The organism is Nonomuraea typhae (genome assembly GCF_009760925.1).
GTDB lineage: Bacteria > Actinomycetota > Actinomycetes > Streptosporangiales > Streptosporangiaceae > Nonomuraea > Nonomuraea typhae.
The window spans coordinates 1-226,384 of sequence record NZ_VRLV01000020.1; the positions used below are offsets into that span (position 1 = coordinate 1).

At 72.6% G+C, this 226,384-nt stretch carries 208 protein-coding genes, 4 pseudogenes and 1 riboswitch (1 of these 213 cut by a window edge); of the genes and pseudogenes, 107 read left to right on the forward strand and 105 right to left on the reverse strand.

Features of this window, described 5'->3' with window-relative positions; all coding sequences use genetic code 11:
• Together FVE25_RS47060 and FVE25_RS47065 are read left to right on the forward strand one after the other, a co-directional pair.
• Positions 1–155 (forward strand): annotated as a pseudogene (locus FVE25_RS47060) (Pup--protein ligase); the annotation flags it as partial.
• Positions 156–252: 97 nt separating this feature from the next.
• A complete protein-coding gene (locus FVE25_RS47065; RefSeq protein ID WP_157253614.1) occupies positions 253–606 on the forward strand; it encodes a nuclear transport factor 2 family protein in 354 nt (117 codons plus the stop codon).
• A gap of 670 nt (positions 607–1,276) precedes the next feature.
• Here the strand turns inward: FVE25_RS47065 and FVE25_RS54120 are convergent.
• Complete coding sequence (locus FVE25_RS54120; protein ID WP_181019938.1) at positions 1,277–2,215, reverse strand: helix-turn-helix transcriptional regulator; 939 nt, start codon at positions 2,213–2,215, stop codon at positions 1,277–1,279.
• Positions 2,216–3,536: 1,321 nt separating this feature from the next.
• Here FVE25_RS54120 and FVE25_RS47080 point away from each other — a divergent pair.
• The 3 genes from FVE25_RS47080 (at position 3,537) to FVE25_RS47090 (ending at position 7,639) form a co-directional block, all read left to right on the forward strand.
• Complete coding sequence (locus FVE25_RS47080; RefSeq protein ID WP_157254061.1) at positions 3,537–3,776, forward strand: hypothetical protein; 240 nt, start codon at positions 3,537–3,539, stop codon at positions 3,774–3,776.
• Between the two features lie 634 nt (positions 3,777–4,410).
• Positions 4,411–6,093, forward strand: coding sequence for an enoyl-CoA hydratase-related protein (locus tag FVE25_RS47085; RefSeq protein ID WP_157254062.1), 1,683 nt, complete (start codon positions 4,411–4,413; stop codon positions 6,091–6,093).
• Between the two features lie 16 nt (positions 6,094–6,109).
• Positions 6,110–7,639 (forward strand): helix-turn-helix domain-containing protein, encoded by a 1,530-nt coding sequence (locus FVE25_RS47090; protein WP_157254063.1) that lies wholly within the window; start codon positions 6,110–6,112, stop codon positions 7,637–7,639.
• A 24-nt stretch (positions 7,640–7,663) separates the two neighbouring features.
• On the opposite strand, the pseudogene FVE25_RS57235 reads toward FVE25_RS47090, so the two are convergent.
• The 3 genes and pseudogenes from FVE25_RS57235 to FVE25_RS47105 form a co-directional block, all read right to left on the reverse strand.
• Positions 7,664–7,894 (reverse strand): annotated as a pseudogene (locus FVE25_RS57235) (SDR family oxidoreductase); the annotation flags it as partial.
• A gap of 18 nt (positions 7,895–7,912) precedes the next feature.
• The gene (locus FVE25_RS47100; protein ID WP_157254064.1) at positions 7,913–8,134 is read right to left on the reverse strand and encodes a hypothetical protein; all 222 of its coding nucleotides are present in this window, start codon (positions 8,132–8,134) and stop codon (positions 7,913–7,915) included.
• A gap of 18 nt (positions 8,135–8,152) precedes the next feature.
• Positions 8,153–9,028, reverse strand: coding sequence for a LysR family transcriptional regulator (locus tag FVE25_RS47105; protein WP_157254065.1), 876 nt, complete (start codon positions 9,026–9,028; stop codon positions 8,153–8,155).
• 127 nt (positions 9,029–9,155) lie between these two features.
• Here FVE25_RS47105 and FVE25_RS47110 point away from each other — a divergent pair, with 127 nt between their 5' ends.
• The 3 genes from FVE25_RS47110 (at position 9,156) to FVE25_RS47120 (ending at position 12,468) form a co-directional block, all read left to right on the forward strand.
• Complete coding sequence (locus tag FVE25_RS47110; RefSeq protein ID WP_157254066.1) at positions 9,156–9,593, forward strand: cupin domain-containing protein; 438 nt, start codon at positions 9,156–9,158, stop codon at positions 9,591–9,593.
• Positions 9,593–11,110: an MFS transporter gene (locus tag FVE25_RS47115; protein WP_219825968.1), complete on the forward strand. Its 1,518-nt coding sequence runs from the start codon at positions 9,593–9,595 to the stop codon at positions 11,108–11,110. Before FVE25_RS47110 ends, FVE25_RS47115 begins: the two co-directional genes overlap by 1 nt.
• Positions 11,111–11,379: 269 nt before the next feature.
• Positions 11,380–12,468, forward strand: coding sequence for a tyrosine-type recombinase/integrase (locus FVE25_RS47120; RefSeq protein WP_157254067.1), 1,089 nt, complete (start codon positions 11,380–11,382; stop codon positions 12,466–12,468).
• Here FVE25_RS47120 and FVE25_RS47125 read toward each other — a convergent pair.
• Positions 12,378–12,704: a helix-turn-helix domain-containing protein gene (locus tag FVE25_RS47125; protein WP_157254068.1), complete on the reverse strand. Its 327-nt coding sequence runs from the start codon at positions 12,702–12,704 to the stop codon at positions 12,378–12,380. The genes FVE25_RS47120 and FVE25_RS47125 overlap by 91 nt on opposite strands.
• Positions 12,705–12,751: 47 nt before the next feature.
• Between FVE25_RS47125 and map the strand changes: the two genes are divergently transcribed.
• Positions 12,752–13,516, forward strand: a complete 765-nt coding sequence (map, locus tag FVE25_RS47130; RefSeq protein ID WP_157254069.1) for a type I methionyl aminopeptidase — start codon at positions 12,752–12,754, stop codon at positions 13,514–13,516.
• A 466-nt stretch (positions 13,517–13,982) separates the two neighbouring features.
• Here the strand turns inward: map and FVE25_RS47135 are convergent, their stop codons facing one another.
• A complete protein-coding gene (locus FVE25_RS47135; RefSeq protein WP_157254070.1) occupies positions 13,983–15,119 on the reverse strand; it encodes an FAD-dependent oxidoreductase in 1,137 nt (378 codons plus the stop codon).
• 54 nt (positions 15,120–15,173) lie between these two features.
• Here FVE25_RS47135 and FVE25_RS47140 point away from each other — a divergent pair, with 54 nt between their 5' ends.
• Positions 15,174–15,860, forward strand: coding sequence for a TetR/AcrR family transcriptional regulator (locus FVE25_RS47140; RefSeq protein WP_157254071.1), 687 nt, complete (start codon positions 15,174–15,176; stop codon positions 15,858–15,860).
• Positions 15,861–15,894: 34 nt separating this feature from the next.
• Here the strand turns inward: FVE25_RS47140 and FVE25_RS47145 are convergent, their stop codons facing one another.
• Positions 15,895–16,689: a helix-turn-helix transcriptional regulator gene (locus tag FVE25_RS47145; protein WP_157254072.1), complete on the reverse strand. Its 795-nt coding sequence runs from the start codon at positions 16,687–16,689 to the stop codon at positions 15,895–15,897.
• Between the two features lie 133 nt (positions 16,690–16,822).
• Between FVE25_RS47145 and FVE25_RS47150 the strand changes: the two genes are divergently transcribed.
• Positions 16,823–17,266 (forward strand): hypothetical protein, encoded by a 444-nt coding sequence (locus FVE25_RS47150; RefSeq protein ID WP_157254073.1) that lies wholly within the window; start codon positions 16,823–16,825, stop codon positions 17,264–17,266.
• Here the strand turns inward: FVE25_RS47150 and FVE25_RS47155 are convergent.
• Entirely contained in the window at positions 17,239–17,604 is a 366-nt protein-coding gene (locus FVE25_RS47155) for a MerR family transcriptional regulator (protein WP_157254074.1), read from the reverse strand. The genes FVE25_RS47150 and FVE25_RS47155 overlap by 28 nt on opposite strands.
• 60 nt (positions 17,605–17,664) lie before the next feature.
• Here FVE25_RS47155 and FVE25_RS47160 point away from each other — a divergent pair, with 60 nt between their 5' ends.
• Both FVE25_RS47160 and FVE25_RS47165 read left to right on the forward strand, forming a co-directional pair.
• Entirely contained in the window at positions 17,665–18,804 is a 1,140-nt protein-coding gene (locus FVE25_RS47160; RefSeq protein ID WP_157254075.1) for an MFS transporter, read from the forward strand.
• A gap of 263 nt (positions 18,805–19,067) precedes the next feature.
• Positions 19,068–19,418 carry a hypothetical protein gene (locus FVE25_RS47165; protein ID WP_157254076.1) on the forward strand — a complete coding sequence of 117 codons (351 nt, stop codon included), beginning with the start codon at positions 19,068–19,070 and terminating at the stop codon, positions 19,416–19,418.
• A 64-nt stretch (positions 19,419–19,482) separates the two neighbouring features.
• On the opposite strand, the gene FVE25_RS47170 is transcribed toward FVE25_RS47165, so the two are convergent.
• Positions 19,483–20,466, reverse strand: a complete 984-nt coding sequence (locus tag FVE25_RS47170; protein ID WP_157254077.1) for a DUF418 domain-containing protein — start codon at positions 20,464–20,466, stop codon at positions 19,483–19,485.
• A 128-nt stretch (positions 20,467–20,594) separates the two neighbouring features.
• Here FVE25_RS47170 and FVE25_RS56635 point away from each other — a divergent pair, with 128 nt between their 5' ends.
• Positions 20,595–21,392, forward strand: a complete 798-nt coding sequence (locus tag FVE25_RS56635; protein ID WP_281367977.1) for a MerR family transcriptional regulator — start codon at positions 20,595–20,597, stop codon at positions 21,390–21,392.
• Positions 21,389–21,832 carry a GyrI-like domain-containing protein gene (locus FVE25_RS47180; RefSeq protein ID WP_157254079.1) on the forward strand — a complete coding sequence of 148 codons (444 nt, stop codon included), beginning with the start codon at positions 21,389–21,391 and terminating at the stop codon, positions 21,830–21,832. Before FVE25_RS56635 ends, FVE25_RS47180 begins: the two co-directional genes overlap by 4 nt.
• 40 nt (positions 21,833–21,872) lie before the next feature.
• Here the strand turns inward: FVE25_RS47180 and FVE25_RS56640 are convergent, their stop codons facing one another.
• The 11 genes from FVE25_RS56640 to FVE25_RS56645 form a co-directional block, all read right to left on the reverse strand.
• The gene (locus tag FVE25_RS56640; protein WP_281367978.1) at positions 21,873–22,886 is read right to left on the reverse strand and encodes a DUF4037 domain-containing protein; all 1,014 of its coding nucleotides are present in this window, start codon (positions 22,884–22,886) and stop codon (positions 21,873–21,875) included.
• A 61-nt stretch (positions 22,887–22,947) separates the two neighbouring features.
• Complete coding sequence (locus FVE25_RS47190; RefSeq protein WP_157254081.1) at positions 22,948–23,577, reverse strand: YigZ family protein; 630 nt, start codon at positions 23,575–23,577, stop codon at positions 22,948–22,950.
• Positions 23,578–23,607: 30 nt separating this feature from the next.
• Positions 23,608–24,237, reverse strand: a complete 630-nt coding sequence (locus FVE25_RS47195; RefSeq protein WP_157254082.1) for a response regulator transcription factor — start codon at positions 24,235–24,237, stop codon at positions 23,608–23,610.
• A complete protein-coding gene (locus tag FVE25_RS47200; RefSeq protein ID WP_157254083.1) occupies positions 24,234–25,472 on the reverse strand; it encodes a sensor histidine kinase in 1,239 nt (412 codons plus the stop codon). Before FVE25_RS47200 ends, FVE25_RS47195 begins: the two co-directional genes overlap by 4 nt.
• A 26-nt stretch (positions 25,473–25,498) precedes the next feature.
• Positions 25,499–26,251 carry an ABC transporter permease gene (locus tag FVE25_RS47205; RefSeq protein WP_157254084.1) on the reverse strand — a complete coding sequence of 251 codons (753 nt, stop codon included), beginning with the start codon at positions 26,249–26,251 and terminating at the stop codon, positions 25,499–25,501.
• 38 nt (positions 26,252–26,289) lie between these two features.
• On the reverse strand, positions 26,290–27,210 hold the full coding sequence (locus tag FVE25_RS47210) for an ABC transporter ATP-binding protein (RefSeq protein WP_157254085.1): 921 nt from the start codon (positions 27,208–27,210) through the stop codon (positions 26,290–26,292).
• A gap of 82 nt (positions 27,211–27,292) precedes the next feature.
• Positions 27,293–29,026, reverse strand: a complete 1,734-nt coding sequence (locus FVE25_RS47215; protein WP_157254086.1) for an ABC transporter ATP-binding protein — start codon at positions 29,024–29,026, stop codon at positions 27,293–27,295.
• Positions 29,026–30,759: an ABC transporter ATP-binding protein gene (locus tag FVE25_RS47220; RefSeq protein ID WP_157254087.1), complete on the reverse strand. Its 1,734-nt coding sequence runs from the start codon at positions 30,757–30,759 to the stop codon at positions 29,026–29,028. Before FVE25_RS47220 ends, FVE25_RS47215 begins: the two co-directional genes overlap by 1 nt.
• Before the next feature lie 211 nt (positions 30,760–30,970).
• Positions 30,971–32,080, reverse strand: a complete 1,110-nt coding sequence (locus tag FVE25_RS47225) for an epoxide hydrolase family protein (RefSeq protein WP_157254088.1) — start codon at positions 32,078–32,080, stop codon at positions 30,971–30,973.
• A gap of 91 nt (positions 32,081–32,171) precedes the next feature.
• The gene (locus tag FVE25_RS47230) at positions 32,172–32,546 is read right to left on the reverse strand and encodes a hypothetical protein (protein ID WP_219825969.1); all 375 of its coding nucleotides are present in this window, start codon (positions 32,544–32,546) and stop codon (positions 32,172–32,174) included.
• Positions 32,547–32,647: 101 nt separating this feature from the next.
• Complete coding sequence (locus FVE25_RS56645; RefSeq protein ID WP_181019940.1) at positions 32,648–34,951, reverse strand: ATP-binding protein; 2,304 nt, start codon at positions 34,949–34,951, stop codon at positions 32,648–32,650.
• 154 nt (positions 34,952–35,105) lie between these two features.
• Between FVE25_RS56645 and FVE25_RS54125 the strand changes: the two genes are divergently transcribed.
• Positions 35,106–35,918, forward strand: coding sequence for an AAA family ATPase (locus tag FVE25_RS54125; RefSeq protein ID WP_181019941.1), 813 nt, complete (start codon positions 35,106–35,108; stop codon positions 35,916–35,918).
• Positions 35,919–35,979: 61 nt separating this feature from the next.
• Here the strand turns inward: FVE25_RS54125 and FVE25_RS47245 are convergent, their stop codons facing one another.
• The gene (locus tag FVE25_RS47245) at positions 35,980–36,342 is read right to left on the reverse strand and encodes a nuclear transport factor 2 family protein (RefSeq protein ID WP_157254092.1); all 363 of its coding nucleotides are present in this window, start codon (positions 36,340–36,342) and stop codon (positions 35,980–35,982) included.
• A gap of 127 nt (positions 36,343–36,469) precedes the next feature.
• Here FVE25_RS47245 and FVE25_RS47250 point away from each other — a divergent pair, with 127 nt between their 5' ends.
• Positions 36,470–38,149, forward strand: a complete 1,680-nt coding sequence (locus tag FVE25_RS47250; protein ID WP_246268607.1) for a serine/threonine-protein kinase — start codon at positions 36,470–36,472, stop codon at positions 38,147–38,149.
• Positions 38,150–38,390: 241 nt separating this feature from the next.
• On the opposite strand, the gene FVE25_RS47255 is transcribed toward FVE25_RS47250, so the two are convergent.
• A complete protein-coding gene (locus FVE25_RS47255) occupies positions 38,391–38,885 on the reverse strand; it encodes a MarR family winged helix-turn-helix transcriptional regulator (RefSeq protein WP_157254094.1) in 495 nt (164 codons plus the stop codon).
• Positions 38,886–38,935: 50 nt separating this feature from the next.
• Between FVE25_RS47255 and yczE the strand changes: the two genes are divergently transcribed.
• The 3 genes from yczE to FVE25_RS47270 all read left to right on the forward strand — a co-directional run bounded on the left by yczE (position 38,936) and on the right by FVE25_RS47270 (position 40,666).
• Complete coding sequence (gene yczE / locus FVE25_RS47260) at positions 38,936–39,532, forward strand: membrane protein YczE (protein ID WP_219825970.1); 597 nt, start codon at positions 38,936–38,938, stop codon at positions 39,530–39,532.
• Positions 39,514–40,371: an LLM class flavin-dependent oxidoreductase gene (locus FVE25_RS47265; RefSeq protein WP_157254095.1), complete on the forward strand. Its 858-nt coding sequence runs from the start codon at positions 39,514–39,516 to the stop codon at positions 40,369–40,371. The genes yczE and FVE25_RS47265 overlap by 19 nt, the downstream gene beginning before the upstream one ends.
• 61 nt (positions 40,372–40,432) lie before the next feature.
• Positions 40,433–40,666: a hypothetical protein gene (locus tag FVE25_RS47270; RefSeq protein WP_157254096.1), complete on the forward strand. Its 234-nt coding sequence runs from the start codon at positions 40,433–40,435 to the stop codon at positions 40,664–40,666.
• A 3-nt stretch (positions 40,667–40,669) separates the two neighbouring features.
• Here the strand turns inward: FVE25_RS47270 and FVE25_RS47275 are convergent, their stop codons facing one another.
• From FVE25_RS47275 to FVE25_RS47285, 3 genes are read right to left on the reverse strand one after another with little or no spacing between them, the layout of a single operon-like run.
• Positions 40,670–41,428, reverse strand: a complete 759-nt coding sequence (locus FVE25_RS47275) for an ATP-binding cassette domain-containing protein (protein WP_157254097.1) — start codon at positions 41,426–41,428, stop codon at positions 40,670–40,672.
• On the reverse strand, positions 41,425–42,459 hold the full coding sequence (locus FVE25_RS47280) for an ABC transporter permease (RefSeq protein ID WP_157254098.1): 1,035 nt from the start codon (positions 42,457–42,459) through the stop codon (positions 41,425–41,427). Before FVE25_RS47280 ends, FVE25_RS47275 begins: the two co-directional genes overlap by 4 nt.
• On the reverse strand, positions 42,456–43,427 hold the full coding sequence (locus tag FVE25_RS47285) for a sugar ABC transporter substrate-binding protein (RefSeq protein ID WP_157254099.1): 972 nt from the start codon (positions 43,425–43,427) through the stop codon (positions 42,456–42,458). The genes FVE25_RS47280 and FVE25_RS47285 overlap by 4 nt, the downstream gene beginning before the upstream one ends.
• Positions 43,428–43,557: 130 nt before the next feature.
• Between FVE25_RS47285 and FVE25_RS47290 the strand changes: the two genes are divergently transcribed.
• Positions 43,558–44,199, forward strand: a complete 642-nt coding sequence (locus FVE25_RS47290; RefSeq protein ID WP_246268609.1) for a TetR/AcrR family transcriptional regulator — start codon at positions 43,558–43,560, stop codon at positions 44,197–44,199.
• A 71-nt stretch (positions 44,200–44,270) separates the two neighbouring features.
• Here the strand turns inward: FVE25_RS47290 and FVE25_RS47295 are convergent, their stop codons facing one another.
• Both FVE25_RS47295 and FVE25_RS47300 read right to left on the reverse strand, forming a co-directional pair.
• Positions 44,271–45,080, reverse strand: coding sequence for an HpcH/HpaI aldolase/citrate lyase family protein (locus tag FVE25_RS47295; RefSeq protein ID WP_157254100.1), 810 nt, complete (start codon positions 45,078–45,080; stop codon positions 44,271–44,273).
• Positions 45,077–46,264 carry a CaiB/BaiF CoA transferase family protein gene (locus FVE25_RS47300; RefSeq protein ID WP_157254101.1) on the reverse strand — a complete coding sequence of 396 codons (1,188 nt, stop codon included), beginning with the start codon at positions 46,262–46,264 and terminating at the stop codon, positions 45,077–45,079. The genes FVE25_RS47295 and FVE25_RS47300 overlap by 4 nt, the downstream gene beginning before the upstream one ends.
• A gap of 20 nt (positions 46,265–46,284) precedes the next feature.
• On the opposite strand from FVE25_RS47300, the gene FVE25_RS47305 reads away from it, so the two are divergent.
• From FVE25_RS47305 to FVE25_RS47320, 4 genes are all read left to right on the forward strand, one after another.
• Positions 46,285–46,926 carry a GntR family transcriptional regulator gene (locus FVE25_RS47305; RefSeq protein WP_157254102.1) on the forward strand — a complete coding sequence of 214 codons (642 nt, stop codon included), beginning with the start codon at positions 46,285–46,287 and terminating at the stop codon, positions 46,924–46,926.
• Positions 46,927–47,028: 102 nt separating this feature from the next.
• Positions 47,029–47,727 (forward strand): HAD family hydrolase, encoded by a 699-nt coding sequence (locus tag FVE25_RS47310; protein WP_157254103.1) that lies wholly within the window; start codon positions 47,029–47,031, stop codon positions 47,725–47,727.
• Positions 47,728–47,736: 9 nt separating this feature from the next.
• The gene (locus FVE25_RS47315; RefSeq protein WP_157254104.1) at positions 47,737–48,477 is read left to right on the forward strand and encodes a GntR family transcriptional regulator; all 741 of its coding nucleotides are present in this window, start codon (positions 47,737–47,739) and stop codon (positions 48,475–48,477) included.
• A 145-nt stretch (positions 48,478–48,622) separates the two neighbouring features.
• Positions 48,623–49,714 (forward strand): glycoside hydrolase family 26 protein, encoded by a 1,092-nt coding sequence (locus FVE25_RS47320; RefSeq protein ID WP_157254105.1) that lies wholly within the window; start codon positions 48,623–48,625, stop codon positions 49,712–49,714.
• Here the strand turns inward: FVE25_RS47320 and FVE25_RS47325 are convergent.
• Positions 49,692–50,318, reverse strand: a complete 627-nt coding sequence (locus FVE25_RS47325; protein WP_157254106.1) for a formylglycine-generating enzyme family protein — start codon at positions 50,316–50,318, stop codon at positions 49,692–49,694. The two genes, FVE25_RS47320 and FVE25_RS47325, sit on opposite strands and share 23 nt — an antisense overlap.
• Before the next feature lie 8 nt (positions 50,319–50,326).
• A complete protein-coding gene (locus tag FVE25_RS47330) occupies positions 50,327–50,692 on the reverse strand; it encodes a DUF4180 domain-containing protein (protein ID WP_157254107.1) in 366 nt (121 codons plus the stop codon).
• A 321-nt stretch (positions 50,693–51,013) separates the two neighbouring features.
• Between FVE25_RS47330 and FVE25_RS47335 the strand changes: the two genes are divergently transcribed.
• Positions 51,014–51,589 (forward strand): hypothetical protein, encoded by a 576-nt coding sequence (locus FVE25_RS47335; protein WP_157254108.1) that lies wholly within the window; start codon positions 51,014–51,016, stop codon positions 51,587–51,589.
• A gap of 73 nt (positions 51,590–51,662) precedes the next feature.
• Here FVE25_RS47335 and menD read toward each other — a convergent pair whose 3' ends face one another.
• Both menD and FVE25_RS47345 read right to left on the reverse strand, forming a co-directional pair.
• The gene (menD, locus tag FVE25_RS47340; RefSeq protein ID WP_157254109.1) at positions 51,663–53,318 is read right to left on the reverse strand and encodes a 2-succinyl-5-enolpyruvyl-6-hydroxy-3-cyclohexene-1-carboxylic-acid synthase; all 1,656 of its coding nucleotides are present in this window, start codon (positions 53,316–53,318) and stop codon (positions 51,663–51,665) included.
• On the reverse strand, positions 53,315–54,241 hold the full coding sequence (locus FVE25_RS47345; RefSeq protein WP_281367979.1) for an o-succinylbenzoate synthase: 927 nt from the start codon (positions 54,239–54,241) through the stop codon (positions 53,315–53,317). The genes menD and FVE25_RS47345 overlap by 4 nt, the downstream gene beginning before the upstream one ends.
• A gap of 49 nt (positions 54,242–54,290) precedes the next feature.
• On the opposite strand from FVE25_RS47345, the gene FVE25_RS47350 reads away from it, so the two are divergent.
• From FVE25_RS47350 to FVE25_RS47365, 4 genes are all read left to right on the forward strand, one after another.
• Positions 54,291–55,415, forward strand: a complete 1,125-nt coding sequence (locus tag FVE25_RS47350; protein WP_157254111.1) for an AMP-binding protein — start codon at positions 54,291–54,293, stop codon at positions 55,413–55,415.
• A 47-nt stretch (positions 55,416–55,462) separates the two neighbouring features.
• A complete protein-coding gene (locus FVE25_RS47355) occupies positions 55,463–55,783 on the forward strand; it encodes a hypothetical protein (RefSeq protein ID WP_157254112.1) in 321 nt (106 codons plus the stop codon).
• A gap of 169 nt (positions 55,784–55,952) precedes the next feature.
• Complete coding sequence (locus FVE25_RS47360; RefSeq protein ID WP_157254113.1) at positions 55,953–57,287, forward strand: RNA polymerase sigma factor; 1,335 nt, start codon at positions 55,953–55,955, stop codon at positions 57,285–57,287.
• Between the two features lie 135 nt (positions 57,288–57,422).
• Positions 57,423–58,493 carry a DmpA family aminopeptidase gene (locus FVE25_RS47365; RefSeq protein WP_157254114.1) on the forward strand — a complete coding sequence of 357 codons (1,071 nt, stop codon included), beginning with the start codon at positions 57,423–57,425 and terminating at the stop codon, positions 58,491–58,493.
• Between the two features lie 16 nt (positions 58,494–58,509).
• Here FVE25_RS47365 and FVE25_RS47370 read toward each other — a convergent pair whose 3' ends face one another.
• Positions 58,510–58,908: a hypothetical protein gene (locus FVE25_RS47370; RefSeq protein ID WP_157254115.1), complete on the reverse strand. Its 399-nt coding sequence runs from the start codon at positions 58,906–58,908 to the stop codon at positions 58,510–58,512.
• Between the two features lie 108 nt (positions 58,909–59,016).
• Here FVE25_RS47370 and FVE25_RS47375 point away from each other — a divergent pair, with 108 nt between their 5' ends.
• Both FVE25_RS47375 and FVE25_RS54740 read left to right on the forward strand, forming a co-directional pair.
• Positions 59,017–59,577, forward strand: a complete 561-nt coding sequence (locus FVE25_RS47375; protein ID WP_157254116.1) for a TetR/AcrR family transcriptional regulator C-terminal domain-containing protein — start codon at positions 59,017–59,019, stop codon at positions 59,575–59,577.
• 212 nt (positions 59,578–59,789) lie between these two features.
• On the forward strand, positions 59,790–59,981 hold the full coding sequence (locus FVE25_RS54740; RefSeq protein WP_157254117.1) for a DUF5999 family protein: 192 nt from the start codon (positions 59,790–59,792) through the stop codon (positions 59,979–59,981).
• Between the two features lie 24 nt (positions 59,982–60,005).
• Here the strand turns inward: FVE25_RS54740 and FVE25_RS47385 are convergent, their stop codons facing one another.
• Positions 60,006–60,596: an alpha/beta hydrolase family protein gene (locus tag FVE25_RS47385; RefSeq protein WP_157254118.1), complete on the reverse strand. Its 591-nt coding sequence runs from the start codon at positions 60,594–60,596 to the stop codon at positions 60,006–60,008.
• Between the two features lie 84 nt (positions 60,597–60,680).
• Between FVE25_RS47385 and FVE25_RS47390 the strand changes: the two genes are divergently transcribed.
• A complete protein-coding gene (locus FVE25_RS47390; RefSeq protein ID WP_219825971.1) occupies positions 60,681–61,031 on the forward strand; it encodes a hypothetical protein in 351 nt (116 codons plus the stop codon).
• Here the strand turns inward: FVE25_RS47390 and FVE25_RS47395 are convergent.
• From FVE25_RS47395 to FVE25_RS47435, 9 genes are all read right to left on the reverse strand, one after another.
• Complete coding sequence (locus tag FVE25_RS47395) at positions 61,015–61,827, reverse strand: tetratricopeptide repeat protein (protein WP_157254120.1); 813 nt, start codon at positions 61,825–61,827, stop codon at positions 61,015–61,017. The two genes, FVE25_RS47390 and FVE25_RS47395, sit on opposite strands and share 17 nt — an antisense overlap.
• Before the next feature lie 158 nt (positions 61,828–61,985).
• Entirely contained in the window at positions 61,986–64,814 is a 2,829-nt protein-coding gene (gene gcvP, locus FVE25_RS47400; protein ID WP_157254121.1) for an aminomethyl-transferring glycine dehydrogenase, read from the reverse strand.
• Between the two features lie 149 nt (positions 64,815–64,963).
• A riboswitch (glycine riboswitch) is annotated at positions 64,964–65,070 on the reverse strand.
• Positions 65,071–65,092: 22 nt separating this feature from the next.
• The gene (locus FVE25_RS47405; RefSeq protein WP_157254122.1) at positions 65,093–65,713 is read right to left on the reverse strand and encodes a MerR family transcriptional regulator; all 621 of its coding nucleotides are present in this window, start codon (positions 65,711–65,713) and stop codon (positions 65,093–65,095) included.
• 147 nt (positions 65,714–65,860) lie between these two features.
• Positions 65,861–66,331, reverse strand: a complete 471-nt coding sequence (locus FVE25_RS47410; protein ID WP_157254123.1) for a bifunctional nuclease family protein — start codon at positions 66,329–66,331, stop codon at positions 65,861–65,863.
• 85 nt (positions 66,332–66,416) lie between these two features.
• Positions 66,417–67,070, reverse strand: a complete 654-nt coding sequence (gene ftsR, locus FVE25_RS47415; RefSeq protein WP_181019942.1) for a transcriptional regulator FtsR — start codon at positions 67,068–67,070, stop codon at positions 66,417–66,419.
• Entirely contained in the window at positions 67,067–67,579 is a 513-nt protein-coding gene (locus tag FVE25_RS47420) for a double zinc ribbon and FHA domain-containing protein (protein ID WP_157254124.1), read from the reverse strand. The genes ftsR and FVE25_RS47420 overlap by 4 nt, the downstream gene beginning before the upstream one ends.
• Positions 67,580–67,779: 200 nt before the next feature.
• A complete protein-coding gene (locus FVE25_RS47425; RefSeq protein WP_157254125.1) occupies positions 67,780–70,287 on the reverse strand; it encodes a mannose-1-phosphate guanyltransferase in 2,508 nt (835 codons plus the stop codon).
• Positions 70,288–70,291: 4 nt separating this feature from the next.
• Positions 70,292–70,873, reverse strand: a complete 582-nt coding sequence (gene clsA / locus FVE25_RS47430; RefSeq protein ID WP_157254126.1) for a cardiolipin synthase ClsA — start codon at positions 70,871–70,873, stop codon at positions 70,292–70,294.
• Positions 70,874–71,318: 445 nt separating this feature from the next.
• Positions 71,319–71,912: a phosphoribosylanthranilate isomerase gene (locus FVE25_RS47435; protein ID WP_157254127.1), complete on the reverse strand. Its 594-nt coding sequence runs from the start codon at positions 71,910–71,912 to the stop codon at positions 71,319–71,321.
• Positions 71,913–71,995: 83 nt separating this feature from the next.
• Between FVE25_RS47435 and FVE25_RS47440 the strand changes: the two genes are divergently transcribed.
• Together FVE25_RS47440 and FVE25_RS47445 are read left to right on the forward strand one after the other, a co-directional pair.
• Complete coding sequence (locus FVE25_RS47440) at positions 71,996–73,393, forward strand: SLC13 family permease (protein WP_219825972.1); 1,398 nt, start codon at positions 71,996–71,998, stop codon at positions 73,391–73,393.
• 9 nt (positions 73,394–73,402) lie between these two features.
• Positions 73,403–74,650 (forward strand): glycerate kinase, encoded by a 1,248-nt coding sequence (locus tag FVE25_RS47445; RefSeq protein WP_246268617.1) that lies wholly within the window; start codon positions 73,403–73,405, stop codon positions 74,648–74,650.
• Here FVE25_RS47445 and FVE25_RS47450 read toward each other — a convergent pair.
• Entirely contained in the window at positions 74,631–75,308 is a 678-nt protein-coding gene (locus FVE25_RS47450) for a response regulator (RefSeq protein WP_157254129.1), read from the reverse strand. The genes FVE25_RS47445 and FVE25_RS47450 overlap by 20 nt on opposite strands.
• Positions 75,305–76,915, reverse strand: coding sequence for a sensor histidine kinase (locus FVE25_RS47455; RefSeq protein ID WP_246268618.1), 1,611 nt, complete (start codon positions 76,913–76,915; stop codon positions 75,305–75,307). The genes FVE25_RS47450 and FVE25_RS47455 overlap by 4 nt, the downstream gene beginning before the upstream one ends.
• Before the next feature lie 129 nt (positions 76,916–77,044).
• Between FVE25_RS47455 and FVE25_RS47460 the strand changes: the two genes are divergently transcribed.
• The gene (locus FVE25_RS47460) at positions 77,045–77,635 is read left to right on the forward strand and encodes a class I SAM-dependent methyltransferase (RefSeq protein WP_157254130.1); all 591 of its coding nucleotides are present in this window, start codon (positions 77,045–77,047) and stop codon (positions 77,633–77,635) included.
• 46 nt (positions 77,636–77,681) lie between these two features.
• Positions 77,682–78,863, forward strand: a complete 1,182-nt coding sequence (locus tag FVE25_RS47465) for an acyl-CoA dehydrogenase family protein (protein ID WP_157254131.1) — start codon at positions 77,682–77,684, stop codon at positions 78,861–78,863.
• Positions 78,864–78,878: 15 nt separating this feature from the next.
• On the opposite strand, the gene FVE25_RS47470 is transcribed toward FVE25_RS47465, so the two are convergent.
• The 4 genes from FVE25_RS47470 to FVE25_RS47485 all read right to left on the reverse strand — a co-directional run bounded on the left by FVE25_RS47470 (position 78,879) and on the right by FVE25_RS47485 (position 82,338).
• Entirely contained in the window at positions 78,879–79,661 is a 783-nt protein-coding gene (locus tag FVE25_RS47470; RefSeq protein WP_246268620.1) for an enoyl-CoA hydratase/isomerase family protein, read from the reverse strand.
• Positions 79,658–80,578: an alpha/beta hydrolase gene (locus FVE25_RS47475; RefSeq protein ID WP_157254132.1), complete on the reverse strand. Its 921-nt coding sequence runs from the start codon at positions 80,576–80,578 to the stop codon at positions 79,658–79,660. Before FVE25_RS47475 ends, FVE25_RS47470 begins: the two co-directional genes overlap by 4 nt.
• A 10-nt stretch (positions 80,579–80,588) precedes the next feature.
• Positions 80,589–81,272, reverse strand: coding sequence for a gamma-glutamyl-gamma-aminobutyrate hydrolase family protein (locus tag FVE25_RS47480; RefSeq protein WP_157254133.1), 684 nt, complete (start codon positions 81,270–81,272; stop codon positions 80,589–80,591).
• Between the two features lie 169 nt (positions 81,273–81,441).
• Complete coding sequence (locus FVE25_RS47485; RefSeq protein ID WP_157254134.1) at positions 81,442–82,338, reverse strand: LysR family transcriptional regulator; 897 nt, start codon at positions 82,336–82,338, stop codon at positions 81,442–81,444.
• A gap of 88 nt (positions 82,339–82,426) precedes the next feature.
• On the opposite strand from FVE25_RS47485, the gene FVE25_RS47490 reads away from it, so the two are divergent.
• Positions 82,427–82,903, forward strand: a complete 477-nt coding sequence (locus FVE25_RS47490) for a nuclear transport factor 2 family protein (protein WP_181019943.1) — start codon at positions 82,427–82,429, stop codon at positions 82,901–82,903.
• 277 nt (positions 82,904–83,180) lie between these two features.
• Here the strand turns inward: FVE25_RS47490 and FVE25_RS54745 are convergent, their stop codons facing one another.
• From FVE25_RS54745 to FVE25_RS47510, 3 genes are all read right to left on the reverse strand, one after another.
• Entirely contained in the window at positions 83,181–83,495 is a 315-nt protein-coding gene (locus FVE25_RS54745) for a cytochrome P450 (RefSeq protein ID WP_219825973.1), read from the reverse strand.
• A gap of 187 nt (positions 83,496–83,682) precedes the next feature.
• Positions 83,683–84,072, reverse strand: a complete 390-nt coding sequence (locus FVE25_RS47505; RefSeq protein ID WP_157254137.1) for a roadblock/LC7 domain-containing protein — start codon at positions 84,070–84,072, stop codon at positions 83,683–83,685.
• A 14-nt stretch (positions 84,073–84,086) separates the two neighbouring features.
• Entirely contained in the window at positions 84,087–85,214 is a 1,128-nt protein-coding gene (locus FVE25_RS47510; RefSeq protein WP_157254138.1) for an ATP-binding protein, read from the reverse strand.
• Positions 85,215–85,711: 497 nt separating this feature from the next.
• Here FVE25_RS47510 and FVE25_RS47515 point away from each other — a divergent pair, with 497 nt between their 5' ends.
• Positions 85,712–86,830 (forward strand): globin domain-containing protein, encoded by a 1,119-nt coding sequence (locus FVE25_RS47515; protein ID WP_157254139.1) that lies wholly within the window; start codon positions 85,712–85,714, stop codon positions 86,828–86,830.
• Between the two features lie 36 nt (positions 86,831–86,866).
• Here FVE25_RS47515 and FVE25_RS47520 read toward each other — a convergent pair whose 3' ends face one another.
• From FVE25_RS47520 to FVE25_RS56660, 4 genes are all read right to left on the reverse strand, one after another.
• Complete coding sequence (locus tag FVE25_RS47520) at positions 86,867–87,658, reverse strand: helix-turn-helix domain-containing protein (protein ID WP_181019945.1); 792 nt, start codon at positions 87,656–87,658, stop codon at positions 86,867–86,869.
• Positions 87,659–87,738: 80 nt separating this feature from the next.
• Positions 87,739–89,298 carry a pentapeptide repeat-containing protein gene (locus FVE25_RS56655; protein WP_157254140.1) on the reverse strand — a complete coding sequence of 520 codons (1,560 nt, stop codon included), beginning with the start codon at positions 89,296–89,298 and terminating at the stop codon, positions 87,739–87,741.
• Between the two features lie 61 nt (positions 89,299–89,359).
• Positions 89,360–90,967 carry a carboxylesterase/lipase family protein gene (locus FVE25_RS47530; protein ID WP_157254141.1) on the reverse strand — a complete coding sequence of 536 codons (1,608 nt, stop codon included), beginning with the start codon at positions 90,965–90,967 and terminating at the stop codon, positions 89,360–89,362.
• Positions 90,968–91,094: 127 nt separating this feature from the next.
• Positions 91,095–91,226 (reverse strand): hypothetical protein, encoded by a 132-nt coding sequence (locus tag FVE25_RS56660; RefSeq protein WP_281367980.1) that lies wholly within the window; start codon positions 91,224–91,226, stop codon positions 91,095–91,097.
• Between the two features lie 29 nt (positions 91,227–91,255).
• Here FVE25_RS56660 and FVE25_RS47535 point away from each other — a divergent pair, with 29 nt between their 5' ends.
• A complete protein-coding gene (locus FVE25_RS47535) occupies positions 91,256–91,558 on the forward strand; it encodes a hypothetical protein (protein ID WP_157254142.1) in 303 nt (100 codons plus the stop codon).
• Positions 91,559–91,662: 104 nt separating this feature from the next.
• Here the strand turns inward: FVE25_RS47535 and FVE25_RS47540 are convergent, their stop codons facing one another.
• A complete protein-coding gene (locus FVE25_RS47540; protein ID WP_157254143.1) occupies positions 91,663–92,088 on the reverse strand; it encodes a hypothetical protein in 426 nt (141 codons plus the stop codon).
• Positions 92,089–92,102: 14 nt separating this feature from the next.
• Positions 92,103–94,805 (reverse strand): AfsR/SARP family transcriptional regulator, encoded by a 2,703-nt coding sequence (locus FVE25_RS47545; protein WP_157254144.1) that lies wholly within the window; start codon positions 94,803–94,805, stop codon positions 92,103–92,105.
• Between the two features lie 150 nt (positions 94,806–94,955).
• Here FVE25_RS47545 and FVE25_RS47550 point away from each other — a divergent pair, with 150 nt between their 5' ends.
• From FVE25_RS47550 to FVE25_RS47565, 4 genes are all read left to right on the forward strand, one after another.
• Positions 94,956–95,465, forward strand: coding sequence for an anthrone oxygenase family protein (locus tag FVE25_RS47550; protein WP_157254145.1), 510 nt, complete (start codon positions 94,956–94,958; stop codon positions 95,463–95,465).
• A gap of 80 nt (positions 95,466–95,545) precedes the next feature.
• Positions 95,546–98,776 (forward strand): S8 family peptidase, encoded by a 3,231-nt coding sequence (locus FVE25_RS47555; protein WP_181019946.1) that lies wholly within the window; start codon positions 95,546–95,548, stop codon positions 98,774–98,776.
• A 182-nt stretch (positions 98,777–98,958) separates the two neighbouring features.
• A complete protein-coding gene (locus tag FVE25_RS47560; RefSeq protein WP_157254147.1) occupies positions 98,959–100,458 on the forward strand; it encodes an alpha/beta fold hydrolase in 1,500 nt (499 codons plus the stop codon).
• A 29-nt stretch (positions 100,459–100,487) separates the two neighbouring features.
• Positions 100,488–101,324, forward strand: a complete 837-nt coding sequence (locus FVE25_RS47565; protein ID WP_219825974.1) for a S1 family peptidase — start codon at positions 100,488–100,490, stop codon at positions 101,322–101,324.
• 22 nt (positions 101,325–101,346) lie between these two features.
• Here FVE25_RS47565 and FVE25_RS47570 read toward each other — a convergent pair whose 3' ends face one another.
• Complete coding sequence (locus tag FVE25_RS47570) at positions 101,347–103,506, reverse strand: galactose oxidase-like domain-containing protein (RefSeq protein WP_157254148.1); 2,160 nt, start codon at positions 103,504–103,506, stop codon at positions 101,347–101,349.
• Positions 103,507–103,669: 163 nt separating this feature from the next.
• Here FVE25_RS47570 and FVE25_RS47575 point away from each other — a divergent pair, with 163 nt between their 5' ends.
• Together FVE25_RS47575 and FVE25_RS47580 are read left to right on the forward strand one after the other, a co-directional pair.
• Positions 103,670–105,370, forward strand: a complete 1,701-nt coding sequence (locus FVE25_RS47575) for a sensor histidine kinase (RefSeq protein ID WP_157254149.1) — start codon at positions 103,670–103,672, stop codon at positions 105,368–105,370.
• Positions 105,367–106,035, forward strand: a complete 669-nt coding sequence (locus FVE25_RS47580; protein WP_157254150.1) for a response regulator transcription factor — start codon at positions 105,367–105,369, stop codon at positions 106,033–106,035. Before FVE25_RS47575 ends, FVE25_RS47580 begins: the two co-directional genes overlap by 4 nt.
• A 10-nt stretch (positions 106,036–106,045) precedes the next feature.
• On the opposite strand, the gene FVE25_RS47585 is transcribed toward FVE25_RS47580, so the two are convergent.
• The gene (locus tag FVE25_RS47585; protein ID WP_157254151.1) at positions 106,046–106,510 is read right to left on the reverse strand and encodes a ribosomal protein L7/L12; all 465 of its coding nucleotides are present in this window, start codon (positions 106,508–106,510) and stop codon (positions 106,046–106,048) included.
• 56 nt (positions 106,511–106,566) lie between these two features.
• The gene (locus tag FVE25_RS47590) at positions 106,567–107,973 is read right to left on the reverse strand and encodes a serine hydrolase domain-containing protein (protein WP_157254152.1); all 1,407 of its coding nucleotides are present in this window, start codon (positions 107,971–107,973) and stop codon (positions 106,567–106,569) included.
• A gap of 85 nt (positions 107,974–108,058) precedes the next feature.
• Between FVE25_RS47590 and FVE25_RS47595 the strand changes: the two genes are divergently transcribed.
• Together FVE25_RS47595 and FVE25_RS47600 are read left to right on the forward strand one after the other, a co-directional pair.
• Positions 108,059–108,811 (forward strand): TetR/AcrR family transcriptional regulator, encoded by a 753-nt coding sequence (locus FVE25_RS47595; protein WP_157254153.1) that lies wholly within the window; start codon positions 108,059–108,061, stop codon positions 108,809–108,811.
• 42 nt (positions 108,812–108,853) lie between these two features.
• Entirely contained in the window at positions 108,854–109,366 is a 513-nt protein-coding gene (locus FVE25_RS47600; RefSeq protein ID WP_157254154.1) for a SecDF P1 head subdomain-containing protein, read from the forward strand.
• 26 nt (positions 109,367–109,392) lie between these two features.
• Here FVE25_RS47600 and FVE25_RS47605 read toward each other — a convergent pair whose 3' ends face one another.
• Positions 109,393–110,775, reverse strand: a complete 1,383-nt coding sequence (locus FVE25_RS47605; RefSeq protein WP_157254155.1) for an MFS transporter — start codon at positions 110,773–110,775, stop codon at positions 109,393–109,395.
• A 63-nt stretch (positions 110,776–110,838) separates the two neighbouring features.
• On the opposite strand from FVE25_RS47605, the gene FVE25_RS47610 reads away from it, so the two are divergent.
• Positions 110,839–111,465 carry a TetR/AcrR family transcriptional regulator gene (locus tag FVE25_RS47610; RefSeq protein WP_219825975.1) on the forward strand — a complete coding sequence of 209 codons (627 nt, stop codon included), beginning with the start codon at positions 110,839–110,841 and terminating at the stop codon, positions 111,463–111,465.
• Here the strand turns inward: FVE25_RS47610 and FVE25_RS47615 are convergent.
• From FVE25_RS47615 to FVE25_RS47625, 3 genes are read right to left on the reverse strand one after another with little or no spacing between them, the layout of a single operon-like run.
• The gene (locus FVE25_RS47615; protein ID WP_157254157.1) at positions 111,462–112,211 is read right to left on the reverse strand and encodes an SDR family NAD(P)-dependent oxidoreductase; all 750 of its coding nucleotides are present in this window, start codon (positions 112,209–112,211) and stop codon (positions 111,462–111,464) included. The two genes, FVE25_RS47610 and FVE25_RS47615, sit on opposite strands and share 4 nt — an antisense overlap.
• Complete coding sequence (locus FVE25_RS47620) at positions 112,208–113,059, reverse strand: SDR family NAD(P)-dependent oxidoreductase (RefSeq protein ID WP_157254158.1); 852 nt, start codon at positions 113,057–113,059, stop codon at positions 112,208–112,210. The genes FVE25_RS47615 and FVE25_RS47620 overlap by 4 nt, the downstream gene beginning before the upstream one ends.
• Before the next feature lie 22 nt (positions 113,060–113,081).
• The gene (locus FVE25_RS47625) at positions 113,082–114,680 is read right to left on the reverse strand and encodes an AMP-binding protein (RefSeq protein ID WP_157254159.1); all 1,599 of its coding nucleotides are present in this window, start codon (positions 114,678–114,680) and stop codon (positions 113,082–113,084) included.
• A 124-nt stretch (positions 114,681–114,804) separates the two neighbouring features.
• Here FVE25_RS47625 and FVE25_RS47630 point away from each other — a divergent pair, with 124 nt between their 5' ends.
• Together FVE25_RS47630 and FVE25_RS47635 are read left to right on the forward strand one after the other, a co-directional pair.
• Positions 114,805–116,136, forward strand: coding sequence for a flavin monoamine oxidase family protein (locus FVE25_RS47630; RefSeq protein WP_157254160.1), 1,332 nt, complete (start codon positions 114,805–114,807; stop codon positions 116,134–116,136).
• An 11-nt stretch (positions 116,137–116,147) separates the two neighbouring features.
• Positions 116,148–116,477, forward strand: a complete 330-nt coding sequence (locus tag FVE25_RS47635; protein ID WP_157254161.1) for a cupin domain-containing protein — start codon at positions 116,148–116,150, stop codon at positions 116,475–116,477.
• Here the strand turns inward: FVE25_RS47635 and FVE25_RS47640 are convergent.
• From FVE25_RS47640 to FVE25_RS47660, 5 genes are read right to left on the reverse strand one after another with little or no spacing between them, the layout of a single operon-like run.
• On the reverse strand, positions 116,443–118,059 hold the full coding sequence (locus tag FVE25_RS47640; RefSeq protein WP_157254162.1) for an AMP-binding protein: 1,617 nt from the start codon (positions 118,057–118,059) through the stop codon (positions 116,443–116,445). The genes FVE25_RS47635 and FVE25_RS47640 overlap by 35 nt on opposite strands.
• On the reverse strand, positions 118,056–119,015 hold the full coding sequence (locus tag FVE25_RS47645; RefSeq protein WP_157254163.1) for an amidohydrolase family protein: 960 nt from the start codon (positions 119,013–119,015) through the stop codon (positions 118,056–118,058). The genes FVE25_RS47640 and FVE25_RS47645 overlap by 4 nt, the downstream gene beginning before the upstream one ends.
• A gap of 17 nt (positions 119,016–119,032) precedes the next feature.
• Positions 119,033–120,211: an acetyl-CoA acetyltransferase gene (locus tag FVE25_RS47650; protein WP_157254164.1), complete on the reverse strand. Its 1,179-nt coding sequence runs from the start codon at positions 120,209–120,211 to the stop codon at positions 119,033–119,035.
• The gene (locus tag FVE25_RS47655) at positions 120,211–121,623 is read right to left on the reverse strand and encodes an OB-fold domain-containing protein (protein WP_246268623.1); all 1,413 of its coding nucleotides are present in this window, start codon (positions 121,621–121,623) and stop codon (positions 120,211–120,213) included. The genes FVE25_RS47650 and FVE25_RS47655 overlap by 1 nt, the downstream gene beginning before the upstream one ends.
• Before the next feature lie 35 nt (positions 121,624–121,658).
• Positions 121,659–122,633: an amidohydrolase family protein gene (locus FVE25_RS47660; protein WP_157254166.1), complete on the reverse strand. Its 975-nt coding sequence runs from the start codon at positions 122,631–122,633 to the stop codon at positions 121,659–121,661.
• A gap of 29 nt (positions 122,634–122,662) precedes the next feature.
• Between FVE25_RS47660 and FVE25_RS47665 the strand changes: the two genes are divergently transcribed.
• From FVE25_RS47665 to FVE25_RS47675, 3 genes are all read left to right on the forward strand, one after another.
• Positions 122,663–123,631 (forward strand): AraC family transcriptional regulator, encoded by a 969-nt coding sequence (locus FVE25_RS47665; RefSeq protein WP_157254167.1) that lies wholly within the window; start codon positions 122,663–122,665, stop codon positions 123,629–123,631.
• A gap of 66 nt (positions 123,632–123,697) precedes the next feature.
• On the forward strand, positions 123,698–124,897 hold the full coding sequence (locus FVE25_RS47670; protein WP_157254168.1) for an acetyl-CoA C-acetyltransferase: 1,200 nt from the start codon (positions 123,698–123,700) through the stop codon (positions 124,895–124,897).
• Positions 124,897–126,972, forward strand: a complete 2,076-nt coding sequence (locus tag FVE25_RS47675) for a 3-hydroxyacyl-CoA dehydrogenase NAD-binding domain-containing protein (RefSeq protein ID WP_157254169.1) — start codon at positions 124,897–124,899, stop codon at positions 126,970–126,972. The genes FVE25_RS47670 and FVE25_RS47675 overlap by 1 nt, the downstream gene beginning before the upstream one ends.
• On the opposite strand, the gene FVE25_RS47680 is transcribed toward FVE25_RS47675, so the two are convergent.
• Both FVE25_RS47680 and FVE25_RS47685 read right to left on the reverse strand, forming a co-directional pair.
• Entirely contained in the window at positions 126,946–128,634 is a 1,689-nt protein-coding gene (locus tag FVE25_RS47680; protein WP_157254170.1) for a CocE/NonD family hydrolase, read from the reverse strand. The two genes, FVE25_RS47675 and FVE25_RS47680, sit on opposite strands and share 27 nt — an antisense overlap.
• Positions 128,631–129,812: a serine hydrolase domain-containing protein gene (locus FVE25_RS47685; protein WP_157254171.1), complete on the reverse strand. Its 1,182-nt coding sequence runs from the start codon at positions 129,810–129,812 to the stop codon at positions 128,631–128,633. Before FVE25_RS47685 ends, FVE25_RS47680 begins: the two co-directional genes overlap by 4 nt.
• A gap of 140 nt (positions 129,813–129,952) precedes the next feature.
• On the opposite strand from FVE25_RS47685, the gene FVE25_RS47690 reads away from it, so the two are divergent.
• Positions 129,953–131,242 carry a cytochrome P450 gene (locus tag FVE25_RS47690; protein WP_157254172.1) on the forward strand — a complete coding sequence of 430 codons (1,290 nt, stop codon included), beginning with the start codon at positions 129,953–129,955 and terminating at the stop codon, positions 131,240–131,242.
• Here FVE25_RS47690 and FVE25_RS47695 read toward each other — a convergent pair.
• From FVE25_RS47695 to FVE25_RS47710, 4 genes are read right to left on the reverse strand one after another with little or no spacing between them, the layout of a single operon-like run.
• Positions 131,133–132,335, reverse strand: coding sequence for a TIGR02679 domain-containing protein (locus tag FVE25_RS47695; RefSeq protein WP_157254173.1), 1,203 nt, complete (start codon positions 132,333–132,335; stop codon positions 131,133–131,135). The genes FVE25_RS47690 and FVE25_RS47695 overlap by 110 nt on opposite strands.
• On the reverse strand, positions 132,335–136,483 hold the full coding sequence (locus FVE25_RS47700; protein WP_157254174.1) for a TIGR02680 family protein: 4,149 nt from the start codon (positions 136,481–136,483) through the stop codon (positions 132,335–132,337). The genes FVE25_RS47695 and FVE25_RS47700 overlap by 1 nt, the downstream gene beginning before the upstream one ends.
• A 29-nt stretch (positions 136,484–136,512) precedes the next feature.
• Positions 136,513–137,679, reverse strand: coding sequence for a TIGR02678 family protein (locus FVE25_RS47705; protein WP_219825977.1), 1,167 nt, complete (start codon positions 137,677–137,679; stop codon positions 136,513–136,515).
• Positions 137,676–139,253: a DUF2397 domain-containing protein gene (locus tag FVE25_RS47710; RefSeq protein ID WP_157254175.1), complete on the reverse strand. Its 1,578-nt coding sequence runs from the start codon at positions 139,251–139,253 to the stop codon at positions 137,676–137,678. The genes FVE25_RS47705 and FVE25_RS47710 overlap by 4 nt, the downstream gene beginning before the upstream one ends.
• 105 nt (positions 139,254–139,358) lie before the next feature.
• Here FVE25_RS47710 and FVE25_RS47715 point away from each other — a divergent pair, with 105 nt between their 5' ends.
• Positions 139,359–140,384 carry a Gfo/Idh/MocA family oxidoreductase gene (locus FVE25_RS47715; RefSeq protein WP_157254176.1) on the forward strand — a complete coding sequence of 342 codons (1,026 nt, stop codon included), beginning with the start codon at positions 139,359–139,361 and terminating at the stop codon, positions 140,382–140,384.
• Here the strand turns inward: FVE25_RS47715 and FVE25_RS47720 are convergent.
• Positions 140,349–141,557 (reverse strand): ROK family transcriptional regulator, encoded by a 1,209-nt coding sequence (locus tag FVE25_RS47720; RefSeq protein WP_157254177.1) that lies wholly within the window; start codon positions 141,555–141,557, stop codon positions 140,349–140,351. The two genes, FVE25_RS47715 and FVE25_RS47720, sit on opposite strands and share 36 nt — an antisense overlap.
• Positions 141,558–141,620: 63 nt before the next feature.
• Here FVE25_RS47720 and FVE25_RS47725 point away from each other — a divergent pair, with 63 nt between their 5' ends.
• From FVE25_RS47725 to FVE25_RS47775, 12 genes are all read left to right on the forward strand, one after another.
• Positions 141,621–142,808, forward strand: coding sequence for an MFS transporter (locus FVE25_RS47725; protein ID WP_157254178.1), 1,188 nt, complete (start codon positions 141,621–141,623; stop codon positions 142,806–142,808).
• Positions 142,805–143,851, forward strand: coding sequence for an ROK family transcriptional regulator (locus FVE25_RS47730; RefSeq protein WP_157254179.1), 1,047 nt, complete (start codon positions 142,805–142,807; stop codon positions 143,849–143,851). The genes FVE25_RS47725 and FVE25_RS47730 overlap by 4 nt, the downstream gene beginning before the upstream one ends.
• Before the next feature lie 83 nt (positions 143,852–143,934).
• Positions 143,935–144,948, forward strand: coding sequence for a polysaccharide deacetylase family protein (locus FVE25_RS47735; RefSeq protein WP_219825978.1), 1,014 nt, complete (start codon positions 143,935–143,937; stop codon positions 144,946–144,948).
• 13 nt (positions 144,949–144,961) lie between these two features.
• The gene (locus tag FVE25_RS47740) at positions 144,962–145,924 is read left to right on the forward strand and encodes a diiron oxygenase (protein WP_219825979.1); all 963 of its coding nucleotides are present in this window, start codon (positions 144,962–144,964) and stop codon (positions 145,922–145,924) included.
• Positions 145,925–145,947: 23 nt separating this feature from the next.
• Positions 145,948–146,496, forward strand: a complete 549-nt coding sequence (locus tag FVE25_RS47745; RefSeq protein WP_157254180.1) for a dCTP deaminase — start codon at positions 145,948–145,950, stop codon at positions 146,494–146,496.
• Complete coding sequence (locus FVE25_RS55910; protein ID WP_246268625.1) at positions 146,493–147,017, forward strand: dCTP deaminase; 525 nt, start codon at positions 146,493–146,495, stop codon at positions 147,015–147,017. Before FVE25_RS47745 ends, FVE25_RS55910 begins: the two co-directional genes overlap by 4 nt.
• Entirely contained in the window at positions 147,014–148,096 is a 1,083-nt protein-coding gene (locus FVE25_RS47750) for a glycosyltransferase family 4 protein (RefSeq protein WP_246268627.1), read from the forward strand. Before FVE25_RS55910 ends, FVE25_RS47750 begins: the two co-directional genes overlap by 4 nt.
• A complete protein-coding gene (locus FVE25_RS47755; protein ID WP_157254182.1) occupies positions 148,093–148,914 on the forward strand; it encodes an HAD family hydrolase in 822 nt (273 codons plus the stop codon). The genes FVE25_RS47750 and FVE25_RS47755 overlap by 4 nt, the downstream gene beginning before the upstream one ends.
• A gap of 10 nt (positions 148,915–148,924) precedes the next feature.
• The gene (locus FVE25_RS47760) at positions 148,925–150,349 is read left to right on the forward strand and encodes a glycoside hydrolase family 3 N-terminal domain-containing protein (RefSeq protein WP_157254183.1); all 1,425 of its coding nucleotides are present in this window, start codon (positions 148,925–148,927) and stop codon (positions 150,347–150,349) included.
• On the forward strand, positions 150,346–151,944 hold the full coding sequence (gene pyrG, locus FVE25_RS47765; RefSeq protein ID WP_157254184.1) for a CTP synthase: 1,599 nt from the start codon (positions 150,346–150,348) through the stop codon (positions 151,942–151,944). Before FVE25_RS47760 ends, pyrG begins: the two co-directional genes overlap by 4 nt.
• Entirely contained in the window at positions 151,937–152,344 is a 408-nt protein-coding gene (locus tag FVE25_RS47770; RefSeq protein ID WP_157254185.1) for an HIT family protein, read from the forward strand. The genes pyrG and FVE25_RS47770 overlap by 8 nt, the downstream gene beginning before the upstream one ends.
• A 16-nt stretch (positions 152,345–152,360) precedes the next feature.
• Positions 152,361–153,593 (forward strand): DegT/DnrJ/EryC1/StrS family aminotransferase, encoded by a 1,233-nt coding sequence (locus tag FVE25_RS47775; protein ID WP_157254186.1) that lies wholly within the window; start codon positions 152,361–152,363, stop codon positions 153,591–153,593.
• Here the strand turns inward: FVE25_RS47775 and FVE25_RS47780 are convergent.
• The 4 genes and pseudogenes from FVE25_RS47780 to FVE25_RS47795 all read right to left on the reverse strand — a co-directional run.
• Positions 153,590–153,988: pseudogene (locus tag FVE25_RS47780) on the reverse strand (alpha/beta fold hydrolase); the annotation flags it as partial. The gene FVE25_RS47775 and the pseudogene FVE25_RS47780 overlap by 4 nt on opposite strands.
• A gap of 48 nt (positions 153,989–154,036) precedes the next feature.
• Positions 154,037–154,639, reverse strand: coding sequence for a DJ-1/PfpI family protein (locus FVE25_RS47785; RefSeq protein WP_157254187.1), 603 nt, complete (start codon positions 154,637–154,639; stop codon positions 154,037–154,039).
• On the reverse strand, positions 154,636–155,601 hold the full coding sequence (locus FVE25_RS47790) for a GlxA family transcriptional regulator (RefSeq protein ID WP_246268629.1): 966 nt from the start codon (positions 155,599–155,601) through the stop codon (positions 154,636–154,638). The genes FVE25_RS47785 and FVE25_RS47790 overlap by 4 nt, the downstream gene beginning before the upstream one ends.
• An 83-nt stretch (positions 155,602–155,684) precedes the next feature.
• A pseudogene (locus tag FVE25_RS47795) lies at positions 155,685–156,002 on the reverse strand (helix-turn-helix domain-containing protein); the annotation flags it as partial.
• A 342-nt stretch (positions 156,003–156,344) separates the two neighbouring features.
• Here FVE25_RS47795 and FVE25_RS47800 point away from each other — a divergent pair.
• The 6 genes from FVE25_RS47800 to FVE25_RS47825 all read left to right on the forward strand — a co-directional run bounded on the left by FVE25_RS47800 (position 156,345) and on the right by FVE25_RS47825 (position 162,863).
• Positions 156,345–156,704, forward strand: a complete 360-nt coding sequence (locus FVE25_RS47800) for an MFS transporter (RefSeq protein WP_157254190.1) — start codon at positions 156,345–156,347, stop codon at positions 156,702–156,704.
• A gap of 257 nt (positions 156,705–156,961) precedes the next feature.
• Positions 156,962–158,041 carry a WD40/YVTN/BNR-like repeat-containing protein gene (locus tag FVE25_RS47805; RefSeq protein ID WP_157254191.1) on the forward strand — a complete coding sequence of 360 codons (1,080 nt, stop codon included), beginning with the start codon at positions 156,962–156,964 and terminating at the stop codon, positions 158,039–158,041.
• A 3-nt stretch (positions 158,042–158,044) separates the two neighbouring features.
• Positions 158,045–158,350: a ubiquitin family protein gene (locus FVE25_RS47810; protein WP_157254192.1), complete on the forward strand. Its 306-nt coding sequence runs from the start codon at positions 158,045–158,047 to the stop codon at positions 158,348–158,350.
• A 190-nt stretch (positions 158,351–158,540) separates the two neighbouring features.
• A complete protein-coding gene (locus tag FVE25_RS47815) occupies positions 158,541–160,091 on the forward strand; it encodes a glycosyltransferase family 2 protein (RefSeq protein WP_157254193.1) in 1,551 nt (516 codons plus the stop codon).
• Positions 160,092–160,191: 100 nt separating this feature from the next.
• Positions 160,192–162,102 carry an acyltransferase family protein gene (locus FVE25_RS47820; protein WP_157254194.1) on the forward strand — a complete coding sequence of 637 codons (1,911 nt, stop codon included), beginning with the start codon at positions 160,192–160,194 and terminating at the stop codon, positions 162,100–162,102.
• Positions 162,099–162,863 (forward strand): family 16 glycosylhydrolase, encoded by a 765-nt coding sequence (locus FVE25_RS47825; RefSeq protein ID WP_157254195.1) that lies wholly within the window; start codon positions 162,099–162,101, stop codon positions 162,861–162,863. The genes FVE25_RS47820 and FVE25_RS47825 overlap by 4 nt, the downstream gene beginning before the upstream one ends.
• A 4-nt stretch (positions 162,864–162,867) precedes the next feature.
• Here FVE25_RS47825 and FVE25_RS47830 read toward each other — a convergent pair whose 3' ends face one another.
• The 3 genes from FVE25_RS47830 to FVE25_RS47840 all read right to left on the reverse strand — a co-directional run bounded on the left by FVE25_RS47830 (position 162,868) and on the right by FVE25_RS47840 (position 167,570).
• On the reverse strand, positions 162,868–163,965 hold the full coding sequence (locus FVE25_RS47830; protein ID WP_157254196.1) for a serine hydrolase domain-containing protein: 1,098 nt from the start codon (positions 163,963–163,965) through the stop codon (positions 162,868–162,870).
• A 62-nt stretch (positions 163,966–164,027) separates the two neighbouring features.
• Entirely contained in the window at positions 164,028–164,810 is a 783-nt protein-coding gene (gene thyX / locus FVE25_RS47835; RefSeq protein ID WP_157254197.1) for an FAD-dependent thymidylate synthase, read from the reverse strand.
• 117 nt (positions 164,811–164,927) lie between these two features.
• The gene (locus FVE25_RS47840; RefSeq protein ID WP_157254198.1) at positions 164,928–167,570 is read right to left on the reverse strand and encodes a M4 family metallopeptidase; all 2,643 of its coding nucleotides are present in this window, start codon (positions 167,568–167,570) and stop codon (positions 164,928–164,930) included.
• Between the two features lie 282 nt (positions 167,571–167,852).
• Between FVE25_RS47840 and FVE25_RS47845 the strand changes: the two genes are divergently transcribed.
• Complete coding sequence (locus FVE25_RS47845; RefSeq protein ID WP_157254199.1) at positions 167,853–168,203, forward strand: DoxX family protein; 351 nt, start codon at positions 167,853–167,855, stop codon at positions 168,201–168,203.
• 67 nt (positions 168,204–168,270) lie between these two features.
• A complete protein-coding gene (locus FVE25_RS47850; protein WP_157254200.1) occupies positions 168,271–168,666 on the forward strand; it encodes a MarR family winged helix-turn-helix transcriptional regulator in 396 nt (131 codons plus the stop codon).
• Positions 168,667–168,678: 12 nt separating this feature from the next.
• On the opposite strand, the gene FVE25_RS47855 is transcribed toward FVE25_RS47850, so the two are convergent.
• Together FVE25_RS47855 and FVE25_RS47860 are read right to left on the reverse strand one after the other, a co-directional pair.
• Positions 168,679–169,704, reverse strand: coding sequence for a hypothetical protein (locus tag FVE25_RS47855; RefSeq protein ID WP_181019947.1), 1,026 nt, complete (start codon positions 169,702–169,704; stop codon positions 168,679–168,681).
• A gap of 86 nt (positions 169,705–169,790) precedes the next feature.
• Positions 169,791–170,936, reverse strand: coding sequence for an amidohydrolase family protein (locus FVE25_RS47860; RefSeq protein ID WP_157254201.1), 1,146 nt, complete (start codon positions 170,934–170,936; stop codon positions 169,791–169,793).
• A gap of 130 nt (positions 170,937–171,066) precedes the next feature.
• Here FVE25_RS47860 and FVE25_RS47865 point away from each other — a divergent pair, with 130 nt between their 5' ends.
• Positions 171,067–175,311, forward strand: a complete 4,245-nt coding sequence (locus FVE25_RS47865; RefSeq protein WP_157254202.1) for an NACHT and WD repeat domain-containing protein — start codon at positions 171,067–171,069, stop codon at positions 175,309–175,311.
• A 37-nt stretch (positions 175,312–175,348) separates the two neighbouring features.
• Here the strand turns inward: FVE25_RS47865 and FVE25_RS47870 are convergent, their stop codons facing one another.
• Positions 175,349–177,475, reverse strand: coding sequence for an anthranilate synthase component I (locus FVE25_RS47870; protein WP_157254203.1), 2,127 nt, complete (start codon positions 177,473–177,475; stop codon positions 175,349–175,351).
• Positions 177,476–177,795: 320 nt separating this feature from the next.
• On the opposite strand from FVE25_RS47870, the gene FVE25_RS47875 reads away from it, so the two are divergent.
• Both FVE25_RS47875 and FVE25_RS47880 read left to right on the forward strand, forming a co-directional pair.
• Complete coding sequence (locus FVE25_RS47875) at positions 177,796–179,238, forward strand: glycosyltransferase family 39 protein (protein WP_157254204.1); 1,443 nt, start codon at positions 177,796–177,798, stop codon at positions 179,236–179,238.
• Positions 179,239–179,327: 89 nt separating this feature from the next.
• On the forward strand, positions 179,328–182,825 hold the full coding sequence (locus FVE25_RS47880) for a S8 family serine peptidase (RefSeq protein WP_157254205.1): 3,498 nt from the start codon (positions 179,328–179,330) through the stop codon (positions 182,823–182,825).
• Here the strand turns inward: FVE25_RS47880 and FVE25_RS47885 are convergent.
• Entirely contained in the window at positions 182,822–183,586 is a 765-nt protein-coding gene (locus tag FVE25_RS47885) for an SGNH/GDSL hydrolase family protein (protein WP_157254206.1), read from the reverse strand. The two genes, FVE25_RS47880 and FVE25_RS47885, sit on opposite strands and share 4 nt — an antisense overlap.
• Positions 183,587–183,696: 110 nt before the next feature.
• Between FVE25_RS47885 and FVE25_RS47890 the strand changes: the two genes are divergently transcribed.
• The 3 genes from FVE25_RS47890 to FVE25_RS47900 all read left to right on the forward strand — a co-directional run bounded on the left by FVE25_RS47890 (position 183,697) and on the right by FVE25_RS47900 (position 187,299).
• Positions 183,697–184,533: a DUF4394 domain-containing protein gene (locus tag FVE25_RS47890; protein ID WP_157254207.1), complete on the forward strand. Its 837-nt coding sequence runs from the start codon at positions 183,697–183,699 to the stop codon at positions 184,531–184,533.
• A gap of 107 nt (positions 184,534–184,640) precedes the next feature.
• Positions 184,641–186,197, forward strand: coding sequence for a CocE/NonD family hydrolase (locus FVE25_RS47895; protein WP_246268631.1), 1,557 nt, complete (start codon positions 184,641–184,643; stop codon positions 186,195–186,197).
• A 43-nt stretch (positions 186,198–186,240) separates the two neighbouring features.
• Complete coding sequence (locus FVE25_RS47900; RefSeq protein ID WP_157254208.1) at positions 186,241–187,299, forward strand: helix-turn-helix transcriptional regulator; 1,059 nt, start codon at positions 186,241–186,243, stop codon at positions 187,297–187,299.
• Here FVE25_RS47900 and FVE25_RS47905 read toward each other — a convergent pair.
• The gene (locus FVE25_RS47905) at positions 187,290–188,186 is read right to left on the reverse strand and encodes an SDR family oxidoreductase (protein ID WP_219825981.1); all 897 of its coding nucleotides are present in this window, start codon (positions 188,184–188,186) and stop codon (positions 187,290–187,292) included. The genes FVE25_RS47900 and FVE25_RS47905 overlap by 10 nt on opposite strands.
• A gap of 80 nt (positions 188,187–188,266) precedes the next feature.
• On the opposite strand from FVE25_RS47905, the gene FVE25_RS47910 reads away from it, so the two are divergent.
• The 4 genes from FVE25_RS47910 to mctP all read left to right on the forward strand — a co-directional run bounded on the left by FVE25_RS47910 (position 188,267) and on the right by mctP (position 191,069).
• A complete protein-coding gene (locus FVE25_RS47910; RefSeq protein ID WP_157254210.1) occupies positions 188,267–188,815 on the forward strand; it encodes a VOC family protein in 549 nt (182 codons plus the stop codon).
• 91 nt (positions 188,816–188,906) lie between these two features.
• Positions 188,907–189,035 carry a hypothetical protein gene (locus FVE25_RS56665; protein WP_281367981.1) on the forward strand — a complete coding sequence of 43 codons (129 nt, stop codon included), beginning with the start codon at positions 188,907–188,909 and terminating at the stop codon, positions 189,033–189,035.
• Between the two features lie 226 nt (positions 189,036–189,261).
• Positions 189,262–189,462: a DUF3311 domain-containing protein gene (locus FVE25_RS47920; protein ID WP_157254211.1), complete on the forward strand. Its 201-nt coding sequence runs from the start codon at positions 189,262–189,264 to the stop codon at positions 189,460–189,462.
• Positions 189,459–191,069: a monocarboxylate uptake permease MctP gene (gene mctP / locus FVE25_RS47925; RefSeq protein WP_157254212.1), complete on the forward strand. Its 1,611-nt coding sequence runs from the start codon at positions 189,459–189,461 to the stop codon at positions 191,067–191,069. The genes FVE25_RS47920 and mctP overlap by 4 nt, the downstream gene beginning before the upstream one ends.
• 83 nt (positions 191,070–191,152) lie before the next feature.
• Here the strand turns inward: mctP and FVE25_RS47930 are convergent, their stop codons facing one another.
• Complete coding sequence (locus tag FVE25_RS47930; RefSeq protein ID WP_157254213.1) at positions 191,153–191,485, reverse strand: DUF6285 domain-containing protein; 333 nt, start codon at positions 191,483–191,485, stop codon at positions 191,153–191,155.
• A 69-nt stretch (positions 191,486–191,554) separates the two neighbouring features.
• Between FVE25_RS47930 and FVE25_RS47935 the strand changes: the two genes are divergently transcribed.
• Positions 191,555–192,736, forward strand: a complete 1,182-nt coding sequence (locus FVE25_RS47935; protein ID WP_157254214.1) for an acyl-CoA dehydrogenase family protein — start codon at positions 191,555–191,557, stop codon at positions 192,734–192,736.
• A gap of 39 nt (positions 192,737–192,775) precedes the next feature.
• Positions 192,776–193,786: a phosphotransferase family protein gene (locus tag FVE25_RS47940; protein ID WP_246268633.1), complete on the forward strand. Its 1,011-nt coding sequence runs from the start codon at positions 192,776–192,778 to the stop codon at positions 193,784–193,786.
• A 90-nt stretch (positions 193,787–193,876) separates the two neighbouring features.
• Here the strand turns inward: FVE25_RS47940 and FVE25_RS47945 are convergent, their stop codons facing one another.
• Both FVE25_RS47945 and FVE25_RS47950 read right to left on the reverse strand, forming a co-directional pair.
• The gene (locus FVE25_RS47945; protein WP_157254215.1) at positions 193,877–194,482 is read right to left on the reverse strand and encodes a TetR family transcriptional regulator; all 606 of its coding nucleotides are present in this window, start codon (positions 194,480–194,482) and stop codon (positions 193,877–193,879) included.
• Positions 194,479–194,898, reverse strand: coding sequence for a hypothetical protein (locus FVE25_RS47950; protein ID WP_157254216.1), 420 nt, complete (start codon positions 194,896–194,898; stop codon positions 194,479–194,481). Before FVE25_RS47950 ends, FVE25_RS47945 begins: the two co-directional genes overlap by 4 nt.
• 81 nt (positions 194,899–194,979) lie before the next feature.
• On the opposite strand from FVE25_RS47950, the gene FVE25_RS47955 reads away from it, so the two are divergent.
• Entirely contained in the window at positions 194,980–195,654 is a 675-nt protein-coding gene (locus FVE25_RS47955; protein ID WP_157254217.1) for a class I SAM-dependent methyltransferase, read from the forward strand.
• On the opposite strand, the gene FVE25_RS47960 is transcribed toward FVE25_RS47955, so the two are convergent.
• Complete coding sequence (locus tag FVE25_RS47960) at positions 195,644–196,330, reverse strand: glycoside hydrolase family 3 C-terminal domain-containing protein (protein WP_157254218.1); 687 nt, start codon at positions 196,328–196,330, stop codon at positions 195,644–195,646. The genes FVE25_RS47955 and FVE25_RS47960 overlap by 11 nt on opposite strands.
• A gap of 45 nt (positions 196,331–196,375) precedes the next feature.
• Here FVE25_RS47960 and FVE25_RS47965 point away from each other — a divergent pair, with 45 nt between their 5' ends.
• The 5 genes from FVE25_RS47965 to FVE25_RS47980 are packed head-to-tail and all read left to right on the forward strand — an operon-like array spanning position 196,376 to position 201,174.
• Positions 196,376–197,260 (forward strand): hypothetical protein, encoded by an 885-nt coding sequence (locus tag FVE25_RS47965; RefSeq protein ID WP_157254219.1) that lies wholly within the window; start codon positions 196,376–196,378, stop codon positions 197,258–197,260.
• Positions 197,257–198,357 carry a hypothetical protein gene (locus FVE25_RS47970; protein ID WP_157254220.1) on the forward strand — a complete coding sequence of 367 codons (1,101 nt, stop codon included), beginning with the start codon at positions 197,257–197,259 and terminating at the stop codon, positions 198,355–198,357. Before FVE25_RS47965 ends, FVE25_RS47970 begins: the two co-directional genes overlap by 4 nt.
• Positions 198,354–198,476 (forward strand): hypothetical protein, encoded by a 123-nt coding sequence (locus FVE25_RS56670; RefSeq protein WP_281367982.1) that lies wholly within the window; start codon positions 198,354–198,356, stop codon positions 198,474–198,476. The genes FVE25_RS47970 and FVE25_RS56670 overlap by 4 nt, the downstream gene beginning before the upstream one ends.
• Entirely contained in the window at positions 198,473–199,900 is a 1,428-nt protein-coding gene (locus FVE25_RS47975; protein WP_157254221.1) for a hypothetical protein, read from the forward strand. Before FVE25_RS56670 ends, FVE25_RS47975 begins: the two co-directional genes overlap by 4 nt.
• Positions 199,897–201,174 carry an AAA family ATPase gene (locus FVE25_RS47980; protein WP_246268635.1) on the forward strand — a complete coding sequence of 426 codons (1,278 nt, stop codon included), beginning with the start codon at positions 199,897–199,899 and terminating at the stop codon, positions 201,172–201,174. Before FVE25_RS47975 ends, FVE25_RS47980 begins: the two co-directional genes overlap by 4 nt.
• Here the strand turns inward: FVE25_RS47980 and FVE25_RS47985 are convergent.
• Positions 201,171–202,106, reverse strand: a complete 936-nt coding sequence (locus FVE25_RS47985; RefSeq protein ID WP_157254223.1) for a GNAT family N-acetyltransferase — start codon at positions 202,104–202,106, stop codon at positions 201,171–201,173. The genes FVE25_RS47980 and FVE25_RS47985 overlap by 4 nt on opposite strands.
• Positions 202,107–202,174: 68 nt before the next feature.
• On the opposite strand from FVE25_RS47985, the gene FVE25_RS47990 reads away from it, so the two are divergent.
• Entirely contained in the window at positions 202,175–202,489 is a 315-nt protein-coding gene (locus FVE25_RS47990; RefSeq protein ID WP_157254224.1) for an STAS domain-containing protein, read from the forward strand.
• Here FVE25_RS47990 and FVE25_RS47995 read toward each other — a convergent pair.
• Positions 202,476–204,032 (reverse strand): MDR family MFS transporter, encoded by a 1,557-nt coding sequence (locus tag FVE25_RS47995; protein ID WP_246268637.1) that lies wholly within the window; start codon positions 204,030–204,032, stop codon positions 202,476–202,478. The genes FVE25_RS47990 and FVE25_RS47995 overlap by 14 nt on opposite strands.
• Before the next feature lie 90 nt (positions 204,033–204,122).
• Here FVE25_RS47995 and FVE25_RS56675 point away from each other — a divergent pair, with 90 nt between their 5' ends.
• On the forward strand, positions 204,123–204,668 hold the full coding sequence (locus FVE25_RS56675; protein ID WP_157254225.1) for a TetR/AcrR family transcriptional regulator: 546 nt from the start codon (positions 204,123–204,125) through the stop codon (positions 204,666–204,668).
• A 38-nt stretch (positions 204,669–204,706) separates the two neighbouring features.
• Positions 204,707–205,156 carry an ATP-binding protein gene (locus FVE25_RS48005; protein WP_157254226.1) on the forward strand — a complete coding sequence of 150 codons (450 nt, stop codon included), beginning with the start codon at positions 204,707–204,709 and terminating at the stop codon, positions 205,154–205,156.
• Here FVE25_RS48005 and FVE25_RS56680 read toward each other — a convergent pair.
• Positions 205,153–205,275, reverse strand: a complete 123-nt coding sequence (locus FVE25_RS56680) for a hypothetical protein (protein WP_281367983.1) — start codon at positions 205,273–205,275, stop codon at positions 205,153–205,155. The two genes, FVE25_RS48005 and FVE25_RS56680, sit on opposite strands and share 4 nt — an antisense overlap.
• Positions 205,276–205,340: 65 nt before the next feature.
• Positions 205,341–206,288 carry a Ppx/GppA family phosphatase gene (locus FVE25_RS48010; RefSeq protein ID WP_157254227.1) on the reverse strand — a complete coding sequence of 316 codons (948 nt, stop codon included), beginning with the start codon at positions 206,286–206,288 and terminating at the stop codon, positions 205,341–205,343.
• A gap of 189 nt (positions 206,289–206,477) precedes the next feature.
• Here FVE25_RS48010 and FVE25_RS48015 point away from each other — a divergent pair, with 189 nt between their 5' ends.
• Together FVE25_RS48015 and FVE25_RS48020 are read left to right on the forward strand one after the other, a co-directional pair.
• Positions 206,478–207,293 (forward strand): formylglycine-generating enzyme family protein, encoded by an 816-nt coding sequence (locus FVE25_RS48015; protein ID WP_157254262.1) that lies wholly within the window; start codon positions 206,478–206,480, stop codon positions 207,291–207,293.
• A gap of 4 nt (positions 207,294–207,297) precedes the next feature.
• The gene (locus FVE25_RS48020; protein ID WP_157254228.1) at positions 207,298–208,425 is read left to right on the forward strand and encodes a UDP-N-acetylglucosamine--N-acetylmuramyl-(pentapeptide) pyrophosphoryl-undecaprenol N-acetylglucosamine transferase; all 1,128 of its coding nucleotides are present in this window, start codon (positions 207,298–207,300) and stop codon (positions 208,423–208,425) included.
• On the opposite strand, the gene FVE25_RS48025 is transcribed toward FVE25_RS48020, so the two are convergent.
• The 4 genes from FVE25_RS48025 to FVE25_RS48040 are packed head-to-tail and all read right to left on the reverse strand — an operon-like array spanning position 208,422 to position 212,669.
• Positions 208,422–209,390, reverse strand: a complete 969-nt coding sequence (locus FVE25_RS48025) for a hypothetical protein (protein ID WP_181019949.1) — start codon at positions 209,388–209,390, stop codon at positions 208,422–208,424. The genes FVE25_RS48020 and FVE25_RS48025 overlap by 4 nt on opposite strands.
• Before the next feature lie 4 nt (positions 209,391–209,394).
• Positions 209,395–210,303: a hypothetical protein gene (locus FVE25_RS48030; protein WP_246268639.1), complete on the reverse strand. Its 909-nt coding sequence runs from the start codon at positions 210,301–210,303 to the stop codon at positions 209,395–209,397.
• 33 nt (positions 210,304–210,336) lie between these two features.
• Positions 210,337–211,221, reverse strand: a complete 885-nt coding sequence (locus FVE25_RS48035) for a hypothetical protein (protein ID WP_157254229.1) — start codon at positions 211,219–211,221, stop codon at positions 210,337–210,339.
• A gap of 53 nt (positions 211,222–211,274) precedes the next feature.
• Complete coding sequence (locus FVE25_RS48040) at positions 211,275–212,669, reverse strand: phospholipid carrier-dependent glycosyltransferase (protein WP_246268646.1); 1,395 nt, start codon at positions 212,667–212,669, stop codon at positions 211,275–211,277.
• A 130-nt stretch (positions 212,670–212,799) separates the two neighbouring features.
• Here FVE25_RS48040 and FVE25_RS48045 point away from each other — a divergent pair, with 130 nt between their 5' ends.
• The 3 genes from FVE25_RS48045 to FVE25_RS48055 all read left to right on the forward strand — a co-directional run bounded on the left by FVE25_RS48045 (position 212,800) and on the right by FVE25_RS48055 (position 215,780).
• Complete coding sequence (locus FVE25_RS48045) at positions 212,800–213,456, forward strand: response regulator transcription factor (RefSeq protein WP_157254230.1); 657 nt, start codon at positions 212,800–212,802, stop codon at positions 213,454–213,456.
• Positions 213,453–214,619: a sensor histidine kinase gene (locus FVE25_RS48050; protein WP_157254231.1), complete on the forward strand. Its 1,167-nt coding sequence runs from the start codon at positions 213,453–213,455 to the stop codon at positions 214,617–214,619. Before FVE25_RS48045 ends, FVE25_RS48050 begins: the two co-directional genes overlap by 4 nt.
• A 342-nt stretch (positions 214,620–214,961) precedes the next feature.
• Positions 214,962–215,780: an SDR family NAD(P)-dependent oxidoreductase gene (locus FVE25_RS48055; protein WP_157254232.1), complete on the forward strand. Its 819-nt coding sequence runs from the start codon at positions 214,962–214,964 to the stop codon at positions 215,778–215,780.
• Positions 215,781–215,968: 188 nt separating this feature from the next.
• Here the strand turns inward: FVE25_RS48055 and FVE25_RS48060 are convergent, their stop codons facing one another.
• Together FVE25_RS48060 and FVE25_RS48065 are read right to left on the reverse strand one after the other, a co-directional pair.
• On the reverse strand, positions 215,969–216,856 hold the full coding sequence (locus tag FVE25_RS48060; RefSeq protein ID WP_157254233.1) for a DMT family transporter: 888 nt from the start codon (positions 216,854–216,856) through the stop codon (positions 215,969–215,971).
• 44 nt (positions 216,857–216,900) lie between these two features.
• Positions 216,901–218,754: a propionyl-CoA synthetase gene (locus FVE25_RS48065; protein WP_157254234.1), complete on the reverse strand. Its 1,854-nt coding sequence runs from the start codon at positions 218,752–218,754 to the stop codon at positions 216,901–216,903.
• A 405-nt stretch (positions 218,755–219,159) separates the two neighbouring features.
• Here FVE25_RS48065 and FVE25_RS48070 point away from each other — a divergent pair, with 405 nt between their 5' ends.
• From FVE25_RS48070 to FVE25_RS48080, 3 genes are read left to right on the forward strand one after another with little or no spacing between them, the layout of a single operon-like run.
• Positions 219,160–221,688 (forward strand): MXAN_6230/SCO0854 family RING domain-containing protein, encoded by a 2,529-nt coding sequence (locus FVE25_RS48070; protein WP_157254235.1) that lies wholly within the window; start codon positions 219,160–219,162, stop codon positions 221,686–221,688.
• On the forward strand, positions 221,685–222,323 hold the full coding sequence (locus FVE25_RS48075) for a nucleotidyltransferase domain-containing protein (protein ID WP_157254236.1): 639 nt from the start codon (positions 221,685–221,687) through the stop codon (positions 222,321–222,323). The genes FVE25_RS48070 and FVE25_RS48075 overlap by 4 nt, the downstream gene beginning before the upstream one ends.
• Complete coding sequence (locus tag FVE25_RS48080) at positions 222,320–223,057, forward strand: nucleotidyltransferase domain-containing protein (protein WP_157254237.1); 738 nt, start codon at positions 222,320–222,322, stop codon at positions 223,055–223,057. Before FVE25_RS48075 ends, FVE25_RS48080 begins: the two co-directional genes overlap by 4 nt.
• Positions 223,058–223,061: 4 nt before the next feature.
• Here the strand turns inward: FVE25_RS48080 and FVE25_RS48085 are convergent, their stop codons facing one another.
• Entirely contained in the window at positions 223,062–223,985 is a 924-nt protein-coding gene (locus FVE25_RS48085; RefSeq protein WP_157254238.1) for a GNAT family N-acetyltransferase, read from the reverse strand.
• A 60-nt stretch (positions 223,986–224,045) separates the two neighbouring features.
• Between FVE25_RS48085 and FVE25_RS48090 the strand changes: the two genes are divergently transcribed.
• The gene (locus FVE25_RS48090; protein WP_157254239.1) at positions 224,046–224,564 is read left to right on the forward strand and encodes a hypothetical protein; all 519 of its coding nucleotides are present in this window, start codon (positions 224,046–224,048) and stop codon (positions 224,562–224,564) included.
• A 10-nt stretch (positions 224,565–224,574) separates the two neighbouring features.
• Here the strand turns inward: FVE25_RS48090 and FVE25_RS48095 are convergent, their stop codons facing one another.
• On the reverse strand, positions 224,575–225,369 hold the full coding sequence (locus tag FVE25_RS48095) for a class I SAM-dependent methyltransferase (RefSeq protein ID WP_157254240.1): 795 nt from the start codon (positions 225,367–225,369) through the stop codon (positions 224,575–224,577).
• Positions 225,370–225,503: 134 nt separating this feature from the next.
• Here FVE25_RS48095 and def point away from each other — a divergent pair, with 134 nt between their 5' ends.
• Complete coding sequence (gene def, locus FVE25_RS48100; RefSeq protein WP_181019950.1) at positions 225,504–226,028, forward strand: peptide deformylase; 525 nt, start codon at positions 225,504–225,506, stop codon at positions 226,026–226,028.
• 34 nt (positions 226,029–226,062) lie between these two features.
• On the opposite strand, the gene FVE25_RS48105 is transcribed toward def, so the two are convergent.
• Positions 226,063–226,384, reverse strand: partial view of a GNAT family N-acetyltransferase gene (locus tag FVE25_RS48105; protein WP_157254242.1) — the 3' portion only. Its footprint extends 251 nt past the window's final position; 322 of the gene's 573 nt are visible here — the last part of the coding sequence; the start codon falls outside the window, past its right edge — the gene reads right to left on this strand; its stop codon occupies positions 226,063–226,065.

Sequence of the window (226,384 nt, forward strand, 5' to 3'; positions counted from 1 at the left end):
GCGAGTTCATCCGCAAGGCCCAGGAGAAGCGCCGCGACTTCACCGTCGACTGGGTGCACCTCAAACTCAACGACCAGGCGCAGCGCACCGTGCTGTGCAAAGACCCGTTCCGCAGCGTGGACGAGAGAGTGGACAAGCTCATCGCCGGCATGTGACCTGGAGACAAGAGGCCGGCCGGGTACCCGCCCCGCCGGCCTGCCCTCCGGCGCAGCCTCCAGCCAGACCGCCGGCACGGCCACCTACGATCACCCCATGACCGACACCCGCGCCGCCGCCCAGCGCTTCGCCGACACCTGGCAGCACGGCTGGACCCACCACGACGCCGAGGCCATCCTCACCCTGTACGCCGACGACGCCGTCCACACCTCGATGCCCTTCCGCCCACCACACCGCGGGAAAGCCGAAATCGCCGACTACATCCGCAGATCCTTCGCAGAAGAGCACGCCCCCCGCGCCCACTTCGAACCGCCCATCGTGGACGGCGACCGAGCCGCCGTCGAATACCGTGTCACCGACGGCGAGCACACCCTGGCCGGCTGCGTGTTCATCACCTTCGGCCACGACGGCCGCGCCGTACAGACCAGGGACTACTGGCACGAAACCTGACTACACCCGCACCGCACTCGGCACACCCGGAGCCGGGACCGGCGCAGGAGCCGGGGGAGCGGCGCCCACCCGCACGGCCTGCACCGGCGGCTGGGCACGCTCGGCGCACCCACCCTGGCAGTAGCCGTTCGTCACCACCAGCCGCGCCCGGGCGGCGGTGTACGCCTCACGCCCAGACGCTGGCAAAACCCCCTGACAGACCTGGCACAACACATCGTTCCCCACGTGGGTCCCCTTCCGGCCGCGTACCAGATATCCAGAGTAAGCGCGTCAAAACCATCCGAGTCCCCATTTCCACGACTCGTCAAGAAACCTGTAAGAAACGGCATCACCCGCCGGCCCACCCGACGAGCCCCTCAGACCCCCGCCCCGCACCACCCGCCCCACACACCACCACAAACCCACAGAACACCCGCTGTAGCAGGCGAAATCCGCCCCGCCGCCAGCCGACCACACCACCACCGCACCCACCCCGCGAACCCGCCCAGCACCACCCGCATCCCCGACGATCAGTGACCAACCCCACAGTGCCCACCCCCGACCGGGCGCAGCCGGACGCCTGGGGTGACCACACGACGATCCGCAAGGGCGCAGAGCAGTCGCGGACTACAGGCCAAGAGGCACGGCCCGGCGGCAGGTACGGCAAGGCCACCCACCCCAGCCAAGCACCTCAGTCACCCTGCGCGGCCTCCAGCAACCGCCGCCCCAGAACCCCCACCGCCTCCCGCAACCCCGGCGGATCCAGCACCACGAACCCCACCCCCAAACTCACCAAGAACCCCGCCAACGCCTCCACCGAATCCCCGCCCGTCTCCAGCACACACGCCTCCGCCCCATCCGCCACCACCAGCCCCGCCGCCGGAGCCAGCAACCCCGCCGCCACCTCAGCCGGCACCCGCCACGCCACCGAACCCGCCCCCCGCACCACCCGCTCAGCCGCCTCCGCAGCCGACATCTCCCGCCCGGCGAACCCCGCACCCCGCGCCGGCACCCGCAACCTCATCCGATCAGCCCGAAACGTCCGCCAATCACCCCGCACCACATCCCACGCCACCACATACCAACGCCGCCCCGTATACACCAGCCGATGCGGCTCCGCCTCCCGCTCACTCACCGCCCCCCCGAACCCCTCATACACAAACCGCAACCGCACCCGATCCCGCGACGCCGACGCCACCTCCGCCAGCACCTCGGCATCAACCGTCGGACCCCGCCCCGCAACCGACACCGTCGCCGACCGCAACGCCGCCAACCGCCCCCGCAACCGCGCCGGCAACATCGACTCCACCTTCGCCAGCGCCCGCAACGACGTCTCCTCGATCCCCGTCACCGTCCCGGACGCCGCCGCCTGCAAACTCACCGCAACCGCCACGACCTCCTCATCGTCCAGCAGCAACGGCGGCATCGCCGCACCCGCCCCCAACCGGTACCCACCCGCCGTACCCGTCGCCGAACGCACCTCATACCCCAAAATCCGCAACCGCTCCACGTCATTGCGCACCGTCCGCGTCGTCACCCCCAACCGCCCCGCCAACTCCGCACCCGACCACACCGGCCGCGCCTGCAACAACGCAAGCAACCGCAACAACCGCACCGACGTCTCCAACACCCACCCAGTGTGAAACACCACCGCCGGCACCCGGCAACCAGGAGACACAACACCCACACCCGGCCAACGTCACGGGCTCCCCGGCAAGCAACCCAGGGGAGAGGGGCCGCATGCCCGCACACCGGAGCGGTGCAGGCATGCGGCATCCGGGCCCGGGGGACCACCCCCCAGCGCCCCCACCGGGCCCGGAGCTCTTCCTCACCACCACGCCGCCGCCCTAAAGGGACCACCGCCAGACATGTCAAAATTTGAATGTCAGCAGCGTTCTCCTTTAACGCGGACATGCGAATCAACCCACCGCAGGATCATCAATCCACACCCCCGCTTTTGTCAAATCCCCGACCAACAAATGAGATGATGCAACATTCGATAGTTGATAAAGGAAACCCCAGGTAGGGGAGACGATGGGCGATTATCCGGGTTGCGGTCGTCCACTTTAGCGGTTCACATGCGATCACTTTCCCGAGAATTCACACCGGGTTATGACAAGGGCATATGAGAATACGATGACAAAGCCCCGCGACACTGGGGGAGCATGGCATCGCCAGAAGGCCGGAAAGTGTCCACATCCGGACAACGAAAACAACCCTGAGGGAGAGGGCCGGGAAAGCTTACCGCGCCGGCCCGCCCGGCCGCGCGCCCACCCCCCGAAGATCGCCACCACCCATCGCCGCCCACCACGGGCGCACACCGCGGATAAGAGCTCACCGGCATCGCGCCAGGGGTGGCGCGAGGGGCCGAGCCTCTGTGAGCGGCGCCCGTTTCGGCGTCGCCGTTCCGGCCGACGGCGACGGTACGGCGTTCCGAAACCAGCATCCGAAGCGTCCCGGATGTCGAGGTCCCGGGTGCCGGCGGTGGCGGTGACCCGCCGGTCCCTGAGCCGGTGCCTACCGGCGCGATACCCCGTGATCGGGTGTACCGCGGCGAGCACGGCACCTCTTCCGGATCCGGGTGACACGCCGAGAAAGAGGGTCAAGATCACATTAACTTGACATAATGTACATTATCAAGCAAATGTCGATGAGAGGGACACACGTGTGATGCAGCGCAGGTAACCCCTTGAGCCGAGGAACGCCGTCCGACGACACTCACGCGCGAGCCACTCATACGCGCCGGCCCAGCGTCCACGCGTGACGTCGACCTGGAATGCGGCGCCAGGAGCCACCGTGCGGCAGCCGGCGGCAGACTGCGGCGAGCCGGCGGTCCTGGCCGGCGTCGACGGGCGCGATGCGACGACAGCGGCATCCCGGGCGACCACGCCGGCCGTACCTGCTCAACGAGCGCCGCGCATGATCTCCTCGCGCCCGGGCAGCAGGCGGGCATGTCTGCTACGGCTCTGGTCGCGCTCACCGGCGTTGTGACGGCCGGTGTCATCTGGCTCATCGTCTTGGCCGCCCGGCTCACCCGCCGCCCCCGTAATCGCCCCGCCCCCTCCTCCGACATGGTGGAGCAGGCGCTGGAGATGAAGGCGCTCGGGCAGTTGCAGGAGGCGGTGTTCCTGGTCAGGGGTGAGACCGGGATGAGTCATCGTGCCGCGGTGCGGTTTGTTCGGCGGCTTTGAATCATCATGAAATAGGACGAAAATATCCCATACCAGACAGAAGGTGGATTCTGTCTGGTATGGGATATGCGGGTTCAGGGGGCGCGGCATTCCCCGGCCGGGACCGCTGTAGCTGATGCCGATCGGCGAGTTGCTGTGGCGGCAGATCTGCGCCGGCTGGCGTGCTCGTTGCCGACGATGGCCGAGCCGTTGAGTAAAGCTCACCCGCGTGTGCGTGGCGTCGGGTGCGCAGGTGCCGGCGGATCGTCGTCGGCCAGGGTGCCCGCCGCTTTGACGGTCGGTGCGGCGGCGGCGAGGGTGAGGGGCGGGCATGGGCGCATGTCTGCGGCCTTCTGGGTGCGGGTCCGGTCCGGCTGCACGGGCCGAGGCACCTCCCCCGGGGCCCCCTCCCCTGGTGTGCTTCCCGGACGGTTCGCCCCGCCGTACCGGACAATCCGGGATTTTGCGTGAATTGTCAGCGCCGATTGCTCGTACGTGTCAACATCTTGTGCCATGTGCGGGTCATTTGGGACTGCCGAAAACGCCGGTAGCTGGGCGGGAGCTGAGGTCTGAGCGCCTCCCCTGCCGGTTTCCTCGCTGTGGTGTCCCTGCCCGTCCTCTCCCCTGGGTTGTCCGTGATGGTTCGGAGGTTCGCGTGCGTATCTTGCTGCTGTGCTCGTCGTTCAACGGTCTGACGCAGCGTGCGTGGCTGGCGTTGCGGGGTGCCGGTCACGAGGTGAGCGTGGAGCTGGCGGTGTCGGAGCAGGTGATGCTCGAGGCGGCGGAGCTGGCGAAGCCGGATCTGGTGGTGTGCCCGTTTTTGAAGGAGAAGGTGCCGGCGGGGTTGTGGCAGCGGCATCGGGTGGTCATCGTGCATCCGGGCCCTCCCGGGGATCGTGGGCCGTCGTCGCTGGATTGGGCGGTGGCCGAGGGGGCGCGGGAGTGGGGGGTGACGGCGCTGCAGGCGGTTGAGGAGATGGATGCGGGGCCGATCTGGGGGTATCGGATGTTCCCGTTGCCGGCGGAGGCGGTGCGTAAGTCGTCGTTGTACAACGGGCCGGTTGCGGATGCGGCGGTGGAGTTGGTGCTGGAGGTGGCGGCGAAGGCGGCGGATGGGGAGTTTCGGCCGGTGCCGCTGGATTATGGGCGGCCGGAGGTGGTGGGGCGGTTGCGGCCGGCTATGCGGCGGGCGGATCGGGAGGTGGAGTGGTCGGAGGCGACGGAGGCGATTGTGCGCCGGGTGCGGGCCGCGGATGGGGCTCCGGGTGGGCGTGCGGTGTTGTGCGGGCTTGAGGTGCGGGTGTTCGACGTGTTCCGGGGGCCGGCGTTGGTGGGGGCTGCGGGGGTGGTGGCGGCGCGGCGTGAGGGTGCGGTGCTGGTGCATACCGGTGATGGGACGGTGTGGGTGGGGCATCTTCGGCTGGATCGGCCGGATGGGGTGAAGTTGCCGGCGGTGATGGTGCTGGGTGATCGGGTGGGTCATCTGGAGGAGCGTGCGGGGTATACGGAGATCACGTATGAGCGGACGGCTGATGTGGGGGTGGTGAGTTTTGATTTCTACAACGGGGCGATGTCGACGGATCAGTGCCGGCGGCTGGCGTCGGCGTTGCGGTATGCGGGTGAGCAGGATACGCGGGTGCTGGTGGTGCGGGGTGGGGAGGTGTTTTCGAATGGGATTCATCTGAATGTGATCGAGGCGGCTGCGTATCCGGAGTTGGAGGCGTGGATGAACATCAATGCGATCAATGCGGTGTGCCGGGAGATCGTGGGGTGTTCGGGGCAGTTGGTGGTGGCGTCGGTGGGCGGGAACGCGGGTGCGGGTGGGGTGATGATGGCGTTGGGGGCGGATCGGGTGCTGGTGCGTGAGGGTGTGGTGTTGAATCCGCACTATCGGACGATGGGGTTGTTCGGGAGTGAGTTCTGGACGTATGTGCTGGCGCGGCGGGTGGGGGCGTCGGCGGCGGTGCGGTTGACGGAGGATGCGTTGCCGGTGGGGGCGGCTCAGGCGGTGGAGCTGGGTCTGGCCGATGGGGTGCTGGGTGGGGGGCGGCTGGAGTTCGAGCGGTCGGTGCTGGAGTATGCGGGGGCGTTGGCGGCGGGGGGTGAGTGGGAGGCGTTGGTGGCGGCCAAGGGTGCGCGGCGGGCGGCCGATGAGCGGCGTAAGCCGTTGGATGCGTATCGGGCGGAGGAGCTGGCGGAGATGAGCCGGGACATGTTCGATGATCGTCGGGGGTTTCGGGCGGCGCGGGGGGCGTTTGTGCGGAAGGCGCGGGCGGAGGTGACGCCGGCGCATCTGGCGGTTCATCGGGGCGCCTGGGATGGGGCATCTCATATGTGAGATATGTTGGTGCGCTATGGCGGATGACTACTTGGCGCGGATCGGCCGGTTGATTCGGGACGCGCGTCAGCATCGTGGATGGACGCAGCTGCAGTTGGCGGATGCTCTGGCGACGAGTCAGAGTGCGGTCAACCGTATTGAGCGGGGTAATCAGAACATCAGTCTTGAGATGATTGCCCGGATCGGTGAGGCGCTGGACAGCGAGATTGTGTCGCTGGGTTATGCGGGGCCGATGCATTTGCGGGTGGTCGGCGGGCGGCGGCTGTCGGGCAGTATCGATGTGAAGACGTCGAAGAACGCGTGTGTGGCGTTGTTGTGCGCGTCGTTGCTGAATTCGGGCCGGACGATTTTGCGGAAGGTGGCGCGGATCGAGGAGGTCTACCGGATTTTGGAGGTGCTGGCCTCGATCGGGGTGCGGGCGCGGTGGATCAACGATGGCAGTGATCTGGAGATTGTGCCGCCGGCTCGGTTGGAGCTGGAGGCGATGGATACGGAGGCGGCCCGCCGTACCAGGAGTGTGATCATGTTCCTGGGGCCCTTGATGCGTCGGACGGAGCGGTTCCGGATTCCGTATGCGGGCGGGTGTGATCTGGGGACGCGGACGGTGCAGCCGCACATGTCGGCGTTGCGGCATTTCGGGTTGGAGATCACGGCGACGGGCGGGTTTTATCACGCGCAGGTGGCCGGTGGGGTGTCGCCGAAGCGGGCGATCGTGCTGACCGAGCGTGGGGACACGGTGACGGAGAATGCGTTGCTGGCGGCGGCGCGGCATGACGGTGTGACGGTGATCCGGAACGCGTCGTCGAATTACATGGTGCAGGATCTGTGCTTCTTCCTGGAGGAGCTGGGGGTCCGGGTGGAGGGCATCGGGTCGACGACGCTGACGGTGCACGGGGTGCCGTTCATCGAGCGGGACGTGGACTACTCCCCCAGTGAGGATCCGGTGGAGGCGATGAGTTTGCTGGCGGCGGCGGTGGTGACGTCGTCGGAGCTGACGATTCGGCGGGTGCCGGTGGAGTTTTTGGAGATCGAGCTGGCGGTGCTCGAGGAGATGGGGCTGGATCACGATCGGGGCGCGGAGTATGCGGCGGCCAATGGGCGGACGCGGCTGGTGGATTTGACGGTGCGGCCGTCGAAGCTGGACTCCCCCATCGACAAGATTCATCCGATGCCGTTTCCGGGGCTGAACATCGACAACGTGCCGTTTTTCGCGGCGATCGCGGCGGTGGCGCAGGGGTCGACGCTCATTCACGATTGGGTGTATGACAATCGGGCGATTTATTTGACGGAGCTGACGCGGCTGGGGGCGTCGGTGAAGTTGCTGGATCCGCATCGGGTGCTGGTGGAGGGTCCGACGCGGTGGCGGGCTGCGGAGATGATGTGCCCGCCGGCGTTGCGTCCGGCGGTGGTGGTGTTGCTGGCGATGCTGGCGGCCGAGGGTACGTCGGTGCTGCGGAATGTGTATGTGATCAATCGGGGGTATGAGGATCTGGCGGAGCGGCTGAATGCCGTGGGTGCGCAGATCGAGACGTTCCGCGATATTTAGCGGTTGTATGGCGGTGAAGCCGCCGTCGGCCATGGCGGCTGAGCCGGTCATGAAGCTGGATTCGTCGCCGGCCGGGAGGACGGCGATGTCGGCGAGCTGGCCGGCGCGGTCGCGGCCGAGGGGTTGCCGGCTGGTGGTGTCGCCGGGGTTGTGGCTCAGGGTGGCCATGGGGGTGTCGACCATGCCGGGGCGCAGGCAGGTGGCGCGGATGCCGTCTTTGGCGTGTTCGCGGGCGATGGTCTTGGTGGGCATCAGGACGGCGCCTTTGCCGACTCAGTAGGCGGAGCCTTCTTCGGCGTCGACGGAGGCGATGGAGCCCCGGGTGATGATGGAGCCGCCGGCGCGGCGCACGGCGGGGATGGCGGCTTGGGCGGCCAGGGCGGTGGCGCGGCCGATGCCGGAGGCGCCGCTGGTGACGCGGGCCGTTTTCCGGTGGGTCTGCCCATGATCGGCTCCTTTTCGGATGTCACGGTAGCGGCTCCTTTTCGTGGGCAAGGAGGCCGGGTTCCCCGTTCAGGGGGTTTGGCGTAGTGCGGTGAGCAGGTGGCGTAGTGCGGGGGTGGGCGGGTCCGGGGGGACGGCCAGGTGGGTGGTGAGGGCGGGGGCGGCAAGGGGGCGCAGGGCCAGGCGGGGCAGGTGGGGCAGGGCCGCGACCTCGTAGAAGACGGTCCAGGACGGGGTGGGGTCGGCGGCGATGGCGGTGAGGGTTTCCTGGAAGGTGGTGAAGGCGGGGGCGGGCGGCGGCTGAGCGCCGGTCTCGTGGAGGGCTGCGGTGATGAGGTCGTGGAAGGCCGGGTTGTTTTCGCGGGGGGCCAGGCGCAGCGGCAGGGGGGCTAGCTGGGCCAGGGTCAGGGTGGGGTGGGCGGCCAGGGGGTGGCCGGCGGGCAGGGCCGCGTAGAGGGGGTCGGTCCACAGGGGCAGCAGGTCGAGGCCGGGCGCCGGTGGGCGGGCGCGGACGAGGGCGGCGTCGAGGGCGCCGGTGCGGACGGCGGCCAGGCGTTCGGGCAGCGGCAGGTGTTTGAGGCGGACCTGCAGGCGGGGTGCGTGCTGGGCGAGGGTGTTCAGGACGCGGTAGGTGCGCTGGGCGGGGGTTTGGATGACGCCCAGGCGCAGGACGCCGTCGGCGCCGGTGGTGATGTCGGCGGCGATCTGGCGGGTGCGTTCGGCGGCGGCCAGGACGGCGCGGGCTTCGGGCAGGAGGCGTTCGCCGGCGCCGGACAGGCGTACGTGGCGGGTGGAGCGGTCGAACAGGGTGAGGCCGAGGGTGCGTTCGAGGCGGCGGATCTGCTGGCTGACGGCGGATTGGGCGATGTGCAGGCGGTCGGCGGCGCGGGCGAAGCCGCCTTCGTCGGCGACGGTGACGAAGTAGTGCAGTTGGCGGAGCTCCATCGGCGTCTTTCGGTGATTTATCGCGGTTGGTGATTACTGGGGGTGGTAACTGCCGCTGGTTGCCGTCTTCTTCCCTGGGCTTCGATGAAGGGGTGTTGGCGTGAGCGCCGGGTGAGAGGGGCTGGGGATGGCTGTGGTGGTGCTGGCGGGGTCGGCCGAGCGGGCCGGGGGTTTCGAGCTGTTGCTGGAGGGGGCCGCGTTCGGGGTGAACCGGTTGTCGCTGGGGGTGGGGGCCGAGGGGGCGGCGCCGCATCTGCATCGGGTGTCGGCGGAGGCGTTCTACGTGCTGGAGGGGGTGGTGGAGTTCTGGGTGGACGGCGCCGGTTCGCGGGTGCCGGCGGGTGGGCTGGTGGTGGTGGAGCCGGGGGTGGCGCACGCGTTCGGGGCGTGGCCGGGGCATGCGGCGCAGGTGCTGGTGGTGATCGCGCCGGGGGTGCGGCGGTTTGCGTATTTGCGGGAGCTTGGGCGGCGGATGGAGGGGGCTGCGCCTGATCCGGGGGTGGTCGGGGCGGATTTCGATGTGTTCGGGGTCGCGGTGGAGTCGTGGCGGGGCGGGGTGGCGTGATGATGGCGCGTGCGGGTGTGCGGTGGTTCGGGGTGTTGCGGGTACGGCGGGGCGGGGTGGGGCCGGTGGAAGGCGGACGGCTGGAAACCGGGCGGCGGGAGTCCGGGCGGCTGGAGGCGGCCGACCCGGTGCGGACTCCCCCGGCCTCCGCCGGGGCTCTCCCGGGGCCTGCGGCGGCCGGTTCCGCGGGCGGCCGTCTCCAGCCGCCGGGCGCGGCCGGCGGCGGGCCGGTGGGGCTGGCGGTGCGGCTGGGGGCGTTGTTCGGGCCCTCGGTGTTCGGCGTGACCGCGGCCGGGGTGGCGTTGCCGCAGGTGGCCGCCGAGCTGGGGGCCGGTGGCGGGGCGGTGGCGTGGGTGCTGACCGGGCACGCGCTGGCGCTGGGGATCGGCACGGCGGTGTTCGGGCGGCTGGCCGACACGCTCGGGGTGCGGGTGGTGTTGCTGGCCGGGGCGGTGCTGCTCGGGGCCGGGGCGCTGGTGGCGGCGCTGGCGCCCGCGCTGGGGGTGCTGGTGGGCGGCCGGCTGCTGCTGGCGGCGGGTTCGGGGGCGATGGCGGCCGGTGGGGCGACGCTGCTGGCGCGGGCCCAGGTGAGGCAGCGGTCGCGGCTGCTGGGGGCCTATGGGGTGGTGATGGGGGTGTTCGCCGCTTCGGCGACGCTGGCCGGCGGGGTGGTGACGGCGTGGCTGAGCTGGCGGCTGGCGGTGGTTTTGCCGGTGTTGTCGCTGGTTGCGCTTCCCTGGTGCCTGCCGGCGGCCGGGGGCGGCCCGGGCGGTCCTGGGGGCTCGGGGCGGCGGGTGGACGGCGTGGGCGCGGTGCTTTTGTCGGGCAGCGCGGGGGCGCTGCTGGTGGTGGTGCAGTCGGCGTCGCTGGGGCTGGGCCCGGTGGTCGTGGGCGTGGTGGTGGCCGCGCTGGTGGCCTCGGCCTCGGCGCTGGCGTGGTGGGTGGGGCGCCGGCCGTACGGGTTCGTGCCGCACGCGGTCGTCGGCCGGCGGGTGTTGTGGCCGGTTGTGGCGGCCGGGGTGGGGGTGTTCGGCGGGCTGTTCGCCACGATGTTCGCCGCGCCGCAGGTGCTGGCGCGCTTGCACGGGTGGAGTGTGCTGGGGATCGGCGCGGCTTTGCTGCCGGGGGCGGTGGTGGGCGCTGTGGCGGCCCGGTGGGCGGGCAGGCTGGGGGCTGCGGGGGCGCGCCGGGTGCTGGGGGTGGTGGCGCTGGCGGGTGCGGGGGCGCTGGTGGCGGCGGGTGCCGGTGCCGGGGGTGCGTGGATGGTGGTGGGTGCGGCGTCGCTGGCGCTGGCGGGGTTCGCGCTGGCGCAGATCGTGGTCACCGGTGAGGTGGCGGCGCACCTGCCGGCCGAGGTGCGGGGCACGGGCATGGGGTTGGTGAACCTGACGCTGTTCGTGGGCGGCGCGGTCGGCTCGGGGCTGGTGGGGGCGCTGGCCCCGGTGCTGGGGCTGCCGTTGGTGCTGGCGGTGGTGGCGGTGTTTCCGCTGCTGGCCGCGCTGGTGTCGGTCCTGTAGAACCGGCGGCGCGGGCCCTCCGGCCACGGCTGGGTGAGGAGATCTCGGCCCGCGTCACCGCCGGGCACGGCGGCGGCGCTCCCGGGCACCGGATGGCACCGCCGTCGGGTACCCGCCAGGCCGATGCGACCGGCGGCTCTTGACGCGTTTCCCGCCGGTGCCTCTTCCTTGTTGTCGTGTGGCTGGGCAGGGTGGTGGCCTCGTGAAATTGTCGGTGGTGGCCGCTAGCGTTCGGCAGTGGATCTTTGGCTATCTGCGGAGGTGGGAGCGTGCGGCCTGCGGAGCTCAACCGGTTGACGGTGGCGGAGGCTGTTGATCGTTACGTGGAGCTGGTGCGGGCCAAGACGGTGACGGGGGCGTTGTCGCCGGCGACGGCGGAGGTGTATGCGCGCGATGCGGCGACGCTGGTGGCGCTGGCCGGTGAGGGCACGGTGCTGGACGATCTGACCGGCGAGGACGTGGATGCGATCCTGCTGGCGTTCGCGCGCAAGCCCGATGGCCGGCGCTCGCCGCGTCCTCAGGGTCCTGGGGCCCGCCCGGAGGGTCCGGGCGCCGGGCAGGCGGGTGAGGGGGCGCGGCCGGAGGCGGGGGTGCAGAGCGCCTCGTCGCAGGCGCGCTTTCGGCGCTCGATCTCGGCGTTGTTCAAGCATGCGGCGTTGTCGGGGTGGGTGCAGATCAATCCGATGGCGGCGGTGACGGTCAGCGCGCGTGAGCGGGGCGGGTTGCGGGCCGAGCGGCGGGCGCTGACGCGTGAGCAGGCGCAGGGGCTGATCGGGGCGGCGCGGGAGCTGGGTGAGGATGAGGGGCGGGGGCGGCGGGATCAGCGCACGCCGTTGCGTGACGGGCTGATCGTGTTGCTGCTGACGGCGCTGGGTCCGCGGGTGTCGGAGCTGGTGCGGGCGAATGTGGAGGATTTCTACACCAACGACGGGGTGCGCTACTGGCGGATCTTCGGCAAGGGCGGGCGCACGCGGGATGTGCCGTTGCCGGCGGATGTGGCGCTGGCGCTGGAGGCGTTCCTGGCCGGTGAGCGGGCGGCCTCGGCGGAGAAGGCGCTGCTGCTGTCGTGGCGGGGGCGGCGGCTGGCGCGCCAGGACGTGCAGGCGGTGATCGACCGGGTGCAGCGGCTGGTCGATCCGGAGCGGCGGCGCACGGTGACGCCGCACGGCCTGCGGCACACCACGGCGACGCATCTGCTGGCCGATGCGGTGGACATGGATGCGGTACGCCGGGTGCTGGGGCACAGCGATCTGTCGACGCTGGGTCGTTATCGCGATGAGCTGCCGGGTGAGCTGGAGGTGGCCATGCGCGCCCATCCGTTGCTGCGGGCGCCCGGGGCCGCGGAGGGTTCGGGGTGAGCGGGGGGCGGGGCCAGGGCGTCCAGGGAGATGCCGAGGGTGGCGGCCAGGGCGGCGATGGTGAAGAAGGCGGGGGTGGCGATCCGGCCGGTTTCGATCTTGCGCAGGGTTTCGGCGGACATGCCCGCGGCCGCGGCCACGTCGGCGATGCTGCGCTGACCCCGGGCCTGGCGCAGCAGGAGGCCGAGGTGCTCGCCGCGCAGGCGCTCTTCGGGTGTCAGGGGTGGTCGCACCATGGCCCGCAGTCTACAGGCGGGATAATAATACCGGTATAGTTATCGCCATGGTGGAGATCAAGACGCCGTCGGAGATCGCGGCGATGCGTGAGACGGGCCGGATCGTGGCCCGTGCCCTGTCAGCAACGAGGAAGGCGGCCGCCCCCGGCACCAAGCTCACCGACCTGGACGACATCGCCGCGGCCGTCATCGCCGAGGCCGGCGCCCGCCCCGCCTTCCTGGGCTACCGGCCGGCCTTCGCCCCGACGCCGTTTCCCGCCGTCATCTGCGCCTCGGTCAACGACGTGATCGTGCACGGCATCCCCACCGGCTACCGGCTGCGCGCGGGCGACGTGGTCAGCATCGACTGCGGCGCCTACCTCGACGGCTGGGCGGGCGATGCGGCCGTCACCTTCACCGTGGGCCCGCCCGCGCCGGCCGACCGGGCGCTCATCGCGGCCACCGAGCAGGCGCTGGCCGCCGGGATCGCCGCCGCGCGGCCCGGCAACCGCATCGGCGACATCGGCCACGCCATCGCCGTGGTCGCCGCCCGGCACGGCTACGGGGTGCCGGGCGACTTCGGCGGCCACGGCATCGGCCGCCACATGCACGAGGACCCGTCGGTGCCCAACCGGGCCAGGGCCGGGCGCGGGCTGCTGCTGCGGGAGGGGATGGCACTGGCCATCGAGCCGATGTTCATCGCCGGGGGCGGTGACGACTACCGGGTGGCGGCCGACGGGTGGTCACTGCGCAGCGTGGACGGCTCGCGTGCGGCCCACGCCGAGCACTCGGTCGCGATCGCCGACCCGCCGCTGGTGCTGACCGCCCTGTGAGATCGGGTACGGCGCGGCCGCCGGGGCGCGACTACCGCGGGGTCCGGCACGAAGGGGCACCGGAGGGCACTGGGTGAGCCGGGAAGGCGTGGTTGGAAAGCCGGAAAGCGGGAGTCACAGCCGCAAGACCGGGCAGAACCGGTAGGCCGGTCACAGCCGCATGGCCGGTCACAGGTGCACGGCCCTCAGTGCCGCAAGGCCGGTCACGGGCGCAAGCGAGGTAGCGGGCCACAAGCGGGGGTCACGGCAGGCCGGCCAGGGCCTCGACCGGGACCGCGACCGGGCGAGGGCGGGCCGGTGAAGGGTGAGCCAGGACAAACCCTCCGGGCCCGGTGAGGAGCGGAGGCGCCCCGACCGGCCGCGGCGGCCGCCCGGCCGTCCGGAGTCCGGGTCTCCTGTGATGGATCCCCTGTCCCCCGGCCCTGCGTCGCGGCCTGCCGTACCCCTGCCCGGGGGTGAGGGGCCGTCAGGTGGGCTGGACCTCGTCGAACAGGGCGAGGGCTTGGGCGGGGTCCGGGCTGACGAGGCGTTCCAGGCCGGCCGCGGTGAACGTCGCCCATCTGCCGGCCCGTGCCCACATCCGTTCCTCGAAGGCGCGGACGGCCTCGTCCAGGTCGCCGGGGGCGGCGGCCAGGGACTCGGCGAGTTCGGCGCCTTCCAGCATCGCCAGGTTGGCCCCCACCCCGAGCGGCGGCATCAGGTGGGCGGCGTCGCCCAGGAGCGTCACCCCGGGGACGTGGGCCCAGGTGTGGCAGACGGGCAGGACGTACAGGGGGCGGTAGGTGAAGGCGGTGCCGTGGCGCAGGAGGTCGAGGACGGGGCCGGCCCAGCCGTCGAACATCGCCAGCAGGCTTGATCGCATCGCCTCGGTGCCGGCCGGATCCAGGCCCGCGCCCCGGTCCTGGCTGGTATGCCAGTCGAGCGGCGCGCGGAACTGGGCGTACACCTTGACGTGGCCGCCGCTGTTGCGCTGGGCGACGAGGGCGCGGTTCACGCCGTACACGGCCAGGGAGCCGTCGCCGATCAGCCGGGCGAGGCCGGGGTGGCGGCTCTCGACGTCGTCCAGGGCGCTCTCGACCACGGTGACGCCGGTGTAGTGCGGCCGGGCGGGCGACAGGGCCGGGCGGACCCGGGACCAGGCGCCGTCCGCGCCGACCACGAGGTCGAACCTCTCCTGCCGCCCGTCGGCGAAGCGGATCTGCACGCCGTCGCGCGTTCCCGGCACCACCTGCCGCACTCCCCTGCCCCAGTGCACCTCCAGGGGGCCGAGCAGCAGGTCGCGCAGCTGCCCGCGGTCGATCTCGGGGTTGGCCAGGTCGCCGGGACGGGGCCGCCAGTCGCGCAGGACGGTGCCGTCGGTGTCCAGGATGCGCATGGCCTGCCCCTCGGGACGCGACAGCGCCCGGAACCGCGGCAGCAGTCCCGCCTTGTCCAGCGCGAGCTGGCCCAGATTCTCGTGCAGGTCCAGCGCCCCGCCCGGGGGGCGGGCGTCGGGGGCGGCGTCGCGTTCGAAGACGGTGACGGGGTGATGGTGGCGGTGCAGGACGCGGGCGAAGGTGAGGCCGGCGGGGCCGCCTCCGACCACGGCGATACGGCGTCTCATATCGATACACCGTATTAGCCGTATACGGTGTATCGCAACACTACGATGAACGGCATGACTGTGTGGGACCGGCCGGAGCCGCCGGCACGCCCCGTGCCGCTCGACCGCGAGCGCATCGTGGCCGCCGCCATCGCGCTGGCCGACGAGGGCGGGCTGGAGGCGGTGTCGTTGCGCAAGGTCGCCGCCCGGCTGCAGGCCGGCCCGATGCGCCTGTACGGATACATCTCCACCAAGCAGGAGCTGTTCGACCTCATGGTGGACGAGGTCCACGCCGAGATCCTGCCCGGCCTGCACGGCGACGGCTGGCGGCAGGTGCTGCACGGGCGCGCCCACCGCACCCGGCAGGCCGCCCGCCGCCACGAATGGCTGGCCGACCTGCTCGGCGGCCGTCCGAGCCTGGGCCCCAACGCCCTGGCGGTGACCGAGGCCACGCTGGCCGCCCTGGACGGCCTGGCCGGCCTCGACACCGTCATGCGCGCGGTGGAGACCGTCAGCGCCTACGTCACCGGCGCGATCAGGGCCGAGATCGCGAACCTGCGGGCCGAGCGGGCCACGGGCCTGTCCAAGCGCGAGTGGCAGCGCGCCTTCGGCCCGCATCTGAGCAGGATGCTGGCCACGGGCCGGTTCCCGGCGCTGGCCAGGGCCGTGCACGAGGGCAGGGACGTCGACGCCGAGGAGTCCTTCGCCACCGGCCTGGACTGGGTCCTGGACGCCGTGGCCGCCAAACTCACCCCGCCGTGAGGCAGCACCCCCTCAGCGGCCCCTCAGTGTCCCCTCAGCGGCCCGCCAGCTGGCGCAGGGCGGCGGCGGTGAAGTCGTCGAGGGGGTAGAACAGCTCGATGGCCAGCTCCGACAGGGTGACATCCGCCGGGGAGCCGAAGGTCGCCATGGTGCTGAACATCGACAGCTCCCCCATCGGCGTGCGCAGGCGCAGCGGCACCTGGATGGGGCCGGCCGCCAGCTCCGGCCCGGGGGCGCCGGGGCGGCCGGCGGGCTCGGGGTAGGCGCTGACCTCCTCCAGCAGGGCGCGCAGCGCCTCCTCGCCGCCGGCGTGGACCTGGCGCTGCAGCCGCCGCAGGAACAGCTCGCGCACCTGGCCGTAGTTGACCAGACGGCCGGCCAGGCCACCGGGATGCAGGGCCAGGCGGAAGACGTTGGGCGGGGCCGCGGCCAGCTCGGGGGCCAGGCCGTCCATGAACACGGCCATGGCGCCGTTGCCGCAGACGACGTTCCACAACCGGTCGACCACGACGGCGGGATAGGGCTCGTGGGCGGTGAGCATCGTGTTCAGCGCGCCGGCGACGGCGGCCATGCCGTCCTCGCCGAGACCGCTCTCGCGGTAGGCGGGGGCGTACCCGGCGGCCAGCAGCAGCGTGTTGCGCTCACGCAGCGGCACCTCCATGGCCTCGGCCAGGCGCAGGATCATCGCCTGGCTGGGGCGGGCGCGGCCGGTCTCCACATACGACAGGTGCCGGGTGGAGGTGGCGGCCAGCAGGGACAGCTCGAGCTGGCTGAGCCTGCGCCGCTGCCGCCACCGGCGCAGCAGGGCTCCGGCCCGGGAGTCGGTCATGCGTGGAGGATAACGACCTGGCCCGATAACGGCGGACATGACCTGGCAGGTTATTGAGGTCATGACGCCGGCGATGGGAGCCTCGGGGTGTCCCCGGGCAGGCCGGGGCCGCAAGGCGGAGGGGGATGCCCGGATGAGGGGTTCACAGGATGCGCTGCGGCTGGTGCTGCGGATCGACGGCTGGAGCACCGCGGTGTTCGGGGTGGTGCTGCTGGCGCTGGCCAGGCCGCTGAGCCCGCTGCTGGGGCTGCCGGTGTCGTGGGCGGTGCCGTTCGGGGTGGCCATGCTGGGCGGCGCGGCCGCGCTGGGGCTGCTGGCGGCCTTTCCGCGGATCCCGGCGCGGTTCGCGGCGATGGCGGTGGCCGGCAACGCGATCTCGGCGGTGTCGATGGTGGCGCTGGCGTTCTCGCCGGTGCTGCCGCTGACCGGGCTGGGGGTGGCGTTCGTGCTCTTGGGAGCGGTGACCGTCGGGGTGTATGCGGGGCTGGAGTACGCCGGCCTGCGCCGCGTGACGGCCCCCGGCGGCCGCGGGGCCGTACCCGGCTCGGTTCAGGAGCCGGACACCGCGGCCAGATAGCCGAGCAGGGCGTCACGGTTGCGGGTCAGGCAGTCGATGCGGGCGGTGATGCGATCGGCCTCGGCCCGCAGCAGCACCGCCAGCTCCGGGGTCAGGCAGCGCGGGTCCATGACGATGGCGTCGGGCTGCTGCAGGAACGGCAGGATACGGCCGATGATCTCGGTGGTCAGGCCGGAGTCGAGCAGCCCGCGGATCTGCTGCACCCGCACCACGGCCTGCTCGGGGTAGCGGCGGTAGCCGTTGGCGGCCCGCTCGGGCCGCAGCAGCCCCTGTTCCTCGTAGTAGCGCAGCATCCGGGCGGGCACGCCGGTGCGCCGCGACAGCTCGCCGATCCGCATCGCCGCCCCTTCCCGCCGCGATTTGCCTTCACACTGATGTGAAGGTTTCACGATAGCGGCATGTCGACCGACCGGCTGCCGGCGGGGGCGCTGAGCGCCCTGTCGTGCGCGGCCTTCATCGCGGTGGTGACCGAACTGCTGCCCGCCGGGCTGCTGACGCCCTTGGGCGCCGACCTGGGGGTCGCGCCCGGGCGGGCCGGGTTCCTGGTGTCGGGGTACGCGCTGGCCTCGTTCGCGGCGGCCCTCCCGGTGACCGCGGCGCTGCGCGCGGCGCCGCGGCGGCCGGTTGTGCTGGTGGTGCTGGCCTGTTTCGCGGTGCTGAACGCGGCGACCGCGCTGTCGTCGTCGTATGCGCTGACGTTCGCGGTGCGGGTGCTGGCGGGGGTGGCCGGCGGGACGCTGTGGGCGATGCTCATCGGCTACGCCGCCCAGCTGGTCCCGGCGGCGCGGCGCGGGCGGGCCATCGCCATCGTCTCGGCGGGCATCACCCTGGCGTTGTGCGCGGGCGTGCCGGCCGGCAGCGCGCTGGCGCAGGTGAGCGGGTGGCGGACGGCCTTCGCCGTACTGGCGGCGCTGTCCGGGCTGCTGGCGCTGTGGGTGTGGCGGGCGGTGGCGCCGGTGGCCGGGCAGGCCGCCGCGCGGCGGCTGCCGCTGATGTCGGTGCTGCGGCTGCCGGGGGTGGCGACGTCGCTGGCGCTGACGCTCGGGGTACTGCTGGCCCACCAGGGCGTCAACACCTATCTGGCGCCGCTGGCCCGCCGGGCGGGGATGGGCGCGGCGGGCGGGCTGCTGCTGCTGTTCGGGGTGGCCACGGTGGCGGGGGTGTGGCTGACGGGGGCGCTCATCGACGGCCGGGTGCGCGCGGGGCTGCGCCTGGCGCTGGGGGTGGTGGCGGGCGCGATGACCGTCCTGGGGGCGGCCGGGCAGGGCGCGCCGGCGCTGGTGGTGGCGGTGGCGCTGTGGGGGCTGGCCTTCGGCGGGCTGCCGACGTTGCTGCAGGCGGCCCTGATCGAGCGGACGGGCACGCCGCATGCCGACGTGGCCACCGCGCTGCAGACGACGGTGTACAACGCGGGGATCGCCGGCGGCTCGTTCGCGGGCGGGCTGCTGCTGGACGGGGTGGGCGCCTGGGTGCTGCCGTGGGCGGCGCTGGGGGTGCTGGGGCCGGCCCTGGCCGCGGTGCTGCGCGTGCGCGCCTGACCCCGCGCGCGGGCCCGCCATCGGGGCGCGCCGCCGTACGGCCCCGGGCGCGCGCCCGCACGCGGCTGCATCCCTGTTACGGCGAAGCCGCCCCCACGCCACCCGCCGCCGCGGGCGGGCGCAGGTCGGGGGGATCGCTTCTCACGTCGCACGGGCCGGGCGCCGCAACGGCGCCCCTCACCCACCGGCAAGGCCACCGGCCGGCATGCGGCCGCATCGCCAATCCCGCGACCTAGAACCCCGCCCGGAACCGGCCCGGGCAAGTGGATCTGCGCGACCCCGCCCACCGGGTCACCACCGAAGATCTCGCGCTGCCCTACGACCTGGAATACGTCCACGCCCTGCGCCCCCTCGGCCGCGACAGCGTGCTGCTGCGCGCCGAACGGAGCCGGACCTGGCCCGACCACGGCTACCCGCCCGGACCGTGCGACCGGGAGGAGTTCTCCATCGTCAACCTCAAGAACGGCGCCATCAGATGGGCCGACTACCGGCCGGCCGAGGTCGGGGCGCGGCAGGGAAACCCATCAAAACCCAGACCCACGCCCGCGACGTCGTCCCCGAGCCGATCGCAGAAAGCCCCGGTACCGGCCCCCGGCCGCGAACGCTGCCTCTGATCCCGCCCCACCTCACGCCGCCCCGGCGGGCAGCTCGGCCAGGCGGCGACACAATCGAGCGGGTTCAGGCCCCACGCCGCAACGGCGGACGACGGCCCCACGTGGCCCAGCGCCACAGCCACTCCAGCGGCCCCTGCCGAAACCGGCGCAGCCACAACGAGCACACCACCCACTGCACCGCCACCACCCCGCCCGCGATCACCGGCACCGCCACCGGCCCCCAGCCCTCCGGCGGCCCGCCCACCACCCGCGCCACCACCAGCACCACCACCGTGGCCGACAGATAGTTGCTCAGCGCCATCCGCCCCAACGGCACGAACACCCGCTCCAGCGCCTGCCGCAGCGGCCCGGCCAGCAACACCAGCAGCAGGCACACATACACCCCCGCCATCAGCAGCCCCGCCACCGCGAACCACACCGGGAACGCCGCCGCGTCCACCGGCGTGCCCACCTGCATCCACAACGCGGGCACCGCCCCCGCCGCCAGCACCACCCCCAGCACCGCCGGAACCCGCACCGCCCCCTCCAACCGGCCCACCACCCCGTAACGGGTCAGCGCGGAACCCAGCAGCAGCAACCCCGGAACCAGCGACACCCCGCCACCGCCCACCGCGATCGGAACCGCCACCAGCACCACCGCCAGCCCCGCCACCGCCCAGCGCGCCAGCCACGTCGAGGGCAGCAACACCACCAGCCCCACCACCGCATAGATCGTCAGAATGTCGCCCCGCCACAGCAGGAACATGTGCGCCAGCCCCACCGCCAGCAGCACCAGCAGCCGCCGCGCCAGCACCGCCCGCGACCGCGCCGACTCCACCAGCAGCGAGAACCCCACCCCGAACAACAGCGAAAAGATCGGAAAGAAGCGCTGATCGACGAACATCCCCAGCCACGCCGGCCCCCCATCACCTTCAACGGCGGCCGTGCCACCCGCGTGAGCGATCGGCCTCACATTCGCCAGCAGAATCCCGCACAGCGCGAACCCCCGCAGCACATCCAGCGCCGCAACCCGCGCCCGTCCCGGCACCGGCACTCTCTCGTTTCCCATGGGCCCACATCCTGCGCGCCCCGCACCCCCGCCCACATCGGCGGAAAGCAGGGAAACAGCACCGTACTTTCGGCCGGTACCCAGCGCGCCTGGACTCTCCCACCAGGGGATAGTCCATGCTGAACCCCGTGGACGCAGACCTGCTGCCGATCGGGCAGTTCGCACGCCTGAGCCGCCTGAGCGTCAAACAGCTCCGGCACTACGCCGACCTCGGCCTGCTCACCCCCGCCCACGTCGACCCCGACACCGGCTACCGCTACTACCGCCGCGCCCAGGCCCGCGACGCCCTGACCATCGGCCTGCTGCGCACCCTCGACCTGCCCCTGGCCGCCATCGCCGACGTCCTGGCCGGCAGCACCGACGCCCTCGACCAGGCCCGCCGCCACCTCGAAACCGAACTCGACCGCCGCCGCCGCACCCTGGCCTCCCTCACCCGCCTCGTCCACGACGGCCTGCCCCACACCCCCGTCCACCTGCGCACCGAACCCACCCGCCACGTCGCCCTCACCCGCGAGCACACCGAAGGCCCCGCCGACATCCCCCGCGCCACCACCACGGCCGTCAACCGCCTGCTCACCACCCTCACCACCCCCGGCCCACCCGAACTCATCGCCCTGTTCCCCATCGACCTCGACGACGCCTTCACCATCACCGCCACCCTCACCCTGCCCCCGGGCGCCCGCCCCGACCCCGCCACCGGCATCCTCGACACCCACCTGCCCGGCGGCACCTTCGCCGCCACCACCCACATCGGCCCCTACGACCAGATCCCCCTGACCACCCACGCCCTGCTCGCCTGGTGCGCCGAACGCGGCCACCCCCTGACCGGCCCCATCCGCGAGGTCTACCTCACCGACCCCGCCACCACCCCGCCCGACCAGCTCACCACCCACCTCATGCTCCCCATCGAACAGGAACACCCATGACCCCCGCCCGCACCACCCACGGCCCCGTCACCTGCCTCAGCGTCACCGGCCACGGCCCCCTCCAAGGCCAATGGCGGACAGAAGACGACCGCCCGCCCCTGACCGTCCCCCGCGACCAATGGCGCCGGCACCTGCTGCTCACCCTGCCCGCCGCACCCCAGCCCGGCGCCCTCGAACACGCCCGCGAAACCACCCGCCCCACGGCCGCCGCCGTCGACCGCGTACGGCTGGCCACCATCACCGAAGGCGACTGCCTCGAAATGCTCCACGAAGGCCCCTACAGCGACGAACCCCGCACCCTGGCCCTCATGGACGCCTACATGAGCGAACACCGCCTGCTCACCAACGGCCCGCACCACGAGATCTACCTCACCCCGCACGACGACCCCAGCCCGCGCACCCTCCTGCGCCAGCCCGTCCGCCCCGCCCCGCACCCCTAGAAGGCCCGGCCACCCGAAAGGAAACCCGGGCCCCCGCCCCTCACGCCGCCCGAGCCCCACCCAGCGCCGCCGCCGTCACCGCCCGCGCCACCCCCGGACGGCACACCACCTCCGCCCCGCCCGACACCTGATCCACACACCCCGCCACCGGCAACGCCGCCACCTGCGGATCCGACACCGCCCCCAGCAGCGCCCCCGCGAACCGATCCCCGCCGATCACCAGGAACGGCCGATCGTGAAACCCGCGCACCCGCTCATCCAGCACCTCGGCCAGCCCCAGCCGATTCTGCACCGCCGCCACCCGGCTGTAGGCAGCCGACAACCCCGCCTCCCGCTCCCGCCACGACCGCGCCCCCACCGCCATCTCCAGCGAACGCACCAGCTCCGCCGACCCCGGCAGCCGCGCCAGCGCACTGCCCAGCCACTTGGCATACGGCGGATACCGCCTGCGCAGCAGCAACGCCAGCCGCATCACCTCACGCGCCAGCCCCGCCCCCACCACCGCCGACCCCAGCTCATCGCCCACCTCACCGCACCGGCCGACGAACGCCTCCTCCTGCGCGACCCGCAGCCACTGACACGCCAGCACATACCGCCACACATCCCGCGGATACCAGCGCAACACCTCCCGCACCCCCGCCAGCTCCCCCAGCCCATCGTGAAACACCTGCCCGCCCGTCACCTCCGCCAGCCGCTGCCACGGCACCGACAGCCAATCCAGCAGCCCCACCCCGCCCCGCGGATCGAACCCCAGCACCTCCTCCAGCCACGCCCCCAGCTCACACACCACCACCCCCGGCCGTGCCGTACCCCGATAAGCGAACACCGTCGGATACCCGCCGAAACTCCCCGGCAACCCCGCCTCCACCGCGGCCCGCACCCCCGCCACATCCGCGGCCGCCGTGAACACCAGCACCCGCGGCCCGAAATCATGATCGGCCGACCGCTCGGTGTCGAAGGCCAGCACCTCCGAACCCGGGCCGACCAACGCCGCACTGTGCGGCACCGGCCCCACCAACGCCGCCACGACCTCGGCGTAAAACGCACGGGACAACTCAAGACCAGGCACAAAATCGGACATCATTCGTCAACTCTGCCTGACCCGCCCCCAAAGCTCACCCCAATATTTCCGGCACATGCACCGCCGCCCCGGCCTCCACCACGGCCCGCCCCGCCGTCAGCGCCGCCACCCACGCCTCGAACTCCGCCACCTGCCCGGCCCCCACCGCCACCGAGAACTCCACCGACGCCCCATAGGCCACCTCGCGCACCGCGAAACGCGAGGCCCGCAGGCCGTTCTCCACCCGCCCCGCCTGATCGTGGGCCACCCCCACCCGAACCAGCCGCGCCGGCACCATCCGCACCGGCTCGGCCCGATCCAGCGTCTCGGTCACCGCCGAGCCGTAGGCGCGCACCAGCCCGCCGGCGCCGAGCAGCACCCCGCCGAAATACCGCGTCACCACCGCGACCACGTCGCTGTAACCGCGCCCGGCCAGCGCCTGCAGCATCGGCGTCCCGGCCGTGCCGCCGGGCTCGCCGTCGTCGTCGCCCTTCTGCACCCGCTGCCCGATCACATAGGCGCTGCAGTTGTGGCTGGCCGAGGGGTGCAGGGCGCGCCGCGCGGCGATGAACTCCTGCGCCTGCGCCACCTCTGCCGCCGGCGCGATGGCGCAGATGAAGCGCGAGCGCCGCACCTCGTTCTCGTGCTGGATGAGGGTGTTGAGGGTGAGGTACGGCTGAGCCATTTTCCCAGGCTATCGGCTTTACAAAGTAGATCAAATGCGAGGGATCAGCAGCCCCCGATGGAATGCCTCGGTCACCGCCGCGGCTCGGTCGTTCACCCCGAGCTTGGCGTAGATGCTCAGCAGGTGCGACTTGACGGTGGCCTCGGTGATGAACAGCCGCGCGGCCGCCTCCCGGTTGGTGTTGCCGGCCGCCACCAGCTCCAGCACCTCCATCTCGCGCCCGCTCAGCAGCTGCGGGGCCGGCGTCCTGACGCGGTTCATCAGCCGCGCCGCCACCGACGGCGACAGCACGCTCTCCCCGCGGGCCGCCGCCCGCGCGCCCCGCAGCAGCTCCTCACGCGGCGAGTCCTTCAGCAGATACCCGGTCGCGCCCGCCTCGATCGCCGGCAGCACGTGGCTGTCGGTGTCGTAGGTCGTCAGCACCAGCACCCGCGCGCCGACACCCAGCCTGGCCAGCTCGGTGATCGCGCTCAGCCCGTCCATGCCCGGCATCCGCAGATCCATCAGGATCACATCCGGCGCCAGCCTCTGCGCCAGCCGTACCACCTCGGCGCCGTCGGCGGCCTCGCCCAGCACCTCGAAGCCGGGCGCGGAGGCGAACATGCTGCTCAGCCCGTCCCTGACCACGGGATGGTCGTCGGCGATCAGCAGCCGGATCATGCCCGGCCCCCGGCCGGCGCGGCGGGGATGCAGGCCGAGATCCCGGTGCCGGCGCCCGGCTCGGACTCGATCCGCAGCGTCCCCGACAGCCCCTCCACCCGCTGGCGCATGATCGCCAGCCCGAACCCGCCGCCGGGCGCCGCCACGTCGAAGCCGGCGCCGTCGTCACGCACGTCCAGGGCGACCTCCCGCTCCAGGTACGACAGCGTCACCCCGGCCCGGGAGGCATCGGCGTGCCTGGCCACGTTGGCCAGCGCCTCCTGGGCGGTGCGCAGCAGCGCGACCTCCGCCTCCGGCGCCATCGGCCGCACCGTCCCGGTCGTGGTGACCTGCACCGCCAGCCCGTGCAGCTTCGCCCACCGCTCGGCCACCCCGGCCAGCGCCTGGCTCAGCCCGGCCCCCTCCAGCGGCTCGGGCCGCAGCGCGTCCACCGAACGCCGCGCCTCCGACAGGCTCTCCCTGGCCAGCCTCGTGACCGCGTCGAAGGGCCGCCGCCACGGCCCCGGCACCTCGTGCATCTGCTCGGCCGCCTGCAACTGCGCGATGATCCCGGTGAAGCCCTGCGCCAGCGTGTCGTGGATCTCGCGCGCCATCCGCTGGCGCTCATCCAGCACCCCCGCCTCCCTGGCCTGGGCCAGCAGCTGGGCGTGCAGGCCCGCGTTCTCGGCCAGCGTCGCCTCCAGCAGCGCGTTGGCCGAGCTCAGCTCCGAAAGCGCCCGCAGCCGCCGCTCCTTCTCCTGCTCGGCCAGATGCAGGAACCACGCCGTCGCGCCCAGCATGACCACGTTGACCGCCACGATCACCGCCGCGATCACCAGCCCGGAGGCCGTCGTGACGCCCACGCCGGAGGCCTGCGCCGTGCCCGCCACCACCGCCACCGCGCCCACCCCCGCCAGCTGCCAGGGCCAGCGCAGCAGGGTGAAGGCGTAGATGTAGGGGGCGGGGGTGAACAGCCCGAACGCCGGCTCGCGCACCACCAGGACCGCGGTGACGGCCAGCAGCCCGGCGAAGAACACCCCCATGATCAGCGGCCGGTCGTGCCAGGCGGGCCGCAGCGTGAACATCAGCAGCATCCACGCCGCCGCCAGCGCGCACAACCCCAGATCGACCAGCAGCACCGCACCCGGCGCGCTCCTGCCGAACACCAGGTAGCCGGCCAGCCCGGCCAGCAGCGTGTACGGCACGGCCGTCACCAGCAGGAACGGCAGCGGCTCTCCCGACCCCGTCGCGCTCACGATGCCCCCTTCCGCCGGCTGCGAGTCTATTGCCAGCGAAACCAGCGCACCGCGGCCAGCGCGCACCCGCCGGCGTAGGCGGCCAGGATCGCCAGCGGCGCCGCGGCCGGGAACGCGCCCAGGTAGGCGTCCTGGAAGGCCCGCATGCCCGCGCCGAGCGGGGTGTAGCGGCTGATGTCCTGCAGCAGCGGCGGCATGTTCGCGATCGGCACCCACAGCCCGGCGAAGAACATCAGCGGGAAGAACAGCATCGTGCCGATCGCCGAGGCCGGGCCGCGCCCGGGCGCCAGCGCGGTGACCAGCAGCCCGATCGACAGCAGCGCGGCGGCCGCCAGCAGCCAGGCCAGCGCGAACGCGGCCGGATTGCGAGGCAGCTCGACGCCGAAACCGACCCTGGCCACCACCAGGAACAGCACCATCGCCACCGCCGCGACGGCGAGGTTGGCCACCAGCTGGGCGGCCAGTACCCGGGCCGGTCCGACCGGCGTGCTCTGCATGCGCCGCAGCACGCCGTTCTCCCGGTAACCGGCCAGCGTCGCCGGCAGCGCCGTCAGGGCCACGATCGCCAGCGCGAACAACACCATGACCGGCACGTACACGTCGAAGGCCGTCAGGCCGCCCGCCCCCGGCAGGGGCTCCTTCAGCGCCGGCACGGCCCCCAGGATGACGAGCACCAGCAGCGGGCAGCCCACCCCCCAGATGGGCGCGACCTTGTCCCGGATCGACAGCGTGGTCTCGGTCCTGATCAGCCGCCAGGTCGCGGAATCCACAACAGACATGACAAGCGTCTCCTTATCTCCTGCATCTACTGCGACAGCTACTGGGAGTCGGCCGGGAACCGCCGGCCGGTCAGCTCGACGAAGGCGTCCTCCAGGCTCGCCTGCTCCACCCGCAGCCGTTCGGCCACGATCTGATTGCGGGCCAGCACTGCGGTGACGGCGCCGAGCGCGTCGGCGTTGCCGGTGACGACGACCAGCTCCCCCGCGCGGGTGACGCCGGAGACCTCGGGCAGGCCGCGCAGCAGCGCCTCATCCAGCGGCCGCGAGGGCCGGAACTGGATGCGCTGGCCGGCTTTCGCCCGCTGGGCCAGCCCGGCCGGGGTGTCCACCAGAAGGACCCGGCCGGCGTCGATCAGCGCCAGCCGGTCACACAGCCGCTCGGCCTCCTCCATGAAGTGGGTGACCAGCACGATCGTCACCCCGCGCGAGCGCACCTGCTCGATCAGCTCCCAGGTGTCGCGCCGCGCCTGCGGGTCCAGGCCGGTGGTCAGCTCGTCCAGGATGGCCACCCGCGGGCCGCCGACCAGCGCCAGCGCGATCGACAGCCGCTGCTTCTGCCCGCCCGACAGCTTGGCGAAGCGGGTCTTGGCCTTGCCGGCCAGGCCGAGCCCCTCCATCAGGGCCCGCCAGTCGGCCGGGCGGGGGTAGAAGGAGCTGTACAGCTCCAGCGCCTCGGCCACCTGCAGCCGATCGGGCAGCTGCCCGGCCTGCAGCTGCACGCCCAGGCGCCGGGTCAGCTCGGCGCGGTCGCGGCGCGGGTCGAGCCCGAGCACCGAGATCTCACCGCGATCCGGCGCCCGCAGCCCTTCGATGCATTCCACGGTCGTCGTCTTGCCGGCGCCGTTGGGGCCGAGGATCCCGAAGATCTCGCCCTCCTGGACGGTCAGCGACACGTCGTCGACCGCGATCTTGTCGTCGTAACGCTTGTGGAGGTTGCGCACCTCGATCACTGCTGGCATGCCTCAACCCTGCTACGGCCGGCCCGCCCGCCACCATCGGCCGGCGGACGGGACCCGGCCGCCGGACGGTGGGCCCGCCCGATCAGCCGATCGGTGGAGTGCCGGCTCCCTCCAGGGCCGCCGCCGACAGCTTCCAGTAGGCGGCGTAGCGGCCGCCCAGGCGCAGCAGCTCCTCGTGGCTGCCCTGCTCGGCGATCCGGCCGCCGTCGAGGAAGACGATGTGATCGGCGCGCCGCACGGTCCGCAGCCGGTGAGCCACCATCACCACCGTGCGCCCGGCCAGCAGCCGCTCGATGCCCTCGTGCACGGCCGCCTCGCTGACCGGGTCCAGCGCGGAGGTCACCTCGTCCAGCAGCACGATGGGCGCGTCCTTCAGCAGCGCCCGCGCGATCGACACCCGCTGGCGCTCGCCGCCCGACAGCAGCGCCCCGCCCTCGCCGACATGCGCCGACCAGCCGCCGGGCAGGCGCTCGACGACCTCGTCCAGCCGGGCCGCGCTCGCGGCCGCGCGCACCTCGGCCACGGTGGCGCCGGGACGGCCGAGCCGTACGTTGTCCTCGATCGTGCCGTCGAACAGGTAGACGTCCTGGAAGACGACGGCGATGCGGGCCATCAGCTCCTCGGTGGCGATCGCGCGCACGTCCGCGCCGCCCACGCGCACCGCTCCGGCGTCCACGTCGTAAAAGCGCGCCAGCAGCTGCAGCAGGGTGCTCTTGCCCGCGCCCGAGGGCCCGACCACGGCCAGCCGCCGCCCCTGCGCCACCTCCAGCGTCACCCCGTCGAGCACCGTGCGCCGGCCGTGGCCGAAGGTGACCGACTCGAAGGCCACGCCGTGGTGGCGCGGCCGGATCGGCGCGGCGGCCTCCGGCAGCGGCTCGGTGGCCAGCACCGCATCGAGCCTGGCCAGCTCCGAGCGCGCGCCGCGCAGCTTGCCGCCCAGGTCGGTCAGCGACAGCAGCGGGTCGGCGCAGCGCGCGGCCAGCACCAGGATCGTCAGCAGCTCCGCCGCCCCGATGCTCGCGCCGAGCGCCAGGGCGGCGCCCAGGACGAGCACCGCGGTGAAGACCGCCTGCACGGTGAGCGTCAGCCCGACCGCGCCGGGCAGCACCGACAGCGTCAGCCGGCGCGAGACGCGCGCCACGCCCCGCAGCGCGTCGTCGAGCAGCCCGAAGCGTTCCGCGCCGCGGCCACCGGCCCGCAGCACCGGCTGGGCCTGCAGGTATTCCACGACCCGCGCGCCGGCCTCGTGGTCGCGTTCGTGGCGCTCGGCGTCGTGCGCGGCCATCGAGCGGGCCGTCCACAGCTGGACCGCCGCCACCACCGGCGCGGCCGCCAGCGCGGCCAGCCCCAGCTGCCAGTGGTAGGCGAGCATCACCGCGGCGATCGTCAGCGGCGTCACCGAGGCGGAGATGAACGGCGCCAGCAGGTGCGCCACCACGCTCATCGCCGCCAGCAGGCCGCGGCCGGCCATCACCGACACCTCCCCGACGCGGCCGGCGGTGTACCAGCCGATGGGCAGGCGGGCCAGATGGTCGCCGAGCCGGTGATACATCCCGCGCAGCATCGCCGACCCGACGCGAAAGCCGTTGCGGTCGCTGAGGAAGCGCAGCACCCCGTACACCGCGAACCCGGCCCCGAAGGCCGCCAGCCACGGCAGCGCCGCGGCCGGCCGGCCGGCGAACAGCTCCCGCAGCACGGGCACCAGCAGCGCATACAGCAGGCCCTCGGCGACCGCGGCCGCCGTCATCAGCGCCAGGGTGCGGCGCATCGGCCGGGCGTAGTCGCGGCCCAGCACGCGCAGCAGCATGCCGATCATCACAGCCCCTCTCGGCTCGCCGTCCGGTGGGCCCGCCAGAAGGAGGCGAAGGGCCCGTTGCGCGCCAGCAGCTCGGCGGGGCTGCCACGCTCGATGATCGTTCCGTTGTCCAGCATCACGACGGTGTCGGCGGCCGCGACCGTCTCCAGGCGATGGGCGATGACCAGGACGCTGCGGTCGCCGCCCAGCGCCGCCAGCGCCTGGCGCACCGCCAGCTCGCTTTCGGGGTCGGCGAAGGAGGTGGCCTCGTCCAGCACCAGCACGGGCGTGTCGGCCAGCAGCGCGCGGGCGATCGCGATCCGCTGCGCCTCGCCGCCCGACAGCCCGGCGTCCTCGCCGATCACGCTGTCGTAGCCGCGCGGCAGCTGAAGGATGCGCTCGTGGACGTTGGCCAGCCGGGCCGCGCGCACCACCTGCTCGCGTCCGGCGTGCGGTACGGCCAGCGCGATGTTGTCGGCGACCGAGGCGCGCAGCAGCCGCACGTCCTGAAAGACGAACGACACCATCCGATGCAGCTCCCGGCCGCCCAGCTCGCGCAGATCGACGCCACCCAGCAGGATCGAGCCGCGGACGGGGTCGAAAAAGCGCGGCAGCAGGCGCACCAGCGTGGACTTGCCGCTGCCCGAGGCGCCGACGAGCGCGGTGACCGTACCGGGCTCCAGCACCAGGTCGATGCCGCGCAGCACCTCCTGTCCGGGCTTGTAGCCGAAGTGCACGCCCCGCAGCTCCACCCGGTGCCCGCGCGGCGGGCGCGGGTGCGCGGGCTCGGGCAGGGGGCGCACGGCGAGCACCTCGCGGATGCGGCCCAGCGCCCGCCCGGCGGCCTGCGCCTCGTCGAAGCCGTGGCCCAGCGCCGCCACCGGAGCGGTCAGGCCCAGGCCCAGCAGCAGGAACGGCAGCAGGTCGGCCGGCGCCAGGCCGCCGCCGGCGATCAGGGCGGTGCCGCCGATCAGCACCACCAGCAGCACGAACGGCGGCGACAGCGCCAGCTGCATCCCGGCGGCGATGCCGGACACGCCGCGCACCCACCGGAAGAAGACGGTGACGAAGTCGTCGACCGCGGTGAGGAATCTGCGGTGGGCGCGCTCGGATCCGCCGAACACCTTCACCACCGCGATCCCCTGGACGAACTCCACGACGGAGTCGGCGATGCGTCCCATGGCCGCGTCGAAGTTCTCCTGCGCGCGGGTGCGCGAGGGGGTCATCAGCAGGGGGATCAGCGCCAGCGCCAGCGCCACCGGGATGAGCGTGATCAGGGTCAGCCGCCAGTCGACGGCGAACAGGTAGATCAGCGAGGCCAGCGGCACCACGAAGGCGGAGACGAGCTCGCCGGGGGTGTGGGCGATGAAGGGGTGCAGGGCGCTGACGTCCTCGCCCGCCACCTTGGCCAGCTCGCCGGTGCGGCGGCGGGAGAACCAGCCGATCGGCGCCCGCCCCAGGCTCGCCGCCAGCCGCCGGCGCAGCGCCAGCTGCACCCCGGTGTCGGTCAGGTGCCCGATCGCGGCCGAGGCGCCGCTCAGCAGCAGCCGCGCCAGCATCCCGGCCGCGCCCACGGCCACCACGCTCCACACGTGCGCGGCCTCGGCCGGGCCGGGCGACAGCAGCGTACGGCCCAGCTCGACGACCGCCAGCAGCGGCGCCAGGCCCGCCAGGGCGCCGGCCACCTGCAAGATCACCACGGCGGCGAAACTCCAGAGATGGGGGCGCAGCAGCCCTCCCACGCTCGTGCTCATCGGCCGGCCGCGTGCGGCGCCGGGCCCGCGCCGTCTGCGCTCAGGCGTGCACCGGCCCGGATCTCCGCGGCGGTGCTGACTGTGGTCCTCATGCCCGGCAATTGTGCTCGGGCCCCAGCTCGGGCACGTCGCACCGGGGAAGGCATCCACCGGCATCAGCGACCGGCCGCGCTACGACACCGGGAGTAGTGACGCCCCCGGGCCTGCCCTCCTACAGGCCGGTGAAGAACTCCCGTACGTCGGCGACGTACTCACCGGGGCGCTCCAGCGCGGCGAACGTGCCGCCGCGCTCGTGCTCGATCCAGGCCACGACGTTGTTGTCGCGCTCGGCGAATCGGCGGATCGGGCGCAGGATGTCGTGCGGGAAGACCGAGATCGCGGTCGGCACCGTGGCGGGCTTCAGCTCCCACTCCACGCTGGTGTCCTGCTCGGTGTCGGGTGTCTCGACGAACGAGCGGGCCGCCGAGCCCGCGGTGTTGGTCAGCCAGTACAGCATCGTGGTCGTCAGCAGCCGGTCGCGGTCGATCGGATCCTGGCTCCATTCGTGAAAGACGCCGGCGAACCAGGCCAGCAGCGCGATCGGGGAGTCGGCCATGCCGTAGGCGAAGGTCTGCGGGCGGGTGGACTGGATGAGCTTGTAGCCGTATTGCTCGTGCTGGTATGCCTCGCGGAAGGCCATGCGCTCGAGCTCGGTCTCGCTCAGGCCGTCCAGCTCGCCGGGCAGGCCCAGCGGGAAGCAGATCATCCCGTTGCCGTGCATGCCCGCCACCCGCTCGGGCGCCAGGACGCCGGTCTCGCGGGAGATCCACGTGCCCCAGTCGCCGCCCTGCACGCCGAAACGCTCATAGCCCAGGCGGGTCATCAGCTCCAGCCACGCCCGGGCGATGCGGGTGGCGCCCCAGCCCATCTCCCGCGTCGGCCCCGACAGCCCGTAGCCGGGCAGCGAGGGGATGACCAGGTGGAAGTCGCGGCTGAGTTCCCCGATGACGCCGAGGTACTCCACCGGCGAGCTGGGCCAGCCGTGGGTGATCAGCAGCGGCAGCGCGCCGGGGCGGGGCGAGCGCACGTGCAGGAAGTGCACGTTCTGGCCGTCGATCTCGGTGGTGAACTGCGGATGGGCGTTGATCTCGGCTTCGGCCGCACGCCAGTCGTAGCCGGTGCGCCAGTGCGCGGCCAGGTCCTTCAGGTAGGCCAGCGGCACGCCGAGCCGCCAGCCCTGGCCGGGCACCTCCTCGGGCCAGCGCACGTGCTCCAGGCGGCGGCGCAGGTCGTCGAGGTCGCCGTCGGGGACGGCGAGGGTGAAGGGCCGGATGAGGGTCAAGACGTCAACCTCCAGAAACTATCGGTACGCTGTACCGTACAACATACGGTTCGGAGGGCGCAACAACAAGAACCCACCACACCCGAGACCCCTACCGCGGATACTCCACCCGGGCGTCGTCACCCGTGATGATCAGCCCGCTGTTGCTCCCGCCCACCGCCACCGACCGCGCACCCGACGCCGACACCGACGGCCCCACCGGCAACATCGCCCGGATCTCCGCCGCCAGCGCCGGCTCCGCCTCCAGCGCCCGGCGAATCACCAGCCGCAACGCGGCCACGTAATCCGCATCCCCCGGATGCTCGGCCAGCTCCCCGATCGCCGCCTGCGAGGCCGCATCACCCCGCCCGAACAGCCGCTGCAGAATCCGCGTCCCCAGCCCCACCGTCGACTGCGCCGCCGCCTCCTGCGTCTTGGCCAGAACGGCCGCGCCGTACGCACCCACCGCCGCACTCACATACGGCATGACCTCACCCGCCACCGCCGCGACATCCATCCCCACACCTCCGGAAGACGCCCGATGCGCCGATCGTAGCCCGCCACCACCCCGCCCAGCCGCCGCACACCTCACCCGCTGCCCGCCGCCACCAGCTCCGCGATCTCCACCCGCGACGACACCCCCAGCTTCGCCAGGATGTGCTCGATGTGCGCATCCGCCGTCCGCTTCGAAATCACCAGCCGCTCGGCGATCTCCCGATTCGTCAGCCCCTCCTCCACCAGCCCCGCCACCTCACGCTCCCGAGGCGACAGCAACTCCATCGCCGCCCGCCGCGGCGCCTGCACCGGAATCGCGTCCACATCCAGCTCCGCCAGCTCCACCGCATCCCCCAGCGCCAGCCCCGACCCCTGCCGGAAGATCGCCGCATACCGCTCAGGACCCAGACTCCGCCCCACCAGCGCAATCGCCCGATCATGATGGCGCAGCAGCAACGGCGCCCCCGCCAGCGGCGCCGCGAACTGCTGCCACACCCGATCGGCCGCCCCCAGCAACCAGCACGCCCGCACCATCCGCTCCTGCTCGGCCGCCTGCCACGCCAGCAACTCCAGGCAATCGGCCACCGCCAGCAGATCCCCCAGCGCGAACTTCATCCGCACCGCCCGCCGCGCCTCCCGCACCGACCCCGCCAGATCCCCCAGCGTCCAGCGCGCCAGCGCCCGCAAAAACAGCACATACCCCTGAACCCAGCACTCCTGCGACCCCTCACCCAGCAGCTCCAGCACCTCCCCCGACACCGCCAGAGCCGTCCGCCCGTCCCCCGACAACGCGAACAACGCCGTCTTCTCCATCAGCGCGATCGCCAGCCCCGCACGGTCACCCAGCGCCGTCAGCCGCGCACACGCCTCATCGAACAGCGGAAACCCCTCATCCGGCCGCCCGCTCAGCAGCCGATGCACCGCCAGATGCTGGATCGCCAGCGCCCTCAGCCGCTCATCCTCCAGCTCCACCGCCAGCTCCAGCGACTCCTCGATCCACGGCAACGCCACATGCTGCGCCCCCTGCTGCAACGCGAAGAACCCCAGATGCCCCAGCCCCTCCGCCCGCTCCGGCAACGGCCCCAGCACCCGCTCCTGCGCCAGCCTCAGCGCCCGCTCCAGCCACACCCGCCCCTCGGCCAGCCGCGCCCCGCACAACCAGTACGGCCACAACGACACCGCGAACCGCAACGCCTCCCGCTCCCCGCCCGCCACCGACAACGCGAACTCCAGCGCCGAACGCACATTCGCCCGCTCCCGATCCAGCTCCTGATACAGCTCCAGCTGCTCCCCGCTGAACGCCCGCTCCCGGAACCGCGCCGCCAAAGACCGGAAATAGCCCATATGGCGGCGCCGTACCCGCTCCTCCTCACCCAGCAGCACCAGCTGCTCGGCCCCGAACCCCCGCAACGTGTCCAGCAGCCGATACCGATCCAGGCGCCCCTCCTGACGCAACAGCACCGACTTGTCCACCAGCCCCACCAGATACTCGATGATCCGCCCCGCCGGCAGCAGCTCGTCCTGGCACACCGCCTCGGCCGCCACCAGATCGAACGACCCGGAAAACACCGACAACCGCGCCCACAACAACCGCTCCTCGGCCGTGCACAGATCATGACTCCACGTGATCGTGGTCCGCAGCGTCTGATGCCGCGGCAGCGTGCTGCGCCGCGCCGTCAGCAAACTAAACCGATCCTCCAGCCGCGCCAGCAGCCCCTCCAGCGGAATCGCCCGCAACCGCACCGTCGCCAGCTCGATCGCCAGCGGAATCCCGTCCAGCCGGCGGCACAACGCCGCCACCGCCGCATGATTGTCCGCACCGACCGCGAACCCCGGCACCACCGCCGCCGCCCGCTGCGCGAACAACGCCACCGCGTCCTCACCCGAACCCAGCTCCTGCACCGGCATCGGCGCGATCGCCAGCGTGTGCTCACCCGCCACATCCAGCGGCTGACGCGTCGTGGCCAGAATCGACACCGCCGGCGCCTCCCGCAGCAGCACCTCGGCCAGCATCGCGCACGCCTCGACCAGATGCTCACACGTGTCCAGCACGATCAGCACCTGCCGCCCGCCCAGGCACTCCACCAGATGCTCCAGCGCCGGCCGCGAATCCTGCCCCGGCAACCCCAGCGCCGCCGACACCGTGTGCGCCAGCAGCCCCGCATCCTCCAGCGCCGACAACTCCACCAGGCACACCCCGTCGGCGAAACGCGCACGCGCCTCACCGGCCGCCTGTAACGCGATCCGCGTCTTGCCGACGCCACCCGGCCCCACCAGCGAGACCAGCCGCGCCTCCTCCAGCAGCCGCGCCACCACCGCCAGCTCCCGCGAACGCCCCACGAACCCGGTCACCTGCACCGGAAGCCCACCGCGCCGCACATCCACCGCCGATGCCATCGACCCTCCCGGATCCACCTCGACTGCCTCAGCGTACGCGCCAGATGACAATTCGTAAGGGGGTATACCTACGAAGATCCGGCCCGAGTTAGGTACGCGGATAGGTAGCCCCGCCCGAGGCGCCGCCGCCACCCCGTCCACAACACTCGACCCTGTGACCCTCATCGGGCGTGAACACCAGCACCACACCCTCCTGTCGCTCCTGCGCCACCGGCGCCTCGTCACCGTCACCGGGCCCGGCGGCATAGGCAAGACCGCCCTGGCCCGCGCCGTCGCCCTGGCCTGCGACCCCGACGCCCACCTGCTCGACCTGTCCGGCCCCGCGACCTGGCCGGAACGCACCCCGCCCCGCCTGCTCCTGCTCGACACCTGCGACCACGTCGTCGACCACTGCGCCGAACTCGCCCAGCGCCTGCTGGACCGCTTCCCCGCCCTGCGCATCCTGGTCACCGGCCGCGAGGTGCTCGGCATCCCCGGCGAACACGTCACCACCGCCGCCCCGCTGGACGCCCGCCACGCCGCCGCCCTGTTCCACGAGCGCTCCGGCGGCCTGCACGCCGACCCCGGCGTCCTGGCCCGCCTCGACGGCATCCCCCTGGCCATCGAGATCGCCGCCGAGCACCTGCTGGACTCCGCCAAACTCGCCGAACTCCTCGACAACGGCGCCTTCCACACCCTGGCCGCCGGCCCCGGGCACCCGGCCCGCCACGCCAGCATGCGCGCGGCCGCCGAATGGAGCCACCGCCTGTGCCGGCCGCCGGACGTCTACGCCTGGTCCCGGCTGGCCGCCTTCGAGACCCCCTTCGGCCTGGAGGAGGCCGAGCGCGCGCTGAACGGCTACCGCCCCGCCGCCGTCTCCGAGGCCGTCGCCCGCCTCGTGGAGCGCTCCATCCTCGTCGTCGACTCGGCCGCGGCCGACGCGAAGTGGTACCGGATGCCCTTCCACCTGCGCGCCTTTACGAAGTAGATCTCAGGTGCACACCTCCTCCGCGGTACGGCCGGCGGCGTGCACCCGGGAAGCCCGCGGCTCAGAGGCTGTTCTCGTGCACGTGCACGATGAGCCATTCTCCGTCCACGAGGCGCAGGACCGAGGTCGTGCGCACGATCTCCGCCGCCCCCGAGGCGAAGGCGACCCGCAGCACGTACCGGGCCAGGGCCGTCTCACCCCACACGTCCACGACCTCGTCGTAGGCGCTCAGCGTGACCCGGCCCTCCTCGGGACGGGCGTCGCGCACCTTGTTGAGCTGCTCGCGGGTGGTGATGAGATCGGGGTGCGCGGAGTCGAAGATCGTGGCGTCCGGATGGAGGCGCCGGTCGATGCCCTCCCGGTCGCCTCGGGTGTAGGCGTCGTACATGCCGGTGATGACCGCCCAGACGGCGTCGCGTGCCACTTCTGCCACTCCTTGGTTGAGTTATGCGTGCTTTGTCACGTTAGAGCACTCAGGTGTGCCCGCCGAACGCCTTTACATTGTAGATTTATCTGGCCGGAGGTCAGCACCGGCAGTAAGATCCGCAGACGTGACCTCCCCCTTCGCCTCCCTCGCGCCCGGCGACCCCGCCGACATCGGCGGCTACCGCCTGGTCGCCCGGCTCGGCGCGGGCGGCATGGGCCAGGTCTACCTCGCCGCCACCCGCAGCGGCCGCCTGCTGGCGGTGAAGGTCGTGCACACCGAATACGCGGGCAACGCCGAGTTCCGCCGCCGCTTCCAGCAGGAGGTCGCCGCCGTCCAGCGGGTGCACAGCCTCTACACCGCCCCCGTCATCGACGCCGACACCGGCGCGCAACGCCCCTGGCTGGCCACCGCCTACGTCCCCGGCCCCTCGCTCGACAAGGCCGTCGCCGCCCACGGGCCGCTGCCGGCCGGCACCGCCCTCACCCTGGCCTGCGGGGCGGCCGAGGCGCTGCAGGCCATCCACGCCGCCGGGGTCATCCACCGCGACCTCAAACCCTCCAACGTGCTGCTGGCCGCCGACGGGCCGCGCGTCATCGACTTCGGCATCGCCAAGGCCGTCGACGCCACGCCGCTGACCGGAACGGGCGTCCGGGTCGGCACACCCGTCTTCATGGCGCCCGAGCAGGCGCTCGGCCACCTCACCACCCCGGCCGCGGACGTCTTCGCGCTCGGCGGGCTGCTGTGCTTCGCCGTCACCGGCCGCACCCCCTTCGGCGAGGGCCCCGACGCGGGCGTCCTCTACCGCGTCGTCCACGACGAACCCCAGCTGGACGGCGTCCCGGCCGAGCTGCGCGACCTGATCGCCCACTGCCTGGCCAAGGACCCCGCCCACCGGCCCACGCCCCGCGACCTGGTCACCCGGCTGCAGCCGTACGCCCGCACCCCCGGCCTTGCTCCCACCAGGCCGGACGGGCACCCCTCCGGCACCTGGCCCATCGGCGCGAGCGGACCGGGCGAGACGGCGGCGCCCAGCAACCCGAGCGGACACGGCGGCCCGGGAGGCGCCGCCCATCCCCCCGCCCCCGGAGCCTGGTTGCCGCCCGGCGTGGGTCAGGCGCTGCCCGCCTACTCCTCCCCGCCCAGCCCGCCGCCCCTGCGCGAGCCGCGCCGGGTCCGCCTGAAGGCGCTGCTCGTCACCACGGCCACCGCGGTGGCGGTCACGGCCGTCGCGGCCGCCACCGCCACGGCGATGCTCATGCAGTCACCGGCCGGCGGCGGCGGGCAAGGGGCCGCGCCGGGCCCCACGGTCACCGTCACCCAGACCCAGCCCGCCGCCCAAGCCGTCACACCCCCCGCCACCGCTCCGCCCTCCGGGCAAACGCCCTCCGGGGAAACGTCCTCGGGGGAGACCCCCTCCACCACGGACGGCGACGGCTCGGCCGTGGGCACCAAGCCCTCGGGCACCCAGCTCGGCTCCTACAAGGGCATCGACCTCACCCGGTCCTACTCCGTCAGCTTCACCGACGACCCGATGCACCCCAAGCAGGGCGACGAGCAGGACCTCACCTACTGCTCCCTGGGCCTGTGCGCCGAGAGCATGGCGCTGCTCGACCCCGGCCAGCCCGGCACCCACCGGGCGTGCGTGGACAACACCCGCTACACCGACTCCATCGAGGTCGGCACCGCCAAGGGCCGCCTGGTGTGCGTGTTCACCCAATCCACGATCGGCCTGGTCAAGGTGACCGGCAGCGCCGAGGACCCGGCCAGGTACCTCACGCTCGACCTCACGGTCTGGCAGCGCTGACCCCGTACGCATCAGGAAATATCACTTTCCGTCGCCTCATACGCGCACCCAGCTATTGACGTGACCCGCCAGACCCGGTGGGATGCGTGATGACGCGATCACGGCTCGTGGCCTCCCGCGGCCCGCGATCTTGCACCTCGGACCGGCCGCGCAGAGGGGGCGCGGCCGGTCACTCCAGCACACCAGGTCACTCCAGCACGCCAGGTCACTCCGCCGCACCCGGTCATCCCGCCGCACCCGGTCATCCCGCCGCACCCGGCCGCTCCGCCGCCGACTCGGCGGCGTTGAGCCGGTCGACCACGGTCCAGGAGATCTCCCCGAAGGCCGCGATCTGCTCGGGCGTGAGCAGGTCGATGAAGTGGCGCCGCACCGACTCCACGTGCCCGGGCGCCGCCTCCCGGATGGTGTTCAGGCCCTGCTCAGTCAGCACGATCACCGCCCCGCGCCCGTCGGACGGGTGCTCCTCCCGCCCCACCAGCCCCCGCTGCTGCATCCGGGTCAGGTGGTGGGACAACCGGCTCTTCGACCACTTCATGTGCGCCGCCAGCTCCGTCAGCCGCACCCGGGACCCGGGCGCCTCCGACAGGTTGGACAGCACGTCGTAGTCGGGCTCCGACAGCCCGGACTCCTGGGCCAGATCCCGGTTCACCTCCCGGGTGAGCAGCAGGAACATGCGCCGGAACCCGCGCCAGGCCCGGTCCTCGGCGGGGTCGAGCCACCGCGCCTCGTCCGTCATGACCCCATTGTAGTTGACATGTCATCATCTTTCGACCTACGGTTGTTGTCATGTCAACCTTCGCTCTGCGGCTGGTCAGCCTGTATCTCGGCTTAGCCCTGTTCGGGGCGAGCATCGCGCTCATGGTGAAAGCCGGCCTCGGCCTGTCGCCCTGGGACGTCCTGCACCAGGGCCTGGCCCAGCGCACCGGCCTGCCCCTCGGCCTGGTCGTCAACCTCACCGCCGTCGCGGTCCTGCTGCTGTGGATCCCCCTGCGGCAGAAGCCCGGCCTGGGCACCGTCAGCAACGTCGTCGCCGTCGGCCTGGCCGTCGACGGCGCCCTCTGGCTGCTGCCCGACGCCCACGGCCTGCCCCTGCGCATCGCCTATCTGCTCACCGGCATCCTCGCCAACGGCGTGGCCACCGGCCTGTACATCGGCGCCGGCCTCGGCCCCGGCCCCCGCGACGGCCTCATGACCGGCCTGGCCGCCCGCGGCCACTCCATCCGCGTCATGCGCACCGGCATCGAGGTCGTCGTCCTGGCCGCCGGATTCCTGCTCGGCGGCGCCGTCGGCGTCGGCACCCTGCTCTACGCCCTGGCCATCGGCCCCCTCGCCCACTACTTCATCCCCAAACTGGAGGTCACCCCATGCTGCAAGCAGGCCTGAACATCTCCACCTCGGCCGCCCACGACGCCGACCCGGTGGCCACCGCACGCCAGGCCGAGGCGCTGGGCTTCGACTTCGTCTCGGCCTCCGACCACCCCGCCACCGGGCACCCCGGCTACGAGACCTGGACGATGCTGTCCTGGATCGCCGCGGCCACCACCCGCATCAAGGTCGCCACCCGGGTCCTCGGCGTGCCGTACCGCAACGTCGCCATGGTCGCCAAAATGGCGGAGACCTTCGACCGCCTGTCCGGCGGCCGGCTCATCCTGGGTCTCGGCGGCGGCTACTCCGACGAGGAGTTCCACGCGTACGGCCTGGCCGTCCCCACCGCCGCGGAGAAGGTGGACGGCCTGGCCGAGGCCGTCCAGATCACCCGCGGCCTGTGGAGCGAGCCCGCCTTCACCTTCGAGGGCCGCCACCACCGCACCCGCGCGGCCCTGCTGGAACCCAAGCCCGAACGCCGCATCCCCATCTGGCTCGGCACCTTCGGCCCCCGCGCGCTGGCCGTCACCGGCCGGCTGGCCGACGGCTGGATCCCGTCCTACTCCTTCGCCGGCCCCGCGAAGGTCAAGCTCATGCGCGAGCAGGTCATGAAGGCCGCCGCCGAGGCCGGCCGGGCGCCCGAGGAGATCACCTGCGCCTACAACGTCGCCATCCGCGTCGAGGCGGGAGCCGAGCCCGACGCCTCCACCCTGGCCGGCTCGCCCGCCTTCCTCGCCGACACGCTGCTGTCCTTCGGCCGCATGGGGTTCACGGCGATCAACCTCCTGCCCACCGGCCCCGGCACGGCCGAGCAGATCGAACGCCTGGCCCTGGAGGTGCTGCCCGCCCTGCGCTGACCGGCACTTCTTTGACGCCCGTTGGGCCGCCCCTGGCCGGGCGCCGCCTACCGTGACCGGTATGAGCCACACACCAGACCAGGCCGGCGCCACGCGCGCCTCCTCGGAGGCCCAGGGCGCCGTGGAGCCCGAAGAGCAGGCCGACGCCGCCCGCCTGGCCGAGGCGCAGGCCGCCCCGGAGCCGCCGGAACCCGTCGAGGACCACGGCGACTCCGAGCAGGCCGTTCATCGCGAGCTCCTGTGGGGCTCCGACCTGCCGACCTCCCGCCTGGACCGCTTCCTGCCCCACGAGTGAGGGCTACTCGCGGCGCAGTTCGTGCTCCAGTTCCGCCAGCTCCGCGCCTCCGGCCATGAGCGCGGTCAGTTCCTCGCGGGTGATGTCCGCCTTGCCGTACACACCCAGGGCGGCACCGCGCTTGAGCAGCAGGAAGCGGTCGCCGACCGGGTAGGCGTGGTGGGGGTTGTGGGTGATGAACACCACGGCCACCCCCCGGTCGCGGGCTCGCGCGATGTAGCGCAGCACCACCCCGGCCTGCTTGACGCCCAGCGCGGAGGTGGGCTCGTCCAGGATGAGCACCTTGGCGCCCCGGTGCACCGCGCGGGCGATGGCCACCGACTGGCGCTCGCCGCCCGACAGCGTCCCGACCGGCTGGTCGACGTCGCGGATGTCGATGCCCATCGCCCGCAGTTCCGCGCGGGCCACGCGCCGGGCCGTGGCCACGTCGAAGCGGCCGAAGCTCTTGCGCGGCTCGGCGCCGAGGAAGAAGTTCCGCCACACCGACATCAGCGGGATCATCGCGAGATCCTGGTAGACGGTGGCGATGCCGCGCTCCAGCGCCTCGCGGGGACCGGAGAAGGAGACGGCCGCGCCCTCCACGACAAGCTCGCCCGAGTCGTGCCGGTGCACCCCCGAAAGGATCTTGATGAGCGTGGACTTGCCGGCGCCGTTGTCGCCGAGCACGCACACGACCTCGCCGGCCGCCACGCCTATCGACACCTCGCGCAGCGCCAGCACCGAGCCGAACCGCTTGCCGATCGCCCTGGTCTCGAGGATCAATGCCTCACCTCCTCCGCGTACCGCCGCACCAGATGGTTGGCGAGCGTGGCCAGCAGCAGCATCGCGCCCAAGAAGAACGTAAACCAGTCGGCGTCCCAGCCCAGGAAGACGATGCCCTTGTCGGCCATGCCGAAGATGACCGCGCCGACCGAGGCCCCGACGGCCGAGCCGTACCCGCCCGTGAGCAGGCAGCCGCCGATCACCGCGGCGATGATGTAGATGAACTCCTGCCCGATGCCGCTGTTGGCCTGCACGGAGGTGTAGCGCAGCGCCATGATCGAGCCGACCAGCCAGGCGGCGAACGCGGTCGTCATGAACAACGCGATCTTCGTGCGGGCGGCGGGCACACCGGCCGCGCGGGCGGCCTGCTCGTTGCCGCCGACCGCGAAGATCCAGTTGCCGGGCCGCGAGCGCACGAGCACCCAGGTGGCCACCGCGGTCAGCGCCAGCCACCACAGGATCGCCACCCGGAAGTGCACCTGCCCGACCTGGACGGTGCCGGCGAAGATCACCCTGGCCGATTCGAAGCCGGAGGCGCCGCGCAGCCCGCTGACCTGGACCGTCCCGGTGATCAGCTTGGTGACGCCGAGGTTGACGCCCTGCAGCATGAGGAAGGTGCCGAGCGTGACGATGAAGCTGGGCAGCCGGGTGCGGGTGACGATCAGCCCGTTGAGGAAGCCGACGCCCAGCGCCACGGCCAGGCCGGTGAGCAGGGCGAGCCAGACGTTCATCCCGTACTCGGTGGCCAGCGTGACCAGGATGAGCCCGGCGGTACCGGTCAGCACGCCGGCCGACAGGTCGAACTCGCCGCCGATCATCAGCAGCGCCACCGCCACCGCCATGATGCCGAGCGTGGCGGCCGGGTCCAGCCAGTTGGCCACGCCGGCCGGCGAGCGGAAGACGGCCGACTGCGCGGCGAAGAAGGCGAAGACGGCGATCGCGCCCACGGCCGCGCCGAGCTCCGGCCGGATCAGCAGCCGCCGCAGCCGGCCGGCGTCGGCCAGCCGCTCGTCGGCGCTCGGCCCGGTCACCGGGTGCCTTCTCCGGCCAGCTTCTCCACCTGCGCGGCGTTGTCCTTGGTGACGAAGCCGGGGCCGGTGTTGACGGGCAGGCCGCCGCCCACGGTGTTGAGGTTGTCCTTGTAGAGCTTGAGGAAGGTGATCGGCAGCCAGCCCTGCAGGTACTGCTGCTGGTCCACGGCGAACAGCACCTCTCCGGCGTTGATCGCGCCGATCACGTCCGGCGACAGGTCGAAGGTGGCCAGCTTGGCCTGCGAGCCGGCGTCCTTGACCGCGTCGCGGGCGGCGACGGCCACGCCCGGGTTGAGGGTGAGCACGCCGTTGACGGAGGTGTCGGACTGCAGTTTGGCCGCGACCTTGGAGGTGACGTCGGCCAGGTTGGCCACGTCGACCTGCAGGCGTTCGACGGTGCCGCCCAGGCTCTGCTCGGCGCCCTTGCAGCGCTGCTCGAGCCCGATGTTGCCGGCTTCGTGGATCACGCACAGCAGTTTGGTGACGCCGGCCGCCTTGAGCTGCTCGCCGGCGCCGCGCCCGGCCACGTCCTCCGACTGGCCGACGTGGGTGAGCGCGCCGAACGCCTTGGACGACTCGGCGCCGGAGTTGATCGTCACCACGGGGATCTTGGCGGCCACGGCCTTGCCGATGGCCTCCTTGAGGGCGTCGGGGTTGGCCATGGAGACCACGATCCCGTCCACCTTCTGCGCGACGGCCTGGTCGATGAGCTGCGACTGTTTGCCCGCCTCGCCGTCGCCCTGGTAGGTGACGTTCACGCCGTACTGCTTCCCGGCGGCCTCGGCCCCCTTCTTGACCACGTCCCAGAACTTGTCGCCGGCGGCGGCGTGGGTGATCACGGCGTAGGACCCCGAGGCCGCGGGCGCCTCGGCGGCCGGGGCCGAGCTCGCGGCGCTCTGCCCGCCGCTGGAACATCCAGCGAGGGCCAGGGCTCCCAGCAGGGCCACCACGATCCGGGTTCGCTTCATGGCTTCGACCTCCAAGACCATCGGCTTGTCCCGGTTCTAACCGCACGGCCCGCCCCTGTCAACGATTTGTCGTGACATTAAGACGTATGTTGCAGAACGGAATTCTCTGTTCCAGTGCTATGCTGGAACCATGACGAGCGCACCGATGAGCGGCCGCAAGAAGCAGGCGGCCCGCAACGACGAGGTGATCCTCCAGGCGGCCAAGGACGTCTTCACCGCCAACCCCCTGGCCCCCATCGCCGCCGTGGCCGAGCGCGCCGGGGTGGGCATCAGCGCACTCTACCGGCGCTACCCCAGCAAGGACGCGCTGCTGCAGAAGCTGTGCGCCGACGGCATGCGCGCCTACAACCACGCCGGCGAACGCGCCCTCGACCCCGCCCTGGACCCCTGGGACGCCTTCGTCCGCTTCATGGAGGAGGTCGTCGACGCCGACACCCACTCCCTCACCATCTCCCTGGCCGGCACCTTCCAGCCGACCGAGGAGCTGTTCGTGCTCTCCCAGCGCGGCGGCGAACTGTCCCACGCCGTGCCCGACCGCGCCCGCGACGCCGGCGCCCTGCGGCCCGACGTGACCAACTCCGACATCGCCCTGCTGTTCGAACAGCTCGCCTCGGTCCGCCTGGGCGACGAGGCCCGTACGGCGGAGCTGCGCCGGCGCTACCTGGCCCTGGTCCTCGACGCCATCCACCTGCCCTCCGCCGCCCGCCCCCTGCCGGGCAACCCGCCGACCCCGCCGGAGCTGCGGGCCCGGTGGGTGCCCAAGAACCCCTGAGCGGTACGGCCGGCCGTACCGCCCGCCGGGCCCCGCGCTTCAGGAGGCCGGGGCTTCAGGAGGCCGGGCGTTCACGGCGCCAGGTGCTCGGCCAGCGCCAGCGTGCGGCGGGCGCGCGCCACCACCGGCGCGTCCACGAACCGCCCGTCGGCCAGCGCCAGCGCCCCCACACCCGCGGCCCCGGCGCGTTCGGCCGCCGCGACCACCTCGGCCGCCCCGGCGACCTCCTCCTCGCTCGGCCGGAAGCCCCGCCGGATGGCCGGGACCTGCGCCGGATGGATGGCCGAACGCCCGAACAACCCCAGCGCCCGCCCCCGCAGACACGAGGCGACCAGCCCGTCCTCGTCGCGGATGTCCGGATAGACCGACATCGGCACCGGCGGCAGCCCCGCCGCCGCGGCCGCCAGCACGACCTGCAGCCGCAACTGGTCCAGCGCCTCCGGGGCGGTGATCGACAGCTCGGCCATGAGGTCCTGCTCCCCCAGCGCGACCCCCGCCACCGCCGGGTGCGCCGCGATCGCCGCGGCGCCGAGGATCGCGGCCGCCGACTCCAGCAGCGCGTAGACGGGCGTGCGGATGCCGTCCAGCACCCCGGGGGACTCGACCTTGGGCACGCGCAGCCCGTCGAGCCCCGCCAGCCCGTCCAGCGCCCGCAGGTCCGCCCGGCCCCGCTCGGTCGCCAGGTCGTTGACCCGCACGTGCACCCGCGGGCCCTCCGGCCGCTCCCGCAGGAAGGCCAGGACGTTGCCCAGCGCCTCCTCCTTGCGCGCGGGCGCGACCGCGTCCTCCAGATCGACGATCACCACGTCCGCCCCCGAGGCCGCCGCCTTGGCGAAGCGTTCCGGCCGGTCGCCGGGCACGTACAACCAGGTGACGATCACGCGACCACCCCCATGCGCCGCAGCTCGGCGATGCGCTCGGCGGGGATGTCCAGCTCGGCCAGCACCTCGTCGGTGTCGTGCCCGAGCGCCCGCCCCGCCCAGCGGATCTCGCCGGGCGTCTCCGACAGGCGGAACATCACGTTCTGCATGGTCACCGAGCCGAGCTCGTCGTCCTCGACGTCGACGAAGGTCTGAAGGGCGGTGTACTGCGGATCCACGGCGATGTCCTTTACATCGTAGATCGGCGCGATGGCCGCCTGGGCCTCCTCGAACGCGGCGATCACCTCCTCGGCGTCCCTGGCGGCGATCCACGAGGCCACCGCCTGGTCCAGTTCCTCCACGTGCCGCACCCGCCCGGCCCCGCTGGCGAACCACGGCTCCTCCACCAGATCCGGCCGCCCCACGAGGGTCACCACCCGCTCGGCCACCGGCTGCGCGCTGGTCGAGACGGCCAGCCAGCGCCCGTCCCTGGTGCGGTAGGTGTTGCGCGGCGCGTTGCTGCTGGAGCGGTTGCCGGTGCGCGGCGGCACCACCCCGAGCGCCTTGTACGCGCTCATCTGCGGCCCGAGCAGCCCCAGGATCGGCTCGATGATCGCCAGGTCGATGATCTGGCCGCGCCCGGTCCGCTCCCGGTGGTGCAGAGCCACCATGATCGCGTACGACATGGCCAGCCCCGCGATGCCGTCCGCCAGCGCCAGCGGCGGCAGCGTGGGCGGCCCGTCCGGCTCGCCGGTCATCGCCGCGAACCCGCTCATCGCCTCGGCCAGCGTCCCGAACCCGGGCTGCCCGGCCATCGGCCCGAACTGCCCGAACCCGGTCATCCGCGCCACGATCAGCCGCGGGTTGTCCCGCAGCAGCTCGGCCGGATCGAGCCCCCACCGCTCCAGCGTCCCCGGCCGGAAGTTCTCCACCAGCACATCCGCCCGCCCCGTCAGGCGGCGCACGATCTCCTGCCCCTCGGCGCGCGACATGTCGACGGCCACGTTGCGCTTGTTGCGCGAGAGCGTCTTCCACCACAGCCCCACGCCGTCGACGGCGGCGCCGTGGCCCCGTGACGGGTCGCCCCGCCGCGGATGCTCGATCTTGATGACGTCGGCGCCGAAGTCGCCCAGCATCATCGCGGCGGAGGGTCCGGCGAACAACGTCGCCATATCGATCACCCGAAGGTCGGCAAGACTTCCCATAACCATATAACTTATAAGAAATGTCTACGCCGCCCGAGAGCAAGGCCGACTACGTTTACCGGGTCCTGCTCGACGAGATCCGCACCGCCCGCATCCCGGGCGGCACCGCGCTGCGCGCCGCCGCGGTCGCCCAGCGGCTCGGCGTCTCCGTCACCCCCGTCCGCGAGGCGCTACGCCGCCTGGAGAACGACCGCCTCATCCGTTACGAGGCACACCACGGGGCGACGGTCGTGGACCTGGGCGACGAGGCGCTGGAGGAGTACTACGGCGTCCGCGCCGTCCTGGAGGGCCTGGGCGCCCGGCTGGCCGCCGCCCGCATCAGCCCCGCCGACCTCGGCTCCCTGCGCGCCCTGCACGAGGGCATGGCCGCCGACCTGGGCCGGGGCCGCCTGACCCGCCTGGGGGCGCGCAGCCAGGACTTCCACCTGCGCATCACCGACATCGGCGGCCCCGCCTACCTGGGCCAGCAGGCCCGCGCCGTCCGCACCAGCGTCCCCGTCCCCGCCGCCGCATCCCTGTGGCTGGACCCGGTCCTGGCCGCCCGCCAGCTGGAGGCGCACGCCGCCATCCTGCACGCCCTGGCCGCCCGCGACGCCGCCACCGCCGAGCGCGTCATGATCGAGCACGTACGGCAGGCCGGCCGGCACCGGCGCGCACGCTGAGCCTTCACCGCACGGGCATGGATGTCCCGCCGGGCCCACAGTCCCCCCGCTCACCACACCCTGGGCGATCCCGTGGATCCGGGTTCGAGAGAAGATGTCCGGGTGATCAAAGGCATACTCTTCGACCTCGACGGCACCCTGATGGACCACCGAGCCGCCGCCGACGCCGGGGTCACCGCCTGGGTGGAGTCCCGCTCCCCGGGCCATCCCCGCCTGGCCGAGGCCCCGCGCCTGTGGCAGGACCTGGAGGAGACCTACCTGACCGCCTGGCACGAAGGCGCCTGCACGCTGGAGGAACAACGCCGCGAACGGGTCCGCGGCCTCCTGGAGGCGCTGACGCTGGCCGTACCCGATGACCTCGATGCGGCCTATGCCGCCTACACCGCGCACTATCGCGAGGGCTGGACCCCCTACCCCGACGTGCACGAGACCATGAGCCTGCTCGGCGGCTACCGCCTCGGCGTCCTCACCAACGGCAGCGCCCCGATCCAGAGCGCCAAGATGAGCGCGATCGGCCTGGCCGGTCTGGGGCCGGTCCTGAGCGGGGACGTGCTCGGCGGGCTGTTCAAGCCCGCTCCCGGCTGCTATCGCGCGGCGGCGCAGGTGATGGGGCTGGCGCCGCAGGAGATTCTGCTCGTGGGCGATGATCTGACCAACGACGTCACCGCCCCGGCCGCCGCGGGGATGCGCTCGGTGTGGCTGGATCGCGCGGGCGGCGGCACGGCTCCGCCGGGGTTCGGGAGCATAGCCACGCTGAGCGAGCTTCCCGGCTATTTGTCAGGACATTCTGACCTCGGCTAACCTCTCAGCATGTCCGCACATGTGGCGATCGATCTGGACCGATCCAGCCCCGTCCCCCTGTATTTCCAGGTGGCCGAGCAGATCGCCGAGGCCATCCGGCGCGGGGATCTCGCGCCCGGATCCCGCCTGGACAACGAGATCATGCTGGCCGACCGGCTGGGGCTGTCCCGGCCGACGATCCGCCAGGCGATCCAGTACCTGGTGGACAAGGGCCTGCTCGTGCGCAAGCGCGGGGTGGGCACGCAGGTGGTGCACGGGCAGGTCAAGCGCTCGGTCGAGCTGACCAGCCTCTACGACGACCTGCGCCGCGCCGGGCAGGAGCCGGCCACGCGGGTGCTGACCCTGGAGCCGCGGCCGGTGCCGGGGGAGATCGCCGCCCTTCTCGGCGTCGAGGCGGGCGCGGAGGGCCTCTACCTGGAGCGCGTGCGGTTCGCCTCGGGCGAGCCGCTGGCCGTGCTGCACAACTGGCTGCCGCTGGGCCTGGCCCCGCTGAAGGCCGCCGAGCTGGAGAAACGCGGCCTGTACGAACTGCTGCGCCGCGCCGGGGTCCGCATGCGCGTGGCCAACCAGCGCATCGGCGCCCGCGCGGCGAGCGCCTCGGAGGCCAAGCTCCTGGGCGAGCGCCGCGGCGCCCCGCTGCTGACGATGGTCCGCACCACCTACGACGACCAGGGCCGCGCCGTCGAGTACGGCTCGCACGTCTACCGGGCCTCGCACTACTCTCTGGAGGTCACGCTCATCGAGCGCTGACTGCCGATCATCGTAGATTCACAGCAAACCTGCAGGTACGGCAGGTGCAACAGCCCCTGATCCCGCTCCTATAGTCGTCGTGGGGGCAAGCGCACCGGTTAATGCTTGAATTATTAACTACTAAGACGACTAGGAGCAGCCGGTCTTGTCGCGAACACCTGCGGGACGGCACGGCACAGCGCGGGCCCGATGGACCGTCACCGCGAGCCTCCTCATGCTGCTCGGCGCGAGCTGCTCCGGCACCCCGCCGGCCGCACAGCCCTCCCAGAGCGCCGCCGCCCCGTCGCCGCCCTCCCCCGCGGCGACGACGCCGGGCTGCGCCCCCACGGACAAACTCGTCCCGCCCTGCGGCGCCTACTGGGGCATGTACATCGCCCCGCGCGACAACCGCACCACCGTGGGCCAGGCCGTCGGCGACATGGAATCCCGACTGGGCCGCAAACTGGACATCGTCTTCAGCTACCACGACATGTCCACCGGCCGCAACGGCACGTTCATGCGCGAGGACGAGGTCGCCCTCGGCCGCGACCGCATCCTGCTGCTGAGCTGGGAGGCCAAGATCTGGGGCACCCCCGAGCGCACCCTGCGCTGGCGCGACATCGCCTCCGGCGCCATGGACGCCACCGTCATCGACAAGCAGGCCGCGCGCATCAAGGAGTACGGCAGGCCCGTCATGATCGGCTTCGACGGCGAGATGGACCGGCGCACCACCAGCGGGACCCCCGCCGAGTACGTCGCCGCCTACCGCCACATCCACGACCGGTTCCGCGACCTGGGCGTCACCAACGTGATCTGGGTGTGGGCGGTGACCGGTTTCATGGAGTACAAGGACACCTGGAAGAGCCTGTACCCCGGTGACGAGTACGTCGACTGGATCAGCTACGACCCCTACAACTTCGCCACCTGCCGCGGAGCCGCCTGGAAGAGCTTCGAGCAGACCCTCAAGCCGACCTACGACTGGTTCCAGGCCAACGGGTTCGCCGCCAAGCCCATCATCATCGGCGAGTACGGCACCGAGGTCGACCCCCGCGACGCCGCGGCCAAGGCCACGTGGTTCCAGGGCATCCCCCAGGCGCTCAAGCGCATGCCCAACGTCAAGGCGCTGCTGCAATGGAACGCTGTACTGAACCCCGAGTCACCGGACGGCTGCGACTTCCGCCTGGAGGGGCCGGGCGTGCTGGAAACCTTCGCCGAGGTGGGCCGCGACCCCTACCTCAACCAGCGCGGCGCCGGCTGACCGACCTGGCCACCCGGAACCCCAGGTCGTCGATGCGGAAGGACGGATGCGACCGGCGGCGCGCCGACGCCCGGCACCCCCAGGGCGGATCCAGCCAGCCGCCGCCCCGGAAGACCCGGTACTCCCCGTAGCGCGCCGGGTCGTACAGGTCCCAGCACCACTCCCACACGTTGCCGATCATGTCGTGCAGCCCCCAGGCGTTCGGCTGCCTGGAGCCGACCTCGTGAGGGGCGCCGCCGGAGTTCCCCCGGTGCCAGGCGATGGCGTCCAGCTCGCCGTACCGCTCACCGGCGGTGCCCGCCCGGCAGGCGTGCTCCCACTCCGCCTCGGTGGGCAGCCGGTAGCCGTCCCCCGCACCCTCGCGGTAGTAGGGCCGCAGCCCCTGGGCCAGCGAGAGCAGGTCGCAGAACTCCACCGCCTCCGGCCAGGACACCTCGGTGACCGGCCACCGGGCCCGCCCGTCCCGCGCGCGGCCGAGCACGGCCGCGTACTCCGCCCGCGTCACCTGGTGGACAGCCAGCCGGAAGGCCGGCACCTCCGCCTTCCAGTACGCCCGGGTGCCCTCGTCACGCAGGAAGATCCTCCCCGCCGGGACGTCCGCCATGTCCATGCTCAAGCCGCACGCAGCCGATCGTCCAGCGCCCGCAGGTCCGGCACGAACCACACCTGCCCGCCCCGGTTGGACTCCTCCACCAGCGCCCGCAACGCCGAGCTTCCTTCCAGGTGCCGCTCGATGTCGCCGACCACGGCGAGCCGCACCCGATAGCTGACGAACTTCTGCATGATCTCCCCCGCGAACCGCGTCCCGAGAGAGAAGAACCGCGCGTCCAGCCGCTCGGCGGGCACCGCCACGACCTCGGCGCCGTGATAGGTCGCGCCGATGAGGTCCAGCGCGTCCCGCTCGCTCGCCAGCACCGGCCCGGCCGGATCGCACACCAGCACCTGCACCCCGGCCCGCTCCTGCACCACATCCGCCATGACAACCTCCATCGACATTCCCCAACACGCCCCATAATAAAGGAAGTCAGGGAATGACAGGGAAGGATAAGGACATCAGGCTTCACCGTGCTGTTCGAGGCCAAGCACACCAAGACGCTTGAGCGATCCGGAGCCGTTCACTGCTCGCGGCGAGTCCGGCGACGCCTTCCACAACGTCCGGGCCCTGCTGGAGCGAGCCCTTTCCGCAGGGTCGTAAGGATTCTTTCAGCCTCCTTACGACCCCGCCCGCCCCCTACACCCGGACCCCTGCGACCGCAGACGATACGAGCGTCCATCCACAGAAACCTCCGGAGATGACCGATGTTCCGTCTCACCGCAGCAGCCGGATTCGTGTGCGCCGTGGTCCTCGTCGTCAACACCACCCGCCGAGCGGGCTTCCTCCCGGAAACCGCCCTGACCCACGCCATAGCCCCGCTGGCGCCCCTGGCCGGCCTGTTCGCGATCACCGGCTGCTATCTCCTCATCGCCCGTACGGCCGGCCGCCTGGGCCTGATCGGCTTCACCCTCAACGCCGCGGGCCTGGCCGGCGCCTTCGCCGTCGAGTACACCCTGCACTTCGTCTTCCCCGGCCTGGACCGGGCCACGATCGCCACCCTCGTGTCAGGCGGCACGGGCCGCGCCTTCCTGGTGACCTCCGTGCTCCTGCTCGTGGGCGTCCTGACGTTCGCCGCGGCCGCGATCCGCTCACGAGCGCTGCCGGGGGGCGCCGTGGCGTTGTTCGCGGCCGGAATGGTCCCCGGCTCCCTCAGGAACGTGGTCCCCGAGCCGCTCTACCTGCTCGGCCTGGTCGTGGCCGCCGCCGGGGTGGCATGGCTGGCCGTCCGGCTGTGGACGGCCGAGCCGTCCCGCGAGTACGGCCTCGCCACCGCACGCTGAACACGCTGCCGGCACACCGCCCGAAGCGCACCGGCCGCGTCCACACCGCCCGGAGCGAGAGCGGGCATCCCGATCAGAGCGCCGCCCGGATCGCCGTCTGGGCGGCCTCCCGCAGCTGGGCGTGGACGAGGGCGTTGGCCTCCCGCTCCGTCCGCACCTCCACGACCCGCGGACCCTCCCCGCGCAACGCCTTGGCCAGCTCAGAAAGATCGCCGACCAGCGTATAAGGCGTCCCGGTAGCCGCGCAGACATACCCGAGGTCAATCCCGTGAGGCGTGCCGAAGACCCGCTCGAACGGATCCCGCAGGGCCGCCTGCGGCAACAGCGAGAAAATCCCCCCGCCGTCGTTGTTGACCACGACGTAGCACAGATCCGGCCGAGGCTCACGAGGCCCGAGGATGAGCCCGTTCTGGTCATGCAGGAACGACAGGTCGCCCAGCAGCGCGAACGACGGCCCGTTGTGCCCGAGCGCGGCCCCCATGGCCGTGGAGACCAGCCCGTCGATGCCCGAGGCCCCCCGGCTGGCCAGCACCCGGATCCCCCGCCGCGGCCGCATGGCCTGGTCGAGGTCCCGGATCGGCATGGACGAGCCGGTGAACAGCAGCGCCCCGTTGGGCAGCGCGTCCACCAGGTCGCGCGCCAGCCGCGGCTCACTCATGCCGGAGGAGTCGAGCAGGTCGTCGATGGCGGCGCGCGCCGCGGCCTCGGCGCCGCGCCAGGCGTGCAGCCACGTGTCGTCCCCGGAGGCGACGGGAATCTCGACCGCCTGGGCGACCTGGGTGGCCGAGCGCGTCGGGTCCGGCCAGCGGGCCAGGTCGGGCGCGACGACGATGTGCTCCTCGGCGCGCTTCAGCCACGACAGCAGCGGCCGCGACAGCCCCGGGCGGCCGAGGGTCACGACCACGTCGGGCTGGTGGGCGTCGGCGAACTCGGGCGTGCCGAGCAGGAAGTGGTAGGTGGAGATGGCGTGGTCGCCGTAGCGCCCGCTGCCGCTGGGCTCCGACAGCACCGGCCAGCCGGCCATGCCGGCGGCGGCGATGTACCGGCGCACGTTGGCGGCGCCGTCCCCCACCACCAGGACGCCGCGCCGGGTCGGCGGGATGTGCAGGGCGACCGGCGGCGGCGCGACCCGGGCCCGCACCCACGGCCCGTTGGCGTCGCCGTCGAGCGACTCGCACCACGTGGTGTCGCCGTCGGGGATCAGCGGCTCGCGGAAGGCCAGGTTGAGGTGGACGGGACCCGGGTCGGAGGGACCGAGGGCCCGCTGGTAGGCGCGGCAGGCCAGCGACCGCCAGTACGCCACCTGGCCGGGGCGGTCCTCCGGCACGCCGACCTCGGCGAACCAGCGGACGGCCGAGCCGAACAGCTTGATCTGGTCGATGGTCTGGTTGGCGCCGGTGCCGCGCAGCTCGGGCGGGCGGTCGGCCGTCAGCACGAGCAGCGGCACACCCGACTCGCCGGCCTCGATGACGGCCGGGTGGAAGTTGGCGGCGGCCGTACCGGAGGAGCACAGCAGCGCGACCGGCCGCTCGGAGCGCTTGGCCAGGCCCAGCGCGAGGAACGAGGCCGAGCGCTCGTCGATGCGCACGTGCAGGCGGACCCGGGACTCGGCGTGCAGGGCCAGCGCGAGCGGGGCCGAGCGGGAGCCGGGCGCCAGCACGACGTCGGTGAGCCCGCAGCGCACCAGCTCGTCGACCAGCACGGTAGCCAGCGCGGTGGCGGGGTTCACGAAGCAGCCTCCTGCATCCGGCGAAGCCACAAGGGGGATTCGATCTCAAATTCCGACAAAAGCCCAGCATCGACAACCGGGCGGCGAACCTCGATCTCCCCGCCGACCGGCACGAGCGAGTCTTTCACGACATCTCCCGACAACAGGGTCATGGTCCCCAGACCGCACGCGTACGGGAGCTCGGGCAGCGCGGCCGCCAGGGCCAGCCCGGCGGCCAGGCCGATCGAGGTCTCGACCGCGCTGGAGACCACCGCGGGCAGCCCGCACGCCTCCACCACGCGCAGCGCGTTGCGCACCCCGCCCAGCGGCTGCACCTTCACCACCGCGACGTCGGCCGCCTCGGCCGCACGCACCCGCAGCGGATCCTCGGCCCGGCGGATCGACTCGTCGGCGGCGATCGGCACCCCGGCACGCCGGCGCACCCGGGCCAGGTCCTCCAGCGTGGCGCAGGGCTGCTCGGCGTACTCCAGGCCGAAGCGCGACAGCGCCTTCAGCCGCCGCACCGCCTCGTCCACGCTCCAGGCGCCGTTGGCGTCCACGCGGATCCTGCCGGAGGGGCCCAAGGCATCGCGTACCGCCTCCACCCTGGCCATGTCCTCGGCGAAGTCCTGGCCGCGCTCGGCCACCTTCACCTTCGCCGTGCCGCAGCCCGCCCGCCGTACCAGCTCGAAAGCCCGCTCCGGTGGCACGGCGGGCACGGTCGCGTTGACCGGCACCGACGCGCGCACGGGCGCGGGCCAGCCCTCGAAGGCGGCCTCCCGGGCGCAGGCCAGCCACCGGGCGCACTCGCGCGGGCCGTACTCGGGGAACGGCGAGAACTCACCCCAGCCGGCGGGCCCGTGGATCAGCATGCCCTCCCGGGCGCTCTGACCCCGGAAGCGGTCACGCATGGGGATCCGGAAGACGACGGGAGAACGCTCCACGACCCTCCCCGCACTGAATATCCGATCTGTCGCCACTAACCTTACGAGCATGGTGAGCAAAGCGTTGCACGCCCTTGCGCTGCCGCCCGGTCCGCGGTTGTTCGCGGCGATCCGTGAGGCACTGTCCGGCGAAGGGCCCGCGGTGCTCCCGCTTCCCCCGGGCGACGCCGCCGCGACGCTCGCGGCCCTGCGTCCCACCCACCTCGACGGGGTACGGCGGGCCGGCGGCGAAGGCGTGCCCGGCGACGTCGCGGTGGTGATCGCGACCAGCGGCAGCACCGGCGTGCCGAAGGGCGTGATGCTCGGCGCCGAGGCGTTGCGGGCCTCGGCACGGGCGTCGCTGCGCAGGCTGGAGGCGGTCAAGGGCGAGCGGTGGCTGTGCTGCCTGCCGCCGTCGCACGTGTCGGGGCTGCAGGTGCTGGTCCGGGCGATGCTCAGCGACAGCGAGCCGGTCATCCACGACGGGTTCGACCCCGGGGCGGTGCTGTCGTCGGGCGCCGAGCACGTCTCGCTGGTGCCGACTCAGCTGCACCGGCTCGCCGAGCGCAGGGCGAACCTGTCGGTCTTCCGCACCATCCTGCTGGGCGGCGCGGCGCCCCGCCCCGGCCTGCTGGAGGAGGCCCGGGCACTCGGCGCCCGGATCGTCACGACGTACGGGATGAGCGAGACCAGCGGCGGCTGCGTGTACGACGGCCGGCCCCTTTACGATGTAGATCTCAAAATCGGCGGCGACGGCCGCATCCGGATCGCCGGGCCCGTCCTGTTCTCCGGCTACCGCTTCGGCGCCGCGCCGTTCGAGGACGGCTGGTTCGTCACCTCCGACCTCGGCGAACTGCACGCCGGGCGGCTGCGCGTGCTCGGCCGGGCCGACGACGTCATCAACACCGGCGGCGAGAAGGTCGTGGCCGGGGTCGTGGCCGCCGTGCTCGGCTCGCACCCGGAGGTCGCCGACGTGGCCGTCATCGGCTCCCCCGACCCCGAATGGGGCGAGCGCGTCGTGGCCGTCGTGGTGCCCGCCGACGCCGGCCGCCCGCCCACGCTGGCCCAGTTGCGCGCCTACGCCAAAGACCGGCTGCCGCCCCACGCCGCCCCCCGCGAACTGCGGCTTCTCACCAGCCTTCCGCTCCTTCCGAATGGAAAGACCGATCTCGCCATGTTGCGGACCGGAACCTGACAGGGCCCGGCTGCGTCATAGGTGGCGAGAGACAGTAGGGAGCCTTCATGAACCAGACCCGCAAGATGTGGGCGTCCGCGGCGGCCGTCGGCGTCATCCTCGTCGGAGGCGCAACCGTCGCGGCAGCCGCTTCGGCGGGCCGGGTCGAACAGGCCCGCGCGGAGACCCAGGCGAAGATCCGGGAGTCCGCGCCCAAACCCACGCCCACCCCCACCTCCACGGACGGGTTCGTGGTCTCCGAGGAGATCAACCCCGACCCGGGCAAGGTCCTGGACTACTGGACCGAGCAGCGCATGGAGAGCGCGGAACCCATGCCGATGCCCGAGGTCGAGGTCGGACCGGCGGATTCATTCGAACTGGCGGAGTAATTCCGCAGGGTGTGGGGTGGATCGCATTGTCCGCGGTTCACCCTTTTTTGCTCGTCCGGGAACAAACGGCGGCGAATGACGTTATTGATACTGGTGCGCTGAGCGGTCACACACCCGCCCCACCACAATCTGCCTGATCGCTTCGACTCCGTATGGAGGAGGTGTCCTCATGCCCAGAACCGCCGTGGCGGCCCCGCCCGCGACCCTCGACCAGCTCCTTGACCGAGGGCGAGCTCAGGGTCACCTTTCTCTCGCGGAGCTGCGCGACGCGTTCGCGCACGCCGGCATCAGCCCTGCCGAGGGCCGATCCATCCTGCGCGAGCTGACCGAGGCCGGCGTCAGCCTGGCCGCGGAGAACGAGCCTGCCCTGACCGCCAAGGCGAGGAAGGCTCCCGCCGCGAAGAAGACCACAGCTCCGAAGAAGAGCACCGCCACCAAGAAGACTACAAAGGCTGTCAAGGAGACCGCCGGACCGCCGGCCGCCGAGCCCGGAACCGACGACGAGCCCGACGAGCTGACCCTGGCCGCCTCGGCCGAGGAGAGCGACGAGGACGTCGACCTGGAGCAGGAGCCGCTCGACCTCGACGACAACCAGTCCGTCATGGGCGACTCGGTGCACACCTACCTCAAGTCGATCGGCCGCCGCACGCTGCTGACCGCCGCCGAGGAGGTCGAGCTCGCCCGCCGTATCGAGGCCGGGCTGTACGCCGAGTACAAGCTCGACGACGACAACTGTCCCGTGGCGATGCGCGACGACCTGGAAATGGTCGCCGAGGACGGCCGCCGCGCCAAGGACCACATGCTCGAGGCCAACCTGCGCCTGGTCGTCTCCGTCGCCAAGAAGTACACCGACCGCGGCATGTCGCTGCTGGACGTCGTCCAGGAGGGCAACCTCGGCCTGATCCGCGCCGTGGAGAAGTTCGACTACACCAAGGGCTTCAAGTTCTCCACCTACGCCATGTGGTGGATCCGGCAGGCCATTCAGCGCGGCTTCGCCGACTCGGCCCGCACGATCCGCCTGCCCGTCCACGTGCTGGAGATGCTGTCGAAGCTCTCCCGCATCGAGCGCGACATGCACCAGCGCCTGGGCCGCGAACCCACGCCGGAAGAGCTCGCGGTGGAGCTGGACAAGACTCCCGACCAGATCGAGGAGCTCCTGCGCACCAGCCGCCAGCCCATCTCGCTCAACGCCACCATCGGCGAGGACGGCGAGACCACCATCGGCGACCTCATCGAGGACGTCGACTCCCCCGAGGCATCCGAGATCGTCGACCGCCAGCTCCTGGGCGACCAGCTCCGCGGCGTCCTGGAGAACCTGTCGCCGCGCGAGTCCAAGATCATGGCCCTGCGCTTCGGCCTGGTGGACGGCAAGCCGCACACCCTTGACGAGATCGGCAAGCACCTCGGCCTCACCCGGGAGCGGATCCGGCAGCTGGAGAAGGAATCCCTGTCCAAGCTCCGCCACCCCAGCAACACCCGGCCCCTGCTCGACTGGGCCAGCTGAGAACCGCGCCCGGCGCCCACCAGGACGCCGGGCGATCCCCTTTCCAGGGTTCACAGGGGTACTGGACAGCAGCAAAACGGGCGGACGCACTACTGTGAGGTGACCAAGCGGGCACCCCCTGGAGGAGAGCACCGAATGAGGCCACGCGCCCGAGCCCTGCCCATCTCCCTAGACGGCGCCACGGGCGCCCACAACGCCATCACCGACGTCCCCGGCGTGGAGGTCGGCTACGTGACCCTGACCGAGGGCACCGCCCGCACCGGTGTCACGGCGATCCTCCCGCGTGGCCGCGACGGGGTCGGCACCCCGTGCGCGGCGGGCGTCCACTCGCTCAACGGCAACGGCGAGATGACCGGCGTGACCTGGATCGAGGAGAGCGGCGCCCTGACCCTCCCGGTCACCATCACCAACACCCACGCCGTCGGTACCGTGCACCGGGGCGTGATCGATTGGGTGGCGGACAAGCATCCGGCGCTGGCCGAGGAGTGGCTGCTGCCCGTGGTGGCCGAGACGTGGGACGGCTACCTCAACGACATCAACGCCCCCCACGTCCGCCCCGAGCACGCCGGCCAGGCGATCGACGCGGCCGCCGGCGGCACCCCCGCGGAGGGCAGCGTGGGCGGCGGCACCGGCATGAACTGCTACGGCTTCAAGGGCGGCTCGGGCACGTCCTCACGCGTGGTGGAGTACGTGGACCGCTCCTACACGGTGGGCGCGTTCGTGCAGGCGAACTTCGGCAGCCGGGCCGAGCTGACCGTGGCCGGCAACCGGGTGGGCCCGGCGCTCATGGACGACAACCCGATGGCCGCGCGCACGCGGGAGGGCGCCGGTTCGGTGATCGTGGTGGTGGCCACCGACGCGCCCCTGCTGCCCGGCCAGTGCAAGGCGCTGGCGCGCCGGGTGCCGCTCGGCCTGGCCAGGACGGGCACCACGGGCAGCCACTTCTCCGGCGACATCTTCCTGGCCTTCTCCACGGCCAACGAGGGCGCGCTGACCAGCGGATTCGCCGCCGGAGAGGACTATGAGGCGCTGCGTTTCGTGCCGTGGGGCCGCATGGACCGCTTCTACGACGCGGTGGTGCAGGCGGTGGAGGAGGCGGTGCTCAACGCGCTGACGGCCGCCGAGGACACCGTCGGCCGCGACGGCCACCGCTCCCCCGGCCTGCCCCTGGAGCGCCTCACGGACCTGCTGACGCGCGCGAGCTGAACCACCCCGGCAGCGCTCAGTACGAGGACGGGACCGGCCGGGGCAGCCGCGGGATGCCCCACAGCCGGTTCTCCTCGCGCAGCGTGCGCAGCCGCTCGACCTCGGCCGACCACTCGGCCCCCGCGGGCGTGGCCTTGGCCTTACGGCGGGCGATGCGGTCGTCGTAAGCCTTGACGCCGAACGTGGCCCGCTGCCCGGCCTCGGCCCCGCGCAGCGCCTCGGTGAGCGCCTTGTCGAACGCCTGCCCGGCCGCCATCAGCTCGAGGTCGTCGGCCTGGGCGGCGCGCAGGTCGCGCACCGTCCGCTCCGCCTCGCGAGCCTTGCCCAGGAGCTCGGGGAAGGTCTTGGAGATCTCGATGTCCGCGTGGTAGCGCACCTCGGCCTCACGGCTCACCCGGGGACGGAAAAACGCCATCGACTCTTCCCTTTCTCACTGCTGCGTTCCAGGCGTAGCGTACGCCGTCGCGGGACACGGCCAGTAATCGGACCCGCCCGCTCGCCTTTACAGTGTAGATTTTCTGCTATGCCCGCGAAGCGACCGCCCGTGCCCCTGTCACGTGAGCGCATCATCGACGCCGCGTTGCACATCGCCGACAGCCAGGGCCTGCGCAGGCTGACCATGCGCCGTCTCGGGGACGCCCTGGAGGTGGAGGCCATGGCCATCTACCACCACCTGCCCCGCGGCAAGGAGGCGCTCATGGACGCGCTGGCCGAGCACGTCACCGCGGTTCAGGTCGAGGCGGCGCCCACCTGGCAGGAGACGGCCAAGGCGTGGTGCCGGGCGAGCCGGGAGGCGCTGCGCGACCATCCGGGCGTGCTCGCGCTGGCGCTGACCAAGCCCCCCAAAGGGGCTACCACGCTGGCGATCCGGGAGCAGGTCGAGCAGCTCACCGACGCCGGCCTGCCCGGGGCCGCCGAGGCGGTCCGCACGATGCGCGCCTTCGTGTTCGGCAGCGTCGCGGTCGAGGTGCAGCAGTCCGGATGGGCCGATCCCGAGGTCGACACGTGGACGCGGCGCGACGTGCAGGCCGACGCCGACTTCGAGCGCGGATTGGCCGCTCTCATCAAGGGACTGCAAATTTAGGCGGCGTGTCGCGCTTGGACCGTTATCCTACTTAGTACACGCTGTGTCGTAGGTCACAGGATCCGTCTGGGGCACCCTCCCCTAACCGCCCGAACGGGCTATGTCGGTTTGTGTGATCCACGTCGCAAACTTGCTAGAAACGAACAAGCCCGAGCCGCTCCCCCGCAGACAGTGTGCGCGGGAGCCATCCACGAGATATCGGAGGCACGCCGATGTGCCCGCACGACCCGGTCTGTCCGTCTGCCGAGGCGCCTGACCGCGAGGCAGCACGCACCCTCGCCAGCCACCCCGAGCAGGGGTGGAGCCTTCTCTGCAACGGCGTGGTCCTGTTCGAGGACACCGGTGAGCTGCTGCCGAGCGGTATGGTCATCGCCCCCCACCGCCCTGCAGTCGGCGCGGCCTGACGACCGCAACGGCTCGCACGGGGGCTACATGTAGCGCGCGAGCCAGCGGGCGACCGTCTCGCCCACCACCACGGGGTTCTTCTTCAGATCATGTCCCTCTCCCGGCAGCACGACCAGCTCAGCGGCGTCTGCCGGGTCCGGCACCCCGAACGGGTCCCGGTCGCCGTTGATCACCAGCACGTCCACCCCGGCCCCGCGCAGTTCATCGGCCCTGGAACGTTCCGGCCTGCCGGGCGGATGCAGGGGGAAGGCCAGCGCCACCGCCGCGGCCGCGCCGGCCGCCCGGGCGGTACGGCAGGCCACCCGCGCTCCGTTGCTGCGCCCGCCCTGCACCAGCGGCAGCCCCGGATAGCGGGCGCGCAGCGCCGCGACGACCGCCTCCCATGCCTCGTCCTGCCTGTCGGGCGAGCCCGGCGCCCTGGCCCCGGCCAGCCGGAACGGCTGCGTCACCCGGGCCACCGTCGCCCCCGCCGCCAGCGCATGGTCCCGGACGGCCAGCAGGTCGGGCGCGTCCACCGTGCCGGCCGAGCCGTGGGTGAGCACGAGCAGGAGCCCCGCCCGCGCCGCCTCGTCGATCTCGGCCCGCGCCGGACCGCGCGGGGTGGTGATCTCCATGGTCCCCCACCGTACTCGGGGAGGAGACGGAGGTGGCTCTCAGGTTGGATGACGGCGAGTCCCCGGAGGGAGACAATCTCCCCTATGGCAGACATGCGTCCCCTCCGTGAGGAACTCCAGGCGACCCTCGACGCCCGGCGTGATCTCGGCCCCGAATACGAACAGGCTCTGGTGGACTCCTTCATCGAGCGGCTCGACACGACCATCGCCGCCCGCGTGCGGGCCGAGGTGGACTCCTACGGCCCGCCGCCCGGCCGCAAGCAGAAGTCACGCGGCGGCGAGATGATCCCCATCGCGCTGGGCTCGCTGGGCCTGGGCATCCCGCTGACGGCCATCGCCGGCAGCGCCGCGGAGGAACTGGGCCTCATCCTGGCCTGGGTCTCGATCATCGTCGTCAACCTGGTGGCCGCGATGGCCATCAGCCGCCGGGGCTGAGCGTGCCGCGCCCGAGGCGCAGCCGTACCTCGTCGGCGAGCGCCGCGTCGGCGTGGTTGAGGCCGTAACTCCACACCTGCTCGGCGTCATCGTCACGCCCGCGCAACGGGAGCGTGCGGGCCAGCAACTCGATGGCCAGAGCACTGGTGCCGGGGTCCTCGCCCTCCTCGATGGCGCCGGCGAACTCGGCGCAGGCCAGCTCCAGATGCGCGATGCCGAGCTGCACGCGCAGCCTGGGCACCTCCGTCTCGGGGGCCTCGGCCAGCGCCTCCAGCAGCGTGTCGGCGGCCTCTCCCGGCTCACCGCGGTAGAGCAGCAGCTCGGCGAGCTGCTGCGCGGCGCGCGCGCCCAGGTGGGGGTCGCCGATGCCGATCGCGGCGCGCAGCTCCAGCTCGGCGCCGTCGAGGTCGTCCCGGCGTACGGCCAGCCGCGCCAGCCCCAGGTGGGCGAGCACGGCGTACTCCGGCACGCCCGTGCCCAGCGCCGCCTGCCAGGCGCCCCTGGCCTGGTCGTCGCGCTCGTCGCGCTCGAAGCCCTGGGCGAGGTGACAGGCGGCCTGCGCGCCGTACTCGGGATGGCCGGTGGCCAGCGCCACCCGTGCGGCGGCCCGCGCGCCCTCGGCGTCGCCCCGCTGCTCCAGGACGACCGCCAGCCCGACGGCGGCCTGCGCCCGGTGCGGGCCGTCCGGGTCGGCCGCCAGCTCCGACAGGATGGCCGCCGCGCCGTCGAGGTCGCCGCCCTCGGCCAGCCGCCGGGCGTGTTCCAGCGGGGATGCGTCGACGTCTGGGGGTGTCAAGGCGGCTCCTTCGAACGTTGATCACCTGAGCCTAACGACTGGATGCGATCAACGTCTCGCAACTCGCGCGTCCCGCTCTATCCCTGATGGACACGCTCTTGTTGCCCGCTGCCCGAGGGCGACGTCCTCCGGGCCCGGAGGACGTCGCCGCCGGGTTCTCAGTCCTCGTACGCCTCCAGCGGCGGGCAGGCGCACACCAGGTTGCGGTCGCCGTATGCCTGGTCGATGCGGCGCACCGGCACCCAGTACTTCCCGTCGCGCAGCGAGCCGACCGGGTAGGCCGCCTCGGCGCGGGTGTAGGGGTGGGTCCAGGTGTCGGAGGTGAGCGCCTCGGCCGTGTGGGGGGCGTTGCGCAGCGGGTTGTCGGTGCTGTCGTAGGCCCCGGAGGCCACCTTGGCGATCTCGCCCCGGATGGCGATCATCGCCTCGGCGAAGCGGTCGAGCTCGGCGAGGTCCTCGCTCTCGGTCGGCTCGATCATCAGCGTCCCGGCGACCGGGAAGGACATCGTGGGCGCGTGGAAGCCGTAGTCGATGAGGCGCTTGGCCACGTCGTCCACGGTGACTCCGGTGTCCTTGGTGATCTGGCGCAGGTCGATGATGCACTCGTGGGCGACCAGGCCGCCGCGGCCGGTGTACAGGACCGGGTAGTGCGGGGCCAGGCGGCGGGCCAGGTAGTTGGCCGACAGGATCGCCTGCTCGGTGGCCGACTTCAGCCCCTCGCCGCCCATCATCCTGATGTAGGCCCAGGAGATGGGCAGGATGCCGGCCGAGCCGTACGGCGCCGCCGAGACCGGGCCGACGGGCGAGCCGTTCTGCAGGGCGTGGCCGGGCAGGTAGGCGGCGAGGTGGGCGCGGACGGCGACCGGGCCGACGCCGGGGCCGCCGCCGCCGTGCGGGATGCAGAAGGTCTTGTGCAGGTTCAGGTGGGAGACGTCGGCGCCGAACTCGCCGGGCTTGGCCAGGCCGACGAGGGCGTTGAGGTTGGCGCCGTCGACGTAGACCTGGCCGCCGGCCTCGTGGATCTTGGCGCAGACCTCGGTGATGGTCTCCTCGTACACGCCGTGCGTGGACGGATAGGTGACCATGATCGCGGCCAGGGCGTCGCGGTGCTTGGCGATCTTGACGTCGAGGTCGGCGAGGTCCACGTTGCCGTCGTCGTCGCAGGCGACCACGACCACCCGCATGCCGGCCATGACGGCGCTGGCGGCGTTGGTGCCGTGGGCCGAGGACGGGATGAGGCAGACGTCGCGGGCGGTGTCGCCGTTGGCGCGGTGGTAGGCGCGGATGGCCAGCAGGCCGGCGAACTCGCCCTGGGAGCCGGCGTTGGGCTGGATGGAGACGGCGTCGTAGCCGGTCACCTCGGCCAGCCAGGACTCCAGGGTGCCGATGAGCTCCAGGTAGCCCTCGGTCTGCTCGGCCGGGGCGTAGGGGTGCACGGCGGCGAACTCGGGCCAGGTGACGGGCTCCATCTCCGTGGTGGCGTTGAGCTTCATCGTGCAGGAGCCGAGCGGGATCATCGAGCGGTCCAGCGCGATGTCCTTGTCCTGGAGCTTGCGCAGGTAGCGCAGCATCGCGGTCTCGGAGCGGTGGCTGTGGAAGACCGGGTGGGTGAGGTAGTCGTCCTCGCGGCCCAGCGCGGCGGGCAGCGCGGACTCCTCGGCCAGGGCCGGCAGCTCGGCCGGGACGCCGAAGGCGGCGGCCACCTGCTCCAGGTGGGCCAGCTCGGTCTTCTCGTCGCAGGAGATCGAGACGTGGTCGGCGTCGGCCTGCCAGAGGTTGACGCCGCGGGCCGCGGCCTCGGCGACGATCCGGGCGGCGTCGCCGGGCACGCGGGCGGTCACGGTGTCGAAGAAGTTCGCGTGCACGACCTCGACCCGGCCGGCGCGCAGCACCTCGGCCAGCGTCACCGCATGCGCGTGGGTACGGCGGGCGATCCGGCGCAGCCCCTCGGGGCCGTGGTAGACGGCGTACATGCCGGCGATGACGGCCAGCAGCACCTGGGCGGTGCAGATGTTGGAGGTGGCCTTCTCCCGCCGGATGTGCTGCTCGCGGGTCTGCAGGGCCAGGCGGTAGGCGGGGCCGCCGTCGGCGTCGACCGAGACGCCCACCAGGCGGCCGGGCATCTGCCGCTGCAGGCCCTCGCGCACCGACATGTAGGCGGCGTGCGGGCCGCCGAAGCCGAACGGCACGCCGAGGCGCTGGGAGGAGCCGATCGCGATGTCGGCGCCGAGCGAGCCGGGCGAGGCCAGGAGGGTGAGCGCGAGCAGGTCGGCGGCGGCGACCACGAGGGCGCCGGCGGCGTGCGCGCGCTCGGCGACGGCGCGGAAGTCGCGCACGCGGCCGGAGGCGCCGGGATACTGCACCAGCACGCCGAAACACGCGGGCAGCTCGCCCGCGAAGTCGCTCTCGACCAGCTCGATGCCGAGGGGCTCGGCGCGGGTGGCCAGCACCGCCTTGGTCTGCGGCAGGGCGTCGGCGTCGACGACGAAGACGTTGCTCTTCGCCTTGCCGGCGCGGCGGGCCAGCGTCATGGCCTCGGCGGCGGCCGTACCCTCGTCGAGCAGGGACGCGCCCGCGACGTCGAGGCCGGTGAGGTCGGAGACGACCGTCTGGAAGTTGAGCAGCGCCTCCAGGCGGCCCTGGGAGATCTCGGGCTGGTAGGGCGTGTAGGCGGTGTACCAGCCGGGGTTCTCCAGCAGGTTGCGGCGGATCACCGCGGGGGTGATCGTGTCGTAGTAGCCCAGGCCGATCATCGAGGTGAGGACCCGGTTACGGCCGGCCAGCGCGCGCAGTTCGGCGATGACCTCGCTCTCGCTCGCGGCGACCGGCAGCTTCAGCTGGTCCTTGGCCCGGATGGCCTCGGGCACCGCCACCGCCACCAGGTCGGCGACCGACTCGAAGCCGACGGCCTCCAGCATGCGCTGCTGCTCGTCGGCCGAGGGCCCGATGTGCCGGGTGGAGAACGGGGGTGGTGTCAGGTCGGTCATGAGGGTGCCCTCCCGAGGCTTGGAGACCGGGCGTGCGCGGTGGCCGGATCTCCCCCTCTGTCATGGGACCTGAGAGCTTCACCCCCACGCTCGGGGCTTGCACCGTCGGTGAGGCGCACCTGGCGGGCACGCCTGCTTTCCAGAGTTGCCTCACCCAAGCGGTACCGGTTGCCTGAGAGATTCCGGGGAGGGTTGCTCCTTCGGCGCCCCGGCTCCGGCGCGCGGCCGGATCCGGAGACTCTCCCGCATGGGGTCGTCAGCCTTCGGGACCTAGGTTACTACCCGATGCGGCGCGCGCGCCTCCGCCGCGCCAGTTCGTCCGCGGGGTGGTCGGCCGGATCGTCGTCACCGGCCGCCGCTCTTTCCCCCGGCAGCTCCGCCAGCGATCCCTCGACTTCCCGCCAGACCCGGCCCAGCGCGATGCCGAACACACCCTGGCCGCCCTGCAGGAGGTCGATGACCTCGTCGGCGGAGGTGCACTCGTAGACGCTGACGCCGTCGCTCATGAGCGTGATCTGCGCGAGGTCGGCGACGCCGCGATCGCGCAGATGCTGCACGGCGGTGCGGATCTGCTGGAGTGAGACACCGGTGTCGAGCAGTCGTTTGACGACCTTCAGCACCAGGATGTCGCGGAAGCTGTACAGGCGCTGCGAGCCGGAGCCCTGGGCGGCCCTTATCGTGGGCTCGACCAGGCCGGTTCGCGCCCAGTAGTCCAGCTGCCTGTAGGTGATGCCGGCCGCCGCACAGGCCGTCGGGCCGCGGTAGCCGATGTCACCCGGAAGCGCCGCGGGGGCGTCGTCGAAGAGCAGGCCCTGCTCTCCGGCACGCTGCCGCGCGCTCTCGCGCCGCACCGGATCTTCCTGGCCGGCCGTCTTTCCCTCGCCGCTGCTGACCGCCACGCGGACCTCCGGCTTTCTCTCATCCCGCGGCCTGATCTGGGGGTTCGCAACGCGCGACCACGGGTTTCACTTGCACCGTAGGACCGTGACCAAGCGCAGTCAACGATCCGGCTCGGCGCGTCGTGAAGCGTAAATGCACTGAAATACCTACCCCGCCCTGCCGAAGTCTTCGGGCGTGATCGTGTCAAGGAACGCCTTGAACTTCTCCACCTCGTCCTCCTGGTCGTCGGGGATGATCACACCGGCCTCCTGCACGACCTCCTCGCTGGCGAAGATGCGCGCCCCGGTGCGCAGGGCCAGGGCGATGGAGTCGGACGGCCTGGCGGACACCTCGACGCCGTTGGAGAAGACCAGATCGGCGAAGAAGATGCCGTCACGCAGGGCGACGATGTTGACCGCGCGCAGGCCCACGCCGAGCGCGCTGAGCACATCGCGGAACAGGTCGTGGGTGAGGGGCCGCGGCGGCGGCTCCTCGGCCTGAGCGAGCGCGATCGCGGTCGCCTCGGTCATCCCAATCCAAATCGGCAGGAACCGCTCACCGTGTGCCTCCTTGAGCAAGACGATCGGCTGATTTGTGGGCATTTCAACGCGAACGCCCACTACCTCCATCTGCAACACGGGCTGCTCCGTATCCGACACCTGACCGCTCTTATGCTTTTCAACGTAACACCCGGCGGACCCCGAAGGGCGCGCCGGTGGCCCATCATCGGCCCAGCACACTCCGCACGCCCGTACGCAGCAGGGCCGCGTGCAGATCGAGCAGGAGGGCGGACAGCTCCCTGGCCACCTCATCGGCCTCCCCGATCGCCCCGGGCTTGCGGCGCTTGAGGATGGGGGCCACGGTCTGCTCGACCAGCCCGGCCTCCCGCTCGGCCGCCGCCCTGACCGCCCGGAGGTGGCGGGCGTGCAACCCGAAACGGGCCAGCGCCCCGACGCTGCGCGCGATCTTAAGCGCGTCCTCGTCGTAGCGCCGCGCCGTCGGGGCCAGCAGGCCGTAATCCTCCAGCTCGGTGAGGGTCTCCTCGTCCAGCCCCGCCGCCTCCAGGAGCTCGGCACGGCTGAGCCGTACCTCCTGAGCGTCCTGGACGGCATGCGGCCGGCCGAACGATTCGGCCATCTTATCCTTGATCACACGCAGCGGGAGATAGTGATCGCGCTGCTCGCGCAGAATGAAGCGCAGCTGCTCCACGTTCAGGTGCGAGAACTTGCGATAACCGGACGGGCTGCGCTCGGGCTCGATGAGCCCCTCTCCCTCGAGAAAACGGATCTTGGAGATCGTCACGTCGGGGAACTCGGCGCGCAGCAGGCCGAGCACCTCCCCGATGCTCATGTGCGAGCGGGCCGCCTGAGAGGTCATCCCGCGAGGGCGGTCCGCATCAGGAACACCAGCCGGAACTTGCCGATCTGCACCTCGTCGCCGGAGTGCAGCGGAACCTCCTCGATGCGCTCGCGGTTGACGTAGGTGCCGTTGAGGCTGCCCACGTCGCGCACGGAGAACGCGCCGCCCGGGTGGCGGTAGAACTCCACGTGCCTGCGCGAGACGGTGATGTCGTCGAGGAAGATGTCGCTCTCCGGGTGGCGCCCGGTCGTCGTCATCTCCTTGTCCAGCCGGAAGCGGCTGCCGACGTTGGGGCCTCTGGTGACCGTGAGCAGCGCGGTGCCCGGAGGCAGCTGCTCCACCAGGGCCCGCTCGGCGAGCATGAACTCACCGGTCTCCGCCTCGTACGCCTCGATTCCCGCGACCGAGATGGTCGACGTGGTGTCCCCGGCGACCTCCGGTCTGGTCAGCGGTGACCCACAGCGGGAGCAGAAACGGGCATCCTCGGGGTTGGCGTGCCCGCACTGCGTGCAGTAGACGCTCGGCATCGATCGGCTCGGCCTCCTACCGCGAAGTCGCGGCAACGGTGCTCGGGGCGCGCCTCGCTTCGCTCTTCAAGTTTGCGAATGCCGCAACTTACGCTGATCAGCGGGAAAGGTCAAGGCGGGGCGCCAGAGGACAGGTTTGGACGGTGACAAAGCTACCGCCGAGCCCGCCTCAAGGTCCATGCCGCCGCGCGGCCTTTCTGTCACGTTCCGGATGCCTGCTCGACGATTCTGGCCCAGCGCTCCAGCAGCGCCTGGGCCGAGTCCACGTCCGCCGCCTCGGCCCACAGGTCGGTGACGGGCTCGGTGGCGGCCGGCAGGACCAGCGCCCAGCTGCCGTCCGGGGCGGCCAGCCGTACGCCGTCGGTGGTGTCGATGCGGTAGTCCTCGCCGCTGGCCTCGGCGGCCTCGATCACCGAGCGCATCACCGCGCCCTTGGCCGCCCACGGCGTGGGGACGGTGCGCTTGAGCAGGCGGGCCTCGGGGATGCGGGCGTCGATCTGGCTGAGCGACAGGCGGGTGCGCGAGACCAGGCCGAGCAGGCGCATGAAGGCGGCCAGGCCGTCCACGGCGGGGCTGAACTCGGGGACGATGAAGCCGCCGCGGCCGTCGCCGGCGAAGATCAGGTCCTCGGCGACGGCGGCGGAGGTGAGGGCGTCGGTGGAGGTGGAGGTCCACTCGACCTGGACGCCGTGGAAGCGGCACACCTGCTCGGCGACGCGGGTGGTGGTGACGGGCAGCGCCACCCGGCCGCGGCGGCGCTCGGCGGCGACCAGGTCGAGCACGACGAGCAGGGCGCGCTCCTCGCCGATGAGCTGGCCCATCTCGTCCACGAGGGCGATGCGCTCGCCCATGGGGTCGATGCGCACGCCGAAGGCGGCCCGCGCCGAGCTGACCAGTTCGGCCAGGCGCTGGAGGTCGCGGCGGCGCTCGGCGAGCGTCTCGGTGGGCGAGGCGTCGTCCAGGCGGGCGTTGACGGTCAGGACCTCCACGTCGATCCGGCCCAGAAGCGTGGGCAGGACCAGGGTGGAGGTGCCGCCCGCGCAGTCGACGACGACCTTCATGCCGCGCACGCCGGTCATGTCCACGCAGGCCAGCAGCTCGTGGGCGTAGTCCTCGACGGCCCTGGCCGGGTAGCGCAGCTCGGCGATCTCGCCGGGGAAGGCGCGGCGGAACTCCTGGCGCGAGAAGACGCGCTCCAGCTTGCGCTGGGCGGCCGGGGGGAGGTCGGCGCCGCGCTGGTCCATGAAGACGATGTCGACGCTCTGGGGGTCGCCCGGGGTGGTGCGCAGGGCGATGCCGCCCGCCGCCGCCTCGCGGGAGGTGTGGAAGCGGGCCACGGGCAGCGGGGCGGCCTCGAGGTCCAGGACGTTGATCGCGCTGGCCGTCAGGGCGCCGATGACGGCCCTCTTGAGCGCCCTGGCGGCCAGGGAGGAGTCGCGGGCGGTGACCACCCGCTCGCCCTTCTTGAGGGTCGTGGCGTAGGCGCTGGCCAGCCGTACGCACAGCTCCGGGGTGATCTCGACGTTGACCAGGCCGCTGACGCCGCGGGGGCCGAACAGGCTGCGCTGGCCGCGTGACTCCCAGATGACGCTGGTGTTGACGACGGCGCCGGCCTCGATCGTCTTGAACGGGTAGACGCGCACGCCGCTGGAGACGTACGCCTCTGCCTCGATGACGCAGTCGTCGCCGATGACGGCGTTCTCCTCGACGCGGGCGCCGGTCATCAGGTCGGTGCCCTTGCCGATGACGCAGCCGCGCAGGTGGGTGGCGGGGCCGAGGTAGACGTTGTCGTGCAGGACCGCGCGGTGCAGGAAGGCGCCCTCGCGCACGAGCGCGTTGTTGCCGACGACGGTGTACTCGCGCAGCTCGGCGCCGGCCTCGATCTTGGCGTACTCGCCGACGAGTAAGGGGCCCTTCAGGACGGCGTCGGGGTCGACCGTGGCCGACTCCGCGACCCAGACGCCCGGGGAGCGCTCGAAGCCGCCGATGTCGAGCTGCACGCGGCCGGACAGGGCGTCGGCCTGGGCTTTGAGGTAACTCTCGTGGGTGCCGACGTCCTCCCAGTAGCCCTCGGCCACGTAGCCGAAGATGGGGGCGCCGCGGTTGAGCAGGCGGGGGAAGACGTCGGCGGACCAGTCCACGGCCTCGCCGTCGGCGACCTCGTCGAGGACCTCCGGTTCCATGACGTAGATGCCGGTGTTGACGGTGTCGGAGAAGACCTGGCCCCATGTGGGTTTTTCGAGGAAGCGCTGGATGCGGCCGTTCTCGTCGACGATGATGATCCCGAACTCGAGCGGATTGGGGACGCGCTTCAGGCCGATGGTGACAAGTGCCGAATTTTCACGATGGAAGCGGATCATGTCGGATAAGTCGATATCCGTCAGGGCATCGCCGGAAATGACGAGGAAGCGGTCGTCGCGGAGCCGGTCGGCGGCGTTCTTGACGCTGCCCGCGGTGCCGAGCGGGAGGTCCTCGGTGGCGTAGTGGAGGTTCATGCCGAGCTCGTCGCCGTCGCCGAAGTAGTTACGCACGAGAGCCGCGAGGAATTGCACGGTCACCACGGTCTCGGTCAGGCCGTGCCGCTTGAGCAGGCGCAGCACGTGCTCCATGATCGGGCGGTTGACCACCGGCAGCAGGGGTTTGGGCTGGTTGGCGGTCATCGGGCGCAGCCGAGTGCCTTCCCCGCCCGCCATCACGACCGCCTTCACCCGATCACTCCTTCCTAGCCTCCTTGGCAAGCTGGCGCACCTGTACCACATACAGCACCCCTGCCCACCAGTACAGGCCCGTTCCCCAGAGGGCGAAGGCCCAGCCGGTAATACGGGCAATATCCGCATACCACCCAGAGTGGGAGGCAAGGAAGAGCAGCGGGAAGGCGTACATCAGGTTGAACATCGCGGCCTTGCCCAGGAAATGCACCTGGAGTGCCCGGTAACCGTGTTTGCGGAGGACAGGGATGAAACACGCGACGAAGAGTTCCCTGCCCAGCACGAGCGCCACCAGCCACCACGGGATCACCTCGCGCAGCAGCAACCCGATGATCGTGGCGAACACGTAGAGCTTGTCGGCCGCCGGGTCGATGATCCGGCCCAGGCGGCTCGTCTGGTTGAACGCCCTGGCGATCTTGCCGTCGAGCCAGTCCGTGAACCCGGCCACCATGAGCAGCCCGATGGCCCACGCGTCCGCCCTCGGCCCCAGGACCAGCCAGAGGAACACCGGGACGCCGAGGAGGCGCAGGAAGCTCAGCAGGTTCGGAACCGTCCAGATCCGATCCTCGGCGGAAGTTTCGCTCACGCTGTGACCCTACTGTGTCGGGTTGTCCTCCCACGCGAGCGCGCGCCACCGGCCTGTACGGCCCCGCCGTGCACCCGGTGCGACCATCCGCACGCCTCCTTGGGGAACCGGGCCTGCCCACGAGGGAACCGGTTTGGGGACGGCCCGAGGGGCCTGCCCAGGGGTTTGCGGGCCCGCTGGAAGCTCTGCGGGGTCGGTGCGGAGTGCCCCCACGGCAGGGCCGCCTGGGACGGGCTGCCGCGATCAAGGGGGTGCCCAGGGTGATGGGCTGCCCGGGCAGAGTGGTGGGCCGGAGATGAGCGACCCCAAGGGCTTGGGTTCAGGAGGGAACCGGGCCGAGCAGGGCCCGGGGTCAGGTGGAGCCGATGCGGGCAGGGCCCGGGTCAGGCCGACCCGATCCGGGCAGGGTCGGGTCCTGGGGGCGGCTCTGCCGTACCCCCTGAGGTCAGGAGGCGGCGCGGGCGGCCTTGAGGAAGGCGCGGATGAGGGCGGAGTCCTTGACCCCGCGCGCGACCTCGACGCCGCTGGAGACGTCCACCCCCCACGGGCGGGCCGCGGCGATGGCGGCGGCCACGTTGCCGGGGGCCAGGCCGCCCGCCAGCAGCCACTGGCCGGAGGCGCGCGGGCGGACGGCGGCCCAGTCCCAGGGTTCGCCCGCGCCCGCCCTGGGCGCGTCGACCAGCAGGAGGTCCTCGTCGTAGGCGCCGCAGCGCAGGTCGGCGCCCGCGTCGACGGCCCGCACGAGCGTGCGGCCCAGGTCCTTCAGCGCGGTGAAGTCGGAGTGCGGGTGGTCGCCGTGCAGCTGGATGGCGCGCACCCCGGCGGTGATCGCGGCGGCGCGGACGGTGTCCGGGTCCTCGCCCTTGAAGACGCCCACGGTGAGCACGTGGGGCGGCACGAGGGCGGCGAGCTCGGCGGCCCTCTCGGGGGCGATGCGGCGGGAGCTGGTCGTCAGGATGAAGCCGATCGCGTCGGCGCCCGCCTCGACGGCGGTCCGGACGTGCTCTTCTTGGCTCAGGCCGCAGATCTTCACAAACACGCTTACCAGGCTACGGCACTCGGTGAGAGAGCCCTCATGAACGCCTCATGAACGGATAATCGCCGGCCGCGACGCTCGTGGTCGTGACAAGGACGATGATCGCCGCGCTTCTCAGCGCCCTGGCCGTGACCGCCGTCGTGATGTGGACGAAAGGGCTCGGGCTCCACGGGAAGATCACGCTGGCGGTGTTCGGGGTGGCCACCGTCCTGTGGGTGGTGACGAGGCTGGACGACACGCTCGTCGCCCTGGGCGCCGGGCTGGCGCTGGTGGTGTCGGGGGTGTTGCCGGCCGACACGTTCTTCGGGGCGCTCGGGGAGCCCACCGTGTGGCTGCTCATCTGCGCCTTCGTGATCGCGGCCGGGGTGTCGGCCTCGGGGCTGGCGGCGCGGTGCACGGCGTGGCTGGTCTCGCGGGCGCGCACGGTGCGGCGGCTGGTGCATCTGACGACGGCCGCCCTGGTGGTCAGCGCCTTCGCGGTGCCGGCCACGTCGGGGCGGGCGGCGCTGGCGGTGCCGGTCTTCCTGGCGCTGGCCAAGGTGCTGGAGGGGCGGCGCCGGGTGGTGGTGGCGCTGGCGCTGGTGTTCCCGAGCGTCATCCTGCTGTCGGCCGTGGCGTCCTTGATCGGCGCGGGGGCTCATCTCATCACGGTCGAGATGGTGTTCCAGGCGACCGGCGAGCGGATCGGGTTCGCGCACTGGCTGCTGCTCGGGCTGCCGCTGGCGGTGGTCTCCTCGCACCTGGCCGCCGAGCTGGTGCTGCTCATGGTGACCCGGCGGGCCGACCGGCGCGAGCCGGTCGCCGTGGACGCCGAGGCGGTGGGCGAGGCCACCGGCGTCGGCGTGAGCGGGCCGCTCGACGGGGCGCAGCGGCGCTCGGCCGTGCTGCTCGGCGTGGTCGTGCTGCTGTGGTGCGCCGAGCCGCTGCACGGCGTCTCCCCCGCCGTGGTGGCCTTCGTGGGGGCCGTGCTGACCGCCGCGCCCAAGGCCGGGACGATCACGATGAACAAGGCGCTGGCCACCGTGCCCTGGGCGATGCTCATGCTCATGGCCGCCACGATGGCCCTGGGCGTGGCCATGACCACGTCCGGGGCGGCGGCGTGGCTCGGCGGCGGGCTGTTCGGGTTCCGGGTGGCCGAGTGGCAGTTCCTCGCCGCCGTGATCGGCGTCAGCACCCTGGCCCACCTGCTGCTGCAGTCGCGCTCGGCGCGCTCCAGCGTGCTGGTCCCGCTCGTCGTCACCGCCGCCGCCGGGATCGGGGTCTCACCCGCCGCCGCGGCCTTCGCCTCCACGGCCGCGGCCGGGTTCTGCCACACCCTGCCCGCCTCGGCCAAGCCCGTCGCGCTCTTCCACCGCATCGAGGACGCGCCCACCTACACCTCCCGCCACCTGCTGGCCCTGTCGGCGGTGCTCGCGCCGCTGACCGCGGGGCTGGTGCTCCTGTTCGCTCTGACGATCTGGCCGGTTCTCGGCCTGCCGTACTGAAGGATGATCATGCGTATTCTCATCGCCCCCAGTGGTTTCAAGGAGTCCCTGAGCGCGGGGACGGTCGCCGCGGCCATCGCCCGTGGGGTGCGCCGCGTGCTGCCGTTCGCGCGCACCGAGTCGCTCCCCCTGGTCGACGGGGGTGAGGGCTCGGCCGCCGCGCTGGCCGAGGCGCTGGGCGGGCGGCTGGTGCCCCGCACGACGACCGGTCCGGTCGGCGATCCCGTGGCCGCGCACCTGGCGCTGCTGCCCGATGGGACGGCCGTGGTGGAGATGGCCGCGACGGCCGGGCTGCGCCTGGTGCCGCGTGATCGGCGCGACCCCGGGCTGACCACCACCTACGGCGTCGGCGAGCTGATCGCCGCGGCGCTCGATCACGGCGTGCGGCGCGTGCTGGTCGGCTGCGGCGACTCCGGCACCTCCGACGGCGGCGCGGGCGCGCTCACCGCGCTCGGCGCGCGGCTGCTGGACGCCGGCGGGCGCGAGCTGCCCCCGGGTGGTACGGCGCTGGCCCGCCTCGACCGGATCGACGCCTCCGGGCTCGACCCGCGGCTGTCCGCCGTCGAGCTGCTGGTGGCGTGCAATCCCTGCAACGTGCTGTGCGGGCCCAACGGGGTGGCGCGGGTGTTCGGGCCGCAGAAGGGGGCCACGCCCGAGCGGGTGGCCGAGCTGGCGGCCGCGCTGGAGCGGTGGGCGGAGATCCTGGAACGCGACGTGCTCCCGCATCGGGGCGCGGAGCTCGGGGCCGGAGAGCTGCGGACGGCGCCGGGCAGCGGGGCCTCCGGCGGGCTCGGAGCCGGGCTGGCGGCGGTGGGCGGGCGGCTGCTGCCCCGGTTCGAGGTGCTGCTCGGCCACGTGGACCTGGACGCGCGGATCGCCGCCGCCGACCTGGTCATCACCGCCGAGGGCGCCATCGACGCCCAGACGCCGTCGGGCAAGATCCCGGCCGAGGTGGCGCGGCGGGCCAAAAGGTACGGCAAGCCGGTGCTGGCCCTGGCCGGGACGATCGGCGCCGGCGCCGGCCAGGTGCACGCGGCGGGCATCGACGCCTTCGAGAGCATCGTGCCCGGGCCCATGCGGCTGGCCGAGGCGATCGACGGCGGCGAGGAGTTCCTGGTGGATGCGGCCGAGCGGGCGCTGCGCATGGTGATGGTCGGCGCCCGCCTGGCACAGGCGGCCCGTCCCCGGTGGCGGGCCGAGTCCCCGGACGCCGCGGCGGCCCGCCGTACCGGGAGGGTCAGGGGGATGGTCGCGTGATCGGGCGGAACTCCGCGTCCACGAGCCCCATCCGGTGGGCCACCACCGCCGCCTGGATGCGGTTGCGCAGCCCCAGCTTCTCCATCACCGCGCCCACGTGCGTCTTGACCGTCGTCACCCCCACGTGCAGCGACTCGGCGATCTCGTTGTTGGACAGCCCGGAGCCCAGGAGGGTCAGCACGTCGAGTTCCCGGTCGGTCAGGTGGGCGGGCGGGGCGGCCTCGCTGCGGACGTCCTCGGCGGCCAGCGCGCGCTCCATCACCCTGCGCAGCACCGAGGGCGCCAGCAGCGGCTCCCCGACCGCGGCGCGGCGCACCGCGTCCACCATGCGCTCCGGCTCGTCGTCCTTGACCAGGAAGCCCAGCGCCCCGGCCCGCAGGGCGGCGTAGACGTTGGAGTCCTCGGCGAAGGTGGTCAGCACGACGATGCGGGCCGCCGGGTCGGCCTTGAGGATGCGCCGGGCCGCCTCCAGGCCGTCGACCCTGGGCATGCGCAGGTCCATGAGGATGACGTCGGGCCGGTGCCGCATGGCCTGCCGTACGGCCTCGGCGCCGTCGTCGGCCTCGCCGACGACCTCCATGCCGCCGGCGGCCTGCAGGAGCATGCGGACGCCGGCGCGGACCAGGGCCTGGTCGTCGGCGATCAGGACGCGGATCATGCGGCGCTCCCCCGGGCGCCGGGCAGCGTGGCGCTGAGCAGCCAGCCGCCCTCGCCGTCGGGGCCGGCGGTCAGCGCGCCGCCGAGGGCCCGCACGCGCTCGCGCATCCCGGCCAGGCCCTGGCCGGAGGAGGGCAGCGGCTCGCGGACGGTGGGCGGCGGGCCGTTGCGTACCTCGACCGACAGTCCGCCGGGGGTGCGCGCCGGGGTGAGTCGGACGTTCACGCGGGTGCCGGGGCCGGCGTGTTTGAGCACGTTGGTCAGTCCTTCTTGGACGATGCGGGCAGCGGAGGCGCGGGCCACCAGCGACGCCTGTTCGGCGGCGGGGTCCACGTCGAGTTTGACGACCAGGCCGGCGGCGGCCACGCGCTCGGCCGACTCCCTGACCACGTCGGCGGGGTCGGCGGGCAGGTCGGGCTGGCGGTCGGGGTCGCGCAGCAGGTCGAGCAGGCCGCGCAGGTCCTGGAGGGCCTGGTGGCCGGTCTCGCGGATGTCGGCGAGCGCGTCGGCGACGGGGCCGTCGGGCGCGGCGTAGCGGGCGGCGCCCGCCCTCAGCACCATGGCGCCGACGTGGTGGGCGACGATGTCGTGCACCTCGCGGGCGATGCGCTCGCGCTCGGCGAGCTGGTCGGCGCGCACCTGGGCCACGGCCAGGCGGGCCGACTCGCGGGCGCGCAGCCGCTCGGCCGCCTGCGCCTCCTGGCGGGCGCCGATGTAGCGGCCGATGGCCACGGGCGTGACGACCATGGCCATGAGCATGACCGCGCGGATCGGGGTGGTCTCGACGCCGGGCTCGACCACGGCCATGGCGCCGAGCAGGCAGGCGGCCAGGTAGACGACGGTGGTCCACATCCACGAGGCCACCCGCATCGCGAACACGCCGATGGAGATGAACACCAGCAGCATGCTGGTGTTGACCACCTGCGGCAGGTAGGTGTCCGCGGCCATCAGCAGCAGCCCCTGCAGCAGGAAGACGATGCCGGGCAGGCGGCGGGCGATGCCCAGCGACAGCCCGGCGGTCACCGCCAGCAGGCCGGTCACCCAGACGGGCTGCGGGGCCGCGTGCCAGCTCGTCCAGGTGGTGAGGACGGCGTAGGCGACGCCGCCGGCCGCCAGCAGCACGTCCGGCGTGATGGTGCGCTCCTCCAGCCGTACGGCGGGGCGGCGCAGATAGGCGCCGAGCAGGGCGGGGAACAACGCGATCCCCACCGAGTACATCCACGCGGTGGAGGTGAGCGCCACCCCCGGGTCGGCGATGTTGAACGCGCTGGCCAGCGCCCCGGCGGCCACGCTCAGCACCGTCCACGGCCACTCGGTGCGGTAGGCGGCGGCGCCGAGGGCGGCGCACAGCAGCATCTGCGCGGAGTTGGAGGTGAACGACCCGATCTGGTCGGTGTAGACGAGAAACGCCGACAGGTAAAAGACGACGGGCACCGGCCAGTGGCGCACGAACCCCATCGGCGCCCCGACCAGCACCGCGAACAGCGCCACCGACAGGGCGGGCTGGGCGTCCCAGGCCGGCGCCTTGCCGGAGAGCAGCAGGTCCAGGCTGATACCGGAGGCGGCCAGGAGCACATCGAGCGGCACGCCCCGCCATCGCCATCGCATGGACAAACGCTATCCCCGAAGCCCAGGTGGCCGGTCATCCCAACGGAGGACCGCCTCTCCTCCAAGTGGCCGGAAGAATGGCCCATCGACCGAGCGGCAGCCGCGGATCGATGCCGTAAGTTTCCTCACATGTCTAACGACACCGCACTCTTTCTGGGCCAGTTCCTGCGCTCCCCGGGGACGATAGGCGCGCTCGCACCCAGTTCCCGGCGGCTGGCCGAGGCGGTAGCCGCCCCGGTCCCGGAACGCGGAGAGCCGGTCGTGGTCGAGCTCGGCCCCGGCACCGGCCCCTTCACGGCCGAGATCCAGCGCCGCCTGTGCGGGCGGGGACACCACCTCGCCATCGAGCTGAACGACCAGCTGGCCGGGCTGCTGGCCGAGCGGTACCCGCTGGTGGACGTGGTCCGCGACGACGCCGCCCGGCTGCCGGAGCTGCTGGCCGAGCGCGATCTGACCCGTGCGGACGTGGTCGTCAGCGGCCTGCCGTGGGCCGCCTTCCCCAACGCCTTGCAGCGGCAGCTGCTCGGCGCGGTGTGCACGTCGCTGGGAGCCGGCGGCGCCTTCACCACCTTCTCCTACATCCACGCGATCCCGCTCAGCGCGGCCCGGCGCTTCCGCGCGCTGCTGGCCGAGCGCTTCGAGGAGGTCATCCCGGGCCGCACGGTGTGGCGGAACGCCCCGCCGGCGTTCGTCTTCCACGCGCGCCGGCCGAGGCCCTGACCGCGGGGCCTCGACCTCGAACAGAACTTCTTTCTAGGATGGCGCGATGGACTTCACGCTTCCGGAAAGCGCGCTGGCCGTCCAGCGCGGCATCGGCGACATCTGCTCCCGGTACGACATGGATTACTGGCAGCGCTGCGAAGCCGAGAAGCGGTGGCCGGAAGAGGTGTGGGCGGAGCTGGCCAAGGGCGGCTGGCTCGGCCTGGCCGTACCCGAGGAGTACGGCGGCGGCGGGCAGGGCCTGCTGGAGCTGGCCGTCGCCACCGAGACGCTGTCGGCCTCCGGGTCGGCGGGCGGCTCGGCGTTCACCTACGTGCTCACGCCCGGCTTCGGCGCGCTCACCCTGGCCCGGCACGGCAGCGCGGCGCAGAAGGCCGAGCTGCTGCCGAAACTGGCCACCGGCGAGATCGAGACCTGCTTCGCCCTCACCGAGCCGGACGCCGGCTCCAACTCCCTGGCCATCACCACCTCCGCCCGCCGCGACGGCGACGAGTTCGTGATCAAGGGGCAGAAGATCTGGATCACCGGCGTGCAGCGCGCCACCTGGATGCTGCTGGTCACCCGGACGATCCCGGCCGCCGAGGCCGGGCCCCGCACCAACGGGCTGACCGTCTTCCTGGTCAACGTGCCGGACGCGGTGGCCGCCGGGCAGCTCAGCTACCGCCCGATCCCCAAGATGGGGGCCAACACCACGCCGTCGAACATGGTGTTCCTCGACGACCTGCGGGTGCCCGCGAGCGCGGTCGTGGGCGGGGTGGACCAGGGCGCGCTGGTGTTGTGGGACATCCTCAACCCCGAGCGCATCCTGCTGGCCGCCTCCGCCCTGGGCGGGGCCGAGGTGGCGTTGCGGGTGGGCGTGGAGTACGCCAAGCAGCGGGAGGTCTTCGGCCGGGCGATCGGCGCCAACCAGGCGATCGCCTTCCCGCTGGCCCGGGTGAAGGCCAAGATCGAGCTGGCCCGGCTGATGTTGTACAAGGCCGCGTGGTCCTTCGACCGGCAACTGCCCTGCGGCACCGAGGCCAACATCGCCAAGCTGACCGCCTCCCAGGCCGCGTGGGAGGCGGCCGACGCCGCGTTCCAGACCCACGGCGGCATGGCCTACTCCCTGGAGTACCCGGTCGCCCGCCTGCTCACCGACGCCCGGATCGGCAAGGTCGCCCCGGTGACGGAGGAGCTGCTGCTGAACTACCTCGCCACCCAGGTGCTCGGCCTGCCCCGGAGCTTCTGAGCGCCGGATGGAGGACTAGAAGGCCGGCGGCCGCTTCTCCCGCACCGCCCGGACGCCCTCGCGCACGTCCTGGCCGGTGAAGCCCAGGAACTCCATCGCCAGCGAGGCGTCGAAGGACGGACCGGCCAGCCGCAGCCAGTTGTTCAGCGAGTACTTCGTCAGCCGGATCGCCTCCTGCGACCCGGCGGCGAGCTTGCCGGCGATCTCCAGGGCCGTCTCGTGCACCCGGTCGTCGTCCACGCACAGGCTGACCAGGCCCATGCGCTCGGCCTCCTCGCCCGAGACGGGCTCGCACAGCAGCAGGTGGTACTTGGCCTTGGCCATCCCGCACAGCAGCGGCCAGATGACGGCGGCGTGGTCGCCCGCGGCCACGCCGAGACGGGTGTGGCCGTCGATGATGCGCGCGGTACGGCCGGCCACCGAGATGTCGGCCAGCAGCGCCACGGCCAGCCCGGCGCCCACGGCGGGACCCTGGATGGCGGAGACCACCGGCTTGGCGCAGTTGAGCACGTTGTAGACGATGTCGCGGGCCTCGTGGAAGACGCGCAGCCGGGTGGCGTGGTCGGCGGTCATCTCCTCGATCATCGACAGGTCGCCGCCGGCGGAGAACGCCTCGCCCTCGCCGCGCACCACGACGGCGCGGACCGCGTCGTCGCGGTCGATCTCCCGCCAGATCTCGGCCAGCTCGCGGTGGCCGGTCATGTCCACGGCGTTGCGGCGGCGCGGCTCGCTGATGGTTACGCGCAGCACGCCGTCGGCCGGCATGTCGGTCTTGAGCTTCTCCAGCCGGTAGGTCACGGGCCCAGGTCCTCCCGCAGCCGGGCAGCCACGTACTCGCGGGCCTCGATCGCCTGGTCGAACAGGCCGGGCAGGCCGAAGAAGCTGTGCACGGCGCCCTCGAACCTGCGCACCTCGACCGGCACGCCGGCCTCCGCCAGGCGCTCGCCGTACCGCTCGCCCTCGTCGCGCAGCACGTCGCAGCCGGCGCTCACGACGGTCGCGGGGGCGAGCCCCGCGCAGGAGGGCAGGCGCAGCGGGGACAGGGCCGGGTCGGCGGGGTCGGCCCCCGGTGCGTACTGCTCGAAGAACCAGGCCATCTCGGTGGCGTCCAGCCCGAAGCCCTTGGCGAACTCGCGGTAGCTGGGCGTGTCGAGCGCGGCGTCCATGACCGGATAGATCAGGCACTGATGGGCCAGGCCGAGGCCCGCGTCCCGCGCCTGCCAGGCGGCCACGGCGGCGAGGTTGCCACCGGCGCTGTCGCCGATGACGGCCACGCGGCCGTTGCTCTGGTAGAAGGCGGGGCGGGCGAAGACGTCGCGGAGCACGGCCCAGGCGTCGTCGGCGGCGGCCGGGAAGGCGTGCTCGGGCGCCAGCCGGTAGTCGACCGAGATCACCACGGCGCCGGTGCGGATGGCCAGGTCGCGGCCGAGGGCGTCGTTGCGCTTGACGCTGCCGAAGACGAAGCCGCCGCCGTGGAAGTAGACGACGGTCGGCAGGGCGTCCTCGCCGCGGTCGGCGCGGTAGATGCGGACGGGCACGCCCTCGGCGCTCTCGTCGCGCACGAAGGGCAGGTGGGTGATGGGCCCGCGCTCGGCGGCCAGGGCGTCTTCCGCGCGCATCCGCTGGATGGCGCCCAGATCGAGCGTGCCCGGGTCGACACCCAGGTCCGACGGGTAGCGCGCGACGTAGTCCCGCGCCTGGGGGTGCAGCGGCATGATCCGAAGCCTAGCGGGCCGCCTCCACGAGCGCATCGAAGAGCTTGATCTCCTCGGCGCGTTCCGGATGCCATTGCACGCCGACGCCGAAGCGGTGCCCCTGTAGCTCGATGCCCTCGACGATCTGGTCGTCGGCCCAGGCCACGGCGAGCAGCCCCGAGCCCAGGCGGCGCACCGACTGCACGTGCGGCGCGTTCACCTCGACCGTGTCGCCGACGGCCTTGCCGAGCTTGCTGGAGACGCTCACCTGGATGACGTGGGTGCCCTGCTCGCCGTGGCGGTCGTGATCGAGCACCTCGGGCAGCCACGGGATCAGGGTGCCGCCCTGGGCGACGTTGAGCACGTGCATGCCGCGGGCGACGGCCAGGATCGGCACGTCGGCCTGGACGGCGGCGCGGGCCAGGGCGAGCTCGAAACGGTCGCGGTGGACCTGCGGCTCGGGCACGCGGCCGTCGTCGTCCTCGCCGTAGTTCTGGGGACCGACCTCGACTCCTCCCGACAACACGATGCCGCCCAGCCCGCGCACGTAGTCGTCGATCGCGTGCAGGCCCAGCGGCGGCAGGATGACCGGCGCACCGCCCGCGCGGGTGACGGCCTTGGCGTACGAGGGCGGTGAGAGGACCGCCTCCCTGACCCAGTCGCCCCAGCGGGCGGCCTCGAAGTAGGCGGTGATACCGATCAGGGGTCGAGACATGCGATCTCCAGGGAGTTGGGGCCTCAAGCCCCATCATGGCGCACACCATTTCGGTTATGTCGGCTCTCCCGGAGATCCCGTTCTGTCACTTCTATCCCCGCCCGATTCACGCCGCCGGCCGTACGTCCGCTGTTGATCCACTTTTCAGCCGTACGGCGCGGCCGCCCGGTCACCGGTGGGCGGCCAGGAGGTCGCGGGCGGCGCGGGCGAAGGCGAGCACGCGGGCGGTGCCGCCGCCCGAGCGCCACATGAGCCCCCACTCGACCGGCGGCGCGTCGGCGAGGAGCACGTACGCCACGTCGGGGCGCTGGTAGTAGCGGCGGGTCTGGGCGCCGACGGGGAAGACGCCGCGCCCGGCGCCGACCAGCGTGAGCGCCTCGTGCAGGGTGGCGGCCACCGGGCCCGGCGTGATCCGGCGGCCCGCGGGGGTCTGCCGCGGGGTGCGCTCCTCGCGGTGGGACTCGGGCACGCTCTCGGGCAGCCGCAGGACGGGGACCCGGGCCAGGTCCTCCACGGAGACGCCGTCGCGGCGGGCGAACGGATGCCCGGCGGGCACGGCCAGCATCCGCGCCTCGCGCACCAGCACCGGTCCCGCGACGACACCGGCCGCCTCCATCGGGAAGGCGGTCAGCGCCAGCTCGGCCACGCCGTCGCGCAACCAGGGGACGACCTCGCCGAGCTGCGCCTCGACGATGCGCACCGCGCAGCCGGGCTGGCGGCCGGAGAACTCCCCGGCCGCGCCGGCGACGAGCTGCCCGGCCGCCGCGCCGACGAAGGCGACGGTCAGCGTGCCGGTGATGCCCCTGCCCGCCTCGGCCGCGCGCTCCATGGCGGCCCCGATCAGCTCCCAGGCGGGCCGCAGCTCCTCGTGCAGCTGACGGCCCACCGGCGACAGCTCCACCCGGCGGCTGCTGCGCTCGAACAGCGGCACGCCGACGCGCCGCTCCAGCTTCTTGATCGTCTGGCTGACCCGGGCGGTGGTCACGTGCAGCCGCGCCGCCGTACGGCCGAAATGCAGCTCCTCGGCCAGCGTCAAGAAGGCTTCGAGCTCGTATTTCTCCAGCATGCGCCACCCCGGACCGTTAATTCTCGCTTCACGAGCGTTGCACAGAGCCGCATTGATGGCGAGAGCGTTCCACAACAGGATGACCCGCATGTATGTCACCGATACCCGCGTATCCGCGGAACCCCGCGACTTCCTGGAGATCACCGACGCCCTGCACCGGTTCGCGCTCGGGCAGGACCTGAAGGACAGGGAGCTGTTCGCCTCCGCCTTCGCCGAGGACGCCGTGCTGGACTTCGGACCGGCGTCGGCGGCGTGGGGAGGCAGCGCTCCGGAGATGTCGGGCCGGGAGGCGATCGTCGCCACGATCCTGGAGTCGTTCACCGGCCGGGTGGAGACCACGCACCAGGTCACCAACCCCCGTGTCCGGGTGGACGGCGACCGGGCCCGGCTCACGGCGCTGGTCGAGGCGCAGCACCTGCTGAGCGCCGACCGGGGCGTCCACGCGTTGCTGAAGAACCTTTACGACGTGGAGCTGGTGCGTGAGCCGGGCGGCCGGTGGCTGATGAGCCGGGTGGTCATCGCCAACCTGTGGTTCACCGGGGATCCGGTGGCCGTCTTCGGCTGAAGGCGGGCCGTACGTCACAGACGGACGGGCGGGGCGGCGACGGGACCGCCGGGATATGTCCGGCGGCCAGCGACATATCCGGGAACCTGGGGAACAGCGCGGGCAGGGCCACCGCCGCCTCTATCAGGGCCGGCGCGGCCCCTAGGCACAGGTGCGGGCCACCGCCGAACGCCAGGTGGCGGCGCTGGTCGCGGGTGATGTCGAAGCGGTCCGCGCCGGGCAGGGTCGCGCCCCACCGCGTTGTAGGGCCCCAGGATGGCCTCGCCCGCCGGGATCGTCACGCCCGCCGGCGGGTAGCGGGCCATGAAGTCACCGATCGGCGCGTCCCGGCGCTGACGGCCCAGGCCCGCACGCCGCCGGGCGGCATCACCCGCACGACCGGCCCGGCCTCCCGGAGCCGCGCGGCCTCGCCGTGGTGGTCGGATCCGGTGGGGTCAAGGGCGAGGTGGTCCATCAGCAGTCTCCGAACACGACCGGGAGCGCCGCCGGGCAGCGGGTCCACGGAGGGGTACGGGGTCAGCTCCGGGCGCACGTCGGGCAGCAGGTGCAGGGCCGTCTCCACGGCGGTCCGGGTGATCACGCGGGCGGGCACGGGCGCCGGGCACACGTGCGGCCCCGCGCTCCAGGCCAGGTGGGCCCGGTTGCCCAGCTCGATCGCCGGGGCGGCACCAGCCCTCGCGCAGGCGGTGCCGGGCCCGGCCGGTCGGTGGGCGCGCGGATCGGCTTCTCCGGTCAGCCCCTACGGCTGGACGCGTGGTCCTTGTAGTCGCCCTGATCCGTCATGCCCTGCGGTCCGGGGTGCTGAGGTTCCGCTCCCCGATCTTGATGACCTGCGCCCGCATCTGCTGGGCGATCAGGCGCGGGTCCACGACCGGCTCGGTGATCACCACCAGGTGGGAGCCGGTGCCCGCCGACCGGGCGAACAGGTAGCCGCCCTCGAAGCCGGCCATCAGCTCCCTGACCGCGCCGCCGTCCCGCCCGAACTCCCTGCCCACGTTGTGCGCCAGCGACTGCAGCCCGGAGCAGGCGGCCGCCAGCCGGTCGGCCACGTCGCGCGGGGTCTTGGCGGAGCGGGCCTTGAGCAGCCCGTCGGAGCTGAGGACGACGACGTGCCGGACGCCGGGCACCCAGACGACCTCGCCGATCATCCAGTCCTGGTCTTGCTGCATCCGTTCCTCCGTCATCAGTCGTCGTCGCCGGGTTCGGTGTCGGCGTCGTGGTCGAAGAAGGCGGCCATCCAGGCGCCTGCCTGCTCGGGCGTCGGCCCATCCGGCGCCGGCTCGCCCGTCGCCGGCCCGCCCGGCGTCTCCGGGCCGGTCCCGGCGTCGCCGCCGTCCCGACCGGCCGCCGGGGACGCCTCGTCCGGGTCCTCCCCAGGTGCGGTCGCCGGGCGCCCTGCCGTACCGCCGGGCCTCTTGGACGTGCGGCGCGGCAGCTCCGTCGCGGCGGACGGGGCGTGCGGCTTTGCCCGGGGTACGGCGACGCGAGCCGTGCTGGGCGGCGGCGCCGGCACCGGTTCCAGGGGCTCGACCAGCTCCGACGGCACGGGCACCACGGCCCGCACTCCCCCGTACGGCGAGGGCAGCAGGTCGGCCAGGAATCCGTGGCGGCGCACGTAGTGGCCGACGACCGCCAGGCCCGCCTGCGGGATCTCGCCCATCTCGCCCACGCCGACCGGCAGGCGGCCGGAGACGACCTCGCGGGCCTGCTCCAGCCGGTGCTCGTCCATGCCGACGCCGCCGTCGTCGATCTCGATGACCGCGCCCCGCTGGACGTTGCGGACGGCGACCAGCACGGTGGTGGCCGGCGGCGAGGACTGGGTGGCGTGGGCCGGCAGTTCGGCGACCAGGTGGATGAGCGGCTCGACGACCTTGGCGGCGGCGGCCGTGTCGGGGTCGCCGGAGACCTCGACCCGCTTGTAGGCGACGATGCGCGCCGCGGCGGCGCGCACGACGTCCACGAGCGCGAGCGGGCTGGGCCACTGCCGTCCCGGCCAGTCACCGCAGAGCACGGCCAGGCTCCGGGCGTGGCGGCCCTGCTGGGCGGCGGCGTGGTCGGCCTGCATGCCGGCCTCGAGCACGTCCGGGCCGGCGGGGTGCCGATCGGCCAGGAGGGAGACGGTCTCCTGGATGCGGTGCGCGTAGGTCTGCGCCCGGCGGGCGAGGGCGGCGACGGCCAGCCGCAGCGATTCCCGGCGTTCGCGGTCCTGTTCGGCGTCCTCGGCGAAGGCGGCCGGCGCGGCGAGGATCGGCAGGGTCAGGGTGACGGGCCAGAGCCACTGCGCCGGCTGGAGCGAGCGAGGGGAAGGCATGACGACCTTTGCATGGAGGGGTGGCGGGTTCACACCAAGATCCGATTATTCCGATTCAACACGATCAGTCAATGCGGCTTGCACTGTCTGTCAGGTATACGCCAAAGATTCATCTTGCCCTGGTTTGTAGGTATTTCGGATGCTTTGATGGCGGCTGGAGCCCCCGCCTTGCGGGAATTCGGACCGCCGGATTGACACTCCCGCAGGCCGGCGATCCGTGCGCCCGAAATAGGAAAGAATGCGAATACGACTAACTTTCACCTTCCCCTCCGCGCCCCCAAAAGCAAATGAATGCAGAAAATAACGTTACCGTTACGGATAGTTGTGGTTAGCACCGTATTGAGGGGAAACGGTTGTGGACCCCGGAAGGTGATGCCAGACTCGACAGCGAGTGAACGGCCGAGCCGGGGCCCGCCGGACGCTCGACACCCGGAACCGTCAGGGAGGTGAACAACACGACCGGAATACGATTCCGGCCAATAAGTGGGGTCAGCTAAATGACGTTGAATCCGCGCCTTGTCAAGGAGAGTTTCTCCGTCGTCGAACCGGTGGCCGGCAAGGCCGCCGCCTACTTCTACGGCCGGTTGTTCGCCGAGAACCCGCACCTGCGCGGGATGTTCCCGCCGGCCATGGACGTCCAGCGCGAACGCCTGTTCGGCGCCCTCACCCGCATCATCTGGAGCCTGGACAGCCCCGGCGGCCTGGCCTCCTACCTCGGCCAGCTCGGCCGCGACCACCGCAAGTACGGCGTGATCGCCGAGCACTACACCGCCGTCGGCAACGCCCTGCTGGCCACGATCCGGCGCTTCGCCGCCGAGGTCTGGACCGCCGAGATCGAGGCCGCCTGGATCGCCGCCTACACCGCGGCGGCCAACCTCATGATCGAGTCGGCCGCGGCCGACGAAGGCGCCTCGCCCGCCTGGTGGCTGGCCGAGGTCGTCGACCACGAGCGGCGCACCGAGGACATCGCCGTCCTCACGCTCCGGCCCGGCCAGCGCCTGCCGTACCTGGCCGGGCAGTACGTCAACGTGCAGACGGCACGCTGGCCGCGCGTGTGGCGGACCTTCTCCATCGCCAACGCGCCCCGGCCGGACAACACGATCCGCCTGCACGTGCGCGGGGTGCCCGGCGGGTGGGTCTCCACCACGCTGGTCCGGCACACGCGCATCGGCGACACGGTCATGCTCGGGCCGCCGATGGGCACGATGACCGCCGAGGACGACGCCGGGAGGGACCTGCTGTGCGTGGCCGGAGGCACCGGGCTGGCGCCGATCAAGGCGATCGTCGAGCACGTCATCGCCTCGGGGCGGCGGCCCCACATCCACCTGCTGTTCGGGGCGCGCACCGGCGCCGAACTGTACGACCTGCCCGACCTGATCCGGCTGGAGTCGTCCTTCCCCTGGTTACGGGTGCTTCCCGTGGTCTCCTGCCAGCCGTCCTGGGACGGCATGCGCGGCTACCTGCCGGAGGTCACGCGGCGCTTCCACACCTGGTCCGACCACGACGTCTACGTCTGCGGGCCGGCGGCGATGGTCAACGAGACCGTACACAGGCTGCAGGCCGACGGCGTGCCGCCGGCGCGCATCCACCGCGACGTCGCGCACGCCGAGTGGTGAACCCCACCGGACAGGGGCCTCAACCGGGAGAACGCCTCACCGGAAGAAGGCCATCGTCTCCTCGTCGTTGGGCCAGAACGTCTCGATGGCCAGCTCCGATGCCGTCACGTCCACGGGGGTGCCGAAGGTCGCGATCGTGGTGAACATGGACAGCACCCGGTCCCCGTGCCGGATCCGGAACGGCAGCAGGATGTCGGCCGGGCTCGGCACCACGGCCACGTTCAGCTCGATCCCGGGATAGCGGTAGCCCGCGATCTCGTCGTGCAACTCGGTCAGCCGCCCGTCCCCGGTGACCTCGGCCTGGCGCCGCAGCCCGGGCAGCAGGTGGGCGCGGACCTCGGCCAGGTTGAGCAGGCGCCCGCCCATGGCCTCGGGGTGCAGCGACAGGCGCATGATGTTGACCGGGTCCTTCAGCAGGTGGTCCGGCACGCCGTCCATGAACATCGCGGCCGCCTGGTTGGCCGCCACCAGGTTCCACGCCAGGTCCACGACCACCGCCGGGTACGGCTCGTGCCCGGCCAGGATCTTGTCGAGCGCCTGCCGTACGACGTCCATCTCGGGACCGGCGACGTCGCGCTCGCGGAAGACCGGCGCGAACCCGGCGGCCACCAGCAGCCTGTTGCGGTGCCGTAGCGGCACGTCCAGTTCCTCGGCCAGTTTCATCACCATCTCGCGGCTCGGCCGGGCCCGCCCGGTCTCCAGGAAACTGATGTGCCGGGCCGACACCTCCGCCTCGATGGCCAGGTCGAGCTGGCTCACCCGGCGGCGCTGCCGCCAGGATCTCAGCAGGTCTCCGAATGACTCTTCATGCATAGCGATGGCGCCCATAGCCCGGAATCTACCGATCGCAGGGAAGGATCACGATTACCCCGGAGGTAGTCCTCCTCGGTGGGCGAGGGGTGGCGCCGTCACGTCTGCCTGATCCGCTTCAGTACCTTGCGCCCGCGGGCCAGTGTGGTGCGGGCCTGGTTGAGGTCGCCGGTCGTGCCCGCCTTCTCCGCCTGCGCCCTGGCCTGCTCGTAGGCGTCCAGGACACGATGCCAATCGGCCGCGCTCGCCTGGCGGTCGTCGGCCGCGTCGATCTCCTCGCCGAAGCGCGTCACCTGCTCACCCAGCTCGGCCTTGAGCTCGGCCAGCCGGGCCGCGGCCCGGTCGTCACGCTCACGCCGGGCACGGCGGCGTCTGGCCCTGCCCCGGGCGATGCCGTACACGATCAGGACCAGCACCCCCGCGAAGACCCCCCAGAAGATCTTCCAGCCGAGCGCGAGCGTGGCGTGCGAGCCGGACAGATCGGCGCCGGTGTCGCCGCGGCCCAGGTCGAGGCCGGTGACGTCGGCGCCGGTGAAGCGGGCCCCGGACAACATCGCGCTCTGGAAGCGGGCCCGGGTCAGCGTGGCGCCGCTGAAGTCGGCCCTGCGCGCATCGGCGCTGGTGAAGCGGGTATCGGTGAGGTCGGCCCCGGTCAGCCGGGCGCCCTCGAGCTTGCCGCTGACGAACTGGGCGCCGCTGAGCCGGGCGCCGCTCAGATCGGCGCCGGTCAGGTAGCGCAGCGAGGCGCCGGCGGCCGAGACCCGGCGCAGGAGCGTCTTGCGCATCTTGACCGAGGACAGATCGGCGCCCTCCAGCCGGGCGCCGGTGAGGTTGGCGCAGCTCAGATCGTCGGGGAACTCGGTGACCTGCGAGAAGTCCTGCCCGGAGAAGTCGGGGCCGCTGCCCGGCGCGCAGTCCCCGGGCGCCTCCGGCAGGTGGGCGGGCATGCCTTTGCTGCCGGCCAGGTTGAACCCGCGCGAGCCGCGCAGGTCCACCCGGCTGATGACGGCTCCGGTGAAGGTGGCGCCGGTCAGGTCGGAGCCGTCCAGGCGGGAGTGGGTCAGCACCGCGCCGTCGAAGACCGTCCCGGTCATCGTGGAGGTGTAGAGCATGACCTCGCTCAGATCGGCACCGCGCAGGTCGGTGCCGATGAGCAGGCTGTCGTACATGACGGCCCGGGCCAGATCGGCCTTGCTGAAGTCCGCCTCGCGGGCGTCCGCGCCGTACATCGTGGCCGACACCAGGCTCGCCCCGCTCAGGCGGGCGCCGTCGAGCTGGGCGGAGTGCAGGGTGGCCCGGTCCATCTCGGCGTGGCGGAAGTCGGCGCCCTCCAGGCGCGCGCCGTACAGTTTGGCGTCTTGCAGCCGCGCCTTGGTGAACAGCGCCGAGCGGGCGTCGGCGCCCGACAGGTCCGCTTCGGTGAGGTCGGCGCCGCGCAGGTCGGCCCGGTAGAGCTTGGCCGGCAGGCGCACGCCGGCCAGTTTCGCGCCCCGCAGGTCCGCGCAGCTCAGATCCGCCGGAAGGGTGGCGCGGGTGAGATCACGACCCGCCAGGTCGGCTCCGCTGCCGCGCGCGCAGGCGCCGGCGTGGGCGGTGCCGGTGAACAGCAGGCCGGTGAAGGCCAGGGATAACACGAGAAGTGGGGCGGCCAGACGCATGGCGGCAGCATAGGGCGGGCGACTTGCAGCCCGGTTGCCCCCGGCTCGCCGGGAGCAGGCGTCAGCCGGCCGAGGGCGGGATCCGATGCCAGAAGTCGCAGTTGTGCTGCCGGGAGATCTCGGCGGTCATCCGGCTGTCCCCGGCCGGGAGCAGGGACATCTGGGCCTCGTTCCCGGAGGAGAACGGGGTCCATCGCGGGGTGCCGTCCACGGTGGGGTCGCCGGTGCGGGCGAAGCCTGTCCACTGCGCGGCGAGCTGTGCCTGGAAGGCCCGCTGATTGGCGTTCAGGGCGGCGTTGCCGGGGAACAGGTAGCCGAGCTCGCCGACGTGGAACGCGCCGGCCGGCATCGTCGTGTCGACGAAGGGCAGCGGTGGCGGGTTCGTGTCGTCGAACCGGTAGGCGTAGACCGGCACGTGCCGGGCCAGGCGGCGGCCGATGAGCAGCGCCGGGCAGACGGAGTTGGCGTCGGCGAGCATGGTCCGGGAGGCGAGGTACGGCGAGGGCTCGGGGAAGCGGGACAGCGGATAGCGCTTCAGCACCTCGGGCGCGTGTGACCCGTACTGCCGGCGCGCCAGGTCGGCGAACTCGGCGGGCGTCCTGGCAGGGGGCGTCTGGGTCTCGTCCCTGGCGACGCCGTGGATGACCGGGACCGTGTTGAACCGGCCGGCGGCGAACGCCTGTCCCGGCGACATGGTCAGGGTCCTGCCGTCGACGATGGGCGCGAGCGTGCCCTTGCCCGGCCCGAGCCCGTCGCCCGCGTCGTCCAGCAGCCTCTGCACCGGCACCCGGCGCAGGCAGGCGGCGACGTCCGCGCTCCGGTCGCATCCGGCGGTCGCGGCGAAGCGGTCGCCGGCCTGCTGCGCCTCGGCCTGCGAGGGCAGCCTGGCCGCGCAGTCCTGCGGCTGCCACGTGGTGTTGACGCCGCGCAGCGCGTTGTACTCGCCGCTCTGGGCGATGCCCTTGTGGAACAGCCCGCGGGCGGTGGGCGAGGCGAGGTTGGCGCACACGCTGGAGCCTCCGGCCGACGGGCCGAAGATGGTGACGTTGCCCGGGTCGCCGCCGAAACGGGCGATGTTCCGGCGTACCCACCCGAGTGCGGCCTGCTGATCCTGGATCCCGTAGTTCCCGGCGTGCGGGCCGAAGTCCCTGTGGGACAGGAAGCCCAGAATGCCCAGCCGGTATCCCATCTCGACCTGGACGACCCGGCCGGAGGTGGCGAGGTGGGTGCCGTCGGAGGGCGCGCCGAACCGGAAGCCCCCGCCGTGCAGCTGCACCATGACCGGCAGCGGGCGGCGGCCGGCGTTCCCGGGCACCCGGACGTTCAGCTTCAGGCAGTCCTCCACGGTGGAGCCGGGCCTGATGCCGGGCAGTTGCGGGCAGGCGCTGCCCGGCTCGGTGGCCTGGAGCGGCGCGGTCCAGCCGGGGTGGGGCGTCGGCGGTTTCCAGCGCAGGTCCGCCAGGGGCGGGGCGGCGTACGGGATACCCAGCCAGTTCGTGATCCCGTCGCCGGCGATGCCGCAGACGGGTCCGCCGTCGGTCTGCACGAGGGTGCCGCCGGAGCACGCCGGCGCAGCGGCGGAGGCCGTGCTCGCCCCGGGCGGCGCCGTGCTTCCGCCGGCGGCGAGGGCAAGGGACAGGGTCAGCGTCAGGGTGGTGCCGAGCCTCATGGTGATCCTCCGGGACATGTCAGCGCGAAGTCTGGTTCCCTGATCAATGTGGCGATAAAGGGGCTGGCACCGCACACAACATCATTTCCGACCCGCCGGGTCAACCTGCGACGGGCGGACGCGGGGTTCAGGGCAGGAGGGAACCCACGCGCTTGACCGTCCGGAGGACCGGCGCCGTCTCGAGTTCGCGCACGCCGGTGAGCGGCGCCACCCGCTCGGTGAGGTAGCGGTAGAGGTCGCCGATGTCGCGGCAGGTCACCCCGGCCATGAGATTTGGTGGGGCCGGTGGTGGCGGCCACGACGTCGGCCTCGGGATGGGCGGCCATCGCGGCGCCGACCGCGGCCAGGGCCGTCGGCCGCCCCCTGCGCCGGCAGGAGCTGTCGCCGGAGCAGGAGCGGGCCCGGCTGCCGGCCGACCCCGGCTTTTCCGGCGCCTTCGTCGGCGAGCTGCTCGGCGGCTACGCCACGATGGCGGCGTCCGCACCCCCGGCCGTCACCTCCGCGGTGCCCGGCATCACCGGCAGCCCGGCCACGCCGATGCGGGTGTGGGCCGCCGGGCACGCCGCGGACTTCGGCGGCGGCCAGGGGTGAAGACGGCCTCGATCGTGAAGCTGCGGCAGGCCGGTGCCCCCGCGTGAAGCGGCTTGCCGCTCACTCCGACGATCTCGGCGCCCGCCTGCGGCAGGTCCTGCCGGCTAGCGGGGAACGGTGTTCCACTTGCCGCCCGCGTAGTACTGGAAGCCCTTCTGCCGGCCCGACGTCGCGGGGCCGCACACGTCGGTCGTGCTCCAGGCGTTGGAGCTGCCCGCGCCCGTCCTCTGCTCCCCGTACCGCCAGTAGGTCCCCACGCCGGAGTCACAGACGATGTAGGCGCGGAAGACGTACGCGCACGGGTTGCTGTCGATGTGGGCCTGGGCGTAGGGGACGTTGTAGTACGCTTCGCCGAACTTCACGTTCTTGTAGTAGTAGGAGGCCGTTCCCCGCGGGGCGGCGCAGGCGGCGGCCTCGGCGTTTCCGGTGACTCCTGCGGGATCCACGGAGGCGGACGCGCTTCCGGCCGCCGCCACGGCTGCCGCGACGGCCAGACCGGCCGAGGCCAGGATCATGCGAGTGCTCTTCATCGGGTTGAACTCCACTACTTCGGGCTAGCGAGTCGTATCGCCACGGAGAATCCGTGGTCGCCGAGAACGCTAGGCCCGCGCTGTTGGGAATCCGTTGGGCGGGCGTTGGGCCCGGCCGTGAGGAGCCCGGCGATGCGATCGGCCTCCGGCAGAGCGTGCTGCGCCAGGGCGAGTTCGTGGGCGCGGCGCAGGCAGGCGGTGGCTTCGGCGGGGCGGTTCAGCGCGGTGAGGCTCTCGGCGCGCAGGCACAACGCGCGTCGTTCCAGCACCGGGTCGCCGATGAGCCGCAGGTCGTCGATGAGGCGCCGCGACACCTCTTCCGCCCGGGCGTACCGGCCGGCTCGCAGCGTGGCGCGGGTGCTGCTGAGCATGACCATGAGGGAAACGCGCCGGTTGACGGCCGCCAGGGCCGCCGCGCGGTGCAGAAGCGGGTCCGGGTCACCTCGATCGCGGAGGGCCAGGTGCGTGAGCAGGATGGCCTCGACGACCGCGTCACCCGCCCGGGAGGCGATCGAGCGGGCCTCGGCCAGTTTGGCCAGGCCGGGTTCGAGGCGGCCCAGGGCGATCTCGGCGCTGGCGAGGTTGCTCAGCGCCAGTGCCTTGAACGGGCCGTCTTCGAGCTGGGGAAGAGCCCGATTCAGCAGGGCGACGGCCCGGGTGTGGTGGCGCTGGACGGCGGCGACCGAGCCCAGCGACACCAGCATCGCCGTCACGCCCCGTTCCTCTCCGTGCTCCCGGCACGCGCGCAGGGCGAGCAGTGAGGTCTGCTGCCAGTCGGCGAACTGCCCGTGGATCTCGAACAGCCGCACGCCGGTCAGCGCCAGATCCCAGCAGATCTCCGCGAGTCCGAGGTCGGCGGCCTGGCGGATGGCGGCCAGCAGCGTGGCGTGCTCGGCGGCCAGCCAGGTCATCGGATCCTCCGGCAGGATCTCGCCGCGGGGCTGCCATGGCGGGCTGTCGCTGTGCAGGAGCCGGAATCCGCCCTGGTACTCGCGCAGGTAGGCGTCCTTCGCCAGCGTCAGCAGGCATCTCAGGAACCGCTTCAGCGCGGCGTCCTGGCTCGGCCCGGCGCCGGCGCGTTCGCGGGCCAGCAGCCGGACGAGGTCGTGGAAACGGTAACGTTCCTGCCCGGCGCCGTCGACTCCGTCCGGTTGCAGCAGCTGCCGCTCGGCCAGCCGCTCCAGAAGGTCTCCGCCCTCGCCCACGGGGACGTCCATGACGGTGGCGGCCATCCAGGCGGTGAAGCTGGGGGCCTGCAGCAGCCCCAGCCGTTCGAACAGCGTCCGTTCGGTCTCGGGCAGGCACCGGTAGCCGGCTTCGAGGGTGGCGCGCACGTCCAGCTCGCCGGCCCGCAGCTCGTCCAGCCGCCGTTCTCCGGCCAGGCGTACGGCCAGCGTCTCCGCCGTCCAGCCGGGCCGGGTCAGCAGCCTGGCGCCGGCGACGCGCAAGGCCAGGGGGTGCCGGGCGCACAGCTCGGCCAGCGGGCTGGCCCGAGCCGGGTCGATGCGGGCGATCCGGCCGATCAGCAGCGCGGCGTCGGCGGGCGGCAGCACGTCGAGCCGGATGGGTAACGCCCCGGCCTCGGCGACGAGGTGCTCGAACCGGCTGCGTCCGGTGATCACCGTCACGCTGCCCGGAGCGCCCGGCAGCAGCGCTCGCACCTGGGCGGAGCCGGAGGCGTTGTCGAGGACGACGAGGATTCGGCGCCGGGCGAGCATCTGCCGGTACAGTGCGGCCCGAGCGTCGTGATCTTCGGGGATGATCGCGGCTCCGAGCGCGGCGAGGAAGCGGTGCAGGACTTCGGCCGGCGTCTGCTCGCCGAGGTCGGCGTACAGGTGGCCGTCGGGGAAACGGTCTTGGGCGCGATGGGCCCAGTGCAGCGCCAGGCCCGATTTGCCGACCCCGCCCACGCCGCTGACGACGGCGATGCCCGGCGGGCCCGCCAGCAGCCGGTCCAGGGCCGCCAGTTCCTCTGCGCGTCCGGTGAAGGCGTGCACGTCCGGGGGCAGCAGGCGCGGCGCGGGATCGGGGCGCAGCAGCTCCTCGTGCAGGCGGCGCAGCGCGCCGCCCGGCTCGACGCCCAGTTCCTCGCGCAGCCTGCGGCGGGTCTGCCCGAACAGCCGGAGCGCCTCGCCGCGGCGGCCGGCCGCCGCCAGCGCGCGCAGCCGCAGCTCGGCCAGGGACTCCCGCAAGGGGTGGGCGGCCGCCGCGGCGGCCAGGTCGCCCGCGCATTCGGCCGAGCGCCCGAGCGCCATCATGGCCCGCGCGCGTGCCTCGACGGCCTGCAGGCGCAGCTCCTGCAGCCTGGCGGCCTCGGCCCCGACTTCTTCCGGGTCAGGCAGGCCGCCGTACGGAGCCCCGCGCCACAGGAGCAGGGCGCGATCCAGCAGGACAAGCGCCTGCTCGGCCGGTTCGGCGCCCGCCCGCCGTACGAGATCGGCGAAACGCTCCGCATCCAGCTCACCCTCGTGGGCCCTGAGCAGATAGCCGGAGTCCCGGCGGATGAGCCGGTCTCCGACGGTGGCGCGCAGCCTGTGCAGGTGCCAGCGGAACGTGCCGGGTGAGGGCGGGGTGAGCGGCCACGCCGCCTCGGCCAGGACGTCGGCGCGCACCGGCCGGTTGGCCTGGCACAGCAGCACGGCCAGCAGGATCTGCTGTTTGCCGGCGGCCACCGGCTCGCCGTCCACCGTCATCGCGCCGAGCACCCCGAAGTCCACCCGACGATTATGGAGGAGATCGAGCTGGATGACGGGTGCCCGTACTCCCCCTGTCGTAAGGCCCGGCCGGTGGCTGATCCCCGGGCGGTAGCGGCGGATGCCCTCTGTGCGGGACGCCGCCGGCCGGCGGCCGGACGATGATTGCCGGTCATGAGAACCCCTGCCAGGTATATCCACGGTGCGGCCCTGCTGGCCACCGGACTGCTCGCGGGTGCCTTCGGGTACGGCGCGGCCAACGTGATCCCCACGTTCGGAGCCGTCGCGCTGGATGTGCGCCTGACCTTCCACACGACGATGATGACGATGAACGAGCCGGTCATGCAGAGCGCGATGGCCCTGGCGATCCTTTCCACCTTCGGCCTGGCGATCGCCGCCCGCGGCCCGGCCCGGCGGCTGGCGCTCGGTGCCGGGGCGCTGGCGCTGACCTCACTGCTGATCACCGTGTTCGGCAACATCCCGCTGCATGCGTACTTCCGGAAGTGGGCCGCGGGCCCGGTCCCCGACGGGTATGCCGAGATCTTCCAGCGGTGGGAGCTGTTCCACACCCTGCGGACCTTCACGGCGCTGATCGCCTTCGTCCTGATCGTCGCCGTCGCCGTCGTCGCCCGGCCCTCCGCCCGGCGGACGGCGCCCGTCTCCGGTGGCGCAGTTATGACATGACCGAAACTGCCATCACCAGGACTTGTCGGCGCATCTCCACCTTGATCGACTCTCTCTGTCAGGAAGAGAGGGAGACAAGCATGGTAGGCAGAACGTTGGTCGCGGCAGCCGTCCTCGCGGCGGCGCTGGCCGCGACCCCGTCGGCTAGCGCCGAACCACCCCCCACCGGCACTGCCGCCGCCAAGAGCGTCACGCTGGTCACCGGCGACCGGGTGAGCGTGGACGGCGGGCGGATCACGTTCACGGCCGGTCCCGGCCGGACGAAGGTCCGCTACATCACCGAGGGCACCAAGGACGACTGGACGCTCATCCCGCTCGACGTCGCGGGCGACGTGGCCAGGGGCGTGCTCGACCGCAATCTCTTCCGGATCCCGCAGCTGATCAAGGACGGTCTCGGCGGCAAGGAGCTGCCGCTGATCGTGCAGTACCGCCAGGGCGCGGCGCCGATGACAGCGCTGTCGGGCGCCCGTTCGCTGGCCGCCATCAACTCCCTGGCCACGGCAGGCGCCCGCTGGGCCCAGCTCGGCCAGGACCGGAGCGTGCAGAAGGTGTGGCTCGACGCGCCGGTCAAGGCCACGCTCGACCGCAGCGTGCCGCAGATCGGCGCCCCGGAGGCGTGGCGGGCCGGGTTAACCGGCGAGGGCGTGAAGGTGGCCGTCCTGGACACCGGCGTCGACGACCGCCACCCCGACCTGGCCGGACGCGTGGACGCGGCGGCCAATTTCAGTGAGAGCGCCGACGCCGTGGACCGCGACGGCCACGGCACCCACGTGGCCTCCACCATCGCCGGCCAGGGCGTGGCGGGCACGCCCGGCCGCAAGGGCGTCGCGCCGGGCGTCCGGCTGCTCAACGGCAAGGTGCTCGACGACGGAGGCGGCGGCTACACCTCCGACATCATCGAGGGCATCGAGTGGGCCGCCCAGCAGGGCGCCAAGATCGTCAACATGAGCCTCGGCGCCCCCGACCAGGAGGGCCTGGACCCGCTGGAGCAGGCCGTCGAGCGGTACTCCGCCGAGCGCGACATCCTCTTCGTCATCGCGGCGGGCAACGAAGGCCCCCGCGCGGGCAGCCTGGGCAGCCCCGGCAGCACCGACGCGGCGCTCACCGTCGGCGCCGTGGACTCCGCCGACAAGCTCGCGGACTTCTCCAGCCGTGGTCCCCGGGCGGGCGACTTCGCGCTCAAGCCCGACCTGACCGCTCCCGGCGTCACCATCGCCGCGGCCAAGGCGGGCACCGGCGAGCACGTGCGGATGTCCGGAACCTCGATGGCCACCCCGCACGTCGCGGGCGCCGCGGCCATCCTCGCCCAGCAGCACCCCGGCTGGACCTCGCGCGAGCTCAAGGCCGCCCTCATCGGCTCGGCCAAGACCGGTTCCAGCGTCTGGGAGTCCGGCACCGGCCGCCTCGACGTGGCCAAGGCGGTACGGCAGAGCGTCACCGCCGACGCGGGCACGGTCGCCTTCGGCCGCCTGCGCTGGCCGTACGAGGACAAGCCCATCGTGCGCACCCTCACCTACCGCAACGCCGGCACCGCCCCCGTCACGCTGAACCTCGCCCTGGAGGCCACCGATGCCGCGGGCAAGGCCGCGCCGCAGGGCGTGTTCGCGCTGAGCGCCGCGCAGGTCACCGTCCCGGCGGGCGGCACCGCCCCGGTCACCGTGACCGCCGCGCCCTCGGCGGCCTCCACGACCGCGTACGGCGGGCGGATCACCGCCTCGGCCGAGGGAGTGACCCTGTCGACGCTGGTCAGCTTCGCCAAGGAGCCCGAGAGCTACGACCTGCACGTCAAGCTGATCGACCAGCTCGGCACCGTCCCCGACGACGCCGAGGACTTCATGCCGATGACCCTGATGCCCGAGAGCGGCGGCCCGCTCATCCAGATGGGCATCAACCACGGCGACAGCGAGGGCCCGATCCGCGTCCCGGCCGGCCGCTACCTGGCCTACACCGTCATGCGGACCCAGTTCCCCGACGGGCACTCCGAGCTCGGCGTCGTGCCGATCACCGGCCTGGAGGTGAAGGCCGATCGCGAGGTCGTCTTCGACGCCAGGACCGCCAAGATGATGGAGGTCGCGACCGACCGGCCGGACGCCAAGACCGCCGGTGAGGAGTTCGTGCTCTTCCAGAAGCGGCAGGACGGCCAGGAGTGGGCGGCGGGCTTCTCCATCGACCGCTTCTCCCTGCCGCGCAACGTCTCACCGGACCCGCTGCGCTTCCGCGTCGCGCCCACCGCCGCCAAGACACCCGGGTTCCGCTTCGAGAAGTTCACCCAGCTCGCCGCCCAGGGCTCGGACGGCACGTTCGCCGACAGCCCCTACGTGTACAACCTCCTGCTGCGCAAGGACGGCCTGGTGCCGGGAGAGCTGCGCATGCGCGACCGCGAGCTGGGCAAGGTCCGCGCCGACCTCGCCACCCTGCGGGCGGGCGCCACCGGCGCACCGGGCGCCGGGCCCGCGGAGGGCGGGCTGCGCGGCGAGGGCTATGCGGGCTGGAGCCAGGTGGTCACCGCCCTGCCCCTGACCCAGACCTGGTACTTCACCCCCGGCATCCCCTGGGAGCGCACCTTCGAGACGATGCCGAACGGGCGGATGCACCAGACGATGGAGTACGCCGACGCCCGCACCTACCGCGCCGGGCGGCAGGAGCGCGAGCGGTGGAACTCCGCGGTCGTGGGCACGGCCCTGCGTGAGAGCACGCTGGTGACCAGGACCGATGCCGCGATCAAGGTCGGCAACCTGCCTCTGTGGCACGTGGCGGGAGCCGACCGCGTCACCGGCAGCAGCGAGTACGGCACCGGCACCACCACGCTGCTGCGCGACGGCAAGGTCGTCGCGACGGCCGGCAAGGTGCCCAACTTCACCGTGACCCTGCCCGTCGCGCCGGGCTCGGGGCGCTTCCAGCTCCGCGTCGAGGGCACCGCCGACCCCGTGGCCACGGAGCTGTCGGCCAAGGTCACGACCGAGTGGTCGTTCACCTCGGCGGGCGCGGGCCCGGTGCCGCTGTTCGTCCTGCGGGCCGAGCCCGAGCTCGATCTGAACAACGCCACCCGCCCCGGCCTGATGGCGCTGCCGCTCCGGCTGGAGCGCATGCAGGGCGCGACGAAGCCGATCACCAAGGTGACCGCGGAGTTCTCCGCCGACGGGAGGTCGTGGCACCGGGCCGCGGTCGTGCCGGCGGGCCGTGACTCCTGGCGGGCGCTGCTGCTGAACCTGCCGCACACGGGCGGCTCGGTCTCCCTGCGGCTCACGGCGCGCGACAGCGCGGGCGCCACGGTCAGCCAGACCGTCGAGCGCGCCTTCCGGGTGCGCTGACACCCGGGGCTGATCCGGTGGAACCGCAGCTCCGCCGGATCAGCCCCGCGGACATGGATGGACGGCTGCGCGGCAGCCGATACGGGGTGGATGCATGAGGCACCCAGGATGGCCGGAGTACGCCTGACGGCGTGCCTCGCGTGCCGCAGGGCGCGCGGGCAGGACCACCGAAGGGTGCGACGATGCTCAGCACTCGTCATCTCTCACGCGCCGCGCTGACGCTGGCCGCGACCGTGTGCCTGACCGGCCTGCCGGCCGCGGCCGGCACGGCGGGCGGTACGGCGGGCGGTACGGCGGGCGCGGCGGCGGAGCCGCCGGCCTGGAAGAGATGCGCCACGACGGCCAAGGACTGGCCCGTCGCCGACGACCCCGGCACCGAATGCGCGATGCTGACGGTCCCGATGGACCATGCGAACCCGCAGGGCCGGACGATCAAGATCGCGGTGAGCCGGCTCAAGGCCGCCGACCCCGGCAGGCGCCGCGGCGTCCTGGTGATCAGCCCCGGCGGCCCCGGCATCTCCAACATCACCGCCCCGGCGTCGTACGCGGCCAACGGCCTCGGCACGCTGGCCGCCGACCACGATCTGATCGGGTTCGACCCCAGAGGCGTGGGCTACAGCGACAAGATCAATTGCGAGGAGGGTTCCGCCGGGGAGCCGCCGCCCGGCGCGTCCGCCAAGGCCAGGGCGAAGGCCGCCTTCGACCAGATGGCCGCCTCCAACAAGCGGTGCACCGCGATGGACCCCGCCTTCGCCCGGCAGCTGACCACCACGAACATCGCGCGTGACGTCGATGCGATCCGCGTGGCGCTCGGCGCACCGAAGATCAGCTTCTACGGGGTCTCGTACGGCACCGCCGTGGGCCTGACATACCGGTCGTTGTTCGACGACCGGGTGGAGCGGATGTGGGTGGACTCGGTGATGCCGCCCGTCCTGGACCTGGCCGCCATGGACGGCGTCACCGACGCGGTCGGCGAGAAGTCCTTCGAGGGGTTCCTCACCTGGCTGGCCGGGCGCGACGGCGAGTACCACTTCGGCACCACCCCCGCCGCGGTCCGCACGACGATCTTCGCCCTGCGCGACCGGCTCGACCGCAAGCCGCTGGTGGCCGGCAAGAAGACGTCGCTGGACGGCGACTGGGTCAGGGCGCAGCTCGGCGCGGACGCCGGCGGCTGGGCCTCCTCGGCCAGGGATCTGGCCACCGTCCGTGAGGGCGGCATCCCGCAGTCGGCGCGGCCGGGCCCGGACGCCGCGCAGGTGTTCGGCTTCGACGACGCGCCGATGGGCATGAACACCACCCAGTACAACGCGATCTTCTGCAACGAGGGAACCGGCGGGCGCGACTTCGACCGGGTGTGGGCGGATGCGCAGGATCGCCGCCGGCGCTTCCCCGGCACCGGCGGCAAGATCGAGTTCAGCAGCTGGTGCGCGGGATGGCCGTGGCCGGCAACCCCGTGGCAGCCGGTCAAGGGGAACAGCCCGCTGCAGTTGTCCGGCCACGTCGGCGAATCCGTCACCCCGTACGCCTGGGCCGTGGACGCCGCGAAGGCCGTCGGCGGGACCCTGCTGACGATCCAGGACGGCGCGCACGGCTCGCTGGCCCGGCTGCCCTGCGCCGCCAAGGCGATCGACTTCTTCCGTACCGGCCGCACCAGCGGGGGCACCTGCCCCGGCCTCCAGTGACCCCGCCCCCTCCCACGAACGGACCTGAGATGCGCAGACTTCGGCGAATCAGCGTGGCGCTCGCCGCCGCCCTCCTCTGCCTGTCGCCGGTGACGCACCCGGCGCAGGCCGCGACCGCGGACCTGGCCGGCAGCGTCAACGTCAACGGCTGCTCGGGAGGGCTGGTACGGATGCCGGCCTCCACACCCGACGACCCGGCCCTCGTCATGACGAACGGGCACTGCTACGAGGGCGCGTGGCCGGTCCCCGACGAGGTCCTGGTGGACCAGCCCTCCCACCGCCTGGTCGAGCTACTCGGCGCCGACGGCAAGCCCGTGGCCGCCCTGCACGCCGCCAGAGCGCTCTATGTGACCATGACCGGCACCGACCTCGCGCTGTACCAGCTCGGGACGACCTACCGGCAATTGGAGCAGGACCACCGGCTGCGGCCGCTCACGGTCTCGGCGCGGCGCCCCGAGCCGGGCAGGAGGATCCGGGTGGTCTCCGGCGGCCTGAAGAAGGTCTACTCGTGCGCCGTCGACCGGCTCACGTACCGGGTCCTGGAGTCGGGCTACATGACCAAGGACGTCCTGCGCTACACCTCGGCCTGCAAGACCGGCCCCGGCACCTCGGGCTCGCCGGTCGTCGACGCGGCGAGCGGCGAGGTCGTCGGGATCAACAACACCAGCAACCGCGAGGGCGGCACGTGCACGCTGGACAACCCGTGCGAGATGAGCCGCGACGGCGTCATCACCGCCCGTAAGAGCGCCGCCTACGGCACCCAGACGTACTGGCTCACCACGTGCGTCGCGGCGGGAAACAAGCTCGACCTGAACCGGCCCGGCTGCCTGCTGCCCCGGCCCGGCCTGTCGGCCACCGGGCGGTGAGGGGTCAGCGGGCGGTGAGGGGTCAGCGGGCCAGCCGTACGAACGCGGCCGTGGACGGCACCGCCCGTTCGTTGACCACGAACAGCATGTACACCCCGGGCGGGGCCGCCGCCGGATCGGCCGGCAGGCGGACGCGGGTGCGCCAGCGGGAGTCCGCCCCGGCCGCGGAGTCGCGGACGTGCTCGGTGGCCGTCAGGACGATCAGCCGCTGGCCGGTGTTGAACCCGTGCGTGACGGCCCCGGGCCGGACCAGTTCGACGGTGATCGCCTCCAGGTGACGGCCCCGGGTGTGGACGTCGACCTGCTGGCCGTACCCGAGACGGTCGAGCGGGACGGCGGCCGTGACCCGCTCGATCACCGGTGGGGCGCTGCGCCACAGGTACGGCGGCAGGAACCGCTCGGCCTGCGTGTGCGCCTGCGTCCAGGGGCGTCCCCGGCGGTCGGTGCCGGGGCTGAAACCACCCGTGCTGCCCATGGCCATGACGCTCGCGTCGGGCAGCAGGAGCGTGGTGCTGTGGTAGCGGCGGTCGAGCCGGGCGGCGGCCATGGGCCGGAAGACGTTGGCGTCCGGGTCGTAGAGCTCGGCCTGCCGTACGGCGTCCTCGGGGATGCTGTGGTTGGCCCAGCCCCTGCTCACGCCGCCGGTGACGAGCACGGTGCCGTCCGGCAGGATCGTGGCGTCGCACAACATGCGCGGGTGCCGCATCTCGGGGCCGGGGCGCCAGCCGGGTTGCGCGGTGAGGTCGGCGTCGCGGCGGTAGCCGAAGAGCACCGTGGAGCGGGTGGCCGCGGCGTCGTCGTCGAGCCGTTTGTGGTCGGTGACGCTCTCCTCCTGGCCGCCGGCGACCAGGACGGTGTGAGCGGTGTCGCCGTCGCGGAAGGGCAGCAGGACGGCCGAGCCGTAGTGGGGGTAGCTGCGCGAGCCGGTGCCGGGCATGTCGTAGCGGCGGCCGGCGCGGGCGAGCGGGTGGCGCCGGCCCGGTTCGTAGGCGTAGAGCCAGCCCCGGTTGGCCTCCTGCAGGAAGAGCACCCCGCCGGGCGTGCTGCCGGGCAGGGTGAAGGCGGCGGGATAGGTGGCGAGGGGGCGTTCACCGGGCAGGCCGGTTCTGTCGGTGAGTTCGGGCAGGCGGTCGCCCAGGTGGATGAAGGCGTCGCCGCGCTCGTCCAGGAGCTCGTAGGTGTTGTGCAGGTTCTCGTAGAAGCGCAGGAAGATCGACTCGATGCCCTGGGTGAGTGCGGCGGCGGCGCCTGACAGGACGAGCGGCCGGCCGTCGGGCATGGTCACCACCGTGGGGTACCAGCGGGCTTCGCGCAGCCGGATCTCCGGCCGGGTCCAGCCGCCGGCGGCGATGCCCGGGTTGTAGATATGGATGAAGTTCGCCTCGGGGAACAATCCGCCCACGTGTCCGCCGGCGGTCAGCAGCCGGCCGTCGGCCAGGTGCGCCTGGCCGACGCAGAACAGGTTCTCGGGGCGCAGGCCGGACTCCTCCTCGCTGCGTGCGCGGGTGACCATGCGGGCCAGGTCGAGCGCGCGGATCTCCACGTTCCTGACGTTGGCGTAGTCCCACTGGTCGAAGCGGTGGCCCTCGTGCTCGATGAACCTGACGGCGCCGGCGGCGTCCCGGCTGCGCGGCGGCGACCACATGACGATCTCGGCCGCCCTGCCGGGCGCGCCCATCAGCGCCGCGTGGACGGCCACCACGCCCAGGTCGAGCGGGCTGCCGCCGGGCCCGCCGCCGGTCCAGGCGCCGCCGGGCGGCTCGATCCACACCTCCACGCGCAGGCGGCCGTGGCGGGTGGTGACGATGACGACGTCGCCGGGCTCGCGGGGGCCTCCGACGGCGGTGGGGGTGATGGTCGGGCTCCAGCGCAACGGGGCGCCCGTCGGCCCGCCGACCTGCCCGCCGGCCTCTCCCCCGTCGATCAGGACCCGGCCGCGTTCGGCCCGGGCGGTGATCGCGGTGGAGGTGGTGTCGCGGGTGGAGCCCAGGTGGAGGGTGTGTCCGCCCTGGCCGAGGACGAGATGGACGGTCACGCCGTACCGCAGCAGGCCGGGGTCGGAGACGTCGATGAAACCGGGCCCCGCTCCGCATCCGGCCAGCAGCACGGCCGCGCCCGCGCCCGCCAGCAGCCGGCGCCGGGACAGCCCGCCCGCCCGCGCGGTCAAGGGAGGCTCATGCATCGTGGTGTTCCTTCCTGCCGGGAATCGGTCGTACGCCTCCACAGTTCGGGTGTCCGGCGGCGGGCGAATCCCGGGAACCAGACCGCCGCCCATCGGGGAAACCGGTACCCGGAGGTCGGAAAACCTGGCTGTCTTTCGCCCGCCGGGCGCGCATGATCGATCGGTGCGCACTGTACGGGCATGGGCGTGGACCGCCCCCGCGCTGGCCGGCGTCGCCGCCGCGCAGGCGGTGTCCTGGCCGGGCTCGGGCGCCGCCGGGTGGCTGGAGCTGCCCTGGCGGCTGTTCGGCCTGGCCGGGGTGGCGATCGGGTTCCTGGCGCTGCGCAGCCCGTCCTGGACGCGGGCCGGGCCGCTGATCGTGATCCTCGGCGCCACCTACTACCTGGGCGAGCTGCGCGCGGCCGAGCACCCGCTGATCTTCGCCGCCGGGTTCTGCGGCGCCTACCTGTGGGTGGGCGTGACCGCGCAGCTGGCGCTGACCTGGCCGACCGGCCGGATCGGCGACCGCACCACCGGCGCGGTGATCGTGCTGTGCTACCTGGCGGCCGTCGGCTCGCAGGTCGCCCGCTACCTCGCCGACCGGCCGCGCCCGCCGTGGTACTTCTCCACCGCCTACCCCTACACCCCGGCGGCGAAGGCCGGGAGCGTGCTGCTGGTGGCCTGCGCGCTGCTGGTCGCCGCCGTGATCGTGCGGCGCTGGTCACGGGCCAGTCCGGTACGGCGGCGCCCGTCGGCCCCGGTGTGGGCGGCGATCGTCTCGACGGCCCTGCTGGGCACCTCCGCCGCGCTGGCGAGCCTGCTGGAGGTGCCGGTCGCGGCCGAGAACGCGCTGCTGCTGACCGCCCTGGCCGTGGCCGTCGCCCTCGTGCCGGTCATGGTGTTCGCCCGCTTCGCCCGCATGGCCAGGGCCCGCTGGCGGCTGACCGCGCTGGTCCTGGAGCACGAGCCGCACACCGGACCCGATCAGCTCGAACGCCGCCTCGCCGAGGCGCTGGGCGACCCGTCGCTGCGCCTGGCCTACGTCGCCGAGGACGGCGCGCACGTGGACGGGCACGGCCGCCCGGCCGGCCTGGCGGCCGCGCCGTACCGGGCGATCACCCCGGTACGGCGCGGCGGCACGGTCATCGCGGTGATCGAGCACGACGAGGCCCTGCACGAGCAACGCCAGATCGCCAGGACCGCGGCCGAGGTCGCCGGCGTCGCCATCGAGAGCGCCCGCCGCTACGCGCTGATCGGCGCCCAGGTCGAGCAGCTGCGCACCTCGCGGCTGCGGCTGGCCACGACCGCCTTCGAGGAGCGGCGCCGGATCCAGCGCGACCTGCACGACGGCGCCCAGCAGCAGCTGTTCGCGGTCCTGGTGCTCATCGACCTGGCCCAGCGGCAGCTCACGCAGGGGGACGCGGGGAACGGCGAGGGCCTGGCCGTGCTCAAGCGGGCGCACGCGCAGTTGCGCGACGCGATCCAGACCCTGCGCGAGCTGACGCAGGGCATCTACCCGACGACGCTGGTCGAGCACGGCCTGGCCGCCGCCGTCGAAGGGCTGGCCGACGTGGCGCCCATCCCCGTGTCCTTCACCGTGCCGCGCGAGCGCTGGCCGCGACCGGCCGAGACCACCGCCTACTTCGCGATCAGCGAGGCGCTCACCAACTGCTACAAGCACGCGCAGGCCGGTCATGCCGAGATCCGGGTGGAGCACGACGGGGACGGCCTGCGCATCGAGGTCCGCGACGACGGCCGCGGCGGCGCCGGCGATCCCGGCGGGCTGCGGGACCGGGTGTCCGCGGTCGGCGGCCGGGTCGAGATCGACAGCACGCCCGGTCAGGGCACCACCGTCGTCCTCCACGTTCCCACGGAGATGTCGTGAGAGTAGTCATCGTCGAAGATCAGCCGTTGTTCCTGGACGCGATCGCCACGTCCCTGCAGAGCCGCGACGTCGACGTCGTCGGCCGGGCGCGCGAGGTGGAGGAGGCCATGCGCGTCATCGACGAGGCCGCGGCCGACGTGGCCCTGCTCGACATCCGGCTGCCGCCCGCCTTCACCGACGAGGGCCTGCAGGTGGCGGAAATGGTGCGCCGCCGCTACCCGGAGGTGGCGATCCTCGTCCTGTCCTCCTACGCCGAGCTGGCCTTCGCCGAGCGGCTCCTCGTCATGGAGGCCGAGCCGCACGCCGTCGGCTACCTGCTGAAGGAGCGGGTCGGCGACGTGGGCGACCTCATCGACGCGCTGACCCGGGTGGTGGCGGGCGAGGTCGTCGTCGACTCCCACATCGTCGCCAGGCTCATGGCCCGCCGCCGCCGCCACGACCCGCTCGAGGTGCTGACCGCGCACGAGCGCCGCGTCCTGGGCCTGGTCGCGGAGGGCCGCTCCAACCTGGGCATCGCCCAGCAGCTCGGCTGCCGGATCAGCACGGTCGAGAAGCACCTGGTCTCCATCACCGCCAAGCTCGGGCTGCGCGACGCTCCGGGATCCGACCGGCGGGGCGTCAACCTGCGGGTGCTGGCGACGCTGGAGTTCCTGCGCAGCTCCTGACGCATGGGATTCAGGCCGTCGTCAGGCTGTTCACGAAGAGTTCGGCCTCGTCCTGGCCCATTCCGGTTTCGCCGCGTACCAGGTAGATCGCCTGTTCCCGGTGCCCTTCCGCGACCAGGTTCCGCACCCGGCCGGCCAGGTCTGCCGTCCCCCGGCGGGGCAGCGAGGGCCGCAGGCCGGCGAAGGCCGGGTGGTCGGTGAGCCTGCGGCGTCCGGCGGCCACGTCCTCCACCAGGTCCTTGGCCTCCTTCAGGCCGAGGCGGGTGTGCTGGCGGAGGACTTTGATGGCGTGGATCGTCTTCTCCTGCCGCAGCAGGCGGAGGACTTCCTGCTCGACGTCCGCGGCCGAATGGAGTGAGGGGACCGGTGGTTTCAGTTCGCCCCCGCGCCGCCCGGCCAGCGCCACCAGGCTCACGGCCACCACGGCCACCACCACTCCGACGATCAGCACGATTCCCGTCAGCCCGAAATCCATGCCCGCATGATATTCACGGCCGGACTCGATGACACCCCGGGCGCCAGGCGCCTTGCTCAGCCCGCGCGCCTGGGCGTGAAACGCAGCCCGGAGTGCAGCCCCGCCGGACGGCCGCCGGTTGCGGGAAGGACGGACAGCAGGGCTCCCCTGCCGATGACGCCGGAGAAGACGGACGCCTCCATGCCTTCCGGCGCGTACAGGCCGGGGGCGAGGCTGCGGTAGGTGACCGGCGGGGCGGCGCCGGCCGGGACCCCGCACGCCTCGAAGGTGGCGCGGTGGTCGTCGTCGTAGGGCTCGAAGTGGTTGGTGACCCGCAGCGCGTCGCCGTCCACCTCGACCGCGACGCGGCTCTGGAACGAGCCGTACTCGCCGGCGAGCCCCGGCGCGGGACGCTCGGGCGGGCCGCCGAAGGGCGGGGTCACCGTACGGCCGGTCACCTCCTCGATCACGGCGATGTGCAACTGGTCCTGGAGCAGCACGTTGGCCGGGCCGGTGCCGAAGCTGGTGATGACCGTGTCGTAGTCCGGCAGGATGGTGAAGGCCGAGTTGCCGCCCGGCGAGGTGCCGCCGTGGAAGGCGGCGGTGGTTCCGGCGACGGGCTCGAGCCACCAGCCCAGCCCGATGGGCGGCGCCTGCGGAATGCCCAGGTCGAAGGTCGGGGTCAGCATGGCCTTCACCGAGTCTGCCTCGAGCATGCGGGTGCCGTCCGGCGCGATACCGGCGTTCAGGTGCATGCGGCCGAAGGCGAGCATGTCCGCGACGGTGACGATCGGTGTCCCGCCGGCGGCCCCGATGGACTCGGGGACGCTGAACAGCGACGTCGCGCGCAGGGCCATCGCCTCCATGTCGAAGAACGCGCCGACGGCCGTGCGGCGCAGCAACGCCTGGGTCTGAACGGCGGTGGCCTGCGTCATGCCGCACGGCTCGAACAGCTCGCGCTGGATCGCCTTCTCGTACGGCAGGCCGGTCTGTTCCTCGATGATCCGGCCGGCGAGCACGAATCCCGGGTTCGAGTAGTGAATGCACGTGCCCGGCTCGAACAGGACGTTAACGTTCCGCAGGTGCTCCACGTATGCGCGGTGGGCGTCCCTGCCGCGCACCGCGCTGGGCACGAGCCCGTCGGCGTCGATGCCGTTGGTGTGGTTGACCAGCATCCGCACGGTGATCCGGTCGGCCGCCCCCGGATCGAGCAGGCCGAACTCAGGCACGTACCGCCGCACCGGCGCATCCAGGTCGACCGACCCGCGCTCGGCGAGCCGGAGCAGCATCGTCGTGGTGAGGACCTTGCCGACCGAGCCGAGCAGCCACGCGGTGTCCTCGGTGAACGGCTGGCCGGTGTTGAGGTTGGCGCTTCCCTCCGCGAGGGTGAGCCGCTCGCCGCCCACCGACACGCCGATGACGGCACCCGCCACCGCGCCGCCTGCCAGCGACTCCTGAAGGGTCTCGGCGAGACGCCGCCGCATCGTTTCCATCGTCTCCCACTCCTAATCGTACACAGTACTAAAGGCTCGTACCTTGTACGATTAACGTATTGGTACGCTGCACGAGATGTCAACTCAGGACCAGAACCAGCCGCGCACGCCCGTCTGGGCCCGTCCCGCTCCCTCGGTGCGGCAACCACGGTTCACGCGGGAGCAGATCGCGAAGGCGGCGATCGCGATCGCCGACGCCGAGGGGTTCGCGGCGCTGTCCATGCGGCGGCTGGCCGACGAGCTCGGCGCGGGCACGATGACCCTGTACCACTACGTGCCGAGCAAGCAGGACCTGCTCGCGCTGATGAACGACGAGATCCTGAGCGAGCTGGCCGGCCCCGGCACCGAGCCCGACGCCGGCTGGCGCGACGCCCTCGCCCGCTTCGGGCGGGGCCTGCGCGCGGTCTCGGCGCACCGCCCCTGGGTGATCACGGTCCTGGGCAGCAAGGACATCGGCCCGAACGGCATGCGCGTCCTCGAGCGTGTCCTCGCCTCGCTGGCCGGCACGCCCTTCGACGCCGCGGAGAAGCTGGAGCTGATCGCGCTGGTCAGCTACTACGTGGCCGGCTACACCACGCAGTCCGGCGCGGCCGAGCAGCCCGACGAGGAGTGGATCGGCGGCGTCGCCGCCTTCGTCACCGCCCGCCTGGAAACCGGGGAGTTCCCGCACATCCAGCAGCTCCTCGACGGCGGTGACGCCGAAGCCTTCGTACGCCGGCTCGACACGCAGACGGCCGGCGACGAGCAGTTCGAGCGCGGCCTCACCCGGATCCTCGACGGGATCGAGGCCGAGTTCGGGCGGCGCTGGCCCGCTCGCGGCACTTCGTGATCTCATGGCGGGTGAGCCGATTCCCGGACGGGGGGCGATGCCGTGAAAGCGGGCCCGATTCTCGCGGTCGTCGCCGGAGTGCTCGTCAACGCCGTCGTGGTGCTGGCCGTCGGCTATGCGACGGTGATCGGCGGCATGACCTCCCGCCTCCCCTGGAAGTCCGTCACCGAACCCTTCGCGCTGCGGCCTGTCCTGGACACGCGGCCCGCGCCCTGTGCCGCGGGCTGGATCGTGAGCCAGGACGGCGACGCCTGCTACCAGCTCGGCCAGGCCACGCAGGTCACCGCGGAAAAGGCGACGGCCGGCTTCGGGCCGTCGGGCGAGTGGATCGTCGAGATCACGCTGAACGAGGCCGACGGGCGCAGGTTCACGGAGCTGACGGAACGGGTCCACCGGCTGCCGGAGCCGCGTAACCAGCTCGCCATCGTCGTCGGCGGCAAGGTGATCAGCGCGCCGGCCGTCCTGGAGCCGATCCCCGGCCGGACGCTGCAGATCAGCGGCGGGTTCGGCAAGACGGCCGCCGAGGAACTGGCCCGGCGGCTCGGCGGCGGCTGAGGCCGCGGGCCGGCGGGAAGGCAGGGTCAGTCGACCGGCCGAACGCTAACCGTCCATGTGGGGGTCTTCCTGGGTACGGCGAAGGCGGCGAGCAGGGCGAGGGCCGCCGCCGCGGACCCGAGGACGAACGCCAGGCCGAACCCCTGCTCGCCGGGCAGGCCGGTCCCGGGGTCGAGGTGCGCGGCCAGGATGGAGAGCCCGGCCTGGCTGCCCAGCGTCTCGCCCAGCGTGCGGGCCAGGGTGCTGACGCCCGCCGACACACCGGTCTCCCCTGGGGCGACCCCGCGCACGATCAGGCTCGTCATGGCGGTGAAGGCGACGCCGTACCCGACGCCCATGACAGCGCTGGCCGCCATCAGCTGCCAGGGCTCGCGGTGCCACAGGGCCAGCGCGGCGACGGACAGCGCCATGACGAGCGCGCCGCCGATGATCACGGCCCGCTGCGGCAGCGCCTGCTCCAGTGCCCCGGCCACCGGACCGGCGACGAGGAAGGCGAGCGCGGCGGGCAGCAGGTAGAGCCCCGCCCGGGCGGTGGTGCCGCCGAAGCCGTACCCCGTCTCGACCGGCAGCGTCACCAGCTGGGGCACCACGACGAAGACCACCACGCTGGAGAAGCCGACCGCCAGGGCGATCAGCGACGGGGCCAGGACCACGCGGCGGCGCAGCAGCGCCATGTCGACGAACGGCCGCGGGTGGCGGGCCTCGAACCGGAACCATGCGCCGGCGCCGGCGGCGGCGAGCGCGAGTAGCGGGGTGACGCGCCAGGAGAGCCAGCCGTCGGCGGCCGCGAAGGTGACCGCCAGCAGCAGCGCGACCACCGAGGCCGCGAACAGGAGGATTCCGCCGACGTCGAGCGCGCCGCCGAGGCGGGGGCCGGAACCGGGGATGACCACCCGCGCGGCCACCGTGGCGACCAGCATCGCCGCCCCGGCGCCGAGCAGCCATCGGTGCGAGTAGGCGTCTGCCAGGGCGCCGCCTACGAGGTAGCCGATGAGCCCGCCCGCCGTCGCCACGCCGCCGATCGTGCCGATGGCGACGCCGACGCGGCGCGCCGGCAGGACCTCGCGCGCCAGCGCGTACGCCAGCGGGTAGATCCCGGCTCCCACGCCCAGCAGAAGCTGCCCGGCGATCATCAGGGGCAGGCCGGGCGCCAGGCCGGACACGAGGGCGCCGGCGGTCATAAGGGCGAAGGTCAACGTGACGACGCGCCGCTTGCCGTACATGTCGCCCAGGCGCCCGGCGACCGGGGTGGCGATCGAGGCGGCGAGCAGGAAGCCGGTGAACAGCCACGCGGACGCGGCCGGCGAGGCGCCCAGATCGGACTGGAAGCGCACGAGGCCGGGCACGATGGCCGAGCCGAGTGTGGTGTAGACGAAGACTCCGGTCAGCAGGACGAGGAGCGCCAGCATGCGAATCCTCCCGATAGTGTATGAACGTTTATGAAGAAGTCACCCAGGATCCGAGGAGTGTCCGTGCCGCCTCGCTCGCGTGCCACCGTCGCGACGCCCGCCAGGAAGCCGCCCGCGGAGCGCATCCTGGCCGCCGCGGAGGAGCTGTTCTTCACCCAGGGGTTCAAGGGCACGAGCGTCAGGGACATCACGGCGGCCAGCGGCCTGACGCCCGCCGCGCTCTACAACCACTTCCCGTCCAAGGAAGAGGTGTTGTTCACGCTGGTCAGCCGGGCGACGGACGAGGGTGAGCGGATGCTCAACGACGCGGTCGCGGACGCGGCGGCCGACCCGGAGAGCCAGCTGAGGGCGCTGGCGTACGCCTCGGCGCTGTTCCACGCCCGCCACCGCGCCTCGGCCATGATCGCCACGTTCGAGTACGTCCACCTGCCCGAGGCCCAGCGGGCGGTCGTCGTCGAGCGCCGCCGCGGCCTGCGGACCCGGCTGGAGCGCACGCTGGAGCACGGCGTGCGCGCGGGGGTCTTCGAACTGCCCGCCGTGCGCGGTGACGCAACGAAGCTCACCGCCACGGCGATCGTCAACCTGGTCCTGCGGGCGACCGAGTTCTTCGGCCCCTTCCCCGCGGTCAAGGACGAGGAACTGGCCGGGCTCCACGCCGAGCTGGCCTGCCGGATGGTGCTGGCGCGCTAGGCGCGCACCCAGCCGCCGTCGACGAAGAGGGCCTGGCCCGTCACGTAGCGGGCCTCGTCGGAGGCCAGCCAGCAGACCGCGCCGGCGATCTCCTCCGGGCGTCCCATCCTGGCGATGGGCTGGGTCGCCGTCTGTTTGGCGGCGATCTCCCGCAGGTTGCCGTGATCGGCCATCGCGGTGTCGACGAAGCCGGGGCAGACCGCGTTGGCGCGGATGCCGTTGCGGCCCAGCTCGACGGCGAGCGCCCTGGTCAGCGAGAGCAGGCCCCCCTTCGAGGCGTCGTAGGCGATCTGCCCGAAGAAGCCGATCACGGCCACGGAGCAGATGTTGACGATCGCGCCCGCGCCCGAGCGCTCGAGGTGTTCGACGGCCGCCTGGCTGAGGACGAACGGGGCGCGCAGGTTGACGGCGAGCACCCGGTCCCAGTCCTCCAGCGAGTAGTCGCGGATCTTGGCGCGGGCGCCGGTGGCGGCGTTGTTGACCAGGATGTCGAGGCCGCCGAGCCGTTCGGCGGCCTGCGCGACGACGGCCCTGGCCGCCTCGGCCGCGGAGACGTCGGCCTCCTGGACGATCCCCTTGCCTCCGCCGCGCTCGATGCGCGCCAGCGTCGCCCGCGCGCCCTCGGCGTCGAGGTCGCACAGGGCCACGTGCGCGCCTTCCGCCGCCATCCGCGTGGCGATGGCGGCGCCGATGCCGCGCGCCGCTCCGGTGATCAATGCGGTACGGCCGGCCAGCGATCCCGTCACGTCCCGTCTCCTTCCGTGATCGGTGTCTCCTGGTGGCGCAGCCGCCACTGGGGCGCGCCCCGGCGCCGGTAGTCGGTGGTGAACCAGCGCGGCACGTTGTGGGTGGCGCCGCCGTCCACGAGCTGCGCGGTGCCGGTGACGTAGGAGCTGTCGTCGCCGGCGAGGAAGGCGACGGCGGCGGCCACGTCCTCGGGGCGGCCGACCCGCCCGAGCGGCGTCTGCGCCGCGACGAGCCGGTCCATGCCCTGCTCGAGCAGGCCCCTGGTCATCGCGGTGGCCGTCACGCCCGGCATCACGGCGTTGACCCGTACGCCGTGGCCGCCGAGCTCGCCCGCCATGACCTGGACCAGCATGTTGAGCGCGGCCTTGGTGGCGCAGTAGGCGGAGAACAGGGCGGCGGGGGCGACCGCCCCGTTGGAGGTGTTGACGATGATCGAGCCGCCGCGCCCGCCGCGCGCCATGTGCCGGGCGGCGGCCTGGCAAACCAGGAAGGTGCCGGTCAGGTTGACCGCGACGTGCCGGTTCCAGGTGGCCAGCGGCAGGTCCAGGAAGGCGTCGACGCGCCCCCAGCCGGCGTTGGCGAAGCAGACGTCGAGCCTGCCGTGAGCCTCCGCCGTCTCGGCGACGACGCGCTCGACCTGCTCGGGATCGGTCTGGTCCATCGCGGCCGCGCACACGCCGAGCCCTTCTGCGCGCAGTCCGGCCGCGACCTGTTCCGCGGCCTCGCCGTCCCGGTCGGCGACGACGACCGCGGCGCCCTGCCCGGCGAGTTTGCGCGCAGTGGCGGCGCCGATCCCGCCTGCGCCGCCGGTGATCAGCGCGACCCGGTCGCGCAGTGGGGTGTGCATGAGCGTCTCCATGAATAATCGTTCATACTTGCCGGAGGCGGGTGCGGCGGACCTTGAGCCCGGCCGCCTCGCGGTCCCAGGTGTCGGGCGTGACGCCCTCCCGGCGCAGGCGCCGCTTCTCGATCTTGCTGGTGGGGGTCTTGGGCAGTTCGCCCAGCACGCGCACGTACCGGGGCACCATGAAGTGCGGCAGCCGTTCCAGGAGGAACTCCAGGAGGTCGCGCGGGTCGATGCGCCCGCCGTCGACGGGCGCCACGGCCGCCAGCACGTCGTCCTCCCCGTCCCCGCTCGGCACCGCGACGGCCGCGGCCTCCCGGACCGCGGGATGGCGCAGGATCTCCGCCTCGACCTCGCTGGAGGAGATGTTCTCCCCGCGCCGCCTGATCGCGTCCTTGATCCGGTCGACGAAGAAGTAGTCGCCGTGCTCGTCCCGGCGGAAGGCGTCGCCGGTGTGGAACCAGCCGTTGCGCCAGGCCGCCGCCGTCGCCTCGGGGGCGCCGAGGTAGCCGCTGGTCATCGCCCAGGGCAGGTCGGTGCGGATGACGAGCTCGCCGACCTCTCCCTGCGGCACCTCCTGGTCGCAGGCGTCGACCACGCGGACCTGGACGCCGGGCCGCGGCCTGCCGCAGCTGCCCGGCGTGGCCGGGTTGAGCTCGGAGACGAGCGGCACGCTCACCTCGGTCATGTTGAACACCGTGAGGATGTCGCAGCCGAAGCGGCGGGCGAACTCCCCCGCGTTGTCCGTGAGCGGGACCAGGTAGACCAGCCGCAGCGTGGTGTCGCGCTCGCCCGGCCTGGGCGGTTGCTTGAGCAGGAAAGTCGCCATGACGCCGAGCAGCGTGCAGCACGTGGCGCCGGTGCGCTCGATGACGTCCCAGAAGGCGCTGGTGTCGAAGGATTCGGCCAGCACCACGGACGCGCCCACGACCAGCGCGCCGGCGATGTCCTGCAGCCCGCCGCCGTGGAAGATCGGCAGGCTGGTGAGGCAGCGGTCATCGGCCGACAGGTGCTCCTCGACGGCGGTGACGGTGGCCCACAGGTGCACGTAGGAGGAGATCACGCCCTTGGAGGGGCCGGTGGTGCCCGAGGTGAAGATCACCGCGTACGGGTCCCACGGCTGGGCCGGGCACTCCGCCGCCTCGGGCTCGGCGGGATGCAGGACGGCGGCGCCGTGCGTGCCGACCCCCGGCAGCGGCGGGCACGGTCCGCCGGCCACGACGACGTGCTCCACCCCGGCCAGGTCGAGGCCGGCCAGCCGGCCGGCCAGGTCCGCGTGCACGACGACGACCTTCGGCCGCACGAGCGAGAGCACGTGCGCCAGGATGTCGCCGCGGTAGGCGGTGTTGACGGGGACGAACACGGCGCCGAGCTGGTTGGCGCCGAACCACACGCGCAGGATCTCCGGGCCGTTGGGCAGCCACACGAGCACGTGGTCGCCCGCGCGCACGCCCAGGGAGTGCAGGCCGGCGGCGGCGGAGAGCGTCTCGTCCCAGGCGTGGCCGTACGTCCACGCCGTCCCGTCGGCGAAGGCGACGAAGGGCCGGTCGGGTTCCCGGCGTGCCCGCTCACGCAGAAGCAGCGGGAGCACGCACTGTTCGCGGGCTGGGAGCTTCGCTGTCATCGCTCTCCCTGAACGGTGGCAAATGTATGAACGTTTGTATAGCATGCTGCCATTCGAACGGACAATACCTGGCGAAACAACTCCCATCAGCTCATGTACGATCGTTCATATCGAGGAGTTCCGTGTGATCGAGAAGACCGCTGACGCCGTCGTGGTCGGCGGCGGCCTGTCCGGGCTCACCGCCGCCTACCGGCTGACCCTGGGCGGCGCGGACACGGTCGTCCTGGAGGCGGGCGAGCGGCCCGGCGGACGCGTGTGGAACATCCCCCTCACCGGGAGCCGCCCCACCGAGGCGGGCGCCATGTACGTGTGCGCGAGCCAGACGGAGATCATCACGCTCGCCGCCGAACTGGGCGTGACGCTTTTCCCCTCCTTCAAGGACGGCATCGGCATCGCCCACCTGGGCGGCCGCCGGTTCGAGTACACGGACGGCCTGCCCGAGCTGCCCGGCGCAGCGGTGCGTGAGTACGCCGGGGCGCTCAGGACCATGGAGCGCACCGCCGGGGACGACCCGCGCCTCGACACCTTCAGCCTGGCCGCCTGGCGGGACGAGCAGATCCGCGACCCGCTGGCCAGGCGGCTCTTCGACTGCTCGGTCTCCGGGTGGTTCGCCGCGCCGCCGAGCGCGATCTCCTTCGCCTACGCGCTGCACGCCACCGCCACCTGCGGCGGCGTGCGGCCGATGCTGCGCGACCAGGACGCCGTCCTGAGGTTCGCCGCGGGCTCGCAGGCGCTGCCGGACGCGCTGGCCGCGTTCCTGGGCGAGCGGGTCCACCTGGGCGAGCCCGTCCTCGAGGTCGAGCACGACGGCGCGGACAGCGTCGTGGCCGCTACCCCTGGCCTGCGTGTGCGCGCCCGCCGGGCGATCATGGCGATCGGTCCGGCCGCGACCGTGCCCGTCTCCTTCCGCCCCGGCCTGCCGCGCGCGCGTGCCGCGCTGGCCGAGGGCTGGGTGAAGGGGCCGCTCATCAAGACCAACGTGGTCTACGGGGAACCGTTCTGGCGCGGCAAGGGGCTGTCGGGATCGGGCTTCACCGATCTGGGCGCGGTTCCCGGCTTCCTGGACGCCTCGCCGCCGGACGGCTCGCCCGGCGTGCTCGCGATCACCGCGTTCACCTTCCCCGAGCGCCACTTCCGCGGCAACCCGGCGGCCTTCACGGGCGACCATCGGGTACGGCGGGCCGCCACCCTGGACGCCCTGGCCGCCTGCCTCGGTCCCGAGGCGGCCCGCCCGGTGGCCTACCTGGAGACGGATTGGCGGCGGCAGCCGTACGTCTTCGGCTGCCAGGGCGGGCTGCGGCCCGGCGCGCTCACCGCTGCGGGACCCGCGCCGCACGCGCCCGCGGGCGGCCTGCACTGGGCCGGGACGGAGAGCGCCGACCGGTGGACCGGCTGGATGAACGGCGCGGTCCAGGCGGGCGAGCGCTGCGCCCGCGAGGTCCTCGACCGGCTCTGAGGGAGAAGATCATGACCGAGGTCCTGCTGTTCGGCGACGACCCGTCCGGCTACCGCGAGGTGCCCTCCGCCGCGGACCTCGCGGTGTCCTTCCCCCTGGACACCGCGGGCTTCCTGCGCTTCTCCGGCGACGGGCACCTGCTCGGGTGGACGCTCACCTACGACGAGACGCTCTACGTCATCGAGGGCGAGCTGACCGTGACCACGGACGGGCGGGCCGTGCGGGTAGCCGCCGGGTCCGCCTGTTTCATCGCCGCGGGCGCCACCGTCGACTACCGGGCGAGCGCCGGCACCCGCGCCTTCTTCGTCATCCGTCCGCGGCCGTCAGGCGCTCCCGCCTGACCCGGATGCCGGCGGCCTCGCGGTCCCAGGTGTCGGGGGTGATCCCGGCGGCGCGCAGCAGATGCTTGCGCACCTTGTTCGTCGGCGTCTTGGGCAGCTCGTCCACGACGCGGACGTAACGCGGCACCATGTAGTGCGGCATGTGCTCCACGCAGTAGGCCAGGAACGCGGCGGGGTCGAGCGCCCGGCCGGGGACCGGCGCCACCACGGCGAGCACCTCGTCCTCGCCGTGCTCGCTCGGCACCGCGACGGCGGCCACCTCCCTGATGCCGGGGCAGGCAGCCGCGCTGGTCTCCAGCTCGAAGGACGAGATGTTCTCGCCCCGGCGCCGGATGGCGTCCTTGACCCGGTCGACGAAGAAGTACTCGCCGTCCGGCTCGCGGCGGAAGGCGTCGCCGGTGTGGAACCAGCCGTTGCGCCAGGCCGCCGCGGTCGCCTCCGGCATCGCGTGGTAGCCGTGGTTCATCGCCCACGGCGCGGCCATCCTGACGATCATCTCGCCGACCTCGCCGTCGGGCACCTCGCGGTCGTACGGGTCCACCAGCCGCACCTCCGCGCCGGGCCGGACCCGGCCGCAGGCCCCCGCCCTGCCCGGGTTCGGCGAGGACAGCAGCGGCGTGCTCACCTCGGTCATGTTGAACAGCGTGTAGACGTCGACGCCGAAGCGCCGGGCGAACGTCTGGGCGTTCTCCCCCAGCGGCACCATGCAGACCGTGCGCAGCGGATGGTCCCGGTCGCCCGGGCCCGCCTCCTGCGCGGCCAGGAACGAGGTCATGGCGCCCAGCAGCGTGCAGGCGGTGGTGCCGGTCCGGCGGACCAGCTCCCAGAACGAGCGGGTGTCGAAGCCGTCGGTCACCGCGACCGAGGCGCCCGCGTACAGGGCCAGGGCGACGCCGATCGTGCCGCCGCCGTGGAAGAGCGGCAGCTGGACCAGATACCGGTCCCCTGAGCCGATGACGCCGGCGGCGGAGGCCGTCGCGGTCGTCCACAGGTGCGCGTACGAGCACAGCACCCCCTTGCTCTCCCCGGTGGTGCCCGAGGTGTAGAGCACGCCGTAGGTGTCCCAGGAGCGCGGCGCGCAGGCCGAGACCCGGCGAGGAGCGGCCGGGAGATCCCCGACGGGCAGCACGTCGAGCCCGGGGACCTCCGGCGCGGCACGGCCGGGGACCAGCACGGTCCGCAGCGCGGCCGTCTCCACCGCCGCCAGCCTGGGCGCCAGGGAGGGATGCACGACCGCGAGCCGCGCGCCGGAGTTGGCCAGCACGTGTTCCAGGAACCTGCCGCGCAGGGCGGTGTTGACCGGCACGTAGACGGCGCCGAGCTCGTTGAGCCCGAACCAGGTGCGCACGGCGTCGGGGCCGTTGGGCAGCCAGGAGACGACGAGGTCGCCGGGCCGTACGCCGTGCTCGTGCAGGACCTCGGCCATGGCCAGGCTCTCGCGCAGGACCCGTGCGCCCGTCCACGTCTCGCCGTCCTGGAAGACGGCGAAGACCTCGTCCGGGCGCTCTTCGGCGCGGCGGCGCAGCACCAGGGGCACCACGCAGTCGGCGGCCTCGGGAGTCGTGGTGAAGGCGGTGCTCATGCCGCCGTCCCCAGGACGCGGGCAGCGTTGCCGTACAGCCAGCGGCGGACGGTGCCCTCGTCGAGGGGCAGGGCGCGGACCTCGTCGGCCAGCTCGCCCGCGGACATCTCGTGCACCCAGCCGACGCTGCCGAACAGGACCTTGTTCCTGATCGTGGCCCGGCCGTGGGCCAGCAGCGGCTCCCAGCCGGAGCCCGGGGCCGCCATGTGCAGCGGCCGGTGGGTGGAGAACTCCAGGTAGACGTTGGGGTGGCGCTGGCAGAGTGCGACCATCTCCATCATCCAGGGCCAGCCGCCGTGACCGGCGACGATCACGAGGTCCGGGTGGGCCCGCGCGATCGCGTCCAGCTGCCGCCACGCGCAGTGGTCCACGGGCACCCGGGGCGAGAGATTGTGCCCGGCGTGGATCCAGACCGGCACGCCCAGGCGCTCGGCCTCGGCGTAGACCGCCCGGCTGGCGGCCGAGAGCGGGTCGGCGACGTCGGTGAAGTGCGTCACCGACACCCCGCGCATGCCGAGGTCGCCGACGCACCTGCGCATCTCCTTCAGCGCGGCCTGCTCGTCGCGCAGGCTGAGCCCGGCCCAGGCGTGCAGCCGGTCCGGGTGGCGGCGGGCGAAGGCGGCCACTCGGTCGTTGAGCAGGCCGCCCGAGCGCAGCGGCGTCATGCCGCCGTGGATCACCTGCAGCCGTACCCCGCCGCCGGCCAGTTCCTCCGCATACCGGTCGATGTCCACGTCCAGCCGGCCGGTGGACAGCAGCAGCCGCACCGTCTCGGCCGGACCGCGCTCCAGCGCCCTCTGGTACGCCGCGTGCTCGACCCCGGCCAGGCTGCAGAAGCGCCGCCCGAACAGCCGCAGGTAGGTGGGGCAGTCGGCGGCGAACCAGCTCAGGTAGGACTCCCACGACTCGGCGTCGAGCACGACCCCGGCCATGTCGATGACTGCGTTGTTGCTCACTGGAAAGCCTCCGGAGGTCAGGTGCCGAGGATGGTGATCAGGCAGACGCATTCGCCGGGATCGCCGCCGATGTTCTGGGTGAGTGCGAGCGTTCGCCCGTTGTCGATCTGCCGCTCCCCTGCCTCGCCGCGCAGTTGCAGCCAGCTCTCGAAGATCATCCTGATGCCGGAGGCGCCGAGCGGGTGCCCGAACGCCTTCAACCCGCCGTCCGGGTTGACCGGCAGCGCGCCGTCGCGGTCGAAGACCCCGCCGACCATGTCCTTCCACGCGGTGCCGCGGGCGGAGAAGCCCAGGTCCTCCATCAGGACGATCTCGGTGATGGTGAAGCAGTCGTGCACCTCGGCGAAGGACAGCTCCGCCCGCGGGTCGCGGATGCCCGCCTGCGCGTACGCGCTGCGCGCGGCGGCCACCGCCTCGGGGAATGAGGAGAAGTCGTGGCCGGGATCCATGGCGCCGGTTCCCGGGCCCGCCGCCAGAGCCAGCGCCTTCACCAGGACGGGCTTACCTGTGTAGCGGCGGGCGTCCTCGGCCCGGGTGATCACGACGGCGGCCGCGCCGTCGGCCAGGCCGCCGCAGTCGAGCAGGCTCAGTTTCCCGGCGAGCAGCGGCTGCCGGTCGATCACCTCCTTGGGGATCTCCCGCTGGAAGTAGGCGCGGGGGTTGAGCGCGCCGTTGCGGTGGTTCTTCCATGCGACGTGCGTCATCGCCGCCCTCAGGTCGGCCGCGGCCACGCCGTGTCGCGCGGCGTAGCCCGAGGCCAGGTAGCCGAAGGTGCCGGGCGGCGTGTGCGGCACCGCCGTACCGTCGTCGAAGAACTCGAAGAACGGGATGCCGGCCTGGCCCGAGTCCATGACCTTCTCCACACCGATCGCCATGACCACGTCATAGGCGCCGGCGGCCACCGCGTAGCAGGCGTTGCGGAAGGCGTCGGCGCCGGTCGCGCAGAAGTTCTCGACCCGGGTGACGGGCTTGTTGTCCAGCTTGAGCGGCTTGGACAGCGCGGTGCCCGCGTGCCCGGAGCCGAACGTGCCCAGCCAGAACGCGTCCACGTCGGCCAGTTCGATGCCCGCGGACGCGGCGGCCTCGGTGGCCGCGGCGATGAGCAGGTCGCCGGCGCCGGCGTCGCGGCGCTCGCCGAAGCGTGTGCACCCGGCGCCCACCACGGCCACTCTGCCGCTGATTCCCCTGTCGGCCATCAGTACTGCTCCCCTCGCTCCGGGCGGGCTTTCCAGTAGTAGTTGTGCACGCCGTCGCGGCTGTGCGTCCTGCGTACGGCCATGCGCACCCGCAGCCCGGTGACCGCGCGCTCCGGCGGCGTGTCGGTGAACTCGCACTGGAGCCGGCCGCCGCCGTCGAAGTCGACGGTCCCGTAGATCAGCGGCGGGCTCGGCGACCAGGCCAGGCGGTCCACGGTGGCGATCGACACGGTGGCGGGCAGGCCGCCCACCGGATCGGGCCGCATCTCATCGAGCGCGCGGCAGGCGCCGCACACGCGCTGGGGCGGCAGGTGGCGGGTGTCGCAGGTCGTGCAGCGCGAGCCGACCAGGCCGAGCTTCCACGCGCCGATCCGGCGGGCGGCGGGAGCGGCGGTCTGCGGTGGCAGCGGCCGGCGCATGGGCTCGCGCGGCAGGTGGCCGCGCCAGGTGGCGAAGGTGGCGTAGCTCAGGTCGTCGCCGGTGTGCTCGAGCTGGGTGGCCGTCGGCCAGGCGCTGCGCCGGCGGGCGAGCAGGTCCGTGGTGCGGAAGACGAGCGCATCGGCGCCCTCGGTCAGGACCACGAGCGCGATCACCTCGCCGGGGCCCGCCCGGTCGAGGATGTCCGCCAGGCACAGCGCCGGGTGGGCGGTGCCGGTCTCGCCGACCTCGTCGAGCAGGTCGCCGGCCGCCGCGTGCTCCTCGACGCCGGCGGCGGCGCGGACCGCGGCGGCGATCCGCATGCTCGCGCCGGCCACGACGAGGTGGTCGACGTCGGCCGCGGTCAGACCGGCCGACTTCAGCGCCTCCTCCAGGACCAGCCGCCCGGCCGGCACGTGGACCTCCTCGACGAATCGGTCCTCCCAGCGCCGGGAGTACCGCTCGCCGGGGCTGCGCCATCGGCTCAGGAACTCCTCGGTTCTGGCTGCGTCGCCGATCCACTCCGCCACGACCTCGCCGGTTCCCACGACAAGCGCCGCCGCCCCGTCGCCGCCGTCGCGTTCGTCGGCGCCCCCGGGCAGGCCGGCGCGGATGTCGGACAGGACGACGAGCGTGGGCGCTCCCGCGTGCAGGCCCGCCCGCAGGGCGCCGACGCCGGAGCGGACCGCGCCGCCCATGTCGACGGCGGGCACGGACGGATCGAGCGAGAGCACCGCGTGCACGGCGGCGGCGTTGGACCTGTCCAGGTACACCGGGTCGGCGGTGGCGAAATAGAGCCCCCGCACCTCCGCCGCCTCCGGCAGGCCGCGCAGGGCGACCCTGGCCGCCTCGGCCCCCATGGTGGTGGTGTCCTCGTCGTAGGAGGCGACCGTCCTGGAGCCCGCCGCCGGCCTGGTGCCGAGCGCCTCCCCGATGCGCGAGCGGCGGATCCGGTGCGCAGGGAGATAGCTCCCGTACGCCATGATGCCAGCCAAGGTTGACCTCCTTGCTCTATGAACGTTCATTCATATTAGGCATTGGGAGCCGTGATGGCCAGAGGCAGGCCGAGAAGAGCCGCCGCGTTGTCGTGCAGCCAGGCCCGCGCGTGCCGTTCTTCCAGGCCCAGCCCGCGCACGGCGGCGATCGAGCGCTCCTGGGTGGAGGCGTGGGTCCAGGCCGCGCTGCCGAACACCACCCGGCGGCGCAGCGCCCCCCGCAGGTGCAACAGCATCGGCTCCCACCCGGAGCCGGCGGCCGCCATCGCCCGCGGGTCGTGCCCGGAGGTGTCGAGATACACGTTCGGCTGCCGCATCATCACCGCCACCAGCTCTCCCACGTACGGCCAGCCGCCGTGCCCCGCCACGACCGGCATCCGCGGATAGCGCCCGGCGATCAGGTCCAGCTCGGCCGGGGTGGTCATCGGGCTGGTCCGCGACAGGTTCAGCCCGCAGTGCAGCCACAGCGGCAGCCCGAGATCGGCGACGTGCCGGTAGATCACGTGGGCGGCGGGGTCGCCGGCGGGCACGCCCGCGGCGAAGGGCAGCATGACCACCCCGCTCATGCCGAGCGCGACGCACCGGTCGATCTCGGCCAGCGCCGCCGCCGGGTCGCGGGCGTCGACGCCGCACCAGCCGCGCAGGAGGTCCGGGTACCGGGCGGCGCGGGCGGCCACCCGGTCGTTGACGCTCTCGCCGCCTGGCAGGCGGTAGGGGGAGCCGTGCAGCACCTGGTGACGGACGCCCGCGGCGCGCAGTCGCGCCACGTGGGCGCCGTCGCCGACGGCCAGCCCGCCGGCCAGCGCGGCGAGGGCCTGCGCGGGATCGCGGGCGAGCTGGTCACGGGTGCGCGCCGGGTCGAGGCCCGCCACCACGCTCATGGCGCCGGCCAGGAACTCCAGGAAGTGCGGCGCGTCCGCCGACAGCCCGCGCAGCAGCGCCAGCCAGGAAGCGGCGTCGTGAACGCCGTCACAGATGTCGATGACGGCCTGTTCTGTATGAACACTCATTTATATGATGGTGGCAGAAGGGGGCCGACATGGACAGACGGATCTCGGGGCGGCTCGTGCACGCCTGCCTCGCCGGGGCGCGCCGCCGCGGCCTCGACGTCGGCCGGGCGCTGGCCCGCTCGGGCATCGAGCCGGACTCGCGCACGGTCACCACGCAGCAGTACACCCGCCTGGTCCGGCACCTCTGGACCGCCCTCGACGACGAACTGCTCGGGTTCGGCCCGGCCCCGAGCCGGCTCGGCACCTTCGCGACCATGGCGGCGCTCGCCGTGCACGGCCCCGACCTGCGCACCGCCCTGCTGCGCGGGGCCGCCTTCTACGACCTGTTCGCGATCGGGGTGACGATCAGGCTGGTGGAGAGCGGGCCGGAGGCGCGGCTGGAGTTCACGCTGACCGGGTTCCCGCAGCCCGCCGACCATCTGGTCGAGCTGGTGCTCGGGGCGTGGCACCGGTTCGCCAGCTGGCTGGTCGGGGGTGGGCTGGAGCTGCGGCGCGCGGAGTTTCCGCATGGGCGGCCGCCGTACGTGCTGGAGTACGACGCGTTCTACGGGTGCGGGTGCCTGTTCGGGCGGGCGCGGCCCGCGATCGGTTTCGACCGCACGCTGCTGGACCGGCCGGTGGTGCGTGACGAGGCGGCCCTGGTCCCGTTCCTGCGCCGATACCCGGCCGAGCTGGTGGAGCGCGGCGACTACTCCGGCGACGTCGCCGGACAGGTCAGGCGCGTGCTCGCCGCCTCCGGGACCGTGCAGGATCTGGCCTCCACCGCCGCCCGGCTGACCGTCAGCCCGTCCGGGCTGCGGCACCGCCTGCGCGCCGAAGGCACCTCCTACCAGCGGGTACGCGACCGGTTCCGGCGGGACGCCGCGATCGCTGCGCTGGCCGGGGGCGAGGTGACCATCGAGGAGTTGAGCAGGCGGCTCGGGTTCTCGGAGCCGAGCGCGTTCCACCGCGCGTTCAAACGCTGGACCGGGACCACTCCCCGCGGCTACCGGCTCTAGCCGGGTCACCCATCACGGACATCAGGGTCATTGGCCGCTCCCGCCGCCGTTCCTACCGTCGGCACCGTGGAAGCTCTCATCTTCGACGCCGTGCGCACGCCGCGCGGCCTCAGCAAACGCGGCGCCCTGCGCGGTATCCGCCCCGTCGACCTGGCCGCACAGGTCCTGCGCGCCCTGGCCGGCCGCAACCACCTGGACGGCCCGCAGCTCGACGACGTCATCCTCGGCTGCGTCAGTCCCGTCGGCGAGCAGGGCAGCGACATCGCCCGCATCGCCGCCCTCGTGGCCGGGCTCGACCTCGACACCCCCGGCGTGCAGATCGACCGGTTCTGCGGGTCCGGCCTGGAGGCGGTGAACCTGGCGGCCATGAAGATCCGATCCGGGTTCGAGGAGCTGGTCGTGGCGGGCGGCGTGGAGTCGATGTCCCGCGTGCCCATGGGCTCGGCCGGCGGCGCCTGGATGGACGATCCGGAGACGGCGCTGCGCACCGGGTACGTGCCGCAGGGCGTGGCCATCGACCTGCTGGCGACCCTCGAGGGCTACACCCGCGAGGAGGTGGACGCCTACGCGCTGTCGTCGCAGCGCCGTGCCACGCGGGCCGGGGACAAGGGGTACTTCGACCGCTCGCTTGTGGCGGTGACCGGTCCCGACGGCCTCGCCGTACTCGATCATGACGATGCGATCAGGCCAGCGACCACGATGGAGGGGCTCGCGGCGCTGGCGCCGAGTTTCGCGCGGGCCGGCGAGATCTTCGACCCGGTCGCCATCGGACGCTATCCGCAGGTCGAGCACGTCGAGCACATCCACACCGCGGGCAACTCCTCGCAGATCGCGGACGGCGCCGCCGCCATGCTGATCGGCGGCCGGGCGGCGGGCGAACGGCTCGGCCTCACGCCACGCGCCAGGATCGTCGCGACCGCCGTGGTCGGCACCGAGCCGACGCTGATGTTCACCGGCCCGGTCCCTGCCACGCGCAAGGCCCTGGCCAAGGCCGGCCTCACACTCGGCGACATCGACCTCTTCGAGGTCAACGAGGCGTTCGCGGCCGTGGTGCTGAAGTACGCCCGCGACCTCGGCCTCTCCCTCGACCGGATCAACGTCAACGGCGGGGCCATCGCGCTCGGGCACCCGCTCGGCGCCACCGGCTGCATCATCCTCGGGACCCTGCTCGACGAGCTGGAGCGCCGGAACCTGCGGCGCGGCCTGGCCACCCTGTGCGTGGGCGCCGGCATGGGCATCGCCACGATCATCGAGAGGGACCTGTGATGGCGATCGGCTACCACCGCGACGACGACGGCGTCGTCACGCTCACGCTCGACCGGCACGACCGTCCGGTCAACACGCTCGACGCCGTGTTCGGCGCCGCCCTGGCCGCGGCGCTCGACCGCCTGGAGGCCGAACGCGAGCGCGTCACCGGCGTGATCGTCGCCTCCGCCAAGGCGTCCTTCGCCGTCGGCGCCGACCTCGACCAGGTCCACGCCCTCACCCCGGCGGACGCCGCCGCCTTCGCCGGGCAGCTCGACCGGACCAAGGACGCCTTCCGCAGGCTGGAACGCCTCAGCCGGCCCGTGGTGGCGGTGATCGGCGGCACGGCGCTCGGCGGCGGGCTGGAGCTGGCCCTCGCCTGCCACCACCGGCTCTGCGCCGACGACCCGGCGATCCGCCTCGGGCTGCCCGAGGTCACGCTCGGGCTGCTGCCGGGCGGCGGCGGAGTGGTGCGGGCCGTGCGCCTGCTGGGCCCCGCCGCCGCCCTGCCCCTGCTCCTGGAGGGCGAGCGGCTGCCGCCGCGCCGGGCGCTCGACGCCGGGCTCGTCGACCGGCTCGTCCCGGCCTGCGAGCTGATCGGGCAGGCCCGCGCGTGGATCGCCGCCCACCCCGAGGCCGCGCAGCCGTGGGACACCCCCGGCCACCCGCCACCCGCCGCTCCCCCGCGCTTCTTCGAGACCGCCGCCGCCCGCCTGTACGCCAGGACGCACGGCACCCTGCCCGCCCAGGAGCGCATCCTGGCCTGCGTCGCGGAGGCCGTCCGGGTGGACGCCGACACCGCCCTGCGCACCGAGACCCGGCACCTGGTCGCGCTCGCCACCGGCCAGGTCGCCAAGAACATGATCGGCTGCCACTGGTACGGCCGCAACGAGGTCACCAGGCGGGCCCGGTCCACCGGCGGAGTACGGCGGCTCGGCGTGATCGGCGCCGGGATGATGGGCGCCGGCATCGCCGCGGTCGCCGCCGCGGCGGGCATCGAGGTGGTGCTCACCGACGTGAACGCCGAGGCGACCGACCGCGGGCACGACGAGGTCGTGCGCCGGCTGAAACGGCAGGTCGCCCGGGGGCGGTTGAGCGCCGCCGCCTGCGGCGAGGCCGTCGGCAACCTCGCCGGGCCGGGCACCGAGATCGCCGGATGCGATCTCGTGGTCGAGGCCGTCTTCGAGGACCGCGCGCTCAAGCGCCGCGTGCTGGCCGGCGCGGAGGACGGCGCCGCCGTACTCGCCTCCAACACCTCCACGCTGCCGATCACCGGGCTGGCCGAGGGGCTGCGTGCCCCGGGTGACCTGGTGGGACTGCACTTCATCTCACCCGTGGAGCGCGTGCCCCTGCTGGAGGTCGTGCGCGGCGAGCGGACCGGGGACGCCGCCCTCGCGCTGGCCTTCGCCTTCGCGCGGCAGATCGGCAAGACGCCGATCCTCGTCAACGACGGCCCCGGTTTCTACACCTCGCGGGTGTTCGTCTCCTACACCGCCGAGGGCGCGGCCATGCTCGCGGAGGGCGTGCCGGCGGCGCTCGTCGAGAACGCCGCCCGCAAGGCCGGCATGGCCGTGGGCCCGCTGGCCGTCAGCGACGAGGTCGCCCTGGCCACCATGCTCCGGGTGCGCCGCCAGAACGAGGCGGACGCCGCGGCCGAGGGCCGGGAGCTGGGCCACACCGTCGCCTACGGCGTCTTCACCTGGATGGTCGAGGAGATGAACCGGCCAGGACGCGCCGGCGGGGCGGGCTTCTACGAGTATCCGGACCGGGCGGGGAAACGCCTGTGGCCGGGGCTGGCCGGGCGCTTCGGCGGCGACCGGCCCCTGCCCGAGCGGGACGTGCGCGACCGGCTGCTGTTCGCCCAGGCGCTGGAGAGCGTGCGCGCCCTGGCCGACGGCGTCCTGACCGGCGCCGCCGACGCGAACGTCGGCAGCGTGCTCGGCCTCGCCTTCGCGCCGTGGTCGGGCGGCACACTCCAGTTCGTCAACCAGTACGGCTTGCGCGCCTTCACCGAGCGCGCCGACCGGCTGGCCGACGCCTACGGCGAGCACCTGCGCCCGCCGGCCCTGCTACGGGAGCGGATCGAGCCCTTCTGACAGGACCGGCAGCTCCAGCCGCGACGGGTAGAGCACGCTGTGGTGCACCGTCTGGTGGGCGACCACCCCGGCGGCGTCCGTGCCGACCGGCTCGCCGGTGTTCATGTTGCGGTCGTAGGCGGGGAAGTCGCTGCTGGTGATCTCCAGGCGGACGCGGTGCCCGGCCGGGAAGCGCCAGGCGGTGTGGCCGAGGCCGATGGCGTACTCCTCGACCGTCCCCGGCTCCAGGAGCTGCTCGGTGCCGGGCCCGTGCCGGTGGCGGGCGCGCTGCACGCCACCGGCCGCGGCCAGCGCGCGGCCGTCGGGGAAGACGTCGACGAGCTTGGCGGCGAAGTCGGTGTCACGGGCCGAGGACGCCGCGAACAGCCGCACCGCCACCGGGCCCGCCACGTCGAGCGGCTCCTCCAGGACCGGCGAGGTGTAGCACAGCACGTCCGGGCGCTCCTCCAGCCGCGCGCGGTCCAGCGGCCCCGGCACCAGCCGTCCCAGGTTGACCACCCGGCCGCCCCGGGTGGGGACGGGGTCGTCCGGGTCGTAGGCGTAGTGGTCCGGATGCTCCTCCTCAGGAGGTCGCCGCCCGAGCCCGCCGTCGCCGGTCAGGTACAGCGTCCGGAGCTCGCCCGGCGGCGGCCACCGGTCCGCCGCGCGCCACTCGTCGGCCCCCATGAGGAAGTACCGCACGGCGGGTGCCGCCGCCTGCGCGCCCCGCACGTGCTCGTCGAAGAAGGCCAGGTGCTGGGCGGACAGGCCGAGCACCGTGGCGTCGCCGCGGGCCGAGAAGCTCACCTCGCCCTGGCAGTAGCCGAGCCGGCCGTCGTGCGACCAGGGGCCCACGATGAGCCGGTGCCGGTCGCCGTGGATCGCGCGCAGGCGCAGGAAGCTCTCGATGGTGGAGTCGCAGTAGTTGTCGAACCAGCCGGTGACGCTCAGGGCGGGCACCTCGACGGCCTCGTAGGCGAACGACTCGGCGATGCCCGGCGTGCCGTACGCCAGCATCTCGCCCACGTCGAGCGGGAAGCCCGGCACGGCGGCGAACTGTGGCAGGTCCTTCAGCGGCAGCGTGCGCAGGGCGGCGGCCGGGTCGGTGGCGAGCTCCCACAGTTCGTGGGCGGCGCCGGGGTCGGCGGGACGTCCGGCGGCCAGCTCGCGCTCCAGCCAGTCCATGGCCATGAACGCCAGCCACGCCATGACCTCGTTGATGCGGATGACGCCGCCTGCGGCGCGGTCGAGTTCGGCGCTGCCGGTCATGCCGGGCGCGATCGCGCGCAAGTGCGGCGGGCGCTCGGCGGCGCCGAGCAGCTGCACGATCCCGAGGTAGGAGGCTCCGGCCATGACGACGTTGCCGTCGCACCACGGCTGCGCCGCCACCCATTCGACGCTGTCGTGGGTGTCGCGGGCCTCCTGCCCGGCCATGAAGATCGTCCACTCGCCGCCGGAACCGGCCCGGCCGCGCGTGTCCTGCACGACGCAGGCGTAGTCGCCCTGCACGCACTCCAGCGGGCGCAGGAAGTCGTTGTTGGTTCCGGACCGTCCGTACGGCGTGCGGATCAGGACGGCGGGGCGGGGGCGGCCGTCGTCCGGCATCCACACGTCGCCGCGCAGCACGGCGCCGTCGCGCATCGGCATCTCCGCGTCGCGCACGATGGTGATCGGGGCGGTCACAGGACGGCCTTGTAGACGGCCTCGACCAGGGACTTGACCCGGAAGTCGCCGCCTTCCAGCAGCTCGGAGCCGCGGTTGGGCACGTAGCCGAACGCCAGCCCGCGCTCGGGGTCGGCGAAGGCGAAGGAGCCGGTGGCGCCGCTGCCGCCGAACAGGCCCGTGAGGTGCTCGGGCGCGGGCCAGAAGGGGCCGCCGGGCACGAGGAAGCCGAGTCCCCAGGTGGTGCGGACCTTGAGGAGTTCGTCGAGGCCGTCGGAGTGCGGGGTGCGGAGCTGGTCGATCAGCGCGGGCGAGAAGAGCCGGATGCCGCCGACCTCGCCGATCATGGCGGCGAAGTAGCGGGCCAGGGAGTGGGCGGAGGCGACGCCGTCCATGGAGGGGCTCTCCACCTGGTAGGTGCGCGGGTTGTTGGCGTCCGCCCACTCCTGGGTGACGCTGCCGTAGAAGGCGCGGAAGCTCAGGGTGTCGGGGTCGTTGAGGGCCTGGACGAAGTCCGCCATCTCCGGCACCTGCATGCCGAGCTGCACCGCCTGCTCGTCGGGCAGGACCATCGTCGCCATCCGCGGCAGCGCGGCGTCCGGCACGCATACGTAGCAGTCCAGGCCGAGCGGGCCGGTGATCTCGCTGTGGAGGAACTCGCTCAGCGTCGTCCCGGACACGCGCCGGACGATCTCCCCGACGAGGTGGCCGATGGTGACGCCGTGGTAGCCGTGCCGGGTGCCGGGCGGCCATTCGGGGGCCGCCGCGGCGAGGGTGTCGGTGATCGGGGTCCAGTCGCGCAGGTCCTCCCAGGTGAGGGGGCGCATGTGCAGGCTGGGCAGGCCGGCGCGGTGGGCGAGCAGGGTGCGGACGGTGATGCCGGCCTTGCCGTTCTGGCCGAACTCGGGCCAGTAGCGGGCCACCGGCGCCTCCAGGTCCACCTGCCCGCGCTCGACCAGCCGCAGCAACGCGCCCGAGGCGAACGTCTTGCAGGTGGAGGCGATCGGGGCCAGGGTGTCGCGGTTCCAGGGGCGCTGGGTGGCGGGGTCCGCCTCGCCGCCCCACAGGTCGACGACGGGACTGCCGTGCCGGTAGACGGTGAGCCCGGCGCCGGCCTCGCCGCTGTCGGCGAAGTTGCGCTCGAACGCCGCTTCAACGGGCTCGAAACCGGGGGCGGTGGTGCCGTGGACGTGGGTCATGACGGATTCCTTCCCTGCCTCTACCGACCGGTCGGTCGATACTGTGACCATATCGACCGACCGGTCGGACGGCAACTGCGGCGACAGGGCTGACAGCCTGTATCAGCGACTTGTCAGCGCGCTCATCCAGGGTGAATCCCATGACGAACCACGCGCACACCGTCACGGCGCTGCCCGCGGCCCGCACCCCCGGATGCCCCTTCAACCCGCCCCGGGAGCTGTCGCAGGCGCACGAGCACGGCCCCATCAGCCGGCTCCCCTTCCCCGGCGGGCACGACGGCTGGCTCATCACCGGCCATCAGCTGGCCCGCTCGGTCCTGGGCGACCCCCGCTTCAGCTCCCGCCAGGAACTGATGCGCTCCCCGTTCATCGACATGGGCGACAGCCCGACGCCCCCGGCGCCGCCCGGCATCTTCATCATGATGGACGGAGGGGACCATGGGCGGTACCGCAAGCTGCTGGCGGGCAAGTTCACCGTCCGCCGGATGCGCCTGCTCACCGAACGCGTCGAGCAGGTCACGGCCGAACGCCTCGACGCCATGGCCGCCGCCGGCCCTCCGGCCGACCTCGTCGGCGCGTTCGCCCAGCCGATTCCGGCGATCATGATCTGCGAGCTCCTGGGCGTCCCCGCCACGGACCGCCCCTTCTTCCAGGAACACGTCGCGACCCTGTTCGACGAGGACGCCCCGGAGGAGGAGCGCTACGCGAGCCACGCCGCGGTGCACGGCTACATCGCCACCCTCGTCTCCGCCAAGCGCGCCGCCCCGACCGATGACGTGCTCAGCGACCTGACCGGCACCGACCTGTCCGAAGCCGAGCTCATCGGCGCCGCGGGACTCCTGCTGGCGGCGGGCATGGACACCACCTCGAACATGCTCTCGCTGGGCACCTTCGCCCTGCTGAGCAATCCCGGCCAGGTGGCCATGCTGCGCGACGCCCCCGACCAGTGCGTCGAGGAACTGCTGCGCTACCTCAGCGTCGTGCACAGGCGGCCACGGGTGGCCCTGGAGGACGTCGAGCTGGCCGGCCACACCGTCAAGGCCGGCGACCAGGTGATCCTGGCGCTCAACACCGCCAACCGCGACCCCGGACGCTTCGACGCCCCCGACGCCCTCGACGCCGGCCGATCCGCCATCGGCCACCTGGCCTTCGGCCACGGGGTCCACCAATGCCTCGGCCAGCAACTCGCCCGCGTGGAACTCCGCACCGCCTATCCGGCCCTGTTCGCCCGCTTCCCGTCCCTGCGGCTGGCCGTACCGGCCGAAGACATCGCCCTCCGGCCCGAAACCGGGGACGTCATCGGCGTCAAGACCCTCCCGGTCACCTGGGACGCGGGCGATCAGGGTCTGCATGCTCACGCCGCAGATCCTCGAGAAGCAGATGCAGAATCGCCTCCTCGTGGACGGGCCGGCTCACTGCCTCAGGCGTGAACATTCCCCCCGGTATGGGCTCTTCGCCGGTCACAGCGCAGTAGGTGGCCGCGTCGAACCGCCAGAGCTCCATCTCAGGCGCGACCGCCCGGATTTGATCGACGATGACGAAGCCCGCCTGATCGAAGTCGGCCCGTGCGCGGACAGCGCAACCCGCGGAAGCGAGCCCGCCTATGAGGCCCAGGGCAGCCGTGGTGGCGATGCCGTCGGTGCACACGAGGGGCGGGCACGCCGATCCGAGCTGATCGGCCGCCGTCTCGACGACGGCAGGGTTCTCGCAGACGAAGACTCCGAACGGGAACGCGGGTTCCCAGCCGCCGGTGAGCGAGCGTGCCGTCAGCCAGACGGGCTCGCCCGGTGTCGAAAGGGCGTGGGCGACGGCGGGCGCCGTCCCGGCCAGCGGAAGGTTCAGCACCAGGACCCGGGACGAGACCTCGTTGCACAGCACGCCGACGGCACGCCAGGCCGCCCGCCACGCGTGACCCGGGCGAGTGGGGCGCTCCAGCCCGTGAACGTCGGCGGCCAGGCGGGCGACGGCTCTTCCCAGCAGGCGATCGTGGTCGAGGGCATGCGCGTCACCGCACACCCGCGCGGCCAGGGCGGCCAGCCGCTGGGGCTCGGCGGGCAGCGCCAGCCACACCTCGACGACCCTTCGGACCAGGGCCAGAAGCGTACCGTCACCGGCGCGCGGCAGAACGGGATCGGCCAGCCAGGCAACCGGGGCGTCGCCGGAGCGCAGCAGAGCGCGGGCCTCCTCCAGTTCCTGCTCGGCCAGCGCCCCCATCCGGCGGCGCTCCTCACTGCGCGGAACGATCAAGCCGTACACGGACTCCGCCAAGCCCAGAGAGGTGAGTCCGTAGCGGGTCAGCGCCTCGGCCAGGTCGCGGAGGAGGACGGGACGGCCGGAAAGCGCCCACCGGACGCCGAGCAATCGGCCGACCTCCCGGCGTTCATCGTCATCGAGCGCGCACTTCAGGGTGCCGATCTCGGTGGACGCGCTCCGCAGCGCCCTTTCCCGCACCGCCGCGACCACCTTGGCCGGGCCGGGGCGCGCGACCCACTCCGCCAGGCCCGCCGGCAGCTCACCCGCCATCAGAACAGACCACCGTCCATCTGGCCCGCCTCGTCCTCCTGGCCGGCTCTGGCGACCATGGTGCCGTCCAGCTGCGTCCAGGTCCTGCCGCACCACAGGTACGGCATGGCGTCCACGCCCGGAACGTACCGCTGCCGGGAAAGATCGTAGACCGCGGCGGCCGGCACCGAGGCATACCGGCACCACTCGTCGTGGGCGGTGAGCATGACGTCCAGGTCGAGTTCCACGGTGAGCCCCATGAATCCGGCCTTGACCTCTCCATCGATGCCGGTCATCGCCTCGTCGAGCCAGATGACGCGCGGTGCTTCCGGAGCCGCGGCGTCGTAGGCCACCACCGCCGCCGCGAAGAGCGGCTGGGACAGCAGGACCACCTTCTCCCCTCCCGACTTCGAGCCGTGCCTGGCCGCGTCGAACGGGCGCCAGCGGGCACCGGCGGCGGGCCTGAACTCCAGACTCACCCGAAGCCATCTGCGATAGTCGAGCGCTGCCGCGAGATGTTCCTGCCAGTCGGCCACCCCTTCGGCCGCGGCGTCCTCCCTGGCCTGCTCGATGCGGTGCCGGAGAAACGCGCGCACCATGTCCTGCCGGTCTTCGGCGAGATGCTCGTATCCCTGGCGGAGAGCCTCGACCACCTGTCCCGCCGCGGCATCCGCCGAGTCCGCGTCCCAGCGCAGCCGCAGCGTGTGGCCCTGCCTGGTCGGATGGTGCGCCAGGCAGTCGTTGATCCGGGTGAAGACCGACTCGGTGTAGTCGAGACGCTCCTTGAGGTGCTCGATGAAGGTGGAACCGAGCAGCCTCGTCAGAACCCGCTGCTGCTCACTGTCGAACGTCTCCCGCTGCGTCCGGACCTGGTCCGCGAGCGCCGCTGCCGCGCGGTCGGGCCGCAGCCAGCCGTTCACGGAATCGATCAGGACCTCGACGGCGGGGAGTGTGTCCTCGTCGTCGTCCTCGCGCACATGGAGGTCTCTCGTGGGCAGCAGGCGTTGGCGAGCCTCCTGCAGACCCTCGTAGCATCGCCGCCAGGAGCGCTCCACGTCGTCGGCGCCGGCCGGGGCCAGCTTCTTACGGGCCTCGATCGCCGCCTCCAGCGTCGGTTTGACCGCGCGGGATTGCGGCACCGTGAGGCGGAGCACCGCGGCGAGTCCATCGTCTGCGGCCCGCCACCATGCGGCACTGGCCGTGTCTCGTGCCTTCTCGGCCTGGTTTCGCGCCGTCTCGTGGGCGTCAAGGACAGACTGCGCCCTGCTCTCCTTGATCTTCAGTTCGGTGACCGTGTCGCTGAGCCGGTCTGTCTCGCCCTGCAGGCGTTCCACCGCCTGGTCGAGGTCGTCCTTGCGGAGGAGCTGGGTCCGGGCGTCCGCGCTCAGTGACGCGGCCGCGGCTTTCGCCCGGACGGCCGCCTCCCACGCCTTGGCCTGTCTCCGGCCCACCTCGGTCTCGGCATCGGCCTGCGCATCGGCGGCCTCCTCGAGCGCATCGCGTGCGCCCGTTTCGTACTCCTCCTCGGCACGCAGCAGGATCAGCGCGCCGTCCAGGCGCTCGACACCGGTGAGGTAGGCGTCGAGCGCAAGCCGTACCTCGGCGAGCTGATCCAGGGGGAACGCGTGCGCCGCGGCGTAATCCGACGCCCGCGCCCGCGCCCTGTCCTGTCTCTTGATCGCCTCGGTGTGTTCGCCGGCCGCCTTCTCGAGATTGGCGACGGCGGTGCCGTGCGCCCGGGAAGCGGCCGCGACGCGGGCGACAGCGTCTCGTACGGCCTGCTCCTCGCTCCTGGGGACGGCGTGGCGGGCACGGGCGAGCCCGTCGAGTGCGGCTGCGACTTCCTCCAGCCACCCGTCGATCGTGGCGAGGTCGCGCGAGAGCCCGGCGAGCTCCTTCTGCAGGTCCCGGAGCCGCCGCTGCCGGGCTCGCTCGCGAGCGGCCGCGCCCAGATAGGACGCGGGCCCGCGGGGTTCGGCTCGGCCGGTGAGCGGCCCCATCCGCCACGTGCCGTCGGCCGCGAGCCACGCCGATGACTCGGATGCCGCCTCCGGCCGCTCCGTGTACCACCCGATCCCGGCCAGGACGGAGGCCACGCGATCGGTGGAGAGCCCGGCGCCGGCCACGGGCTCCAGGATGTCCGCGAGCGAAGCCGGGTGTGTCTCACCCTCGAGGAGGAACACGTCCGCCTCGTCGAGAACGAGCCGTCCGTCAGCCATGACCCAGGCGTCGAGCAGGCCCGCAGCGGCCAACGTGGCTTCGAGGCCGGCGAGGGCGTCCAGGCCGAGAGCGGGGCCGGGGTCGACGCACCGCCACAGCGGCGAACCGGGGACGGCCTCACGCTCGCGCCTGCGCCACAGTGCCGGACCAGGCGGAGGGGCCTCCACGGCGGCGCTCACCGTTGCCCGTTCAGCCTCGGCCGCCTGCCGCCGTTCCTCCAGGGGACGCCGCTCTCCCCGCAGGTCCTCGCGCTGGTCGCGCAGCAGGTTCTCGGCTTCGGACACGTACGCGGCGAGCGCGTCGGCGAGGGAGGCCGGGCGTTGCGCATCAGGCGTGGCCAGTGCTCTCACCGCGGCCCGCCAGCGGAGAAGCAGGTCGTCGCCGGGTGTCTCGGTCAACGCGGCGATCCACGCCTCCAGCCGAGATTCCAGTTCGCCGATCAGGTCGCGCGCCGCGTCCTCCGCCGCGCCCGCCTCCTTCTCCGCGTCGCTCTCCTCCTCCTCACGGAGCTTCACCACGCCGCCCGCCCGGTCGGTTTCCCGTTCTGCCGACTCCCATCGCGTCCGCAGTTCCGTGAGGTGTCCGAGCCGTTCCACACGGCCGGCGTGGGCTGAGCGCAGGGCGTCGACGTCGGAGGGCAGGTGCGCGTCGGCGGCCCGTTGTAACCCTGCGGTCCCGGCCTTCTCCCGGACGGCTCGCGCCCGATCGTCAACGGCCCGCTTCGCTTCCCGCGCTTTCGCGCTCACGGAACGGAGCACCGTTTCGGCTTTGCCGCGGGCCTTCTCGGCGGAGTCGAGCGTCTTCTTCGCCTGGGCGGCCGCCTCTTGTTCCCGATCAGCGGCTCGGCGCAGACCTTCGACGCGGTGTGCGGCGCCGGCGGCTTCCTGGTATGCCTGAGATTCGATCAGCTCACGCACCTCTACCCGGCGCTCGGCGAGGGTGCGTTTGGTGAGGCGGTGCGCCTGTTCGTTCTCGCGGCACTCGTCACGGGCGGACCTGAGATCCTCCTCGGCCTTCTTCCTGTCACGGGTGGTGTTGTCGAGCTGGGTGGTCGCCGACGTCAACCGGTCGGCGCGTGCACGCACGAGAGCCCGGACCCAGGGCAGCCAGCTCCGCCGTACGAACGAAGCCACCTGTGTGGCGGCTTCCTCCAGTTGCTCCACTCCCGTCCGCAACTGCTCCAACCGGTCCCATCCGTCCACGAGCTGGGTCACTTCGGCGGTGGCGAGCTCGGGAAGGGCGTCGCGGAGCGTCCGCTCCAGTTCGCGAGGGTTGAGTCGCTCTCCGAGCTTGGGCCGGCGAAGCTGTTTGAGCAGCTCGGTGAGGTTGTCGTACGCACCGCGGTCGAGCCCGAACAACCTCCGGGACAGCTCCTGCCGGTACGACTCGGCGCTCTCGAACACCTGCACGTGCTCCGCCTTGCGCAGCTCCTTCTCGTCGAGCGGGCCGGCGGGGGGTGCCAGCACCAGATCGGCCCCGACCCTTCTGCCCGTGATGAACAGCCAGCGACGGGTCGCCTCCGTGCCGGAGCCCCTGCGGGCCGACGCGCCCAGCCCGCAGACGACGAAGCGGGGCTGACCGTGTTCGTCGAGGCGGCCGAACTCGGCCCACGCGTACCCCAGGCCGGTGTCGGCCGCCGGCCGGGGATCGTCCTCCTCTCCGGAGGGGAGAAGGTTGTAGCGCATGGTCCGGTGCCGTGAGCCGAAGGGATCGAGCACAGACGGGGAGATCTCACCGCGCAGCAGCATAAACGTGGTCAGCTCCAGGATTTTGGTCTTGCCGGTGCCGTTGCCACCGCGCAGCACGAGCCTTCCGTCCGCGAACCAGAACTCCGCGTCGTCGTACTCCCACAGGTTGACCACTCCGACGCGCAGCGGCTGCCACCGCCGCCGGGCCGGCTCGGGGGCGCCGCCGGTGCGCGCGGCGGCGAGCCACTGCTCCGGCGTCATCCCCCTGCTCGTTCCAGGTTCCGCGACGGTCATTCCGAGTCACCACCGCCATCCGGGTCAAGGCGCTGCTGCGCCGCGACGACCTCCGGCCCGCGAAAGCGCGCGGCGGGGGGCATCACGCGCCACCTGCCTGCCTCCCCGCCTTCCTCCACGCGGCGGATCAGGTCCAGCTCCTGCAACAGCAGGATCGCGGCGTCGGCAAGCTGAGCGGGCTCCTCTCTGAACGCGGTGGTCATGGCCTTGGGATACCGGGTGCGGACCGTCTCGGCGGCTGCGACGATCGTGCCGAGATCCGCGGAATCGAGCTCCTCTGAGAGGAGGGAGTCAAGGACGAGCAGAGCGCCGAAGTGATCGGCGCGGAGCTGAGGAAAGGGGCGGTCGGTCCCGGAGTCTTCAGGCGGTATCAGGGCGAGTCCCTCGCGACGCTGTTCGACCGCCCAGCCGGTCATCTCCCGGCACCATTCCAGCAACCTGTGGCGCTGGGAGGCCAGATAGGTCCTCTCGTCCTCGGTGAGGTCCTCCAGCAGGCACACCGGAAGCTCGATCAGCCGCCGCATCACGGTGAACCGGCGGTGATGGATCTGCTGATGGTCGTGGTAGGCCCGTCGTCCGACGGCGGCGGCCAGCGCCCTCGCATCGACCAGACGCAGCAGTGTCTCCCTGTCGACGCGGTAAGCACCGCCGATGGCGTCCTGACGCCGCGTCCAGCCGGTCAGCATCTCCTCACCCGTACGCTTCGTGGGGCGCAGCGCGCCGAGCTCGGCGAGAATGAGGACCGAACGGATGAAGAGCTGCCGTTCGGTGAATCGATCCGAATCGTAGGGCGCGACCCGGACCTGATCCTGGCTGGACAGCGTACGCACCCGGTCCGACAGTTCCTGGACGGTGGTCAGCTCCTCGGTGTCCTCCGCACAGGCCGCCGCCAGCAAGGCCAGAACCAGAACGCGGCGCGACGGCGGCCGGACCCTGCGCGGCGCGACGACCTCCCCGTTCACGGGCAGGCGATAGACCCGGACAGCGGATTCGGTCACGACGAGCTGGTAGCCGAGACGCTCCCAGAACCATTCCGTGAGAATCAGCCGATGCTTACGGACCTGCTGCCAGAGGCGGGGGTCGCCGTCTCTGCTGACGCTCGGAGCGGCGAGCAACGACGCGAAGGCGCTCTGGCGTTCGTCTCTGTCGATCCCCCTCCTCACGCCACCCACTCCAGCTCGAAATGCCAGTCCACCGTCACCATGCGGCCATCCGGGCCGTTCAGCGTGGCCGTGGCGCTTCTCTCCGAAGGCTCCCGGATGCGCACCAGCCAGCGACCGTCCTCGGTCAGCGCCTCATAGGCGTTTCCGCGTCCCGGCTCTTTTGGACCTGCGCGGCGTGCCGTACCTAGCAAATCCAAGAGCAGGTCGAATTCCGCACGGCCGAGGTCTGGCCACTCCGACAGCCTGGTGCCGGAGCGCTGCCGCAGCGCCGCCTCGGCCTGCGCCCGTTCGGCGAGGCCGGCCAGTCTCGCCTGACGGGCCGCCGACCGCCCCTTGGAGAAGTCGGCGCGTTTCGGCCGCCGTCCCGTCATCGCGCGCGGGCCCTGCTCGCGATATCGCGCCGTCACGGGTACGGCCGGCGCCTCCTCCCAGGACAGGCCGTCATCCTCGGCTCTGCCCGGAGTGAGCAGCAGATGGCGTGCCGGGAATCCGCCGACCGCGGTGTCCCAGATCCGCCAGGCATCCTCGTCGTCCGCCGCGCTTTCGATCGCGACCGCGAGCCCGATCAGCTCGGCGCTTCGGGTGACCGCGCCACCCGCGTCCATGAGCATTCTCGTGTTGCGCGCCCACGGGGTCACGACGTCGCGCAACTGCCGCCGCAGCCGCCTCGCTTGCCCGTCCGGACCGCCGAACCATTCCCGGAGCGCCTCCCATGTCTGCGCCCACCGATCGGCTTGAGCGGTGATCACGCTGTCGGCGGCGTCCTCGGACAGAGCGCCAAGGGCACAGGCGCGCCATCCGCCCGGCGACAGGTCCGGCGTGACCTCCGACAACAGCTTCGCGATCTGCGGGCTGAAAATGTCCACCTGCTCGCCCCACATCGAGATGTAGGCGCGCAGCGTCCGCCATACCAGTTCCTGTTTCGCCTCGTCCGGCACGCCGGACAGATTGTGTGCCAGAACGCGTTGCCAGGAGCGCGCCGCGCGCGCCATCGCGTGATGCAGCGCGATGATCTGCTGGTACTCGCCGGCCGCCACGGGGAAATGTTTGTCGCGAATCGCCGCGGCGAACGCGATCAGACGGTCGTGAATGGCTCGTGGCGCGAGCGTCAGATCGCCCGCCTCCTCTTCGGCCTCATCGGCAGCCAGCCAGAACGCATGCAGCCTGGCCGCCAGTGGTGTCAATTGATAGCGGTCGCGCCGCCGCAGAAAGTCTTCGCCGGTGCGCGCCGGCTCCTGCCAGCGAGTGATCACGCCCCACGAAACCAGCCGGGACAGTCTGGCCTCCACGACGAACGCGGAATCGTCGAGCAGGCGATCCGCCGTCTCGGTGGCGAGAATGCCGCGTATACGCCGCCGCACGGCTTGGTCGACTCCGTCGAAACTCATTCCCGTCAGTGTGGTGTCCTGCGCGGCCAGGAGAACGTCGACAATGACCCGGTATTGAGACGCGTACTTGGCGACCAGATACGCAGGAATCAGCGACTGGCCCGGGAGGACAGCCGCCCATGTATCGACAACGTCTGACTGTTCAGGTAGTTCGTCCGATATATCCCGGTTATCGTTCGACGCCACGCTACGATCATCCCCGCCGAAGCTTCTTCTGCCACCCTTTTCTCCTATCTGCCTTAACGCGGCGCCGGTGCGCACACATCGGCTCCCGCGGGTTGAATGGCTGGCATGACAGACGATCTCCGTGTGGGACTGGCGGGTTACGGGGTCGCGGGCCGGACCTTCCACGCCCCTCTGATCGAGAGCACTCCCGGTCTGTCGCTGGCCGCCGTCGTGACGAGGTCCGCCGAGCGGCGTTCCGCCCTGCGGGGGGAACGGCCGGGCGTTCCGGCCCTGGACTCGCTGGACGACCTGCTGCGCTCCGGCCCCGATGTCGTGGTGCTGGCGACCCCCAGCGAGACCCACGTGCCGTACGCACTGGCCTGCGTCGAGGCCGGCGTCCCGGTCGTGGTGGACAAGCCGTTCGCGCCGTCCCCGGAGCAGGCCCGCCGCGTGATGGACGCCGCGCGGGCGAGGTCGGTCCCGGTGACCGTCTTCCAGAACCGCCGCTGGGACGGCGACTATCTGACCGTGCGGCGGCTGCTCGCCGGCAACGCCCTCGGCAGGGTGCACAGGTTCGAGTCGAGGTGGGAGTTCGCGGCCGACGTCGATCCGGCCAGGCCGGGCGGCGGTCTCCTGTCGGAGCTGGGCGTGCACCTGATCGACCAGGCGGTGCAGGCGTTCGGCCCGGCCGGAGGCGTCTACGCGGAGCTGGCTTCGCGGCGGCCGCGAGCTGCGGCCGACGACGACGTCTTCGTCGCCATGACGCACCGGAGCGGAGTCCTGTCCCATCTGTGGGCCGGCGCCGCGGTTCACGAGCCGGGGCCGAGGTTCCGGGTCGTCGGCGAGGAGGGCTGCTTCGTCATCGAGGGGCTCGACGGGCAGGAGGACGCGCTCGCCTCCGGCGCCGTGCCGGGAGGCGCGGGCTGGGGCGTGGCCCCGGAGAGCGGCTGGGGACGGCTGGTCACCCGCGAAGGCAGCCGGTCGATCCCCACCGAGCCCGGCGCGTACCAGGTGTTCTACCAGCGGCTGGAGGCGGCGCTGCGGACCGGCGGGGACGTGCCCGTCGACCCGCGTTCCACCGTGGACACGCTGGCGGTGATCGAGGCGGCCGTGCGGTCAGCGCGCACGGGGCAGGTCGTCCCGCTGATCTGAGCGCAGGCCGTACAGCTCGTCGCGGGCGTGGTCCAGGGCGGTCGAGACCGCGCCCGTGAGAACCGCGTCGTCCGTGAGCTCGCTGACCCGGATCTGGGCGGGAACCGGGCTGCGCCGGGCGACAGCCGTACCGACCCTGGAGGCGAGCTCGGCGCCGCCCGCACGGCCGATCTCCCCGCCCAGCACGACGCAGCCGGGATCCAGCACCAGGCACAACGCGAGCACGCCGTCGGCGATGACGCCGGCGAGCTCGTCCAGCAGCGGCAGCCCTTCGCGCGCCGCGTGCGCGACCGCGCTCGCGGCCATGTGTACGGCGCTGCCCCCGGGCAGGTCGAGCCCGTGGCGACGAGCCAAGTCGCACACCGGTGCGGCTCCGATCAGCCCGTGAAGGCCGGGCAGCCGTGACGGCGGCGCGTGCACCGGTTCGGGAACGGCGAGGAAGCCGACCTCCCCCGCGCCGCCTGACTCCCCGCGGCGCAGCCTGCCGTCCAGGATCAGGCCGGCGCCGACGCCCTGCCCGATCCACAGCAGCGCGAACGTCTGCCGGTCCCGGGCCGCGCCGAGACGGTGCTCGGCGATGGCCGCGAGGTTCACCTCGTTCTCGATCAGCACCGTGGCCGCGAAGCCGGCGCGGAGCGTGGCGACGAGCTGGGCGTGCCACTCGGGCGGCCAGCCGGTGGAGCGCAGTGTGCCGGTGGCCGGTTCGACCACGCCGGGCGCGCCGACGGCGATGCTGTTCGGCTCCTGGTCGAAGGACTGGCGGGAGATCCGCCGCACGGCCTGGACGACCTGGCCGATGAAGGCGGCCGGATCCTCGCCGGGGCCGATGGCCAGCCGGGTGCCGGGCAGGCGGTTGCCCGCCACGTCGGCCGCGCCGATCGAGATGGAGTCGCTTCTGGCGTCCAGCCCGATGACGTGCGCGTGCCCGGGGCGTAGCTGGTAGAGGCGGGCGTTGGGCCCGGGCTGCACGGCGTCGGAGGAGCCGCGTACCTCGATCAGCCCGTCCTGCTGCAGGCGTGCGAGCAGGTCGGAGATCGTCGCCCTGGACAGGCCGGTCAGGCTTCTCAGCTGCGCGGCCGTCAGCGGGCCCTGCCGCTGGAGGAGGTCCAGCGCGAGCCGGTTGTTGATGGTCCTGGCGATGCGAGGCGTCGCACTGGTGATCTCGCTGCTCATGTCCGTCTTTCTCTGGCTGCGGCCTATTTGTTCGGCTAGTAGCCTGATAGATTCCATTCTGTCATGAACGAGATCAGGCGTGCCCGTCTCGCCGTCACCGTGATCTTCGCCGTCCATGGCGCCGGCCTGGGAGCCTTCGCCACGCGGATCCCGTGGATCCAGGACCGGCTCGAGCTCGGCCCCGCCGCGCTCGGCGCCGCGCTGGTGGCGCCGGCGATCTCGGCCTGCTTCGCGATGCCCATGGCCGGACGCGTCATGCGCCGCCTCGGCAGCCGCCGCGCCCTGCTCGTCATGACCGTGGCGCTGAGCCTCACCGTCGTCCTGCCCGTCATGGCCCCCTCTCTGCCTCTGCTGTGGGTGGCCCTGCTCACGTACGGCGCGGCCGGCGGCATCACCGACGTCGCCATGAACGCCAACGGCGTCGGGGTCGAGCAGCGTGCCGGCCGCTCCATCATGTCCGGTCTCCATGGGGCGTGGAGCGCGGGCGGGCTGATCGGATCGGGCCTGGGAGCCCTGGCGGCCGCCGCCGCTCTGGACGCGCGCCTCCATCTGGGGCTGATGGCGGTCCTCCTGATCCTGGTGGCGGCGCTGAGCTGCCGCCACCTCCTGGACGTGGGAGCAGGCGGCGGCTCGGCGGTGGCGGCGCGCGGCGGATTCGCCTGGCCGGCTCGGGCGGTCGTCGCGATCGGCCTGGTCGGCTTCTGCGCCCAGTTCGCGCAGGGCGCGGCCGGCAACTGGAGCGCCATCTACCTGGAGGACATCGCCGGCGCCTCGCCGGGGATCGCGGCCGCGAGCTTCACGGCGTTCAGCTTCACGATGGGGGCGGCGCGCGTGTGCGGCGACCTGGTGGTCAGGCGCTGGGGACCGGTCCGCACGGTGCGCGGCTGCGGGATCGTCTCGGTGGCCGGCGGCGTGCTCATCGTGATCGGCCGCGACCCGGTGCCGGTCATCGCCGGTTTCGCGCTGCTGGGCGTCGGCATCGCCGTCATCGTCCCGCTGGCCTTCGCCACGGCGGGCCGGCGCGGCGAGGATCCCAACACGTCGATCGCGAGCGTGGCGACCGTCACGTACCTGTCCAATCTCATCGCGCCGGCCGCGGTCGGCGCGATCGCCGGGATCACGTCGCTGCCGGTGGCCTTCATCCTGATCACGGTGCTGGGGGGCTGCGTGGCCGCAGGCGCCTCGGCGTTCCGCGCCCCGGTCGCCGCACGGCCTCAGGCCCTGACCTCAAGAGAGGGGAAGAGCGGGTGAGAGAGGTGGCGTCGGCTCAGGAGAGGATACGGCGCGGCAATCTCGCCGCCGTGCTCAAGCACGTGCATCTGCAGGGGTCGGCCACCCGCGCCATCCTGGCGGACCGGCTCCACCTCAATCGCAGCACGATCCTCACGCTGACCGGGGAGCTCACGCAAGCCGGCCTGGTGCGCGAGGAGACTCCCCGCCGCCGCGCGTCGCGAGCGGGCCGGCCGTCCTTCGTCGTGCTCCCGGGCTCCGGCGCGTACGTGCTGGCCTTCGACCTGCGCCCGGACGGCCTGTCCGCGGCCCGGGTGGCGCTCGGGGGCCGGGTGCTCGAGCGCCGCGAGGTCGCGATCGACAGCCGCGCCGAGGCCACGGCATGGCAGATCGTCCGGGTCGGCTCGGCTCTCGTGCGCGAAGCGAGCCGGGGAAGCGTCTGCGTGGGCGCCGGGGTCTCGGTCCCGCCGCCCGCGCGCGCGGTGGCCGGGGCCGGCGCCGCGGCCCGCGAGAACCTGCTGGGCGCGGTCCGGGCGGCGCGCCGGGCCGAGCCGTACCGGAACCGGCCCTTTCTGATCGGCCACGACGTCAACCTCGCGGTGACCGCCGAGCACAGGCGCGGCGCCGGGATCGGCCGCCAGAATCTCATCTACCTGCAGAGCAGGGACGGGCTTCGCGGCGGGGTCGTGATCGGCGGGGCCCCGATCGGAGGCGACGAGGGGTACGGGGTCGACCTCGGCCATCTGATCGTCACCCCTGACGGGCACGCCTGCCGCTGCGGCTCACGTGGCTGCCTCGAAGCCGAGCTGGGCCGCGGCGACGGGACATCGGCCCGGCGCGTGCTGGAGGCCGGGCTGGCGAAGCTGCGCGTGCTCTTCGCGCCGGAGCTGATCGTCTTCGGAGGGAGCCTGCGCGCGCTCAACACCCCGCCGGCCGGCCGATGCCACGGGATCCAGCTCGTCAACGCGGCGCTGGGTGACGACGCCATTCTGGTCGGCACCGCGGAACTGGCCTTTTCCGCACTGCTCGCGGACCCGATTGGAGTGATCGATAACCTGCCGTAAACAGTTGAAAATTTTGGTTCGGCTTCTTGACAGTCATGAGTCTGGACTCACATGATTGTTGTCCGAGCCGACCTAAGGATCCCATGGTGGTTTACACGGGTATCGCCTGGACGGGTGACGGCTACGAAATCAGCGTCATTGATCGGTCCGGCACGCGGAAAATGCCCGACCAACGATTCGGGGCCGCTGACCTGCTCGTTCTATTCGAGTACATCTTCGCACTCCAGAGCCCCACAGTGGTGGTGGACAGCAGTAACGGAATGCTGGACGGAACCATGCTGGCGGCCGGGCTCACGGTTTATCGGGCCGACCCCTGGACGCTGGGCGCCGCACCGGAATTCGGGTCGGTCAGCGCATTTTCCCTCGCCGAAACCGCGCGCGCGAACTTACCGAAACTGGTGCGCCTGGAATTAGCGTCGGGAAGTCTGACAGGCCGCCTCGCGGAAGTCGAAAAGGGAATTCTGGAAGCCAGGATTACCGAAAGGGAGTTGACCGAGGCCGGGCATTGCATAAGCCACGGCAGAAGGGACCTGCGCCGGATCGCGCTGACCTTCGACGACGGCCCCCACCCCCTCTACACCGGGCAGGTGCTGGACACGCTCCAGCGCTACGGCATCCCCGCGACCTTCTTCTGCGTGGGGCTGCACGCCAGCGGCCTGCCCGGCCTGGTCACCCGCATCGGCGAGGCGGGTCACGAGCTGGGCAACCACACCTGGTCCCACGCCTTCCTCCCCGACCTGAGCAGGCGTCAGCTCGCCACCCAGGTCGAACGCACCGCCGAGTGCCTGACCGGGCGGGGGGCACGGTCGTGGTTCAGGCCGCCGTACGGCTCGCGCTCCTCGGTGATCCTTTCCTGGCTCGTGGGCCTGAAGCTCACCACCGTCCTGTGGGACGTCGAGCCCTTCGACTGGGCCATGCCCGGCGCCGGCGTGATCGCCGCCCGCGTCCTGGCCGACACGCGGCCGGGTTCCATCCTGCTGCTGCACGACGGCGGCGGCGACCGCTCCCAGACGGTCGCCGCGCTCCCCCAGATCATCGAGGGCCTGCTCAGCCAGGACTACGAATTCGTCACGGTCAGCAGCTTGACGACCGCCTAAAAGGAGGCTTGCCTTGACCGGCCGTATGGACGAACAGATTCTCCACTCCGAACCCGAGGTCGGGCCGAGCACGCTCCGGCGTATCGTCGCGGCCTGGCCACGGCGGGCGACGATCCGGACGGACATGGCCGGTTTCATGGAGCCCGCCCCCTACGCGGAGGATCTCGACGACTACCCCGCGCACCTGATCCCGTTCGGCGGGCACCCGCGCTTCGCCGAAGCTCCCGAAGCCAAGCGCAGGCTGGTGAACACCCTGGCCTGGCAGGCATTCAACGCGCGGGTGATCGCCGCGGAGGAGCACGTGGCGAATCCGACGTTCGAGATGCTCGCGCACGGGGTGTTTCCCGGTGTCGACCGGTATGAGGTCAAGGAGGCGATCCAGCAGTCGCACATCGACGAGGTCTGGCATACCTACATGCACATGACGGCGATGAAACGGACCGAGGAGGCCCGCGGCCTGACCACCGAACCCGACTACTCGCACCCGGTCACCAACCGGCGCCTTCACCGGCTGAGCGCCGAGCGCAGCGAGAAGTGGGAGCGCGACCTGCTGTTCCTGCTCTGGACGGTGGTCGGCGAGGTGAGCATCAACAACTTCCTCGAGCTGCTGGCGCGCGATCGCACGATCCAGCCGATGCACGCGCTGGTGGCCAGGCTTCACGCCAGGGACGAGGCCGCGCACGGGCCGATCCTGGCGGAGGTGATGAAGGACGTGTTCGTCCACCTGAACAAGGAGCAGCGGGAGCTGTTCATCCGCACGCTGCCCGAGGCGATCGTGGCCTTCGGCGCCGAGGACTACAAGCTGTGGCCCGAGATCCTCTCCTTCGCCGGCGTCGGCCACGCCGACGAGATCATCGCCGACACCCGGCGATCCTCGGACTCCGAGCTGCTGCTCACCGACTTCTCCACGGTGGAGCGGCTGGTCTGCGACCTCGAGATCGAAGACCGCGTCGACTACGACTTCGCCCGCCGATAAGCCTTCGCACGGGGGACAGCTTCATGATTCTCACCGGTCCGGAGATCATCGAAGCGTCGGCCGACGGCCGTATCGCGATCTCTCCGTTCCATGCCGACCAGGTCAATCCCAACAGCTACAACGTCTGCCTGGGCGACAGCCTCGTCACCTATTCCGGCGACGTCATCGACCCCTATCTGCCCAATCCCACCGAGACCATCACGATGGACGGCGGCGGCCACGTGCTCCGGCCCGACCAGCTCTACCTCGGTCACACGATCGAGAGGATCGGCTCCGACGTCTACGTCCCGCTCCTGTTCGGGCGCTCGTCCGTGGGGCGGCTGGGCCTGTTCGTCGAGATCACCGCGCCCATCGGCGACATCGGCTTCCACGGGCAGTGGACGCTGATGCTCTCCCCCGTCCGCCCGCTGAAGGTCTATCCCGGGATGAAGATCGGGCAGATCATGTTCTTCGTGTCCGTCGGCGAGATCGATCTGTACACCGGCAAGTACCAGAGCTCCCAAGGCCCTCAGGAGTCGCGCTACTGGCGCGACAGGGGCGCCCGCGCGACCACGCAGGTGGCCGCGCTGTGATCCTCACCCGGCGGGCCATCGTCTTCGCCGTCGAGCGCGGCGACATCGTCATCGAGCCCTTCCACCCCGAGCGGGTCTCCCCCAACGCCTACGACTGGCGTCTCGGCGACCACCTTCGCATGTGCGACGCCGAACTGGACGCGGCGGTGCCCGTGGAGTTCACCGAGCTGGCCATTCCGCCCGAAGGGCTGGTCCTGCTGCCCGGCAGGCTCTACCTCGGGTTCACCCATGAGCGCACGCACACGGAGAGATTCGCACAGATGATCAACGGCGACCGTTCCGTGGGCGCGCTGGGAATATGGGTGCACGTCTCGGCCCCGCTCGGGCACATGGGGCACGCCATTCAGTGGACCCTGGAGATCAGGGTCGCCCGGCCCGTCCGCGTCTATCCGCGGATGACCTTCGGGAAGATCATCTTCATCGCCGGGTTCGGCCGGCAGGCGAGCTACCAGCAGATGGGGCTGAAGTACACGCGGACCACCGGCATCGACCACTCCCGTCTGCACGAGGAGTTCAATTGACCATCCTCACCGGAGTCGACCTGCCGCTGGGCAGCCGGGGCGGCAGCGTCGAACTCCTCCGGGACCTGTACCTGGATCCCGCCGCTCCGCTGAAGGCCGACGCGTTCATGCTGACCGGCGGGGGCCGCGCTCAGCCCGACGGCCCGATCCTGCTCGACGTCGCCGGCAAACAGCTCGCCGGAGAGGGCTTCTGGGCCTACGTCAAGGATCTGGCCCGCGCCATCGAGCGCCGCTTCCCGCAGGACCGCTACGACCTCCTCCACCTGCAGCACCTGGCCTTCGGCGCGACCCCCGCACTCCTGCGCGCCTTCCCCGGCCATCCGCGCCTGGCACTCGTCCACGGGACCGACCTCATCTTCGCCGCCGACCACCCCACCCAGCTCCAGGTCCTGCGGGACAGCGCCCGCGCCGCCGACGCGATCGTGGTGCCCACGGCCGCGATGGCGGACCACCTGCGGCGCCTGGTGAACGTCGAAGCCGGCCGCATCGTCCACATCCCCTGGGGCGTTCCCGACCGCCTGCTCACCAGCCCGCCGCCACGAGGCGACCGGGCGGACGGCGAGGCCCTCCGGCTCCTGTACGCCGGCCGACTCGCCGCGGAGAAGGCGCCCCTGCCCCTGCTGCGGACGCTGGCGGACATGGACGGCGTCGTGCTGAGCGTCGCCGCGCCCGCCGCCGAGTACGCCGCGCTGGCGGCACGCGCCGACCTGTCGCGGGTGCGCTACCTGGGCTGGCTGCCCCGCCCGTCCCTGTGGGAGAACTTCGCCGGGCACGACCTGCTGATCGTGCCCTCGACCAGGCTGGAGGCGTTCGGCCTGGTCGCCGTCGAGGCGCAGGCGTGCGGCCTGCCCGTCCTGTACCGGCCGGTCCCCGGCCTGGTGGAGGTGCTCGGCGAGTCCGCCATCGCGGTCGAGGCGTCCGGCTCCGTGCGGGCCGCGGCCGCCGCCGTCGCCCGGCTGCGCCGCGATCCCGGCGAACTGCGCCACTACCGCGGCGCCGGCCTCGCCAACGCGGCCCGCTTCCCTCTGTCCGGTACGGCACGCCGCCTCCACCGGCTTTCGAGAGAGCTGATCGGATGACCGCGCGCCCGCCCCGGCTGATCGCCACCGACCTCGACGGGACCCTGGTGCGCAGCGACGGGACGATCTCCGCCCGCACCCTGGCGGCCGTCGAGCGGGTTCTGCGGTCAGGGGCCGAACTGGTCTTCGTGACCGGCCGGCCACCTCGCAAGATGGACGACATCGGCCTGCTCTTCGGATCCTGCGGCACGGCGATCTGCTCCAACGGCGCCCTGGTCCACGACCTCGGCACCCGCCGTCCGGTCGCCGAGTACCCCATCGAGCCCGCGATCCTGGCCGAGGCCGCCCTGCGGCTGCGCGCCGCCGTACCGGAGATCGGGCTGGCCGTCGAGTACGCCACCGAGCTGGCCGGTGACGCGCTGTACGAGCCGTGGGAGTGGGACGCCGACGTCACCCTCCAGCGGCTCCCGGACGCGGCGCTCCTGGCCAGGCCCGCGCCCAAGCTGCTCGGCCGCCACCCTCGGCTGACGGCCGACCAGCTGCTGGATCTGGCCGCGCCGCACCTCGGCGACATCCTCACCGTCTACCACTCCAACGGCCTGCGGCTGGTCGAAGCCGTCGCCAAGGGCGTCAGCAAGGCCGCGGCGCTCACCCGCCTCGCCGCCGAGCGCGGCCTGTCCGCCGCGGACGTCGTGGCCTTCGGTGACATGCCCAACGACCTGCCCATGCTGAGCTGGTCCGGCCGCTCGTACGGCGTGGCCAACGCCCATCCCCGCGTACTCGGCGCGGTCGACCAGGTCATCGACGGCAACGACGACGACGGGGTCGCGAAGATCCTGGAACAGCTCTTCCCCATCGCGAGCAGCCCTACCGGATAAGGAGCAAGCAGTGAGCGAGCTCGACCGCCTGGTGTATTCCTGCATGCTTCCCGGTGTCACCGGCACCGCCCTGCCTCCGTGGGTGCGCCGGGGGCTGGAGGCCGGGTTCCCCGGGGTCACGATCTTCCCCGGGCCGCATCTGCGTGATCCCGCCACGATCTCGGATCTGGCGGCAGCCGTACACGAACACGATCCCCACATGCTGGTCTCCCTCGATGAGGAGGGCGGCGACGTCACCCGCCTGGAGTACGGCGCGGGCAGCTCCTATCCGGGCAACCTGGCGCTCGGCGTCGTCGACGACCCCGCCCTGACCCGGCGGGTCGCGCTGGCGATGGCCGGGGATCTGCTGGCGCACGGCGTGAACTACAACCTCGCGCCGTCGGTCGACGTCAACAGCGATCCCGGCAACCCCGTCATCGGCGTGCGCTCGTTCGGGGCGCGACCGGATCTGGTCGCCGTGCACGGCGCCGCGTTCATCGACGCCATGCAGGAGGCCGGGGTCGCCGCGGCCGCCAAGCACTTCCCCGGCCACGGCGACACCACCGCCGATCCCCACCACAGCCTGCCCGTGGTCACCTGCCCGGCCGGGACGCTGCGCCGGCGGGAACTGACGCCCTTCGCCGCCGCGGCGGCCGCGGCCAGCGTCATGATCGCCCACGTCGTCTACAGCGCACTCGATCCGAAGCAGCCGGCGACGCTGAGCCGCAGGGCGCTGCGCGAGGTGCTGAGAGACGAGCTCGGCTACCGGGGCGTCGCGCTCAGCACCGCGGTCGCGATCGAAGCGGGCAACGGGCCGGAGCAGGCGGTGGCCGCGGCCGTGACGACACTGGCGGCCGGAGCCGACCTGGTGCTGCTCGGGCCCGGCGTGGACGAGGAGCTCTACACGCGGATCCACGCGGCCGTCGCCGGCGCGATCGAGCACGGCGTCCTGGCGATCGAGGAGTCTGCGGAGCGGGTCGGCCTCATGCGGCGGCGCTACGCGGTGCGGGCCGCCGCCGTCGCCGCGGATCCCGGCCCCGTCGGAGGGGAGGCGGCGCGGCGCGCGGTTCGCGGGCATGGCGCGGTCGTCCTGCCCGGACCCGCGGCCGTGGCCGAAGTGCGCGCGGAAGCGCACTCGATCGTGGGGGAGGCCGCCTGGAGCATGGCCGAGGCCCTGGACGCGCGCTCCCTGCTGGGTCGCGCCGAGCAGATCCACGGCCCCGCGGACCCCCTCCCGCCCGCCGGCGGCCCGCTGGTGATCGTGGTGCGCGACGCCTACCGCATCCCGTGGATGCGGGAATGGACGCTCAAGGCCCTGGCCGATCGGCCCGGCGCGATCCTCGTGGCCATCGGCATGCCCGACGACGCGGGCCTGACCTCGGGCGCCTGCATCACCACCTTCGGCGCGGGCCGGGTCAACCTCCAGGCGGCGGCGGACCTGCTGGCCGGACCATGAGCCCGGCCAAACACCTCTTCGTCACCGGCGGGGTCGCCTCCAGCCTGGGCAAGGGGCTGACCGCCTCCAGCCTCGGCCGGCTGCTCACCCTGCGCGGCCTGCGGGTGGCCATGCAGAAGCTCGACCCCTACCTCAACGTCGACCCGGGGACGATGAACCCCTTCCAGCACGGGGAGGTCTTCGTCACCGACGACGGCGCCGAGACCGACCTGGACATCGGCCACTACGAGCGCTTCCTCGACATCGACCTCGACCGGACCGCCAACGTCACCACCGGCCAGATCTACGCCGACGTCATCGGCAGGGAGCGGCGCGGCGACTACCTCGGAGACACCGTGCAGGTGGTCCCGCACATCACCAACGAGATCCGGGACCGGATCCGCTCGATGGCCGCGACCGCGGGCACCGACGTCGTCATCACCGAGGTCGGCGGCACCGTCGGCGACATCGAGTCCCTGCCGTTCCTGGAAGCCATCCGCCAGATCCGGCATGAGATCGGCAGGACCAACTGCTTCTTCCTGCATGTGTCGCTGCTGCCCTACATCGGCCCGTCCGGCGAGCTCAAGACCAAGCCCACCCAGCACTCGGTGGCCGCGCTGCGCTCCATCGGCATCCAGCCCGACGCCATCGTCTGCCGCGCCGACCGGTCCATCGCCAAAGGGCTGAAGCGCAAGATCGGCCTCATGTGCGACGTGGACGAGGAAGCCGTGGTCAGCGCGGTCGACACGGCCAGCATCTACGACATCCCGAAGGTGCTGCACGCAGAGGGCCTGGACGCCTACGTCGTCCAGCGGCTCGGGCTGCCGTTTCGCGACGTGGAGTGGACCGCGTGGGACGACCTTCTGCACCGGGTGCACCATCCCGCCAAACAGGTCACGATCGCCCTGGTGGGCCAGTGCCCCGGCGTGCCCGACACCTACCTGTCGGTCACCGAGGCGCTGCAGCACGCCGGGTTCGCCGGCGACGTGCGCGTCGGCATCCGGCGGGTCGCCGGCGACGCCTGCGCCTCCGCCGCCGGCGCGGCGGCCGGGCTGGACGGCGTCGACGGCGTCCTGGTGCCCGGCGGGTTCGGTGTGCGCGGCATCGAAGGCCAGGTGAGCGCCGTCCGGCACGCCCGCGAACATCGGCTGCCGCTCCTCGGCATCTGCCTCGGCATGCAGTGCATGGTCATCGAGGCCGCCAGGTCGCTGGCCGGGCTCACGGGCGCGGGCAGCGCCGAATTCGACGCCACGACCGGCCACCCCGTCATCGTCACCGGCACCATGCGCCTGGGCCTGTACCCCGCCGACCTCGCCGGAGGCTCGCTCGTGCACGAGGTGTACGGCGAGGCCGAGGTCACCGAACGCCACCGGCACCGCTACGAGGTCAACAACGCCTACCGTTCCCGCCTCGAGGAGGCGGGGCTGCGCCTCACCGGGCTCTCCCCCGACGGGCGGCTCGTGGAGTACGTGGAGCTGCCCCGCGAGGTCCACCCCTTCTTCTTGGGCACCCAGGCCCACCCCGAGTTCCGCTCCCGTCCCACCCGCCCTCACCCGCTCTTCGCCGGTCTGGTCGGCGCCGCCGTACGGCACGCGGAAGGGGAAGCCGGTGGCTGAGTGCGTGTTCTGCGACTTCGTCAGCGGGCGGGCGCAGACCGCCGTCCTGTTCGAGGACGAGCGCACCCTCGCCTTCCTCGACATCACGGCCGTCACCCCCGGGCACACGCTGGTCATCCCGAAACTGCACGCGGCCGACCTCTGGGACGTCTCCGAAGACGACGCCGTGGCGGTCATGCGCACCGTGCACCACCTGGCCCGGCGCATCCGCGACGTCCTGGCGCCCGACGGGCTCACGCTGTTCCAGGCCAACCGCGCCGCCGGCTGGCAGGACGTCTTCCACCTGCACGTCCATCTCGTCCCGCGTACCCTCGGCGACCACCTGCACCGGCCGTGGCAGGCCGAGCCCCTCCCGCTGTCGGCGCTGCGGCACACCCGCGACCTGCTCGCCCTGCCCTAACCCCCAAGGAGGCACCATGCCCGGACCCGGCTACGCCTACTTCGGCAGCGAAGAGGAGAAGAACCTCCTCGAAGTCGTCCAGCAGTGGCGCGAGGCCGGCGACACCTTCGGCGCCCTCACCGTGGAGTCGCAGATCGGCCGCTTCGAGACCGAGGCGGCCGCCCGGTTCGCCGCGCCGTACTGCGTGGCGGTCAACAGCGGCACGTCGGCTTTGCTCACCGCCCTGGCCGCGCTGGGCATCGGGCCCGGGGACGAGGTCATCGTGCCCGGTTACATGTTCGTCGCCTCGCTGGCCACGATCGTCTACAGCGGGGCCACGCCGGTGCTCGCCGAGATCGACGAGTCCTTCACGCTCGACGTCTCGGACGTGCGCCGCCGGCTCACGCCGCGCACGCGGGCCATCATGGCGGTCCACATGCTCGGCGCGCCCAGCGACATGGACGCGCTCACGGCGCTGGCCCGCGAGCACGGCGTGGCGATCGTCGAGGACGTGGCGCAGGCGTGCGGGGCAACCTACCGAGGGCGTCCCCTGGGGACGTGGGGGGACGTCGGCGCGTTCTCGCTCAACCCGTTCAAGGTCATCACCGCCGGTGAAGGCGGCTTCGTGCTCACCGCGGACCCGCGCCTCCACCAGCGGGCCTTCTCCTTTCACGACCACGGCTTCCTGCCCGGCGGGCTGGAAACCGGCGAAGGCGACCTGCTGTTCGGGCTCAACCTGCACATGACCGACTTCGCCGCCGCCGTCGCCCGGGCCCAGCTGGGCAAGATGGCGGCGATCCTGCGACGAACCCGCCAGGTCAAACAGTCCTTCGTCGCGCAGGTCCCGCCGCGGCCGGGAGTGCGGCGCCGTACCTTCCACGACGCCGGCGGCGAGTGCGGAACCCTGGCCGTCTACATCTTCGGCAGCGCCGAGGCCGCCCGTGCCGTGGCAGGCGAGCTCGGGATCACCGTGCTGGCCGAATCGCCCAAGCACAACTACGCCCGCATCCCCGCCCTGCCCGCGCTGACCGCGGCCGGACGCCCCTCCGCCCCCTTCCACCCCGGCCTGACCGCCGCCGCGGCGGGCGGCTACCGGCCCGGCTGCCTCCCCCGCACCGACGACCTGCTCGGCCGTTCGATCGCGATCGCCATCGGGCTCTCCGACTCCTATCTCGGGGCCGGGTTCGGCGTCACCGTGCGGAGCACCGCCGCCGAGGTCGCGCGGAAGGCCGATCGTTTCCGCGCCGTGCTGGACCGCGTTCTTTCCTAGGAACCGCGCTGAGCCGCCCTCTGGCCGCATCTGCCAGACGGATGTGGCGGCTGCGCTGCACTGGCGGCGTAGCCGACCAGCAGGTCGGCCACTGCTTTGGGGCGGCTGAGGGCGACGCAGTGGCTGCCCGGGATCTCGTCGGCGACGATGCCGAGGCGGTCGGCAGCCAGCCGGCGCATGAAGTCGGGCGGGAAGGTGCGGTCCTCGGTGCTGAGCACGAACCTGGTCGGCACGTCCGGCCAGGCGGCCAGCGGCCACGGAGCGGCGGAGGCGGTCCTGGAGGGGTGATGGGCGCGTTCTTTGCTCAGCGCCTCTTCGGCCAGTTCCCGGGGGACGTCCTGGTAGAAGGGGACGTCCTGGTAGAAGGGGACGTCCTGGTAGAAGCTGACGTAGGGATAGCGGGCACGGTGATCACGCCGTCGGCTTCTTCGGCGTCGCCGTACTCAGCCGGTGGGCTCGTCGGCGAGGTAGGGCGGCGCGGGCTCGTACTGTATGTAGCGGCGGACCGCACGCGCGTGCTCGCGGCCGTGCAGGCGGCCGATCAGCCACAGCGCCATGTCGATTCCGGCGGAGACGCCCTGGCTGGTGACGAGGTTGCCGTCGACGACGTAGCGCGCGTCACGCACCACGGTGATCTGTCCGCGGGCCTGGAGCGTGTCCTCGAAGGCGTGGTGGGTGGCGACGCGGCGGTTTCGTGCCGGTCCTGCCTCGTGCAGGAGCAGCGAGCCGGTGCACACACTGCTCACCCAGTCCGCCTGGGCGGAGACCTTGGCGATCCAGCCGGTCACCGCCGGATTGCACACCTCCCGGCGGGTGCCCGTGCCGCCGGGGACCAGCAGGACGTCCAGCGGGGGGTGGTCGTGCAGCGTGTGGTCGGGCAGCACGCGCATGCCCTTGGCGCAGCGCACCGGATCCTCCCGCTCGGCGATCAGCACGGCCGTGTCGCCCCGGTCGCGGACCATGGCCGACGCGGTGAACACCTCCCAGGGCCCGGCGAAGTCGAGTTCCTCCGCACCCTCGAAGATCAGCAGCCCGTAGCTCGTCATGCGTACTCCTTCGCAGATCGGAATCGGTCCCGGTATTCGGATGGGGAGATTCCCAGATGGCGGTGGAAGACGCGGCGCAGGGACTCCGCGGTGCCGAATCCGCTTCGCCGGGCGACCACCTCCACCGGCTCGTCGCCTTCGACCAGGGCGCGGCCCGCCGCCTCGACCCGTACCCGCTCGACGTAGGTCGCGGGCGGCACGCCGAGTTCGGCGGTGAAGCGCCGCTGCAGGTGACGCGGGCTCAACCCGGCACGCTCGGCCAGCTCGTGCAGGCCGTGCCGGGCGCCCGGATCGGCGTGGATCGCCTCCACCACCACGCGGATCCGGTCACTGGACGGCTGGGCGGACCACAACGGCACGCTGAACTGCGACTGGCTGCCGGGACGGCGCAGGAACAGCACCATCTCGCGGGCCACGTCATGGGCCACGTGCCGCCCGAGATCGTCCTCGACCAGCGCGAGCGCGAGATCCATCCCCGCGGTCACCCCCGCCGAGGTCCACACGTGACCGTCCCGGATGAAGATCGGATCGCAGTCCACGATCACCTCGGGATGCTCCCGGACCAGCTGATCCTCCCTGCGCCAGTGCGTGGTGACCCGCCTGCCGTCCAGCAGGCCGGCCGCGGCCAGCAGGAACACGCCGCTGCAGACGGAGGCCACGCGCCGCGCGGACGCCCCGGCGGCGGCGATCCACCGGATCAGGGCGCCGTCGTGCCGCGCCGTGTCCACACCGTTGCCACCGGCGACGATCAGCGTGTCGATGCCGGACGGGTCGAGGTCGTCGACCGTGTGCCCGGCCTGGACGCACAGGCCACCGGCGGAGCGCACCGGCCCGGATGCGGAGGCCACGACCTGGCACAGGTATTCACCCGGATGGGTGAACACCTCGAACGGGCCGGTGAGGTCCAGCGGCTGGAAGCCCTCGAAGATCACGAAGGCGACACATGGTCGTGGAGTCGTCACCGCTTCAGCGTCGTCGACGCCCGGGTGATGGCGCAACGACACGTACCCCACAGATCGCGCCATCCCGCGCAGGCGCGAGCGTGTCACATCTGGGCGGCCAGCTCGGTGGCCGTCTCGACGGCGATGTCGATGGCCCGGGTCGCGAGCGGCGATGGGGTACGGCCGGCCGGCCAGTACAGCGACCACGCGAGGGTGGGCGAGGGCCGCAGGCGGTGGATGCCGAGCCGGTCGTCGGACCAGGCATCGGATCCGTGCAGGGCGAGCCGGGGCAGCACCGCCGAACCGACCCCCTCGCCCAGGGGAGTGATCCGCACCGGCCTGGGGCCTCCCGGCCGGTCGAAGACGGCGCCGCCGACGGACTTCTCCAGCGCGGCGATCTGCTGGCTCACCGAGGACTGGGTGTAGCCGAGCGCAGATCAATGTCAGCCATACCGGCCAAATATAGCCAATGGCGATGGCCTTCATCAGAAGTCATCGCTTTTCTTGATGCTCTCGACGCTTCTAGGGTCGCTGACATGACGACCTCCAGCACATCCATCACGCACGCGAAAGCGCTCGGCAAGCGTCCCTCCCGCCCGCGTTCGGACCTGCCCGCCTGATCTGGGCCCTGGCGGCGACGCACTTCGTCAGTCGAGCCGGCTCGATGGTGCAGTCGTTCCTCGTGCTCTATCTGACCCAGGAGCAGCAACTGGCGCCGACGACCGCGGGTGCGGTGGTCGCGGCGGCGGGCGCCGGCGGTTTCCATGCTCCTGGTCGGCACGGGCGTCGGCGTGACCGCCCTGGTGGACGGCGCTGCCGGCTACGCGGTATCGGTCCTGGTCTGGACCCTCGGCCAGATCGGCATCGCCGTCATGTACGGCGCCACCTTCGCCGGCCTCGCACCGGCAGACCTGCGCGGCGGGTACATGGGCATCGCCTCGGCAACCTATAGTGTCGGCGCCGTGTTCGGCCCACTGCTCGGCACCGTGCTGCTCGACCATGCCGGACCAGCCGCGCCGGCAGCCGCCGGCGCGATCACCGGGATCGCCCTGTTCGCCGCCCAGCGGGCGCTGGGCCCGGCGCTCCGGCGCGGGAGCGCAGCGCAGGCGGGCGGCCGACCATGACCACCGCCCGTCTCGCCCGCGGGGTCAGCTCACCGGCCTCCTGTCCCCACGCACCGGGACACCGGACTGACCCGCCACGCCGGGTGTTTGCCCAGTTTTGGCGTTACTTGCCACCCACGGCACCGTTCACGTGGGAAGTTAGCTTAACCCCAAAGTAACGGAACGACCTTCGGTACAAATCCCGCAGTCACCGGCGGTACCCGCCATGCCGTGACACGATGGCCGAGAAGCGAACATGCAACGATGGGAGCTCCGACATGAGTGAGGCCATACTCGCGATCGGCACCCGCAAGGGCCTGTTCCTCGCCCGATCGATCGACGGCGGCCCGTTCGAGGTCGGCCCGATCCACTTCTCCACGGTCGGCGTGCCCGCCGTGGCCATCGACACCCGCGGGCGCGCTCCCCGCTTGCTGGCCGGCATCGAGTACGGCCACTTCGGCCCCTCGGTGATGTACTCCGACGACCTCGGCGCGACCTGGCAGGAAGCCGGCCGGGCGCCCATCGCCTTCCCGGAGGACGGCGGCGTCACGCTGGAGCGCGTGTGGCAGCTCCTGCCCTCCCCCTCCGAGCCCGAGGTGGTGTGGGCCGGGGTGGAGCCGGGCGCGCTGTTCCGCTCGGAGGACGGCGGCGTCACCTACGACCTGGTCGAGGGGCTGTGGCGACACCCGCATCGCGAGCAGTGGCAGCCCGGCGGCGGCGGGTTGTGCCTGCACACGATCCTCAACCACCCGAGCGACCCGAAGGTGCTCGCCGTGGCGATCTCCACCGGCGGCTTCTATCGCTCCACCGACGGCGGCGTCTCGTGGGAGGCGGCCAACCAGGGCATCCGCGCCCCGTTCTTCCCCGAGGGCCGGCAGTATCCGGAGTTCGGGCAGTGCGTGCACAAGGTGAGCTCCCATCCCGCCCGGCCGGATCGGCTCTACCTGCAACATCACTTCGGCGTCTATCGCAGCGACGACTACGGCTCGAGCTGGCACGACATCGGCTCGTCGCTGCCCAGCGACTTCGGCTTCCCGATCGCCGTGGACCCGGCCGACGCCGACGTCGTCTACGTGCTGCCGCTGCACGCCGACGTCGACCGCACCCCGGTCGAGCACCGCTACCGCGTCTACCGCAGCGACGACGCCGGGCAGAGCTGGCGTCCGCTCGCCCAGGGGCTGCCCGGCCCGCCGGTGTACGCCTCCGTCCTGCGTGATGCGATGACCGCGTCGGAGGCGGGCGTCTTCTTCGGCACCCGTGACGGCTGCGTGTACGGCTCGCGCGACCGTGGGGAGAGCTGGTCGCAGATAGCCGCCCACCTCCCCGACGTCCACACGGTCCGGGCGGCGGTGCTCTAGGGCATGGCCAGGCCCGTCACCATGGTGGTGTTCGTGCTGCCCAGCGCCTTCCATCGCTGGGTCGCCGGGCAGAGCGAGGTGAAGGTCTTCGCCGTGGGCGCCGACGCCGAGACGCCGCCGACGCTGGGGTCGGCGCTGGACACGCTGCGCCGGGTCCACCCGTCGCTGGAGGAACGGCTGCGCGACGAGTACGGCAGCATCCGGCGGCACATCAACATGATCGTGTGCGGGGAGAACGGCCACGGCGTGGGCCGCCTGGACTGCGAGCTGCCGCCGGGCGCGGAGGTGTACGTGCTTCCCGCGCTCTAAAACCTACTTTAATTATGGACAATCTCCTGTGAAGTCCGACACACCAAATCCGGACACCGCACGACTTATCCCATGTCGGGGGCCCAATTCGCCACCCCCGCGCCCCAGAGGTTAACGACGCGTTCACCCCCGTTTAGATAGGTTTCTTTACATTAGGACCGATGATGCCTGATGAACGGGGGTGTTCGGCATGTCTGCCACCTTGATCGCGCCTGCGATCCGGCCGCAGCACGGCTTTCTTCCCAGCCCGCCGACCGATTCTGAAATATCGCTCTATTTTGGGCCGCAGCGCCGGTGGGTGCTGCTGGCCGTACCCTTGAGTCTCACCTTTACCGCCGGAACATTATTCCTCTTCTCGCTGCGCCACCCCATCCTCGTGCCGTTCCTGGCCGCGCTCGTGGTGAACCTCGCCGGGTGGCTGCTGTCCTATGTGGACGGCCAGCGCCAGCGCACCACCACCTGGGAATCCCACCTGCTGCTGACCCGCTCCTGGCAACCGGCCCGGCCGCCCGGCGTGGACGTGCTCCTGCCCACCATGGACGAGCCGCTGGAGGTCCTGGACAACACCTTCGCGCACGTCGCCCGCCTGGACTGGAACGCTCCACTGACCGTGCTGGTGCTCGACGACGCCGACCGCCCCGAGGTGGCCGATCTGGCCGCCGCCCACGGCTTCCGCTACACCTGCCGGCCGGACCGCGGCCGCCTGAAGAAGGCCGGCAACCTCAACCACGGCCTGTCGATGACCGGCAACGAACTGGTCGCGGTCTTCGACGCCGACTTCGTCCCCCGGCCCGACTTCCTGCGCCACCTGGTCCCCTACCTGGAGGACCCGCAGGTCGCCATCGCCCAGTCGCCGCAGTTCTTCGACACCGAGCCGGACATGCCGTGGATCCAGCGCACCGCCGCGGCCTCCCAGGAACTGTTCTACCGGTGGCTGCAGCCCAGCCGGGACGCCGACGGCGGCGCCATCTGCGTCGGCACCAACGTCGTCTACCGCCGCGCCGCGCTCGAGAGCATCGACGGATTCCCCAAGATCGACCACAGCGAGGACATCTACACCAGCGTCGCGCTCATGAAGCACGGCCTGCGCACCAAGTACGTGCCGGTGCTGCTGGCCAAGGGCCTGTCGCCGGACAACGTCGGCTCCTACGTCGCCCAGCAGTACCGCTGGGCCATGGGCTGCCTCAGCCTGCTGTTCAGCCGCGACTTCCACCGCACCCCGATGGGCTGGCGGGTGCGGCTGTCGTACTGGAGCGGCTTCCTGTCCTACTTCGTCTCGGCCGTCAACATCGCCGCGATCCCGCTGCCCGGACTGATCATGCTCTACGCCTACCCGCAGGACGTGCGCGCCTGGCACATGATCCCCTTCGTCGGCCCGCTGTGGGTGGCGCTGGTGCTGCTGCCCGCCGCCTCGGTCGGCCGCTACCGCTTCGAGGTCATCCGCGCCCAGACGCTCTACTCCTACTGCCACCTGTTCGCCATCTTCCACGCCCTGCGCAACCGGGTGTCGGCCTGGGTGCCCAGCGGCGGCGCCGGAGCCAAGCGCTCGCGCCTGGTCACCACGATCACCCGGCTGGCACTGGCCTGGCTGAGCGGCACCACGCTCGCCGTCTGGGCCGGCATCGCCTGGCGGGCCCCGGTGTACGGCTGGCAGCACTACTGGGCGCTGGCCCTGTTCGCCGCGGCCAGCACCTACATCGCCCTTCCGCTGATCCGCGACCTGTGGAGGTTCGTGCGATGAACCACCGGCAGCGCTGGCCCGAGACCCTGGCCATCACGACCCTCCTGGTGCTGGCCATCGTGCTGGCCGCGGGCTGGGCCGCTCTCCCTCCCCTGATCCCATGACCGGATACCGTCCGGACGTCGACGGGCTGCGTGCCGTCGCCGTCCTGTTCGTGCTGGCCTTCCACGCCTCCGTGCCCGGGCTGGGCGGCGGCTTCGCCGGCGTGGACGTCTTCTTCGTCATCTCCGGCTTCCTCATCACCGGCCTGATCGTGCGCGACCTGGAGGCCCGCACGTTCTCCCTGGCCGACTTCTACGCCCGGCGGGCCCGCCGCATCCTTCCCGCCGCCGCGACCGTGCTCGTGCTGACCGCGTCGGCGTCCTGGCTCCTGCTGCCGTCGCTGCGCGCGGGCGACGTGGCCGCCGACGTCTTCACCGCCGCGCTGTACGTGGTCAACTGGCGCTTCATCGCCCAGCAGACCGACTACCTGGCCGCCGAGCGCGACCCGAGCCCGCTGCTGCACTACTGGTCGCTGGCGGTCGAGGAGCAGTTCTATCTCGTGTGGGCGCCGCTGCTCCTGCTGGCGTTCTGGCTGGCGGGCCGCAGGGCGATCGCCGCCGTGGTCGTGCTCGCCACCGCCGCCTCCTTTACATTGTCGATCACGTGGGACGGCCCGGCCGCCTACCTGGCCTCGCCCACCCGGGCCTGGCAGTTCGGGGCGGGCGCGCTGGTGGCGCTGGCCCTGCCGTACCTCTCCCGGACGCCCCGCCTCCTGGCCGCGCTTCTGGGTACGGCCGGCGCCGTCGCGCTGGCGTTCTCCCTGACGCTGGACGAGAGCGGCTACCCGGGGCTCCAGGCGCTGGTGCCGACCCTGGGCGCGGCCGCGGTGATCGCCTTCCGCTCGCCGGTCTCGGCGTTGCTGAGCCTGGCCTGGATGCGGGCGATGGGCAGGCTGTCGTTCGCGTGGTACCTGTGGCACTGGCCGCTGGTCGTGTTCTTCGGCGAGGGAAGCGCATGGCCGGTCAAACTGGCGCTGGTGGCCGGGGCCGCGATCCCGGCCTGGCTGACGATGAAGCTGGTGGAGGAGCCGGTGCGCTTCTCGAAGATCGTCGTCGAGCTGCCGCGGCGCGGGCTGGCCGTGGGGATGACCGCGATGACGGTCCCGGTGACGGTGGCGCTGCTGCTGGGCGCCGGCACCGCGCCCGGCAATACGGTCGCCACCGCCACCGTCGCCGCCGCCGAGCAGCCGGCCAGGCTGGATCCGGCCGCCGCGCGCACCGACTACCCGCCTTCGGCCGGGTGCGAGGTGGAGCTCACGGCCACGACCAGCCCGCCGTGCCTGTTCACGCCCAGCGGCTCCGGCCGCGCGGGCGCGGTGCCGGGCAACGACCGGGTGGTGCTCCTCGGCGACTCGCACGCCGGGCAGTGGTTCACCATGGCCCGGCGGGTCGCGCAGCGGCGCGGCTGGACGCTGGAGGTGCTCACCAAGCCGGGCTGCCCGCTGCCCGCGCTGAAGGTCGTCGATCCCCGGCTGGGCCGGGAGTACCACGAGTGCGACCGGTGGCGGGAGAACACCCTGTCCCGGCTGGAGGGCGAATCGCCGCCCCGGCTGATCCTGCTGGCCTCGCTGAGCGCCTACGCCGACGCGAAGACCACGATGACGGGCTGGCGGCCGACGCTGGAGCGGCTCAGGCGGCTGGGCGCGCCGCTGGTGTACCTGCGCGACACGCCGCTGCCCGGCCTCGACGTGCCCGCGTGCCTGTCGGGCAAGGACGCCGCCGCGTGCGCCTTCCCCCGCTCGACCGGGCTCCGGGAGGACCCGCTGGCCGCGCGCCGGCAGCCGGGCATGTGGACGCTGGACGTCAGCGGCCTGCTCTGCCCCGGCGAGGGCGCCACCTGCCCGGCCGCCCTCAACGGCGTCGTGCTCTACCGCGACGACTCCCACCTGACCAACACGCTCGTCCAGAGGCTGGCCCCGCGCATGGAGCAGCAGTTGGAGGAGCTCGACCTGATCCCCACGGTGCTATGAGACTCCTGACCGCCCTCCTGCTGCTCTGTGCCCTGGCCGCGTGCTCGGGCCCGGAGCGGCGGGAGGTCTTCCGTGACGACTTCGACGGGACCACCCTGGACGCCGGGCGCTGGCGGCACGAGACCGGCCCGCCGGAGCGCTGGGGCACGGGCGAGATCGAGACCATGGCCGCCGCCAACGCCGCCCTCGACGGCAAGGGGAATCTGGCCATCACCCCGCTGTCCGACGGCGGGCGATGGACCTCCGGCCGGGTGCGCACCCAGCGGGCCGACTTCGCCGTCCCGCCCGGCGGCACGCTGCGGGTGGAGGCCCGCATCGCGCTGCCGGCGGTCACGCCCGCGGACGGCGCCGGGTACTGGCCGGCGTTCTGGATGCTGGGCGGGGAGACCGGCTGGCCCGCGGTGGGCGAGATCGACATCATGGAGGCGGTCAACGGCCGGCCCGCGATCACCGGGGCCATGCACTGCGGGACCATGCCGGGCGGGCCGTGCCGGGAGCCGAAGGGACTGGTCACGCCGGAGCGCGCCTGCCCGGACTGCTTCGGCGCCTTCCACACCTACGCGGTGGAGGTGACCGAGCGGGCCACCACCTGGTTCCTGGACGGCCGGCCGTACCACACGCTGGAGCGGAGCCTGCCGCGCGGCTTCTTCGTGATCCTGAACGTGGCGATCGGCGGCGGGCTGCCCGGCCCGCCCAACGCCGCGACCGTGCCGGGGCGCCCGATGCTGGTCGACTGGGTCAGCGTGCGGACGACCGGATGAAGGTTCATGTCATGCTCTGGGCCAGCTCCTCCATGTACGCCGGCCAGGCGCGGCCACCCGTGTCCGCACCGAGGCGCACCATCACCAGATTCTTGCCCGGCAGCACGTAGATGACCTGGCCGTAGCGGCCGGAGGCGATCCGGGCCGGCCCGCGCGACCACCAGAAGTGCTGGTAGCCGTCCGCCCAGCCGTTGGGCGCCGTCACCGGAGTGTTCGGCTCGGTGATCCACGCCTCGGGCACGAGCTGCGTGCCGTTCCACTTGCCGCGGGCGGCGACCAGCATGCCCAGCTTCGCGAAGTCGACCGCCCGGCCGTTGACGCCGCTCTCCATCTTCTCGAAGCCCTCGGCGGAGTCCAGGCTCCACGAGCCGTCGCCCTCCATGCCCATCGGCCGCCAGAGCTTCCGCTCCAGGTAGGCGGCGACCTTCATGCCGGTCGTGCGCTCGAGCGCCAGCCCGACCAGCAGCGGGTTGAAGTTGTTGTAGCGGAAGCCCTGGCCGGGCTCCCCCTCGACCTCGGCACCGCCGATGGCCAGCCCGCGCAGGTCGGGGCTGTAATAGGTGCTGGTGTCGTCGCTGAACGGCGTGCCCTCGTCGTCGTAGCGCAGGCCGGAGCGCATCGCCAGCAGGTGGCGCAGCGTGATGCGCGTGAAGCGCGGGTCGCGCTCGCGCAGCTCCGGCACGTAGGCGGTGATCGGGTCGTCCACGGACGCGATCCGGCCTTCCCCGATCGCCACGCCGACCAGCAGCGACAGCACCGACTTGGCCACCGACATCGAGGTCAGCGTCGAGTCGCGGCGGGTGCCGTTGAAGTACTTCTCGTAGATCAGCTTGCCGTCGCGCACCACGAGGAAGGCGTTGGTGCCGCCGGCCGCCAGAGCCCGCTCGTCCAGGCCGGGCAGCGCCGCCGGAGCCGAGGGGATCGGCGCGGGCGCGGCGGTGGACACCCTGCGGAACGGGAAACGCTGCCAGTCTCCGGTGTCGGAGTCGCCCCAGAAGAAGGCCCTGGCCAGTTGCGATCGGCCGGTGCTGGCCCACATGCCGCCGAAGGCGACCGCGACGGCCAGCACCAGCACACCGAGGATGATCAGCAGTCGGCGCACGCCCTCCATGGTGAGCGCGGCCCCGCCGGGCGTAAACCCCTGCTCTGCCCCCGGTCCAGGGGTCAGACCTTGCGCCAGCCGGGGACCCAGGCGCCGTCCTCCACCACGTAGTCGCCGAACAGCGCGGGGGCCTCCTTCTGCATCAGCTCGCCGATGCGCTGGAAGAGCATGCGGATCTCCTCCTCCGCGCCGGCCGCCGTGCGCGCCTCGATCGTGTGGCGCAGCGTGCGCACGTTCGCCGTCCAGACCAGCCCCGTGGCCACGCCCTCCGGCGCGAAGCGGCGCATGAACGAGGTGCGGTGCTTCTTCTCCGAGAACGGCACGCCCTCCTCGTCCAGCCCGAAGTGCCCCGCCATCCAGCCCTGGAACTCCTCGAGCTGACTGAGCACCGCCGTCGCGCGCTCCATCAGCTCGGGGTCCTCGCGGGCCCAGTCGGGGAACCAGAACGGCAGCTCCGTCAGCCGCACGAACCGCAGCGACTCCTGCGAGATGGCCACGCCCGGGCGGTGCCGTACCAGCTCGTGGGTGAGCACGCGGCTGACGTTGTGCAGCACGAAGCTGAAGCTGACGTGCTCCAGGACCGAGCCGTGGGCGCTGGCCAGGATGTTGCGCAGATACTCGGTCTGGTCGGTGCGCACGCGCACGACGTTGGGGTTGAGGCCGGGCTCGTAGGAGCGGTAGCAGAGCCGGCCGGCGAACTCGGCGAGATTCTGGGCGTCGAGGTCGCCGCGGTCGAGCCGTTCCAGCCACGACGTGCCGCCCACCTCGGCCAGGTAGCGGGCCAGCTCGTCGTAGTCGAGTTCGGGACGGGCGACGATGAAGACCTCTGGTTCAACGGCGTGCATGGCGGACGGACCCCCGGTTCGGCGATGTGACTCCGCTAGCAAACCAGGTCCGGGGCCTCTTCGCGAGTCGCCCGCCGTACCCGTCACCAGCGGGTACGGCGGGCGGACCGGCAGGGCTCAGCAGCGCCCGGCCGGACGGTCGCGATAGACCAGATCGGTCTGGGCGGAACTGCCGTCGGTCCAGGCCACGCGGCTGCCGTCACCGGAGGCGAGGGCGAGCTGCTCGCCCCGGTTGCAGGAGACCCGGGTCAGCGGCCCGCCGGTGAGGGGCAGCTGGAACACCTTGGGCAGGTTCTCGTTGGTGAGCACCTCCCCCTGGCGCAGGCCGAGGGTGACGACGCCGTCGCTGGCGTCGATCCTGCTGGGCAGCAGGGCCCGCGGCCCGTCGGGCACGAGCCAGGTCAGGCCGCTGCCGTCGTGGGCGGCGCGCACCAGGCCGAAGGTGAAGTCGCCGTCGGTGTCGGCGTACCAGAGGACGTGCTTGGAGGTGAGCGTGGGCAGGACCGACAACGACGGGTCCGGCCCGGTGGACGGGACTTCGGGCAGCACGGTGTGCTTCCCGGTGGCCACGTCGTAGATCGCGGGGACGCTGTGCATCGTGCCGTTGTCGAACCAGATGCGGCGGTAGGTGAGCTTGCCCCCCTTCATCACGGGCCCGACGCCCTCGACGCCGGTCTCGGCGGTAAGGTTGACCGGCGGATCGGCGCCCTTCTTCACCCACACCTCGATCTCGAGCGCGGTGGTGTCGAAGGTCTCCCAGCCGATCGCGGGTCCGGCGGCGGCGACGACGCCGACCGGGGTGGCCACGGTGGCCAGCACGGTCTCGGGCGCGCTGCCGTCCACCGGCCTGGACACGATCCGGTCGGTGTTCGCGCCGGCGTCGTAGGCGCCCCAGACGACCCGTTCGCCGTCGATGACGGGGCTGTAGTTCCAGTGGGCGTTCTGGGAGAACCTCGCCGGTTTTCCGCCGCCGATCCGGCCGAGCAGGATCGAGGGGGGCTCGCCGCCGTCGGGCGAGGAGTTGTCGATCACGTACCGGTCACCGGCCACGTCCGGCGTGGCGATCGGCGAGGTGAGGGTGTCCACGAGCACGCGGCTGTCGCTGCGGAGCGCGCGCTCCCAGCCGGGCCGGATGCCGTGCCGTTCGAAGGCCCGGGCGATCGTGCGCCGCTCGTGCTGCGACCAGCCGAGCGCCCTGGCCGCGGACTCGACGGCCCGCCGCCCGTCGGTGAAGCCGTCGAGCGGGGTCATGTACTCGGTCAGCGCCTTGTAGACGAGCTTGTCGGTCTTGCCGCCCAGGTGCTCCCTGATGTCCCACAGGGCGCCGGAGAAGATCGTGGAGTTCAGGTGCACGCCGCCGTTGTCGAAGGCGATGCTGACGCCGAGCCAGTCCTTGGGGACCGCGCGGTCGTCGTCGAGGTCGCGGATGGCGCATTCGGCGGGCGGGAGCGTCTTGCAGATGCGCTCGCCGAGCAGGCTGGCGTCGGGGTGGCTCATCGGGATGCCGAGCACGCCGACCTCGATGGCGTTGCCGAAGTAGTCGGCCAGGCCCTCGTTGATCGCGCCCGACTGGCCGAGGTAGGCGAGGTCGGCGCTGTGGGTGATGACGCCGTGGGTCATCTCGTGGCCGACGACGTCGAGCCCGGCGGCCAGGGAGCGGTAGGTCGGGCCGCCGCCGCCGTACACCATCTTGGTGCCGTCCCAGAAGGCGTTCTCGAACGGCTGGCCGAAGATGGTGACGTTGACGACGGAGAGCATGGTCGCGCCCTTGCCGTCGAGCCCTTCGCGGCCCAGGCCGCGGTAGAACTCGTAGACCTTGCCGGTGCCCCAGTGGGCGTCCACGGCGCCGGACTCGGTGTGCGCCGGGCCGAAGGCCGGCGTGGGTGATTCGGCCAGCCGGGTGCCGGCGGGGATGCCGGGCTCGAAGAAGTCGCCGACGTGACGGCCGGCGGCGTCGTAGGTGAGGATCTCGCCGGTGGTTCCGTTCCACATGGGGCGGGCCCGGTCGCGGGCCTCGTAGCGGCCGTCGGCGCGCTGGTAGACGTTCAGCGGGAGGACCGGGCCGCGTGCGCTGGTGCCGGAGCCGGTGGCGGGGCCTTCCATCTGCAGCCGGCTGATGGCCCGCAGGGGCTGGCCGTTGTGGGCGTCGATGTAGGCGTCGAAGGCCAGGGGCTGCTTCTTGGCCTGGTCGATGCCGGTCACCGGCAGCTTCCAGGCCAGCCGGCCGGGGCCGTCCGGCAGCACGATCAGGCTTGCGGCGCCGGTCTTGACGCTCTTTCGGGTGAGCGGGTCGGTGACCAGCCGCAGGCGGGCGATCGCGGCCGCCCGCTCCTGGGTGAGCCTGGGCGTGGTGTCCACGGTCAGCTCGGTCAGGAAGCGGCCTCCTGCGCCGGTGACCTGCCGGTCGGCGCCGGTGCCGCGGAAGTGGACGAGGTACTGGCCGCCGAAGACGGGCAGGCCCCGGTAGCTCTGGGCGAACCTGACCGTGGTGTCCGCGCCGTCGGTGACGGTCTGGAGCGGGGTGAGGTCGGCGGGGTCGAGGTTGTAGCGCGCGTCCGTCAGGTGGGCCTTGGCGGCGGTGACGGGGTCGCCCGCGGCCGCCGGTTCGGCCAGGCCGCGTACCTCGGCGGGCGCCTCGGTGCCGGCGCGGGCCTCGATCTCGGGCGGGCCGGCCGCGTGCGCCGGCGGCTGGCCGGCTAAGGGAACGGCCAACGCGAGTGACAGGGCGGCGGCCGCGGACGTGATGGGGCGCCAGGACACGACACCTCCAGATGTGGTGTAGGGGATCTGGCGCCCTGATCATCACCTCGGCCGGAACCTCCGACACATCACAATTTAATGAATTCAGTCAGGAAATGTTGCTTTCCCTGTTGATCTGAGCGTGCACGCGGGGTTGGGGTCACCACGCTCATCAGGGGCGGCGGCAATCCGTCCCATCACGGCTTCTCTTTCCTGCCGGCCCTAACTCCGCCCAAAGGTTGTCGCTTCAAGTTTCTCCGGCTACAGTCGCCGTCAGCCCATATAACTTGAAGGGACAACCAAATGGACGTGCTGCTCTGGGTCCTGCAGATCCTGCTCGGCCTCCTGTTCGCCGCCGCGGGCGTCGTCAAGCTGACCGCCGCCAAGGAGCGGCTGCGGCCCCGCATGCCGTACGTCGAGGACTTCAGCCAGGGCCAGATCCGGGCCATCGGCGGCGTGGAGGTCCTCGGCGGCCTCGGTCTCGTCCTCCCCTGGGCCACCGGGATCGCGCCCGTCCTCACCCCGCTCGCCGCCGCCGGCCTGGGCGTCACCATGGTCGCCGCCGCCGCCGTCCACCTGAGGCGCAAGGAGAATTTCACGGTTAACCTGGTACTGCTGGCGATGGCGGTGATCATCGCGGTAGGACGGTTCTGACGCTGGGAGTTCACAGATCGACGGCCTCGACGACGACGAGCGGCGCGCCTGGCACGGCCTGCTGGCCGTGATCCTCGTCGGCATGCCGCAGGTGGAGCGCACCTTCCGCGCCCACGGGCTGGTGCACATCGAGTACGGCTTCCTGTGCTCGCTGGAGCACGGCCCCAAGCGCCTGTCCGACCTGGCCGCCACCTCCAACGTCTCCATCAGCCGGCTGAGCCACCGCATCAGCAAGCTGGCCGAACGCGGCTACGTCCGGGTGCGCCCGGACGAGAGCGACGGCCGGGCCTCGGTCGCCGAGCTCACCGGCGCGGGCCGCACGCTGATCGCCGAGGTCGCCCCGGCCCACAGCAAGGCGCTGCGCGAGATCCTCTTCGACCACCTCAGCCCCGCCCAGACCACCGCCCTGGCCGAGGCGCTCCAGAAGGTCGGCACCAAGCTGGGCGCCTGCCTGGAACCCTGACCGGCCGGCGGATCAGGGCGCGGCGGGCGTCCGCACCGGCTGCCCGCCCCGCGAGGTCCGGCGGCGCCGTCCCGGCGAGCGCGCCAGCACGGCCCAGCCCGCCGCCGCCGTGACGGCGAGGACCAGGGCCAGCGCGCCCAGCGTCAGCCCGTCGGGGCGCAGCAGCGGCTGGCCGCGCAACGCCTGCCAGGTGACCAGGGCGAGCAGCGCGGTGTACCCCACGGCCGCCACGATCACCAGCGCCGCCTGCGTCCGCTCGTGCTGCAGCCGGGTGACGCGGGCGGCCAGATACCGCAGCAGCAGCGCCACCACCAGCATGACCTGCAACCCGTGCAGCCCGACGAAGTGCGAGATCCGCAGATCGCCGCCGGCCGTGCTCCACCCGGTGAGCGGCAGCCCGGGACCGCCGTCCTGCACGCCCACGCTGTGCTGGGCGGCCAGGGAGATCCACTGCCCGTTGGCGTCCTTGACCGTCAGCGCCGGCTGCGGCCGGGCCGGGATCAGCAGGCCCAGCCCGATGCCGGCGATCACCAGCGCCATTCCCGACCGGATCGCCCAGGCGGTCGGCCGGTCGACGATCCGCTGGAAGATCAGGATGCCGGCGAGGACGAGGTTGGCCAGCAGGAGCCCTTGGACGCCGTAGCCGAAGACGAGCTGGATGACGGTGTTGAAGGGGTCGTCCGACTGGTTGAAGTGGCTGAACGTGCCCCGGGCCGCCTGGACCACCACGATCCCGACGTCGAGGATCCCGGTGACGGCGATGAGCGTCCCCATCCACCAGGCCCAGCGGGGCGCCTTCAGCGGCAGCGCGAGCATCCACGCCAGCGACAGCCCGTAGACGACGAACGACATGGCGAACTTCAGCGGCTTTCCCCAGACCGGCGCGCCGAGCAGCACCCGGTCGTCGGCCACCGTCCCGGCGGCCGAGACGATCGTGAGGAGCGCCATCAGGCCGACCATCACCAGGAGGGGCCGGTGCCGGCGAAGGGGGTGGGAGGGCGCCGGTTCGACACGGCTTTTTCCAGTGATCGTGAACACGGCTCAACGCTAGAAACGCGCGTGCCGCCACCCCAGCCTGCTGTCCCCCGGGAGGGCGGTAGGGCCTGCCGTACCCCCTGAGACGATCACAGCCGGTAGACGCGGCGCGCGTTGCCGGAGCCGATCATGTGGGCGATCCGGGCGGCGTCGGCCACGCTCCACTCCCCCTCGTCCAGCCGCTCGCGCAGCGCGCGGGCCAGCGAACGGCGGAAGAAGAGCGCGCCCAGGTGGCAGGTCTCGGCCACGCCGTAGCAGTCGGAGGAGAACAGCTGCTTGTGGAAGGGCACCAGCTCCAGCAGCTCGGCCATGATCCGCGCGGATCCGGCGGCGGTGTAGGTGAGCGCGAGGCCGATGTCCACGTACACGTGGGGGTAGACGGCGGCCAAATAGGCGGCCTGCCGGTGGAACGGGTAGCAGTGCAGCAGGATGACCGGCACCCCGATCGGCTGCACCGCCCGGATGAAGCCGGTCATCCTGGCCGGGTCGGCCCGGCCGAGGTCGAGGTCGGTGTCGCCGTAGCCGGTGTGGAACTGCAGCGGCAGCCCGCGCTCCCTGGCCACGTCCACCGCGGTCCACAGCAGGTGGCGGAGCAGGATCGGGTCGGACAGCCGCTCCTTGGGGTCGGACAGGCGCCGGTTGGCGGCCGCGATCACCGAGCCCCGGCTGGGCCGGGCCGGGTCGAAGTCGAGGCCGAAGCGGTAGGCGATGATCGACTTCAGGCCGACGGCGCGGGCGGCCCTGGCGGCGAGCTCCTCGGCGAGGCTGTCCATGTAGTCGACCGCGATCTGGGCCATCTCGGCGACGTCCTGCTCGATCTGCTCCAGGCGGACGACCTCGTCGGCGGCGGCCCCGCCGTGCCGGCCCATTTCGGCGGCCGTCAGCAGGTCGGGGTCCTCCAGGCCGGTGTCGACGAGGAAGGCGACGATGCCGGCCGCCTCGAGCAGCCGCCGGTTGACCTCGCCGGCCCCCAGCTCGGCCCGCCGCGCGAGGTAGACGGCCGGGGCGGCGTGCGGCTCCAGGCCGAGCACGGGCGCGCACCAGCGCCGGATCGCCGTGCCGATGGGCGTGTCGAAGTGGGTGGTGCCGGGCGGGGCGGGCGTGCCGCCCTCGGTGATGAGGAGCTCGAACTGCGCCCGGCTGAGCTCGTCGCGCCGCACCCCGTGGCAGTGGTGGTCGACGAGCGGCGCCAGCAGCGCCTCGCGCACCGCGTCGGGAAGGTCTACGGGGAGCATGCGGGCGAGCCTAGGCGCTCGCGCCGCGGAACACGCCGCGAATTCCGGACTTCCCCCGAGGCGATGTCCGATGCGCCCGGAAGGCCGGACCGGGCCCGGCGGGTGTTCACTATGGGCGGAGGGGACGGCCATGGACGATGATCGACGCGATCGCCTGCGCGGGGCCATCGCCGGATGGGTGCGGCGCTCGGCCGCCGCGATCGGCAGGATGCGCCCGGCGGCCATCGTCGGGTTCCTGTTCGCCTGCGCGGTCACCGCGCTCATCCCGACGGGCGTGCCCCCGGGCGTCGGCGTGGCCGAGGCGGCGGCCCGCCAGCTCTCGGCGTTCCTGGGCTCGATGGGCGGCAACTTCCTGGCCGCCTACCTGATGCGGCACGCCGGGTCGCTGGACGGCGAGCCGGAGGAGTTCACCGCGAAGCTGGCCGAGGCGGTGGGCCGGGCCCTGGAGGAGGACGCGGAGTTGCGCGCCGCCGTGGCCGAGCTGCTGCGCCGCGCCGACGCCGCCGGGGCCGTGGTGGAGGCCGCACTCGACGACGACGCGGCGGCCCAGCTCGGGCCCGCGTTCATGGCCGTGGAGCGGGACTTCGCCGAGTTCCGCTTCCTGCTCACCGGCATGCGGCAGGCCCTGGAACGGCTGGGCGAGGACACCGCCGGCATCCGCTACGAGCTGCACCGCCTGGGCGTGGAGCAGCGCGCCGAGAACGAGCGCCGCCGCGCGGACTCGCTGCGCGCGGCCCGCACCCAGGAACTGCTGGTCAACGTCACCGAGTGGATCGGCGCGCTGAGCACCGCCGAACCGCCCGGCCGTCCCGGCGCACGCGTCCCCTACCTCGGCCTGCTGCCGTACGAGGAGCACCAGCACGGCCTGTTCTTCGGCCGCGCCCGGCTGACGCAGGAACTGGTGGAGAAGCTGGGCGAACGCCTGGAGGGCGTCTCGATCGTGATCGTCTCCGGCCCGTCGGGCGCGGGCAAGACCTCGCTGCTGCGCGCGGGCCTGCGCCCGGCCCTGATGCGGGGCGCGCTGGCCGTCGAGGGCTCGGCCGCCTGGCCGGTGCTGGTGCTGCGGCCCACCGCCACGCCGTTCGACGAGCTGGCCGCCGCGCTGGCGCGGGTGCCGGGCGGCCCGACGGCCGCCGCCCTCGCCCGCGAGCTGGCCGCCCACCCCGCTCAGGCCCACCTCGCGGTACGGCAGGCGCTGACGCTGCCCGGCGAGCGGCGGCTCATCGTCGTCGTCGACCAGTTCGAGGAGCTGTTCACCCAGGCGGAGATCGGCGAGGAGACCCGCGGCGCCTACATCACCGCCCTGCACGCGATCGCCTCCGGCCCGGCCCTGGTGGTCCTGGGCGTGCGGGCCGACCACTGGGGCCGCTGCGCCGCCTATCCGGCGCTGACCGGAGCCATGCAGGAGGGCCACTTCATCGTGCGCCCGATGACGGAGCCCGACCTGGTGCTGGCCATCGCCGGGCCGGCGGCGGCCACCGGCCTCACCGTGGCCCCCGCGCTGGTCGACACGGTCCTGCGCGACCTCCGCCCGAGCGGCCGGGCGGAGGAGTTCGGCGCGGGCGCGCTGCCGCTGCTCTCGCAGGCGCTGCTGTGCACGTGGTACGCCCGCGAGGGCAGCAGGCTGACGCTGCGCGGCTACGAGCTGTCCGGCGGCGTGACGGGCGCGGTGCGCAAGAGCGCCGACGACGTGTACGAGGCGCTGCCGGAGCAGGACCGGGACCTCGCCTACAGGTGCTTCACCGGCCTGGTGAGCCTGGCCCACGGCCGCCCTGCCCGCCGCCGCGTGCCCCGCGCCGACCTGCGGGCCCTGTCGCCGGGCCGGGCCGACGCCGTGCTGGAGAGCTTCGCCGCCGCCCGCCTCCTGGTCCTGGACGAGCACACGGTGGAGATCGCCCACGACTGCCTGCTGACGGCCTGGCCCCGGCTGCGCGCGTGGTTGCAGCCGGACGTGGCGCGCCAGGCCCTGTACGACCAGTTCGTCGAGGACGCCGACCAGTGGTCGGCCCACGGGCGCCACCCGTCGTACCTCTACCGGGAGGTGCGCCTGACCGCGGTCCGCGACGCCGCGCGCCGCTGGTCCGCCGACCCCGGCCGCTACCCTCCCCTGCCGGGGGAGGCACAGGATTTCCTGCACGCGTCGGAACGTTCCGCGACCCGCGCGGCCCGCCGCCGCGCGATCGTCACCGCCACCCTGGCGGGCTCGCTGGTCCTCGTCCTGGTGGCCGCCGTGACCGCCTTCGTCCTGTACGGCAGGGCCGCCCGCGACCAGCGTGCCGCGCTGGCCGGGCGGCTGGAGGCGCAGAGCGAGGCGGTCCGCGGCACCGACCCGGACAACTCCCGGCTGCTGGCGGCGGCCGCCTACGAGGTGGCGCCCGAGAAGGCGGGCGCGTGGGCGGCGGTGCAGGCGGCCCTGCTCCACCCGCACGTGGACGTGGTCCCGGTGGGCATGAGCGCGAACGCGCTGGCCGTCTCCCCCGACGGCACGCAGCTCGCGGTCGCCGGGTTCGACAAGGTCCTGCAGATCTGGCGCATCGGCGGGCCCGACCCGGTGCTGACCAAGGTGGTCCGGCTGCACGAGTGGATCCGGGCGCTGGCCTTCTGCCCCGACGGCAAGCTGCTCGCGGTGGCGACCGAGCGGTCGCTCACCCTGTGGGGCACCCGTTCCTATGACCGTCCGGCCACCCTGGCGAAGGGCTTCTTCTCCGACGTGGCGTTCGGCACCGCCCGCCAGGTGGCGGCGGTGGGCGAGGGCAGGGTGCTGGTGTGGCGGCTGGCGGAGCGGCTGGCCACCCCGGTCGAGCTGCCCGGGCGGCAGAAGAACACGATGCGGAGAGTGGCCTTCTCCCCGCGAGGCTGGCTGCAGGCGGGCGGCGAGGGACTCGGCCCGTTGTGGCAGGTGCCGGAGAAGGGCCCGGCCACCGTCGTGCATCCGCCCGCGCCGCGGGACGAGTACCGGGTGGACGCGCTGGCCTTCGCGCCGGACGGCGACCGCCTGGTCATGGGAGCGGCCGGGCCGGATCAGTCCGGCGTGCTCTGGGCCGTCGACCATCCGCGGAACTGGCGTCCCTATCTGCTGCAGCCGCGGACCCCGCCCGTGACCGCCCTGGCCTTCGATCGCGCGGGCCGTACTCTGGCGGGCGCGCGGGACGACGGCGGCGTCGGCCTGTGGGACCTGGCCGCGCGCACCCAGGTGGCCGCCTTCTCCACCGGCAGCCCGCAGGTGAAGGCGGTGGTACTCGCGCCCGACGGGCACACGCTGCTGACCGCGGGCACCGATGCCGGCGTGCGCGTCTGGGACCTGCGCGCGGTCCGCCCGAGGGTGCAGCCGGGCAACCGGACCCCGGCCGACGACCATCTGGCCGGGGACGGGAAGATCGCGCTGGTCGCCGGCCGCCGCTGGCCGACCGTCCGGCTCGGCTACACCGCCTCCGGCGGACGGCTGGTCACGGTCACCCTGGACCAGCAGGCGCAGACGTCCGATCCCGCCTCCCTGGCCACCACCACGTCGTTCGGATCGGCGACCTTCCAGGACGAACTGGAGCTCGACCGGCACACCGGCCGCCTGGTGGCCGTCGAGCACGAGGACGGCGTGCCCCGGCGATCCTGGGAGGTCGCCGGGGACGGCCTGCTCCCCCACCGCGGCAAGGTGGTCCTCCGCGAGGCCGGCGCGGGCGGATGGCGGATCTGGACGATGGGCGGCGCCGCGCCGGTCCGGGGAGCGCGGGTGCCCGGCGGCGGGGGCAGGGCGATGCTCGACCCCGCCGGACGGGTGCTGGCCGTGGGCGACGTCGACGGCCTGCGCCTGTGGGACGTCTCCGGCGCGGCGCCCCGGCACCTGTACACGATGCCCACGGGCACCGGCGCCGTCGTCTTCGACCTCGCCTTCAGCCCCGACGGGCGGACACTGGTCGTGACCGGGCCCGACGCGATGGTCCGCGTCCTCGACGTGACCCGTCCGCCGGCGCCGGCCGTGCTCGCCGGTCACACCAGCCGTACGGCCGGCGTCGCCTTCAGCGGCGACGGGCGGACCTTCGCCACCGGCGGGCTGGACGACACCGTCCGCCTGTGGGACAGCGTGACCCGCAGGCAACTGGCTGTCCTCACCCTGCCGCCCGACGCCCAGCCGGTCGCGCTGGCCTTCTCCCCCAGCGGCGGCGAACTGGCCGTGATCGCGCCGGTGAAGGCGGCCACCACCACTGAGGGAGTGGTCGGCCCGCTGGACTACCCGCTGCTGCTGGTGTGGGACGTCGCGGCACGGACGCTGCGCCCGGCCGAGGCGCGGCGCAGGCTGTGCGCGGGGCAGGAGGGGAAGCTCACCCGCGCGTGGCGGGCGGAGTTCCTGCCCGGTTTCGCGTCGGCCCGCGTCTGCTGACGGCTGCCCGCCGGGCCGGGCGGGCAGCCGGGCGGGTTCAGCGCCGGGTCAGGCGGAGCACGTTGGCGATGACCTTCGCCCCTGCCTCGCCCTCGACGGTGAGGATCGACTCGGGGTGGAACTGGACGGCGAAGCGCCGGTTGGCCACGTCCTCGATGGCCATGACGTTGCCGTCCGGGGTCAGGGCGGTCGGGGTGAAGGAGACGACCCCGGGCCGCTTGGCGTGCAGCGAGTGGTAGCGGGCGGCGGTGAAGCTGCCGGGCAGGCCGTCCAGCAGCGCGCTGTCGCCGAGCCGGGTGACCTGGCCGCGCTTGCCGTGCTCGGGGTAGCCGAGCAGTTCCAGGCTGCCTCCGGCGTGCTCGACCATGGCCTGCAGGCCCAGGCAGACGCCGAAGACCGGCAGGTTCCTGGCGTAGAGCTCGTCGATGAGCGCGGACATGCCGAAGTCCGACGGCCAGCCCGGGCCGGGCGAGAGGACGACCAGGTCGGGGGCGAGGTCGTCGAGCATGGCGGGCGGGAAGCCGTGGCGCAGGGTGGTGACCTCGGCGCCCTGCTGGCGGAAGTAGTCGGCCAGCGTGTTGACGAAGGAGTCCTCGTGGTCGACGAGCAGGACCTTCATCCCCAGGCCGGGCTGCTCGGGCGCCTGCGGCGGCGGCGCCTCCTCGGTCCTGTTGACCGCGGCGAGCGCGCCCAGCAGGGCGCTGGCCTTCAGCTCGGTCTCCCGCTCCTCGGCCTCGGGGTCGGAGTCGAACAGGAGCGTGGCTCCGGCCCGGACGGTGGCGACGCCGTTCTTGATCTGGGCGGTGCGCAGGGTCAGGCCGGTGTTCATGGTGCCGTCGAAGCCGATGAAGCCGATGGCGCCGCCGTACCAGCGCCGGGTGGTGGCCTCGTGGTCCTCGATGAACTGCATCGCCCAGGTCTTGGGCGCGCCGGTGACGGTGACGGCCCACATGTGGGTGAGGAAGGCGTCGAGGGCGTCGAACTCGGGGCGCAGGCGGCCCTCGATGTGGTCGACGGTGTGGATCAGCCTCGAGTACAGCTCGATCTGGCGGCGGCCGATGACCTTGACGGTGCCGGGGACGCAGATGCGCGACTTGTCGTTGCGGTCCACGTCGGTGCACATGGTGAGCTCGCTCTCCTCCTTGACCGACGACAGGAGGGTGCGGATGGCCTCGGCGTCCTCGACGGGGTTGGCGCCGCGGGCGATGGTGCCGGAGATGGGGCAGGTCTCCACGCGGTCGCCGCTGACCCGCACGTACATCTCGGGTGAGGCGCCCACGAGGTGCTCGCCCTCGCCGAGGCTGATGATGAACTCGTACGGGGCGGGGTTGGACTGGCGGAGGGTGCGGTAGAAGGCGGGCGGGTCGGCGCAGACGGAGTGGAAGACCTGGCCGGGCACGACCTCGAACAGGTCGCCGCGCTTGAACTTCTCCTTGGCCGCGGCCACGACCTCGGCGTAGGCGCCCTTCTCCGGGTCTGCGGGGATCTCGGCGGGGGTGACCTGCGGCGTGCTGGCGCCGGTGCGCTCCAGGCCGCGGGTGCTCCGGCCGTCCACGGTGAACTCGTAGCGGTGCTCGACGCTGGTCTCGCGCTGGCGGTCGATGACCACGATCCGGTCGGGCAGGTGCAGGACGAGGTCGCGCTGGTCGCCGGGGCGGGTCAGTTCCTGGCGGATGGGCTCGAACTGGAAGGCCAGGTCGTAGCCGAAGGCGCCGTAGAGGCCGAGGTGCGGGTCGTCGCCCTTGAACGCGGCGATGACCTCGCGGATGGCGGTGAAGACGGTGGGCCGGCGGCTGCGCATCTCCTCGGGCAGCAGTTCGTCGCTCTCGGCCACGTAAACCTCGACGTGGTCGGCGGTGGGCTCGCTCACGGGCTTGCCGGCCGCCAGCAGGCAGGAGGCCACGACGGGGAGCACGATCCGGCCGCGTTCGTTGAGCGCGGTGGCGGAGATGCGGCGCCCTCTGGCGACCAGTTCCACGCACGGGTCCACGTAGCCGAACGCCCATCGGCTGTAGCGGCCCGGATAGTCCATGCCCGAGGAGAACGCGCCGCCGCGCCGCTCCCCGAGCGCGCTCACGATCTCTTCCAGCGCCGCCTCGGGCACCTCGCGCGTCTCGCGCGCGACCTGGACCCCACCGGCGGTCGTATATCCGCTCGTCTCCACTGCCTTGCCCCTTGTTAACCCATGAGCCCCGGCGGCGGAGACAACTATGGCCGCCTCCCGGGGCGGCCGTCGTTGAGGAATGCGAAACTCGCGCCGCCTAGGAGCGGCGCCACCACGTGCCCTGCTTGTTGCCCTGCATGGTGATTCGCATGCACGGATGCTAACACGCCCGCTACCGATCATGACCATGACACGCCCCCTGCGGCTTCCGGTGCGTTCGTAAGGGCTGCTTACGGCCGGTCCGCCCGCACCCCTAGGCGGCTGTTTAGGGGGTCTGACCGTCGTGACAAGCCGGAGTCAGGGCCCTAGCTTCACCGAGTATGGACCGCACCTTCGCCTGGCGGCCCGTCACAGTGATCGCCCTGGCCACCGCCGTGATCCTGATGACCTTGAGCGGCGCCTACGACTATCACCGTGACGAGCTGTACTTCCGCATGCTGGCCGAGCGGCCCGCCTGGGGCTACGTGGACCAGCCGCCTCTCACCCCGATGCTGGCCAGGGTGGCCATCGGGGTGTTCGGCGACACCCTCACCGCGATCCGCATCCCCGCCGCCCTGTCCGTGGCGGTGTTGCTGGTCGTGGTGGCGCTGATCGTGCGCGAGCTGGGGGGCGGGCGCTTCGCGCAGGTGCTGAGCGCCCTCGGCGTGGCCACCGGCGGCTTCGTCATGATCGTGGGCCACTCGCTGCTGACGCTCAGCGTGGACCTGCCGCTGTGGACGGCGGCCATCCTGTTCGTGCTCAAGGCGCTGCTGCGCGACGAGCCGCGCTGGTGGCTGGCCGTGGGCGCGGTGATCGGCGTGGCCACCTACAACAAGCATCTGATCGTGATCCTGGTGATCGGCCTGGCGGCCGGGCTGCTGGCCGTGGGGCCGCGCCGGGTGCTGCGCAGCCCGTGGTTGTGGGCGGGGGCGCTGCTGGCGGTGCTGCTGGCCCTGCCGAACCTGCTCTACCAGGTGGCCAACGGCTGGCCGCAGCTGAAGATGGCGGCGGCGCTGAGCGCGGACAAGGGCGCGGAGATGCGCGCGTTGTTCCTGCCGATGCAGGTGCTGCTGCTCGGGCCGGCGGCGACGGTGATCGCCGCGTTCGGGTTCGCGCGGCTGTGGCGCGACCGGCGGGTGCGGGCGCTGGCGGTGGCCTATCCAGTGGCGGGGCTGCTGACCGTGCTCAGCGGCGGCCGTCCCGACTACATCATCGGGCTGCTGGTGCTGTTCTTCGCGGCGGGCTGCGTGAGCCTGGAGGCGTGGCGGCCGCGCTGGCGCGTCGTGGGCGTCGCGGCGCTGGCGGTGGTGGCGGCGGGCAACACGCTGATCGCGCTGCCGATCGTGCCGCAGCCGGAGGTGGCGCAGACGGTGATCCCGGAGGCCAACCAGGTGGTCCGCGAGTCGCTGGGCTGGCCGAGCTTCGCCGAGCAGGTGCGCGCGGTGGTGCGGACGCTGCCGCCGGACGAGCAGGCGCGGGTGATCCTGCTCATGGGCAACTACGGCAACGCGGGCGCGGCGGTCCGCGCGGGCCTGCCGCGCGTGTTCAGCCCGCACAACCAGTTGTTCGAGTACGGCCCGCCGCCCGAGAGCGGCACGGTGGCGATCACCGTGGACGTGATCAGGCGCGCGATGCGCGAGCAGTTCACCAGCTGTCAGGAGGCGGGTGAGATCGACAACGGTCTCGGCCTGGACAATGAGATCCAGGGCAATGCGATCTTCGTGTGCCGGGGGCTCAAGATTCCCTGGCGGGTGGGCTGGGTGAACTTCCGGCATTACAGCTAGAAAACCCGAATTACCAGATTGACTCTTGCCAACTCGACCGTGTCGAATCACGCTCTCCACATGGTTGTCAAGATCGCCTAGGAGAGCGCGTGTCCCGTACCCCACTGCGCTGGCGAGCGGCCCTCACGGGGGTCGCCGCGGCGTTATGCCTCCTGCTCCCTCAGGGCGTGGCCCAGGCCGCGCCCGAGCCCGACAAGATCGACCAGGCCGTGCTGGCCGACCTGAAGGCCGATGACAAGGCCACCTTCTGGGTCAAGGTGAAAGGCGAGGCCAATTTATCGGCGGCCCGCCGCGCCACCACGAAGGACGCGAAATCCGCAGCGGCCTACAAGGCCAAGACCGCCCTGGCCACTTCCTCCCAGGCGCCGGTGCGCAAACTCCTGACCGCGCAGAACGTCGAATTCACGCCATTCTGGATCGTCAACGCGATCCATGTGTCCGGCGCGAGCGAGAAACTCGCCGCCGCGATCGCCGACCTGCCAGAGGTCGAGAGCATCCTCCCGGTCCGCACCTACGCGCTGCCCAAGCCGGAGCCGGGCCGGCCGGAGGCCAGGACGGCCGCCGTCGAGTGGAACGTCGACCGGGTGAACGCCCCGCGGGTCTGGGACGAGCTGGGCACCAGGGGCGAGGGCATCGTCGTCGCGAACATCGACACCGGCGCCGACTACACCCACCCCGACCTCAGCGCGCAGTACCGTGGCCGGGCGCCGAACGGCTCCTACGACCACAACTACAACTGGTACGACCCGGCGGGCGTCTGCCCGAGCGCCGCCCCGTGCGACAACAACGGTCACGGCAGCCACACGATGGGCACGATGGTCGGCGCCGGGGGCATCGGCGTCGCTCCCGCGGCCCGCTGGATCGCCGCCAAGGGCTGCGAGACCAACAGCTGCTCGGAGCTCTCGCTGACCAGAGCCGGGCAGTGGATCGCCGCGCCGACCGACCTCAGCGGCGCCAACGCGCGTCCCGACCTGGCGCCCGACATCGTCAACAACTCCTGGGGCGGCCCCGGCAACGACCCGTGGTACACGGGGATCGTGCAGTCGTGGATCGACGCCGGCATCTTCCCCGCCTTCTCCAACGGCAACTCCGGCCCCGCCTGCAACACCACCAGTTCCCCGGGCGGGTACGCCATCAGCTACAGCGCCGGCGGCCTGGACATCAACAACGTCCTCTACAACCGCTCCAGCAAGGGCCCGGGTGACAACGGCGAGATCAAGCCCAACATCGCCGCGCCCGGCGTGAACGTGCGCTCATCGGTGCCCGGCGGTTACGCCGCCTTCACCGGCACCTCGATGGCCAGCCCGCACGTGGCCGCCACGGTCGCGCTGCTGTGGTCGGCGGCGCCGAGCCTGCAGGGCAACGTGGCCGCCACCCGGCCGCTGCTCGACAGCACCGCGATCGACGTCAACGACACCAGTTGCGGCGGCACGCCCGCCGACAACAACGTCTGGGGCGAGGGCCGCCTCGACTCCTTCGCCGCCGTCCAGGCCGCGCCCCGCGACGGGCTCGGCGAGGTGCGCGGTGCGGTCACCGCCGCCGGCTCCCCGGTCGCCGGGGCCGAGGTCAGCCTGACCGGGCCGCTCGGCCGTACCGTGTTCACCGGCGCGGACGGCACCTACAGCGTGCCGCATCTGCTCCCCGGCGACTACCAGGTGACGGCCGCGCTGTTCGGGTACGGCCCGGCCACCGCCACCGCGGCCGTCGCGGCGGGCCAGACCACCACGACGGACCTGTCCATGACCAGGGCGCCCTCCGGCACGGTCTCCGGCATCGTCACCGTCGCCGGAGCGCCCGAGGCGGGCGCCACGGTCGCCGTGGCCGGGACGCCGCTCCAGGCCGTCACCGGCGCCGACGGGCGCTACCGGCTCTCGGTCCCGCACGGGACCTACGAGCTGACCGTCACGCCGAGCTCGCGCTGCGCGACCGCCTCGGCGCGGGTGCCGCTGACGGTGGCAGGGGACGTCGTCAAGGACGTCGACCTGCCCCTGCGCGGCGACAACTTCGGCTACACCTGCGCCGTCGCGGCCCAGCCGTACGTCGCGGGCACCGAGAAGCTCACGCTGACCGGCGACGACGAGGCCCAGCAGGTGACGCTGCCGTTCCGCTTCCCGTTCTACGGCGCCGCCCAGACGAAGGCGTGGGTCACCACCAACGGCTACGCCTCCTTCGCCGCGGCCAGCGTCACCACGGGCGCGAACGGCACGCTGCCGACCGCGGGCACGCCGAACAACGCGGTCTACGCCTACTTCGACGACCTCATCGTCGATGACGCCGCGGGCGTCTACACGGGCGTGACCGGCACCGCGCCCAACCGGACGTTCGTCATCGAGTGGCGCAACGTGACGTTCTACAACGACACCGCGCTGCGGATCTCGGTCGCGATGCTGCTGGGCGAGAACGGCTCGGTGTCCTACCGCTACAAGGACGTCGAAGGCGCCCGCGAGCAGGGCAACAGCGCCACGATCGGCGTGGAGAACGCGGCGGGCACCGACGCGCTGCTGTACTCCTTCAACCTGCCGGTGGTCGCCTCCGGGCAGGCGGTCAGCGTCAACGCCAGCCGCCACGGCCTGGTCACCGGCACGGTCACCGACGCCAACGACGGCAGGCCCATCGCGGGCGCGGCGGTGAAGGTGGGCGACGTGGCCGCGTTCACCACCGGCGACGACGGCACGTTCTACGGCCAGGTGCTGGCCGGCGACTACAAGGTGGAAGTGGCCAAGGAGCACTACGGCACGTTCACCCAGGACGTCACGATCCGGCCGGGCGTGTTCACGGGCGTGGACACCTCGCTGATCACCGGGGCGGTCAGCGCCTCGGTCGGCGAGCTGGCCGTGGTCATGCCCACCGCGGTGACGCGCAGCCGCACCTTCGAGCTGACCAACCTCGGCGCCCCGGCCACGTACGCGGTGACCAGCGACAGCCCGTGGCTGACCGCCGCGCCGACCGGCGGCGACCTGGCCAAGGGCCAGAAGGCGGCCGTGACGGTGACGGTGAACAGCCAGGGCGTGCAGCCGGGCACGGTACGCAGCGGCAAGCTGACCATCCGCTCCAACAGCGGCCGCCAGCCGGTGCTGGACGTCGTGGTCAACGTGGTGGTGCCCAAGCTCCAGGTGGCCCTCGACGCCGGCGCCTCCCGGCAGGTCGTGGACGCCCAGGGCGACGTGTGGAGCGCCGACCGCAGGCACACCGCGGGCGGCCACGGCTACGTGGCCAACCAGAACCGCACGGCCGACACCCGCAGGACCATCGCGGGCACCACGGAGCAGGCGCTGTTCCGCACCGCCCGGGAGAACCTGCTGGAGTACCGCTTCGACAACGTGCCCAACGGCACGTACACGGTCGAGCTGGGCTTCGCCGAGATCACCTCGAAGCGGCCGGGTGACCGGGTCTTCGACGTGATCGCCGAGGGCCAGCTCGCCATCCCCGCGCTCGACCTGGCCCTGGAGGTGGGCACCTACACGGCCGCGAACCGCGCGTACACCGTGAAGGTCACCGACGGCCAGCTGAACGTGCGCTTCGCCAGGCGCGACGGCCAGCCGATCGTCAACGCCATCCGCGTCTCGGAGCGTCCCGACAAGAACTAGCCGGGTTCGACCGGCGTCAGCCCCGGCCGCTTGGGGCTGACGCCGTCTCCCGAGGAGCGGCCGTGCAGGCGCCGGTTGATCCAGGGACCGAGGAACTCCCTGGCCCAGCGCAGGTCGTCGCGCCGCGCGTGCCGCCACAGGACCGGGCTGCGCGGCGGGTAGGGCCGGCGCCAGTCCTCGGCGACCGGCACCCCGAGCACCTCGGCGGCGGCCAGCGCCACCCGGCGGTGGCCGTCGCTGTTGAGGTGCAGCCGGTCGGAGTTCCACGCCCGCGGGTCGCGCAGCACCGCCATCGGCCACATGTCGACCAGAAGGGTGCCGTAGCGCCGCGCGATGTCGTGGATGTGGAGGTTGTAGACCTCGATCTTGCTGTGGGCCAGCCGCATGACGGGGACCTGCCGCAGGTCGAAGCCGGTGAACAGCATCACCGTGGCGCCCGCTTCCGTGAGGGCCCGTACTCCTTCCTCCAGCCGCCTGGCCACGATCGCCGGGCCGCTGCCGGGCCGCAGGATGTCGTTGCCGCCCGCGCACAGCGAGACCACGTCGGCGCCCATCGCGACGGCCTCCGGCACCTGCTCGCCGACGATCTCGTCGATCAGGCGGCCGCGCACGGCGAGGTTGGCGTAACGCAGTCCCGGCTCGTGGGCTTCGATGTGCTCAGCGAGCCGGTCGGCCCAGCCGCGGAAGCCGTCGTCGGCCGGGTCTTCGAGTCCTTCGGTAAAGCTGTCCCCTAGGGCGACATACGAGGTAATTCGTCCCATGACCGGATAGTTTGCCGGGTGTCATCCGCCCTACGCGACCGTAGGTCCATCCGCCGGGGGCCCTGGAACGAATGAGGAGGCACACGTCCCGACCCGAAGGAGTTTCATTCATGCGTAAGACAGTGGCGATCGTGCTGTGCGCGGGCGGCCTCCTGGGCTCGGCGCCGGCCGCTCTCGCGGCCGCGCCCTCCGCCGCCGCGCCGCGGGTGGTCGGCCTGACCGACTCCGGAACCCTCGTCGCCTTCCGCGCCGACCGGCCCGGCACCGTGACCGACCTCGGCAAGATCACCGGCCTGGACGGCGACGCCACGGTGATCGGCATCGACCACCGCGTCCAGGACGGCAAGCTGTACGCCGTGGGCGACAAGGGCGGCGTCTACACCCTGTCCGGCAAGGGCAAGGCCACCAAGGTCTCCCAGCTGACCGTCGCGCTCGACGGCGCCTCCTTCGGCGTCGACTTCAACCCGGCCGCCAACCGGCTGCGCGTCATCAGCGACACCGGCCAGAACCTGCGCCACAACCTCGACGACCCGGCCGGCGCCCCGGCCCCCGGCACGACCGCGGCCGACGGCAGGCTCACCGGCCCGACCGGCGCCACCGCCACGGGCGTCACCGCCGCCGCCTACACCAACAACGACCTGGACGCCGCCACCGCCACGACGTTGTTCGACGTGGACACCGCGGGCGACCAGGTCGTCATCCAGTCACCGGCCAACGCCGGCAACCTCGCCCCCACCGGCAAGCTCGGCGTGGACGCCGCCGCCCCGGCCGGCTTCGACATCTACACCGGCCGCCGCGGCGACAACACCGCCTACGCCGCGCTCCAGGCGGACGGCGCCGCCCGTTTCTTCCTCGTCAACCCGCTGACCGGCGCGGCCGCCCGGGTTGGCGCGTTCCCGGCACGCCGCCAGGTCGTCGACATCGCCCTGCCGCTCAACCAGGGCTGAGGCCCGGCTCCGCCCCGCCCGGCCCCACCCCGGGCGCGAACCCCCTTGCTCCCCCGCCCGCCCGTCTGTTACCCGTTGAAGATATGCGGGGGAGACATCCGATTAGCGTGACACGGGACCTGGCCATCCCGATGCCCGACGGCATCCAGCTCATGGCCGACCACTACGCACCCAAGGGCGCCGTCGACGCCCCTGCCGTGCTCGTCCGATCCCCATACGGCCGGAGGGGCCCCTTCGGCTGGATGGTCGGCCGCGGCTTCGCCCGCCAGGGCTTCCACGTGCTCATCCAGTCCTGCCGGGGCGGCTTCGGCTCCGGCGGGCTGAGCGATCCGCTCGGCGACGAGCACGACGACGGCCTGGCCACCATCGCCTGGATGCGCGAGCAACCCTGGTACGGCGGGCGGTTCGCCACGTTCGGCCCCTCCTACCTGGGCTACACGCAGTGGGCCGTCGCCCCCTACGCCGGCCCCGACCTGCGCGCGATGGCCACGCAGATCACCGCCTCGCAGTTCCGCGACGCCGCCTACGTGGGCGGGGCCTTCGCCCTGGAGTCGGCGCTCAGCTGGACCACGCTGACCGACACCCTCACCCGCCGCTTCGGCGGCACCGCGTTGTTCACCGCGCCCCGGCTGACCCGCCGGGCGGTGCTGTCGGGCCGCCCGATGGCCGAGTTCGACCTGGTCTCCGCCGGGCACCAGCTGCCCTTCTACCAGGACCTGCTCACCCACCACGGGGACGAGCCCTCCGCGCCGTACTGGGCCAAGCGCGACTTCTCCCCCGACGTGGCCGACGTCGAGGCCGCGGTCACCATGCTCGGCGGCTGGTACGACGTCTTCCTGCCCTGGCAGGTCAACGACTACCTGACCATGCGCAGGGCGGGCCGCCGGCCGTACCTGACCATCGGCCCGTGGTACCACGTGGACCCGCGGCACAGCCGGCCCGCGCTGGCCGAGGCGCTGGCCTGGTACCGGGCCCACCTGCTCGGCGACTTCTCCGCCCTGCGCGCCGACCCGGTGCGCCTGTTCATCACCGGGGCGAACGAGTGGCGTGACTACCCCGACTGGCCGGTGCCCGGGATGAGCCCGTCCCGCTGGCACCTGCACGCCGGGTTCAACCTCTTCCCCGAGGATCCCTCGCCCTCCGCGCCCGACCGGTTCCGCTACCACCCCTCCCATCCCACGCCGGTGATCGGCGGCCCGGTGCTCCTGGCCGACTCCCGCCCCCGCGACCAGCGCCGGCTGGAGGCCCGCCGCGACGTGCTCGTCTACACCTCCCCGCCGCTGCCGGCCGACACCGAGATGATCGGCCCCGTCTCGGCCGAGCTGTTCGTCCGCTCCAGCGCGCCGTGCGCCGACGTGGTGGTGCGGGTCTGCGAGGTGAGCCCCTCGGGCGTCTCCAGGAACATCTGCGAGGGGGTACGGCGGACCCTGTCCTCGCCCGGCGACATCCGGCGGGTGCCGGTGGAGCTGTGGCCGATAGGCCATCGGTTCCGCCGCGGCCACAGCATCCGCGTGCACGTGGCGGCCGGGGCCTATCCGACCATCGCCCGCAACCCGGGCACCGGGCGGCCGCTGGCCGACGGCGGGCCGATGATCCCGGCCGACATCGAGGTCTTCCACACCCCGGAGCACCCTTCGGCGGTGATGCTGCCCACGGTCGGCTGATCGCCGCGGCGCCGGGCCGTACCCGGGCGATTAGAGTCGGGGTGTGCGCGCCTCGCGGTTGATGTCGGTGATCCTGCTGCTCCAGGGCAGAGGCGGGATGACCGCGGCCGAGCTGGCCCAGGAGCTGGAGGTCTCCGAGCGCACCGTGCACCGTGACGTGCTGGCGCTGGCCGAGGCCGGGGTCCCGGTCTACGCCGACCGGGGGCGGGGTGGCGGGTACCGGCTGCTGGAGGGGTATCGCACCCGGCTGACCGGGCTGGACCGGGCCGAGGCGGAGGCGTTGTTCCTGTCCGGGGTGCCGGGTGCGCTGCGCGAGATGGGGCTGCAGGACGTGGCGGCGACCGCCCGGCTGAAGGCGGCGGCGGCGCTCTCCCCCGGGCTGCGGGACGCCCCTTCTACCGCGGCGCAGCGCTTCCATCTGGACGCTCCGGGGTGGTTCGCGGGCGAGGACCCGCCGCCGGCCGCGCTGGCGCCGCTGGCCAGGGCGGTGTGGAGTGACCGGGCGGTCTCCCTGGTCTACAGGGGCAGGCAGCGGGTGGTGTCCCCGTATGGGCTCGTGCTGAAGGCCGGGGTCTGGTATCTGGTCGCGCAGGCCGGAAATTTCCTGACTTATCGGGTGGATCGGGTCGAGGAGGTCACCTCGCGGGAGGAGAGCTTCGAGCGGGACCCGGACTTCGACCTCGCGGTGTACTGGCAGCGGCAGTCGGCGCGCTTCGCCCGGTCGCTGCTGCGGGACACGGTCACCCTGCGGCTCACGCCGGCGGGGGTGCGGATGCTCCGTTACATCGCCGATCCGGCCGCCCTCGAGGACGCGCTGCGGTCGGTGCGCGAGGACGGCACGATCGAGCTGGCGGTGGAGTCGGTGCAGGTGGCGTTCACGCAGGTGCTGCGCTTCGGGGCGGAGGCCGAGGTGCTGGCGCCGCCGGAGCTGCGCGCGATGGTGGGCGCGGCGGCGGCCCGGATGGCCGCCCTGTACGAGCACCGCGCCCACGACGGCCGGCTCGACCACGGCCAGGCCGACCACGGCCGGGCCGACCATCGCCAGGCTGACCACGGCCAGGCCGGCGACGGCCGGCTCCGGGCCGCTTCGGCTCAGCGGTAGTCGGCCGCGTCCGCCTGCTTGCCGCCTTCCTCGACCTCGTCGATGTAGCGCCACACGTCCGGCCGGCTGCCGTCGAGGTCGGTGAAGCCGTAGACCCGGGCCAGGCTGCCGCTGTCCAGGGACTGCCCGCTCCAGCGCATCTTGTCCGGGTCCTGGGCCAGCGCGACCACGGCGCGCCCGGCGAAGGCGGGCGTCTCGGAGACGGCCCAGGTGGGGTTGTTGGGGATCCAGTCGCGCCAGGTCTCCTCGGTGACGCCGAAGTTCTCCAGCATCGCCTCCGAGCGCAGGAACCCGGGGGACAGCGCCACGGCGGCGCAGCCGTACTCGCGCAGGTCGTGGGAGAGCGCGTAGGCCAGGCGGGTGACGGAGGTCTTGGCCTGGTCGTAGAAGAGCGAGAGCCGGTAGTGGTCGTCGTTGTACCTCTTGGTCCCGTCGGTGACCTCGACGACCAGCCCGCCGGGCTTCTTCGACAGCAGCGGCAGCGCGTAGTGGCTGGTGATGATGTGGGTGTCGACGGCCAGCCGCAGCAGGCGCAGCCCCTTGCCGAGGTCGTGCTCCCAGACCGGGACGTTCCACTGGGTCAGCCTGTCACCGCCCCACACGTCGTTGACCAGCACGTCGAGCTGCCCCTGCTCACGCTCGATCCGCTCGACCAGGGCCTTGACCTGTTCCTCGTCGAGGTGGTCCACCTGGACCGGGATGCCCGTGCCGCCGGCGGCGGTGACCAGGTCGGCGGTTTCCTCGATCGTCTCCGGCCGGTTCATCTCCGAGCGTGCCGCGCGGGTGGATCGGCCGGTGCAGTACACCGTGTATCCGGCCCTCCCGAGCTCGACCGCGATGCCCCGACCCGTCCCTCGGGTGGACCCTGCCACCAGTGCGATGTTCATGTCCTCCACTGTGAAGCGAAAAGAGGACATCCCTTGTCAAGTTTTCCGGAAGAATCTTGCGTGATAAGCAAGGAGTTACCATGAACACCGAGTTCGAACTCCGCGGAGTCAACCACCTGGCCCTGGTCTGCTCCGACATGAAGCAGACCGTCGACTTCTATTCGGGCGTCCTCGGCATGCCGCTGATCAAGACGATCGAGCTGCCCATGGGCTGGGGCCAGCACTTCTTCTTCGACGCCGGCGGCGGCAACGCGCTGGCCTTCTTCTGGTTCCCGGACGCGCCCGACGCGGTGCCCGGGGTGAGCGCGCCCAAGGGCCTGCCGGACCGCGGCGAGCTGCTGTCGGCGGTCGGCTCGATGAACCACATCGCCTTCGACGTGCCACCGGACAGGATCGAGGAGTATCGCGAGCGGCTCATCGCCAAGGGCGTGGACGTGGGCGTGCTGCTCAACCACGACGACAGCGAGTTCGGCGTGGCGCCGAAGCCGCACGACGGCGTCTTCGTGCGCTCCATCTACTTCAAGGACCCCGACGGGATCCTCATCGAGTTCGCCTGCTGGCTGCGCGAGCTGGGCCGGGAGGACGACGTGCACCACGAGCCGAAGACCGCGGCCGACCGGAACGCCTGATGCCGCGGCTGCGCCGGGTCCCCCGTGAGGAGGTCGGCGACCCGCTGACCGCGTTCTCCTACGACCGCCTGCTCGCACCGTCATCACCTGCATGTACGAGATGCACGCCACGATGGCCAGGGCGCTGCGGGTGGAGTTCGACGACCGGGAGGACCCGATCGTGGAGGTCCCCGCGCCCGAGGGGTACGGAACCCGCGACATCGCCGACGAACTGGCCTGACCGTTCGCCGCGGAGAGCCGACCGCTCACCGATCCACTCCGGCGATCTCCCCTGCGCGTCACTACTGTCACCTGACGACGCTCCGGCCTGCACGTCTCATATTTCGGGACAAATACCCCTTTTGGTTAGGAAATAGGCCAAAACGTGATGTCTCAGTCGTTGGGCATGAATCCGTTGTGACGCTAGGGTCCCCTCGATCGCGAATGACTGTCATACCGGAGGGGTCATGGCCGAACCGCCGCCGCGCACCGATAAGAGCCCGTGGAACTGGCTGCTGATCGTGCCCATCGTGCTGCCGCTGTGCACGTTTTTGTTCAACGCCGACGAGCCGCGCATGCTCGGCTTCCCGCTGTTCTACTGGCTGCAGCTCGCCTTCATCCTGATCGGCGTCGCCTGCACCACGATCGTGTACAGGATGACCAAATGAGCGGCCACACCACCGAGCTGATCGTCTTCATCGCACTGTTCGCCCTGGTCAGCGGCATGGGATTCGTGGCCGCCCGATGGCGCAAACCCAAGGACATCGAGAGCCTCGACGAGTGGGGCCTCGGCGGCCGCAACTTCGGCACCTGGATCACCTGGTTCCTCGTCGGCGGCGACCTCTACACGGCCTACACCTTCGTGGCGGTGCCCGCCCTCGTCTTCGGCGCCGGGGCGCTGGGCTTCTACGCCGTGCCGTACACGATCGTGATCTACCCGCTGGTCTTCCTGGTGCTGACCCGGCTCTGGTCGGTCTCGCACGTGCACGGCTTCGTCACGCCGGCCGACTTCGTGCGCGCCCGCTTCGGCTCGCCCACGCTGGCGCTGGTCGTGGCCGTCACCGGCCTGGTCGCCACCATGCCCTACATCGCGCTGCAGCTCGTCGGCATCGAGGCCGTGCTGCAGTCCATGGGCGTCACCGGCCACTGGCCGATCATCGTGGCCTTCGCCATCCTGGCCGCCTACACCTACCAGTCGGGCCTGCGCGCCCCGGCGCTGATCGCCTTCGTCAAGGACACGCTCATCTACATCGTGATCCTGGCCGCGGTCATCTACATCCCGTTCAAGCTCGGCGGCTGGGGCAACATCTTCGACGCCGCCCAGGCCAAGTTCGACAAGTCGCCCGCACCGGGCGACGGCATCCTGCTGAACGCGGGCAACCAGTTGCAGTACATCACGCTGGCCTTCGGCTCGGCGCTGGCGCTCTTCCTCTACCCGCACAGCCTCACCGGCGTGCTGGCCGCCAAGAACCGCAGCGTCATCAAGCGCAACATGTCCGCCCTGCCCGCCTACAGCTTCCTGCTCGGCCTCATCGCCCTGCTGGGCTTCATGGCGATCGCCGCCGAAACCAAGCCGGTCATCGGCGAGAACGGCAAGCCGATCGGCAACACCGTGGTCCCGGTGCTGTTCGACAACATGTTCCCCGACTGGTTCGCCGGCGTGGCCTACGCCGCGATCGCCATCGGCGCGCTCGTGCCCGCCGCCATCATGTCCATCGCGGCGGCGAACCTGTTCACCCGCAACATCTACCGCGAGTACGTCAACAAGCACGCCACCGACAAGCAGGAGGCCACGGTCTCCAAGCTCGTCTCGCTCGTGGTCAAGGTGGGCGCGGTGCTGTGCATCCTGCTGCTCGACCCGCAGTTCTCCATCGACCTGCAGCTCATCGGCGGCGTGATCATCCTGCAGACGCTGCCGTCGGTGGCGCTGGGCCTGTACACCCGGTGGTTCCACAAGGGCGGCCTGATCGCCGGTTGGGCGCTGGGCATGGCCGCCGGCATGTGGATGCTCTACACCATCCCCAACCCGGCGACCGGCAAGCTGCACTTCGGCGGCTCGGCGTTCTCGCTGAGCAACCTCGGCCTCGACACCAAGACGACGCTGTACGCCGGCATCCTCGCGCTGGCCGTCAACCTGATCGTGGCCGCGCTGGTCACCGTCGGCCTGCGGGCCGCCAAGGTGGCCGACGGCGTGGACGCCACCAAGCGCGAGGAGTACTTCGCCGACGAGGGCGACCCCCGCGTCAAGGACCTGGACCTGTCCGCCTCCCACTAGAGCGCACGTCCGAAGGCCCGCTCCCGCCGCCGCGGGCGCGGGCCTTCCGGGTGTACGGCGGGCGGCCCCGCCCCGGGGGCCGCTCAGAGGTAGCCCGGGTTGGCGACCTCCAGCTTGGCCCGGACCGCCGCGGTGAGCGCGGCGAGCAGCGCCGGGTCGTCGTCACGCCCCGCACGGATCCGGGCGGCCAGTTCCGCGTCGTCGCCCACGCCGAGCCCGGCCAGCCGTACCGCATGGGCGGCGGCCTGGGCGGGGCCGAGCTCGATCTCGCGCTCCACCATGCCCAGGACGTTGATCGCCACCCGCGTGTGAAAGCGCACCCGACCCTCCACGGCGGGCAGCACGTCGGTCTCCAGGAAGTCTCTGACCGCCGCGACCAGCGCGGCGGCGTCGGGTACGTCGTGCGGGGCGGCCATCCGGTGACCTCCTGAGTCAGCGATCGCTTATCCGTTGACCGGGCAACGATTATCGGCTGTGATCCTTTCATGAGCTTCGCCGTACCCGACAGTGTCCGGCCGGTCCGCGACGCCGTCCACGCGTTCATGACCGAGCGGGTGGAGCCCGCCGAGCCCGCGCTGCACGCCGGGGACGCCGCGGTCCTGCGCGAACTGCAGGAGCAGGCCAGGAAGGAGGGCCTGTGGGCGCTGGGCCATCCGCGGGAGCTGGGCGGTGGCGGCCTGCCGTTCCTCGACTACGTGTACGTCAACGAGGTTCAGGGCCGCAGCGAGTACGGCCAGCTCGCGCTCGGCACGTTCACCCTCCAGGACTCGCTCATGCTGCACGAGCACGCCTCCCCCGGCCAGCGCGAGCGCTACCTGGAGCCGCTGGTGCGCGGCGACATCTGGCCCAGCTTCGCGATGACCGAACCGGAGATCGCCGGCAGCGACCCCACCCAGATCCGCACCACGGCCATCCTCGACGGGGACGAATGGCTCATCAACGGCCACAAATGGTTCACCACCGGCGCCTCCCGCGCCGCCTACACCACGGTCATGTGCCGCACCGAGGAGGACGCCCCGCCCCACCTCGCCTTCTCCATGATCCTCGTGCCGACCGGCACGCCCGGCTACACGATCGTGCGCGAGACCCCGGTGCTCGGCCTGTCCGGCGCCCACTGCGAGGTCCGCTACGACAACGTCCGCGTCCCCGCCGCCAACCTCCTGGGCCCGCGCGGCCACGGCTTCGTCATCGCCCAGAAACGCCTCGGGCCCGGCCGCATCTTCCACTGCATGCGCTGGCTCGGCCAGGCCCAGCGCGCCTTCGACCTCATGTGCCGCCGCCTGCACGAACGCACCGCCTTCGGCACGCCCCTCGCCCAGAAGCAGCTCATGCGGGCGCACGTCTTCGACTCCTACACCGACATCCAGTCCGCCCGCCTGCTCACCCTGCACGCCGCCCAGGCGGTGGACGCCGGGTCCGACGCCCGGGTGGAGATCGGGGCCGTCAAGGTGGTGGGGGCGCGCATGCTGCACAACGTGATCGACCGGGCCATCCAGGTGTACGGCGCCGCCGGGCTGACCCCCGACACCCCGCTCGACCGGATGTACCGGCACGCCAGGGCGGGACGTGTCTACGACGGGCCGGACGAGGTGCACGTCGACTCGGTGGGCCGGCGGGTGCTCGGCGCCTACAAGGCGGGCGGCACCTGGGAGTTCGGGCTGCGATGAGCGTGCGGCCAGGGCAGGCGGGCGGAGGGGAGGACGCCGGTGGGCGGGAGAGCACGGGCGGACGGCCGGGACCGGGCCGAGGCCATCGTGCGGGAGGCGCTGGGCGCGGACGTGACCGTGCGTTCCTGTGTGCGCCTGCCCGGCGGCGCCTCGCGGGAGACGTGGTCGCTCGACGTCACCGCACCCGCGGGCGGGAGGGGGCTGATCCTGCGGCTCGACTCGCCGGGGGCCGCGTTGGCGGCGGGCGGCGGCGGTCTGGCCGCTGAGGCTGCGCTGATGCGGGCGGCGGCGGGGGCGGGCGTCCCGGTACCGGAGATCGTCGCCGCCGGGGAATCCGGTGGCGACGACGGCCTGCCCGGGCGCGACGGCGGCGTGCCGTACATCCTGATGGCCCGCGTGGACGGCGAGACGATCCCGCGCAAGATCCTGCGGGACGACGCCTACCGGCAGGCGCGGCCCCTGCTGGCGGCGCAGTGCGGGCGGGTGCTGGCGGCGGTGCATCGGATGCCGGTCGGGGCGGTGGCCGCGCAGGAGCCCGGTGACCCGCTGCGGCAGTGGCGGGACGTGCTGGATCTGACCGGGCAGCCGCATCCGGTGTTCGAGCTGGCCATTCGCCGCCTGGAGCGCACCCGGCCGGAGGCGAGGCGGCGCACGGTGGTGCACGGCGACTTCCGCAACGGGAACCTGATCGTCGGCCCGGAGGGTCTCCGGGCGGTGCTGGACTGGGAGCTGGCCCATGCCGGCGACCCGATCGAGGATCTCGGGTGGTTGTGCGCGAAGGCGTGGCGGTTCGGGGAGAAGGCGCCGGTGGGCGGGTTCGGGGAGTACGACGATCTGGTCGGCGCGTACGAGGAGGCTTCAGGCGTCCGCGTGGACCGGGCGGCGCTTCGGTGGTGGGAGGCGTTCGGGGTGCTGAAGTGGGGGGTCATCTGCGTCATGCAGACGATGCGGCACCTGACGGGCGGCGCGCGGTCGGTCGAACTGGCGGCCATCGGGCGGCGGGTCTGCGAGACCGAGTGGGACCTCCTGGAGCTGCTCGGCGCCGGCTGACCACCCTTTGCCGGGCCCCACGGCCCCGGCGCGGGCGACCGCGTCCGCGCGCTGCTGGGAGCCTGACGCCGGGGTCGTCCGCCTGGGCACTCAGGTGCGCACGGGCCCATGGGCGGCTGCCGGGGTTCGGCGGCCGAGGGCGGCCACGATCACGTCGGCCAGGCCCTCGACGACCTCCTCGCGGTCCACGCCGGGGTTTTCCAGCCACCAGTCGCCGGTCGTCTGGACCATGCCGATGAAGGCGTGGCCGAGCACCTGGGCGCGCACCGGGTCGGGGGTGACGCCTTCGGCGACCAGGATGCGGGCGAGTTCCTCGCCGAGGTCTCGGACCAGGGTGGTCATGTGGGTGCGGATCCTGCTGTCCTCGGCGCCGGCCCGGTGGAACAGGAAACGGTAGAGGTTGAGGTTGGCGCCGACCAGGTCGAGGTAGGTGACGATGGCGGCGCGGGCGCGCTCGCGCAGGTCGCCGCCCTGGGTGAAGCGCGGCCGGAGCTGGGCGATGACCGTGCGCACGTGCCGGTCGGCCAGCGCCTGGTAGAGCCCGCTCTTGTCGCCGAAGTGGCGGTAGAGGATGGGTTTGGTGATGCCCGCCTCCGCGGCGATGGCGGCCATCGACGCCTCCTGCCCGTCGCGCGCGATGACCCGATCCGCCGCGTCGAGCAGCGCCTTGCGCCGGTCCGGGCTCCGTCCCCTCACCTGGCAAGGATAGATCTGCTCCGGGTCCTGAACAGAGCCGATGCGACGAGAAGGCCGCCGACGAGCGTGTAGAGGCCGGTGACGCCGGCCAGCGTGCCGGGCGCCTCCCCGCGCAGCGCGCCCCAGCGGGGCAGCCCGGCGGCCAGCCGCAGCGCCAGCTCCAGCTCGGTGGCGAACAGCGCGCCGAGCAGGACCAGCGGCAGTCCGCACATCAGCGCGGCCAGCGGGGACAGCCGCTGCCAGCCGGTCAGCAGCCCGGCCAGCGCGGCGACGGCGCCCAGGTAGCCGAAACCGGCCGGGCTCGGGACGAAGCCGGTGTATCCGGCGCGCAGGGCGCGGGCGCCCGCCTCGGTCAGGTAGTAGACGGCGGGCAGCGCGAACAGGCCCACCACGGCGCCGGCCACATGACGTCCCACGCCCTTCATGGTCCCTTGGAATCCCAGCTATGTCTCGATCTTGAGACAGACGGCGTGAAGTGCAGGGATTAGCGTGGATTCATGACTAACAGTGGCACTGGTCCGGGTTCGATCACCCCCGATGGATCGCCCGTCGAGTTCTACCTCCTCATGACGCCGGAAGGCGAACCCGAGATCGTCAGCGGCGTCGTGCCCGCGGGCGGCTCCATCCTGGAGATCGGCTCCGGTGTCGGCCGGCTCACCCACGCGCTGCTCGACCTGGGCTTCGAGGTCGTGGCGGTGGACGAGTCCGCCGAGATGCTGGCGCACGTGCGCGGGCCCGCCACAGTCCGGTCGCGGGCCCAGGATCTGCGCCTGGGGCGCGAGTTCGACGCCGTGCTCCTCGCCTCGCAGCTCGTCAACACCGCCGACGACCACGACCGGCGCGAACTCATGGCCGCCTGCGCCCGCCACCTGCGCCCCGGCGGCGCGGCGATCATGCAGTGGACCCCCGACGAGAGGCACGACGTCTGGGAGGTCGGCCGGGGCCGCTCCTTCGGCGACCTGAGCATCTCCATCGCCGCCCTGGAGCAGATCTCGCCCCGGGTGATCGCCTCCACCATGCGCTACACCCAGGGCGAGCGGGTCTGGACCCAGTCGTTCTGGTCCCGGCGGCTGTCGGAGGAGGAGCTGACGGCCGAGCTCGCCGCCGTCGGGCTCCGCTTCGGCCGCTACCTGACCGACGACCAGACCTGGGTGCTGGCCGTCAAGGACTAGTACGGCCGGCCGTCGCGGACCGGTACGACAGGCCGTGGCCGAACGGGTAGAGCGGATCGGCCGTGTCACCGGGCACGTCCGAACGGCTCGCCTCCACCGCGGCCATCGACCGCGGCAGCTCGAACGGCAGCCGCCCGCCCGGTCGCGACCGGCCGAACAGCACGTCGAGCAGGGCCCGGTCGCTCGCGCCGAAGTCGCCGACGACGGCCGCCGCCCCTCCGGCCAGCTCGGGGAAGACCGCGGGCCGCTCCAGGTAGACGCGGACGACCGTGGGCACCGTGCGCTGCAGCCCGCCGATCCGCTCGATCTCCTCGCGCGGGAAGGCGAGGCTGCCGGCGTGGAAGAACGCCTCGAAGCCTCCGGCCCGCGGCTCGTACGGCGCGGCCAGCCGTACCACGGCCACGTCGGCCTCCCCGGGGGTGGCCACGACCTTGGCGTATCCGGCGGCGACCGCGGGATCCACCCCCTCGGCGTAGAGCCGGGCGCCCTCGGCCAGCGGCAGCGGCCCGTTCTTCAGCAGCGTGAGTGAGGCGGCCTGGACCTCCAGCCCGGCGGCGGTGAACTCGGCCCTGCCGACGATCTCCTCGGCCCGGCCGGGATCGACGAAGGGGTCGTCGAACAGGCCGAGCGTGAACTGGCATGCCAGGGCGAAAAGCGACGCGCCACGCCACGACATGCCGAAATTACTGGGAAATACTGGAACTCCTGCTACTCTCGCGCCATGAGTGACCGGCTGGACCAGCTGGAACGGCGCATCGACGACCTGCGCGCCGGTGTGCGCCGCGCCATGCGCGCCAGGGACACGGTCACCGCCCGCACCCTGCGCGCCGACCTGCGCGCCGCGGAACGCACCTGGGACGCCCTGGTCAGCACCCCGGCCGACACCACAGGGACCCCGCCCGGCAGCATCGGCCCCCCACCAGGCGGCGCCGGTGGCGCCGGCCCGACCGGCGGCGCCACGACCGGGACCCCCAGGCGCCGCGCGGGCACCACCACCGTGCGCGAACGGGTGCACCAGGCGCTGGACGTGCTCGGCGCACCCGCCCAGCCCCGCCTCATCGTGGCCGTCAGCGAGGCGTTCTTCGCCGGCGCCCTGCGCTCGGCCCAGCTCACCAGCCTGCGCCGCGACGAGGAACGGTCCTTCCGCGCCAGCCCGTACGGCCGGCCGTACTATCTGTGCGCCGCCCTGACCGACCGGCTCTCCTCCGCCCGGGGCCTGCTCACGCTGAGCGCCTGGCCGCTGGAGCGCCGGGTGGTGGGCCCGCTCAGCCCGCGGGTGGACTTCCTCACCTGCGCGGCGGCGGTGGCCGAGCGGATCGGGCGCACCCAGGGCCCCTCCCCGGAGGCGCTGCGCCTGGTGGCGAGGATGGGGCGCAACATTCCGGGCGGCGAGCTGGTGGAGCTGGGCAAGGACGTCGATCCCGGCCGCGTGGCCGAGATGGCGCTGGCCGAGCTCGCCGTGCACATCGAGCGTGACACGCGTGACCGGGCCGAGCTGGCGGCCCGCGCGCGCGACCAACTGGACGATCCGGCGCGGCTGTTCGGCGTCGCGCCCCTGAGCGCCGCTAGCCTGGGCGCCGTCGGTAATGGAGGGATCACGGCGTGAGACGGATCGACGCGCTGCGCGGGACGACACCGCCGAAACCGCACGACGCCCGGGCCATCGCGGCGCTGGCCGCCAACCCGGGTTGCGCGCGGCGGGCGCTCATGGACGGCGCCGGGGTCGACAAGGACCTGGCCGCCCGGCATCTGGGCTTTCCCGCGCCGTTCGGCCAGTCGCCGTTCGCGATCACCCGCGGCAACCAGTTCGAGGCCCTGGTGAAGGCCGACGGCTGCGCCGAGCTGCTGCGCATGCTGCGCGAGGTGCTGGGCCTGCCGATCGCCGAGGTCGCCTACCACGACGTGGAGAACGTGGGCACGCACCTGCGCCACGCCCACACGCGGGCGTTGTTCGACCGGGCGGCCAGGGGCGAGCACGACGCGGGCACCCTGTATGACCACCCGCTGCTGAGCGTGGACATCGCCGGCCACACCGCCTACCTGGAACCCGACGTGGTCGCCTTCCAGCTCGACGGCCGCTTCCACGTCGTGGAGGTCAAGTCGTTCGCGGTCGTGGACGGCCAGGCCGACCCCGCGTCGGTCGCGGCGGCGGCCCGGCAGGCGGCGGTGTACGTGCTGGCGCTGCGCACGATGCTGGAGGAGCTGGGCCACGACCCGCTGAGCGTCGCGCACGAGGTGGTGCTGGTCTGCCCGGAGAACTTCGCCAACCGCCCGGTCGCGACGCTGGTGGACGTGCGCCGGCAGCTGGCGGTGCTGCGCCGCCAGCTCGCCCGGATGACCACGCTCGACCGGCTGCTGGCGGAGCTGCCCGAGGGGCTCACGTTCGACCTGGAGCCGGGCGAGGACGGGCTGCCGGCCCGCTCGGCCGCCGACCTGGCCGACGCGCTGCGCCGGGTGGACGCCCGCTACGCGCCCGACTGCCTGTCCACGTGCGATCTGTGCTTCTTCTGCCGGGACGAGGCCCGCCAGGAGGGCGCCTCCGACCTGCTGGGCCGTAACGTCCGCGACGAGCTGGGCGGCGTGGCCGGGGTGGCGGAGGCGCTGGGGCTGGCCGAGGGGAGCATCACGCCGCGCGAGGGGCAGGAGGAGATCGCCCGCCTGCTGCGCGGCGCCGAGCGCCTGCGCCAGGACTGCCTGACATGACCGCCCGCACCGCGAGCGCCGATGAGCGCCCCGCCCAGCCCCGCCCAGCCCAGCCCAGCCCCGGCCTTCCCGTACGGCCGGAGCACGAGCCGGCGGGGCCGGAGAAGGAGGCCGCGTGAGCCTGCTGACCTCCCTGGCCAAGCTGCGCGCACTGCAGGAAGGGCGGGCGCAGCCGATCGCGACCGTACGGCACTGCCACCTGTCGGATCGCCCCATGGTCCTCATCCCGCTGAAGCTGTCCGGCGAGGCCGCCGCGCCGCTGGCCGCCATGCTCGGCACCGACCGGGAGCGGCCCCATCTGCTCACGGTCCCCCAACCCCGCAACCGGGACCTGCGCTTCGCCTTCACCGCGGACCTGGCCGGGCTGCTGCTGCCGTACCTCGAGAGCTTCATGGCCGACACCGAGACGGTCGAGCGCAAGAACGCCGACCCCTACGAGCGCGCGCTCGACGCCCCGCAGCTGCTGATCCCCAACCGTGCCGGCGTGGCGTTCACCGCCCTGCTGGGCCGCTCGACCCGCTTCCGCCGCACCGACGGCCCCTACCCGGTGCCCGAGGGCGTGCCGCTGCTCGGCCGCTGGCTGACCTACCTGGCCGAGCGCGCCGCCTATCCGGGCTCGTCGCTGACGCTGGCCGTCACCGAGGAGGCGGCCCGCCACTGGGCCACCGGCCAGAGCGCGCTGGAGGACGCCAACCTCGCCGCGCTGATGGCCTGGGTGGAGGGCCACCCGTCCGACGAGGCCGAGGACCCGCTCGTGTGGCCGCCCGCCGGCCCGGCCACCGACCCCGGCTTCGACGCCGAGGTGCTGGCCCCCGCGATCGAGGACGGCTCGCCCGAGCGTGTCACCGAGGCGCTGCGCACCCAGCTCGAACCCACCTGGCGGCTGGTCTGGCGGGCCTACGACCTGCTGCGCGCGCTGCCGGAGGGCGCCAGCGTGGCCCAGCGCTGGGAGCTCGACCGGGGTTCCTTCAGCGGCTTCGCGACGCAGCTCGCCGAGGGCGCCCCGCCGCAGGCCCGCCGGGACGGCGCGGTCGCCGCCGCCTCCCGGCTGTCGCGCATGGAGCGCGCCCAGGCCGCCTACGACGTGCAGCGCGCCTACGACGACCCGCTCATCATGGCCGAGTACCGGCTGGCGGGCGAGGCGTTCGCCGGCGAGGTGGTGCAGACCGAGCCGGACCACACCGAGGGCGAGGGCCGCTCGCGCAAGCTACGCCCGCTCGTGGTGGTCAAGACCGACGATCAGGTACGGCTGGCGCCGGGCAGCGCGCTCGGCACCCCGCAGCGCAAGGGCCAGGGCGCCGAGCTGGTCGCGGCCGAGGGCGGCCTGGTCACGCTGAAGATCACCAAGGGGATGGGGCGGGCCAAGACGCCGGCGCCCGGCTCGGTGCCGGAGGTGGGCGAGCGGGTCTGCTACACGGCGCTGACCGACGACTTCCAGGGCGCCGCGGCGCTGCCGGAGCCCGAGGCGACGCCGTGGACGCACGGCGGGCCGCCGCTGGAGTACGTGCCGAACGACGAGGACGCCAGGGAGGCGTGGGAGTGAGTCCCGAGGAGGTCATCCGGAACGTCCTGGCCGACCTGCCGAACCATCGTGGCGTCGTGGTCGACTCCCCGCCGGGCGCGGGCAAGTCGACGCTGGTCGTGCGGGCGGCGGCGCACCTGGCCGAGACCGGCGAGCCGCTGATGATCGTGGCCCAGACCAACGAGCAGGTCGACGACCTGGTGACCCGCATCGTCGCCAAGCATCCCGAGCTGACCGTGGGACGGCTGTCGGCCTCCGGCTACGTGCCGCCGCGCCGGCTGCTGGAGCTGCCCGGCGTGAGCGTCGGCACCCGCATCCAGGATCTCGGCGACCCCGGCATCGTCATCGCCACCTCCGACAAGTGGGCGTGGATCGCCGGCCGTACCTGGCCGTGGGCGATCGTGGACGAGGCATACCAGATGCGCTCGGACAAGCTGCTGCGCATCGCCGGGCTGTTCGAGCGGGCGTTGTTCGTGGGCGATCCGGGGCAGCTCGACCCGTTCTCGATCGTGGAGGCCGACCGCTGGTCCGGCCTGTCGTGGGATCCGCTGCAGAGCGCCGTCTCGGTGCTGCTGCGGCACAATCCGGACCTCCCGGTGCACCGGCTGCCGGTTTCGTGGCGGCTGCCCGCCTCGGCGGCGCCGGTCGTCTCGCGGGCGTTCTATCCGTTCACCGGCTTCACCTCGGGAACCGGGCCGGGTGAACGCCACCTGGAGCTGAGCACCGGCGGGCTCGGCACCGTGCACGACCGGGCGCTGGAGGAGGCGGCGCGCTCGGGCTGGTCGCTGCTGGAGCTGCCCGACCGGCACACGGTCCGCACGGACGGCGAGGCCGTACAGGCCGTGGCACTGCTGGCGGCGCGGCTGCTGCAGCGCGGCGCGGTGGCGACCTCGGAGCAGGGCGAGCGGCCGGTGACGGCCGAGCGCATCGCGGTCGGCGCGGCGCACCGCGACCAGGTGGCGGCGATCAGGAACGCCGGGCTGCCGCCGGAGATCACCGTGGACACCGCCAACCGGCTGCAGGGCCGTGAGTACGACGTGACGATCGTGCTGCACCCGCTGTCGGGGCGGCGCGACGCCACCGCCTTCCATCTGGAGTCGGGGCGGCTGTGCGTGCTGGCCTCCCGGCACCGGCACGCCTGCGTGGTGGTGGCCAGGGCGGGCATCCCCGAGCTTCTGGACGCCCACCCGTCGGCCGAGCCGGTGCAGCTGGGCGTGCCGGTGAAGTTCCCCGACGGCTGGGAGGCCAACCAGTCGGTGCTGGAGCACCTGTCGGCCCATCGGGTGCGCGCCTAGATGCGGCGGCGCCAGACGTCGATGACCATGATCGGGCGCATCCCCGCCGAGGTGTAGAGGCCGAGGGCGGGGGTGGTGTTGTTGGAGTCGACGTGCAGGATCGTGCCCTTCCTGCCGCGGGCGGCGTCCCGGGCGAAGGACTCCAGCAGCAGGTGGCGGCCCAGGCCGCGGCCCCGGTGGGCGGGCAGGGTCGACAGGGTGCCCACGTATCCGCAGTCCTCGTCGGGGACGAAGGCGTTGGTGGACTGGATCATGGCGGCCGGCTCTCCGTCCACGCTGGCCACGATGACCTGGGACCAGTCGTTGCCGCTCTGCGCCTGCCGCCGGGCGTGCCAGGCGTCGTAGTCGTTCTTGACGAAGCCGAAGTGGTCGGCGAAGCCCTCCTGGTGGATGTGGTGGGCCTGGCGGCGGACCGCCTCGTCCTCTCCGGTGCGCAGGGTGACGCCGGGCAGCGGATCGGGGGCGGTGACCGGGCCGGCGAAGTCGATGCGCATGCGGTGGAAGCTGGTGCCGGGCTCGAAGCCGTAGCCGGCGGCCTCGGCGCGTTTGGCCTCGTCGTCGCGGTAGATGCCGATGTCCACGGTGGCGGCGGCGTGTCCCAGCTCGGTGGCGATCTCCTTGGCCCGGCCGAGCACGAGCGCCCACAGCCCTGCGGACAGGCCCTCGGTGCCGGGCCGTACCAGGACCTCCACGTCGACGTTGTCGCTGTCGGCCTTGCGGCAGGCCCAGGCCCAGCCGACCGCGCGGCCGCCGGCGTCCTCCGCGATCCAGCCGTCGCTGTCCAGGTCGAACTCGGGCTCGACCAGCTCGTCGGCGACGTCTTCTATCGGGGTGTCGACCCTGCCGAGCACGGCGAGGTCGCAGGCGGAGACGAGGTCGTGGATGAGTGCGGCGTCCTCGGCCGTCGGCCGCCGGAGCTGGTGCGTGTTCATGCGGGCGATTGTCCCGATCTATCGGGATTTCCGCCTCTGATTTTCCGTCGTGGTCGTAGGCTGGAACCGTGCTCGACAAGACCCCGCTGAGCGTCGAGGTCGCCACCCCCTCCCCGGGCACCGTCCGCCTCTCGCTGACCGGCGACCTCGCCTTCGAGAGCGCCGGCAGACTCGCCGCGCTCTCCTTCTCCCCCGGCTACCGGCGCCTGGACCTCGACCTGGCCGGGCTGTCCTTCATCGACTCCTCCGGCCTGGCCGCGCTGGTCCGGCTGCACCAGCGGGCCGAGTCGGACGGCGCGGCACTGCGGGTGGTGGCGGTCGGCCCGCACCTGCGCCGCCTGCTCAAGGTGACCGCCCTGGATCGGCTGTTCAGGCTCCCTTGAGCGACTCCTCGGGCTCCTGAGCGGGCTCGGGTGCGCCGCCGCGCAGCGGGATCTCCTTCACGAACGCCGCCAGCACGGGTACGGCTATCGCGAACGGGATGGCCCACCAGAAGATCGTCGAGGTGGCCCCGGCCAGTGACTCCAGCAGGCCGGAGCGCGTCGCGGGCGCCATGGCGGCCATCGCGGCCGGGTCCATGCGGCCGCCGCCCTTGGCCATCTGCTCGGCGGCCTGCTCGCCGAAGCGGCTGCCGAGCCCGGACAGGAACTGGTTGTTGAAGATCGCGCCGAACAGCGAGACGCCGAACGAGCCGCCGATGGAGCGGAAGAACGTCGAGGCGCTGGAGGCCACGCCGAGGTCGCGCTGATCGACGCTGTTCTGGGCGATGAGCATGGTGGTCTGCATGAGGAAGCCCATGCCGACGCCGAGCACGGCGATGTACAGGCCGGTCTGCCACTGCGGGGTGTGCGCGCCCATGAGCGAGAGCAGCCACATGCCGGCGGCCATGCCGACGCCGCCGATGATCGGGTAGATCTTGTACTTGCCGGTGGCGGTGATCGCCCTGCCCACGTAGAGCGAGACGACCATCATCGCGGCCATCATGGGCAGCAGGAGCAGGCCGGAGTTGGTGGCCGAGGCGCCCTGCACGGTCTGCTGGTAGAGCGGCAGGAAGTTGACCGCGCCGAACATGCCGAAGCCGAGCAGGAAGCCGATGATCGAGACGAGCGTGAAGTTGCGGTTGCGGAACAACTGCAGCGACATGATGGGCTCGGCGGCGCGGCGCTCGACGGGGATGAAGATCGCCAGCGTCACGACGGCGACCGCGGCCAGGCCGAGGATCTGCGGGGAGCCCCAGGCGTACTCGTTGCCGCCCCAGGTGGTGATGAGGACCATCGCGGTGATGCTGATCGACAGCAGGATCGCGCCCAGCCAGTCGATGCGCACGCGGTTGACGTGCTTGGGCAGCTTCAGCTTGACCAGCAGCCAGGCCAGGGCGATGCCGCCGACGGGCAGGTTCACGTAGAAGGCCCAGCGCCAGTCGAGGTGGTCGGTGATGAAGCCGCCGACGAGCGGGCCGGCGATCATGGCCAGCGACATGACGCCCGCGGTGATGCCCTGGTACTGCCCGCGCTCGCGGGGCGGGACGAGGTCGCCGATGATGGCCATGACGTTGACCACCAGGCCGCCGGCGCCCAGGCCCTGGATGGCGCGGAAGGCGATGAGCTGCGCCATGCCGTTCTCGGGGCCCCCGAGCAGCTCGGATCCGGCCATGCCGCACAGCGCGGAGCCGATCAGGAAGATCACGATGGAGACCATGAAGATGGTCTTGCGCCCGTACAGGTCGCCGATCTTGCCCCAGATCGGGGTCGAGACAGTGGTGCCCAGCACGTAGGCGGTGACGACCCAGGACAGATGGGTCAGGCCGCCGAGCTCGCCGACGATGCGCGGCATCGCCGTACCCACGATCATGTTGTCGAGCATGGCCAGGACCATCGCGAGCATCAGGCCGGGGAGGACGACCATGACTTCGCGCCGTCTTTCCACGACAGCACCCCCAGGTTTCACGCTTACTTACTTGCCGACCGGCAAGCTTAGACTAGGCTACGTCATCACTCATCCGAAATAGGTGCACAATTGCGGGAGAACACCCGGTCCCGGATTCAGGAGATCGCTCTCCGGCTCTTCACCGAGCAGGGGTACGAGGCGACCTCCCTGCGGCAGATCGCCGAAGAGCTCGGCGTCACCAAGGCCGCGCTCTACTACCACTTCAAGACCAAGGACGACATCGTGGCGAGCCTCGCCGACGACCGGGTCGCCGAGTTCGAGGAGCTCCTGGAGTGGCTGCGCGCCCGGCCGAAGACGCCGGAGACCCGCCGCGAGCTGATCGTGCGCTACGCCGAGCGCCTGGACCGGCCGCGCAACGCCGAGGTGGCACGCTTCCTCGAGCGCAACCAGACCGCGCTGCGCGACCACCCCAAGATCCTCAGGATGCGCGAGAAGATGCTGGAGGTCGTCGGCGAGCTCGTCGAGCCCGGCGATCCCCTGACCACCCGCATCCAGCGCTCGATGGCGCTGTTCAGCCTGCACGCGGGCATGTGGCTGACGCAGAACGTCGAGGCCAGCGAGCAGGAGCGGCGCCAGGCCGCCCGTGAGGTCGCGATCAAGCTCATGGAGGCTTAGGGACGCATATCCCGCCGGTTTCCGGGCATGGGGCGCGCATGGACGCGACCATCGCGCTGAGACTGCCCCGGGACGCCGCGAGTGTGCCGCTGATCCGCAAGATGTTCGACGGCACGCTGCGCTCCCTGGGCGTCGTCCCGCAGATCAGGGACGACATCGAGCTCATGCTCACCGAGGCGTGCGCGAACGTGGTCCGGCACGCCGAGCCGAGCGACGAGTACACCGTGACCGCCGGCGTGCACGACGACCTGTGCGTGATCCGGGTGGTGGACACCGGCGACGGCTTCGACCCCAGCCGGGTGCGCACGCCCGCGCCCGGCGAGGAGAGCGGGCGCGGGATGCTCATCATGCGGGCGCTCGCCGACGACGTGCGCTTCATCAGCCGGCGCGAGCACGGCGTGGTGGTCGCGCTGGAGAAGCGGCTGCGCTTCGAGCCCGGGGCCGCGGGCCTGACGCTCGGCACCGGCAACGGCCGCCGCCCGCGCTAGCCCATCCTGGCCATGATGCCGAGCACGATGAGCGTGACGGCGGAGATGGCCAGGAGCGCCAGGAAGCAGAGGATGAGCGTGATCGTCAGGGACACGGCCGTGCCGAGCATCGTCCACATGGCACCTCGTTGTGCCCGCTTTAACGACCTTTACGCTGATCTATGCGACTACATGTTGGTGTCAGTCAGGAAGCAGGTTCCATCCGGCTCGGGAGGATGTCCAGCCGCCGCAGGATGACCCCCTCGCGCAGCGCCCACGGGCACATCTCCAGCCGCTCCACCTCGAACAGGTCCATGGTCGCATCGGCCACGATCGCCCCCGCCGCCAGTTGCGCCGCCCGTCCCGGCGAGACCCCGGGAAGCTGGGCCCGCGCCGCGGCGTCCATCGTGGTCAGCTTGACCGCCCAGTCGGCCAGCGCCTCGCGGGTCAGCGAGCGGGAGACGTAGGGGCCCTCGCTGGAGGGCGCGCTCCCGGCGATCCTGGCCAGCTGCCGGAACGTCTTGGAGGTGGCCACGGCCCGGTTCGGCTGGCCGTACCTGACGAGGTCGCCGACCTTGCGGGCGATCTCGGCGCGCACGTGCTTGCGCAGCTTGCGCACCTCCCCCGGCGGCGGCGGGTCGGCGGTGAACCAGTCACGGGTCAGCCGCCCGGCGCCCAGCGGCAGCGAGACGGCCGCGTCGGGCTCCTCGTCCACCCCGGCGGCCAGTTCCAGGGAGCCGCCGCCGATGTCGAGCGCCAGCAACCGGCCCGCCGACCAGCCGAACCACCGGCGCACCGCCAGGAACGTCAGCCTGGCCTCGTCCTGCCCGGTCAGCATCTGGATGTTGAGGCCGCACCGCTCGTCGATCTCGGCCAGCACCTCCTCGCCGTTGGCGGCGTCGCGGACCGCGGAGGTGGCGAAGGCCAGGAAGTCCTCCACGCCCTTGTCCTCGGCGATCTGCAGCGCCTCCTCGACGAAGGCGCCGAGGCGCTCGATGCCGCGGGCCGAGAGCATGTCGCCCTTCTCGAGGTGCTCCGCCAGCCGCAGCTCCTCCTTGTGGGAGTAGGCGGGGATGGGCCTGGCGCCACGGTGAGCGTCCACGACGAGGAGATGGACGGTATTGGAGCCAATGTCCAGAACGCCGAGTCGCATGGCTGGAACGCTACCGGTCCACGGGCCCTCCCGCGAAGTCGTGATCCCAAGGTACGGCTGGCGATACCCTGCCAGTGTGTTCTGAAAGGCGAAGGGGTGAGTGTGGAGGCGTGCTGCGGGCCCGGCAGGGACGCGGGGGCGGTGCCGTACCGGATCGAGGTGACGCCGCGGCGGGAGGCGCCCCGCGGGATGGTGCGCGTTCCGGGCGGGACGTTCCTCATGGGCGGCGACGACCCCGGCGGGCGGCCCGAGGACGGCGAGGGACCGGTGCGCGAGGTGCGGCTGGACCCCTTCCTCATCGACCCGGTGTGCGTGACCAACGCGCAGTTCGCCACGTTCGTGAAGGAGACCGGGTACGTCACCGAGGCCGAGGCGATCGGCTGGTCGTTCGTGTTCCGGCAGTTCGCCACGGGCGGGATCATGGACGCCTCGGTGCCGCAGGCGCCCTGGTGGGCCGGGGTCGAGGGGGCCTGCTGGCGGGCGCCGGAGGGTCCGGGCTCGACGGCCGGCGACCGGCAGAACCACCCGGTCGTGCACGTGTCGTGGAACGACGCCCACGCCTACGCCGGCTGGGCGGGCAAGCGGCTGCCGACCGAGGCCGAGTGGGAGATGGCCGCGCGCGGCGGGCTGGAGCGGGCCACGTACCCGTGGGGGGACGAGCTCGCGCCCAAGGGACGGCAGCGGTGCAACATCTGGCAGGGCGCCTTCCCGTCCGCGCCCAGCAAGGGGACCATGCCGGTGAAGTCGTTCCAGCCCAACGGCTACGGCCTCTACAACGTCTCCGGCAACGTCTGGGAGTGGACGAACGACTGGTGGGGCACCTCGTGGGCGCAGACCGCGGACAACCCCCGGGGCCCGGCCGACGGCACCGCCAAGGTGATTCGCGGGGGTTCGTACATGTGCCACGATTCCTACTGCAACCGCTACCGGGTCGCCGCCCGGACCTCGAACACGCCCGACTCCTCAACTGGGCACACAGGTTTCCGCTGTGCGGCCATACTCTGATCGCATGGCACGAACCCTGCGACTCCTGATCACCGGCGGCGGTACCGGCGGTCACACCTACCCGGCCCTCACCACCCTGGCCGCGGTGCAACGGCGGCGGCTGCCGCACGACGTGCTCTGGGTGGGCACCGCCAACGGCCTGGAGGCCAGGATCACCGCCGAGCACGGCATCCCGTTCAAGGCGATCACGACCGGCAAGCTGCGCCGCCGCCCCAACCTGCGGGAACTCGGCACCAACATCGCCGACGTCTTCCGCATCCCGGTCGGCGTCGCCCAGGCGATCGGGCACGCCGCCCGCTACCTGCCGGACGTGGTGCTGTCGACCGGCGGCTACGTCGCGGTGCCGATCGGCGTGGCGGCCAAGCTGATCCGCCGCCCGCTGGTGATGCACGAGCAGACCACCGTGGTCGGCCTGGCCAACCGGATCCTGTCGCGGCTGGCCACCCGCATCGCGCTGTCCCACGAGTCGTCGCTGGACTACCTGCCCGCCGCCGCCCGTGCCAAGGCCGTGGTGACCGGCAACCCGGTCCGGCCCGAGCTGCTGCGCGGCGACCGGGCCGCCGCCTACGACCACTTCGGGCTCACCTTCGAGGTGCCGCTCATCTACGTGACCGGCGGCGCGCAGGGCAGCAAGCAGATCAACACGCTCATCGCCGAGAGCCTGCCGGTGCTGCTGCGGCACGCGCAGATCGTGCACCAGTGCGGGCCGGCGTGGATCGAGCAGATGCGGGCCGTGCCGCTGCCGCCCGAGCTGGCCGGCCGCTACCACCCCGTCCCCTACGTGGGGGCCGAGCTGCCCGACCTGTTCGCCGCCGCGGACGTGGTGGTGGCGCGCAGCGGGGCGGGCACGGTCTCGGAGCTGACCGCGGTGGGCAAGCCGGCGGTGCTGATCCCGCTGATCCCGACCGGCGGCGACGAGCAGCGCAAGAACGCCTCCTACCTGGCCTCCTCGGGCGCCGCCCGCGCGCTGCTGGAGCCGCGGCCGACCAGTCAGATGCTGCTGGCGGAGCTGATGCCGATCCTGGCCGACCCGGCGCTGCGCGCGGCGATGGCGGAGTCGGCGCGCAAGCTCGGCCGCCTCGACGCCGCCGACGCCCTGGCCGACGTCCTGCTGGAGGCCGCCGCGCACTAGGCGCGGTCGTCGCGATCCGGGTCGCGGGCGGGCAGGGCCTCGGGCAGCATCGCAGCGGGGTCGGCGGGTGCGGGGTCGAGGTGGCGGAACGCCTCGTGGGCGCAGCGCACGCTCTGCCTGAGCGCCTGCTCCAACCGGCCCGCGTCGCCGGCCAGCCGTTCCAGCTCCGGTACGGCCAGCGCGTCCGCCCCCGACTCGGCCACCAGTTCCTCGTACTGGGGCAGCCGCTCCCGCAGCTCCTCGATCTGGGCGTGGGCGTGGTAGGCCCGCTCGGCCTCGGCCACGTGGACCGCGTATCGTTCCAGCGCCTCGACCCGGGCCACGACGGCTTCCTCGCTGCTGTCCAGCGCCCGGGCCAGCGGCGCCGCCGCGGCGGCCACCTCGGGCGTGATCCCGCCGGAGACGGTCTTGCGGTGCTGGGCGCGCAGCGCCGAGAGCTTGGCCAGGAGCCTGGCGATCTCCCATTCCTCGGCCGGGAGCATGACCGTGTTGCGCACGTCGTCCAGCAGCCCTTCGGCGTGGACCTCGGAGCCGAGCACCGAGCGCACGGCCTGCCCGGCGCGGGCCAGCAGGCGCTGGGCGGACTCGTCGAGCTCGGCGACGAGCACGTAGCGCCCTTCGTACCACCGGGCCTGCTCGTAGACCTCGCGGTCGGCGGCGACCTCGGCGTCCTCGATGGGGTCGAGGTCGCGCTTGATCAGCACGGCCATGAACATGACGATCGCGCCGACCGCGACCAGCAGGGTGAACCCGTTGAACCCGGACCGGGACACGGAGACCATCAGCAGCAGGGTGAAGACGGACGCCAGGCCGACCTGGAGCTTCTGCACATGGTCCTTGCCGGGCAGGCTCGGTTGCGGCGGCGGCACCCAGCCGCGGCGGACCCTGGCCAGAAGCGTTCCGTTCTCCCGTAAGAGCTGGGCGTCGGCCTCCGGCACCTGGGGGTCTACGATGACGTGTGCCACCGGATCATCTTTCCAGATGCCGGAATGCCTCGTGGGCGGAGCTGACGCTGTCGCGCAGGGCCTGTTCCAGCCGGTCGGCGTCCTCGGCCAGCCGGGTCAGCTCGGGCACCGTCTGGCCGTCGGCCCCCGATTCGGCCAGCAGTTCCTCGTAGCGGGGCAGCTTGGCGGTGAGCCGTTCGATCTGGCTGCGGGCCCGGTAGGCGCGCTCGGCGTCGCGCACGTGCCCGGCATAGCGTTCCAGCGCCTCCACCCGTTCGAGAACCGCCCGCTCGCTGCTGTCGAGGGCCTTGGCCAGCGGCTCGGCCACCGCGAGCACCTCGGGGGTGACGCCTTCCGCCATGACCTCCCGGTGCTCGGAGCGCAGCCCGGACAGCTTGGCCAGCAGCCGGGCGATCTCCCACTCCTGCGCGGGCAGCATGATCGCGTTCTTGGCGTCGTCCAGCATCCCCTCGGCGTTGACGCGGGACTCGGTGACGGTGTCGATGGCGGCCTGGGCGCGGCCCATGAGGGCCCTGGCCCCTTCGTCGAGGTCCTCGCGCAGCACGAACCGGCCCTCGTACCGGCGGGCGCACTCGTAGACGTCGAGTTCGGCGTCGAGCTGCTTCTCCACCTCGGCGTCGGGATTGGGTTTGAGTAAAGAGGCCATGATGAGGAACGACACGCCGGTCATGATGAAGGCGAAGGTCGTGTAGTTGGCGGCGCGGAAGAACGCCAGCGCCGCCACGGTGGCCGACGACGCCATCGCGATCAAGATGATCTTGTAGGTGATCCGGGCCGCGGCGCTCCGGCGCCGGTGCGCGGGCTCCCAGCCGCCGCGCATGCGCACGAGGACCTTGCGGTGCTGTCGTAACAGCTCCGCGGCCTGGTCGGGAACGGTCGGATCAACAACCACTTTCGCCTGACGCCCGGGCACCCTTTGGATCCTATGTAACGATCTGTCCAAGTGTCAGCTTTCGAGGTACCGAAACGCCTCGTGCGCTGACGACACACTGCGCCGCAGCGCCCGCTCGAGGTACTCGGCGTCCTCGGCAAGCCGTTCGATCTCCGGTACGGCCAGCCCGTCGGCACCGGACTCGGCCAGCAGTTCCTCGTAGCGCGGCAGCCTGGCCCGCAGCTCCGCGATCTGCCCGCGGGCGTGGTAGGCGCGCTCGGCCTCGGCCACGTGCGCCGCATACTTCTCCAGCGCCTCGACCCGGGTCAGCACGGCCGCCTCGCTGCCGGCCAGGGCACGGTCCAGCGGCTCGACGGCGGCGGCCACCTCGGGCGCGACGCCGCCGGCCAGCAGCGCGCGGTGCTCGGTGCGCAGCGCCGACAGCTTGGCGAGCAGGCGGCCGATCTCCCACTCCTGCGCCGGTAACATGATCGCGTTCTTCGCGTCGTCGAGGAGTCCTTCGGCGTTGACGTGGGAGCGCAGCACGGTGCCGATCGCCTCCTGGGCCCGGCCGAGCACGTCCCTGGCCTCGTCGTCGAAATCCTCGGGCAGCAGGAAACGGCCGTCGTTCCAGCGGGCCTGCTCGAAGACCAGGCGGTCGTGCACCCGCCCGGAGGTGGCCGGCAGCTCGCTGATCCCGGCCATCTTGACCAGCACGAGCACGACGAAGGCGCCGAGCACCACGAAGCCGACGGGCGCGATGTGGGAGGCCAGCAGCACGCCGACCAGCGAGACCATCGGCAGGGTGGCGACCAGGAGAAGGACGCTCGACGGGCTGCGGCGCTGCGGCTCCGCCTCCACGGGCGGCGGCCGCCAGCCTAAGCGGAATCTGGACAGCAGTTGCGGATTGGCACGAAGCAGACCTGCGCTCTCGGGTGAGACCGCTGGATCGACGACCACGCTCACAGGCTGTCCCGGCAACTGGCGCCCCCAAATACCGCTTTTGCCGGATACTACGGCGATTTCGCGCCGCGTGGCAGGGCCGGCCGGAGGCCGTGCAGCGCCAGCGCCGCCGCGACGCAGGCCAGAGGGATGGCCGGCAGCACATATCGGTGGTCGAAGTCGAGGGCGGCGACCGGGGCGACGAGCAGGAAGACCGCCGCCGCCCACGGCAGCAGCGCGGCCCGGCCGCCGCGGGCCAGGCCCGCCGCGCCGGCCAGCAGCAGCAGCGCGAACAGAGGGCCGCCGTGCAGGAGCCACGGCCAGCGGTAGCGGGCGAGGAGGCCGGCGAACGGCTCCACCGTGCTCTGGCCGCGGATGTCCGGGTCGTAGGCGGCGCGGACCCGGCCGATCAGCGGGTTCTCCTCCGGCAGCCGCCACCGGCCGATCGGGAAGGCGCCGTCGGGGACCGCGACCCGCTTCGGGTGGGCGATCGGCGTCCAGGCGAAGGCCAGCGAGGTGTCCCCGGCGACCTCGCGCAGGTAGTCCAGGGGCTGGGCGGTGATGGCGGCGACGGCGAAGCGGCGGGCGGCGTCGTTGCGGGCGAAGCGGTCGCCGAGCAGGTTGAGGGAGGCCCGGGGGTCCCAGACGTACTCGGAGGCGGCGTCCAGGCGCAGGTCGTTCGGGCAGAGCGGAGCCAGGTCCGCGGGCGGGCGGATTCTGGCGCAGTCGGCGAAGGTCATCGTCCTGGCCCACAGGGCCACGCCGTCGGAGCCGCTGAGCGCGAACCGCCCGTGGTGCTGGGCGTACCACCCCGCATACGACGCCAGGGGCAGCAGGCCGGTCACGGCCATGGCCGCCGCCGTCCGCCACGGCGTCCGCCGTACCAGGAGATAGAGCAGCGCCAGGCCGATCAGCGGGACCGCGGCGGTGCGGGTCAGCCCGGCCAGGGCGAGCAGCAGCCCGGCCACGGCGGCGGCGCGGGCGGAGACCCGCTCGTGCCACAGCAGCACGCTCATCGCGGCGACCAGGAGGAAGATCACCTGGAGGTCGGACAGGATGGCGTGCTCCAGGCGCAGGAAGCCGGTGTCGAACAGCACGGGCACCGCGGCCAGGGTCGCCGCCCAGGCGGGCAGGCCGCGGCGGCGCAGCAGCAGGTAGATCATCACCGCGACGCCCAGCCCCATGACGTGCTGCAGCCCCGCGATCAGCTCCACGCTGCGGAAGGGGCGCAGGAGCCACAGGAACCACGAGTACCCGGCCGGGTGGAAGGCGCCGGAGGGCCGCATGTGCACGGCGGTGTCCAGGTAGGTGAAGGAGTCGTACCAATACAGCTGGGCGGTGTCGTAGGCCAGCATGACCAGCACGCGCAGGGCCGCCCCGAGGGCGAGGACTGTCAGGAACAGCCGGTGGCCCCGCGACGCGGCGGGCGCGGCCTGGACGGGTGCGGCGATCAGGGTGGTGGTCACGGGCGGGCAGCCCACCGCACCCGGCCTAACCCCTGCGTCACGCGATCCGGTTACGCGGAGGTTATGTGACAATCTCCAGACTTAGCGGCATTTGATTTGCTGGGGACTACCGGGGACACGTGGGGGCAACGTGCGGGTGCTGATTGCCGAGGACGAGCGCATGCTCGCCGACTCGATCGCCGAAGGGCTGCGGGCCGAGGCGCTGGCCGTGGACGTCGCCTACGACGGCGAGGCGGCGCTCGAACGCCTCTCGGTCAACGCCTACGACGTGCTCGTGCTCGATCGCGACCTGCCCGGCGTGCACGGCGACAAGGTGTGCGAGCAGGTCGTGGCCGACGGGGGGCTCGTGCGCATCCTCATGCTCACCGCCTCGGGCGACGTCCGGTCACGGGTGGCGGGGTTGTCGCTGGGGGCCGACGACTACCTGCCCAAGCCGTTCGCCTTCGAGGAGCTCCTGGCCCGGGTCCACGCGCTCGGCCGCCGCTCGCGGCCCGCCGACCCGCCCATGATGGAACGTGCCGGGATCCGCCTCGACTGGGCGCACCGGCAGGTCTTCCGCGAGGGGCGGTACGTACCGCTGGCCCGCAAGGAGTTCGGCGTGCTGGCCGAGCTGCTGCGGGCGCGCGGGGCCGTCGTCTCGGCCGAGGACCTGCTGGAGAAGGTGTGGGACGAGCACATCGACCCGTTCACCAACACCGTGCGGACCACGATGATGAAGCTGCGCAAGAAGCTCGGCGACCCGAACGTCATCGAGACCGTGCCGGGGGCGGGGTACCGCATTCCATGACCATCCGCCTCCGCTTCGCCCTGGCCTGCGCCGGGGTCTTCTTCGTTCTGAGCGCCGCCGCCTTCGCCGTGGCCTACGTCGTGGTACGGCAGAGTCTCGAATACCGCTCCGGCGTGCTGACCCCCACGTCCATCCAGGTCAACCGCCCCTGGGGCTGGGGCTCCTTCGAGCGTTACGACGAGTACTACGAGGTGGCCCGCCAGCGCGCCATGCAGGTGCGTGCCACCTACCAGCACGACGCCCTGGCCAACCTGCGCCTGACCGCGCTCGTGGCGGTTCCGGCCACCTCCGGGCTGGCCTTCCTCGTCGGCTGGCGGGCCGCCGGATGGGTGCTGCGCCCGATGCGCCAGGTCACCGAGACCGCCCGCCGCGTCGCCCAGAGCCACGACCTCACCGAGCGCATCGGCCACCAGGGCGGCCGCGACGAGCTCGCCGAACTCGCCGGGACCTTCGACACGATGCTCGGCCGCCTGGCCCGCTCCTTCGACGGCCAGCGGCGCTTCGTCGCCAACGCCTCCCACGAGCTGCGCACGCCGCTGACCATCAACCGCACGCTCGTGGACGTGGCCGTGCGCCGCCCGGACGCCACCGAGGACCTCAAGCGGCTCGGCGAATCGCTGCTCCTGGTCAACGCCCGCCACGAACGCCTCATCGACGGCCTGCTCGCGCTGGCGGAAGGCGAGCAGGCGTTGCTGGACCGGCGGCCCTTCGACCTCATGGACGTCGCCGAGCACGTGCTCGACCAGGCCGCCGACGAGGCCGCCAAGGCCGACGTGACCATCCACCGCCTCCTCGACCCCGCCCCCGTCTCGGGCGAGCCCGTGCTGGTGGAACGGCTCGTGCAGAACCTCGTCGAGAACGGCATCCGGCACAACCACCCGCTCGGCGAGGTCTGGGTGACCACCCGCCGCAGGGCCACCGAGGTGGAGCTGGTGGTGGCCAACTCCGGGCTGCCCGTCCCGCCCTATGAGCTGGAGGCCATCTTCGAGCCGTTCCGGCGGCTGCACGGGGATCGGCTGCGGTCGGACCGGGGCAGCGGGCTCGGCCTGTCGATCGTCCGCGTCATCGCGCAGGCCCACAACGGCACCGTCACCGCCCGGCCGCGGGAGGAGGGCGGCCTGACCATCACGGTGGAGCTGCCTCTGGAGAACGGCGAACCCTGACCCGCCCGGACACCCCGCCGGCCCCCTCCGCCCGGCCCCGTGCCGGCGTCACCGGGCTCCGGGCCACGCCGCCCGGTACGGCCCGGGCCGCGCGGCCTGGGGACCCGGTTCGGGTGGTTCAGGGGCACCCGGTTCAGGGGCGTGCGGGTGGGGCGCGTGCGGGTGAGGCGTGTGCGGGTGGGGGCGTGTGCGGCCGGGGTGCGTGTGTGCGGGCGAGTCAGACCTGGGCGAGGGCGGAGTCGCGCGGGCGGATGTGCACCGGGGCGGGGTTTGGGTGCGGTGGTCCGGGGCTTGTGGGCGGGCCGATATTCTGGCCCGAAATATCCGGATATTGCGGGGGGCGTGGTGGAGCTTCGGGGCAAGGTCGTGCTGGTGACGGGCGCGTCGTCGGGGATCGGGGCGCAGACCGCCCGCGCGTTCGCCCGAGCCGGTGCCACCTTGGCCTTGACCTCCAGGAACGAACTCAAGCTCCGCGCTCTGGCGAGCGAGGTGGGGAAGGCCCAGGTGTTCCCCGCGGACCTGGGTGATCCGGGCGCCGTCTCGGTCATGGCGGAGCACGTGAAGGCCGCCGTCGGCGTTCCCGACGTCATCGTGAACAACGCGGGGGCGGGGGTGTGGCTGTTCGCCGACGAGACCACGCCTGAGCAGTTCCGGGAACTGGCCGCCGTCCCCTTCCTCGCCGCCGGGTACGTCACCACCGCCTTCGCCCGTGACATGGTACGGCGGGGCAGCGGCCGCATCGTCGTGGTCAACTCCCCCGCCTCGCGCATCGCCTGGCCCGGCGCCCTCGGCTACACCGCCGCCCGGTGGGGCCTGCGCGGCCTCGTCTCCGCCCTGCGCGCCGACCTCCACGGCACCGGCGTGGGCGTGACGGAGATCATCCCCGGCAAGGTCTCCAGCGACTACTTCGCCAACAACCCCGGCTCCGAGCAACGCATCCCCCGCGTCGCCGACCTCATCCCCACGGTCTCCCCCGAGCGGGTGGCCACGGCCCTGGTCAACGCCGTGCGCCGGGACCGGGCCCGCACCTCGCTGCCGGTCATGATGCGCCTCATGCTCGGCGCCGCCTGGGCCTCCCCCACCCTGACCCGCCTGCTGGCCACCAAGACCGGCGCCACCCGCTCCGGTGGCGACCGCCGGTGGTGGAGGAGCGCCGCCTGATCGGGCGACCGTGACCACGCGGGTGGACAGCGGCGCCGGTGCGGCGGTGACCACGCGGGTGGTGACCGGGCGCCGTTGCGGCGGGGACCGCGTCCGGCGTGAGAAGCGCTCGGACGATCGGCGCCCGCCCGCGGCGGCGGGAGGCGCTCACTCGGCTCCGCCGTAACAAAGGATCACCACGGACGGCGCTAACGCGCGCGCGTGCGGCGGGAGATCGCCACGCCCACGAGGCACAGCGCGCCGCCCGCGAACGTGAGCCAGCCCGGCACCTCCCCCAGCGTCAGCCAGGCCATCACCACCACCAGCGCCGGCACCGCGTACGTCGTGGCCCCCATCTGGCCCGCGCTGGTCCTGGCCAGGGCGTAGGCCCAGGTGGTGAAGGCGACGGCCGTCGGGAAGATGCCGAGGTAGAGGAGGTTCAGGGTGGACGACAGGGGCGCCCGCGCCGCCTCCGTGATCAGCTGCCCGGCGAAGGGCAGGCAGGCGATCGTGCCGACGATGCAGCCGAAGGCGGTCACCTGGAGGGCGGAGGCGTGCCGGAGCGCGGGCTTCTGGGCCATGATGGCGACAGCCCACGACACGGCGGCCAGGACGCACAGGCCCACGCCGAGCAACGACGAGGCGCCGCCCTCGGACATGGAGACGCCGACCACGGCCGCCCCCGCGAACGAGACGACCATGCCGATCAGCAGCGGACGAGGGAAGCCCTCCTTCAGCCACCAGCCGCCCAGCAGCGCGATGAGGACCGGCCCGAGGCCGAGGAGCATCGCGGCGGTTCCGGCGTCGACCTCCTGCTCACCCCAGTTCAGCGCCACCATGTAGACGCCGAACCACAGGACGCCGGAGACGGCGATGCCGGGCCACGCCTGGCGCGGCGGCAGGCCCTCGCGCCGCACGAGGAGGATCACGCCGAGCGCGACCGACCCGGCCAGCAGCCGGCCGAGGGCCAGCGCGCCGGGCGAATAGTCTTTGACGGCGACGCGGATGGCGACAAAGGCCGACGCCCATAACACCACGGTGACTCCGGCTGCCACCATGGCCCGCCGATTGGTCCTTGCCTCGACGATGTGCTCCATGTGCCCGATATTACGGGCAGGACATTTCACGGCTCATCGAAGTGTCACAACACGTCGGCGATCTCCTGCAGCGCGGCCGGGTCCTCGATCGTGGACGGTGTCCGGTAGTCGCGGCCCGCGGCGATGTCCCGCATCGTGGCGCGCAGGATCTTCCCGGAGCGGGTCTTGGGCAGCCGACCGACGACCAGCGCCCGCCGGAACGCGGCCACCGGGCCGATGCGTTCCCTGACCATGGCCGTGAGCTCGCGCTCGATCTCCCCCGGGTCCCGGTCGGCGCCCGCCTTCAGGACCACGAAGCCCATCGGGAGCTGCCCCTTCAGCGGGTCGTCCACGCCGATGACCGCGCACTCGGCCACGTCCGGGTGAGCGGCGATGACCTCCTCCATCGCCCCGGTGGACAGGCGGTGGCCGGCCACGTTGATGACGTCGTCGATCCGGCCCATGACGAAGAGGTAACCGTCGGCGTCGACGTAGCCGCCGTCGCCGGTCAGGTAGTGCCCCGGATACCGGGACAGGTAGGACTCGGCGAACCGCTCCTCGTCCCGGTAGAGCGTGGGCAGGCAGCCGGGCGGCAGCGGCAGCCGGACGGTGACCGCGCCCTCGGTCCCCGGCGGGCACTCGGCGCCCTCCGAATCCAGGATGCGCACGTCGTACCCGGGCACGGGCCTGGTGGGCGAGCCGGGCTTCAGCGGCAGCGGCTCGAGGCCGACGCAGTTGGCGGCGATCGGCCAGCCGGTCTCGGTCTGCCACCAGTGGTCGATCACCGGGATGCCGAGCAGGTCGCCGGCCCAGTGGTAGGTGTCGGGGTCGAGCCGTTCCCCCGCGAGGAACAGGTGCCGCAGCCGCGACAGATCGGACTTGGCCGCCCACTCCCCCGCCGGGTCCTCCTTCTTGATGGCCCGGATCGCCGTCGGCGCCGTGAACAACACCCGGACGCCGTGCTCGGCCGCCACCCGCCAGAACGCGCCGGGGTCGGGCGTGCCCACGGGCTTGCCCTCGTACAGGACCGTCGTGCACCCGGCCAGCAGCGGCGCGTAGACGATGTAGGAGTGGCCGACGACCCAGCCGACGTCCGAGGCGGCCCAGAACACCTCGCCCGGCGCCATGCCGTACACGGCCTCCATGCTCCAGCGCAGCGCCACGGCGTGCCCGCCGTTGTCGCGCACGACGCCCTTGGGGACGCCGGTGGTGCCGGAGGTGTAGAGGATGTAGAGCGGGTCGGTGGCCCGCACGCTCACGCAGCCGGCGGGCTCGGCGCCGCGCAGGGTGGCGGCCCAGTCGAGGTCGCGGCCGGGCTCCAGCTCGGCGGGGCACTGCGGGCGCTGCAGGATCACGCAGTGTCCCGGCCGGTGCCCGGCCAGCCGCAGCGCCTCGTCCAGCAGCGGCTTGTACGGCACCAGCCGGGCCGGCTCGATGCCGCACGAGGCGGACAGCACGACCTTGGGCCGCGCGTGGTCGATGCGGACGGCCAGCTCCGGCGCGGCGAACCCGCCGAACACCACCGAGTGCACCGCGCCGAGCCTGGCGCAGGCCAGCATCGCGACGACCGCCTCGGGCACCATCGGCATGTAGATCACCACGGTGTCCCCGTGCCCGACGCCCAGGTCGCGGAGCATGCCCGCCGTCCTGGCCACCTCGTCGAGGAGTCCGGCGTAGGTGTAGGTGCGTTTCGAGCCGGTGACGGGGCTGTCGTAGATGAGCGCCGCCTGCCCGCCGCGCCCGGCGGCGACGTGCCGGTCGAGCGTGTTGTGGCAGGTGTTCAGCCGCCCGTCGGGGAACCAGCGCCCGCCGGACCACACGGTGCCGGGTTCGGCGTCCCAGTCGACGGCCCGGGCGGCCTGGCCCCAGAACCGCTCCGGTTCGTCGATGCTCTGCCGGTAAACCTCGTCGAATCGCACTCCCCGATCCCACCAGCAGCGGCCACCGGGGAGCAAGCCTCAACGCGCGGCGGTGAGGCCGATCGCGTCACCGCCCTCCGGGCAGGCACCGAAGCTATCCGGTAGAGGCTCCCAAGAAAGCTTGATATTTCCCGATATAACGTCGATATCAGGATGAGCTAAGAGATTGTGGTCTTTACCGGGATTTACGGGGTTAAGTAGCGTTCCGTCAGAACTCACCCGGCGGCCAACACCCGGAAACGCCAGCGACATCTGGCATTTGTCCCGGTAGGGTGGTGCGCCTGGGCGGCTCAGGGTGTGCTTCCTTCTCCTTCTTATGGACTCAAGCGTGCCCGCTCTCCGCCCTCGGGAGGCCGTGCCACGCGCGGCCTCCCGCATGTGTCTTCCGGGAGGGGGAATACCGGGATGAGCGCTGTCGCCGAGATCCTGCTGCGCACGCGGCGCCTGGTCGCCGTGGACGCGATGCTCGCCGACGGGCGGGAGCGTCCGCCCACGGGCAGGCTGCGCAAGGACGTGCCCCTGGTCCCGGGGGACGTCCCCGGCGGAGTGGCGGCGCTGGAGGGCGAGCTGCTCCAGCTCGGCTTCCTGATCTCGGCGCCCCTGCGCGCCGCCCTGGCGAAACTGGGCCCGGCGGACCTGGCCAGGGCGGGCCGCCGCCTGCTGTACTCGGTCCGGACTGAGGTGGGCGTTTGGTCGGATCACGTCCCCCTTTTCAGGAAATTTCCGGAAAGCGTGCCTGCTGACACGTATGAGTTCTATGTGCGGCGGGTCTTCAGCCTGCTCACGCAGCGGCCCGAGCAACCGTGTGTCCTGTGCGGCGAGCGCCGCACCGTCCATCCGGTCTCCCCCTGCGCGCACCTGGTCTGCCGCCTCTGCTGGGACGGCGCCGACTACAGCGCCTGCCCCATCTGCCACCGGCGGCTGTCGCCCGGCGACCCGTTCCTGCGGCCCGCGCCCCAGCCCGGCCCCCGCGCGCGCGGCTCCCTGAACCACCCGATCGGCGTGCTCGGCTGGTGCGAGGACGCCGTCGCCGCCTGCCGCGAGCTGGCCGTCTCGCTGCTGGAACGCCGCACCCCGATGCCCGCGCACGAGCGGGACGACCTGCGCGGCCTCCTCGAGGCGTGCTGGCCGCAGTCGGCCGCCTGGCTGGCGGAAACGGCGATCCCGGTCAAGGAGACCCTGGCCGTCGCGCTCGGCGTGGCCGCCCGGCACGGCGCCGTGGACGTGCTCCACGCCCGCCTGGACACCGCCACCGACGTGCTGCGCCTGCTGTACGAGCTGACGGGCGCCGACCCCGGCCTGCGCACGCACCCCGCGCGCCCGGCGCTCCCCAGGCCCCTGCGCCGGATCGCGCTGGCCTGCCTGGACCGGATGGCGCTGCCGTACCTGATGGAGGACCTGCGGCGGCACGCCCGGCCGTGGGTGCGGATGGGCGAGGTGCTGCACCCGCACGAGCACCACCGCCGCCACCCGGTGGCCGCGCTGGCGTTCGCCGCGCTGCGCGGCACCCCGGTGGACGACGGCACGCCGTTCGGGCGGTCGATGCTGGCGGTGGCCGCCCGTCACCCCGACGCTGTCGAGGTGTCCGGCGGCCGGCTGCGGGGGACGACGTTCGGCTCCCGCGTCGAGCGGGCCCTGGCCGAGAAGCGGTACGGCGCGGCCGTGGACGTTCTCGCCGCCCGTCCCGGCGAGCTGGTGCGCCGGCTGTCGCAGCTGCTGCGCCTGGCCCCCGAGACCCTGCCTCCCGCCCGGCTGCGGGAGGTGGTGCGGCGGGTGGCGCCCGGGCTGCTCCTGGCGGCCCTCGGGCAGGTGCGGGCCGCGCCGGGCCGGTGGCGGCTGTTCCTGCCGCGCGGCGGGACCGCGAGGTTCTGGAGCGTGCTCGACGAGCGGACGCCCCTGGCGGACGAGACGGTGCTGGAGACCGAGCAGGTGCTGGCCGGCGAGCTGCTGCGGCGGGCGTCGGCGCTGCCGCCGCTGCGGCGCGTGCTGCTCGACGAGGGGCTGGCCGACCTCGTCGCGCCCACGTCGGAGCGCGGCGCGGCCAAGGCGCTGGTACGGCTGACGCGCGGGACGGTCCAGCCGATCCCGGAGAGTCGGCGGCTGCGGTTCTTCCTGCACTGGGCCGAGCAGGCGACCGACGTCGTGGACCTCGACCTGTCGGTGGCCGTGTTCGACGAGCGGTGGCGCTTCGCCGGGCTGTGCGACTACACGAACCTGCGGCTGGGCGGCTGGCTGACGCATTCGGGCGACCTGACCTCGGCGCCCCTGCCGCTGGGCTCGTCGGAGTTCATCGACGTGGACCTGCGTGAGCCGCACGGCCGCTATCTGGTTCCGATCGTGTTCAGCTACAACGACGTGCCCTTCGAGGAGCTGGTCCGCGGGTTCGCCGGGTTCATGGAGCGCCCGGAGGAGGGACTGTTCGACCCGGTGGCCGTCCGGCAGCGTTTCGACCTGGGCGGACCGGCCAAGATCCTGGTCCCGCTCGTGGCCGACCTGCAGACGCGGACGATCCGGTGGGCCGACGTCAACCTGTCCGCCTCCGGCTTCGGCCACCGGGTGGCCGAGAGCGAGCGCGAGCTGGCGAGCCTCGGCCGGGCGCTGCAGGACGCCTTCCTCGAGCGGGTGACGATGTGGGAGCTGGCCTGCTGGCATGCGGCCGGTCGCGCCGAGGAGGTGCTGGTACGGCGGCGCGACGGCGGCCTGGTCACCTACCGGAGGCGTCCCGGCGAGCCCGTCGCCGGCTTCGCCGCCCGCCTGATCGCCCGCGCCGAAGCCGCCCCCGCCGAGGCCCCGCCCGGCGAGGTCGCCCTGGCTGCGCTGGTGCACGGGGACGTCGAGGTGCCCGCCGAGGCGCAGGTTTACGCGCTCTACCCCGAGACCGCCGCCGGGCGCAGGCTGGAGGCCGCCGATCTGCTCAGCGGGCTGGCGCCATGAGCGACGACCTGATCCTGTCGGTGATCGCCGGCTCGCGCGCCTACGGCCTGGAGACCGACGCCTCCGACACCGACCGCCGCGGCGTCTTCGTCGCCCCGACGCCGGCGTTCTGGCGCCTGGACAAGCCGCCGGCCCACCGCGACGGCCCGCTGCCCGAGCAGTTCTCGTGGGAGGTCGAGCGGTTCTGCGCGCTGGCGCTGGAGGCCAACCCGACGGTCCTGGAGTGCCTGTGGTCGCCGCTCGTCGAGGTGGTGACGCCGTTCGGCGAGCGGCTGCGGGCGATGCGCACGGCCTTCCTGTGGCAGCGGGCGGCCCAGACGTTCTGCGGCTACGCCGACGCCCAGTTCCGCCGCCTGGACCCGGCCGCGCCCAAGTGGAAGCAGGCCATGCACATGATCCGCCTGCTGAAGAGCGGCCTGCACCTGGTACGGCACGGCGAACCGGCCCTCCACGTCGGCGCGGACCGCGACCGGCTGCTGGCCGTCAAACGGGGCGAGGTGCCGTGGGCGGAGGTGACCGCCTGGCGGGCCCGGCTGGTGGCCGGATACGAGTCGGCGGCCGGTGTGCTGCCCGAGGCGCCCGACCGGGCGGCGGTCGAGGAGTTCCTGATGGATGTGAGGAGAGCGCACCTGTGAGCCTGCCCGCCTGGCTGCCGGAGGTCCCGGCGGCCCAGCCGTACCCCCTGGTGTTCGCGACCGTGAGCGGCGCGCACCTGTACGGGTTCCCCTCGCGTGACTCCGACGTGGACCTGCGCGGCGCGCACGTGCTGCCGCTGCCGGAGGTCGTCGGGCTGCGCACCGGGCCGGAGACGATCGACCGCACCTGGACGCACGACGGCGTCGAGGTGGACCTGGTCACCCACGACCTGGCCAAGTTCTGCCGGCTGCTGCTCAACCGCAACGGCTACGTGCTCGAGCAGCTGCTGTCGCCGCTGGTCGTGACCACCTCCCCGGTGCACGAGGAGCTGACCGCGCTGGCGCCGCAGTGCCTGACCCGCCACCACGGCCACCACTACCTGGGATTCGCGCGCACCCAGTGGCGGCTGTTCGGCAAGACGGGCGAGCTGAAGCCTCTGCTGTACACGTTCCGGGTGCTGGCCACCGGCATCCACCTCATGCGCAGCGGGGAGCTGGAGGCCGATCTGACCCGGTTGTTCGCGTACGGCCCGCCGTACCTGGGCGAGCTGGTGGAGGCGAAGCGGGAGGCCGAGCACGGCGCCGCGCCCGAGCTGGCGACGGCCGAGGCGGACGTGGAGCGCATGACCGCCGCCCTGGTCGAGGCGCAGGCCGGCGCGCCGCTGCCGGAGGCGGCGACCGCGCACGCGGCCCTGCACGACCTCGTGGTACGGCACCGCCTGGCGGCGGGATGAGCGGCTACCCGGCCGACAGCACGAGGCGGATCGAGTAGTTCCGGTACCCGAGGCGCTCGAACGACCTGGCCATCGGCACGTTGCCCCGGTCCGTGTCGGCGGCGATGCGCCGCGCGCCGCGGCCGGCGAGAAAGCGGGTGATCTCGCCCAGCAGGTCGTCGGCGTAGCCCCGTCCCCGGTGTTCCGGGACGACGCCGAGGTAGCCCACGACCGGGCCGCCGTTGTTGGCCGACGGCAGCGCGATCCCCACCAGGTCGCCCGCGGGCGTGTGGGCCAGCATCCACCAGGCGCGGTCGCCGGGCATCTGCTTGTAGTCCTCGACGTCCTCCCTGGCCTGGGTGAGCGGGTCCTTGGTGAGCAGGGCCTGCCGGGTCTCGTGGTCGAGCGTGCCCTCGGCCACGCGGCGGAACGCCTCGGCGAAGACCTCGTCGTCGTCCTCGTGCCGGAAGACCAGGCGCCGCGACGGCTCGGGCAGCGGGTCGTCGGGCGTCCATGCGTAGCGCAGCCGCTCCAGCTCGGAGGTGAGCCCGGCGCGGGCCGCCGCCTCCTGCCGCCAGGCGATGGCCGCGGCCGCCCTGGGCCGCTCGCGCCAGCCGTTGGGCAGGAACACGTGGTAGGCGGGCCGCTCGCCGTACGCCTCGTGCGCGCGGGTGAGCAGGGCGGCGGCCAGGCCGACGCGGTCCTCGACGGAGGCGTCCACGTAGACGCAGTCCAGCGCCATCGGCTGCGGGTTGCCGGCGAAGCTCCACCAGACGGCGCGGGCCAGGATGCGGCCGTCCTGCTCGGCCACCCAGATCCGCTCGTAGCGGTACTGGCCGTCGGCCAGGAAGGTCTTCAGGCGTTCCGGATCGGCCCAGCTGATGCCGTCCTCGACGGTGCAGGCGAGCAGGCGGTCGAGGTCGGCCTCGACGGCGGGGCGAAAGCGCACAAGTCCTCCACAATTTAATGGTCGGGGGACTCTAGCAAGGAGCGAGTAGAGTCATCGACGATGAATCACTCGATCTCGCTCGCCCCCGGCGGCGTCCTCCTCGGCGACGGCGCCTACGTGTGCGCGTGCGGCGCCTCCTTCGCCGACCGCATGCCCGCCGAGCTCCACGCCGCCGAGAACGACCGCTGCACCAGTTGCCTCGGCACCGGAGAGGAGGCGCCCGCACCCGGGGTGACCGGCCCCTGCACCGGATGCGCGGGCACCGGCGGCCGCCGCGAGCAGATCATCTGGCAGCTCGCGCACTCCGAGGCCGAGCAGCTCATCACGATGTCGACGGTCCGGGGCGTGGTGGCCGGGTTCGAGGGGCCGTTCCACCTGTCGGAGATCGCCGACACCATCCGCTCCGGGCTGGATCTGCCCCTCGGCCGCCTGCCGGTGGGGCCGCGCGTGCGCGACCTGCTGCTGGAGATGCAGGCCAGCGGGGAGATCACCATGATCTCGGCGCCGGACGAGCTGCTCGACGGCACCGACGTGGTCCTCTACCGCGACCCCGCCTGGCAGCGCACCCGCCTGCTCTGAGCCTCCGGTCCTAGACGCGGCACAGGATCTCGCCGTGGAGGATGGACATCCAGCCGTCCGGGTGCGCCGCCCACTCCCGCCAGCCCCCGGCCAGCCCGGCGAGGTCGGCTGGGGTGGCCAGGCCGGTGGCCACCGCCTGGTGGGCCATGGCCGAGGACTCAATGCGTTCCGCCCACATGCCGCCCCACCACGCCCGGTCGTCCGGCGTGGCGAAGCACCAGGTGGACGAGGTCGCGGTGACGTCGGTGAACCCGGCCTCGCGGGCCCACGACAGCAGGCGGCGGCCCGCGTCGGGTTCGCCGCCGTTGGCGCGGGCGGCCGTCTGGTAGAGGGTCATCCACTCATCCAGCTCCGGCAGCCGCGGGTACCAGGCGAAGGCGGCGTAGTCGCTGTCGCGCGCGGCGACGAGGCCGGTGGGCTTGGTGACCCTGCGCATCTCCCGCAGCGCCCGCACCGGGTCGCCGACGTGCTGCAGCACCTGGTGGGCGTGGGTCACGCAGAAGGTCTCGTCGGCGAACGGCAGCGCGTGCACGTCGGCCACGGCGAAGTCGGCGTTCTCCAGGCCCCTCGCGGCGATCTCGGCCCTGGACAGCTCCAGCGCCTCGGCGGTGACCTCCGCGGCGGTGACGCGGGCGACGCGGGCGGCCAGGCCGGCGGTGATCGTGCCGGGGCCGGCGCCCACGTCCAGCAGGCTCATGTGCGGGAGCAGGCTGGGCAGCAGGTAGGCGGCCGAGTTCTCGGCGGTGCGCCACCGGTGCGAGCGCAGGACGGACTCGTGGTGGCCATGCGTGTATACGGCGGACATCTGGGGGACTCCCTTGTTCTCGACATCCGCAACCCTAGTCACATCTCACTGCATGGGAAGATTCGTCTTATATAACGAGATGAGCTGTGCCGTACACTTGTTGCGAAGCGTTCGCAGCTAGGGAGGCGTCAGACGTGGGAGAGGTCCGTCCGATCGTGTATGTCGGGGATCCGGTGCTGCACACCCCCTGCGAGCCGGTCACCCGGTTCGACGAGTCGCTGGCGGCGCTCGTCGACGACATGTTCGCCAGCATGTACGCGGCCAAGGGCGTGGGCCTGGCCGCCAACCAGATCGGCGTCGGCCTGCGCGTCTTCGTCTACGACTGCCCCGACGCCGACGGGGTGAACCAGGTCGGCGTCGTCGTCAACCCCGTGCTCGAGCTGCCGCCGGTCGGCGAGCGCAGCCTCGACCCCGGTGACGAGGGCTGCCTGTCGGTGCCCGGCCAGTACGCCCCCCTCCCCCGCGCCGACCACGCGCGGGTGCACGGCTTCGACGTCAAGGGCGAGCCGGTCACCGTCGAGGGCACCGGGCTGATGGCCCGCTGCCTCCAGCACGAGACCGACCACCTCGACGGGCACCTCTACATCGACCGGCTGCCGGCCAAGAAGCGCAAGCAGGTGCTCAAGGCGTACGAGGAGTCGCTGACCGCCACCGCCTGAACCGGGCCCGGCTCCGGGCCCGGTCGCGCGGCGGCTAGGACGCGCGCCACATGGGCCAGAACAACGTGCCGTCGCCCATGGCGAACGGCTCGCGCTCGGCGTATCCGTGCCGCAGATACAGGTCGCGAGCCCGGGGGCTGCTGGCCTCCAGGTAGGCGGGGACGCCCTCCAGCGTGGCGTGGTGGTGGGCCAGCAGGGCCGAGCCGAGGCCGCGGCTCTGCTGATCGGGGTGCACGGCCAGGAAGGCCAGATGGTGGTGCGGCGCCTCCGGGTGGTGCTTCTCGAACTGCTCGTCAAGTTCGCGGAAGCGGCCGACGGCGCCGCCCACCGCCTCCTCGAGCCTGCGGTCGTAGTCG

What these genes read in the sequence shown, in the direction of transcription:
- FVE25_RS56665 (WP_281367981.1), top strand. Translation starts at nt 188,907, where the DNA reads ATGTACGAGATGCACGCCACGATGGCCAGGGCGCTGCGGGTGGAGTTC.
- FVE25_RS47520 (WP_181019945.1), bottom strand. Translation starts at nt 87,658, where the DNA reads ATGGGCGCCATCGCTATGCATGAAGAGTCATTCGGAGACCTGCTGAGA.
- FVE25_RS47775 (WP_157254186.1), top strand. Translation starts at nt 152,361, where the DNA reads ATGCCCGGACCCGGCTACGCCTACTTCGGCAGCGAAGAGGAGAAGAAC.
- FVE25_RS48015 (WP_157254262.1), top strand. Translation starts at nt 206,478, where the DNA reads ATGGTGCGCGTTCCGGGCGGGACGTTCCTCATGGGCGGCGACGACCCC.
- FVE25_RS48020 (WP_157254228.1), top strand. Translation starts at nt 207,298, where the DNA reads ATGGCACGAACCCTGCGACTCCTGATCACCGGCGGCGGTACCGGCGGT.
- FVE25_RS47510 (WP_157254138.1), bottom strand. Translation starts at nt 85,214, where the DNA reads ATGCCTTCCCCTCGCTCGCTCCAGCCGGCGCAGTGGCTCTGGCCCGTC.
- FVE25_RS47330 (WP_157254107.1), bottom strand. Translation starts at nt 50,692, where the DNA reads ATGGCGGATGTGGTGCAGGAGCGGGCCGGGGTGCAGGTGCTGGTGTGC.
- thyX (WP_157254197.1), bottom strand. Translation starts at nt 164,810, where the DNA reads ATGCACGCCGTTGAACCAGAGGTCTTCATCGTCGCCCGTCCCGAACTC.
- FVE25_RS47285 (WP_157254099.1), bottom strand. Translation starts at nt 43,427, where the DNA reads ATGAAGCGAACCCGGATCGTGGTGGCCCTGCTGGGAGCCCTGGCCCTC.
- gcvP (WP_157254121.1), bottom strand. Translation starts at nt 64,814, where the DNA reads ATGACCGACCTGACACCACCCCCGTTCTCCACCCGGCACATCGGGCCC.
- ftsR (WP_181019942.1), bottom strand. Translation starts at nt 67,070, where the DNA reads ATGACCTCTCAGGCGGCCCGCTCGCACATGAGCATCGGGGAGGTGCTC.
- FVE25_RS47890 (WP_157254207.1), top strand. Translation starts at nt 183,697, where the DNA reads ATGCGTAAGACAGTGGCGATCGTGCTGTGCGCGGGCGGCCTCCTGGGC.
- FVE25_RS47985 (WP_157254223.1), bottom strand. Translation starts at nt 202,106, where the DNA reads ATGAACACGCACCAGCTCCGGCGGCCGACGGCCGAGGACGCCGCACTC.
- FVE25_RS56670 (WP_281367982.1), top strand. Translation starts at nt 198,354, where the DNA reads ATGACCGCCCGCACCGCGAGCGCCGATGAGCGCCCCGCCCAGCCCCGC.
- FVE25_RS48060 (WP_157254233.1), bottom strand. Translation starts at nt 216,856, where the DNA reads ATGGAGCACATCGTCGAGGCAAGGACCAATCGGCGGGCCATGGTGGCA.
- FVE25_RS47125 (WP_157254068.1), bottom strand. Translation starts at nt 12,704, where the DNA reads ATGGTGCGACCACCCCTGACACCCGAAGAGCGCCTGCGCGGCGAGCAC.
- FVE25_RS47720 (WP_157254177.1), bottom strand. Translation starts at nt 141,557, where the DNA reads ATGAGCAGCGAGATCACCAGTGCGACGCCTCGCATCGCCAGGACCATC.
- FVE25_RS47640 (WP_157254162.1), bottom strand. Translation starts at nt 118,059, where the DNA reads ATGAGCACCGCCTTCACCACGACTCCCGAGGCCGCCGACTGCGTGGTG.
- FVE25_RS47815 (WP_157254193.1), top strand. Translation starts at nt 158,541, where the DNA reads ATGTCTGCCACCTTGATCGCGCCTGCGATCCGGCCGCAGCACGGCTTT.
- FVE25_RS47810 (WP_157254192.1), top strand. Translation starts at nt 158,045, where the DNA reads ATGGCCAGGCCCGTCACCATGGTGGTGTTCGTGCTGCCCAGCGCCTTC.
- FVE25_RS47590 (WP_157254152.1), bottom strand. Translation starts at nt 107,973, where the DNA reads ATGCGGCGGCGTCTCGCCGAGACCCTTCAGGAGTCGCTGGCAGGCGGC.
- FVE25_RS47150 (WP_157254073.1), top strand. Translation starts at nt 16,823, where the DNA reads ATGAGGGGTTCACAGGATGCGCTGCGGCTGGTGCTGCGGATCGACGGC.
- FVE25_RS47515 (WP_157254139.1), top strand. Translation starts at nt 85,712, where the DNA reads ATGACGTTGAATCCGCGCCTTGTCAAGGAGAGTTTCTCCGTCGTCGAA.
- FVE25_RS47205 (WP_157254084.1), bottom strand. Translation starts at nt 26,251, where the DNA reads ATGTCTGTTGTGGATTCCGCGACCTGGCGGCTGATCAGGACCGAGACC.
- FVE25_RS47665 (WP_157254167.1), top strand. Translation starts at nt 122,663, where the DNA reads ATGGACAGACGGATCTCGGGGCGGCTCGTGCACGCCTGCCTCGCCGGG.
- FVE25_RS47455 (WP_246268618.1), bottom strand. Translation starts at nt 76,915, where the DNA reads ATGCGATGGCGATGGCGGGGCGTGCCGCTCGATGTGCTCCTGGCCGCC.
- FVE25_RS48095 (WP_157254240.1), bottom strand. Translation starts at nt 225,369, where the DNA reads ATGTCCGCCGTATACACGCATGGCCACCACGAGTCCGTCCTGCGCTCG.
- FVE25_RS47290 (WP_246268609.1), top strand. Translation starts at nt 43,558, where the DNA reads ATGACGAGCGCACCGATGAGCGGCCGCAAGAAGCAGGCGGCCCGCAAC.
- FVE25_RS47465 (WP_157254131.1), top strand. Translation starts at nt 77,682, where the DNA reads ATGGACTTCACGCTTCCGGAAAGCGCGCTGGCCGTCCAGCGCGGCATC.
- FVE25_RS47805 (WP_157254191.1), top strand. Translation starts at nt 156,962, where the DNA reads ATGAGTGAGGCCATACTCGCGATCGGCACCCGCAAGGGCCTGTTCCTC.
- FVE25_RS47385 (WP_157254118.1), bottom strand. Translation starts at nt 60,596, where the DNA reads ATGGAGATCACCACCCCGCGCGGTCCGGCGCGGGCCGAGATCGACGAG.
- FVE25_RS47485 (WP_157254134.1), bottom strand. Translation starts at nt 82,338, where the DNA reads ATGCTGGAGAAATACGAGCTCGAAGCCTTCTTGACGCTGGCCGAGGAG.
- FVE25_RS47700 (WP_157254174.1), bottom strand. Translation starts at nt 136,483, where the DNA reads ATGACGCCGGAGCAGTGGCTCGCCGCCGCGCGCACCGGCGGCGCCCCC.
- FVE25_RS48075 (WP_157254236.1), top strand. Translation starts at nt 221,685, where the DNA reads ATGAGCGACGACCTGATCCTGTCGGTGATCGCCGGCTCGCGCGCCTAC.
- FVE25_RS47350 (WP_157254111.1), top strand. Translation starts at nt 54,291, where the DNA reads ATGGTGAGCAAAGCGTTGCACGCCCTTGCGCTGCCGCCCGGTCCGCGG.
- FVE25_RS47885 (WP_157254206.1), bottom strand. Translation starts at nt 183,586, where the DNA reads ATGGGACGAATTACCTCGTATGTCGCCCTAGGGGACAGCTTTACCGAA.
- FVE25_RS47135 (WP_157254070.1), bottom strand. Translation starts at nt 15,119, where the DNA reads ATGAGACGCCGTATCGCCGTGGTCGGAGGCGGCCCCGCCGGCCTCACC.
- FVE25_RS47270 (WP_157254096.1), top strand. Translation starts at nt 40,433, where the DNA reads ATGAGCCACACACCAGACCAGGCCGGCGCCACGCGCGCCTCCTCGGAG.
- map (WP_157254069.1), top strand. Translation starts at nt 12,752, where the DNA reads ATGGTGGAGATCAAGACGCCGTCGGAGATCGCGGCGATGCGTGAGACG.
- FVE25_RS47420 (WP_157254124.1), bottom strand. Translation starts at nt 67,579, where the DNA reads ATGCCGAGCGTCTACTGCACGCAGTGCGGGCACGCCAACCCCGAGGAT.
- FVE25_RS47190 (WP_157254081.1), bottom strand. Translation starts at nt 23,577, where the DNA reads ATGGCTCAGCCGTACCTCACCCTCAACACCCTCATCCAGCACGAGAAC.
- FVE25_RS48090 (WP_157254239.1), top strand. Translation starts at nt 224,046, where the DNA reads ATGAATCACTCGATCTCGCTCGCCCCCGGCGGCGTCCTCCTCGGCGAC.
- FVE25_RS47920 (WP_157254211.1), top strand. Translation starts at nt 189,262, where the DNA reads ATGGCCGAACCGCCGCCGCGCACCGATAAGAGCCCGTGGAACTGGCTG.
- FVE25_RS47390 (WP_219825971.1), top strand. Translation starts at nt 60,681, where the DNA reads ATGGCAGACATGCGTCCCCTCCGTGAGGAACTCCAGGCGACCCTCGAC.
- FVE25_RS47935 (WP_157254214.1), top strand. Translation starts at nt 191,555, where the DNA reads ATGAGCTTCGCCGTACCCGACAGTGTCCGGCCGGTCCGCGACGCCGTC.
- FVE25_RS47155 (WP_157254074.1), bottom strand. Translation starts at nt 17,604, where the DNA reads ATGCGGATCGGCGAGCTGTCGCGGCGCACCGGCGTGCCCGCCCGGATG.
- FVE25_RS47910 (WP_157254210.1), top strand. Translation starts at nt 188,267, where the DNA reads ATGAACACCGAGTTCGAACTCCGCGGAGTCAACCACCTGGCCCTGGTC.
- FVE25_RS47255 (WP_157254094.1), bottom strand. Translation starts at nt 38,885, where the DNA reads ATGACGGACGAGGCGCGGTGGCTCGACCCCGCCGAGGACCGGGCCTGG.
- FVE25_RS47865 (WP_157254202.1), top strand. Translation starts at nt 171,067, where the DNA reads ATGGACGATGATCGACGCGATCGCCTGCGCGGGGCCATCGCCGGATGG.
- FVE25_RS47220 (WP_157254087.1), bottom strand. Translation starts at nt 30,759, where the DNA reads ATGAGCACGAGCGTGGGAGGGCTGCTGCGCCCCCATCTCTGGAGTTTC.
- FVE25_RS47105 (WP_157254065.1), bottom strand. Translation starts at nt 9,028, where the DNA reads ATGGAGCTCCGCCAACTGCACTACTTCGTCACCGTCGCCGACGAAGGC.
- FVE25_RS47305 (WP_157254102.1), top strand. Translation starts at nt 46,285, where the DNA reads ATGTCTACGCCGCCCGAGAGCAAGGCCGACTACGTTTACCGGGTCCTG.
- FVE25_RS47690 (WP_157254172.1), top strand. Translation starts at nt 129,953, where the DNA reads ATGACGAACCACGCGCACACCGTCACGGCGCTGCCCGCGGCCCGCACC.
- FVE25_RS47265 (WP_157254095.1), top strand. Translation starts at nt 39,514, where the DNA reads ATGCTGCAAGCAGGCCTGAACATCTCCACCTCGGCCGCCCACGACGCC.
- FVE25_RS47955 (WP_157254217.1), top strand. Translation starts at nt 194,980, where the DNA reads ATGACTAACAGTGGCACTGGTCCGGGTTCGATCACCCCCGATGGATCG.
- pyrG (WP_157254184.1), top strand. Translation starts at nt 150,346, where the DNA reads ATGAGCCCGGCCAAACACCTCTTCGTCACCGGCGGGGTCGCCTCCAGC.
- FVE25_RS47675 (WP_157254169.1), top strand. Translation starts at nt 124,897, where the DNA reads ATGGCGATCGGCTACCACCGCGACGACGACGGCGTCGTCACGCTCACG.
- FVE25_RS47565 (WP_219825974.1), top strand. Translation starts at nt 100,488, where the DNA reads ATGCGCAGACTTCGGCGAATCAGCGTGGCGCTCGCCGCCGCCCTCCTC.
- FVE25_RS47635 (WP_157254161.1), top strand. Translation starts at nt 116,148, where the DNA reads ATGACCGAGGTCCTGCTGTTCGGCGACGACCCGTCCGGCTACCGCGAG.
- FVE25_RS47585 (WP_157254151.1), bottom strand. Translation starts at nt 106,510, where the DNA reads ATGGATTTCGGGCTGACGGGAATCGTGCTGATCGTCGGAGTGGTGGTG.
- FVE25_RS48005 (WP_157254226.1), top strand. Translation starts at nt 204,707, where the DNA reads ATGGACGCGACCATCGCGCTGAGACTGCCCCGGGACGCCGCGAGTGTG.
- FVE25_RS48050 (WP_157254231.1), top strand. Translation starts at nt 213,453, where the DNA reads ATGACCATCCGCCTCCGCTTCGCCCTGGCCTGCGCCGGGGTCTTCTTC.
- FVE25_RS47820 (WP_157254194.1), top strand. Translation starts at nt 160,192, where the DNA reads ATGACCGGATACCGTCCGGACGTCGACGGGCTGCGTGCCGTCGCCGTC.
- FVE25_RS47360 (WP_157254113.1), top strand. Translation starts at nt 55,953, where the DNA reads ATGCCCAGAACCGCCGTGGCGGCCCCGCCCGCGACCCTCGACCAGCTC.
- FVE25_RS47660 (WP_157254166.1), bottom strand. Translation starts at nt 122,633, where the DNA reads ATGAGTGTTCATACAGAACAGGCCGTCATCGACATCTGTGACGGCGTT.
- FVE25_RS47745 (WP_157254180.1), top strand. Translation starts at nt 145,948, where the DNA reads ATGATTCTCACCGGTCCGGAGATCATCGAAGCGTCGGCCGACGGCCGT.
- FVE25_RS47785 (WP_157254187.1), bottom strand. Translation starts at nt 154,639, where the DNA reads ATGACGAGCTACGGGCTGCTGATCTTCGAGGGTGCGGAGGAACTCGAC.
- FVE25_RS47315 (WP_157254104.1), top strand. Translation starts at nt 47,737, where the DNA reads ATGTCCGCACATGTGGCGATCGATCTGGACCGATCCAGCCCCGTCCCC.
- FVE25_RS47170 (WP_157254077.1), bottom strand. Translation starts at nt 20,466, where the DNA reads ATGGGAAACGAGAGAGTGCCGGTGCCGGGACGGGCGCGGGTTGCGGCG.
- FVE25_RS47735 (WP_219825978.1), top strand. Translation starts at nt 143,935, where the DNA reads ATGGTGGTTTACACGGGTATCGCCTGGACGGGTGACGGCTACGAAATC.
- FVE25_RS47230 (WP_219825969.1), bottom strand. Translation starts at nt 32,546, where the DNA reads ATGCCGTATGTGAGTGCGGCGGTGGGTGCGTACGGCGCGGCCGTTCTG.
- FVE25_RS47595 (WP_157254153.1), top strand. Translation starts at nt 108,059, where the DNA reads ATGTCAACTCAGGACCAGAACCAGCCGCGCACGCCCGTCTGGGCCCGT.
- FVE25_RS47160 (WP_157254075.1), top strand. Translation starts at nt 17,665, where the DNA reads ATGTCGACCGACCGGCTGCCGGCGGGGGCGCTGAGCGCCCTGTCGTGC.
- FVE25_RS47965 (WP_157254219.1), top strand. Translation starts at nt 196,376, where the DNA reads ATGAGTGACCGGCTGGACCAGCTGGAACGGCGCATCGACGACCTGCGC.
- FVE25_RS47560 (WP_157254147.1), top strand. Translation starts at nt 98,959, where the DNA reads ATGCTCAGCACTCGTCATCTCTCACGCGCCGCGCTGACGCTGGCCGCG.
- FVE25_RS47475 (WP_157254132.1), bottom strand. Translation starts at nt 80,578, where the DNA reads ATGCCGCTGCACCCCCAGGCGCGGGACTACGTCGCGCGCTACCCGTCG.
- FVE25_RS56680 (WP_281367983.1), bottom strand. Translation starts at nt 205,275, where the DNA reads ATGTGGACGATGCTCGGCACGGCCGTGTCCCTGACGATCACGCTCATC.
- FVE25_RS47195 (WP_157254082.1), bottom strand. Translation starts at nt 24,237, where the DNA reads ATGATCCGGCTGCTGATCGCCGACGACCATCCCGTGGTCAGGGACGGG.
- FVE25_RS56655 (WP_157254140.1), bottom strand. Translation starts at nt 89,298, where the DNA reads ATGCGTCTGGCCGCCCCACTTCTCGTGTTATCCCTGGCCTTCACCGGC.
- FVE25_RS47530 (WP_157254141.1), bottom strand. Translation starts at nt 90,967, where the DNA reads ATGAGGCTCGGCACCACCCTGACGCTGACCCTGTCCCTTGCCCTCGCC.
- FVE25_RS47800 (WP_157254190.1), top strand. Translation starts at nt 156,345, where the DNA reads ATGCTCCTGGTCGGCACGGGCGTCGGCGTGACCGCCCTGGTGGACGGC.
- FVE25_RS47460 (WP_157254130.1), top strand. Translation starts at nt 77,045, where the DNA reads ATGTCTAACGACACCGCACTCTTTCTGGGCCAGTTCCTGCGCTCCCCG.
- FVE25_RS48070 (WP_157254235.1), top strand. Translation starts at nt 219,160, where the DNA reads ATGAGCGCTGTCGCCGAGATCCTGCTGCGCACGCGGCGCCTGGTCGCC.
- FVE25_RS56645 (WP_181019940.1), bottom strand. Translation starts at nt 34,951, where the DNA reads ATGGCATCGGCGGTGGATGTGCGGCGCGGTGGGCTTCCGGTGCAGGTG.
- FVE25_RS47325 (WP_157254106.1), bottom strand. Translation starts at nt 50,318, where the DNA reads ATGGCGGACGTCCCGGCGGGGAGGATCTTCCTGCGTGACGAGGGCACC.
- FVE25_RS47355 (WP_157254112.1), top strand. Translation starts at nt 55,463, where the DNA reads ATGAACCAGACCCGCAAGATGTGGGCGTCCGCGGCGGCCGTCGGCGTC.
- FVE25_RS47365 (WP_157254114.1), top strand. Translation starts at nt 57,423, where the DNA reads ATGAGGCCACGCGCCCGAGCCCTGCCCATCTCCCTAGACGGCGCCACG.
- FVE25_RS47695 (WP_157254173.1), bottom strand. Translation starts at nt 132,335, where the DNA reads ATGGCGGGTGAGCTGCCGGCGGGCCTGGCGGAGTGGGTCGCGCGCCCC.
- FVE25_RS47620 (WP_157254158.1), bottom strand. Translation starts at nt 113,059, where the DNA reads ATGCACACCCCACTGCGCGACCGGGTCGCGCTGATCACCGGCGGCGCA.
- FVE25_RS47080 (WP_157254061.1), top strand. Translation starts at nt 3,537, where the DNA reads ATGTCTGCTACGGCTCTGGTCGCGCTCACCGGCGTTGTGACGGCCGGT.
- FVE25_RS47570 (WP_157254148.1), bottom strand. Translation starts at nt 103,506, where the DNA reads ATGCATGAGCCTCCCTTGACCGCGCGGGCGGGCGGGCTGTCCCGGCGC.
- FVE25_RS47550 (WP_157254145.1), top strand. Translation starts at nt 94,956, where the DNA reads ATGAGAACCCCTGCCAGGTATATCCACGGTGCGGCCCTGCTGGCCACC.
- FVE25_RS47450 (WP_157254129.1), bottom strand. Translation starts at nt 75,308, where the DNA reads ATGATCCGCGTCCTGATCGCCGACGACCAGGCCCTGGTCCGCGCCGGC.
- FVE25_RS47375 (WP_157254116.1), top strand. Translation starts at nt 59,017, where the DNA reads ATGCCCGCGAAGCGACCGCCCGTGCCCCTGTCACGTGAGCGCATCATC.
- FVE25_RS47625 (WP_157254159.1), bottom strand. Translation starts at nt 114,680, where the DNA reads ATGACAGCGAAGCTCCCAGCCCGCGAACAGTGCGTGCTCCCGCTGCTT.
- FVE25_RS47300 (WP_157254101.1), bottom strand. Translation starts at nt 46,264, where the DNA reads ATGGGAAGTCTTGCCGACCTTCGGGTGATCGATATGGCGACGTTGTTC.
- FVE25_RS54740 (WP_157254117.1), top strand. Translation starts at nt 59,790, where the DNA reads ATGTGCCCGCACGACCCGGTCTGTCCGTCTGCCGAGGCGCCTGACCGC.
- yczE (WP_219825970.1), top strand. Translation starts at nt 38,936, where the DNA reads ATGTCAACCTTCGCTCTGCGGCTGGTCAGCCTGTATCTCGGCTTAGCC.
- FVE25_RS47860 (WP_157254201.1), bottom strand. Translation starts at nt 170,936, where the DNA reads ATGCTCCCCGTAGACCTTCCCGACGCGGTGCGCGAGGCGCTGCTGGCG.
- FVE25_RS47505 (WP_157254137.1), bottom strand. Translation starts at nt 84,072, where the DNA reads ATGCAGCAAGACCAGGACTGGATGATCGGCGAGGTCGTCTGGGTGCCC.
- FVE25_RS47490 (WP_181019943.1), top strand. Translation starts at nt 82,427, where the DNA reads ATGTATGTCACCGATACCCGCGTATCCGCGGAACCCCGCGACTTCCTG.
- FVE25_RS47725 (WP_157254178.1), top strand. Translation starts at nt 141,621, where the DNA reads ATGAACGAGATCAGGCGTGCCCGTCTCGCCGTCACCGTGATCTTCGCC.
- FVE25_RS47370 (WP_157254115.1), bottom strand. Translation starts at nt 58,908, where the DNA reads ATGGCGTTTTTCCGTCCCCGGGTGAGCCGTGAGGCCGAGGTGCGCTAC.
- FVE25_RS47555 (WP_181019946.1), top strand. Translation starts at nt 95,546, where the DNA reads ATGGTAGGCAGAACGTTGGTCGCGGCAGCCGTCCTCGCGGCGGCGCTG.
- FVE25_RS47685 (WP_157254171.1), bottom strand. Translation starts at nt 129,812, where the DNA reads ATGACCCACGTCCACGGCACCACCGCCCCCGGTTTCGAGCCCGTTGAA.
- FVE25_RS47930 (WP_157254213.1), bottom strand. Translation starts at nt 191,485, where the DNA reads ATGGCCGCCCCGCACGACGTACCCGACGCCGCCGCGCTGGTCGCGGCG.
- FVE25_RS47110 (WP_157254066.1), top strand. Translation starts at nt 9,156, where the DNA reads ATGGCTGTGGTGGTGCTGGCGGGGTCGGCCGAGCGGGCCGGGGGTTTC.
- FVE25_RS47215 (WP_157254086.1), bottom strand. Translation starts at nt 29,026, where the DNA reads ATGATCGGCATGCTGCTGCGCGTGCTGGGCCGCGACTACGCCCGGCCG.
- FVE25_RS47145 (WP_157254072.1), bottom strand. Translation starts at nt 16,689, where the DNA reads ATGACCGACTCCCGGGCCGGAGCCCTGCTGCGCCGGTGGCGGCAGCGG.
- FVE25_RS47335 (WP_157254108.1), top strand. Translation starts at nt 51,014, where the DNA reads ATGTTCCGTCTCACCGCAGCAGCCGGATTCGTGTGCGCCGTGGTCCTC.
- FVE25_RS47140 (WP_157254071.1), top strand. Translation starts at nt 15,174, where the DNA reads ATGACTGTGTGGGACCGGCCGGAGCCGCCGGCACGCCCCGTGCCGCTC.
- FVE25_RS47090 (WP_157254063.1), top strand. Translation starts at nt 6,110, where the DNA reads ATGGCGGATGACTACTTGGCGCGGATCGGCCGGTTGATTCGGGACGCG.
- FVE25_RS48010 (WP_157254227.1), bottom strand. Translation starts at nt 206,288, where the DNA reads ATGCGACTCGGCGTTCTGGACATTGGCTCCAATACCGTCCATCTCCTC.
- FVE25_RS47960 (WP_157254218.1), bottom strand. Translation starts at nt 196,330, where the DNA reads ATGTCGTGGCGTGGCGCGTCGCTTTTCGCCCTGGCATGCCAGTTCACG.
- FVE25_RS47905 (WP_219825981.1), bottom strand. Translation starts at nt 188,186, where the DNA reads ATGAACATCGCACTGGTGGCAGGGTCCACCCGAGGGACGGGTCGGGGC.
- FVE25_RS47540 (WP_157254143.1), bottom strand. Translation starts at nt 92,088, where the DNA reads ATGAAGAGCACTCGCATGATCCTGGCCTCGGCCGGTCTGGCCGTCGCG.
- FVE25_RS47180 (WP_157254079.1), top strand. Translation starts at nt 21,389, where the DNA reads ATGACCCCCGCCCGCACCACCCACGGCCCCGTCACCTGCCTCAGCGTC.
- FVE25_RS47065 (WP_157253614.1), top strand. Translation starts at nt 253, where the DNA reads ATGACCGACACCCGCGCCGCCGCCCAGCGCTTCGCCGACACCTGGCAG.
- FVE25_RS47605 (WP_157254155.1), bottom strand. Translation starts at nt 110,775, where the DNA reads ATGCTGGCGCTCCTCGTCCTGCTGACCGGAGTCTTCGTCTACACCACA.
- FVE25_RS47845 (WP_157254199.1), top strand. Translation starts at nt 167,853, where the DNA reads ATGGACGTGCTGCTCTGGGTCCTGCAGATCCTGCTCGGCCTCCTGTTC.
- FVE25_RS47650 (WP_157254164.1), bottom strand. Translation starts at nt 120,211, where the DNA reads ATGGCCGACAGGGGAATCAGCGGCAGAGTGGCCGTGGTGGGCGCCGGG.
- FVE25_RS47210 (WP_157254085.1), bottom strand. Translation starts at nt 27,210, where the DNA reads ATGCCAGCAGTGATCGAGGTGCGCAACCTCCACAAGCGTTACGACGAC.
- FVE25_RS47480 (WP_157254133.1), bottom strand. Translation starts at nt 81,272, where the DNA reads ATGTCTCGACCCCTGATCGGTATCACCGCCTACTTCGAGGCCGCCCGC.
- FVE25_RS47825 (WP_157254195.1), top strand. Translation starts at nt 162,099, where the DNA reads ATGAGACTCCTGACCGCCCTCCTGCTGCTCTGTGCCCTGGCCGCGTGC.
- FVE25_RS47875 (WP_157254204.1), top strand. Translation starts at nt 177,796, where the DNA reads ATGGACCGCACCTTCGCCTGGCGGCCCGTCACAGTGATCGCCCTGGCC.
- FVE25_RS47755 (WP_157254182.1), top strand. Translation starts at nt 148,093, where the DNA reads ATGACCGCGCGCCCGCCCCGGCTGATCGCCACCGACCTCGACGGGACC.
- FVE25_RS47445 (WP_246268617.1), top strand. Translation starts at nt 73,403, where the DNA reads ATGCGTATTCTCATCGCCCCCAGTGGTTTCAAGGAGTCCCTGAGCGCG.
- mctP (WP_157254212.1), top strand. Translation starts at nt 189,459, where the DNA reads ATGAGCGGCCACACCACCGAGCTGATCGTCTTCATCGCACTGTTCGCC.
- FVE25_RS47715 (WP_157254176.1), top strand. Translation starts at nt 139,359, where the DNA reads ATGACAGACGATCTCCGTGTGGGACTGGCGGGTTACGGGGTCGCGGGC.
- FVE25_RS47115 (WP_219825968.1), top strand. Translation starts at nt 9,593, where the DNA reads ATGATGGCGCGTGCGGGTGTGCGGTGGTTCGGGGTGTTGCGGGTACGG.